This window comes from Flavobacterium mesophilum (assembly GCF_039581405.1).
Lineage (GTDB): Bacteria > Bacteroidota > Bacteroidia > Flavobacteriales > Flavobacteriaceae > Flavobacterium.
The window spans coordinates 1-230,686 of the sequence record NZ_JBCPXZ010000008.1 but is presented as its reverse complement, the minus strand read 5'-3'; the positions used below and the strand labels follow the sequence as shown (position 1 = coordinate 230,686).

The following is a 230,686-nucleotide window of genomic DNA, read 5'->3' as shown; positions in this document are numbered from 1 at the left end:
ATTGCCATGCATGGTCAACAAAATGCAAAAAATGAAGCCGAATCTATTTTGGAAAGTTTGAAAGAAGAAGATCATCAGAATAACGAAAAAGTAAAAATTAAAGATCTTTTTAAACCTTCATTAAAATTTGTTTTTACTGTTGGATTGGTGATTGGCGTTTTACAACAAATTACAGGAATCAATGCGATTTATTTTTATGCCACTTCGATTTTCAAACAAACCGGAATTGGAAATGATGCTTCGTTTTCATCGGGAGTCTTGTTGAGTTTCATTACGGTCGCTTTCACAATTGTTGCCATGTTTTTGATTGATAAAATGGGACGTCGTCCGTTGTTATTGCTTGGTATTGCAGGAATTGCAATCAGTATGGCATTATGTGCCTACGGATTTAATGAAGCGAAATATCAGCTTTCTTCGGATAAAATTGCTCAATTAGATTCTTCTTTAAAAGAAAAATTAAACCCAATTGCAGATAAAGTTTATGAAACAGATATTACGTTTAAAAACGAAATGAAATCGCTTTTAGGCGATCAAGTTTATGCAAAAAATGAAGGGACAATTCTGGAAATGGCAACGCAAATGAACGCCGTTTTGGTTTTGGTTGGCGTGATGGGATTTATTGCTTGTTTTGCTTTTTCGCTTGGTCCAGTGATGTGGGTGATGTTGTCAGAATTATATCCAAATCGTTATCGCGGTTTAGCAATTGGTGTAATTGGTTTTGTAAACGGATTTGTGAGTTGGATCGTTCAGCAGGTTTTTCCTTGGGAATTATCGAATTTGGGAAATGCCATCAGCTTTTCTATTTTTGGCGGAATCGCGTTAATCGGATTTTTTGTTTTGTATAAAATTCTTCCGGAAACCAAAGGAAAATCATTGGAACAAATTGAACTTGATTTTGTAAAATAAGATGGATATGATTCAGAACCCAATTTTAAAAGGTTTTAATCCCGATCCTTCTATTTGCAGAGTTGGAGACGATTATTACATTGCGACATCAACATTTGAATGGTTTCCCGGCGTGCAAATCCATCATTCAAAAGATTTAAAAAACTGGAAAGTCATCACGCATCCGTTGAACCGAATTTCACAACTTGATATGAAAGGAGTTCCTGATTCCTGCGGAGTTTGGGCGCCTTGTTTATCGTATAAAAACGGAATTTTTTATTTGGTTTATACCAATGTAAAATCCTTCGACGGCGTTTGGAAAGACACTCCAAATTATGTGTTAACCACAAATGATATTTTAGGCGATTGGAGTGAACCTGTTTATTTGACGTCGGCGGGTTTTGATGGCTCTTTTTTTCATGATTCGGATGGAAAAACCTGGTACACAAACATGCTTGTGGATCATCGAAAAGGAAAGTTTTTTGGGGGAATCGAGCTTCAAGAATATGATACCAACAAACAAAAGTTGATTGGAGAAATATTCTACTTGACTTCAGGAACCAATTTAGGATTTACCGAAGGACCGCATTTGTACAAAAGAAACGATTTTTATTATTTAATTCTTGCCGAAGGCGGAACAGAATATGGCCACGCAGAAACGGTTATGCGTTCCAAAAACATTTCAGGACCTTATGAACCACATCCCGAAAATCCTATTTTGACGGCAAGAAATGCTCCAGAATATGAATTGCAAAAAGCCGGACATGCTTCGTTTGTTGAAACACAAAATGGAGATTGGTTTGTCACATTTTTAATCAGCCGACCTTTGACGGTGCAAGGAAGATGTATTTTAGGAAGAGAAACCGCAATCGAAGAAATTATCTGGAACGAAGATTGGCCTTACTTGAAATCAAAATCGAATTTGCCGAGATTAGAAATTCCGTTTTCGGGTTTAAAAGAAGTTGTTTTTGGCGAAAGCCCAGAAAGAGAAAATTTTGATTCGACTAAACTTCCCATTGATTTTCAAACTTTGAGAATTCCGCAATCAGAAGAATGGATCTCACTTACAGAACGTTCTGGGTTTTTACGTTTAAAAGGAAAAGAATCGCTCACATCAACACATACACAAGCTTTGGTGGCGAGAAGATTGCAACATTTTAATGCTCAAATTACGACTTCGGTTTGGTTTGAACCTACAAAATTTCAGCAATTGGCTGGTTTGGTTTTGTATTACAATACAGGCCATTATCATTATTTGCATATCACAAAAAATGGAAATGACAAAGTGCTTTCTATTGTAAGCTGTTGCAATTATTTGATTATTGAACAAAAGGAAATAATTGTTGTTTCGGGAACTGCAGAAATTTTGTTACGAGCAAATATTAATCGTGACGAATTGCAATTCAGCTTTAGTTTAAATGGAAATGACTTCAAGAATATTGGCGAAAAACTGGATATGAGTATCTTGTCAGATGATTATGTTCGGGACGAAAGCGAGCGCTATCGACCTGCTTTTACTGGATGTTTGGTGGGATTGTGTTGTCAAGATTTAGCAACGAATTCAGTTCATGCTGATTTTGATTGGTTTGAATATAAAATTTTAGATTGTTGATCATAGATTTAGATTTCTGAGAATGGAAAGTAGAAGCAAGAAGCAAGAAAAAAGATTTTAAAAATTGAATTATGAAATTAAGATATATCGCGATTATTGGATTTTGTTTTTTGATGTTTAATTGTAAACAAAGTTCTTCTAATGAGAAAGCTAAAGTTGCCGAAATCAAAGAGCAAAAAAGAGCCAAATTCGAACCTGAAGATGGTGAAGTAATTTTGTTCATTGGTCAAGAAAATGATGCTTTGGGCGGAACGGAAAAAGATAAAAACGGTTATTTGGATCATTTTCCAGCACCAGGTGGCTTTACAATGTACACGGATATTATGCCTGGAGTAACAGAGGAATTTGATGGGCATTCGTTTACTTATACAGGTTTGAACGGAATTTACGAAATCGTAGATTGGGGTGACGGACCCGAAAATATGTCTTTGCAATTGAATAGTCCTAATTTTAAAAATTCAGCTTTGGCAATTGGTTTGGCGATAATTGATTCGGAAGAAAAAATTGCGAGTGGTGAATTGGATCCTTATATTCTAAAAATGGGTAAGTTTTTTAAAAGCTTAGGAAGACGTCCCGTTTTCCTCCGAATCGGATTTGAATTTGATGGGCCTTGGAATCGGTATGAAAGAGGTGCTTATATTAATGCTTTTAGACATATTAAGGATAAATTGGACGAACAAGGTGTTACAAATGTGGCGTATGTCTGGCAATCAAAAGGTTTTGAAAGCACTTTGAAAAATCTGGAAGAATGGTATCCTGGGGACAATTATGTAGATTGGTGCGGTTTTTCATTTTTCAACAATTATAGACAGGAAAACATGATTGCTTTCGCGAAAGCAAAAAACAAACCCGTTTTTATTTGCGAAGCGGCACCAACGTCAACCGATTGGGAAAAGGATCCAAAAGGGAATACCGGACTTACCAAACAAATGATTTTATCGAATCCAGAACAAGCTGAAATGGCTTGGAATGAATGGTTTGTTCCATTTTTTAAAGTCATAAATGATAATCCAAAAACAGTAAAGGCAATCAGTTACATCAATGCGAATTGGAAAGACAAACCGAGATGGAAAATCAATCCAACTTTTAAAGGAATTGATTCCAGATTGCAATTGAGCGATTTCATCACCAAAAAATGGAATGAAGAAGTTGGAAAAGATAAGTATCTGAAAGCTTCACCCGAACTTTTTGATAAATTATATAATTGAATATTTTGAAGATGAATAAAAAAAGTGCTACTAATTGTAGCACTTTTATGTTTTATTATCTTGCCGTTAAATTGAGAGAAATTGTTGAGATATTTCCGGTTCCGTCATAGCGTTCGGCCCATATTTCAATATAATCATTAGTTTTAAGCTGTACAGTTCCTACAATAGGCAGGGCTAAGATTCCAGCTGAAGCTAAAAAACCTGTAGATGGTTTGCCATAAACTTTCGTGTCAGTCAAGACAACACCATTTTTAGCAAAATAGAGTATTAATGTTATATCAGAACCACTTGCTTGATAAGACATTGAAGCAGTAATCTGAAAATATCTGGTTTTGTTTCCTCGGTAAGTTATCCTGTTATTTCCATCTTTTGTAAAACGAAATAAACTATTTGAAGTAGTTGTACCGAGTAATTTAGTTCTGCTCGCTGATGCCGTTCCCGTAAATGTGGTGGCAACACCCGTACCAACTACGGCATCTAAATTTATATCACCAGTTGCATCGCTGTCTCCCTCTCTAGGAATCCCTGGCGCATCTACAGTCCAAGCCGTGCTGAAATTATATCCAGGATAGGTTGATGCGGCGGCGTAGCCTTTTACATAACCTGTAGGTGCTGTGGTTGTTCCTGAAAAAACGGTACCAAGTAAAATACCTGTTCCAACAGTTAATCCGCTGGTGCTGACATCCAAAGCTTGATCAGCTCCATTAACAGAACTAAAGCCACTGCTTTTTTGTATTAAACCAAAAGTACCAGTCATTGTTTCGAATGTCCCATTATTGGTATTAAACCAAGCTTGATTATTTAAAAGGAGGTTTCCAATATTGGTATACGTAATACCACTTGTATTATTGATGAATTGAATAATATTTCCAAAATACAGTCCTATATTCGAGATGGTTCCTACATTTGTTGTCATACCGTCCACAATTACATTTTGAACTAAAAAGGATGATGCAGTTGAAATTCCAGGTCCGTTAATGTCAAAAGCTCTTGCTCCTTTTAAGGTTAGAAATCGAATACTTCCACCAGTATTTCCTTGAAAAATAGTTCCTGATGATTGTAAAATATCTTCATTCGCATCTAAGCCGGTAACGTAAGCATTATTTATATTTATTGGAGCCGCAAGTGTGATTGTTCCGTTTATTTCATATAAAGTATTTGTGTTGAGTAAATAACTCGACCCGCCTCCAGCGGTTAATTCTGGAGCCAAATCGGCTGCTGATTTTACCAGTTTATAGTTGTTTCTTTTGATGGTACTTTCAATAGCCATTCTTGTCCAAGTGCTTGTTGTTGTATTGTAATAATAAAAGGCTTTATCTGTGGTATCATATACTAACAAACTTTCTGCAGGCGTGGTGATGGCAGTTCGTTGTGCCGTTGTCATTCTTGGAGCTAATAATCCTTGAGTGGTAGAAGTTATATCTAATATCGAACTGGCGTTTGGTGTAACAGTTCCAATCCCGATTTGAGCTTGAATTGTCAATGTTAAAAAAAAGAAACCTAGAAATAACTTTATATGATGCTGAAAAGTAGATTTAATGATCATAATATATAAGATTAGTTTGTTATTAAAATTGTCATCATTTTATTTTCCCGAATTAGAAATAAAAACTTTCTGGGTTATTTTTTGATTGTCATCGGTGAGAAATTCTGTAATATATATTCCCTGACTTAACCCGTTGGTTGTAAAACTATAATTGGAGTTTGCTGTTAAATCGGTTTTAGAGAACACTACTTTTCCAGTCATGTCATATAATTTGAATGACTTTATAACAAGCAAATTCGGATTTGAAGCTTTTAGAGTATTGCGTTCATTGTCTTGATAAATGACAAATTGATTTAAAACTTCATTATTGTTTGGTGTACTTAAGGTATGATTCGTAAATGCGATTTTAAATCGATCTGTATATGTTCCTGGCGTAACGGCAACTTCATAAGTTCCGGTTTTTATATTATGATACGATTGATCCAGCGCATCATAAATAAAAATGTCTTGAGACGAATCAAAATTTATAATTTCAGGAATAGAAAATTTTAAGGTTGAATTTGCTGTTGCTTTAACAATCAACGCAATTTTTTTCTCAGGACTAAAATTGATTCCTTGAATAATGTAATTGGCATCACTCAACCAAAAATTGACATCATTAGGGAGATTTGCAGTAAGGTTTAAAGCGTCAATCCCAACATCAACACCATCAGTCGCTTCAGGAAGAAATGCCAGTGCCAGTTGTCTGGTAAATTGATTGTTGATTATGGCATTTAATCGAAAGTAAGAAAGAGGCGCAGGTTCTTCTGTTTCCTCATTATTTTCGGTTTCTGTTTTTAGGGTATGTTTTTCAAATTGGGAAGAACCGACAGCTTCTTTTAAAAAGACCCGATGAGAATTTTTAAAAGTAACGGTTCCATTAGATCTTCCATTTAATAAAAAACCTTGGCCAATAGGAGCATATCTTCGTAAAACTGCGGTCCCAGTGCCTGATCCAGGTCCTGGATTTACAGTGCCATCTTGTTTATAAGAACTAAAAGTTGGCGGGATATAAATTCCTTCAGAAGTTAAATTGATAGGAGAGTAAGAGCCATATCCTCCACGATAATCGCTTAAATAATGTGAATTTACGCTTTTGTCTTGTTGCCAAAAATAAGCAACTCCACCAGTAATTGCAGCGTTTGTTGGATCAAGAAGAAATGCATTTAAATGCAGCGCAGATGGATAAGGATTACCCGTCAAAGTTGCATTGTTAAGTCCTAATGTAACGATGATGTTCCCATCATTGGGTTTTCCTCTAAAATCATATCGTTGTGCACTTCCAGGATTATTCGTTATACCGGTTCCTTCTGGATCGAGCGGATCTGTTCCGCTGGTACCTTTCATGGTAAATCCTTCACCTGCTGCTAACGTGGTCGCACCACCTACAAATATCCATTGTGAATAATTGTTTGCATTGACTAATTTATAAATCCATGATGAAGCAATTGCCAGCGGATTTGAGGTTCCATCATAACTTCCCGACGGAAGTATGGTTGCGGTTGTAGATAAAGTTGAACTGGTTGGACGATTGAGCATTGAAATTCCAAAATTTTCATTGCCAACAGTTGCCGATGCATTGCCAACAGGCGAGCACCAATAATTATAATCAAAATTATCAGAACTCCCTTCTTGAAAAACCGATAAAGTTCCTAATCCTAAATTTCCAGAAGTCGTTGTGGTGCCTTGAACCAACTGCGAATTGTTCCGAAGATATAAATTAGAATTTGATGCTAGATTGATATTTTGTTTAACGTAGAGTACTTGGTTTTTGGCATACATATAAGCATTAGGACTGAAGTAAATCTGTGAAAAAGATGTATTTGAAATGCTTATTAGAAATAGAATAATTATTTTTCTCATAACTCATTTTTTAGAATTTTTAATCTTTTTAAAAATTTTCATGTCGGATTTTTTAAGAAATAGAGAAGGGGTTCAGTTCATGATTTTTTCTTAATCATTACCAATAAACCAAATACAATTCCGGCAGTAAATAGAATGGCAGTCCCTTGTTCAATAGTTGCAGGAGGCGGATCTGGAAGGCCTGGAGGTGGTGGCCCGCTTCCTTGAGCCAAAGTTTTGATTGGTAGATGAACTAATAGAACGATCAAATAGGTTAATCTTTCAACTTTCATAAAATTTAATTTGAGGCGTGAAAAAAAAATTTAATGCAGTTATTATTTCAAAAGAAATTGGCAAAAACAGAAACGGTATTTCTTAAGAAATTGTAGATAAATAGCCACATTTATTTCAAATCTACTTAAAAGAAATCTGTAAGATTTTGATTCGGAAATATTTAACTAAGTCTTTTCTTATAATGCAAAACGCATGAAATAAGGGTAAACAATTGTTAAAATTTTAGATGCTGAAAATTGATTTTTGAATATTTGAAAATACATTAAAGTCTTATTGAGTGAGGGATTCCAGAATGATTTATTTAAATCGTTTCTTAAATTTTGATGGAGAAAATTGAAAAGTGAAAAAATGTAGAATTTTCCTAAAACATGGAAATTGTATAAAGTTCAATTATAATTATATAAAAAAACCTTAGTCTTCCATTGAAGTTTTTATAGGTAAAATCTTAAAAAATAATAAAAACAGAAACAATCCCAAAAACATCAATTTATAAATGACAAAGATTTAACAGATAAGTCTTGTGGTAAAACTGTAATCTTAATATTTTTGTGCTGTGCGAAAAATTTCCCTGTACATATTAATTCTTTTGATCAACTTTAATAATTGTTTTTTTGGACAATTATCCAAAGTGCCTGTACTTGTACAACATTTTATGGAACATCAGGAAAGATCGAACGGACAAGGACTTGCCTTTACTGATTTTATCGCCATGCATTACTTAGGTCAGGACATCAACGATAATGATGATGAACGTGACATGCAACTTCCTTTTAAAAAAGTTGATCCGCACTCGCAACATATTGTTTTTATTCCAAGCCGAGTTTATACTTCTACATTACACATAATTCCATTAGATTCGCATTTTGTAAACAATTACAAGGCAAATCCTCATACAAATCCTTATTTAGGAAGTTTGTTCAGACCTCCAATTGCATAATTCTTTTATCGGAAGTTAACAATGCCATGTAGTTTTAGACCGCGTGAGTATTGCATTTTACTATTCCCAAAAAAGAAAATATGCTTAATAAAATCATTCAGTTTTCAGTTCATAATAAACTGGCAATTGGGATTTTTACATTGCTGTGGATTATCTACGGCGTGTTTGAAGTAACCCGTTTGCCAATTGATGCCGTACCAGACATCACAAATAATCAGGTACAAATTATAACCACGGCTCCGTCATTAGGAGCCGAAGATGTGGAGCGTTTAATTACTTTTCCAATTGAACAAGCGGTGAGTAATATTCCGCAGTTAAAGGAAAGCCGTAGTATTTCAAGATTTGGTTTGTCGGTCGTTTCAATTGTGTTTGATGACGATACCGATGTATACTGGGCGCGCCAGCAAGTAACCGAGCGTTTGCAGAAAGTCGAAATTGACGAAAATGCCAATATGCCCGAAATGGCACCTGTAACTACAGGATTAGGAGAAATCTATCAATATGTTTTAAAACCGCAACCTGGTTACGAAAGCAAATATTCGCTAGCCGATTTACGAACTATTCAGGATTGGACAGTGAGAAGACAGTTGCTTGGAACTCCTGGAATTGCTGATGTTTCAACCTTTGGAGGAAAGTTGAAACAATATGAAGTTGCTGTAAATCCTGCCCGATTAAAAGCGCAAAATCTAACAATTAGTGATGTCTTTAATGCTTTAAGCCGAAGCAACCAAAATACGGGAGGCGCCTATATAGAAAAAGGCCCAACAGTCTCTTATATTCGAAGTGTTGGTCTTGCCAAAAAGATTGAAGACATTGAAAATATTGTCATAAAAACTACACAAGCGGGAACTCCGGTTTTGGTTAAAAATGTTTCAGAGGTAAAATTGTCTTCGGCAATACGTTATGGAGCTTTAACTACAGATGATATTGGAGAATCGGTTGGGGGAATTGTGATGATGCTGAAGGGGGAAAACGCCAGCAATGTTATCGAAAACGTAAAAACGAAAGTCGCCGAAATCGAAAAAATACTTCCCGAAGGTCTTAAAATAGAGCCTTTTTTAGATCGTACCAAAATGGTGGACAATGCCATAGGAACGGTTGAGCATAATTTGATGGAAGGGGCATTGATCGTGGTTTTAGTGTTGGTTTTGTTTCTAGGAAATTTACGAGCTGGACTTATTGTAGCTTCTGTAATTCCGCTAGCGATGCTTTTTGCGATTATTATGATGAATACTTTTGGCGTAAGCGGGAACTTAATGAGTTTGGGAGCGCTTGACTTCGGACTTATTGTAGATGGCGCTGTTATTATTGTTGAGGCCATTTTGCACCATATGCATACTTCTAAAAAATATAAATCGATAGACAGCATTTCTCAGGAAGAAATGGACAAGGAAGTTTCAGGCTCGGCTTCGCAAATGATGAACGCGGCGGTTTTTGGCCAAATCATTATTCTGATTGTTTATTTACCCATCTTATCACTTCAAGGTATTGAAGGCAAAATGTTTAAACCAATGGCTCAGACTGTTGCGTTTGCCATTTTAGGAGCTTTTATATTATCGCTAACGTATGTGCCAATGGTGAGTTCGCTTTTCATCAGCAAAAAAATAAGTCACAAACTTAATTTTTCTGATCGTGTGATGTTGCGGTTAGAAGGTTGGTACGAAAAAGCGCTTACAAAAGCATTAGCTATTAAAAAGAGTATTGTTGTTACAGCCGTTGTGCTGTTCGGATTTGCCGTATTTTTATTCGGATTGATGGGAGGCGAATTTATTCCGCAATTAGAAGAAGGCGATTTTGCTGTCGAAACCCGATTGCTCTTAGGAACCAATCTTTCGACTACAACAGAAACGATTGTAAAAATTTCAGCATCATTAAAAAAACAATATCCCGAAGTTAAAAAAGTAGTTTCCCGAATCGGTAGTGCCGAAATTCCAACGGATCCAATGCCAATTGAAGGTGGCGATATGATTATTGTTTTAAAAGATAAGTCAGAATGGACAAGCGCCGAATCTTTCTCTGAATTAGCAGAAAAAATGGCAAAAACCGTTCAAGAAGTTGCACCGGGCGTTACGACTGGTTTTCAGTTCCCAGTTCAGATGCGTTTCAACGAATTAATGACTGGTGCTAAACAAGATGTCGTTTGTAAAATATTTGGTGAAGATCTGGACAAACTAGATGAATATTCAGAGAAACTTGGTGCCATAAGTAAAACTGTAAAAGGAACAGCCGATTTGTATGTCGAAAAAGTAACCGGAATGCCTCAAATCGTGATTGACTACAATTGGGCAGAAATGGCGAAATATGGCTTGTATGTTCAAGATATTAATAGAACGGTAAATGCCGCTTTTGCTGGAGCCGTTGCCGGAAATATTTATGAAGGCGAAAAACGTTTTGATTTGGTTGTAAGAGTTGAAAACAGTGGCCGACAGGGAATTGAAAATGTTAGGAATCTTTTAATTGCGACGCCATCAGGAACTCAGATTCCGTTGTATCAAGTGGCTTCAGTTCAGGAAATTGAAGGTCCGAACCAAATTCAACGTGAAGATGCTAAACGTAGAATTATCGTTGGATTTAATGTCCGAGGACGCGATGTACAAAGTATCGTAAACGAATTACAACAAAAAGTCAATGCGCAAATCAAAATGGATCCCGGTTATTATATTACGTATGGAGGTTCTTTCGAAAATCTGCAACAAGCAAAAAGCCGACTTGGAGTTGCTGTTCCAGTGGCGTTATTGATGATTTTCGCTTTACTTTATTTTGCCTTTAAATCATTTAAAGAAGGAATTATCATTTTTACTGCAATTCCGTTATCGGCAATTGGTGGTGTTTTTGCTTTATGGATGCGCGATATGCCGTTTAGTATTTCAGCAGGAGTTGGATTCATAGCTCTTTTTGGAGTAGCGGTTTTAAACGGGATTGTATTGATATCAGAATTTAACCGAATCCAAAAACAAGGAGAAATCACAGATCCTTTTGATGTTATTATCACAGGAACTAAAAACCGACTTCGTCCAGTATTAATGACTGCTGCAGTAGCTTCTTTAGGATTTTTGCCAATGGCACTCAGCAATGGTGCAGGTGCAGAAGTACAGCGTCCTTTAGCGACTGTTGTAATTGGTGGATTGGTGACTGCTACATTATTGACTCTTTTTGTACTTCCGGCGATTTATTTGATGACGTACAGTATGAAATCTTTTAGAAAGAAAAAGAAAATGAAAAACATCTCAACAATTATAGTTGCGCTATTTCTGTTAAATGGTTTTAATGGAATTTATGCACAACAGACAGAAAAAATTTCGCTACAACAAGCTATTGAAATTGCTCTTAAAAATAACAGTAGAATCAAAGCAGCGAAATTCAATGAAGAATCGAAAACGTTTTTAAATAAAGCTGCTTATGATCTTCCAAAAACACAAATTGATGCCGATTACGGACAATTTAATAGTAGAATGAATGATACACGTTTTGGAATCAGCCAGACGATTAATTTCCCAACGGTATATTCTCGCCAGAAAAAAGCCTTTACAGCTGGAGCTGAAGCCGCAAAAGCACAAAATCAATTGACACAACAGGAAGTAAAATCCTCGGTTCGTAAATTATATTATGAATTGGTTTGGTTGAACAGCAAACGTGATCTTCTACATTATGCAGATAGTATTTATCGTTTGATGGAAGAAAAATCACAACTGCGATTTAAAACTGGAGAAACGAATGTTTTGGAGAAAAGTGCTTCACAATCAGCAAGGCAGTTTTATACCAATCAGCTGAATATGCTGGAACTTGATGTGGATATTGCGCTTCGTTCGTTTAATGCTTTGTTGCAAGATGACAAACAATACGCACCACAAAAAACAAATTTAAAAATGGATTCAGGCCAACTTTCGGAAGTTAAAAATACAGATGAATTGCCGATGACAAAAATTTGGAAACAAGAAGCCGAAGCTGCAAAATGGCGTTGGAAAACTGAAAAAGCGAGGTTGATGCCAGATTTAAATTTTGGTTATAATAATTTGAGTATTACAGGTTTTCAAAGCAATGCAGCAGGTGAAGAAGTGTATTATGGTTCGGGAGATCGATTTAATTATATCACAGCAGGAGTGAGCGTGCCTTTGTTTTTTGGTAGTCAGTCTGCCAAAAGCAAAGCTGCAAAAGCGGAATATCAAAACTTGGAAGCACAGTCAGAAGCAGTAAAAATTGAAGTTTCGACGCAAATACAAAATGCTTCTAAAGAAGTTCAAAAATACAAACAAAGCCTGCAATATTATGAAAGTGAAGGACTGGCAAATGCACAAACTATTATTGATGCGGCGAACAGTCAGTTACGCAACGGAGATATTGATTATCTGCAATGGGTTTTGGTCGTAAATCAAGCAATTACGATTAAGAATGAACATTTGGATACGGTAAATAATTACAACAAGGCTTTGATCACCTTGCAAACGATAACAAACTTATAATGCAATGAAAAAGAAAATCATTTTTGCGTTTACAACTGTTGTGCTACTACTGGCATCATGCGGTAAAAAAGAAGAAAATAAACAGAATGAAGCAGTAAAAACAGCTGAAAATAGTATAACCTTATCAGCTGAACAAGCTAAAAATGCTGGAATTGTCATTGGAAATCCTCAGGAAAAAGAACTTAGCGCGATTGTGCAGCTTCAGGGTGAAGTTACAGTGCCGCCAAACAGCTTGGTAAATGTAACATTCCCGTTAGGAGGTTATATTAAAAAGACGAATATTGTAACAGGAATGCATGTTCGAAAAGGACAAATCTTGGCAGTAATCGAAGATATGCAGTATATTCAGTTACAGCAAGATTATTTAATGGCAAAAGAACAATTCAAAGCAGCGAATTTGGAATTTAGTCGTCAGAAAGAGCTGAATGCGAAAAAAGCAAGCAGCGACAAAGTTTTTGAACAAGTCACAGCTGAACGTGAAACACATCGAATTGCCATGGCTTCATTGGCACAAAAACTAGAACTTTTAGGTCTTAATGTAAACCGATTGAATGCTTCAAACATTACAAAAGCAATTAATGTGGTTGCTCCTGTAAATGGTTTAGTTTCTAAAGTAAATATTAATACCGGCAAATATGTTTCGCCAACAGAAATGCTTTTTGAATTAACGAATATTCAAGATGTAATGTTGACTTTTAATGTTTTTGAAAAAGATGTTCAATCTCTTAAAGAAGGACAAAAACTGGAAGTATACAGTAATTCTAATTCTGAAAAGAAATACAGCGCGAAAATTCAGTTTATCAATCACAGCTTGAATAAAGATCGTGCCGCTGAAGTTATTGCACGATTAGATCAGTATGATTCATTATTCTTGCCTGGACTTTTTATAAATGCTGATATTCATATCTCCAACAAAAAACAATTGACTTTGCCTGAAAATGCTATTGTTGATTGGAAAGGCAAAAGCTATGTTTTTGAAGAGAACGGAACTAATAGTTATAAAATAGTTGAGGTAAAATCGGGAATTGCACAAAATGGTTTTAAACAATTTTCTTCAGAAGTAATTACTGCTTCATCAAAATTGGTGATAGAAAATGCTTATACGCTTTTGATGAAGGTGATGAACGAAAGTGCACAATAGGTTTAAATTCCAAAAATAAAGTTCCAAATTCCAAAATCAGCGGAATTTAAAAATACAATTTAGTTTGAAAAAGGCAGTGGTAATTATATCGCTGTCTTTTTTGTTTATGGAATTATTAGCATTGTTATTTTTCTCGCCTAAAGATTTCTTTTTTCTTGTAGATTTCTTATTTTTAGGAGATTAAACTGCTAAAATAAATTCATATGATTTTAGATGCCAAGCGTTTTTTGTTTAATTTGCTGCTATTGTTGACTTTACTAGTTATGCCGAATACGGTATCGTCTCAATTATTGGGAGCTGCCAAAACCACTACAGAAGCACCCGAAAAAGCACCCGAAGATTCCCTCGGAAGACGAACGCCTCAAGGAACAGTAAACGGATTTATAAAAGCAATTGGTGAACAAAATTATTTGCGTGCCAGCCAGTATTTTGTATTAAGCAAGCGCTCGTATCGCAAAACTGCAGAGAGAATAAAAATAGCAAAGAGTTTTCAGTTGTTATTGGATCAAGGTGGTAATTTATCTCCCTCATCAATTATCAGCAATAAAGAAACAGGACGTACAGATGATGATCTGGCCATTGGCGTAGATTTGATTGGAAATATATCGACTAATAAAATCGTAATTCAGCTTTATGTAGAAAATCAATCTGATGATAGCGAGCCTGCTTTATGGCTTTTTTCTGCTGAAACAGTAGATGCGATAGCTTCAGCTGATGTTACAAGTGAAAAGACATTTTTAGATCGAGTATTGCCTGATTTTTTATTAGAAAAGAAATTAGGAAATGTTCCTTTAGGACATTGGTTAGTTGTTGTTGTCATGATGGTGGTATCGTACTTGCTTTCTAAAATGTTGCTTTTTGCATTCGTTTTTTTGATTCAAAAAATTTGGAAAAAAGCAGAGAGCGATAAAGGCAGAGCCATAATTGAAGCTTTTGAATTGCCTATCCAAATGTTTCTTGCCGTTATTTTATTTGTAGTATTTACACAACGCATGGGAATTTCTATTGTGGTTCGTCAGCGTTATAGTATCATTATAATTACTATTGGAATAATTGCTTTTTTGATACTGCTCTGGAGAATAACCGACTTTGTTAGTACGTTTACTCGTAAGAGAATGAGTCTAAGTGGACGCCTCTCTGCTGTTTCTACTATTTTATTCTTAAATCGTACTACTAAGGCCGCTATTATTGTGATTGGAATTATTGCGATACTTGGTATTATAGGTGTAGATGTTACAGCTGGACTTGCGGCACTAGGAATCGGGGGGATTGCTTTGGCACTCGGAGCACAAAAAACGATAGAAAATTTTGTGGGAAGTGTAAGTCTTATTGCTGATCAACCCATTCGTGTGGGAGATTATTGCAGAGTTGATGATATTAAAGGAACAGTAGAAGCAATCGGAATGCGCTCTACAACATTACGAACTTCTGCTCGAACAATTGTTACTATTCCGAATGGGCAATTATCGGCCAGCAAAATTGAAAATTATGCGCACCGCGACCGTTTTATATTTAATCCGATATTAGGTTTTAGAATGGAAACAACGCCCGATCAAATGCGTTATCTTTTAGTGGAAATTAGATCTTTGTTATATGCGCATCCTGCAATATTAGACACGCCGCCAATAGTTCGTTTTACGGGAATTACCGCTGATGCTTTGAAAGTTGAGGTTACAGCTTATATCGAAGCAATTAGTTTGGAGAAATCACAAGAAGCACAAGAAGATGTTTTACTGCGTATGATGGATATCATAGAAAAAAGTGGCACTTCACTGGCTTATCCGTCGCAAACTATTTATATGGCGCGCGATACTACTTCTTCTAATGAAAAAGCTGTTGCAGTTTCGGAAATTGTCAAAAAATGGAAAGCAAACAACGAATTGCAATTGCCCTATTTTAATCCAAAGCGTATTGAAGAATTAAAAAATACCATCAAATATCCCGATGACGGAAGTTTTATAATGAAAGACGAAGAAGAGAAAGAAGAAGAGTAAAAATATTACTCTTCAATTGTAGTTCGGTCATTATTTGTTGTCGGTTGTGAAATCACAAGAAATTCAAGTTGTTCCGAAGTTTCATTAGCAATGTAATGTTTTGTTTTTGGCTGAATCAATATTCCTTTTTGTGAAGTAACAATTGTTTTATTTTCGTCCAAATAAAAAGTTGCTGTGCCTTTTAATACAAAAAAGAATTGTTGGGCTTGGGTATGGAAATGTAATTTTTCTCTAGTTGCGGGAGGCATGTTTTCTTGTTTGACTGAAAGTCCTTCAGTATCTGCTAAAATCCAACTGTCGCAGTTGTCTCCCCATAAATAATGTTCTGCGGTTTGTTTGTCAACTATTTGATTGTTCATTTTGAAAGTCAATTTTGATGTAGTGAATAGGCTTAAATAGTATATGGATAAAAATACAATTCTATTTGATGCAAATGGATTGAAAATCTATTCTTTTTTATTTCATAATTGTCTTTAGTTAATTAAAACGATATATCAATTTATTAGATGTATTTATTTGAAAAACAATAATTTATGTAATTTTGTATAACCAATTTTTTTTGTTAGAAGAATGAATTCTTTGACTGATTTATTAATATAAATAATTTTTGTTATGAAGCACTCTTACTTACTAATTGCTGTTTTTCTTGTATTTTCTTGTAGCAAAAACAAAAATGTAGAAACAAAGCCAACAAAAATTACGGCTGTACAAGGATGTTTAATACCCAAAACTTCAGATAAAGATTGGTATTCGCTAAACAAAAAAGCACCAAAATTTGAAGGTCTCAAAGGAATAGATTTTAAAATTTCAACTGATAATTCAGAAGTTCAAGAGTATTTCAATCAAGGAATGATGTTGGCTTACGGTTTTAATCATGCCGAAGCGGCAAGATCATTTTACGAAGCTTCACGATTGGATCCGAATTGTGCGATGGCATATTGGGGGTTTGCATATGTTTTAGGGCCAAATTATAACGCCGGTATGGAAGAAGATAATTTTCAGCGTGCTTATGATGCGGTTCAAAAAGCCAAAAAGCTTTCTGCAAAATGTTCTCCAAAAGAAATTGCACTTATAGACGCAATGGCAGTAAGATATGTTGCAAACCCTCCTGCCGACCGCAAACCATTGGATATAGCTTATGCCGAAGCGATGAAAAAAGTATATGCTAAATTTTCAACAGATCCAGATGTTGGGGCGCTTTATGCCGAATCTTTAATGAATTTGCATCCTTGGGATTTATACGAAAAAAAAACTGGAGCAATAAAACAATGGACCCCAGAAATCGTTGAAATTTTGCAGGAATTAATGTTGAGAAATCCAAAACATCCAGGTGCACATCATTTTTATGTTCATGCTTTAGAAGCTTCCAACACGCCCGAAAAAGCGTTGAAAAGTGCTAAGTTATTAGAGACTTTGGTTCCTGGTTCTGGGCACTTGGTACATATGCCATCGCATATTTATATCCGCACAGGAGATTATCATCAAGGATCGCTTTCAAATATTCAAGCCGTAAAGATTGACAGCATTTATACAACAGTCTGTCATGCACAAGGAGCTTATCCGCTTGCTTATTATCCGCATAATTATCATTTTCTGACTGCGACTGCAGCTTTAGAAGGAAATTCTAAATTAGCGTGGGATACTTCTAAAAAACTTCAAGAACATATTTCGACAGAGATTATGCGCCAGCCGGGATGGGGAACTTTACAACACTATTATACAATTCCGTATTACATTGCTGTAAAATTTGCCATGTGGGATACTATTATTGCGCTTCCAAAACCAGACAATGATCTTATTTATCCGCAGGCAATTTGGCATTACGCAAGAGGCATGGCTTATCTTGGAAAAAATAATCTGCCGAATGCTGAAAAAGAGTTTTCAGCTCTTGATAAGTTATCAAAAAACAGCACGCTCAAAGATTTAACTATTTGGAATATTAACACGACTTCAGATCTTGCTATTATTGCTTCAAAAGTTCTCCAAGCAGGAATTGCTTCAAAGAAGAATGATCTGAATAAATCAATAGTGTTATTAAATGAAGCGATAGCAATTGAAGACAATCTCAATTATAATGAACCGCCAGATTGGTTTTTCTCGGTTCGGCATTATTTAGGTGCAATATTGCTTAAGGCAGGGAAATGTAATGAGGCCGAAAAAGTCTATCGGAAAGATTTGCAGATTTGGCGCAAAAACGGTTGGGCATTAATCGGATTGTACAATTCGTTATTAAAGCAGAAAAAAGAAAGTGAAGCTTTAAAAGTTAAAACTGCTTTTGATGATTCTTGGAAGTATGCAGATTTTAAGATTTTATCTTCGGCATCTGTGATGGAACAGTAGATTTATATTTAAGAAAACTTGCCAAAAGAGAAGGCTTCAAAAAAATATGGATTTTCATGCGTAATCTCTTTCTTCAAACTGATATGATCAGAAAATAAAAAAAGGAGCTATTGGTTAAAAATAGCTCCTTTTATATAAAAGAAATGTGGACGGTCAAATTTATTTGTCAATTAAAACAAGAGAAACACGACGGTTTAAAGGTTTGTTTTCGGCTGGAGTGTTTGGAACTAGTGGTTCACTTTCTCCTTTAGAAAATAGGTGAATTCTGTTGTTTTGGATTCCTTTGTTATTCAGATAATCCGCAACGGCTTGTGCGCGAAGTTGTCCGATTTCCATATTGCGTTTTTCAGTTCCAATGTCGCAGGTATATCCTGTCACATTCAGTTCAACATCATCATTTTCGTTCAGGATTTTGGCAATTCCATCAAGTCTTTCTGCTAATTCAGGAGTAACCTTAGTATTTCCGATTTCATTGAAAGACAAAGGCTTTTCAATATAAGCGCGCTGTTCAGCCGTTATCTCTTTTGGCTTCGCCATTGGCTCTGGAGCATTTTGAGGCACGGGTGCTGGTGCTGGTTTTGGAGCAACAGTCTCAGTTACATTTTGAGATGGCGCTGTTTCAGCAGGCTGAGGTTTTGCCTTATTCAATGAAAAACCTAATTTCAGCTGAATTCCTGCTGATAAGTAACGCGTTTCCTGAACAATTTTACTGTTTCCGACAACGCCTTCTGCCTGTATGTTACTGATGCCACTTGGACTATACGATACTATATTGGCATTGGGATTGCTCTTGGCCAAATCTGTCAGTCCGTAATCTGCATAAACTCCTGTGTAAAGCTTCATGTTTTCCTTAAGCTTAAAAGTCAACCCGGTTTCTATGCTTATAAGAAAGGCTGGGTCTAGACTTATCGAGGCCTCATCTTTCCAGTTGGTGACTTTTCCGAATCCATGCGAAGGCAGATCATCGATCAGAATATTCAGATCGGGATAATAACCGCTGAGTTGCATTTCATCTGCGGAAGCATTAATCTTTTGTTTTCCTGGAAATAATATTTTCCCGCCAAAACCTAAATACCATTCCGTCTGGCTGGCCAATGATGCTCTGTACTGCAGAAGCACCGGAACAGCAAACGACATAAAGTGTTGGTCTTCCTTATAGTTCTTTGGAGAAACTTGGTACTCGAATGCTGATCCTTGGTCATCAACCTCGTATGAATTGATGGTGTTGCCGTCATTGAGCTTGAAGCTGTTTTGATTGTACATGAAATCCAAACCTGTATTGATTCCCCAGTGATTGCTGAAGAAATACGTATATCCGATTCCCAATCCGCCTCCGAATTTGAGCTCGCCGTCGCCAATCGGGCTGTCGTAAAGAATTCCTGACGGTCCGCCATTCAGCTTGACTGTGATTTCCTGAGCTTTTATATGGAGACTATATAATAAAAATAGTGCTGTTGCGATCTTGATCTTCATTTTCATCTTTTTTAAATTAAATCCCATTTTTTAGATTACCAGTAAATTGATTGTTTTCTGCTCACCATTTGAAAGGGTAAGCATTACAATATAAATTCCTGATTGCGAAGGAGCCACAAGTTGGTTTTTGGCTTTTACGTTTGAAACGCTCTGAATTTGTGTTCCGACAACGTTAAAGATCGCTAGAGTTGCTCCGCTAAGTTGAGATTCACTGAAATTGCATTCAACCGTAAATTCATTTGAAGATCTCACAGGATTTGGATAAATTTTCAAAGTCTTGGTAAAAGTCGCTCCAGTCAATGTTAAAGGACAAGATTTGATTGAATTTCCGTTTTTATCTGTAGCAATAACATAATAAGTTCCATTCAATGCCTGGCCTTCGCTATAATATTGACGTGTTGCGCCAGAGACTGCTGATCCGTTTTTGTACCATTGCCAAGCAACATAGTTCTTGCTTATATTGTCAAATAACAAGACATCAGCCCATTGTTGTATGATAAGTCCTGACTGACTCACAACAACTGATCTTGTAACCGGTGTGGCTGGATTGTAGTTTTGGTCGCCGTTTTGACTGGCAGTAATGGTTGTACTTCCGGAATTTTTGATATTCAGTGTCGTTCCAGAAATTTCGCCAATAGCTGTGTTTGCAATCGTGTAGGCGATAGGTAGTTCGCTATTGGAAACAGCAGTAAGCTGTACAGAATTTCCAGTATCACATCCAAGATCGAGGCTTTGTGTCCATGTTATAACTTGGTTTGCTTTGGTAATTTCGAAAGTCGCACCTGCAAAAACAATGATATAGTTAGCTCCGGCGTTGATAGTTCCTGCTTTAATGTTATAAGTTCCAACATTTTCGCCTGCATCTCTTGAAAGATTTCCAGTCAGTATTGCATTGGTGTCTCCATTTACAAATCCGGTAGCAGCAAAACTGAATACAGGATCGGCCGTGCCATAAACTTTTGAAAGCCCTGCTGTAGCCGTTATGAACAGTTTGTATTTTTCTGTAGTAAAGCTGATTTCGTTTCCGTAGTTCACATAACCGTTGCTGTTGATTGCATAAGTTTTGACATAATATGTTGTATTGCCTTTCAATCCAGTTAGGGCTGAATCGATTGCTCCAAGCGAATTTCCTTTAGTGATTTTTATATCTGCTATAGTTGGATTAGAATGTGTTGCATAAACAAAACCTACTTCTGTTAGACAAGTGCCATTGTCCCTGTCAATTCCGTCAGAAGTTACCGTTCCAGACAAGTTTGCATCGCTGACAGTAACACTTGAAGCATCAAGAGTTGCTAGACTTACAGGATTTGCAGGAGCTGTAATGACGAAAGTTTGTGTGACAGAGCAAGAGTTTGCATCTGTAATGGTTACATTATAGGTTCCAGGACTCAATCCGTTAGCAGTATTTGAAGTACCGCCAGATGGACTCCATGAATAAACATATGAACCAGTTCCTCCAGTCACATTAACGGAAGCGGAGCCGTTTGCGCCATTGTAGCAGGACACATTTGTTTGCGATGGTGTTGCTATTAATGGCGTTGGCTCTGAAATGGTAAAATTTTTGGTTAGAGTACATGAATTCGCATCAGTTGCAGTTACAGTATAATTTCCTGGACTCAACCCTGTTGCAGTATTAGAAGTTCCGCCTGTTGGTGCCCATAAGTAAGAGTAAGCTTCAGTTCCTCCTGTTACAGTTATAGATGCAGTACCATTATTCAGACCATTGCAAGTAACATCTGTCTGAGTGGTTGTTGCAACAAGTGCAGAAGGTTGTGTAATTGTGAAATTCTGCGTTAAAGTACAGCCATTAGCATCCGAAATTAATACGCTGTAATTTCCGGGGCTTAATCCTGTTGCTGTAGCTGCAGTTCCGCCAGATGGCGACCAAGCATAAGTGTAAGCTCCGGTTCCTCCTGAAACAGAAACGCTCGCAGTTCCATTTCCAGCGCCATTGCAAGAAACATTGCTTTTAGAAGGTATTGCGGCAAGTGCAGCCGGTTCGTCAATAACGATTGTTTGCGTTGCAATGCACCCATTGGCATCTGTTACCGTTACTGTATAACTATTAGGGCTTAGGTTTGTTGCTGTATTTGAAGTTCCGCCAGATGGCGCCCAAGAATAAGTGTAAGCACCAGTTCCCCCAGAAACTGAAATACTTGCAGTTCCATTGTTGGCGCCATTGCAGGAAACATCTGTTTTGGAAGGTGTCAATACCAATGCATTAGGTTGTGAAATTGTAAAGTTCTGTGTTAGAGTGCAACCATTGGCATCGGTAACCAATACGCTATAATTTCCTGCAGACAGTCCGCTTGCAATATTTGAATTTCCTCCCGATGGCGACCATATGTAAGTGTAGGCACCCGTTCCTCCGGTAACGTTTACGGAAGCAATTCCGTTAGCTCCGCCATTGCAAGAAGTGTCGCTTTGTGTCGCTGTTGCTGAAAGTGCGGAAGGCTGAGTAATAGTGAAGTTCTGCGTCAAGGTACAGCCATTCGCATCAGTGATTACTACGCTATGGTTTCCTGGGTTCAAACCTGTCACAGTTGAGGTGTTTCCTCCTGTTGACCATAGATAAGTATAAGTTCCAGTTCCTCCAGATACATTTACAGAAGCGCTTCCATTGTTGGCTCCATTACAGGTAATATTGGTTTGAGATGGCGTAGCGCTTAGCACGGCAGGTTCACTGATAATGAAAGTTTCTGTTGTTTGACATAGATTAGCGTCTTTTATAGTGACAGTGTAAGTTCCTGCTGAAAGTCCGTTTGCAGTGGCAGCTGTTCCGCCGGATGGTGCCCATGAGTATGAATATGCACCAGTTCCTCCAGTAACGGTTACAGTAGCACTTCCGTTGGAAACTCCGTGGCAAGAAACATTTATTTGTGATTTGGTTGCTGTAATTGTGGTTGGTTCAGTAATAGTAAAACTTTGTGTTGTCTGGCAAAGATTAGCATCTGTTATTGTTACAGTATAAGTTCCAGCAGAAAGTCCTGATGCTGTTGCTGCAGTTCCTCCAGATGGAGCCCATGAATACGTATATGCACCGGTTCCTCCAGTTACAGAAACACTAGCTGAACCATTTGAACCACCGTTGCAAGTCACGCCTGTTTGAGACGGCGTAACTGTCACGGCACTTGGCTGACTAATCGTGAAATTTTTGACAATGGAACATCCATTAGAAGAGGTGATAGTTACAGAATAATTTCCTGCGGCCAATCCAGTTGCGGTATCAGCATTTCCTCCAGATGGTGACCAAACATAAGTGAAAGGTCCAGGCGATCCAGAAGGAATGACGCTTGCGGATCCTGTATTGCCACCATAGCAAAGTATATCTGTTTGAGATGTGGTTGCTACCAAGGTATTTGTTGTGGTTATGGTAAAGTTTTTGGTAATGGTGCATCCGTTAGCATCTGTAATCAGGCAACTGTGATTTCCTGCTGCCAGATTGATGGCAGTCTGAGTTGTAGCTCCTGATGGAGACCATAAATAGGTGTAACTTCCTGCACCTCCAGCTGGTATTACTGTAGCTTCTCCTCCCGCAGAACATGTTGCATTGGTCTGAGATGTATTAGCAGTCAATAACGCAGGCTGGGTGATAGTGAAATTTCTGGTTATGAAGCATCCGTTGCTGTCGGTTATGGTGCAAGTGTAATTACCTACAGCTAAACCAGAAGCTGTTGCAGCGGTTCCCCCAGAAGGTGCCCATGAATAAGTATAAAGACCAGTTCCGCCTGATGCTGATACGGTTGCAGTTCCTGTTGCTCCTCCATTGCACAATACATCAGTTTGTGATGTTGTAGCATTCAATATATTTGGTTGGGTGATGGTAAAGCTCTGTGTCTTTATGCAATTGTTGGCATCAGCCACAGTTACCGTATAGGTTCCTGCCAGTAGACCATTTGCAGTTGCATTGCTCCCGCCTGTTGGTGCCCACGAGTAAGTATATACTCCGGTTCCTCCTGATACATTTGCAGTTGCACTTCCGTTAGAACCTCCATTACAAGACACATTGATTTGAGAAGGAGTGATATTGATAGCTGTCGGCTCATTGATCGTGAAGTTTTGTGTTTTTGTACAACCGTTAGCGTCTGTCACAGTAACGGTATAGGTTCCTGCTGAAAGTCCTGTAGCAGTTGCATTAGTTCCCCCGGATGGAGCCCATGAATAAGTATATGCTCCAGTTCCTCCTGTTACGCTTGCTGTAGCAGTTCCATTGCCACCTCCATTACAAGAGACATCGGTGTGAGAAGGAACAATAGACATTGCTGTCGGTTGCGTAATTGTAAAGCTTTGTGTTGCGGTACAGGAATTGGCATCTGTCACCGTTACGGTATAGGTTCCTGCAGATAATCCTGTAGCTGTTGACGCAGTCCCTCCGGATGGAGCCCATGAATAAGTATAAGCTCCAGTTCCTCCTGTTGCACTCACGGTTGCGGATCCCGTGCTGTCGCCATTGCAGGCGATATTGGTTTGAGCTACTGGTGAAGCAATTAGGGTAGGTGGTTGTGTAATCGTGAAACTTTGTGTTGCAATACATCCATTGGCATCGGTTACTGTCACTGTATAGGTTCCTGCAACAAGTCCTGTTGCTGTTGCGGCGGTTCCACCCACCGGTGCCCAAGAATAGGTATACGAAGGAGTTCCTCCGCTTGCACTAACCGTTGCAGATCCGGTACTGCTACCATTGCAACCTATGTTGGTTTGGGATCCAAATGAAGCTACAAGTGCTGATGGTTGAGTTATGTCAAATGTTTCGGTATCTTGACATCCATTGGCATCTGTTACCGTCACGGTATATATTCCAGCAGAAAGCCCTGATGCAGTTGCAGCTGTTCCTCCGGATGGAGCCCATGAATAAGTATATGCTCCAGTTCCTCCGGTTACGTTTACTTTCGCACTACCATTAGAGCCTCCATTACAAGAAACTTTAGTTATAACTCCTTGCGTAGCATCTAATGCTGGAGGATCAATTAATGTAAAGTTTCTTGTAATTTGACAGTTGTTATTATCTTTTATAGTTACAGTATAAGTTCCCGCAGCTAGATTGCTGGCAGTTGCACCAGTTCCTCCTGATGGAGCCCATGAGTAGGTGTAAGGAGCAGTTCCTCCGCTAGGAGTTACAGTAGCAATACCATTTGCTACACCATTACAAGTAATATCTGTTTTAGATGATATTGCAGTTAACACCTGAGGTTGTGTTATGGTAAAATTTCTTGTAATTGATGTTCCTTCATTATCTGTAATAGTAGCAACATAGTTTCCTGCTACAAGATTATTTGCCGTTGCACCAGTTCCTCCAGTAGGAGCCCATGAATAGGTATAAGGAGAAGTACCACCAGTAGCAACAACGGTTGCAGATCCATTGTTTCCACCATTACAAAGTATATCAACTTGTGATGTCGATGAGGTGCTTAAAGCTGTACCAGTTGTAAAAGTTAAATCACTTCCGTAACTAGTTCCTGAACTGTTTTTTGCATAAGCTCTAAAATGTATTGTAGTTGATGCAGGAAGCCCTGTTACAACTGTACTAAAAGTTCCTGTTCCGGTTCCTATTTGCACTTTAGTATTTGATGTCGTTGGATTTGCAGTTGCTGCCCACACAATTCCTCTTTCTACCGATGTATCGCCACCATCTCCAGTAACTTCACCGCCTAAAACTGCCGAAACAGATTTGATACTTGTAGCTGCAGTAGATGTAACGGTAGCTAAAACGGTTGTGGTAACTGCTGGTGTTGGATAGCTTGCAGGTGTAATAGCATAATTGGTTGAAGCGTCATGTATCCAGTTATTATAATCGTTTATTTTGAGTAATAAATCGGCAACTGTACCCGTAAGCGTGCCATTATATTTGCTATTAGCAATTTCAGGCCCTGGAGCAGGGAATAAAGCAACACAATTTTGTCCATTAGTAAGTCCTAATGGTATAGCACTTGAAGGCCCACCAGAAGTAGTGGAAAGATTCCAATGTGTTGTTGCATCGTAGTCAGCAGAATTATAATCACCATTTACACCACCAAGAAATGTTGGCATATTTGGTGAAACGGGTTTTGGCCCTGAAGCCGATGTATATACCAAAATCTGATCACCAGCCGAAAGGTTAAAGCTTGTAAATCCTGAAGCCAAACCTATACCAGAAGTTCCGGTAACTGTAAAAGTATCAGCTGCGGTTTCCATTACAGAAACTATTGTGCCAGCAGGAGTAAAGGCTGGGACTGTCCATTGTAAGTGTGTTTCGGTACTTCCAGTAACCCAGGTTGTAGCTCCCCAACCTTGTTCTGTAAAATAGATTACCGTGCTTGCAGGAATGTCTTTTAAGGTAATAAAAGAAAAACCATCTAACGGACTAGTATTATATCCTATTAATGCAATATCACCAGCACCCAAAGCCTGAGCATTAGCTTTTGGCAGGGTTAATAATGTACATAAGAATATAAAAAACAAGAGTAATTTTTGTTTCATAATATACGGTTTAGGTTAATGACATAAGTAAGCGTTTTGCCAGCCCGTAACTTGGACAGGCTCTTTATGAGAAGTAATTGCTTTAATAAAAGATCCTACATTAACTAATGTTTCTATCTTCTCAAAGCTGATATTACTTAGGGTGTCTAAATTTAATTTGTAGATGTGATTGTTATATATTGTTCTATTGGTATCCTGATCAAATTGAATTGTTCCTCTAGGACCTTCAATATTTATTTTGTTTATATGATCGATTAAGTTGGATGTATTGGTATTGAAATTTGATTGGGTAAGAATGTTTTTTAAGATTAACCCGTTTTCATACCCTAAAACAGAAAAAACAGTCGGAACTCCCGAGTAGGTTTCTTCATACGCTGTTTCAAAATCTGAATCTTGCGTACTATTCTGCATCCATGAACCTACTATATATAGTTCATGAGGATTACTTTTAAACTGTTCTAAAATTTTGTTATTAATAAAAAATGGCGTTACGTAAAAAGGATATTTTTGAGCAATCTTGTTTTGATTGATAAAATCGGCATTCTCATCAGCGTACAATCCGCTATAAAATGCAAAAACAGCATCAGGTTCCTGAGCTGTAATATTTTGATTCATATGTATCGCTTCGTCTTCTCTCGGAATAAAGGGAGTTACGTAATGCCCCGAAAAATTTGTGTTTTCGGTAAAAGCATGTTCTATAGCTGATAACAAACCGTAGCCTGAATCATAATAAGAAGTTGCACTCGCAATTTTTTTATACTTTTTCGCGGTCAGATAATTGCCTAACTGATAGCAAGATTCGGTTAAACCTAACGAGTTTAAGTAAACACCTTTATAAGTTGTTGTTCCGTAGGGCATTGTTGCGCCAAGATCTGCAGCAATTAGAAGAATGTCATTGTTTGAAGCATATTCAAAAACTCTCGACATGTTATAATGTCCAAAAAAACCAACTACAATATTTATATCTTCTTGAAGATTTAATTTCTGGATTTTCTCAATTATTATTTTTTCATCGGAACCTATCCCAATACTTTCCACATAAAACTTTACATCGAGATTATTGAGTTTTAATCCTCTCATAAAATCTCGATCTAATGTTGGGTATTGTTGTGATTTAGGAATCAGGAGTCCAATTTTAATATCTTTATTCATAACAACTACTATTTAAAAAACAGAGACATTTATTGCCTCTGTTTTTATAATTTATTAACCTCTTGATGGATAAACTCCTGCTAAACAAATACTCAAATTGACACCCAAATATGGATTTCTAATTGCAACAGGATTGTTGTTTCCTGCAAGACCAGTAGCACCATTAATAGTAGTTGTTATACCGCCAACTGCACTTGGGGTTCCGCCTGGTTCACTATACATATTTGCTGTCGCACCGCCACTTGCAAAAGAGTTTGAACCATTGTCACAATCATTAGTGATAGTACCTCCGTTTAATGCATTAATAGTTGTTGCAACTGCAACTTGTCCTGCACCATTACCAGATACTAAAGCATGATTATGAGTTGGCAAGTTATTTATAGTTAAAGTTACATTCTCAGCTCCATCTACTTCACCTATAGTGATATTTGATAATCCAGGTCCTTGACCTTGGCCTATCATAGAACGGCCTCTTAAATCAGGCAATTGAAAATTTGTTGTTCCATTGCCTCCATAAAAAGTTCCAATTAATGAAAACAATGCTGTATTTTGAGATATTGCCATGATTTGACCTTGACAAAGTGCCCATCCTTTAGGTGGAAAATCGAATGCAAATGCTTTTATAGTTCCAATATATTCGTCCATGATTTTTTTATTTAAATAGGTTATTTTTTTTTTTTTTTTGAGAATAAATTTTATTTGTTGTTGGGATATTCTATTAGCTTCTTGGTGGAAAAATTCCACTTAACAAGATGCAGTAATTAATACCTAAATACGGATTTCTAATTTCAACAGGAATACTGTTTCCAGTAAAAGAAGTAGCGCCACTAACTGTATTGGTTACACCTCCGACTTTTGCATAGTTTACATTTGGTTCAGAATAAATGTTTGCAGTTGCACCTCCACTCGCAAAAGAATTAGAACCACTGTCACAGTCATTAGTTACCGTACCTCCGGCTAAAGCGTTGATAGAACATGAAATAACTGCAGCGGGTGCAGTGACAACGTGAGTGTGGCTCGGCATAGTTGCAGTGGTAATAGTTGTGGATTCAGTTCCAGCAACTTGTCCCCAAACAATTGGTGCTAAACCACCACCTGTTCCAATACCAATAGTAGTTCTTCCTTGTAAATTAGGCAGTGCAAAAGTTTGTATACCGTCACCTCCAAAAGTGGTTCCGAGCAGGGAAAACAAAGTTGCGTTTTCTGCAATTGAGATAATTTGACCATTACAGTATGCCCAATTTAGCGGAGCAAAAGGAAAGGCGAAAGCCTTAATGGTTCCCATGTATTCATCCATAATAAATCTGTTTTAAAGTTTTTGATGAAACAAAGTACTTGATTTTCAGTGTTATATGAATGCGTAGAAATACGTGATTTTATAGTAAATGTATTACGTAAGTGTTAATTTTTATCTGTAAATCAGTTTGTTATAATTGTTTTGTAACAAACGGCTATTGATTTGTTTTTAAGCCTGTCATTTGTACTATTTGACTTTGTCCGAAAAATAAAAAGGGCTTTTGTCAAGAAAATTTTTGACAAAAGCCCATTTGCTTTTTTAAGTTGAAAATTTACAGCGCTTCATACCAATTTAAGATATAATCGGCTACGGATTCCCAGCCAGGCTCTCCGCAAATAAAATGACTTTTTCCATCAAATATTTTGAGGTCAACGCGACCTGCTTGTTCAGTATATTTGTTCGCGATAGTTTTTGTGAGGTTAGGAGGAAAGATGTGATCATTGCCACCTCCAATAAATAAGATAGGCTCGTGCGATTTTTTGAAATTGATATTTGAAAAAGAATTCAAAACCAATTCCCGACTTACTTTATAACTTTCAGGTACAGCAAATTTCTCAAAAGCTTTACTTTTTTCTGCTTCGGGAATTGTATTAAAGAAAGCATAGTCATACCACTTTCTGCTTCCCATAAAATATTTGTTTGATGAAAAGAAACCAAATGCAGGTATGACCGTTTTTAAAGTTTGAAATGGAGGAAAAACATTTTTAGGTGGTGCGCCATCAATGCTTACTCCAGCAGAAGCTTTTCCTAGTTCGACTAATTTCAAAGTTGCCATTCCTGCCATAGAGTGGCCTATAACTAAAGGTTTTTCCGGTAAAGAATCTATCAAACTGCTGATATTGTTTACTACATCTATAAATCCAGTTTGAATTAAATTCGGATGAACTTTTGCTCTTAATGCTGCAGGATCACCGTCGTGTCCAGGATTTGAAGGCGCGTAAACCGTATATCCTTTTTGTTCATAGTACTTTTTCCAATCTGTCCATGTTTTTTCATTTACAAAATTTCCGTGAATAAGTACAATCGTTTTTGATTTTGACATGATTATATGATTTGATTAAAGTTAGAATTTCTATTATTCCAGGAAAACCAATTTATATGCCACGGTTAAAATAGTTATAAACAGTAGGGTTATAGATTTTTTTGTGATTAGAAAGCACTATATTTCGCTAAACGATTTTAGATTAGTGAGATTTCGTTATCAAATTATCTTCTTCTTTCGTTTATTGGAAATTCTTTCGAAAACTCAATTTTTAATATCGTTCCGTTTTTATTTTCCATAGAGAAATTTGCATCTAAATCATCGCTTAAACCTTTTATCAAACTCAATCCGAATGAATTGATTTTTTTGGCGCCGATATTGGTGTCAAATCCAATTCCGTTATCTGCAATTGTCAACAAATATTTGTTTTCAGAAGTAGCTACCAAAGTGACGTAAATCATTCCTGTTTTATCATCTGGAAAAGCATATTTGATCGAATTTGTAATCGATTCATTTAAAATTAAGCCAAGCGGAACAGCTTGTGCGACATCTAATTCTAATGGATCAATTTTTAACTCAAATCGAATTCGTTGTCCAAGTGAAAATGATTCGCGTAAATATTCGACCAATTCTTTGATGTAATTCGGCATATTGATAGTCGAAATATTCTCGGAATTATACAATTTCTGATGAATCAAAGACATTGAATGAATTCGATGTTGGCTGTTTTTAATAGCCGAAAGTGCCATGTCATTTTCCAAATAAGCAGATTGAGAATTTAGCAGACTTATAACCGTTTGAAGATTGTTTTTCACACGATGATGAATTTCTTTCAAAAGCCATTCTTTTTCGTCTAATAAATGTCTAAGATTGATGTTTTTAAGATTGATTTCTTTTTCTTTCAATTCGAGTTCAGCATTATTTTTTTGCTTCAAACGGTATCTGTTGTATAATAATCCAATAATTAATACCAATAAAACCAAACTTGAGATTGAAACCGTATTCAATAATTTTGATTTTTTTAATGCAGTTTCCTGCAAATTAGTTTCTTTATCTAATTGTTTGATTTTTTGCTCTTTATTTCCAGTTTCATAAGCAATTTTAAGTTCTTCTATTTCTTTGTTTTTCTTGCTTCTAAACATAGAATCACTTACAAGTTTATAGTTTTGAAAGTGTTTCAAAGCTCCTTTATAGTCTCCGTTAAGAGAATCCAAACGAAATAGCAATACCTGAAAACCTTCTGAATTATAATTTTTTCTATAAGTTTTACGAAGCTCCAAAACTTTGTCCGCATAAAATCGGGCTTCTTTTAGGTTATTTCTGTTGGCATAAAATAACCCCATAAAAATATATTGATGAATAAGCTCTCTCGCAGTTTCTGTGCCTTTCAATTGTTTGGCATAAAAATCCATTTCCTTAAAGTATTTCTCTGCTTTTGGATAATCTTTTATTTTTTCATAACAATTTGCTTTAATATAGGCGATTGACATTTTATCAAAAGTATTTTTGGGAGGATATTTTGCAGTCATTTTATTGATATAATCAAGAGCTTCTCTATCTTTCCCTTTTTCTGATATTGCTCCAATGGCGCCAAAAAAACTTTTGTACCACGAACCACTATCTAAAGTTTTTTGCCCAATTTCGATACTTTTATCATACATTTCTAATGCTTCCTCATGGTGACCAAGTATATTATAAACATCTCCAAGACGCATGTAGTAAACATCCCCAAGGGTGAAATCTTTTTCAGCTTCCATTCTTTTTACACTTTTTAAAGCATAATAGAGCGCAACTTTCATATCGAGTTGATTTATTGCAATAAAGGAAATAGTAGTCTCGGTAAATTGCTGGTGTTTAAAATTGATCTTTCTTAGATCAATAAGATTTTGATAAAGCCTTTTTTTAGCTTCATTTACTTTTCCTCCCCAAAAATAAATGGTTGTAATTTTAGCGTAATTTTCAATCCTTTTTTCCTCCATTTTTAACGAAGCATAAATTGAAATCGCTTCTTCCAGAATCTTTTCTTTCTGAGGATCTAAATTGAATAAAAGCGTTCCATAAGCGTCTAAAGCTCGAGCGAGACCCAATTGATCATTTTGCTTTCTGCATTCCTCAATAACTTTCAAAAAGCATTTGTTTCCTTCGGCTTGATTGTTTGCTTGGTAATAGAATTTTCCAAGCAACAATAAACTTTCATGTTGCCATTTTTTGTTTTTTAAGTCATTTGATTCGATAGTAGCTTGATCGATATAAGTTTTAGCATTTTGAAGATCGTCTGGTTTTGAACCGGGTTTGAAAAGATAAAAATTAGAAAGCTGAAAAAGAAGCTTAATGCGATCTTCGTCTTTTGTTTTTGAAAGAAGTCTTTTTGCTGAATCAATATTTCCATTATTAATAAAATCGCTTCCAATAAGTTTCTTGCCATCATTAAAACCTTCATCATAAGCTAGTGATAGTGGTAATTTATAAGCTTTACAGGCTAAAACTACAGAACTGTCAGCGTCAATCGTGCCTTGATTTGCATTGTACAAATAGATCGAGCAAAATTGGATTAATAGTCTTTTTTTCTTCAAATCATAATGAGAAACAGATGGAGCTTGCGCTGAAGAGACGAAAACATTTACTAAAATCAAATAGAAAGTAAAACGAAGTTTCATAAACGATTTATTATTAGGTTTTTGGTAAAACAAATATAGAAATAAACGCAACTGATTGCTTGAAAAAATATCAAGAAAATTCACATTAAAACTCTTTTTTATGATTTTTATTTGGCAAAAAAGTTAATTTAGTTCGATTAATTAAGTAATTTTATCTCAATGTTTTAGATTTGTAATAACACTAAAAATACCACAAAAATGAAAATTGCTTCTGGTCATACTGAAAATTCGCCCGAATCTAATTTTAAAAGGAAAATTTTAATTGTAGAAGATCAATTTATTGAAGCACATGATTTGCAATTAATTCTCGAAAAGGCAAATTATGAAGTAACGGGAATTGCACGTTCAGTTGACCAAGCTTTAGAGCAAATTGAGATTGAAAAACCTGATTTGGTTTTCTTGGATATTATGTTGAAAGGAAGCCGAAATGGCATTGAACTAGCACATTACCTCAAAGAAAAGTATATCGGATTTATATTTATTTCGGCCAATTCTAGCAAAAGTATTTTAGATCAGGCTAAAATGACACAACCTTACGGATTTATTGTAAAACCATTTCGAGAACAAGATGTTCTCACTACGCTGGAAATTGCGTTTTACCGTCAGCAATATAGTTTAGAAACTCAGTTGATGCAACAATTTCAACTTCAAAAAGAAATTTCAGAAATCATAAATTCAAATTTAAAAAGAGAAGAAGCATTGCTGGCTTTTGGCAAAATAATTCAAACTTATATTCCTTTTGATTATTTAGAAACCGGATTTGTAACTTCTACAAACTATGACAATCTCGGGATTATTCGAAAAAATATAGATTTGTACCAAATTATCGATTCTAAAAAGCTTTCGCAAATTGCGGCAGTTTCAGAAAAAGAATTAAATGAAACCTACAGCAAATCAATAAAAGATAAAGAGCCGATTATTTATAGTGAAGAATCATTAATCAATAATTTTCAGGAAGCACCCATAAAAGCACTTATAGCGCATAGTTTCAGAATAAAATCATATTTGGTTTTTCCTATTGCAGTCGCATCGATTCAGCGCTATCATTTTACTTTTTATAGCAGAAATTTAAATGTCTATTCTCAAGAAAATTTAAAACTCTTGAGTTCTCTTGAACATACTTTTTCTCAGTTTATCAATAAAATTTATTCCAAACAAGATTTGAGTTTAGCTGTTGATAAAAAAGAAATTAAACCCACAAAAACAGTAAAAACAGCCGAAGGTTTCGAAGGAATTATTGGCAACAGTTCACAAATGATTTCGGTTTTTAATTACATCCGTAAAGTCGCTCCATCTGATACTTCTGTTTTGGTTTTAGGTGAAAGCGGAACAGGAAAAGAAAAAATTGCACAAAGCATTCACGCTTTATCTCCAAGAAAAGACAAACCATTAGTTATAATTAATTGTGGCGCTATTCCTGAAAACCTTGCTGAATCATTGCTTTTTGGACATGAGAAAGGCGCTTTTACGGGGGCACTTGATCGCAGAATTGGAAAATTTGAACTTGCTGATGGAGGGACTGTTTTTCTTGATGAGGTAGGAGAAATGTCATTAGAACTTCAAGTGAAATTATTGCGTGTTTTGCAGGAAAGAGAAATTGAGCGCGTGGGTGGCTCATCATCCTTAAAAATTGATGTTAGAATTATTGCCGCAACAAATAAAAATCTTGAAGAAGAAGTTGCTGCAGGAAGATTTAGGATGGATTTGTATTATCGTTTGCACGTTTTTCCAATTCTTGTTCCTTCGTTAAAAAAAAGAAAAGAAGATATTCCAGATTTGGCAAATCATTTTATAAGAATGTATAGCGAAAAATTAGGCCGTAAAACACCAATTCTTTCTGATTTTGCATTGCAGCAAATCATGAATTATAATTGGCCAGGAAATATTCGGGAGCTCGAGCACGTTATGCAGCGCGCTATTTTGTTGACAGAAGGAAATACAATTAAAGAAATTGAACTTTCAATGTCTTCAAAAATGCATCCAGAGCCAGCTTCTGAGCCATTTTCTATTAAAACTATTTTAGAAAATGAGCGTGATTATATTCTTTATATTTTGAAGAAATGCAACGGAAAAATTTCTGGAGCGGGTGGCGCTGCCGAGATTTTAGACATTCATCCGTCGACATTGAATTCGAAAATTAAGAAATTGGAAATCAAGAGAGAAATCAGTTAAGCGATTTTTTCGAGCCAATTCGCAATAAATTCAGCAACAGTTTTCCAATTTTCTTGTTTCAAAACCAAGTGATTGCTTTCGGGAAATTCTTTATAGCAACTTATGGAATGAACATTATTGTACTTTTTGAAATTTGAATATTGAATAGAAGCTACAATAAAGTGATCTTTTGCGCCAGAAACAAACAATAAAGGACAATGTTTTTTTGTGAAATCTATTTTTGAAGCGGCAGATAAAATATCCCTCAAAACTAATTTAGATTCTGGAATAGCTAATTTTTCATAGGTTTCCTTTTGTTCCTCAAATGACATTTCATTAGCAAAATAAAATTGCCATTTTTTAAAAGGCATTAAATAGGTTTTGTCGGTTGAATCGAAAAATGAAACTGTGTTCCAAATTGTTTTATAGAAAGAAAAATTGAAATAAACGATTTCTGCCGGAGGAATGGTATGCATGCAGATTCCCACAGAAGCGAGGTCTTTCTGAATTAATAATTGTGCTAAAAGTCCGCCGTAGGAATGACCAATCAAAATGGGTTTTTCAGGCAATTTTTCAATAATTTCAGTATAATAATCCACCAAATCGTTTAGTCGAAGATTGGCAATTTTAGAATTGGAATGGGATTGTCTTAAAGTTTCTGATGTTTCATTTTTGTATGGCCAAGGTGGCGCAACGGTTTTGTATCCTTTGCTTTTAAAAAAAACGATCCATTCTTCCCAACAAGAATGACTAACAAACGCCCCCGTGATAAACATAATCGTTTTTTTGTTGGATAAATACATAAGATCACATTTAAGATTGTTTTCTAGAAAGCAACGCAAATTTGGTTTTGCAAAAACAAAAGGAATGCCTTTTTTGTAAAGTATTGATTATAAAAGCATTTCTGTAAAAGGGAATTTTAGAATTATTATATATCGTTAAAAAGAAGTTTTAATTATTGAAATATCATAATTCCCGATAACAGAAGGAATTGTAAATGCCTTGTTTTAAAGTGTTTTGTGTTTTGGTTTAATCTTTGCCTGCCTGAATTCAAAAAAAACTATAGCAAATCTTTAAATTATAATTATGAAAAAAATTTATGATGCAGAGACACGTTTTGCCGATGCCGGCGATCGTAAAATTGCTTACCGTTCTTATGGAAAAGGCAAAGCAATATTTTTTATAAACCGTTTTAGAGGAACTCTTGATACTTGGGATCCATTATTTGTGGCATTGATGGCAAAAAAGTTCAATGTTATTGTATTTGATTATTCTGGAATTGGTTCTTCTACAGGCAGTTTAGCGCCCGATTTGACAATTGTTGCCAAAGATATTAAGGACCTTGCCGATATTTTGAAATTAGAATCAATTGCGGTTTTAGGATGGTCATACGGCGGTTTAGTAGCGCAAGCAGTAACGTTATTATATCCTAATTTAGTGACGCATGCGGTTTTAGTTGGTACAAATCCGCCAGGAACTAATTTGGTTCCAATTGAGCAGGCTTTTTATGATGCGGCTTTGAAACCTTTAAATGATTTTGAAGACGAAATTGTTCTATTTTTCGAACCAAAATCTGAATCAAGCCGATTGGCGGCAAAAGCTTCACATGACAGAATTCATAAAAGAATTGAAGTAGAAAAAATTCCTTCGACGATGGATGTTTTCCAATTGTATTTTGGTGGTGGCGATGGTTTTAGAGAAGATGTTTTAAATTTTAGAGAACAAATTAAAAAAACGAAAACGCCAATTCTGATTATTTGCGGTGATCATGATATTAGTTTCGCAGTAGAAAATTGGTATTCATTTTTAAATCAAATGACCAATGCGCAATTGGTAGTTCATTCTGGAACGGGACATGCACCACAACATCAATACCCAGAACTGACTTCAAAACAGATCATTAATTTTGTAAAATACACATAAGACATTTAGAATTTCAATCACGCATAGGATTGAAATTCTTTAAATAATATTATGTGTTAAAAGGAATAGTTTCAGCGACTATTCCTTTTTTTTATGTTGTAAATTTATGCTTTGTGTTGGGAAATCTGCAATTCCGATAGCTATCAGGAGCGAGAGGAAAAATTCAACCTATTTTTTTGAGCATTTTTTATAAATCGATTTTTCAAGAAATAATCACAAATGATATTTCGCTAAAAAGCCAATTTTAGCGAAATATAACAAAGAAAAACGCTCTAAATTAAATGTCTATTGAAGTATTTATTTTTGGCAAATAAAGATTCAAATTTGCATTTTTGAATGCATCCAATGCTTTTTGATGATCCATAACAATGAAACCAAAAGTATCATAATGAACACCTAAGACTTTGGTCACGCCAACAAGTTTTGAAGCTTCAATTGCTTCTTCAATTCCCATTGTGAGTCCGTCGCCAATTGGAAAAACGGCAAAATCAAGTTTAGTGAATTTTGGAATTAACTGCATATCTAAAGTAAGTGCTGTATCACCGCTGTAATAGAAATTTCCATCAAAAGTTGTTAGTACAAAACCACAGGCGATACCACCATAAGAACCGTCTATGAAACTGCTTGGATGCTGTGCAACCACACATTTTACAGTTCCGAAATCAAAATCAAATTTTCCACCTGGATTTATTGGGTGCGCGTTTTCGATTCCGTTTTTTAAAAGCCAATTGTAGATTTCAAAATTGCCAAGGACTTTTGCTCCTGTGTTTTTTGCAATTCGATCAACATCCAGAATATGATCATAATGGGCATGTGAAATGAAAATATAATCGGCTTTAATAGCGTCAACATCAACATCTTTTGCTAATTCGTTTGGCGTAATAAAAGGATCAAAAAGAATATGTTTTCCGTTAGCATAAACCGAAAAACACGAATGTCCGTAATAGGTAATTTTCATGATTTAAAGATTTAATTAGTTAATAATCAATCTTGTTTTTCAAGAAATGTGCCAATGAAAATAAATACAGCATTACCTTTTTATAGGTCATTTTTTAAAAGTATTCAATTTCATATACGACTTTACTTGGTCTCGATTTATTAGAAAACGAAGTCAAGGTTTGAATTAAATGATTGTATTTATTATAAGTGTATTCCGTTTTTAAATTCCCTCGGTCGTCAGAAGTTTCTGTTTTTGCTAATGAATCATTATCGGAATGAAAATAGTATGTAAAACTAAAGCCGTCTTTTTGAGTACTTAAACCTTCTTGTAAATCCGAGTATACTAAAATATTGTTTTCATATTTTTTTGTTCGTTTCGTTTGAGAGGTAATCATACCATCATCATTGTTTTTTTCGATTTCAATGAAAGTAATTACGTTTTTATTATCATCATAAGCATAAGTTCGCTCGATGGTTTTTGAAATGTATTTTATTACTTTCTTGACAACAAGTTTATTTTTATATTCCTGTTCAACAGTACCAGAAGATTTTTTCTCCGTTAATACATTGTCTTTGAAAATACTCCTAACTGATTCAGAAAAAACAATTTGGTTATCCTTGTTGTATTTGTAAATTCTTTCGACAATGACTTTCCTGCTTGGATCAATTTGACTTATTTCTTCTTTTCGAATTAAATTTTTTCCTGAGTAATAAAAATTTGTAACATATGCGCCAGTAATATCTTTCATTAAAACTAATCTGTTTTTATTGTCATAATACTGATAACCAGATATTTTTAAACTTCCATCATTTGATAAACGGAAAGTTTCGCCATCAATAATTTTCCCTTTATCATTTAAATTTAGTTTAGTGGTAGTTATTATATCAGCGTTTGGTTTCTTTCCTGTTTCATCAAGATTATAGATTTGTTTTTGAGTCAACTCAACAATCATATTACCTTTGTATTTTGTAATTGTACTTATGGTTGCATGATTCCAATAAACGCTTCTTGAAATGGGTCTGCCTATCGAATCAAATTCATCAACAGTCTTATTGCCTTCAAATTTTGTAATTTTTTTATAGGGTTTGATCGAAAAATCCCATTGATCTCCGGGAGGTGGAGGTGGCCATTCAAGATCTAAGATTGGAGTAGGATCTCCAATTTGCCCAAAAGATAAAATGCTGAAAAATAAAAATGTGATGTAAATAATTTTTTTCATTTAAAGATGTTTTTGCGATTTGTTGCTCAAGTTCTATATTTATTATGAGGCAAAAAATCGCCAAAAGGTTGGTTGTATTGTTAGTTTTTTTATGGTTTAAATTTATCGAATTAACATAAATACAAAACGAAGTTTCATACATCTTTTTACTTTTCCGAAATCTCTTTTAATTTATCCATTGCCTTTGGGTACATGCTATTGAAATAATCCAAATAGTCATCAATAACATCCATTTCGACAATTACGGTTGTAATGCCATTATTTTCTTGAAAGCTGTAATTTTCATGTCCGCCAGCCCATTTTTCGACTTGCTCGCCTGTGGTTACTTCAGTATCTCCATCTAAAAAACCGTAATGACGAATAGAAACAAAATCAGCAGGTTTATGTTCTGCAATTTCCGATACCATTCCACCTTTTTTACCTTTTTCATCTGTTCCAACAAAAAGGATTTTGCTTCCCTTGTTCCAACTCCCTTCATAAGTAGAAGTAGGGTTGAAAGTTGCTGTCCAATATTCGTAAGTGGCTTTGTCTTTTAAGCCCAGCATCGTTTCATATACTTTTTGAGCTGATGCATTTATTTCTTTTTTAAATTGTAATTTTTGCATGGCTTAGTATTTTTAGAAACTTAAAGTTACATATTATTTTGCTTATAAATGCCAAGGCGATTATGGATTATCTTTATGTTGAAGATATAGATAATGTGGGAAAATAGAATCTTTTTGGGTTTCGTTTATCTTTTTTATCCATTGTGGAAATTTATAATTCACTTTTATAACAGAATCATTCACTAATGTATACTCACAAAAACTGTCTCCGTTTTTCGGATACTCTTTAATACCGTTTGATTGTTTTAAGAATTCCATATCAAGTAAGCAATCACTTTTATAAGTCCAAAGGAGTTCTATTTTGTCGGCCTTAGTATGATAATGATTTGTAAAAAAATCATAAATGCATTGGCCATGAAATTGATAAACTGCAAATTCTTTTTGGAAAACTACCCTTACCCAATATTTGGCCGTGTCACTTTGTTTAGCTGACCAAGTAAAATCTTGATCATCAGATATATAATCACCAATTTTTTTCGAAGTTTTTTCCGTAGAACTGTTTTTAGGATTTGGTTTTTCTACAACATTTTCTTTTCTGCAGCTTATCGAAGAAACTATAAGAAATAGGAATACAATTTTTCTCATATGAAGTTGTTTTATTGATCTTTCGTTCTGGTTTTTAATTTCCAGTTTTTTACGATATAGTAATTCCAAATGCCTTTTTGTGCTATTATTTCTACTTTATAATCTTTTGGATTACGATTATAATTTTGCCGATTCATTTCAGTACTAACTTCAAAAACTTCGGTTCTATTTTTAAATTGAAAAGACACGTCAGGATTTTTTTTGGTATAAAAACCTGTAACGTTGCAATTTATTATTTCGATTTTGTTTTTTTCTGCTTCTTTTTTATTGAAATAATTCCACGTTATACTTGCAATTTGCCCAAAACTCAAATACGAAACAAAAAATCCTTGGATCAAATAAAAACCAATCACATATATTTTGGTATAAGTTTGACTAAAACTTGAGTACTTTCTAATTAAAAAATCACGTCTATAAATTCCAAAAAAGATTAATCCAATCATTATTGGCAACCAGAAAATGTAAATATTGTATCTTATATCGTGCCCAATGGTTTTAGATTTAAAAAACGTATAATTTAAAACAGAAAAAATTAAAGCAGCTATTAAAAGAATATAATGTATTCGGTCTATTTTTTTTTCTTTGGTTTTTAGTATTCTTTTTTTCGTCTTCTTTTGGTTTCTTTTTTCTTTCAAGATATTGTATTTGTGGTTTATATATTTGTAGATCTTATTATTTGTGAATGTTTTTTTAGAAACAAATCGCACAAGAAATTATGTAAAGTCAGAGACATTTGCGCAAGGTTTTGTATGAAATACTTCTGAGAACGCTTTTGTTTAATTTCCATTTGCAAAGGTTGTGCATTATATGGTGTTATTTTTTTTGATTCATTTTTTGCAAAATGTTATTTGCGCGTTCATGATTCAGCCAATCAACTATTCGAATAATTTTACCGTCTTTTTGAATAACGATGGAATAATAAGACTTGGAAAATAAATAATTTAACCGAGTGTAATATTTAGTTTTTTCAATTCCCAAATCTAAAATGGAAATTTTCTCAATTTCACATCGATGAAACTCTTGAGGTTTATTGAAAAGCTTATATTTATTGGTGACTTTTATTTTTTCTGGAGAAATTTCTAAAATTACGCTGCCAAAAGTATTCCATAACCAAATGTAAAGGAAGAGAATAAAAAATGCTAGAAAAGGACCTACGTTGTAAAAGTAGTGCAATATAGAAAGCAAGTATGTATTTTCTGTTGAATTAATAGGCAACAGTATTACTATTATAAAAAGTAAAATGAAAAGTGCAAAAGGAAGTATGATGGCAACAATCCAATTTTGTTTGTTTTTAATTGTTATGATTTCGCTCATTTAGTCTTTTAGTTTGATATCATTTGGAGCTATGAAATTATTTGTTTTCAGTTAAGTTAATTTTTTTTTAGAAATGAGAACAAGAATCTATTACTAAGCTGCAAATACCGTTAAATATCTTTTGCGGTCTCATTTTATAAATAAAGCGGAATTCCTTTAAACTTTCTCTTTAATCTATTTTTAATTTTACTGTTAAGTTTGTTGTTTTTAAAATGAATATCACCTAAAGATTTCATAGTAAAAAATGACTCGGGCAGAGTTTTAAGGTTGTTGTTGTCCATAGCAAGGCCATATAATTGGGATAGGTTGCTAAAATTTTCAGGGAGTTCTTCTATTTTATTGCCCCCAAGACCAAAGTAGGTCAAACTTGTTAAATCAACAATACTCGAGGGCAATGTTGAAATCAAATTTTTATCGAAATACAACCAAGTCAATTTTTTTAAATTTCCAATTGAAGTTGGTAATTCAGAAATCTTATTGTAAGAGAAGCTTAAATTTACCAAGCCAGAACAATTACCTATTGTAGCTGGTAATGACGTAAGTTCATTGCTAGAGATTTCGAAATGATATAAATTTTTTAGGTCTCCAATTGAATTTGGAAGTTCCTTTATTTTGTTATTTGTACAGCGAAAAACTACTAAACTTTGAAGTTTTCCAAAATCTTGAGGAAGTGATGTAATCTCATTTAAATCTAAATTTAAATGCGTTAGATTTTTCATTTTTGTAAAAGATGAAGGAATTGAGGACAATTCATTTGACATCAAGTTTAACTCAATTAAATTGTCCAACGTTGAAATCCACTCTGGCATTTCTTTAATATCATTGGATGCAAGCTCCAATGACTTAAGGTTGGTGAAAAGTTTAACGTCCTCTGGTATTTTAGTTAGAGACTGTGAAGACAAATCTAAAATGTAAACTTCTTTTGGTGATTTCATTGCTTCAGAAATGCTTTTATAAGTTTTGAACCCTCGAAGATTTTCAGGAGGAACCGACATTGTAACATTATTATCTGAATGTGAAAAAGCTTCATTATCATCGACGATCGTTACTTCTACAGATTCGGACTCTGGTAAATTTGTTTCTTGGTTTTTCAAGTGCTCTTTATGCGCTTGGCAAGATGTAAAAAGTACTAAAATGATTATTATGAATTTCATCGCTTATGATTTCTGATTTATTTTTGCTACACAAATGTTTCAGACTTTTATATAAATGTAAATTAAAAAAATATTTCGAAAAGAAAGTATGAGATTTCAGAGAATTCCCAATGACACCACACATTTATTCCACTCGAGTGATAGCGAATGTCGATAACGATGTTTATAAAATAAATTGCCCTTCTAAAACTGTTACTGCTTCGCCAAAAATACAAACTTTGTCTTGCAATAACTCTGTACTCATAATTCCTGTCCTTAATGAAGATTGGAATGCATTCATTTTTGTTTTGTTCAATTTTATTGCCCAATACTTTGTTAAGAATGTTTGAATTCCTCCTGTCACTGGGTCCTCATTAGTTCCTGCCCAAGGCCAAAAATATCTATAATGAAAATCAAACTTATCACTGTCTGAAATAGAGGTTACTAAAACACCGTTTATTCCTGTATATGAATTTATCAACGCTGAGAAATCAGGTTTCAAATTTGCTAAATCAGAAGCACTTTTTATTTCAAGCAAAATGATCTTATTATTTGGGCTATATCTCTTATCTACAATTTCAGAAATCCCAAGTGCGTCTAACATTTGTTTAGGTACCTCAATTTCTTCAGTGTCATAAACAGGAAATTGCATTTTTATTTGAGTATCTACTTTTTCAATAAGAAGTTCAACGTTGTTACAGTTGACAAACTTTATTTTGTCAGCTGAAGTTGTGTCGAAAATAATTTTTGATGCAGCTAATGTGGCATGCCCACACAAAGGAATTTCGATCTTTGGAGTAAAAAATCTTATACTATAAGTATTGTCGATGATTTGTTTTACAAATGCAGTTTCAGAAAAACCAATTTCTGTTGCAATTTTTTGCATCGTCTCAACTTTTAAATCTGTATCAGGAAAGCAAACTGCCGCAGGGTTTCCTTTAAATTTTTCTCTTGTGAAAGAGTCAACGAAGTATGTTTTCATTTTTTGAAACTTTTATGTGTTTGGAGCTGTGTTAAAATAGAACATGATGTTCTTATACTATCGCGGGTTTGGGACTAAATTAAGCTCATTCTTTAGATTTGCCACTCGAGAGAGAGCAAACAGGCGAAGCAAATTGTTCAAACTACAAAAACATTTTTCTATTAAGCTTATTGCCCAAATCCGTTGTAGTAGCTGTTGTGTGCAGTATTTTATATTTTCCATTCATAATTATCTTCTTCACTTAAAATTTTAAAAATTTGAAAACCAAATTCAGCTAAGTATATTAAAAGATTGTCAAGAGTTTTATAGTCAAATTTCAACTGAATTATTTCGTTTTCCAGCTTGTTTAAAGGTAGGAAGTATTCAAAAAGAATTTTATAATAGTTATCCTTAGGAATTTTAATGCTTTTTAAATTTCCTTTTGAGTGCGTAATAGAATGCCTTATTTCGGAAAATATTTTATAGGTTTCGGTAAACCTAAAATTATTGTTATTGCTTTTTGAATATTGTTTAAATCTTTTATTCCCCGCCTTTTTTATTAATTTAAAAAGATCATCACCACCTTTTAGATTTTCTCTTGAATAATCTTTGTTTGTTGGTAATTTCAATAGGAAATTTGAGTCATTTTGTATTTTTATAGAGATAAAATCTTTTAGTAACGATTCAAAAGCTTCATAACATTGAGAAAAAGCTAAACCAAATTCTCTAGAAAGAACATTTTCAATTTCGGAAGCATAATTTTCTTTATAGGTAGATTTTTGAATTCCTGTATGAAAATTTATTTTCCATCCATTATCAGTTGGTCCTGTCCAATCACCAATAATTAAAGATGTGCCTGCAAAATATTTAGATTCTTCTGCAGTATAGATTTGTACATCTTTTAACAATACCTTATTAATTCGATTAGAGGTATGTTTAAAATCGGTTATTGTCTCAAAAAAAATATCTAATGATTTTCTATATGGGTTCTTCATCTTAATATTACGCACAACGTTCTGGTACTACTGCGGGTTTGGTACTAAATTAAGCTTGTTCTTCGGATTTGCCTAATTGATTCAAATACAAAATCATTTTTCCATTAAGCCAATTGCCCAAATCTGTTGTAGTAGCTATTAACAGCAGTTTTTATGGCAGATATATAATCTCATTTAATTTCTTATTTTTCTTTACGCTATTAAACATATTTTCTATTAAGGTATAATCTAACAGAAAATTTGTTATAATAAATTCTTTGCCGTCTTGCGAAAAGAGTTTTGTATATCCAAAATAACGTAATAGATTTTTATAATGTTTTGTTGATAAATGAAACTCTATTGATTTTAGATTTTTAGAATTCAAAACGCTTGGACAAGAATTTTTAACTATTGTTATTATTTCATTTTCATAGTCTATTTCAATTCTTGTGTTTTTTTCATGCCAAAAATATTTTACATATTGATAAATCACCAAAGTGAAATAATAAAATAAATATGAATTAATAATCAACAACAATATCCCAAAATATCCTGCCGTTTTATTATTATTCCAAAATCCGGATAATACTTTTATTGTACCGTAAAGCATAACAGGGAAATACAGAATTAGAAATACGATTAAAAAGGATCCAAATAAAAATTGGAAATTTAGTAATGTATAAGTTTTAATTTTAGACATGATGTTTATAGTCGATTTTAAATTGCAGATAACTAGTATATTGTCACAATTAAGTAGCAATAACACATCCAAAAATTAGCTAATTATCCCTATTCAATAATTCGTAAGTAAATATAAGAAGTTTTACTACAAATCAAAATGCGTTCAATTAACAAAACAAAAAAGCCGTCCCAATTCAAGGACGGCCTTTCCAAAAAAATAGTTGTGATATTCGGGATAAACCCAGTTTAGTAAGCGAATTAATTTATTTTAACCAAATGTGCCTCAATCGCTTCTCTTTGAGACTCGTATTGTGCTGGAAGTTTTAAGTTTTTACCTAATTCTTCTAAGCTTTCATCTACTGTAAATCCAGGATTATCGGTAGCGATTTCGAACAAAACTCCACCTGGTTCTCTGAAATATAGAGAGTGGAAATATTGTCTGTCGATTTGCGGCGTAATCTGCAATCCGTAAGCCTCGATTTTTTCTCTGAATTTCATCAAGATTTCGTCATTCTGAACACGGAAAGCTACGTGGTGAACAGTTCCGTTGGCATTCAAACCGCGTTTTTCATCAGCTAGTTCCACTAAATCTACAATTGCAGCGTTTTCAACGGCATCAGTTGCATAACGGTAGCGGTTAACTTCTTGGTCAATCAATTTATAACCAAAGATTTCTGTTAATATAGCTGCAGTTGGTTTGATGTCGTTTAAAGTCAATGTAATGTTGTGAAAACCTTTTGTTGCTACATCTGCTTTTACTTCGTCAGTTTCCCAAGCTTTTCTGTTGTCTTCGGTTTTTGATTCGATCAATTCTAATTTTAATCCGTCTGGATCTAAGAAAGTCAGATATTTTTCTCCGAATTTCTCTGCTGGTTTATTGTAAATTACATTGTATTGCTCAAAACGTTTTTGCCAAAAATCCAAGCTTCCTTTTGGAACAGAATAACCAATTTCAGTTGCCATTCCAGAACCTTTTCTTCCTTGCTGAATTCCTGCTCCCCAAGGGAAAAATGTCAAAATTGTTCCTGCGCTTCCTACTTCGTCACCAAAGTAAAAATGGTAGGTTCCTGGATCATCAAAATTCACTGTTTTTTTGATGAATCTCAATCCTAAAATATTTGAATAAAAGTTAAAGTTGCGTTTAGCGTCACCTGCAATTGCAGTAATATGGTGTAAGCCTAAAATTTTATTTTCCATGGTATTTTTTATATTAAATTGTTGTTTGATTTTCTTATACAAATTTACGGCGGTTATGCTTCTGCATCGATTAATCTAGATTAAGAAGTGAAATGTGGCGCATTTTTGAAATTTCCATATAATAACCAAATAACATTCCATTTGCGATAATGCCTTATTATTCAGGTCTTTTTAAAGAAAGTCGATTTTAGGCTTAAACGATATATCGTGATTTTACGGAATGCAAAATGTATATTTAGAAAATTCGATAGTAATTTAAAGAAGACTATTTCTTAAATTTACTTTTTTACCGCCAAGAAATACCACAGAAAAACCATTATGGAAAAGCCGATAGATAAAACTGCAATCCTAATAAACCGAATGCAGGAAAGAGAAAAAGAACAAATGCTCATTTTATCTATTTCAGCTTCACTTTCTCAGGCTTCAAATAAAACAGCATTTAATGATGTTGTAAATTCTGTTTTAAAAAAACATTTTCAATTTGATGATTTTATTTTGGCATCTTCAAATGAAGAGGAAACCGAATATCAAATCTTTTATCAATTTTCGAATAAAACTGCTGAAACAAAAAACTATGTTTTGAATGATGGATTTTTTGATCGTTGTTTGAATTCTGCCGAAATGGTTATTTTCAATTTGACTGAAAATCAAAATCATCCAGATTATATTCAGGCTGTTCAAAAAAAAGGTTTTAAAGACGGAATCGGAATTTCTCTTCCATATAATAACGGAAACCAAAATGTGCTTTTTCTTTTCTTCAAAAAAGCCAAAACTTTCAGCAAAGAATCGAATCGGATTTTAAGAGGAATTGCAATCCAACTTTCGATTACGATTCGAAATATTAGCTTGATGGAAGAATGTGAAAGAAATCGAAGCGAATTAGCAACTTTAAAAGGAAATGCTTCTCAAAACCTGGAAGTAAAAAGTAGAGAACAAAATCTAGGTTTTCATGGAATTATTGGAAACAGCGATGCCATGCAAAAGGTTTATAGATTGATTTCGCAAGTTGCATTTTCTCCCTCAACCGTTTTGATTTTTGGCGAAACCGGAACTGGAAAAGAATTAGTTGCAAGCGCAATTCATTATTTGTCTTCAGGTTCTAAAAACAAAATGATTAAGGTAAATTGCGCGTCGATTCCAGAAAATTTGATAGAAAGCGAATTATTCGGACATGAAAAAGGCGCTTTTACAGGAGCTACAGAACAAAGAATAGGCAAATTTGAACAAGCTGAAAATAGCACAATTTTTTTAGATGAAATAGGAGAGTTGCCTTTAGAATTGCAAGGAAAGCTTTTGCGTGTTTTACAAGAAAAAGAAATTGAACGTGTTGGCGGAAACAAAAGCATAAAAGTGAATGCGCGAGTAATCGCAGCAACAAATAGATCGCTTGAAAAAGAAGTTCTAGAGCAAAGGTTTAGAAGCGATTTGTATTATCGTTTGCATGTTTACCCAATTCTGTTGCCGGCCTTGCGCGAACGTCAAGAAGATATTGAGGTTTTAGCGAATTTTTTCTTAGAAAAACATTCCAATAAAATTGGCAAAAAGATAAAAGGTTTTTCGAAAAAAGTGCTCCAAAATATGAGGGCAAATCATTGGCAAGGAAACGTTCGCGAATTGGAAAATATAATTGAACGAAATGTTTTGTTTGCTAAAGATGATGTCATTAAAGAAATGACTTTTCCTGAAATTTTTAAATCAGAATTAGGTATTTCTGAAACTACATTTCATACTAAAACATTGCAGGAAGTAGAGAAGGAGCACATTTTAAAAGTGATTAAAAAATGCAACGGAAGAATTTCTGGCACAAACGGCGCAGCCAAACTGTTAGGACTTCCGCCAACAACTCTTGCTTCCAGAATGCAAAAAATCGGAATTAAAAGAGAGCATTTCCTGGACTAATTATTATAGTTTTATAAAAATTGATTTTCTCAGTTTGGGTTCAATGTTTTTGGTTTTGTGACCTTTTCCTGTAGTATCTTCAACCAAAAGAATTGAACCCGTATTAAACGTTCTTTTTTCGCCCAATGACGTTTCGATTTCCACACCGCCTTCCAATAAAACGATATATTGCCGATCTGGGGCATTGTGAAAATCGTAATCATAAGACGGACTGACTTCTCTAAAAACGATAGATTTCACAGGCTCATCATCTGATAAAAAGCCAATGTCGCCATTGTTTTTTAATGGAACTTCGAAGTCTTCAAAATGACTTTCTCCGTTGGCATCGCTGAAAACTCGAGTAATCGTAATCATTATTTTTTATTGAATATCAATGCATTTGCACAATCTACTTCGTCTTGACTAATGGTGTGTCCCATATTTGGATAGATTTTTTTAGTCACATCGGCTCCCATTTTTGTCATAAGTGCTTCAGTGTCATTTACTCTTTCTACCGGAACGTGAAAATCGGGATCGCTTGTTCCAATAAAAACTGGCGTGTTTTCAAAGTTTCCTGAATAGTGATTTTCATAAACTTGATCGCCAATTAATCCGCCAGTAAAGGCTACGATTCCGCCATATTTTGCCGCATTTCGGGTTGTAAATTCCAATGCAAGACAAGCACCTTGCGAAAAACCAAGAAAATAAATATTTTCTTTTTCAATCCCGTTTTGCTGAATGGCCACCACAACCTGATGAATGGCTTCTAATGATTTTGAAAACGAAGGTTCGTTTTGATCAAGAGGCGCTAAAAAAGAATAAGGATACCATGTTCTGTTTTCAGCCTGAGGTGCAACCAATGCAAAATCTTGAACTCTAAGATGTTTTGCAATCGAAAGAATATCATGAGCGCCAGCGCCACGGCCGTGAATCATGATTAATGCTTTTTTTGCCTCATTTAAAGGTACACCGTCGGTTAATATTTCTGTATTCATAATTTTTGAAAGTTATGAGTTATAAGTTATGAATTATAAATTTAGTTTTAAACAGTTTTGTCATTTGTCCTTACGTCGAAATGACAAACTTTGCTGAAAATACTTTGCTAATATTTATTTCTTCCAAATATCTTCGTATTCATCTGGATGTCTTTTAAATTGCGCGTGAACATACGGGCAAAGTGGCAAAACTTTCAAATTGTTGGCACGAACGTAGGATACCATTTCTTCCAAAAGTTTTTTTGCATAGCCTTTTCCTTCAGCTTCAGGCTCAACTCCAGTGTGATAAACCGTCAATAAATCAGGTTTGATGCTTACTGTCATTTCACCTAATTTTTTGCCATCAACATAAAGATTAAAAGCACCGTGTTTTTTCTCGTCTAATTCTAGTTTTATTGTTTCCATGTTTTTGATTTTTATCCTTTGTGAACTTTAACCGCAAAGGCGATAGGTTTTCGCAAGGTTCGCCGAGTTTTATAAAAGCTTTGCGAACTTTGCGTAATTTCTTTGCGGACTTTGCGGTTAAAACACACAAAGTGATTTAATTATATCCTTGTTTTATACCTAATTTCTTCATTTTTGAAAATAAAGTCTGAGGTGGAATTTTTAATAATTCGGCTGCACCACCAACACCCGAAACTTTTCCGTCACACAAAAAAAGCGCATTCATAATGTGTTCTTTTTCCATTTCTTCCATTGACTTTATTTTTCCTGCCACTTGCTCAACAGCAACCGGAGTTTTTATTGGAAGATCAAATTTTTCGATTTCACTTGTTTTAGCCAACAATACATTTCTTTCAATCAAATGTTCTAATTCCCGAATGTTTCCCGGCCAATCGTAATTGTTTAATTGTTCTAAAGCATTCGGACTTATACTCTTAACATTCTTTCGTGCTAGTGCGGCATATTTTTTCAGAAAATGATTTGCAAGTGCTTCAATATCTTCTTTTCTTTCTTTCAGCGTTGGCAATTCTATCGGAAAAACATTCAAACGATAATATAAATCAAGCCTAAAACGTCCTTCGGCAACTTCTTTTTCTAAAGATCTATTGGTTGCCGCTACAATACGAACATTGATTTTAATGGTTTTATTGCTTCCAAGTCGTTGAATTTCTTTTTCTTGCAATACACGCAATAATTTTACCTGAGAATCTAAAGGAAGCTCTCCAATTTCATCTAGAAAAATGGTACTGTTATCAGCTTGTTCAAACTTCCCAATTCGCAAAGTATTTGCTCCAGTAAAAGCGCCTTTTTCATGTCCGAAAAGTTCTGATTCGATTAAAGATTGCGTTAAAGTGGCACAATTTACGATCACAATAGAATTTGATTTATGCGATGATAATTCGTGTATCGAATGAGCGACTCTTTCTTTTCCTGTACCGCTTTCTCCCAAAATCAAAACCGAAGTTTCGGCTGGTGCAACGAGTTTTATTTTCTCAATAACATCTTGTAAAAGTGGGCTTTCGCCGATAATTTCTGAAATTTCGTTATTTCCGATTTCGTTTTGATTGGAAGCCAAAGCTCCGATTTCTTCATTATATTTATATTTTGCAATGTCCAGCATTACAACTAAATCTTTCTCGCGAAAAGGCTTCACCAGAAAACCATACGGATTTGTTGCTTTCACCGCTTCAAGCGTCGTTTGATTGGTATTGGCAGAAATGTAAACGAAAGGCATATTTATTTGACGAAGTTCCCAAGCTAAATCTATTCCTGTCAAAGCGCCTTTGAGCATAATGTCGAGCAATACCCAATCTGGTTGCTTTTCTTCAATAAGCTTTCTGGCCTGAATTACAGAAGATGCAATGCCCACAACTTGATAGTCGGCTTTTTGCAACATGATTTTTAAATCATTTGCTACAATAAATTCATCTTCAACAATTAAAATTTTTTCTTTCATTGTGTTATTGATGTAATTTCAGAATCTTCAACAACAGTTTCAAATTCGTTATTTCTGGTAAATTTGATCTTGATTTCTAATCCATTATCATTTTTCATTTCAAAAATTCCGTCAATTTGTGCGCTTAGGCCTGTCATTAAACTCATGCCAAGCGAATCTCTTTCGGCATAGTTGAAATTTTCTGGAAGACCAACGCCATTGTCTGAAATAATCAACTGATAATCATTTTGTTCGGTGTTTTTTAAGGAAATAAAAATTTCCCCTTTTCTGTCTAATGGAAAAGCATATTTGATCGCATTGCTGATGGCTTCATTTATAATTAATCCCAACGGCACAGCTTGTGCAACGTCAAGACACGTATTTTTTATGTCTAAAACAAAATTGATTTTTCCTTCGGTATCATAACATTCTTTCATGTAATTGATTAATTCATAAATATACCAAGACATATCGATATTTGAAAGATTATCAGACTGATATAATTTTTGATGAATTAATGACATGGCGTGCATTCTGTGCTGGCTATTTTGAATGGCGATTAAAGCGTCTTCATTATCCAAATAAGCAGATTGTGTATTCAATAAACTAATGACAATCTGAAGGTTGTTTTTTACACGATGATGAATTTCTTTCAGAAGCCATTCTTTTTCTACCAGCATTTTTTTGTTCAGCTCGTTTTGCTCGTTGATCTGCTGACGTTGCATTTCGAGTTCTTCGTTTTTTTTCTTTTTAATTCTGAAACTATTGTACAAAAGCCCCAGAATAAGAATTAAGACCAAAACACTACCAATAAAAACATATTTTACAACGTTGTCCTTTTGAATTTGGATTTGCTGTACCTTAGCTTGTTGTGTTAATAATTGAATATTTCTGTCTTTTTTATCCGTTTCAAACTCAATTTGAAGACTGTTGATTTGGTTGCTTTTTTCGCCTTTAAAAACAGAATCAGAAAGACTTTTGTAAAGCTGATAATGTTTTATGGCATTTAAATAATCTCCTCTTGAAGAATCAGCTTGAAACCAAGTAAGATAATTTTCAGATCGTACTAAACTATTATCTGTCGTTTTAGCAAGTGAATCTAACTTGCTTGCGAGTGGATAAAATTTAGCGTAGTTTTTTGCATAATATTGATATTTAGAAAAACTACTTAAAATTTGCATTTTATGGTCGCTTCTTTTTTCGGCATTTTCACCATAATAATCAACCAGTTTGTTGTAATATATTTTAGCCTTTTCAGGATTATTTAATTTTTTGTAAACCGTCAGCAAAAGGATATTTTCTTTAATCTGTCTTTCAATATTCGAAGACGGAAAATTTTGTTGCATTTCTTTCAAAAGTACAAGAGCATCTTTCTCTTTTTTTCTAAGAACGAGTAACGTGCAAAGGTTTTCGCCAATTGTCCTCACATATTCGGTATCCTTGTGTTTTTTAGCTACTTGTAATGCTTTGTAGAAATAGTTTTCTGCGTGTCCTTTTTGTTTCAGATTGAAATAAGCCATTCCCACGTGATTGTAGATGGAACTTATTTGCAATGAACTGTCACGCACTGCCAAAGCTGTTTTTTCTGCTAAAAGAGCATATTTTAGCGATTCTACACAATTGCCAGTTTGCGTATAACCTTCAGATAGCAAATTATAAACACCTTGTAAATGAGCAAAGTGTATAGATCTATAAATTAAATTTGACTCTTTTAACAGTGCAATACCTTTTTCGGGATCTTCATTCATTAAATACAATTCGCCTAGCTCTTTTATAACGCCAGCCTGCTTTACTTTTGGCGCTGATTTTAAAAGAAGCGGAATTGCCATTTCCTTGTATTTAATTCTCTCATCAATTGATTCGCCGTACATTGCAAGCTCTATATAAGCATCAGCTTGTAATTCTGTTAAATTATTCTTTTTAGAATAAGTGAGAATCTCCTTTGCTTTTTTTAAACCATTTTCCGAATCTCCTTTTTCTCTGTTAATTTGAGCGCTAAGAAGAATTGATTTTCCAATTCCAGATTTATAGTTTAAGCGCGTACTTAATTGTTTTGCCTGAAAATTTGTGTTTTCGGCCTGATCGAGATCTGCTTTATATTCGTGATCTTTGTTTAAATAATACGCACTTAAAAGTAACAGTAAATCAACTTTCTGTTGATCATCTTCTGCTTTAGCAATTCTGTTTTTTAGTTCTTTAGGATTCTTTTTTAATTCTGTTTGAGCTTTTGAGTTTACTGCAAAAAACAAAAAAAACACACATAAAAGTTTTATGTGGTTTTTGGCAACAATAGGAGAGATGAAATTCATTTTTTAAAGATACTATATTATCAGAAATCTGCAATCCAAAATTCAGTGTTTGTCTAGCTTTTGCGATGATACCAATAACAGATAATCATTGCAGCTCCAGGAAGAATTAAGGTCCCCAATCCGAAAAACTTCCCAGCAACTGCTCCCATAAAACATCCAATCAAAAAACCAATTATAGTGACTAGCTGCTTTTTAAAACTTAATAAAACTTCAACATCTTTAAGTCCGTTTTTTAACAAATTTCCTAAATCTAGTGAAGCTTGAGTTACATTTCCGGTCATCATGGTTGTAGGTCCATGGGTTTCTTTTGCGTAAAGCTTTCCAAAAGCATTTTGAAGTCCCATTGCAAATACGGTTGCCATAGCTACAGAATAAATTGGCCATTCTGAAGTAGTATTCAAATACCCAAAAACATACGATACAATGCCACTCAAAACCAAGATTACACCTTCCCAAAACAAAATAGTATAACGGTTTGTCGCTTTTAATGCGATTCTTCCACCAGCCATTACAGCCATAATAAAAACGGGAAACGTTAATAATTTTACCCAAGCATGAATGTCATACCCTTTGATGATTTGGTAAGCAAACACAATAAAGTTTCCTGTAACGTGTGCTGAAAAAATCGAATCGGCGGCGACAAAAGTCACGGTATCGCAATACCCTGCAATCATTGTTAGAAGCAGGGTTACGTACCAAATGTTTTTTTGTTGTAGTTCCATAATTTTTTAGTTCAAATGTGCACGAAGCATCCAAGCCATTTTTTCGTGATTTTCGACAAGACCTGTAATGAAATCGCTTGTTCCAGCATCTTGAAGTTCATTTGCAATACTGTTGATATTTTCGCGCAAGAAAATGATGATGCTTTCATGGTCTAGAAGCAATTCTTTGATGAAGCCAGTGCTGTCATTTTTCTCTTGTAATTCTTCTGTAAGATGTGTTAACGCTAGAAAATCTTTTAATGTTGCAGGCGTGTAATGCCCTAAAGAACGGATTCTTTCAGCAACTGTATCTACAATTTCGTCAATGACATCATATTGTTGTTCGAAGAAAATATGTTTGTTATAAAAGTCTGGACCTTCAACATTCCAATGTGCTCTTTTTGTTTTTGTATAAAGTACAAATTCATCCGCAAGAATTTTGATTAGTACATCTACAACTGTTGCGATGCTTTCTTGTTTAATTCCGATGTTTGCTTTCATTTTAAATTTGGTTTAATAAATAATAATCAAGTGAATAAGTTCCTGCACCAAGTGCAAGAAGTAATAATAGTGATAACGTGTACATATAAGGAACGTCGCGCACTTCGAGCGAATCGTTTTTATGAACCACAAAATAGCCAATTGCTGTTACGCCAATTGTTGGTAAAACGGCCAATCTTGTTCCGAGTCCGAGCATGATGAAAAACGGAATTATAGTATCAGAAAATGTCGCTACCAAACCATTTAGTTTTTCAGGCAAGTGCAAGGGATTAGGGACATGTTCTTTTTGGCCGTTTTCAATTCTAAATTTCTTCATTCCGTGTACTCTGAACAATTCAATAGCAAGCAAAATTCTGAAAATCAAAAGCGCTCCATTATTGAATGATGATCCCAAATCAGAATACAGGATTTGTTTTATAATTTCAATCATTTCATTAAAATTTAAAAAGCAAAACAGGAGCAACCTAATGCACCCCAAAATGCATGATAATTATTAACTGGAACATTACTCATTCGGGCGGCATCATGATTATGCGCGTGAACACCGCAACTTCCACTACAACTGTGAATTTGTGACGTTAGTTTTGGTTTCGCATCTGCTTTTGCATTTTTTTCAATTGCGCTTTGCAAACTGCTTCTCACAGGATAACCGTTGTAAATGTTCGTTGGCGACCAATCTGGTAAAATTGGAATATGAGGAGGCGAGAAGGACGAAAAATCTCCATTTGCATAAACAATTTTTCCATCTACAATTGTCAAGTCAGATTCGATTTTTTTGATTTCTTCGTCTTCAATGGTGAAATAATCACGATCCAGAACGGTTAAATCAGCAAACATTCCCACTTTGATATCTCCTTTTTTGGCTTGTTCTTGCGAAAACCAAGCGCTTCCTCTCGTATATAATTCTAAAGCCGTTTGTCTACTCAATCTTGTTTCATTGTATAATTGTAAACCTCCAACTGTTTTTCCAGCTGTCATCCAATACATTGAAACCCACGGATTGTAACTGCTAACACGTGTAGCATCTGAACCTGCGCCTACAGGAACTTCCATTTCAAGCATTTTTTTGATTGGCGGTGTATTTTCAGCTGCTTTTGCTCCGTATCGATCAGTGAAATATTCGCCTTGATAGGCCATTCTGCTTTGAACCGCGATTCCTCCACCTAAAGCTTTTACACGTTCGATATTTCTTTCGTCAATAGTTTCGGCATGATCGAAAATCCAAGGAAGCCCGTTGAAAGGAATGTCTCTATTGATCTTTTCAAAAACATTCAAAAATCTTGTAATGCTTTCATTATATGTTGCATGAAGTCTGAAAGGCCAGCGATTTTCTACTAAAAGACGAACCACTTTTTCTAATTCGGCTTCCATATTTTCAGGAAGATCTGGTCGTGGTTGCAGAAAATCTTCAAAATCAGCTGCAGAAAAAACCAACATTTCACCAGCTCCGTTGTGGCGATACATATCATTTCCTTGATACAATTTTACCGTATCAATCCAATCGGAGAAATCTTCAAATTCGTGTTTTGGTTTTTGAGTGAAAAGATTATAAGCGATTCTAACCGTCAATTGTTTCTTTTCATTCAATTCATTAACGACTTTGTAATCGTCTGGAAAATTCTGAAATCCGCCCCCAGCATCAATTACACTCGTAATTCCGAAACGATTCAATTCTTTCATATAATGACGAGTCGAATTGATTTGGTGTTCATAAGAAAGTGTCGGACCCTTTGCCAAAGTTGAGTACAAAATCATCGCATTTGGTGTCGCAATAATAAGTCCAGTTGGTTCACCATTTGAATCGCGTTCAATATGACCGCCCGGAGGCGCTGGCGTATTTTTGTTGTAGCCAACTGCTCTCAAAGCCGCTCTGTTCATAAAGGCACGATCATACAAATGCAGAATAAAAACTGGAGTATCAGGCGCAATTGCATTAATTTCTTCCAAAGTTGGCATTCTGCGTTCAGCAAATTGAAATTCAGACCAACCGCCAACGACACGAACCCATTGCGGATTCGGAGTGCGATCGACTTGCTCTTTCAGCATACGAAGTGCATCTGCCAAAGAAGGAACACCATCCCAGCGCAATTCTAAATTATAATTCAAGCCTCCACGAATAAGATGAATATGCGAATCGTTGATTCCAGGAACGACTCTTTTATTTTGAAGGTCAATTATTTTAGTTTCTTCAGAAGCAAATGCCAAGATATCGCTGTCATTTCCAACGGCAATAAATTTTCCATCTTTAATTGCAACGGCCGTAACATTTGGTGTTTCAGCATTGAAACTATGAATTTTTCCATTAAATAAAATTAAATCTGCTTTCATAATTCAATTTTTTAGAGTTGAGCTGTGGATAGGATTTTTAATGTTCTCAAGGTGTTTGTTAGATTAGTGTTTCAACATTTTGTGAGCATACTGAATTCCAACACCATATGAACCACCATATTTTTTCATTAAAGATGTCACTGGACCATAAGTTTCTTCACGAGCCCAATCTCTTTGAAGTTCTAATAAATATTGAATAGAAGTGATTGGAATAGCACCAGCTTGTATCATTCTTTGTACAGAACGTTCGTGCGATTCGTTGCTGACATCACCACAAGCATCAGTAATGATATATACTTCATAACCTTCTTCAATTGCAGATAATGCTGGACCTACTATACATACACTTGTCCAAAGTCCAGCTAGGACGATTTTTTTCTTATTTAATGCAACAATTGCTTTATATGCATTTTCATCTTCCCAAGTATTCATCGTCGTTCTGTCGATATATCCAGAAGTTGCCATTGGGAAAAATTCTTCGACTTCAGGGAAAACTGGCCCAGAAAAGCTTTCTTCAGCAACAGTAGTTACAACAGTTGATACATTGAAAATTTTTGATGCTCCAGAAATAATTGCCACGTTTGTACGTAATTCACTAACTGGAATATTGCTTACTGCAAAAGCCATTTGGCCTTCAAAATCGATTAATACTAAAGCGTGATTTGTTGGGTTTAATAAATTGCTTGATGGTTTCATAAGATTGTAATTTTATGATTAGTACTATTTTGGGTTGGCTAAATGCCAAATTTTTAATTTGTTTAAGAAGAATTATTGATGCGTTGACAGTTTCTTTATCATTTCGGCAGAAACAGTATCAGCATAAATTCCGAATGCACTGGTTAGGACACCTTTTAGGTTATAGATTTCAGATTTAATTCCGTACACAATATCTTCATCTCCAGGATCCGTATCGCCTTCAAAACGAAATAAATACTCAATTTTGAATTCGTCTGGCGACATGCTTTGTGTGTTGTTATTGTATCGAATGCAATTGGAATCAAGATTGAAATTTTCTGTAAAACCTTGTAGGTTCAGCCATTGCAAAGCTTCGGTAACGGTATCAAATGCGGGTTGTTGAAATAAACTCATATATTGAAATTTAAACTGCCTGAAAAGTTCCAACAGGCAGTTTTGATTAGTTTGGAATTATTTGATGAAATCCAGAATATCGTTATTGATAGTTTCAGCATTTATAGTTGGCATACCATGTGAGAAACCTGGGTAAGAAATCAATTTTCCGTTTTTCAACAATGCAGCTGATTTTGGTGCTTGATGAAAAGGAACGATTTGGTCGTCTTCCCCATGTAATACAAGAACTGGAATATCTAGACTTTTAAGATCTTCTCTAAAATCAGTTTCAGAGAAAGCTTTGATTCCTTCGTGATGCGCCCAAACAGATCCCATCATTCCTTGACGCCACCAGTTTTGTTTGATTCCTTCTTGAACAGTTTGTCCTTCGCGATTCCATCCATAAAAAGCGATTGGAAAATCATAAAAAAACTGTGCTCTGTTAGCAGCGGTTCCATTTCTGATTTGGTCAAAAACTGACAATGGAACACCTTCTGGATTTGATTCGCTTTGAACCATAATTGGTGGAACAGCACTAATGATTACCGCTTTTGCAATACGTCCTTTTCCGTATTTAGCGGCATAACGAATTACTTCACCACCTCCAGTTGAATGTCCAACGTGAATTGCATCTTTCAAATCAAGAGCTGCAGTTAATTCAGCAATGTCAGATGCGTAAGTATCCATGTTGTTTCCTTCAGAAGTTTGGCTAGAACGGCCATGACCTCTACGATCGTGTGCAATTACTCTATATCCTTTCTTTAGAAAAAACATCATTTGTGCGTCCCAATCATCGCTTGATAAAGGCCAACCGTGGTGAAAAACAATCGGTTGTCCAGTTCCCCAATCTTTATAATAAATTTGTGTTCCGTCTTTTACTGTAAATGTGCTCATGATTTTTGATTTTTAGATTAATAATTATTTGAATATTTGTTTAAATTGATTATTTGTTTCTGTTTTTTAACATTAAACATGTGTAATCTTTAGATTAATAATGTTTCTGATGCAAATGTATTATGGTCTTACACGTCTATCGATTAATCTAGATTAAGAAGTAAAAATTGCTCTTAATTTTAGTATGATATTTCGATTTGCAGACCCTGTTATATAACTTGTGCCAGAATGCCGAAGCAATAACCAATTAATGTGCCTTAATTCATAAAGCCTTTATTGGCAAGGGTTTTGTGTTTTTTGTTGTTGTTTTAATAACGATATATCGTTAATTTATACAACGAAATCGGTGCTATATAGAAATTTTGGGAAATTCTATTATTTGAACTTATTCAAGAAACAGTTTCGTTTTATCGTCGAAGACCATCTTTTTTTGATTATAAATTTTTTGGAAGGCTGTTCTCGAACTTTTCAGTTTATATGGTTTTGAAGAAAAAATAAAGAGTTTTAAACCATTTGTTTATAAGTAATTATTTGTCAATGTGTTAAAGTTTGATATTGTATAATTGATTTTAATAATTTTAGCTACAAGTTATCAGGAATTAATTTAATCATATTTGAAATGGGAAAAGCAATTAAACTTCAGATAAGGAAAGAACTGGACGGTCATCAGCAGCTAAATGTGATTAGATTAAAAGGCAGTTTAATTTCAAATGGCTACACAGAAATAATTCATATCAACGATTTTGATGATGAATTTCATATCAATACGTTTGAAACTTCACCAAATAATGCTGATGAAGTTTTAAATTTCATTAACGTGTTTATAAATCAAAAAGAACTTAATAATACAGTTACAGTTTATTGATCTACAATTACTATTGAATTAAAACTACTTTTAAAATAAACATATTCCAACGAATATTCTTCCATTAACATTCATCAGTTTAACGGTGTTTGATGATGATCTTTTTTGTAGATTGCTGTTTTTAATAAGCATAAGGATTTGCTTTGCAGTTAAGTTTTGAGATAATAAAAAATATATGAGAAAAATTATAGTTGCTATATTGATTTTATCATGTGGACAAATCATGTTTGCACAAAAAGGTTTCAAACCTCTTTTTGATGGGAAAACAACAAAAGGCTGGCATTCTTACGGCAAACAAACAGCTGGAGCAGGATGGAAAGTAGAAGACGGTGTATTGCATTTTGATCCTCAAGCTGCCAAGAATGGTGAAGGAGGAGATTTAGTAACCAATGCCGCATTTGCGAATTTTCATTTAAAGTTAGATTGGAAAGTGGCTCCAAAATCAAATAGCGGGATTATATTTTATGTCAATGAAAATCCGGTGATATATCAAAATACATACAGTACGGGCTTAGAAATGCAAGTATTAGACAACGATGGCCATCCAGATGGTAAAATAATGAAGCATCGTTCAGGTGATTTATATGATTTGATCCAAAGCAAATCTGAACCTGTAAAACCTGTTGGCGAATGGAATACCGCTGAAATTATCAGCAAAAATGGAAAACTGACTTTGATTTTAAATGGTGTCATAGTTGTAGAAACGATGCTTTGGGATGATAATTTCAAGAAATTGATTACGGGAAGTAAATTTGCTGGCTGGCCTGATTTCGGAACATTCAAAAAAGGGAAAATCGCTTTGCAAGATCATGGAGACAATGTTTGGTATCGCAATATCATGATTAAAGAATAAGTGTAGTTTTTAATATTTAATAAAGATTTATCTTTGCAAAATATTTAAAAACCATAAAATGCCTGCTAAGGAAAAGTCAATCTATACTTTACAGTTTATCTTATTATGTTTGAGTTCGTTGCTGTTTTCTTCCAGCTTCAACATGATTATACCAGAACTTCCTAATTATCTTACTAGTTTGGGAGGAGCCGAATATAAGGGATTTATTATTTCGTTATTTACGCTTACAGCTGGAATATCCCGCCCTTTTAGTGGAAAACTGACTGATAAATGGGGACGTGTTCCCGTTATGGCGATTGGGTCTGTGGTTTGTTTGATTTGCGGTTTTTTATATCCTGTATTAAGTTCGATTGCTGGTTTTCTTTTTTTGCGCTTAGTACATGGTTTCTCAACTGGATTTAAGCCAACGGCTACATCTGCCTATGTAGCAGATATTATTCCAAGGGAACGTTGGGGAGAAGGATTGGGTTTGCATGGTTTATGTTTTAGTATCGGCGGTGCATTGGGACCAGCTTTAGGGGGCATGGTGGCAAATGCCTATGGTATTGATGCTATGTTTTACAGTTCATCGTTTCTTGCTTTTCTATCGATTGTGATCGTGATTAATATGAAGGAAACTTTAGAGACAAAAGAGAAACTTCATAAATCGATGTTTTATCTGAGCCGCACTGATATTATTGATGTTGGAGCACTTCCTGCGGGTATCATTACATTTTTTTCTTACTCAGCTTACGGATTGATTTTGACCTTGATTCCCGACTGGAGTGAACATCTTGGAACAGAAAATAAAGGGGTATTTTTTACTGCTTTTACCGTTGCATCTGTTCTCGTGCGTTTTGGCGCAGGAAAAGTTTCAGACCGATATGGAAGAACGAATGTGTTGCTTGTCGGACTAGTCATTACATCTTTGGCAATTTATACCATCAGCGAAGGTAGAGATGTAACAATGCTTTTGGTAGGTGCGGGAATTTACGGAATGGGGACAGGTATTTTATCACCAGCCATAAATGCATGGACAATTGATTTGAGTCAGCCAGAGCACAGAGGGAAAGCTATTGCAACGATGTATATTTCGATGGAATTAGGTATTGGTTTAGGAGCACTCTTGGGAGGCAGTTATTACCAAGATCAAATCATGCGCATTCCTTTGATATTAAAAATTGATATTTTAGCATTAGTTATGGCGATTTTATATTTATTGTATTGGAAACGAAAGAAAAAGACTCGTCTTGATCAATCAATTTCGTAATTTTATAAAACAAAAAACCTGCAAAATCATTTGCAGGTTTTTTGTTTTATAGCGTTTTGTTGAAAAGGAAATTATTCACGAATCGACGTTTTATCCTGAAGCGTCATTTTAGCAATTTCATCTTTTCTTTTAAAAGTTACGCCATTGTGCTTTTTCATATAATCCAGCAAATCCGAAACTGTTTTTACCATTTGTGGCGTTCCTCCAATTCGGTCATGAAAACTGATCGACATTTGCCTGCGTTTAAATTCACTTTCAGCATAAAGTTGGTCAAATTCGGCTTTTACTTGATTAAAGAATTGATCGGTAGAAAAATTTTTGCCTTCAACTAAAACAATATCATTGCAACGAATGGTATAAGGAACAACAACAAAATCCTTTTTATTCGCTTGAATTATAAAAGGCTCATCTCGACTTAAATCGTCGATGTGATACGTAAAACCTAATTCTTGCAAGATTTTGATGGTATTTTCACCACGTCTGAGCCAATTAGCATTGTATCCGACGGCAGTAAAACCTGTTACATTTTTTATGGCATCAACACCATCTTTTATGAATTTCTTTTCTTCTTCGTAAGACAGTGCATATTCTGAGCTCCAGTTCATGCCATGCGCCGCCGCTTCATGTCCGCGTTGCACAATTTCTTTTGCAAGAGCGGGATTTTTTAAAACTGCGGAACCAACCATGTGGGAGGTAACTTTTATGCCGTGTTTGTCCCAATTGTCAAGCATTCTCGGAATTCCTTCTTTGTAACCGTATTGATACCAAGTTTCAGCTGGCAAATCGCGATAACCTTTTTGCATATTTTGAGGAAACGGACTTTCAGCGTTTTCAGGTTGTCCGCCAGCTTCAAACTGCATCGAAACCGAAACGACTAATCTTGATCCATCTAACCATTTATTTTGTATTTCAGCATCCATTTTTTCTTGTTTTAAAGGATTAGAAAATGTGTCTACAGGATTTGCTAATAATGCTGCGCCTGTTAAACCTGCCATTTGTATAAAATCTCTTCGTGTTGTCATTTTTTTATCTTTTAGAAATTAAAATTTAAACACATAGAATCATAGTTCTGCTTTGTTTAAAAAGGCATTTCATTTAGTTTTAATAAACATAGCTATGTGTTAGAAACTAGTTTCTTTCAATATTCTTTTCAAGCGTAAAAAAAAACTATGTTTCTATGTGTTTAAAAATTTGCCACTGATTTAAATTAAAACTTAAGTTGCATCGTTACCCCAGTAAAAAACATATTTTTTCCAGTTCCAGCTGCTTTTAAAAAATCTCCTGCTTTAAACCAAGTGGCTTCAACTCTAAAATACAAATATTGATTTGGCGTGTAGATCACTTCGCTTTCTAATTGGTTTCCAATTTTTTTTGCATCCGTTGCATCACCTGGATAAATCATAATCGTGTTTGGGCCGTAAATTCCGTCTTCACTGCTGTATCTCCAAAACATATCATAATCAATAACCCAGTCGATATTTTTTGCCAATTCTAAACTTAGAGATGGATGAAAATCAACAAGGTTAGACGGACCAATTACAGAAGCCAATCCAAAGTAAGCACCTCTCGGAAACAAGGGATTAAAAGTGTTTAATTTCGTATCGCCATTTGTATTATCTCCACTAATTAATTCGACTTTAATTCCAAATTCTGGTTTTAAAACTACTGTTGGAAGTCGGTATCCAGTATTTAAAGAAACGGTCCAAGCTTTAATATCTTTAGAAGCGACATCTCCAAATTGATAAACGGCTTCAGCATCATAACGCCATTCGTTGTATTTTCCCCAAATTCTCGTTCCAACAGAATGACGCAATTCTTTTCCGCTGGCATCATCAAAATTGGCGTTTGCTCTTTCATAACCCAAATAATAAAGGTCGATGTTTTTGATTGCCGGAATTTTATTAATGACGAAATAACTTCCCCAGAATTGCCTTTTTTTATTTGAATAATCGTCAAAAATGCCGTCTTGAGCGACTACATAATGGCTGTAAAATAAATCAGCACGATAATTATTATAACCAAATATTGCTTTCGCAGCATCAAAAGATTGACGATTATTAGGTCCATCGCGAACGGCAACCAAGCGCTGAGAACCGTAACTTAATTCTTGTCTTCCGACTCTAAAAATCAATTGTTTGTTTTTTTCCGAAAGTGCATTAATATCGATAAAGCCTTGATGCACTTCAAGCGGATTGCTGTCAACCGGACTCGGATCGATTCTTCCATTGGCATTACTACTTTGAAGCTGAATAAAAGCACGGAAATATTTGCTCGAATGAAAATCAGCGTGAAGCAAAAATCGGTTTAAAATGTAGCCATCAGGATCTTGCGGATCATCTCCCCATTTTTCATTTTTGGCATAGAAATATTGGTACCTGACTTCGCCGCCAAAACTCAAATAAGTTTCCCCTGAAGAGGATAGAGGCAGATATTTCATGGTTTTGTACCAATTTTTTTTGACGGTATCTTTTTGTAAAACCTCATAGTTTTCGTCAAATCTCAGGGGTTTAAAATCTGGATAAGATTGGGCATGAAGGTTCATACAAATAAGAAATAATAGAATGATTTTTTTCATGGCTTATTTGCCTAGGTTTTTCTTAATATCGTTGTAAGCGTTTGGAATGTTGAAATTGTAATGCAACCAATTAAAAAGCACATAACCTTTGTCGAATTCTTTCATTGTGACCGTTGCTTTTACTTGTTCTAAAGTTTGACCTTTTTTTACAGCATCTTCAACATTTGTCTTCAAAGCATTTACGTAATCAATAGTATATTTAATGCCTTTTTTATTGGTAATTCGGCCATGGCCTGGAACCACAACATCATTATCGCCAATCATGTCGTAGATTTTTTGAAGATTGCGAACAGGCTCCAAAAAGTAACCGTCAAATAACCAAGGAATCGTTGGACTTTCAGCAATAAATGGATTTCCGGCCCACAATACATTTTTATCTGAATCTTTCAAAAATACAAACAAATCGGCAGGTGATTGCGCTGTTCCTACATTAATTATTTCTACAATTTTATTTCCACCTAAATCAAGCTTAATGCTTTGATTTACTGCAATTGTAAGATCAGCGGGACGGTAAACGCTTTGTTCAATCCCGCGATCTTTTCCAAAAAGCATGATCATAAATTGTTTGATTCCTTCGAAATTCTTAGAAAGATTTTCTTTGCAGAATTCATTTTGAATCAAAATTGTTTCTTTTGGAAGCAAATAATTCCCAAAACAATGATCGCCGTGATCACTTGTATTTACTGCGTAAATAATTGGTTTTGGCGTAACAGAACGAATCAGCTTATACAATTGATCGTATAATCTTTTGTTCAACATCGTTTCGATTAGCAAAACGCCTTTTTCGCCCACAATGAATCCGGCGGAAGTGGCCTGCGGAATTCCTTTTGTAGTTTCTGTTTCTGTTGTTGAGGGCGAAACGGCGTACACATTATCCGCAATTTTATGCAATTGCAAGGTCACTTTATTAGCATCCCAAATTGGAACTTCGGGAGGCATTGGAAATTGCGCATAGGTTTTTTGTGCCGAGAAAAAAGTGACCACAAAAAGTATCGCAATTAAAATAGATTTATAATTTTTCATGATTTTAATATTTAAAATGTTGTAAAAATTGGCCCACGGATTTAGCGGATTCAAACGGATTTACGCCGATTAGTTTTAAAAAAAAATCTGCGCCAATCTGCTTAAATCTGTGTCATCTGCGTGCAATCATCTGCGTGCCATTATTTCTGATAACCTCCAAAATATTTAACAGGAGACCAATCTGGAATTACAGCAGGAACTTCTGGATTCAAAGCTTTATATTCCGCGGAAGCGTAAACAATTTTACCATTTACAATCGTCAAAACCGATTCGATTTTGCGAACATCATCAGGTTTAGCCGAGAAATAATCATCAGATAAAATCGCCATATCAGCATACATTCCTTTGATTAATTTTCCTTTGTCTTTTTCTTCGCCAGAAAACCAAGCACTTCCAGAAGTGTATAATTGCAAAGCGGTGAATTTATCTAAAACCTGATCTTTTGGCCAAAACTGCATACCGCCAATTGTTTTTCCAGTTAAAAGCCAATGCAATGACATCCATGGATTGTAAGTTGAAATACGTGTTGCATCTGTTCCTGCGCCAACCGGAATTCCCAATTCTAGCATTTTCTTAATTGGAGGCAATTGTGTTTTTGGAGCGCCGTACAATTTGTTATACAATTCGCCTTGATAATACATTCTGAATTGAACGGCGATACCACCGCCTAATTTTTTAACTCTTTCCAATTCTGGCGTCGTAATAGTTTCGGCATGATCGAAAAACCAACGCAAGCCGTTAAATGGAATTTCCTTGTTTACTTTTTCAAAGACATTCAGCATTCTGTCAATAGATTCACCATAAGTAGCGTGAAGTCTGAACGGCCATCTGTTTTTTACCAAAACCCGAATAATAGGCTCTAAATCTGTTTCCATTTCATCTGATAAAACAATTCTTGGTTCCAAGAAATTTTCAAAATCAGCTGCAGAAGCCACAATGTTTTCTCCTGCGCCTTCTTCAACATAACCATTTGCCACTATGAGATTGTCATTTTTATTGATTTTAGTTTCGGCAACCCATTTTTCATAATCTTGTAATTCTTTGCCTTTTTGTTGCGCAAATAAATAATAGGAAATTCTAAGACTCAATTTGTTTTGTTTTGCTAAATCTAAAGAAGTCACATAATCAGCAGGAAAGTTTTGGCTTCCGCCCGCAGCGTCAATAACACTGGTCAATCCAAAGCGATTCAATTCATGATTAAACTGAATTGAACTATTGATTCGCTCTTCGGGAGTTAATTTTGTCGTCAATCCCATTGTCATGTAAATTGCTTTGGGCGTTTCTTTGGCATACATCAAACCCGTTAGGTTTCCGTTGGCATCTTGTTCCAAAACACTTCCTTCATATTTAGTGTTTTTGTTGTAGCCCAAAACTTCAATTCCTTTTTTGTTTAGAAATGCTTTTCCATATAAATAAGTGATAAAAACGGGTTTATCAGGAACTGCAGCGTTGATTTCGTCAATTGTGGGCTGTCTTTTTTCTTCAAATTGAAATTCGTTCCAACCTCCAATTACTTTGATCCAAACGCCATCTGGAGTTCTTGCTGCTTGTTCTTTCAGCATTTCCATGGCACGTTTTAAGGTTTTTACGCCATCCCAACGCAATTCGGCGTTGTAATTCAAACCTTCACGAATTACGTGCATGTGGCTGTCATTCAAACCTGGAACTACCGTTTTTCCTTTGGCATCAATCAATTTTGTTTCCGATGATTTATAAGAAGAAAGAATGTTTTTTTCTGTCCCAATGTCTAGGATGATTCCATCTTTCATTGCAATTGCCTGAACAAACTCGTTTTGTTTCTGCATTGTTGCAATTTTTCCGTTGTAAATAATCAGATCAGCTTTTTGCTGGGCTTGAGACGACAAGCCCGCAGAAAGCAATAGAATTAATAATAATTTTTTCATGACTTTTATTATTTCGCCAAAAAGAAGGCTAGTAAATCTTTTTGCACTTGAGCCGTATTTTCTTGAACTAACCAGTGACCTGAACCGGCAATTTTAGATTCAGAAACATTTTCAGCAACCAATTTTGAGTGGTCTTTAAGAAACGCAGCCGCGAAATATTCTCCACCCATTGCTAATAATGGCATTTTTAGTTTTTTCTTCATAAAAATAACATTGTCTTTTCCGTCTTGTTCAAATGCGCCAAACCATTTAAATGCAGCAGTTGTGCCACCTTCAGTTGCGTAAGCTCTAATAAATTCAGCAGATTCTTCAGCAGTAAACGGATCTTTTACGTGTCCTACAATTGGCCAGAAATTAGTCAAGAATTCTTTTTCTTTTCCTTTTACAATTTCTCCAGAAGCTGGCCATCCAAAGAAACCAAACCACCATGCCGATCCTTTTACATTTGACCAAACTGGCTCAATTCCAGGTAAAAGTGCGTCCATCAAGGCAAGCTTATTTACGCTGTCGCCGTATTGCGCCGCGTAAGCATAAGCGACCATAAGTCCGATGTCGTGTCCAGCCAAGTTGATTTTTTTATATCCAAGCTGATTTACCAATTCGTGAATATCAGATGCCATTGTTTTTTTATCGTAACCACTTTCTGGTTTGTCTGATTCTCCAACACCTCTTAAATCTGGTGCGATTACTGTAAAATGTTTAGAAAGTTCTGGCAACAATCTATTCCACATGTACCAGTTTTGTCCAAAGCCATGAACTAAAACTAATGGATCACCTTGTCCGCCAATAACGTAATGAATTTTGATTCCGTTTACAGTTGCTGTTGCATGTTTGAAATTTGCTGGCGGATTTGCCGGAGCAACTTCAGCAGTTTCTGTACTTTCGGCAGGTTTAGTTTCTGTTGCAGGAGTTTCTTCTGCTTTTTTATTACAAGAAACTAAGGTCAATATCAAAATAGCAGCAGCTAGAAACTGTACTGCTTTTGTTTTTAAATTAAAAAATGTAGTGTTTAACGAATTTGTTTTCATGATTAAAAATTTTTAGAAGTGGTTAATAAATAATTGGTTATTAAGAATTTTGTGGAGGCAGTTTGGCAATCCATTCTTGAATGTAAACGGCTATTTCCTGCCATCCAGGCTGATTTAATACAAAGTGATTTCGATTTGGGAAAACCTTAAAATCGGTGATGGAATCTTTGTCTGAGTATTTTTTATAATTCGAAAGGTTCAAAGATTCGGGAATGGTATGATCGATTGATCCAGCAATTAGCAAAAGCGGTTTATGCGGTGCCTTAAAATCTACTTTTGCAACAGAAGTTATAGTATCACGAACGATTAATTTAGATTCTGGAATTGCCGATTCACAATAGGCTTTGTCCTGCCATTCTTCGGGCATTCCGTTTGTAAAGGCATATTGCCATTGTGGGAAACTCATTAAGAAAGTTTTCTTTGTAGAAGTGAAAAAACCAAGAGGTCCCCAGCCAGCTTTTAAGAAAGAAAATTTAAACGTCATTATTCCTTGAGGAGGAACAGAATGTATGGCAATTGCAGACGATGCTAGATTGCGTTGCAAGAGTATTTGCGCGATAAGCCCGCCAATAGAATGCCCAATAATTATAGGTTTCTGTGGAAGATTTTTAGCAATATTCTCGAAATATTCAATTAATTGAGACAATCGCAAACTCGCAACCTGTGGATCAGGATGACGATCTCGCAAAACATTTGCAGGCGCATCTTTGTACGGCCATGCTGGTGCTAGCGTTTTGTAGCCTTTATTTTCAAAAAAGACTTTCCACTCGTCCCAACATTTATTGCTGACAAAAGCGCCGGTAATAAATAGAATCGTATTAGGGTTTTCGGTTTGCATAATACACATTTTAATGTTATGCCAAACTCTAAACTAAAATCGAACCTATTTTGTAACTGATTGATTTTTAGTGTTTTAATTTATTTTAGTATTCTTGTGCCAAACTATATATCGTTAAAAAACGAAAAAGCAACAACTTAATATCGTTGGAAACAATTGATAATTAACAATTGATAATTGATAATTAAAAGTGGCTTCTTTTGATTCCTAATTTTTGCATTCTTGATGCTAAAGTAGTAGGCGGAAGGCCAAGTATTTCTGAAGCACCACCAGCGCCTCTGATTCTTCCGTTGCATTTTTCCAAAACATTAATAATATGTTCTCTTTCGTTTTCTTGAATAGTTTTGAAGTACCATTCGTTTGATTTGTTGTTTACTTTGATTTCATCAAAAGCAGGAAGCGGAATATGTTCGATCGTATCTGTTTTAGCCAAAAGAATACTTCTTTCAATAAGATTTTCGAGTTCGCGAATGTTTCCTGGCCAATGATAAGCTAATAAACTTTTTAAGGCAGTTTCGGATATTTCAGTTACATTTTTTCCTGTTTTAGCGCTATATACAGCAATAAAATGGCGTGACAGAAGTCCTATATCTTCTTTTCGCTCGCGCAATGGTGGCATTTGAATTGGAAAAACATTTAAACGATAATATAAATCAAGTCTGAAACGGCCATCGGCTACTTCTTTTTCTAGATTGCAATTTGTCGCTGCGATTATTCTAACATTTACTTTGATGGGAAGATTTCCACCAACTCGTTCAATTTCCTTTTCCTGAATTGCACGAAGCAATTTCGCTTGCATTTCCAAAGGCATATCGCCAATTTCATCTAAAAACAAAGTTCCGTTATCTGCTTGTTCAAACTTGCCAATTCGTTTTTCAGTTGCTCCTGTAAAAGAGCCTTTTTCATGTCCAAATAATTCTGATTCAATAAGACTTGGCGGTAAAGCAGAACAATTGATTTTTATGAATGGACCGTTTTTTTTGCCTGATAATTGCTGAATACTATTGGCAATACTTTCTTTTCCCGTACCGCTTTCACCAGTAATCAAAACAGTGGTGTCTGCTGGGGCAACTTGTATAATATGATCGAATAATTTTAAAAGCATCGGACTTTTTCCAACAATAGATTCAAATCCCGAGATTTTTGTATTTTTTCCAGGACTATGATTTACAACTGAAATATTTTTTTGGTCTAATTTTTTATCAGCATGTATTAAATTTTCAATAGCATAAATCAAAGGCTCTTGAAGTCTGTCGCATAATTTCAAATGATTTTTATTGTAATTGGTAGATTGTCGGCTGAAAAATGATAAATACAATCCGCCGTTTTCATGAAGCGATAACGGAACAGGAAGCATCAAATTAGACTTCATATTCATAGAATTGGCAATCATTTTTTTGATCGGCGTTTTTTCGCATATTCTAATAAAATCCTCATCGTTGTAGAAGGTTGCATCTGTTTCTACTTTACTTTTATTTCTTAGTTCATTGATTTCAGATTCTTTTAAAGCGGTAATATTTTGCAATTCTTCAATTCCTATTTTTTGATATTCATGCAAACCTGTTCGCGCATATCCTAAAACGCGATTAGATAATTTATTATCGATATAAAAAACTGCCATTACAAGATCAAAAGAAATAAGCGATTGTAATGAAGTAACGATATTCAAAACGCGATCGTCCCAAGTGCCGCTTTTTTTGACTATTGATTTTAATTGCTTTTGAAACAAAAGCTCCTTTCTAATCGAAGATTCAATTCCGTGTTGTTGATGATATTCGGCGATTTCGATCGTGATCAATAAATCTTTTTCGCGAAAAGGCTTTACCAAAAAACCATACGGATGCGTCAGTTTCGCCTTATTCAAAACTTCTTCGTTGGAATTTGCAGAAAGATAAATAAAAGGAATATTGTTTTCTCTGAGTATTTCGGCAAGATCAATGCCTGTTTCTTTTCCTAAAAGGAAAATGTCCAAAAGAACCAATTCTGGTTTTTCCTGAGCAATATAATATTTGGCATCTGAAACTGACCGTGCCATTCCAGTAATAGAATGTCCCGCTTTTTTCAGCATCAATCGCAAATGATTGGCTTCTACAAACTGATCTTCAACAATAAGAATTTTTAGTGGTTTTGCCATTTTATAGAATTAAATTAATCAAGATTATTTTCATTAACAGTAAATTCCAAAGTTATTTTGGTACCGTTTGCATTTGTTATTAAAAACTTTCCTTCGATATCTGCAGCTAAACCATGCATTAATTTTATACCTAAAGAAGGATTGTTATAAGGATCAAAATCGGGTGGAAGCCCAATACCGTTGTCACGGATGATTAGTGTGTAATTATTATCTTCATTTTTTTTAAGAGAAATGTTGATCATGCCTTTTTCTTGATTCGGAAAAGCATATTTTATCGCATTTGTAACGGCTTCATTAAAAATCAGCCCGATCGGAATGGAATGTGATAAAGGAAGATTAAAATTGTCAACATCTAATATAAACCGAATGTTGCTTTGTATTTCGAAAGAATCCTTTAGATATTCGGTTAGTTCAAAAATATAAGATGACATTTCAATCAACGATAAATTCTCAGATTGATATAATTTTTGATGAATTAAGGACATTGTCTGAATTCGGTTTTGACTATCATTAATGGCTTGAACTGCTTCTGGAGTTTTTAAAAACTCAACTTGACTGGCTAATAAACCCACAACCATGTGCAGATTATTTTTTACTCTGTGATGAATTTCTCGTAATAGCCATTCTTTTTCAGTTACGAGATTTTGTAACGTAGCATTTTTTTTATTGATTTCATTTTGCTGTGTTTCCAGCACTTTATTAGTTTTTTTCTTGAACATAAAACTTTTGTAAAGCAGTCCCAGAATAATCAGCAAGAGTGCGAGAAAAGTAATCATTGAGTTACGCAAAACAGCCTCATTATTAAGCTTGCTTTGTTGCAAATTGGTTTTGTTCCTTAGTTTGATAATATCTCTGTTTCTTTTTTCCGCTTCATAAATAATATTAAGTCTTGTAGAGATAGGATAAATGGCTTCTTCTTTAAGATGCGCTGCTCTATAATAAAATATAGCTTTTTTGAGATAATTTAGAGAGCTGTTAAAATCAGAAGAAGAAAAATACAATTCACTAATTTCTCTATAACAATCGCCAGTTCTCTTATTATTTCCTGCTTTTTCAAATATAGATGTGGCTTTGAAAATTGGAGGCAATCTTTCTCCTATTGGTGCATTAGTACGCATTTTAGCTGACCAAAGTTTAACCCAAGATTCTGCTAAATCATCTAATTCATCCGTTTTTGATAGAGCCTCAATTGCTTTTTTGGCGTAGACTTCAATCATTATATTATTATTTCTATACTCACAAACCATAGAAAGTTGCAAATAACATTTCCCAATATAAATATTAGAATGAAGTGCCAAGCTTATTTTAAGAGCTTGTTCTGCGTAGTCAAAAGCTTTTTCTAATGTCTTAGGATTGTCGTACGACGCTTCATACCAGTCGCTTACCTTCAATAAGATTTTGATTTTGTCAATATTTTCAGGCAATGAGCTTAATTCTCTTTCCGCTTTTTTTACTTGTTGTTCGGTATATGGCGGTTCTTTTTCTTTGTGATATTGGGGTGTTGGAAGACTTTTTTCTGCGGTTTCAATTTGTTTTTCATTTTTTAAAAGAGTCAATGCATTTAAGTCTCCAATTGTACATAAAACAAGGAGAATCAAAAAAACTTTTGCTTGGTTAGAAAACATCTTTCGTCGAATTAAACTTGCTATACGAAGGTATTGATAATTATGTACGTAAGTTTAAAATATCATAAAATTGATTGCCGACGAAATATCGTCGGCAATTTGATGAATTTAATTATAAGTAATTATGTTTGAGGTATATAAATATCAAAAGTCGCACCTTGTAAAGGCTGTGAAGTTGCGATTATTATTCCGTTGTGATTTTCGACTATTTTTTTGACAATGGCGAGACCAATTCCGGTTCCGTCATAAATATCTCGACTGTGCAATCTTTGAAAAACACCAAATATTTTTTCACTGTGTTCAGGTTCAAAACCAATTCCATTATCTCGAAAACTGATATGACAATAGTTTTCGAGTGGAACCAATTTATCATTATGCAAATCTTTTCCAGTTGCCATACGGCTTTTGATTTCAATTTCTAGCGGAATTTCCTTTTGAGAAAATTTCAGCGAATTGTTGATCAAGTTCTCCAAAAGCTGAATAAATAAAAACGGAATGATATTTACTCTTCCGTGCAAATTTGTGATGATTTGCGCATTTTTTTCTTTAATATTTTCTCTCAAAGCTTCTTTTACATTATCGACGATAGATTCAAGATCAGTATTTTCATAAATGCGATCAATAATATTGGTTCGTGAAAAGGCTAAAAGATCATTTATGAGTTCACGCATTCTATTAGTCGAATACAAAATTCGGTCAAACTTTAATCTTCCATCGGGACTTAAGTTGTCATATTCTTTTGCCAGAATTATGTTTGAAAAAGTCTGAATTTTTCGCAAAGGCTCTTGAAGATCATGACTAGAAATATGCGTAAATGCGTCTAACTCGGTGTTTTTTCTTTTTAATTCGTTTGCGTATTTCTCAATGGCAAGGTATTGTGCCGCCAAATCGTCATTTGCTTTTGTTATTTTGGCATTCAATGCATTTGTTTCTTCTTCTTTAAGCTGTAATTCACGTGTTTTTCGATACAATTCAGTAAAAACCATCACTTTTGCCTGAAGTATTTCAGCAGATAATGGTTTTATCATATAATCAACGGCGCCAGATTGATATCCTTTAAAAATATAGTCTGACGTATTCATATTGGCAGTCAGGAAAATAATAGGCACGTGTTTGAGTTTGTCGCTTTGTCTGATAAGTTCGGCAGTTTCAAATCCGTCCATTAAAGGCATTTGTACATCCATCAGAATAATCGCGAAATCCTGGCTTTTCAAAAGAATCCGCAAAGCATCTTTTCCTGATGTGGCCTCAACAAATTGATAGCCACGATCAGCAAGAATGACTTGTAAAGAAAGCAGATTTTCTTTTTTGTCATCAACTAATAATATTTTAACTGGAGCTTGTTCCATGATTTTTTTCATTTAAAATACTATTTCAACCAAACCCTCATTAATGAAGACAATTGCTCCACATTGACTGGTTTGGTAATGTAATCAGAAGCACCAGATTCAATACATCTTTGTCGGTCTCCTTTCATCGCTTTTGCAGTAACGGCAATAATCGTCAAATCTTTATGTTTTGCATTTTGTCTGATGATTTTCATGGTTTCATAACCATCTAATTCGGGCATCATAATATCCATTAAAACGATATCCATCTTGACGTTTTGATTTAAAATTTCAATGGCTTCATGACCGCTTTCTGCGCTGATAACGTCAAGTCCAAAGCGTTCTAGCGCAGTAGTCAAAGCAAATAAATTTCGGACATCATCATCAACCAGGAGCACTTTTTTATTGATTAAAACGTCTTCTTTTAAGTAATACGTTTCAATTTGTTCTCTCATGTTGTCTGGCATGTCTTTGTGCACACGATGCAAGAATAGGGCGGTCTGATCTACGAGTTCATCAATTGAAACCGCGCTTTTGGTTATAATGCTGTGAGCAAAACGGCTTAATTTGCTTCTTTCTTTTTTATTGACATCGCCAGCAGAATGAATAATTATTGCCGTTTCTTGTCCATTAATATTATTTTCCAAATCGCTGATTAAATCTAATCCATCAGCATCTGGAAGAACCAAATCAAGAATTATACAATCAAATGATTTCTCTTTAATCAATTCAACAGCATCTTTTGCAGTAAGTGCAGTGGAAATCAATATGTCATCTCCTTTTACTGCTTCCACAATTCGTTTTAAGTCCACAGGATTGTCATCTACAACTAAAAGATTTTTTTCTTTTTTGTTTTTGAAATCGTGAATGTCATTAAACATTGCGGTCAATAAATCATTTTTTACCGGTTTTACCAAAAAGTTTCTTGCGCCACGTTTTAAACCTTTATTTCTTTCGTCTTCGCCAGAAATAATATAAACCGGAATGTGTCGCAATGTAAAGTCAGTTTTTAAACGATCGAGAATTTTCCATCCGCTAGTATCTGGCATATTCAAATCCATTGTAATCGCATGAGGCTGAAACTGATTGATATAATCTACCACATCATTTCCTTTTGTGGTTACAACCGCTTTTATATCATGCTGATGCGCTCTTTCTAGCAGGATTTTGGCAAAAGTGATATTGTCTTCCGCAATCAACAGAATTTTGTCATTTGGACCGATATTCGCGCGATCATCGCCAACCTCATCTACAAAATACAAATCCACATCTGATTTATTAAAACTTGAAGATGGAAGTGATTTCAAACGGCTTTTTCCGGCGTGAAGCACATTGGTTTCTTCATTTACATTCATGTCTTCAATTTCAGGAACGTGAACAAATTTTAAAGGCAAAAACAAGGTGAATTTACTTCCGATATTGGTATCGCTTTCAAGTTCGATACTTCCACCTAATAAGTCAGAAAGTCCACGGCTGATGGATAAACCTAAGCCAGTTCCGCCGTATTTACGGCTTGTTGATCCTTCGGCTTGTTGGAAAGCTTCAAAAATGATGTTTTGCTTTTCCTTTGAAATTCCGATTCCAGTATCTGAAATTTCAAAAGCTACAACAGCTTCTGCATTTTCCAGATTGATGTTTTTTGTTTTCCAATTATTATCTGCTTTGTAAATATTTAATCGGACTTGACCTTTTTCAGTGAATTTGAATGAATTGGATAGCAGATTTTTCAAGATTTGATTTAATCGTTGTGAATCGGTTTCCATTAATTCTGGAAGATTGTCATCCATCAGAATTTCAAAATCAAGATGTTTTGCCTGAGAAATAGGGTTGAAGGTAGATTCTACAAATCGGCTGATTTCTGCAAAACTAATCGGATTGTAATCTACAGAAATATAACCCGATTCAATTTTTGAAAGATCCAGAATGTCGTTGATCAACTGAATAAGGTCATCACCGCATGAATTGATAGTTTTGGCAAATTGAATTTGTTTTTCAGATAAATTTCCGTCACGGTTGGCGATTAATTCGTTCGCCAAAATTTGCAAACTGTTCAGTGGCGTTCTTAATTCATGTGACATATTCGCCAAGAATTCCGATTTGTATTTGGATGTCAAAGTAAGCTGATCTGCTTTTTCTTCCAAAGCTTTTCTAGCGACCTCAACCTCTTGGTTTTTCAATTCCACTTCTTCTTTTTGATTGGCTAATAGAATGGCTTTTTCTTCTAATTCTTCGTTGGTATTTTTCAATACTTCCTGTTGACTTTTCAATTCGCTTGCCAATGATTGAGATTGAACCAATAACTCCTCGGTTCTCGAATTGGACTCAATTGTATTCAATACAATTCCGATACTTTCTGTCAATCCTTCAAGGAAATCTAAATGCGTCTGATTAAAGGTATCAAGTGACGCTAATTCAATAACAGCTTTAAGTCGGCCTTCAAAAAGAACCGGCAGAATAATAACGTCTTTTGGCTTGGCATCTCCAAGTCCAGAATTGATTCGGATATAATCTTTTGGTACATTACTTAAAATAATTCGCTCTTTTTCAATTGCAACCTGACCGATAAGTCCTTCGCCCATTGCATATTGCGTAATGGAATCTTTTCTTTTGATATAAGCATAAGAAGCAATTAAATTCAGTTTCGAATCCATGAAATCTTCTCCTTCTTCCAAGATATAGAAAAGACCATGTTGTGCGGTAACAACCGCTGCAAGCTCAGAAAGGATTTTTTTGGTAACGGCATTCAGCTCTTTTTGACCTTGAAGCATTTGCGTAAATTTCGCCAAATTGGATTTCAACCAATCTTGTTCTTGATTACGTAAAGTCGTAGCTTTAAGATTTGAAATCATTTGATTAATAGTATCTTTAAGCGCCTCAACTTCACCTTTTGCTTCAACACCAATTGTTCGGGTTAAATCTCCTTGTGTTACCGCCGAAGCAACCTCAGAAATGGCACGAACCTGAGTCGTAAGATTTGCCGCTAATTGATTTACGTTTTCAGTCAAGTTTTTCCAAGTTCCCGAAGCTCCCGGAACGTTTGCTTGTCCACCCAGTTTTCCTTCGGCACCAACTTCACGGGCCACCGTTGTTACTTGGTCTGAGAATGTTGCAAGCGTGTCAATCATTTCGTTAATAGTGTCAGTAAGTTGCGCTACTTCACCTTTAGCATCGATTGAAAGTTTTTGTTTTAGATTTCCTTTGGCTACAGAGGTTACAACTTTGGCAATTCCGCGAACTTGTCCGGTTAGATTCGATGCCATTACGTTAACCGAATCCGTTAAATCTTTCCAAGTTCCCGCAACACCTTTCACTTCCGATTGTCCTCCTAGTTTTCCTTCGGTACCAACCTCACGAGCCACACGTGTTACCTCCGAAGCAAACGAATTCAACTGTTCCACCATCGTATTGAAAGTGTTTTTCAGATCCAGAATTTCACCTTTTACGTCAACAGTAATTTGTTTAGAAAGGTCGCCATTTGCAACGGCTTTGGTTACATCGGCAATGTTACGAACCTGACCCGTTAAATTTGACGCCATTTGATTCACCGAATCCGTCAAATCTTTCCATGTTCCGGCAACTCCCGGTACGAAGGCTTGTCCGCCCAGTTTTCCATCTGTTCCTACCTCACGAGCCACACGCGTTACCTCAGAGGCAAAAGCACGAAGCTGATCCACCATGGTATTTACGGTTTCTTTTAATTGAAGAATCTCTCCACGAACGTCAGCCGTAATTTTTTTGGACATATCTCCGTTGGCAACCGCAATTGTTACTTCGGCAATGTTACGAACCTGAGTCGTTAAGTTACCCGCCATTTGATTCACCGAATCGGTCAAATCTTTCCATGTTCCGGCAACACCCGGTACGTTGGCTTGGCCTCCTAATTTCCCTTCGGTACCAACCTCACGAGCCACACGAGTAACCTCCGAAGCAAATTCACGAAGCTGATCCACCATTGTATTTAAGGTTTCCTTTAATTGAAGAATTTCTCCACGAACGTCAACGGTAATTTTTCGGGACATATCTCCGTTGGCCACGGCAATCGCCACATCAGCGATATTACGAACCTGAGCGGTAAGATTTCCTGCCATTTGGTTTACAGAATCCGTTAAATCTTTCCATGTTCCGGCAACACCCGGTACGTTCGCTTGTCCGCCTAATTTCCCTTCAGTTCCTACTTCTCGCGAAACCCTTGTTACCTCCGAAGCAAAGCCTCGAAGCTGATCCACCATGGTATTGATGGTATTTTTTAATTCTAAGATTTCTCCTTTTACGTCAACCGTGATTTGGAGCGATAAATCTCCTTTTGCCACGGCAGTTGTAACTTCGGCGATATTTCTAACTTGTCCGGTTAAGTTTGATGCCATTTGGTTAACGGAATCGGTCAAATCTTTCCATGTCCCGCCGACACCTTCCACTTGTGCTTGTCCACCTAATTTTCCTTCTGTACCAACTTCACGCGCCACACGAGTTACCTCAGAAGCAAATGAATTTAACTGGCCCACCATCGTATTAATGGTATTTTTAAGCTCCAGAATTTCCCCTTTGGTATCTACCGTAATTTGGCGCGATAAATCGCCTTTTGCTACGGCTGTTGTTACCTCGGCAATATTTCTTACTTGTCCGGTCAAGTTGGATGCCATTTGATTTACCGAATCCGTTAAATCTTTCCAAGTTCCACCGACACCTTTTACTTTTGCTTGACCACCAAGTTTTCCTTCCGTACCAACCTCAAGCGCCACACGAGTTACCTCAGAAGAGAAGGAGTTCAGCTGATCCACCATGGTATTGATGGTTTTTTTCAACTCCAGAATTTCCCCTTCCGCGACGGCGGTAATTTTTTTAGATAAATCTCCATTTGCTACGGCAGTCGTTACTTCGGCAATATTTCTAACTTGTCCAGTTAGGTTCGACGCCATTTGGTTTACCGAATCGGTCAAATCTTTCCAAGTTCCACCAACACCTTTTACTTTTGCCTGACCACCGAGTTTCCCTTCAGAACCCACTTCACGCGCCACACGAGTTACCTCGGCACCAAAAGAGTTCAGCTGATCCACCATGGTATTGATGGTATTTTTTAATTCAAGGATTTCTCCCTCAACGTTTACAGTAATTTTTTTCGATAAATCGCCTTTTGCTACGGCGGTTGTTACCTCGGCAATATTTCTTACTTGTCCCGTTAAGTTAGATGCCATTTGGTTCACCGAATCCGTTAAATCTTTCCAAACCCCGCCGACACCTCGAACACGTGCCTGACCTCCAAGTTTTCCTTCAGAACCAACCTCACGAGCCACACGCGTTACCTCAGAAGAAAAAGAGTTCAGCTGATCAACCATTGTATTAATGGTATCTTTCAGTTCCAGAATTTCTCCTTTAACGTCAACCGTAATTTTTTTCGAAAGATCTCCTTTTGCTACCGCTGTAGTTACATCGGCGATGTTACGTACTTGCCCGGTTAAGTTCGATGCCATTTGATTTACCGAATCGGTCAAATCTTTCCAAGTTCCACCAACACCTTTTACTTGTGCCTGACCGCCTAATTTTCCTTCGGTACCAACCTCACGCGCCACACGAGTTACCTCAGAAGAAAACGAATTCAGCTGATCCACCATGGTATTGATGGTGTTTTTTAATTCCTGAATTTCTCCTTTTACGTCAACGGTGATTTTTTTAGATAAATCGCCTTTTGCTACGGCTGTTGTTACATCGGCGATGTTACGAACTTGCCCCGTAAGGTTAGAAGCCATTTTGTTTACCGAATCAGTCAAATCTTTCCAAACTCCACCAACGCCTCGAACTTTTGCTTGACCTCCCAATTTTCCTTCGGTACCAACCTCACGCGCCACACGTGTAACCTCCATAGAGAAAAGGTTCAACTGTTTTACCATTGCATTAACCTCTTTTGCAATTCGGAGGAATTCTCCCTGAAGCGGATTTCCCTCAATCGACAAAGGCATTTCTTGAGAAAGGTTTCCCTTTGCAACAGAGGTAATTACGTGCGCAATTTCAATTGTTGGGTGAACCAAGTCTGAAATCAAAGTATTTACAGAATCAACACACGAACTCCACGAACCGCGCGCTCCGTCCAAAACAACACGATTGGTTAATTTTCCTTGCTTACCAATACTTTTTCCAACCTTTTGAAATTCAAAAACCATTCTTTCATTCAAGTCAATGATTTCATTCAAAGTATCACAAATGGCTCTTTTTGTGCCATCTTGATCGGTTGGGAATCTTTGTGAAAAATTACCGTTTTTAACCTTCAGCAAAATTTTCAGAAATTCAGCATCACTAAGGATAGATTCCTCAGTTTTGTTTTTCCTGCTTTTGCGCTCTATTTTTTCATCTGTAATAACAGGCAAGGCGATGAGTACTTCACTTTTCGGTATCTTATCGATTGGTTTATTTTTTTTCATAATTGGTAACTCTTTTTGCTGAAGGTTTTGTTTTTGGTTTGAGGAGGGAATTATTTAAGATTGCGGATTTTAGATTTTAGAATTGGAATTTGGAATTTGATTTTTGAAATTGTTATTGATATTTTAGGTATTTTCATTTAATAAAATCTTTCGAAGATGAAATTGTACAAAAGCTTCCATTGAATCGGGTCTTTTTGTATTATCGTTATAATTCAACGGCTTTATGATATAGCCTGAAATCCCTAATTTTTCGGCAGTTACGCGATCGCTTCCTTCTGAAGAAGTGGTCATGATGAAAACCTTCAAATCTTTTAAATTTTCATCGTTTCTCAAGATCTTTAGAAATTCAATTCCGTTCATTTTTGGCATATTGATATCGAGCAAGATTACATCTGGAATTAGCGGATTTTCAGCTTTTCTCAACATTTGGAGCGCTTCAAGACCATTGTATGCGGTATGTAACACATACTGGATCTCCAATTTTTTTAGGGAACGTTCTACTGAAATCGTATCGAGTTCATCGTCTTCTATCAATAAAATATTAGGCTTTCTCATACTTTTTATTATTTCTCCAGGTGAAAGTAAATTTGGTTCCTTCGCCTAGTTTTGATTCTACATGTATTTGTTCTCCTTGGTCGTCAATGATTTTTTTGACAATGGCAAGTCCAACTCCGGTACTTTCCATTTCGTTTTTCTCTCTCAGCGTCTGGAAAATTTCAAATATTTTTTGATGATATTCTGGATCTATGCCAATTCCATTATCAGCTACTGAAAATTCATAAAATGTACCTACTTTTTGACATCTTATCTCAATACTCTGGTTATCTGATTTTGAGTATTTCACTGCGTTGCTTATTAAATTTGAAAAAACCTGTTCTAGTTTTAGACGCTCTGTAATAAGTTCTGGCAGATTGATAATTTCAAGTTTAAATTCTCTCGGAACAATTGATTGTGCGATTTCGTGAACGAGAATGTTAGTATCGACAAATTCTGGAGTTGTTTTTCTGTTGATTCGGGCGTAGTCTAAAAGGCCATTGATCAAATCTTCCATTCGTTGCGTTCTTTTCGGAATAATATCCAGATATTTTCTAAGAGCAGGGGAGAGTTCGCTTGACAAATCTTCCTCAATCCAACTGATGACATTGTAAATGCCGCGTAATGGTGCTTTTAAATCATGAGATACTACATAGGCAAATTTGTTGAGTTCCTCATTTTTGTTTTCCAGTTCTTGAATATTTTTTTCCAGTCGGCGCGACATGATATTTAAAGATGATGCTAGTGCGCTCAGTTCATCGTTTTTAAAATCTTGTACTATAGTGAAGCGCCCTTTTGAGATCGTATCAGCCACGCGAACCATTGAATTGATTCGTTTCGTAATCATGATTACAATGTATGCCGTACTGCATATTCCCACAAAAACCGTAAGAGTTAAAAATACCAACGAATACGTTCTTGTTTTTTTTAAACTGTGAAGCAACATTTCGCTATGATGTGCTCTGGTTTTATATTCGATTCGCTCAAAACTTCTGAATTTTTTTGTGATCGAATCATTGATGTTTTTGCCAATGTGTTTTTTTAGTTTAGTATCTAAAAGGTATAAATATTCTTTAGGATTTTCTCTTCTAGCGCGTATCAATTCTGATGTATAAGAAAGCCATTCGCTATGAAGAATACTTATTGAATCCAAGATAGAAGCCTGAATGGTATTGCTGTCAATGAGTGTGTGCTGTTCTACAATATAACTTGGAACTTTTTCAATACCGCTGTAATAGGGAGTGAGATAAGTACTGTCATTTGTGAGTAAATAACCTCGAACCGCACTTTGCATTTGTAAAATGGCTCGATGTGTTTTGTTTGAATTTCGGATTACTTCTTCAGATTTTGATAGAAATTCTGAATTTTGATTGACTTTAAGCGATAACCTGTAATTGCTGTACGAATCTGCGGCAGAAAGCAAAATGATGAGCGTGAAGGCCAAAATTATTTGAGTTGATAATTTCATTGTCTTTCTGTTTAAGAAAACCTAGTAAGAATAAATATTCTAAAATTGAACTTGTGTTACATTTTTCGAAAAGTCTCTTAAATACTAAAATGGCTTATAATTTTTTTTAATTCATTGAAATCACTAGGCTTCGAAATGAATTCTTTTGCACCATAATTTCTTGCCTTTATTTTTGTTTCTTCAAATTGCGAAGTAGAAAAAACAATGATTGGTATATCTTGAATGATTTTTTGCGTTTTAATTTCTGCTAAAAATTCAAAACCGGACATGATTGGCATATTCAGGTCAAGAAAAATTATATCAGGATTTAGTTCGTGATGAATCAGCTTTTTGAGTGCTTCACCAGCACTATGCATTGCGGTATAATCAGCATTAGAAACAGCTTGAAGTGCTTCTTTGAAAAATTCGCAATCGTCAATATCATCGTCAATTTGCAATATATTTTTATAAGTCATGGCTTTCTAGTTTTAATTAAAAGATGAAGAATCAATTTCTCTTTTTTGAAATCTTTTGAGATAAAGAGAATAGTTAATAATTATTGACAGTTAAAGCCTCGGTTTATTGTACAGAGACTTTTTTGATCATCAAAATAATCTTCATCATTGCAGTGCGGGGGCACAACTGTAATTGGAAATTGAAATTAAAAATAGAATAAAGCGTAACGAAAAGTATAGGTGTTTCATTAGAGTCAAAATTTAGTGTTAAGGCTGCAATGAAAATAAGAAATAAGATTTTCCTTTCTTTTATATAATTTTTTAAAAGTTTTATATAATTAACACTATGTGGTTTAATCAAAGGAAATTGAATTTGACTTTTTAGAAGTATTTTGAGGAAAAAGTCCTTATAAAAAAGAATCTCCAAGTTTCCCTTTTAAAAGAAACTCGGAGATAATAAAAAAATAAAACACAAATCTTCTTAGAATGAATATCTAACTCCAAGTTGTCCTTGAAATCTCGACGCTAACTGATCTACAGTGTATGGTGTTGATGTAGGTTTTTGGAAAGTATAAGTTGGGTCTCCCGTGGCAACTCCACCAAGATTTCCTGATTTTGTTAAGCCAAGGCTCGCTGTTGAATTGTAAGTGTTTGGAACGAAATAGCTTCTTCCCCAATCTTTATTGATAAGGTTTCCGATATTTGCCATGCTGAAAGAAATTTGGAATGTACCTACTTTTGCTACATTGATTTCATCCATCAATTTTAAATCTGCTTGAATGTTCCAAGGTGTTGTGTCACCATTCCTTTGAGTGAATGTTCCTCTTCTGCTTTTTAAATAATCATTTCCATTAATAAAAGCTTCATAATCGGCTACTTGTTGCGCTGCTGTCGCAGATGGAACTCCAGCTGAATTTACTCCAATATATTTTGCTGCTTCTGCTGCATCTTTAAAGATATAAGCCAACCCTGCTGCTTGCCCAGTTCCTGCAATTGTTGAATTCACGAATCCCCAAGAAAATGGATTTCCTGATTGTGCATTGAAATAAACATTAGCTGATAATGTATTATTTGAAGCCAATTTTACTCCATAACCAACATTAGAAACAATTCTGTGTTTGATATTAAAGTTTGAAGTAGCCAATTGAGGATTATTAGGCGTTAATGACTGATTCATTTGGAAGTTACTTTCCATAGAATTACGAATTCCGTTTGTAATGTCGCGAGAATCTCCGTACGTATAAGCCACCATAAAGTTGAAACCAAAATCATAAGTTTTAGAAATCATCTCAGTAATGCTGTAACGGTATCCCTTATTTGTATTTGACAATAAGTAAGCATTAGAAAAAGCAGAATTTATATTAGCAGCATAAATTGGCATTTCGTGCTTTGTGTCATAAGAAAAATAAGTAGGATTATCTGTTTTGTTTACTTGTTGGAATTCTAGGTCGCGAATAACTTTTGTGTAAATACCTTCAATTGTAAATTTATATCCATCGATCGTTTTGTCAAAAGCCAATGAATTTCTTAAAACAGCTGGCATTTTGAAATTATTATCAATTAAATCGGCCTGAACTTTTGGAACTGCATCGTGGTAACCGTTAAGCCCGCCAGTTGCCAAAGGATCTCCAGCAGCTGCAACTTGAGCAGGAGTAAGGTTATTTTTGTCATAACTTCCGTAACCAACACCATCATTGTAATATGCATAACCTAACCAAGCAAAAGGAATTCTTCCTGTAAACACTCCAGAACCACCTCTAATTACAAATGTTTTGTCTTCGTCAACATTGTATGTAAAACCAACTCTTGGAGAAACTAGGGCAGAACCAAAGAAATTGTTTTTAATTTGACTTAATGGCGTGTATGTATAAGTTGTTCCGTAATTAGGATCTTCTGGAGAGTTTTGTACTTGTGAGCTTAAGTTCGGTTTGTTTGGCAAATCGGTATAATCAACACGTACGCCAGGAACAACTTTTAATTTTGAACCCACTCTTATTTCATCCTGTGCATAAAAACTGTACATATTGATTTTGAATTTTGCATACGGATTATTGAAAATATCATCTCTTGTAGAACCGTCAAAAGGGTAAGTTCCACGAACACGAGTAGGAAGTTTATTGTAGAAATCAGCAAGAGATTTGTATGAAACTCTTCCGTTAAGTGCGTTTACGAAACCGTAATTGATGTCGTAAAACTCATTGTGTGTACCAAACAAGAAAGTATGATTTCCTGTTTTGTATGTAAGGTTATCAGTGATTTCAGTTGTGTTTTGTTTCATGTTGAAAACAGTCGCTTCACGATCATTTCCTAAGAAAATTGTACCACCATTATATCCAATTTCGGTTTGAGGAAACATGATATTGTTGGATTTTGGATCACGATAATCTTTTATAGCCGAATAACTTGCAATAAATGAGTTTGACCATTGGCTGTTGAAATGCGTTTTTAATTCTAAAACCGTACTAATTGCTTGATTTTTCTGCGTAAAATCCATACTTGCAAATCTGAAGTTTGCGGCATCTCGTTCTAAGTTTGTTGCTTGAGAAACGACAGTATTATTTCGGATTGAAAGTGAGTTTTTCTCGTTGATTTTCCAATCTAATTTATTGAAGAATTTCTGGCTCTTAGAAAAGTTATTGTATGCTCCATAAGTTCCTGGATCGAATCCGTAGTTTGTTTTTACGAATTGCGAAATCTGTTCTGCAGTTGCATTATCAACTAAAGAAGTTATTTTTCCGTTGGCATCTGTTTGTCCCGCATTGTAAAAAACAGGATCTGTTCTTTCAGCATATTCCATGTTGGTAAAGAAGAACAATTTGTCTTTGATAATTGGCAATCCTAATCTGAAACCAATTTGGTAATCTCCAAATGAGCTTGGCATTTTTGAGCCATCGCCAACATTATTCGGTCCTGTGATTGCGGCGCTTCGTCCGTAGCTGTAAATAGATCCGCTTACTGTGTTGGTTCCGCTTCTTGTTACGGCATTAACGCTTCCTCCTAAAAAGTTTCCTAATTTAATATCGTAAGGAGCAATATAAACTTGGATATCTTGAATAGCATCTAAACTAATAGAATTTGAACGTGTACTGCTTCCTGGCATTCCAGAAGTTCCAGATTGTCCTCCTAATGACGGGCTAAAACCAATTGCGTCATTATTAATCGAACCGTCGATTGTTACGTTGTTGTATCTGAAATTGGTACCTGCAAAAGAGTTGTTTGAGCTCTGCGGCACTAATTTCGTAACATCCTGAATTCCTCTGTTTATTAACGGAAGGTTGTTTACTTGTTTTTCATTAATGCTTGTACCATTATTTTTGGATGATGGTTTAGAGCTCGTAATTACCACTTCTTCCAATACATTATTATCTGCTTTAGCAAGGACAATTGTTGGCAAATCATTTTCGCCAAGGGCTAAATTAATTTGAGCATTTGAATAATCTTTAGTGTCTTGGCTTTTAATTTCTAATTCGTAAGGACCACCTGCACTTAAATTTTCGAAACTAAATCGGCCTTGTTTGTCTGTCTTTGCTTTGTAAACTGCATTAGTAGGCAAATGCGTTAAAGTAACATCAGCATCGATAACTGCAGTTGTTCCATCGTTGACCTTTGCCGACAAAGATGAAGTTGTAATCTGGGCAAAAATACTTCCTGCAGTCAGAAGCATTAAAGCCGAAAAAATGAGTTTTAGTTTTGTCATGTTATTAGTTTTTATTTTTGACAAATAAACTCGCTTTCTTTTGATTCGATTTAAGGCTTTTGTTAACGAAAAATAAAAAAACTATTCTATGTTAATTTAGAATTATTGATAGGTTATTTTAAGAACAAGGTTGTAACGCTTTAAAATCAGTGCTTTGAGAAAAACGCCTAAAATAAAGGGATTAGAGATGGATTTGAACTAGATTAGAGATAGATTAGAGTGTTATGCAAATGTTACCGATTCACAAAATCCGAATTTTCAGAATTCGATTACGTTGCTTTTTTATTGCAAAAAATTAAGGAAACAAAAGAGAAAAACTAGTTCCTTTTTCCAATTCAGAATCTACAATTAAGGTAATGTGATGACGTTTCAGAATTTCCATAGTTATAAAAAGTCCCAAACCTTGCCCTTTTATATGTCGTGTACGATCGCTTCTAAAAAAGAGATCAAAAATGTTTTCTTTGTCTTTTTCGGCAATTCCAGAACCTTGATCGACTATTTTAAGCAAAAGCTTTCCATCTTTTTCAAACGCCACAATAGTAACAGGTGAAGGAAATGAAAATTTTATCGCGTTATCTACGATATTATATAACGCTGTAAAAAGCATGTGTTTATTGGCATGAACCGAAAGCAATTCTTCATTTTCAAGATCTTCTAAATTAACAGAGATTTTCGATCCAGGATATTCGATTGCCTTTTTTTCCAAAACATTCCATATAATCTCGTCAATCCTAACGGTTTCCATTTGTTCTGGCTCAGCAAGTTGTAATCCTGACAAAACCAAAAGTCCGTCTAAAATTGATTTGAGCTGAAAGGTATCTTTTCGAAGTGATTTTAGCAATTCTTCATATTGCTCATTTGTTCTTGGCTGTTGCAATGAAACGTCAATATCTCCTATGATTACGGTAAGAGGCGTTTTCAGTTCGTGCGATGCATTTTTAAGAAAATTATTCTGAATGGTAATACCGTTTTCTAATCTTTCTAAAAGATAATTAAAAGTTGTGATTAGTTCTTTGATTTCATCTTTTCCGCTCGCTGTTGGCATTTCTAATCTCGAATGCAGATTTTCGGTTGTTATGGTATTTACTTTTGCAATAACATCTTCAAAAGGCCTAAAAGTTTGTCTGGCCAAAAATCTTCCCAAATAGAAATTAAGCGGAATTACGACTAAATAAGAGAGAATGAAAATTAAGCTCAAAACATCCAATTGTCGTTCTCCAACCGCATCAATTCCTGAAACCACAATAATAAAATCACCTTGATTATCTTGATAAAATAAGCCAGTGAATTGCCTGTTTTCTTTAGTAAAATGTAAAATTCGGTTTTTAGAAATGGCTTTTAATTCCTTATCAGTTAATTTGATATTGATGCCGTCACGAAGGTATAATTCCTTGGTTTTTGCATTATATATTCGGATGGTTTGATTGGTGATTTTTTTATACTGAATTTCTATTCTTTGGTAACGTGAACTATCTATCTTAGTAATTTCATCTTTTTCAAAATAAAAAAAAGCAGTGATTAAAGCACTGTCTTCAAGTCTTTCATAATATAAATCTTGTCTGTGGGTTTTAAAAAGCAAGAATGATCCAGTCAGCACAAGTCCGACGATAAAAGCAAATAGCAGTGTAGAATTTACCGATAATTTGGTTTTAAGATTCATTAACCTTGTTTTTGAGCATATATCCAGTTCCTTTTACCGTATGAATAAGCGGAGTAGGGAAATTTTTGTCTATTTTGTTTCGCAGATAATTGATATAAACATCGACTGTATTGGTATTCATATCGAGATCAATATTCCAAACTGCTTCGGCAATTGCAATTCGCGATAAGGCTTTTTCGCGGTTTTTCATAAAAAAAATCAAAAGCTTTAATTCTCGCGATGAAAGATTAAGTTCTTTTCCGTCACGCGACGCACTTTGTTCTTTCATGTTAATTTCAATTCCAGCATAAGATTGGAAATCTAAAATTCCGTTGCTAAATTCGGAACGACGAAGTTGTGCATTAATTCGTGCCAAAAGTTCTTCAAACAAAAATGGTTTTGCTAGATAATCATCGGCACCAGCCTGAAGCCCTTTTACTTTTTCGTGAGGAGTGTCTAGCGCGCTGAGAATAAGGATTGGTACAATTACTTTTCTGCTTCTCAAGATTTCACAAACTTCAAAACCAGTGATGTCCGGAAGCATGATATCTAAAATAATAATGTCATAAGTGTTTTCCATTACTTCATTAATGGCGTCAAACCCCTTATTGACATTTTTAACTTGGTAAAGTTGTTCTTCAAGTCCTCTGATAATGAAAGAGGCGACTCTTGGATCGTCTTCCACTAATAATATTTTATTCATATCGCTAAAGTGCAAATATTTGTTATGGCAAGGTAGTAATTGTTTTGATGCAGTATTTGGATTATTTGGAAAAAAAATGTTATGATTTAGAAAAAAGAGTTAAAGTGTTTTTATGGCCTTCGCTATAAATTCATACTTAAACTTTGTACTTTTGCCTCTATGAATGACAACTTTGTAAACGAGTATTTTGGCATAGGAATACAAAATGGCAAAACGCCTGAAAATTTAGGAGTTTTGTGGCGATCGGCTCAAAATATGGGCGCTACTTTTATTTTTACTATAGGTAATCGATATGCAAAACAAGCATGCGATACACATGATGCCGTAAAATCAATTCCTTATTTTCATTATGAAACTTTTGAAGCTTTCTTTGAAAATTTGCCTAAAGGAGCACGACTAGTTGGTGTGGAATTAGCCGATAGAGCTTCTGACTTAGAAACTTTTGAACATCCAAGAAGATGCGTTTATTTATTAGGAGCCGAAGATCATGGCTTATCTAAGAAAGCGATGGATAAATGTCATCATTTAGTGAAATTTAAATCAGAAAAAAGTCTAAATGTTGCCGTGGCTGGAACTATCATTATGTATGACAGAAATTTATCGAAGCCACGTTCTTAAAATAAAGTCTTTTTAGAGACGCTGTTGTGAATCACTTTTCTTATCTGATTATTTTTTTATTTGTAAGTGTTTAATAGCTAGGTTTTTTCGTATATTTATGTTGCAATAAATAAAGAATAGAACTATGCGAAAACACTACTTTCTTTTATTTGTTTTGTTGACCTTACTTTCCACTAAAGGAATTTCACAAACTAATTATAGTCTTCAAAAATCCCTCCAAACCGCTAAAAAAAATAATCTCGTTCTCAAAGGCCAATATTATGATGTTGATATTGCAGAAAGTGATATTGTAACGGCGAAATTAAGACCAAACTTAATTTTAGGATTCAACTATATTGGCATTGCTACAGAAAAAAATTATGCACCTAATACAGGTTTTTTTAATAGTGCCAATACGCAAACGAATGTACAATTGGGCAAAGTTTTTCAGCTTGCAGGAACACGTAAGAATAAAATTGAGTTCGCAAGCCAAAATTCGGTACTGACGCAAAAAAATTACAATGAAATAGAGCGTAATCTTTTTCAGGATGTAGGTTTGAAATGGGTTGATGTGTGGGCCGCGCAAAAACAATTGGAAATAGTAAAAAGAGCAAGCAGTAACTTGGATAGCTTGGTTATTATAAATAAAGTACGCTTAAAGAATCAGGTAATTACAGAAACAGATCTAAATCGTACCACACTGCTGGCTAATCAATATGTATTAGAAATAAAAAAAGCAGAACAAAATTTAAAGAACGAACTACTCAGCCTTAAATACTTACTGGGAACTCAAGAAGAAATAAATATTGATTCTAACGATGATTTTGTATTTGTCCTGCCTTCTAATTTGGAAGATTTTTTACAGGAAGGTTTAGATAAACGAACAGATGTTTTGGCTTCTAAATCAATTGTAGATGTTGCTAATACGAATATCAATCTTCAAAAATCGTTAGCATATCCTCAGCCCGAGCTGGGACTAATTTACAACCCACAAAATACAATTCCCTATGTTGGTTTATATGGTACAGTCGAGCTTCCTTTTTTTTCAAGAAATCAAGGTGAGATAAAAAAATCAAGTTTTCTAAAACAACAAGCCGAGCAAAATTTAGAAGCAACTCAAGTTTTAATTCGGGCAGAAATAACGAATGCTTTTAATGCTTATCAGACTCAGAAAAGTAATCTCGAGAATTTTACTGGACTATTGACCAGATCAGAGAATATTTTAAAGAGTGTAAAATATTCTTATCTGAGAGGCGGTACGACTATTATCGATTTTCTTGAAGCGCAACGCAGCTGGCTCGACATACAGCAACAATATTATGATTCAATGCAAGAATACAGAAGGAGTTATATCAAACTGCTATACGCCTCTGGTTTAATAAATCAAATAGCGCAATAATGATTTGAAGCAACTGTAGAACCATTAAAACCCAATACTATTTACATATGAAACATTTAATAAAGTATAGTGGCATTATAGTATTATTTCTTTACGCCTGTAGCGGAAAAGAAAAGAAGCAAGACCAGGTAGTAAACAACTTGCCACAGGTAACGAATAACGGAAGAACGATTGTATTTCCGACTGACAGCAGTGCCGTTTTCTTTGAAACAGAATCTATAGGCAATTCGGTTCTTAATAATCAAATTATGGCTCCTGCAAAAGTTTCTGCTACGGTTATGAAATCGCAGGAAGGAGCATCGCAAAATATTATTTTATTTGAAAATCCAGATTTGGCAGCTAGTTACACACAGTTGATTCAACATTTGGCTAATATCAATCAAATTCAGAATAAAAATATTAAGCAAAAACAAATAGAGGTCGATCGAGCTAAAGACTTGCTGGCTCACGGTGCGGCAACAGGCAAAGATTTGCTTGAGGCGCAGACTGCATTATCTGTAGAACAAACCAATTTGGCTAATGAAAAAGCGGCTTTGATCGAGTATGAAACAAACTTGAAAGCGGGCGGATTTGAACCTGAGGCTCTCAAAAAGGCAAAAGCGGGGACATCCTTTATTATCTGTGATATTCCGGAGAATCAGATAAGCAGAATAAAAAGCGGAGATAACTGTACAGTACAATTTACAGCTTTCCCGAATGAAAAATTCTCTGGAAGAATTGATGATATTGCTGATATGATTGATCAATCTACAAGAATGGTTAAACTGCGTATTAGCCTAAACAATGCAAGCGGTAAGTTTAAGGCAGGTATGTTTGCGAATGTTTCTTTTGGAATAAGCGAAGGCGATAACATAAGCATTGATAAAAATTCATTGGTTACGGTTCAGGCAAAAAATTATGTTTTTGTAAAAAAAGGCAATAACGAATTTGTACGTACTGAGGTTACGATAGGAAATCAAATTGGAGACAGAATTGTTGTTTATAATGGTTTAATGAGTGGTGATGCTATAGCCGTTAAAGGCGTTATGCAACTAAAAGGGCTCAGTTTTGGGTATTGAAAACAAAGATTATGTCTTTAAAAACAAGTGAAAATAGAATCGGCTAACACTTTAAAAAGAAAACAATGATTCAAGCACAAGTATACATAGATAAAGATGAGTTAAAAGGAACACAGCCTTTATACGAATACATTTTACGATTTTTGATTGAACACAAAATTATGGGAGCAACCGTGTTTCATGGCAAATTAGGATATGGAGCCAGTCGCTATCTTAACAGACCTCATGATTTGTTCAGTTTTGATAAAATACCATTACTGATCAATTTTATAGATGAAGATGAAAAAGTAAAATCGGCTTTAACTGCTTTGAGAAAAGTATATAAAGGAGGTTTTATAGTGACGAATCAAGTAGAAAAATGGTAAACAGATGATCAAAAATTTACTAATATTCAGTCTTCGTAATCGATGGGTCATAATTGCAATTAGTGTTGTATTAATGGCAACAGGTTTTTGGTGTTTTACCAAATTAAAAATAGAAGCTTATCCAGATATTGCAGATACGAATGTAATTATAGTAGCACAATATGACGGTAGAGCAGCTGAAGAAGTAGAACAACAAGTTACCATTCCTATTGAAAGAGCTTTGCAGAATACGCCAAATGTTTTAGACCGAAGAAGCAGAACTATTTTTGGATTATCAGTTGTACAGCTTACTTTTAAAGATGGAACCGATGATTATTTTGCGCGCCAGCAAGTGACAGAACGACTTACAGAAGCTGAATTACCGGATGGTGTTACGCCTTCATTAGCACCGCTTTCTACCGCTGTTGGTGAGATTTTCAGATATGTTGTAGAAGCTCCGTCAAACTATAGCCAGGCTGAACTTCGAGATCTTCAGGATTGGGTTATAAAACCCGCTTTGTTGCAAGTTCCAGGAATAGCTGATGTGACTACTTTTGGAGGACCATTAAAGCAATTTCACATTATTACTTCGCCAGAAAAACTCAGAAAATATAATCTTACGCTGAAAAATGTAATGGATGCGGTAGATGCCAATAATCTAAATACGGGCGGAAATATTATTGAAAGAGGCGGACAAGGTTTTGCAGTGCGCGGATTGGGAGCAATTAAAACGGAGCGAGATATTCAAAATATTGTTCTTAAATCTGAAAGCGGTGTTCCTGTTTTTGTTCGTGATGTTGCAACTGTAGAAATCACGCCACCACCGCCAAGTGGAGTTATGGGATATACGGTTACTCAAGACAAAAAAGATGTAAGCAGTGGTGTTGAAGGCATTATTCTATTAAGACGATATGAAAATCCAAGCGAGGTTTTAAAATTGTTAAAAGAAAGAATGGCCGAACTACAGGAGAATGATTTGCCTCAAGGGGTAAAACTGCGCCCTATGTACGACAGAACGTTTCTGATAGATCATTCGCTTGAAACGGTTGCACATACTTTATTTGAAGGAATTTCTATTGTAATCATATTGTTGATTTTATTTCTTGGAAGTGTCAGAAGTGCATTGGTTGTAGCCTTGACGATTCCGTTTTCATTATTATTTGCTTTTATTTTAATGAGACTAACAAATATTCCTGCCAATCTGCTTTCGCTTGGAGCAATAGATTTCGGAATTATTGTAGACGGTGCCTGCTTAATGGCGGAACATCTTATACGGAAATACAGAACAGCCACACCAGAAGAAAAACAAGATGGGATTGTTCAAATCACACTGCAAGCGGCCCAAGAAGTTGGAAGAGAAATTTTCTTTTCTGTAACCATTATCATCTTGGCTTATATGCCTATTCTTTTAATGACTAGAGTAGAAGGGAAATTGTTTTCTCCAATGGCTTTAACTTTGGCTTTTGCGGTTATTGGTTCAATGCTTGGAGCACTTACTTTTATTCCTGTCTTGATTTCGTTTGTTTATAGAAAAGCGATGCTTGACATAGATAAACCAATAAAAGAACACAAAAATGTGGTGTTGGATTATTTGACTAGAGCTTATGAAAAAACATTATCAAAGTTTTTAAATAATTACAAAAAAACGACAGTCATTGGTTTCTCTATTGTGGCAATATTTATTTTATGCGGCTTGAAATTAGGAACCGAATTTTTACCGACATTAGATGAAGGATCAATTTTTTTAAGAGGAAATTTTCCAGCAGGGATTTCGATACAAGAAAATGCCAAATACGCTCCTAAAATCAGAAAAATAATCGCTAAATATCCACAAATATCTTACGTAATAACACAAACCGGACGTAATGATGATGGTACCGACCCGTTTCCTGCCAATAGAAATGAAATTTTAGTTGGATTAAAAGATTACAAACTCTGGAGTGATACGATTGCCAAAAAAGATTTGGTCGAAATAATAAAAAATGATCTGCGACAAGAAATTCCGTCAGTACAATTTTCTTCGGGACAGCCTATTATTGATCAGGTTATGGAAATTGTAAACGGAAGTGCAGCAGATCTCGCAGTTTCTGTGGTAGGAGATGATTTGGAAATGATGAGAAAGAAGGCAGAAACAATTGCACAAATTGCTAAAAATACGCAAGGTGCGGATAATGTTAATATTGAACAAGAAGGGGAGCAAGAACAATTAGCAATTGATATCAATAGAGAGCAAGCTGCGAGATTTGGAATTAATGTGGCCGACATTCAAAATATGATTGAGGTAGCAATTGGCGGAAAGACAATTTCAACTTTATACGACGGAGCAAAACGTTATGACATTGTAGTTCGTTTTTTGCCTCAATACAGAAACTCTATTGATGCAATAAAAGAGATTTTAGTGCCATCTTCAAATGGTGCTTTAATTCCAATGAATCAATTGGCAAACATCCATTTTGTTGAAGGTCAAACAAATATTTATCGTTATGGAAGCAAACGCATGATTACGGTAAGAACTAATATTAAGGGAAGAGATCAAGGAAGTTTTGTGAAAGAATTACAAGATAAAGTAGGCAAAAATGTAACTGTGCCGAAAGGATACAGTATCATTTATGGAGGGCAATACGAAAATCTCGAAAGAGCTGGAAAACAATTGGCATTTACTATTCCATTAACGATCATTATGGTTTTCTTGTTTCTTTTCATGCTTTACAAAAATTTTCAGCATACTATGATTACCATGAGTTGTATTTTGTTTGCATTAGGAGGCGGCATTATGGCTTTGCTTCTTAGAGGGTATTATTTTAATGTTTCTGCCGGTGTTGGTTTTGTTAGCATTTTTGGAATTTCAGTAATGTCGGGTGTACTACTTGTGTCAGCTCTCAATAGAAAAACTTTGTTTAAGAAAGATGATTTACAGGAAAATGTACTTACAGCTTCAAAAGAACAACTACGAGCTTTGTTGTCGATTCTGGTTGTCGCAATTGTAGGCCTTATTCCCGCCGCGACATCTTCAGGAATTGGTTCCGATGTGCAACGACCACTTGCAACAGTAATTATTGGTGGCTTGACGAGTACATTATTTTTTGCACCCATATTGATTCCTCCTTTATATTTTTGGATGAATGAAAGAAAGATGAAATGAAATTCAAAAACTTTAAAAATTAAAAACTGAATTCGTATATTGTTTTACCAAAATAACTATGCCAATTGGTAGACTTTAAAATGATTGACTTTAAACGTTTTTCAATTGGTTTTAATAGAAATATCTAGATTATGAAAAAATCATTAATGCTCTTCATTGCATTCTTAGCTTTTACAGCTTGTTCAAAACATCAGGAGAAAAAAAATGTTGCCATCACAGGAATAGATTCCACGCTGCGACCAGGTAATGATTTTTTTAAATATGTAAATGGCAAATGGTATGATTCTGTATCAATACCTGCATCTCAAGCCGGAGTTGGTGCCTACATGTTTATGAATTTCCCACAACGCATTCGTATGCAAGGAATATTGGATAGTATTTCGCAGAGCAAGAATCCAGAAGGAAGTATAGAACAAAAAGTAGGAGATTTTTATGCATCTGGTATGGACACAGTAACCATTGATAAACGTGGTTTTGAACCCATCAAACCGGTACTTGCCAAAATTGAGGCAATTAGTGATTTACCATCTTTAATGAACTTTGTTGTCAATCAAGCAAAAGTAGGTAATTCTTCTATTATCGCTTTTGGAGTGTCACCCGACGATAAAAATAGTAAAATGAATATTGCTCAAATCTATCAAACGGGTCTTGGTTTGCCAGATAGAGATTATTATTTCAAATCAGATTCATCAACTGTTGCAATACAGCAAGCGTACAAAAAATATCTTAGTGCCATATTTCAACTAACAGGAAATAACGCTAGTGAAGCTAAAAATAATGCTGATTTGGTTTATGATATTGACAAGCAACTTGCTGTTTCGCATAAAACGAAAGTGCAACTTAGAGATGTGCAGGCCAATTATAATAAAACAGCCGTTGCAGATCTTGTAAAAAAACATCCAAATATTGATTGGGCTACGTTTTTAAAAAACTTAGGAGCTCAAACTGATTTTATTAATGTATGCCAACCGGCCTATTATGATGCTCTAAATAAGCTCTTAAAAACCATTCCAATTAATAGCTGGAAAATTTACTTGAAAGCAAATTCTATAGAAAGATATGCAGATGATTTAAGCAAACCATTTGTAGATGCTTCATTCGAGTATACTAAAGTGCTTTCTGGTCAAGCTGTTCAGAAATCTCGTGGCGAAAAAATGGCTAATGTTATTGACAATTACCTAGGCGAAGCGTTGGGTGAATTGTATGTAAAGAAATATTTTTCAGAAGATGCTAAAAAACGCATGTTGATTCTCGTGAATAATTTGCAAAAAGCTTATGCAAAAAGAATTGATAAATTAGATTGGATGAGTCCTATCACGAAACAAAAAGCTAAAGAAAAATTGTTTGCCATTACCAAGAAGATAGGATATCCAGATAAATGGAGAGACTATAGTAATGTGCATATCACTAGAAACACTTATTTTGAGAATATGGTTTCGGCTTCTACTGCTGCATATCAATTTCAATTAGCAAAAATAGGCAAGCCAGTCGATAAATCAGAATGGTATACCACAACTCCAACCGTTACTGCATATAACAACCCTACAGCAAATGAAATTGTTTTTCCTGCAGGTATTTTGCAGGCCCCATATTTTGACAATAATGCAGATGATGCACTTAATTATGGAGGAATCGGAATGGTGATAGGCCACGAAATAACCCATACTTTTGATGATCAAGGTGCTCAATATGATAAAGATGGGAACTTAAAAGACTGGTGGACAAAAGAAGATTATGCAAAGTTTAAATCAAAAATACAGCAGGTTATCAATTTATATAATACCTATACTGTTTTAGATGGTCTGCATGTGAACGGTGCAATGACTGTCGGAGAAAATACAGCAGACATTGCTGGATTAGCAGTGGCTTACGATGCTTTTAAAATGACGGAACAAGGAAAAGGAAATACAAAAATTGACGGTTATACTCCAGATCAACGCTTTTTTATTTCATTGGCAAGAATATGGAGAGTAAAAATGAAAGATGAATTCCTTCGTTTGTGGATTAATAATAATCCGCATTCTCCACCAAATTGGCGTGTTAATGGTTCTTTAATGAATACAACACCTTTTTACAAAGCATTTGATGTAAAACCAGGAGATAAAATGTATCTGCCAGAGAAAGATAGAATAACGATTTGGTAATCACTAATAGACAAAAAAAGATGAGCTCAAATGCTCATCTTTTTTTATGTTTTCATTTAATAAACCGCCACATCCCAGACATTAGACATACGTGCTTTTCCAGAAGGTCCTTCTATATCTAGTATCACAATATATTTGCCGGCATTCTTATATTCATGAACAGGATTTTGCTCATTAGAACTTGTACCATCTCCAAAATCCCAATGCCATTTCGTAACGTTGCCTTTGCTTTCGTCTATAAATGACACCTGCCGTTTGTTCATGTTTGTTATTTTAAAAGACCATTTTGCATCAAATGATTTTTGATATTTTTGTTCAAGTGGCTGTAAGGTAAAAATAGTTCCAAGGCTTGAATTGCCATACATTTTGTGGTTTTTAGATAAATTCCAAAAACCTTTTTTCTTTTCATCATTTACATCATCATAATCGATTACTGCCCAAGTTAGCCCAATTTTTTTGTTATCATATAAATTAGATTCCACAGCTCTTTCTGGTCCTTCTGCGCCCGCATAATCAAACGGCGTAATCCAAAATTCTGCAATCAGTTTTCCTGGTTCGCCCGGCTTAAAGTTATAGGAATAGGCGATATTTGAATAAGGCATATTTTTGATCCATGGTTGACTGCCCCATGCCAGTGCCCAGTCTTTGCCAACAGCTGGCGTAAAAATGTGATAATTCTGCGCATGTACGCCGTGAAAATCAAAATAACGTTGTCGCCAAGAAAGATCTTGATTCAAATGTTGCTGATCAGTTAACGGGCCACCGGAGAGGTCGCCATCAACAATTATTTCAAAAATATCATTGTGGAGGTCAGGTAATGAAAAATCCCAATAATCATCATAAGCTTCATATAAAAAGTAAAGTCGGTTCAAGCCTTTTACCCATGCTACACGTACTTTTACATCTAGATTTTTAGGATCTGTTTTTGGGTAATGCTTTGAATCATCCCATAATTGGTCGGTACCTACAATATATTCTGCAGGAAAAGTATCCCAATCGTCTGTATTGCCATCAATTCTAGGGATCATATTGGCGGGAAATTGATATATTTTGTATCCTCTATCTTCTTGAGCAAATGTCTTTGAACCAAAGAAAAGAAAGATGCCGCATAACAAGAGAAATTTGTTTTTCTGTAACATAATGACTTTTATTTTAATATGTTTTTGTTGCTATTTTTTGAATTTCAATATCTTTAAATGGCTTGCTGTCTTTAATGGAGAACTCACTAACATCTTTCAATAAAAGGTTTTCGGATTTTTGATTTAGAGGTACATTTATATTCCGCATTCTCATATTATTTATGTCTGTAAGCATTATTGCAGGACGAGTTTCTTTACCAAGCAAATAAAGATTAATATTGTTAAGTTCAATGTTTTTGGCATGACGAATGAAAAATCCATATACGGGCAATATTCCAAATTTTTGTGGTTCTGGATACGCTTTTTCAAATTCAGGAACCTCTTGCTGAATGTTGGTTTCCGAAGAATCAAGAGGTCGATACCAGATACTTATATTACTAAGACGAATGTCTTCAATTGGATGATCAGGAATACCGCTTATAAGCGTAGCAAAACGAGAATCGGCATTATAAACATTTATGTTGCTGATGTTTATACGACGCAATGCGCCCAAAGGTGTATCATCCGGGGCCCTCATACGTCCGCCAAGGCGCAAGAAAATAGGGGAGTTTATAATATCGCGCATTGTTATATTTGTAATGGTCACATCTTCTAATAGGCCACCATCAACTGTTTCAAGCGCAAGTCCGCGACAGTATTCAAATATGCAATTGCTTATTGTAATGTTTTTAAAACCGCCGTTTGATTCGGTTCCAAATTTGATTCGTCCCGTTGGACCTTCTTTGTCTGGTACTAAATGGGCTTCATTACGTAAATAGGTGCCATTGTAAAAAGTACCACGATCAAAACCGCTTACACTGCAATTTGTTATAGTTACATTTTCGGTTGGGCGCGCATAGCCTAAGGCGTATGAACTTTTAAGACAAATTCCATCATCCCATGGAGAATTTACAGTGCAGTTTGATATGCGGACATTTTTGCAACAATCAACATCGATCCCATCTCGGTTGGTATCAATTTTCAGGTTGTCGATCGTGAGATTGTCAACGCCAGTAGCAAGTATACCAAAATGACCACCATATAGTATGGTAAAATCTTTCAGAATTACATTTCGGCAAAGCTTAAGTGCAATTGCCTTATTCCCTATAGGAGCCTTGTAAGGCCCTCCGCGCGTTAATCCTTTTCCATGAATTATTCCTGGACCCAAAATTGAAATGTCTTCCAGATTTTCGCCCCATATTAAACTATTATGCCAATGGCTATGTCCAAAATCTTGAAATTTATCATTTGAGGCAGGCTCTGGCGCATCATAACCGATCTCGTCATCAGGCAAAGCGCCAATAATTGTTGCGCCTTGGTCCAGATAAAGTGCAATATGGCTTTCGAGACGAATAGAATAGCTTAGGTAAGTACCTGCTGGAAAATAGACTGTACCACCGCCGGCTTTTGAAGCAGCTTGTATGGTGTTGTTTATAGCGCTGGTATCAAGTGTGTTTCCGTCTCCTTTTGCGCCATAAGACTTAACGTTGAAGGCTGTTTCGGGAAATGCCCAACTACTAGTAAGTACAGCGAAAAATAAACTCACGCCCAAAATGAATCTAGATGAAAGAAATGATAAAACAGCAAATGGGATTTTCATATCACAAGAAAAAATAAGGTATAATAGTTTGTAATGTAGTCGTTTATTTAGAAACAAATATCCTGCACAATCCTGCTTGCTAAAGTTTCTCTTTAAAACATTCAGATTATTTAGAGAAAATCTAGTAGAATTTTGAATTTGAATGCCGCTTTTTTGTTTTTAAGTGGCACATAGTCAGTTATGTTTTTATTCATTTCTCACATTTTTTTCTTTCAATTTTAAATTTCAATAGTTAAAATTTTGATTTTATAAAAAATGTCTTACTACTAGTCAAATAGTCCATCATAATAATTAAATAGACCATTTTTTTTAAGTATGCGATAAAATATGTTTGTCAAATATTAAAAAATAATTAAGACTTCATTAACAATTGTGGAAGATGAGGTTTTTTTTAAAAGAAATTACTAAAACGTTATAGTTTCTTAATTAGAAGATACTTGTTGAGATTTTAGTTTTTCAAAAATGTTTATGAGTTTAAAAGGAAGGCTTATGAAGAGAAAGTAGAATCAATATTGCGATTTATTAAGAGTAAATCAAAAATGTCTTGAACATTTTGATAAGTGAGAAAAAAATTAACTAACCAATATTTGTATGAAAAGAATGTACATTAATTTTTATTGCATGTCCCAAAACCAACCCCGAAAAAAGGGAGGACATGTAAATTCGTGTAAAACAATTTTTTTGAGTATAGCAATGATTTTGTTTTCGTTGCTGTCTTTTGCTCAAAATAAAAATGTTGTTACTGGAGTAGTAACAGATTCTAAAGGTTTGGCTATACCTGGTGTTTCAGTAATGATTCAGGGATCCAAAACAGGCACTTCGACTGATTTTGACGGAAAGTATACTTTACAGAACGTAAAATCGGATGATGTCATAGAATTCACTTTTATAGGCATGGAATCTTATGCAGTTAAAGCAGGAGGACAAAAAACAATAAACGCTACTTTGAAAGAAACCACATCAAATCTTAATGAAGTTGTTGTTGTGGGATTTGGTACACAAAAGAAATCTAATTTGACTGGAGCAGTATCTCAAGTTAAAATGGATGAAGTATTAGGAGATCGTCCTGTAACAACAGTTGCGGCGGCGCTTCAAGGAGCTGTGCCTGGTCTAAATATTACTAATGCGGCAACGCCGGGAGTGGCAGCGACTTTTAATATTAGAGGAGTAACTTCGATTAATAGTAATGGTGGTGGAGCATTGGTTTTGATTGATAATGCCGAAGGTGACGTGAATATGTTGAATCCGGAAGATGTTGAATCAGTTTCTGTCCTTAAAGACGCCGCTTCAACAGCAATTTATGGAGCTAGAGCTGCATTTGGGGTAGTGCTTATTACTACTAAAAAAGCGAAAAAGAATTCAAAAACTGTATTTAGTTACAACAATAACTTTGCTTATACTCGACCAATCAATCAAGTAGAGCAAGCCCCGATTGCTGATATTGTTCATACTATGGCAAATTGGAGCAATACGCCATTAGTGGGAGGGCCAACGAAACAGAATTTAGTGCTTTGGGAAAAATATATCAGAGATTATAATGCAGATCCAGTTAATTTCTTGAATAATAACCCGGGAAAATTTCAGGCAGAAGGAAGATTTTTGCCATCGGCTGATCCTCAAAGTTATTATTATCTGAAAGATACAGATATTCAAAATGGAATATTTGATAATCATGGAGTGCAAAAGATTAATAATTTCGGAGCACAGGGAGGTTCTGAAAAAATTACATATCGTTTATCTTTTGGTACAGTCAATAATGACGGTCCGCTTATTACAGATAAAGATAATTATGAAAGGTATAATTTAGGTTCTTATGTAAGTGCTGATTTAGCGAAGTGGATTAATACCTCTTTAGATTTTAAGTACAATACTTCAAACAGATCAATTGTGTCTTTAGGCCCGATCTACAGACAGTTGCCTAATTTTACTCCTGTTGATACAGCAGTGCCAAAATCAACTGATTTAAATGGTCTAACTTATATATTCTCTGCGCCTCAGAATTATATTAAATATGGAAATCCTGAGCAGTACGCAAGAAAAGAAACTAGAATTTTTTCTCGTACTGTCTTAACGCCATTCAAAGGATTTGAAGGAGTTCTGGAATACACTATGGATGATTTTTACAACGATTATAAATATTTTTCGAAAAGTACTGACTACATGGAAACCAATATGTTGGTAACGCCTTCTTCGCAAACACCAACTTATTTTAATAATAAAAGCAATAGCCAGTACCGTTCTTTAAATGCTTACATAACTTACGCATTTCAGAGTCCAAGTGGAGATCATAAATTTAAGTTGCAACAAGGTTTTTCTCAAGAAAGAACCTATTACGAAGCATTGAATGTTAATCGTAAAGAGATGATAAATAGTGATTTGCCATCTATTAGTACTGGGGTTGGAGAAACAATTGCTGATGATGCTTTTATTGACAAATCAATTCGTAGTACTTTTTATAGAGTAACCTACAACTATAAAGACAAATATCTTTTGGAAGCTAATGGTCGTTACGATGGTTCTTCAAAATTTCCAAAAGAAACTAGATTCGGATTTTTCCCTTCTTTTTCTGCAGGATGGCAAGTTGCTAAAGAGAGTTTTATGACATGGAGTAATTCTTGGCTAAACGAATTTAAACTTCGCGCTTCTTGGGGGCAAATTGGAAACCAAAATATTATCATGAGAAATAGCGCAGGCAACTGGGAAGAAGTTGTTTATGGATATTCTCCAAAAATGGATTCAAGCAGAGCACCATGGTTGGTAGGTACTACGCAACCGGCAACACTTAGTTTGCCACCTTTAGTACGTCAGGATTATACATGGGAGACTGCGGAAACAACAGATTTTGGAGTTGATATGTCTTTCTTAAAAAATCGTTTGCAACTATCTGCTGATTACTATATCCGTAAAACAAAGGGAATGCTAGCGCCGGGTATGGAATTGCCAGCGGTTGTTGGGGCAACAGCGCCACTTCAAAATACAGCTGATTTAGAAAACAAAGGTTGGGAAGCTTCTGCAAGTTGGAGAGATAAAATTGGCAAAGTGGGATACTATGTTGGATTCAACGTGTACGATTCACAAGCAGTTATCACTAAATATAATAACGCAGCAGGTTTGTTGACAATTGATGGTGCAGGAAATAATACTTCATACTACGTTGGTCAAAAAATAGGAGAAATCTGGGGGTACAGAAATGACGGGTATTACACTGTTGAAGATTTTAAAGATACATCTACATGGGCACTTAAAGATGGGGTGACTTCTATTAAAGGAACGGCAGTTCGTCCAGGAGATGTGAAATATAAAAACTTGGCTGATAATGGAACTTCGGTAGCGAATCAAATCGATCCAGGAGTTGGAACCACTGCTGATGCTGGAGACAGACAAGTAATTGGAAGCAATGCAGCTCGTTATTCTTACGGTATTAATGGTGGGGTAAATTACGCTGGATTCGACTTTTCATTCATTATGAATGGTGTTGGAAAAAGAGATGCTTGGGTGTCAGACATGTTACATTTTCCTCTTGTTGACCGTAATTTCTCAACGGTATATTCGCATCAGTTAGATTATTGGCAACCAATTGACGCTGCAAACGGAAATTGGCAACCAATCAATCCAAATCCGGAATATCCACGTCTTTATAACGAAAATGCAAACGTGGTAAGCAATACCAGAATTCAAGATAGATATTTGATTAATGCTGCTTACTTGCGTTTAAAAAACCTTACGTTAGGTTATAATGTGCCTGCAAATGTGGTTAAAAAAGTAGGTTTAAATACGTTCAAAGTATTTTGTTCTGTAGAAAACCCATACACATGGTCAAAACTTGAAAAAGGTAGAGATCCAGAAAGTTTGTCTTGGGGCTATCCGTTTTACACGACAACATCATTTGGTTTAAATCTGACATTCTAATACTTAAAAACTATGAAAATGAAAAAATATATATTAGGAATTACTGCTATGCTAGCTTTTGCAAGTTGTAATGATGATTTTTTGGAAAAATATCCAAAGGATGCGCTTTCCGAAGAAACGGCATTCGTAACAGCAGAAAATTTTAAAACTTTTGCTTGGGGGTATTACGGTGTTTTTACTGATGCAACTAATTTTTACCGTGGCATGAATAATGAGCAAGATACTTATAATGCTGATATGCTAGGAGGATGGTTGACTTGGAAAAATAAAACCGTTGATGGTAATCAAATGCGTACCCAATTGAAAGTTACGGGTGCTACAGGTAATGGTTGGACTTTTGCTCAAATTAAGCGTTGTAATTTTATGCTTGAGAACATTGATGGAAGTAAAATGTCTCAAGCAGATAAAGATCATTATCGTTCAGTAGGTTTGTTCTGGAGAGCTTATTCTTATTATGAATTGATTTCTCGTTTTGGAGATGTGCCTTGGATTGATAAGGTAATCCAAGAGTCAGATACGGATTTAATATACGGCGCTCGTACACCACGTAAAGAAGTTGCGGATCACTTATTGTCTGATTTGCAATGGGCTGAAACACACATCAGACCAACAGGAGATGGAGCAAATACTATTAATACAGATTGTGTGTTGGCATTAATGTCGCGTTTCTTCCTTTTTGAAGGGACGTGGAGAAAATACCATGGATTAGGAGATTCGGATAAATATTTAGACGAATGTATTCGTGTGTCGAAATTATTGGCAAACAAATACCCAACGGTTGCTAGTAGCTACGATATGCTATTGAATTCTCCAGATTTGAAATTATATCCTGGAATGATTTTGTACAAACAATTTGAAACAGGAACTTCTATCGTGCACTTAAGCGGACGTTATGAAAAAACAACAGCGTTATCTTATGATATGCCAAAATGTACTGTAGAGAATTATTTATGCAAGGATGGTAGGCCAATTTCGACTTCGCCACTTTACCAAGGTGATAAAACAATGTTTAAAGAGTTCCGTAACCGTGACTTGCGTTTAATAGGTACTGTTGTTCCTCCATACAGTCAGAAAACAAAAGTCGTTGGTGGAACTTTAAATCCTGATTATACTGATGTTTCGCCAGCGGTTTATAACGCAGTTGGTTATTATGCAGGAGATCCAGATGTGACTGATAATATGGAATTTAATGCTGTGGTTAAAGCGGCTTTTCCAGGGACTTCTAAGCGCCTTCCTGTACTGTGGTTAAGCGGCGATACAAGTTTTAATGCACCAAATATTGCTGATATCGGAGCGCCTCAGTTTGGTTCTTGGACTGGATATACATTATGGAGACATTATAATACTTGGGATGATTTTAACGCAAACGTTTCTGATAAACCTGTTTTCTGGATTGAAGAAACATTATTGAATCTTGCAGAAGCTAGTTTTGAAAGAGGCCAGTTCAATCAAGGAGTTGCAGATTTGACAATCAACAAATTACGTCCAAGAGCGGGTGTTGCCAATATGGTTGTTGCTAACATTGATGCAGATTGGGATACAAAACGTGACCAAACCGTACAACCAATTTTATGGGAAATTCGTCGTGAGCGTATGTCTGAGTTAATTGGTATGGGCTTCGGATTTCAAGATGTTCGTCGTTGGAAAAAAGGAGATTATTATATCAATCAACCTAATCTTGGGGTTTACGTAAAGAGATCTAGTTGGAGAAATCTTACGGCAACCGGAGCTGTTACTACAACAACAAATGCAAAATGGGCAAGTACAACTGGTCTGCCATTGGTAAACAAGGATTTCTCAGGAACAAATTTAGCAGAAGGCTATGTAAAACGTTTTGATGATCCTACTAAAATTGGAAAAGGATGGTTGGATAAATATTACTTAGAATGGATTCCGACAAATCAAATTGTATTGAATCCAAATATCAAGCAAAATCCAGGATGGTAATCCTTTAAAAATACATTTAATAATTTTTTGGTTTGAGTTATCTGTAGAAATCTCTTGTTCAGGATTATCCTTCTCCTGAATGGGAGATTTTCTTTAAAATCAAAATTCTAAATGAAGAAAAACATGAAAAATATCAAAGTAATTATCACGATTTTACTTTTATATTGTGCCTTAAATTCTGTTTATGCACAATATGAATGTCCTGATTATTTGAAAGGCTATATAAAGATTTGGAATACAAAAGGGCCAAAAGCAGCCAATCTGAAATGGTTTGAAAATGCAAAATTTGGAATGTTTGTACACTATTCCCCAGCAAATCAATTGCATAATCCAGTGGTTGATTTTACAATAATGAATCAATCATGGTTTGATAATCGAAACAATCAAACATTGGATAATTATGGGTATAAAGAAAATTCTAAAGAAGTTTATGGAAATGCTGTTAATCCGGAGACCGAACAGTTGTTCAAAACATTTGATCCAAAGAATTTTGATGCTGATCAAATAGCAGATTTGGCAGTGAGCGCAGGAATGAAATACATTAATTTTACTTCATGGCACGTAATCGGACGAATGTTTATGTTTGATACTTCTGTTTCAAAATGGAACTCGAAACGTCTTTACAATCGTGATTTTGTAGCCGAAATGGCTGCTGCTTGTCAAAAAAGAGGATTGGGGTTGTTTCTTTATTTTTGGCCACCTCAAGATGCAACACAGGAGGAATTAATGCAAATTCTAAAAGAGTTGTTGACTAATTATGGACCAATTGCGGGTATTTGGTTTGATGGAATTGGAAATGCATATAGAAAGCCTTCTGCATATTTAGAAGCAGCAAAGCAATATGCGCTCGTTAATGCGCTACAGCCACAATGTCTAATATCTTTTAAAACAGGTTGGGTTGGCGATGAGGATTTTCTTGCTCCAGAATGGGATCAATTGAAATTCGATGAAAAAGGAAACCCTTTGTTTCCAAGCCCTGCGAGTTATTTAAAAATTGGTGAAGTAAAAGTTAGATTACTGCGACTAGTGCCAGGAGGAATTGAGTGGAGAACTCAAACGTATAATGAGGTTTGGGATAAAAATTTGAAAGGAAAACCTATCGAGTTGGGAAATACGATGATCGAAAAAAGCGAATGGTTTGATTTTAAAGATGGCCATCATAAATCGAAACAGCAAATAATAGAAGAGTACAAGTGTGCTAGAAAAAATAAATCTAATATGATTTTAAACATTTCTCCCAGAGCTGATGGTTCAATTCATCCAGAGGACAAAAAAGTTCTGGAAGGTTTGAATTCTGAAATTAATTCGATTAAATGATTTAAAAGAAAAAATCTCTTGTCTAATGTTTATTTAAGTTAGTCAGGAGATTTATATTTAAAATAAAGCTAAGATGCTTTCGCAGATGAAGAACGATACTGAAGCGGCGATGTGTTGATGTATTTTTTGAAAAGTCTAGAAAAATAATACGGATCTTCATAACCCAATTCAGATGCAATGTCTTTTACTCTCATTTCTGTTGTAAGTAATAACAAACAAGCTTTTTGTAATTTTAAATGGATGAAGTAATCCAGAGGTGACATTCCTGTTCCTTTTCTAAAAAGTGAAGAAAAATGAGAAGCAGATAGCTGATTGGTCAAAGCTAAATCTTCCAAAGTAAGTTTTTCGGTCAATTTGGTTCGCATGAAAGCAATTGTACTGGATATTAGATCTTTTTCCTCCTGTTTTTTTTCGCTCAAGTTTTTGTCAGGGTATAAAAATGAAGAAATAAAGTGGTACAAACACAGATTTGCTTTGGTGATATTTTCTTTGCTATATCCCATTTCTAAGTTTTGGTACATGGAGAGCCAAAGTTCTATTCCTTTTTCGTTATATATAATTTGTTGTGGGCCATCATATAAACCAATGTTGAAACCTTTATTGAAGTTTTCCATGTCATTTCCACTAAAATGGACCCAGTATATTGTCCAAGGATCGTTTTCATCGGCACCATAACTCATTTCCTCAGTAGTTGCCGGGATTATGAAAAAATCATTAATTCCTACTTCAAATCGCTGATTTTTAATTTTATACCATCCTTTTCCTCTTGTGCAGTAAATAAATATGTTATCGGCGCATCCATTTTTTCTTTCGCGATGATGATAATTTGCTTTCGGAAAATAGCCAATATGAGTAATGTACAAATTGGCCATTACTGGATTTTTCTTTATCGTTTTTTTCCATACCGAATCTGGCAAAGAAATCAATTTTTCACCTTGAAAGCCATCTCGCTGTTTGAATTTTTTTATCATAATGTTATAGCCAAATTGGCACTTTTCTGCATTGCCATTTTAATTTTTGTGTTTTTATTCGGAACTAAATTCGGATGACGAATATGTTCCCGTTTTTATTAATAAAAACAACTGGCGAAAGTTAAACAAAAAAGCATCAAAAAAAATTTTTAGCTTCCCTTTTTCGCTTTTTGTTTAGGAAAATTCAAATTGTGGTAAGAGAGTTCTTATTTATATAAAATAATCAAATAGTCCATTAAAATAATTAAATACACTATTTAAGTAGAGTAGCGATTTGGTAGATTTGTTTTGAGTAAGTGAGATTAAAAAATGAAATGGATTTTTTAAAACAAATAATGATTGGAAGACATTTTTGTTCCGTTTACTTTCAATAAAGGGTTTGATAATATCATAATAGATGATTTTATAGAAACAAATACTTTGATTAATAATTAACCAAGTTATAAATGATTTTCAAGACCTCAACAGCTGACGCTCGTTATCCTTTAGGAAGTGGAGCAGGAAGTGACGCCATACACAGAAATCCAATCTATTCTTATGCAGTTACGAATTTGCATGATGATAGCGGACATATCGGAACCGGATTTGCTTTTACTTTAGGAGAAGGAAACGATTTGGTTTGCAAAGCAGCACAATTTTTTGCCAATCAATTGCAAGGAAGAGATATTGAGGAATTAATGGCAGACTTTGGAAATGTTTTCAATGCGCTTTCTAATGAACAACAATTTCGTTGGTTAGGCCCGCATAAAGGAGTAGCGCATTTAGGTTTGGCTTCGGTAACAAATGCTTGTTATGATTTATGGGCAAAGAAAAGAGGAGTGCCACTTTGGAAATTATTAATTGATTTAAAGCCAGAAGAAATTGTAAATACTTTGGATTTGTCTTATTTGGAAGATGAATTGACAAAAGATGAAGCAATTAATTTGTTGAAATCAAATATTGTTGGAAAAGAAGAACGTTCAAAAATAATTACAAAGGGATATCCGGGTTACGATACTTCTATAGGATGGTTCAATTATAGCGACGAGCAAGTAAAAGAAAATGTCAAGAAAGCCATGGCTGAAGGATTTACAGCCATGAAATTAAAGGTGGGTTCAAAAGAGTTTGAGCGTGATATTCGTCGCTCACATTTGGTTAGAGAAGTTGCAGGTGATAATGCAACAATCATGTTAGATGCGAATCAGCAATGGACTTTGCCTCAAGCATTAGAAATCTGCCCGCAGTTTTTATCTATGAATCCGTATTGGATTGAGGAGCCAACACATCCTGATGATGTTCTTGGGCATATGACTTTAGCTGATGAAATTGCGCCAATGAAATTAGCACTTGGAGAACATGTCCCTAACCGAATTATTTTTAAAAATTATCTTCAAACTAAAAGTGCTGGTTTTATGCAAGTTGATGCAGTAAGAGTGGGTGGAATAAGTGAATTTATTTCAGTAAGTTTATTGTGCAAAAAGTATGAAGTTCCTGTAGTGCCACATGTTGGAGATATGGGACAATTGCATCAGCATTTAGTTTTGTTCAATCATATTTCGATGGGACATGAAGCTTTGTTTTTGGAACATATTCCCCATCTTCAAAAACATTTTGTGCATCCGGTCGATATTCAGGAAGGAGTATATAAAACGCCAATGGAACCTGGAAGCAGTTGTGATTTGAAACAGTCTTAAATTAGTCAATAAGATAATTATTTATCTAATTACAAATTAACCAACCAATGATCCAAACCACAGATTTTATTATAAGTATTTGCTACGTAATAGGGATTCTAATTATAGGATTGGCCTATGGAATTCATCATAAAAGAAAAAGCAGAGAAAATGCAGCACGAGAGTATTTTTTGGCAGGTAAATCGTTAAAATGGCCTTCGATAGGATTGGCGCTTTTTGCTACTAATATTTCTACGGTTCATTTGGTGAGTTTGGCTCAAAGCGGTTTCGATTCAGGTTTGCTTAATGGCAATTTCGAGTGGATGGCCGCCTTTACATTAATATTATTGGCCCTATTTTTTATTCCGTTTTACATAAAATCAGGAGTTGCTACTTTACCCAATTTTTTGGAACGCAGATACGATCGCTCAAGTAGAGATTGGTTGGTAGTAGTTTCTATTGTTTCGGCAATTATTATTCACATTGCTTTTTCAATGCTGGCTGGCGGAATCGTTTTGAAAACATTATTTGATGTCGATTTTTACACAAGCGTTATTGTGATTTCTATTATTACAGCGATTTACACCATTGTGGGAGGACTGAAAGCGGTTGTGGTTACAGAATCTATTCAGACCGTAGTTTTGATAACAGGAGCTACCATTATAAGTTTTGCGGCTTATTTCAAAATGGGAGGCTGGGAGCCAATGGTTGAAGTATTGCATTCCAATAATGGAATGGATAAACTCTCCATGCTTCGTCCTCATGGAGATTCCAGCGGAATGCCTTGGTATGCTGTTCTTCTGGGTTATCCTGTACTTGGAATTTGGTATTGGTGTGCTGATCAGACAATCGTACAACGTGTTTTAGGTGCGAAAGACGAAAATCATGCAAGAGCAGGAGCATTGTTTTGCGGATTCATAAAAATATTGCCAGTCTTTATTTTTATTCTACCGGGCTTGTTCGCTTATACATTGGCACAGTCGGGAAAATTAGACATAAGTGCTTTGCAATCTATTGACGAAACGGGGAAAACAATCACAAACAGTAAAGGAATTTATACTCTAATGATAACGCAATTATTGCCTACAGGTTTGGTTGGGATATTAGTAGCCGCATTATTATCAGGTTTGATGAGCCAGGTTTCAGGAGCTTTAAATTCGATTTCCACTATGTTTAGTTATGATATCTACAGAAGGTATTATCCAAATACAAGTGATTTAAAATTAATTCGGGTAGGCAAAATTGCAGCTGGAATTGCTTTGGTTTTTTCATTGATGCTGTTGCCTTTGCTTGACAAATACGAAAGCATTTTTAATGGACTAAATGATATTATTGCACATATCGCTCCACCAATAACTTGTGTTTTTCTTTTGGGAATATTTTGGAGAAAAGCATCAGCGCAATCGGCTAAGTTGACATTATGGATTGGTTCAGCTTTAGGAGCTATAGTTTTTGCAGTAAACAAAATAGATACAGAAACGGCTTTTGCTCAGATTCCTTTTATGATGATGGCTTTTTATCTATTCATGGCTTGTTTTGTCATGCAGGTTGTTTTCTCCTATTTATATCCAGTTCAGCATACAGATCAGAGTGAAAAATTATATTGGAAATCATTTCTTGAGCCCTTGCAAAGTAAAGGCTGGAGCGGAATTGGGAATTATAAAACGCTTTCTGCTTTGTTATTGCTTTTGATGATTGGCTTGTTTTGGATTTTTAGATAGAAATAAATAAAAAACAAGAGATGAGAAAAGCAAGATTTTCGGCATTGGTAGTTATGTTTCTCTTTTTGACAAGTTGCAAAAAGGAAATCACAACATCGCAGCATAATGACAAACGAATGGGAATGGTTACCGGAATAAAACCTGAAAAGATTGAATATTATAAAAGACTGCATGCCAAAGCCTGGCCCGGAGTTTTAAAGAAATTAAAAGAATGCAATATTCAGAATTACTCGATTTATATTCAGAAAATAGAGAACAAGTTTTTTTTGTTCAGTTATTTTGAATATACAGGTGTTGATTTTGAAAAGGATATGAAAAAAATGGCAGCAGATCCTACAACGCAAAAATGGTGGAAAGAGACTGATCCAACTCAAATTCCTTTGCCACAAACTGCTGCTAAAAAACAAATTTGGACTAACATGGAAGAAGTATTCCACACTAATTAAATAATAAAAACATTTATGCAATCATTAGCATTAACAGATAAAATTATATTTCTAACCGGAGGATCGATGGGCATTGGACTAGAATGCGCAAAAAAATATGCAGATGAAGGAGCCAAAGTTATGATTATGGCCAATGACGAACCTTCATTGCGTGAGTCTATGAAGATTTTAGGCGATGGACATAGCACTTTTTTTGGAGATATTTCCAATCCTACTGATGTGGAAAATGCTATTCTTCATACGTTGAGTTTATTCGGGAAGATTGATGTAATTCATAACAATGCTGGAATTGCTTTTCCATCAAAACCTTTGCATCAAACAAGTGATCGCGAATGGGAAAGACTTTTTGATGTGAATTTAAAAGGTATTTTGCTTACTACTCGATATGGCTTGGAAGCATTAAAAAAAACGAAAGGATGTATTTTGAGTACAAGCAGTATCGTTGGAGAGATTGGACAGGAAAATCATGCAGCATATTCAGCAACGAAAGGAGCTTTGAATTCACTAACAAAATCGATGGCTCTAGATTATGCTAAATATAATATCAGAGTAAATGCCGTTGCGCCAGCTGGAGTGTGGACGCCAATGTTGAGAGAGTGGGGAAAAGAACAAAAAGACCTTGCTAAAATCGAAAAATATCTAGATGATATTCATGTTTTAGGCTATTGTCCCGAAGGAGACGTCATTGCCGATGCATGCGTATTTATTGTTTCAGATAAAGCCCGCTTTATTACAGGAAATATTATGCCTGTAAGCGGTGGAGCAGAATTAGGTTACAGACGATTTGATTAAATAAGTTTTGAAATTTTAATTTCTTGGAATGAATAATGAATTTAAAATAAAAGTAAGGAAAAATCTAAGTTTGATTCTTGGATTCTTTTTGATGCAGTGCATTGTTTCAGCGCAGGATAATTTAGATTTTCAAAAATTAATTGGACAAGTCGATCGTTCAGAATTTTTCTCTTCACCAGATTATTATACGTGGTGCAGCAGTGTTGTAAAAGGCGAAGATGGGAAATATTATATGTTTTATTCCCGATGGGCGCATGGAAAAAGAACTGATACAGATGATCCAATGAATTACATATTCAACGGCTTTAGTGGTTGGTGCAAATATTCGGAAATTGCTTGTGCGGTAGCAGATAAAGTCGATGGTCCTTATAAATATGTCACCACAGTGTTGAAATCCGATGGTTCAAATAATTGGGATAAATATACTTTCCATAATCCACAAATTAGAAAGTTTAACGATACTTATTATTTGTATTATATTTCAAATTCATACGATCCAAAATTGTTTGAAAAGGACTCTACCAAAACAAAGGATTGGAAACATTGGTTGCAATACAATTGTACGCAGAAAATTGGTGTTGTTAAGGCAAAACGCATTTCAGATTTCATCAAAGGAAAATATGCAAAGCCCAAAGATCCATTGATGCAGCCAGACCATGTAAAAACGTTTGAAGTCACTACAAATCCAACGGTTACAAAAGGTCATGACGGCAGGTATTATATGATGTTCAAATCACGTAAACCCAACGTAGGAAATATGACTTTTTGGATGGCAGTCAGCGACAAGCCAGATGGCAAGTTTACGATTGTGAGCGATGTTTTCAACAATGCTGATATGGCTTGCGAAGATCCTTGTATGTGGTATGATCAAAAGCGAAAAAGATATTATGCTGCGGTAAAATATTATTCAAATAGCAAAAAATTAGTGCCTCAGTTTGGCGCATTGGCCTTGATTACATCAGAAGACGGTATAAATTGGAAAGCGGCACAAAATTCGTTGATTTCTTTGCGAGAATTAAATACGAAAGACGGCGTTGTGCAATTGGCTCATTTGGAGCGCCCATTTGTTTATATGGATGAAAATGGAGAGCCAACTGCATTGTTCGCGGCGGCAACAATCAACGAGCCATCAAAAGGAGGCGAGCATCCAACATCGGATTACAATTCGTTTGTGGTTTGTTTTAAATTAAATGAAAATAAAAAGTAATAATGAAAAAAGGAATTCTTTTAGCGACCCTATTGTTTACAATGCTGATTCAGGCACAACAATCGGTAAACATTATACCGCAGCCATTAAGTATAAATCTAAAAAAAGGAAGTTTTGTTATTGATGAAAAGACATCGATAGAAGCTTCTAAATCAGATAAAGAGGCACAAAAAGTAGCATTGTTTTTCGAAAGTTTTTTAAATAAGGTTTCAAAAGTTCCCGTTAAAAATAATATTTCTAAAAGCACAAAAAAAATAAGTTTCCTAATTGAAAGAAATGCCGAATTAGGAGAAGAAGGTTATACAATAAATGTAACTTCTGATGCAATTGCCGTAAAAGCAAATACATCAAAAGGTTTGTTCTACGGAATGCAATCATTGGTACAAACACTGCCTTTGACAAAAGGAAATGATTTGGTCCAAATTCCTGCTTTAGAAATTAAAGATTATCCTCGTTTTAAATGGAGAGGCGTAATGCTTGATGTATGCCGTTATTTTTTCACTATAGATATGATGAAAGAATACATCGATTTAATGGCAACGTATAAAATGAACGTCTTGCATTGGCATTTGACTGAAGATCAAGGCTGGAGAATCGAAATAAAAAAATATCCTCGTTTGACGGAAATTGGTTCAGTTCGAAACGGAACTATCATTGGCAGATTTCCGGGAAAAGGAAATACAAATACACCAGTTACAGGTTTTTACACACAAGAACAAGTCAAAGAATTGGTTAAATATGCTTCAGACAGAGCGATAACAATTATTCCTGAAATCGAGATGCCAGGACATAGTAGTGCAGCAATCGCGGCTTATCCTGAGTTGAGCTGTTTCCCAAAAGAAAGAACAAAATTTAGAGATACTATTTTTTCATTACAATCAAGAAAAGAATTAGCAGAAGGAAGATTAAAATTTGTTCAGGAAACGTGGGGCGTTTTTGAAGATGTGTATGCGCCAACCGAATATACTTTTAAGTTTTTGGAAGATGTAATTGATGAAATTGTTCCATTATTTCCTTCAAAATATATTCATATTGCTGGAGATGAATGTCCTAAGGAATCTTGGAAAAGAAGTGAATTTTGCCAAAACCTAATCAAAGAAAAAGGATTGAAAGACGAGCATGGTTTGCAAAGTTATTTCATTACTAGAATGGAAAAATACATCAATTCAAAAGGAAAATCAATTATCGGTTGGGATGAGATTTTAGAAGGTGGTTTGGCTCCAAATGCAACAGTAATGAGTTGGAGAGGTGAAAAAGGAGGAATCGAAGCAGCAAAATTGAATCACGATGTGATTATGACGCCGGGAGATCCTTGTTATTTGAATCGTCCTCAAGGAGATCCAGAAGTAGAACCAGTTGGAGGCTGGGGCGTGAGTACATTGAAAAATGTATATTCTTATGAGCCAATTCCATCAGAATTAAATGCAGAACAAGCAAAACACGTTTTAGGTTCTCAGGCGAATTTCTGGACAGAATACATTCCGACGTTCGAACATTTGCAATATATGGCACTTCCGAGATTATTGGCATTGTCAGAAGTGATGTGGTCGCCAAAAGAAAAACGCAATTGGAAAGATTTTAGACAAAGATTAAATCCGCAATTCAAGAGTTTTGAAAGTAAAGGATTGAAATATTCAAAAGGAGATTTTAGAGCTTTGATCAAAACAGAAACTATAAATAATGTTTTGTCAATCGTACTAGAAACTGAAAATCCGGATGCTGTAATGTATTATACAATTGATGGAACTGTCCCGACAACTTCAAGTCCGAAATATGAAAAACCAATTGTGATTGATAAATCATTAACGATAAAAGCGATTACAGTTTTAGACGGACAAGTGATGACAAAGAAACCTGCAGAGCAATCTTTTGCACACAATAAAGCTTTAGGCAAAAAAATCAGCTATGAACATAAATATAGCAGTTATTATAAAGCTCAAGGCGATAATTCGTTGATCGACGGAATTAAAGGAACAAAAGATATTACTAAAAACTGGCACGGATTTCAGACAAATGATGTTGTTGCGACGGTCGATTTAGGCGACGGAGTTTCAGTAAACAATATAGCACTTGGGTGCATTCAAAATTGGTCAAAATGGATCTTTTTGCCTAAATGGGTGAAGTTTGAAATATCAACTGACGGCGTAAATTTCAAAGAAATACAAACCATTACAAATACTGTTGCTCCAACTGAAAAAGGAGATATTTTTAAGACATTTAAAGTTGAAATTCCGCAGCAAATCATTAAAAAAGTACGTGTTACAGCAAAGAATTTAGGAGATACACCAATTGGTCATCCTGAAGAAAAACAAGAGCCGTGGGTTTTTGTAGACGAAATTATGATTAATTAAAGTTTAAATAAGAAGATGAAATTTATCAAAAAAGTTATTTTTTTATTGATTGTATTATTTGCAATTGCTCCTATTAACGCTCAAAAAAAGCAATCATCTAAAAAGCCAAATGTAATTGTCATTTTGATGGATGACATGGGATATGCCGATACAAAACCTTATGGGAGTGTTGGTTATGAAACGCCTAATTTTGATAAGTTGGCAAGAGAAGGAATGCGCTTTACACATTTTTATGCCGCACAAGCAGTTTGTACCGCATCAAGAGCCGCTTTGCTGACAGGCTGTTATCCAACAAGATTAGGAGTTGGTTTTGCATTAGCGCCTTGGGATAAAACCGCTTTAAATCCAAATGAAGAAACTATTGCAAAGTTGTTGAAAAATGAAGGTTATGTAACCGGAATGCTTGGGAAATGGCATTTGGGATCAAAAGCACCTTATCTCCCAATTCATTATGGATTTGATACTTTTTATGGAATTCCATATTCACATGATTATTGGCCAGTAGATTACAAAGGAAATCCGGTAGCGCCAGATACTCCAAATGATTGGCGTGGCAAATGTCCTGTGCTTCCTATTTATGAAGGTGATTCAATTGTGGGTACAATTCCAAATTTAGAAGAAGCTTCAAAACTTACTACAACACTTACTGAAAAAGCAGAGCAGTTTATAATTAAAAATAAAAACAAGCCATTTTTCTTGTATTTAGCACATCCGTTGCCTCACGTACCATTGGCAGTTTCTTCAAAATTTAAAGGAAAATCGGGAGCTGGATTATACGGTGACGTAATCAGTGAAATTGATTGGTCAATTGGACAAATTATGGAAACTCTTAAAAAAACAGGACAAGATAAAAATACATTATTGATTGTAACAAGTGATAATGGTCCTTGGCTTTCTTATGGAAACCATGGTGGTTCAACTGGCGGTTTGAGAGAAGGCAAAGGAACTGCTTGGGATGGAGGAACAAGAGTGCAATGTTACATTAGCTGGCCAGGAAAAATTGCACCAGGATCGGTATCCAATCAGTTGATGACTAATATGGATATTCTACCAACAATTGTTGCTGCTACGAATGCCCATTTGCCAAAAGAAAAAATTGACGGACTAAACTTTTTGCCTTTATTGACTGGTAAAACCAATGAATCACCAAGAGATTTGTTTTATGTGTATTATGATCTTAATAATTTAAAACTTATTCGCTATAAAACTTGGGAATTGGTATTGCCTCATGATTCACAGGCTTATAGCTTGGCTTTGCCAGGAAAAGATGGAACGCCGGGTAAAGTTCCTCATGCGCAAATTCCTATGGCTTTATATGATCTTGTTCATGATCCTGGAACAATTCAAGATGTTCAAAGTCAATATCCAGAAGTTGTCCAAGAGATTTTGAAATATGCTGAATTAGCGAGAGAAGATATGGGAGACGGGCTAACAAAACGTGTAGGCAAAAACAACAGAAAGCCTGCTAAAATGGAGTAAAAAGAAGAAAGAAAAGTAGAGAATTGTACTAATTGACTGTATTAAAATGCTTAAAAAACACCCTATATTTTTTGTTTGTTTTTTGGTTTTTACCTGTCTTGCCGCTTTTGGGCAGGAAGTAAAAAAAAGGCCAAACATCGTAATTATTATTTCAGATGATCACGCTTTTCAAGCCATTGGAGCTTATGGAAATAAATTGTTGCCAACTCCAAATATTGACCGAATTGCCAAAGAAGGAGTTTTGTTTAACAAAGGTTACGTAACTAATTCGATTTGCGGGCCTAGTCGCGCTGTAATTTTGACAGGGAAATACAGTCATAAAAACGGATTTAAAGACAATGAAAATTCACGTTTTGATGGAAGTCAGGATTCGTTCGTAAAACAATTGCAGAAATCAGGTTACGAAACGGCATGGATTGGGAAATGGCATTTAGAAACCGATCCGCAAGGGTTTAATTATTGGCAAATTCTTCCGGGACAAGGGCAATATTACAATCCCGATTTTCATATGATGGATGGAACTGAAAAAAGAGTGGAAGGATATGTTTCTGATATCATTGAAGATGCTTCAGAAAATTGGCTGGATAATAGAGATAAAGACAAACCTTTTTGCTTGGTAATTGGTCACAAAGCTACACATCGTACTTGGATTCCTGATGCGCAGGATATGGGAAAATTTGACAACGTAACTTTTCCTTTACCTGCTAATTTTTACGATAATTATCAGAATAGAGAAGCGGCAAAAGTGCAGGATATGACCATTTCAAAAACGATGATTATGGGTTATGATTTGAAGTTTTTTGATTCCAAAGAGCAAGAAGACAAAGAATCTACAATTGCCCGAATGAATCCAACGCAAAGAGCAAAATTTGATTCCTATTATGGCACTATCGCAGCCGATTTTAAAAAGAAAAACTTAAAAAGCAACGAATTAACGGAATGGAAATTCCAGCGTTATATGCGTGATTATTTAGCAACAGCGGTTTCTTTAGACAGAAATATTGGACGTACGCTCGATTATCTGGATAAAAATAATTTGACCGAAAATACAATTGTAGTTTACCTTTCAGATCAAGGTTTTTATTTGGGCGAACACGGTTGGTTTGACAAACGTTTTATTTACGAAGAATCGTTTAGAACCCCGATGATGATGCGTTATCCCGGAGTTGTGAAACCAGGACAAGTTTCTGACGATTTTGTAATGAATCTAGATCTTGGACCAACAATGTTAGACGCAGCGGGAGTTACAATTCCGAAAGACGAACAAGGCGAGTCGTTTTTGCCTTTAATTAAAAATAATAAAGCAAAAGGGCGTGAAGCTATTTTTTATCATTATTATGAAAATGGAGAACACTCCGTTTCTCCACATTTTGGAGTAAGAACCAAACGATATAAACTGGTGCGTTTTTATAAACGTGTTAATTCATGGGAATTGTATGATTTGCAAAAAGATCCGCAAGAGATGAATAATTTGTACGGTCAGAAAAAATATCAAAAAATAACTAAAGAAATGGAATCTGAATTGATTAAGCTGATTGACCAATATGATGATCAAGATGCTAAAAGAATACTTTCAGAAAAAATTTAAGCACCAAATTATAAGTTATTCTTAAACAAATTATAATCTATTTTAAAATGAAATTAAAACTGTCTTTTTTTCTGTTTTTACTTTTTGCAATGAATGTATCATTCGCTCAAATTGATTCTAAAAAGAGTAGAACTATTAGAGTTTTAACTTTTAATATTTATCATGGAGAGACGATGAAAGGCGATTTTAATTTGGATGTAATTGCAAAAGTAATTAACGATGCAAATCCAGATTTTGTGGCCTTGCAGGAAGTTGATTTTAAAACAAACCGTGCTAAAAAATATGATTTGGTTACCGAATTAGGAATCAGAACAAAACTTTGTCCGCTTTTTGCCAAAGCAATGAATTTTGATGGAGGAGAATATGGCGAAGGAATTTTATCAAGGTATTCTATTATTTCGTCGCGAAATGTCAATCTGCCTTACACGAAAGGAAACGAACCCAAAAATGCTGTAGAGATCGTTTCGGTACTTCCTTCAGGTGATACAATTGCTTTTGTTGGAACCCATTTGGATTATAAAGAAATCGAAACCGATAGAATCAATCAAGTTAAAAAAATCAATTCGGTATTTCTAAAAAACAAATACCCAACAATTTTGGCAGGAGATTTAAATTCTTTGCCAGATAGTACGCCAATGAAGATTCTGGAAGAAAAATGGGGAACATCTTATGATAAGAACAATCCGCAATTTACTTTTCCGTCTAGCAAACCAGAAAAAACAATTGATTATATAATGTTCGCTCCAAAAAAACGATGGAAAGTTCTGAGCCGAGAAGTAATTCAAGACTCCGTTGCATCTGATCATTGTGCCTATTTGGTCACTTTGGAACTTTTCGATTAAAATTTTACTTGCTTACTAATTCTAACTAAATGCGAAATAAGCTTCAGGGAAATCTGAGGCTTATTTTTTTGTATTTTTTCTTTGATTAATTACTGTTGCATTTTTATATGTGATTTCGATTTTTCGTTGCATATTTATTAAAATACATCTTACATAAATCGTTTACGATAAGGTTTTCGTATGTTTTAATTCTTTATTCTTTAGTTTTTAACATAATTAATGTTTAATATTGCGGTTTTCATCCTTTCTCTTTGTAATCAATGTCTGTTTATCGCGAATATACTGATCATACTTTAATAAGTCTTCTAAAAGAAGGTGATCAGGGTGCCTATACAGAAATTTTTGAAAGATATTCCAGGCTTTTAGTGAATCATGCCTATAAAATGATTGGCAATCAAGATGAAGCCAATGATGTCGTTCAAGAAATTTTTTTGTTTCTCTGGAACAAACGTGATGAAATAGCAATTACAGGATCACTTTCTTCTTATTTATACAAAGCAACAAAAAACAGAATCTTAAATCATATCGCCCACGAAAAAGTGGTTTCGCGTTATGCTGACTCGATTTCAAACTTTATTGAAAACGATTATGTTTCTGCGGATTCTAAACTTCGAGAAAAAGAATTAGAAGCTATTATCGCCAAAGAAATTGCTTTGCTTCCTGAAAAAATGCGAGAAGTCTTTTTGCTTAGAAAAGTAGAAGAGCTTTCGTATGAGGAAATTTCAAATCAGCTTAATATAACAGATAAAACGGCAAAACAGCAAGTTTATAATTCGGTTAAAATCCTTCGTGAAAAGCTAAAAACAGCACTGAATGTTTTTATTTGGTAAAATTATTGCAAATTTTTCTTTTACTACTTCTTGATTGAATCTGTTTTTAACATGCTTATTTACAGTTGTAAAGGTTCTTCTGTTTTTAATTTGTTAACTCAAAAATAATATTTTTTTAATTTTTTTTTGTCATTGCCTATGACAAAACTCTTTTCTAACTGTCTTACTTAAAACGGGACAAAAACTTGTGTTGTAATTATGAATGAATCAGAACTATTAGCATTGTTGCAAAAATACCAAGAAGGTACTTTATCAAATGAAGATAAGGACAAACTAGATGCGTGGTATTTGCATAAAGCGACAAATAGCAAAATGCAACTTAATGCTTATGAACTGGAAGATAGTTACCAGCATTTGAAGTCAAAATTACCACTTGTACAGGAGACAAGAGTTGTTAGTTTATGGCCTCGCGTGGCTGTTGCGGCATCAATTGCATTGGTATTGGGTATCGGAATATTCTATGTTGCAAAATCAGAAATGCCGAAAAACAGTATTCAAGTTGTAGAAAAACCAAAAGAAATCGCTCCGGGCGGAAACAGAGGAATTTTGACGCTTTCAAACGGAAAGCAAATCATTCTTTCAGATATATCATCAAAAGATATTATTGCTAAAGAAGATCAGGACGAGGTAACGATTAAAATGGATGCTAATGGCGTTATTACGTATGTTATAAATCCAAATGTTGCTAATTCTGAGAAAGACGATAATTCATTCAATACGCTTTCAACACCAACTGGAGGACAATATAATATTGTTTTGGCTGATGGTACAAAAGTATTTCTGAACGCAGTTTCATCCATCAAATATCCAACTCAGTTTAATGGAGATCAAAGAATTGTAGAGTTAGAAGGTGAGGCTTATTTTGAAGTTGCTAAAAATAAAAACAAACCATTCTTAGTAAAATCAGATAACCAAACGATAGAAGTTTTAGGAACGCATTTTAATGTTCATGCATATAATAATGAATCTGTTGTAAAAACTACTTTGTTAGAGGGAAGCGTAGCAGTTTCTTCTAAAAATCAGAAAACAATTTTAAAGCCGGGCCAGCAATCAAATGTATCTGAAGGTTCTAATAAAATTGGAGTTAAGGAAGTCGATACCGAAGCTGCAATCGCTTGGAAAAACGGCCGATTTAAATTTGATAATGCAGATCTGAAATCGGTGATGAAGCAATTGGAGCGTTGGTACGGAATTAAAGTTGAATACCGAGGTGATGTCTCAGATGTGAGATTTAACGGAGGTACATTTAGAAATAAAAATTTGTCTGAAGTGCTAAAAGTACTTGAGCTTAGCAATATAAAATTTAAGGTAGAAGGAAAAACGATTATTGTGTATCCCTGATCTTAAGTCTAACCGATTATATTGAGTTTATAAACTAAAAAACCAGAGGCAGTTGCGATGCTTCTGGTTTGTTTAAAAGTTTATAGCCAATATAAGTTGTCCACTATTGTTTAACTATAACCAATGTAAATGTATGAAATTAAATTTACAACCAAAAAAACCTTACAAAAAACTTAAAAAAAAGATTCCCAAAGTTCCTTTTTCAGCTCATTTATGGGCAGTTTGTTTAGTATTTATGCTGTTATGCGGTTTTGCTGGACAGGCACAAAATATTACAATAAATTTTAAGGATGCTCCACTTGAAAAAGTGTTGAAAGAAGTGGCAAAACAAGCCAATTACGAAGTCCTTTACACGCAAAAACTTCTTAAAGATTCGAAACCTGTAAGCATTAATGTTAAGAATGCTACTTTGAATGAAACTTTAAATCAGGTTTTTAGAAATCAAAATGTAAAATATTCACTGACTAACCAAACTATCGTTGTAACGGCTTCTAAAGAAGAGGAGCGGGGAAACGGATTAATAGATATACGCGGAAAGGTAGTAAATAATAGAAATGAGCCTTTTCCGGGTGTATCAGTAACGATTTGGGGAACTAATAGAGTTAGTGTAACTGATTTTGACGGAAGTTTTGCTTTTAATGATGCGCCGTCAAATGGTGTATTGGATTGTACAGGATTAACAATAGAAAAAAAATCTTTTGCCATTACAGGTCGTAAAGATTTGACTCTTGTAGTTGAAGATAAAGTAGCGGCAATGAAAGAAGTTGTTGTGACAGGTTTTCAAACCATTTCTCGAAGTAATTTTACTGGTGCAATTACTAAAGTTGACGAAAAGGTTTTAAATGAAAATATCAATCCCGATTTAGCAAGCGCTTTAGAAGGTCGTGTTGCAGGTTTGATGTTTCAGAAAAACCCGAGCGGTGCCGCGGCAGATAAACCAATTTTAAGGGGTATTGGTACTTTTTCGACACTGCAAGTTGGTTATAGTCCACTTATTGTTATTGATGGTTTGCCAACCGACCAGACATTAAACGACATCAATCCTTATGATATAGAAAGTGTAGACGTTCTTAAAGATGCGGCCGCAGCTTCGATTTACGGTTCGAGAGCGGCAAACGGAATTATCGTTTTAACGACAAAAAAAGGAAACGGTAAGCTGAAAGTAACTGTGAATTCAGATTTCTTTATTTCGGATAAGCCGAATTTAAAAGATATGAATTTCGCTTCTACAAGCGATATAATCGATTATGAGCAAGCAGTTTACAACAGAGAAAGAGCGAGATATGCCAATACATCTTCTATGTTCAGTAGCTATGGTGATATCGGAAATAGTAGTATGAAATATTATAGTCCGCTTTATCAGCTTAACAGAGATCTTGAAGAAGGAAAAATTACTAACGCTTCTTTTGACAGCACAATTGCACAATGGAGAAAGAATGATTACATAAAAGACTATCATGATAATGTTTGGCAAAATGAGTTCAGACAGCGTTATAATGTTGCATTTTCAGGTAGCACGACAAAACAAAATACCTATGTTTCGCTTAATTATGACGAATCTAAAGAGCGAACCATTTATAATAAAAGCCGTGCATTTAATTTGTATGCAAAAAGCAGTTTCCAGATTAATAATTGGTTAAACGCAACATTTGGAGTAAACGGAACCTACAGCAACGACGAGGTTACAGATGATAGCTATAATAATTATGATATTCAGAAAAGATACGAACGTATTACAGACGATAACGGAAATCTTGTAATAGCTCCTTTTGTTGGCATTAATGACGGCTTTACTTCGGGAGGACTTATTAATCCTGCCGTTGCGGCAAAATTAGCTGGTTTGAGCGGTTTCAAATCAACATCATTCAATGTTTTGAATTCGCTTAAAGAAGGTATTGAAGAACAAAATTCGTTGAGTTTAAGAACTTTTGCCAACCTAAAAGCAAAATTATACAAAGGCTTAAGTTTCAATACGCAATTTCAATATGAAGTACGCCGAAACGATAACGAACAATATTACGATATCAACTCCTATAAAATGCGTTCGGCAATCAATGCCTTGACAGGGTATAACCCAACGACAAATGTGTACACATATGTTGACGGATTTTCTACAGGAGGACGATACAAACAAATGAGCAGTCAGGCGAGTAATTATTCTTTCAGAAATCAATTGGATTTTAATCAAGAATTTGCTGACGGAAAACATTCGGTAAATGCTTTGGCAGGTTTTGAAATGCGCGAAACTTTTGTTCCGAGAACTATTGAACAATTACGTTATGGCTACGATCCTGTAACACTTACGTCGGCAGTATTAAATAATCTTGCTTTAAGCCAAACAGGAGTTTCAAGCTACATTTTTGGAAACAACAGAACTTTAGCCACAGTACCAAGAACACAGACAGAAATTTTACACCGATATTTTTCAGTTTTCAGCACTGCTAGTTATACGTATTTGTCAAAATATAATATTACAGGAAGTTACCGTGTGGATAGAGCCGATTTGTTTGGAGTGGATCCTAAATATAAAAATCGTCCTTTATGGTCTGCAGGTTTAGGATGGAATGTCAGCAATGAAGATTTTATGAAAGGCGTAAAATGGGTAAATATGCTAAAGTTAAGAGCTACTTATGGTATTAACGGAAATATAGACCAGTCTACAACACCATATATCACGGCTACAAGAAGGAACGACAACTTGTATCAATCTTTGCAATATACCAATATTACAGCACAACCAAATCCGATGTTGAGATGGGAGAAAACCCAAACTACAAATATTGGTACAGATTACAGCTTGTTTAGAGGAAAATTAAACGGTACGATTGACGTATATCGCAAATACAGCAGCGATTTATTGGCAACGACTGATTTAGATCCAACAGTTGGTGCTTTGTCAAGAAGAATCAATGCTGGTGGATTATTAAATAAAGGTATTGAGTTTAGTGCTGGTTCTGAATGGTATAACACAGGCAATTTCCGTATCGCTTCAAACTTAGTTTTTGCCTTCAATAAAACAACTGTAAAAGAAATTACAAGAGCATTGTCAACAGCTTCTGTATATGTGAGTTCTCCTGGAGATTATTTCTTAGAAAATGATACTTACAATAGCTTGTACGCTTACAAATATGGCGGAACGGTTAACGGTTATCCTTATATTTTGGATGAAAATGGAAATCCGTCAATTACGTTTGATGCAAACGGAAATCCAGTATCAACTAGCATTAAAACGGTTACAAGTCCAAATGCTTTGGTAAACATGGGAAGTTTGATGCCAACTTATACTGGTTCTGTATCACAACGTTTTTCGTATAAACAATTTGATTTGAATTTCTTGTTTGTTTTCTCAGGCGGAAACGTAATGCGTAAAGAAGTTCTGGATATGAGTTCAGACTTAGTAAACCTTTCAGGAATTGCAGATCGTTATACAGATACAAACAGAAATGGCAACACTCGTTTATATGTAGATTTTGATGAAAGTATCAGAAACTATGCAGGAACGATCAGCAACCAATGGAAATATTCTGATGCCAATGTCGTAGACGGAGATTATATTAAACTTAGAAACATCTCATTAAGTTATAATTTGCCAAAAGACTTTGCGAACAAAATTAAAATGACAGCCGCAAAATTTACTTTCCAAATGAATAATATTTGGTATTGGAGTGCAGCCGGAAATCGTATCGATCCAGAAGTTTACAGTGCAAATGCTGGTACGCGTAATTTGCCATTGTCGAAAACCTATTTATTTGGCTTTAACCTTACTCTTTAAAAAAATGAAACAGATATATATAACACTGCTGTCGTTCATGATGTTGACTGTAACATCGTGCGAAGAATATACCGATATCACGCCAAAAGGAGCTTTAGTTATTGAAACTCCAGAGCAATTTCTAGAATTAGTTTCGCTACCTGGAAGAGGTTATCCAATCAACAACTTTCAATATTTAGTAGACGATCAATGGATGAGAGAAGCCAATGTGATTGGAAAAACGCCCAACATTGATATCATCAATTTTACTTTTGATGAAACTGTAGATCGCGTTTCCTTAATGAACGGTTCAAGTTTTTACAATCAAGCTTATACTTATATCAACAGATGGAATACGATTATTTCCTTAGTAGATAATAGTAAAGGAGATGAAAGCATCAAACAATTGGCTAAAGCCGAAGCTAAAATTTATAGAGCTTACGATCACTTTTTATTGGTTAACACTTATGCCAAAGGTTATGATCCGCAGACTGCGGCAACAGATGGAGGTATTTGCATCATGGATAAATTTGACTTAGAAGCGCAACCCTCAAAATCTACTGTAGCGCAGGTTTACGATTTTATTCAAAAAGATATCGAAGATGCGTTGCCTTATCTTAAAGAAAAGCCTGCTGATGTTTATCATCCGTCATTGGCATTTGCTTATGCTTTTAAAGCGAAAGTGCATTTGTTTAAACGCGAAATTGCAAATGCTCAGGCGGCGGCAGAAAAATCTTTGAGCTATAACAATCAGATATTTGATATGGTGGCTTACAACGCCAAAGGCGGGCCAAATTCAGTTTCTGTTCCTGCAGCAGATAATGTTGAAGTTTTGAGCTACATGTACATGACAGGCTATAACGAAATGAATTTTGGACAGCTTTATATCGTGAGTCCAGAATTGAGAACTTTATTTGGAACTAATGATGCGCGTTTCAATTTGTTTTTTAATTCAACAAGCACAACCAATTTAGATCAAGGTTCAAATACAGCGTATTGGGGAACTACATACACCAAGTTTTTTTATCCAACTGTTGGTATGAAAACAACAGAAGTTTATTTAATGCTCGCTGAATGTTATGCAAGAGATAACAAATTGACAGAAGCAGTTGATGTTTTAAATAAATTAAGAGCCAAACGTATTTTATCGGGCACCGTAAACTTGACTGTTCCTGCTACAAGAAAGGAAACGATGGAACTTGTTGTAAACGAACGCAGAAAAGAATTGCTTTTTGGTTTTAATAGATTCTTTGACTTGAAGCGATTAAATACAGAAACTGAATATGCAAAAACAATAACAAGGGTATTTCCAATTGTAAACAAAACAGTGCCACAAAAAACGTACACGTTACAGCCTAATTCAAGATTATACATTGTACCATTTCCGTTAACGGCATTGACGAAAAATCCAAAACTTACTTTAAATACTGACGAGAAAGTTCCGTTTTAATTCTAATGAAAAAGTTAATTATATTCCTAATCATGCTGTCTTCTTGGCAGCATGGTTTTGCTCAAACTCCAGACAAAAAAGCCGATAGTACTAGCACACAGCCCAAAGGCATGCAGGCTTACAATAAAATAATTACAGATAAAGCTAAAAATAAATCGGGCCTTTTTACTGTTAGTCAAGTTGATGCTAAATATTATTTTCAAATTCCAGACAGTTTGTTCAATCGATACATGCTGGTGGTAACACGATATCTTTCGACGCCTGAAGGTTTCGGAACTTTTGGTGGAGAGAAAGCCAACGAGCAGACTATTTATTTTGAAAAAGGAGTGAATAATACGGTTTACCTAAGATCACTGCAATACAGACAAGATGTGCGTTCTGCCGATTCGATGCTTGCAAAAGCATTGGAAGGAAGCAATGAAAATCCGATTGTGGCTGCTTTTCCAATCAAAACAACCAATCCTGATAATGGAAATGTTGTTATTGAGGTAACAGATGCCTTTAAAAAAGACAATGCCATGTTTTCTATTGGAACTGCTGAAAAAACAGAAAAAAAATTAACATCTCTTGCTGATGACAAATCTTTTGTTGAAAGCATCGATGTATATCCAATTAATATTGAAACCAAAACAACAAAAACCTATACGAGTTCTACAGCAAGCAGCGGAAGTATAACTTTACGTTTAAACACCTCTATTGTTTTGCTTCCAAAAACGCCAATGCGTAAACGTTTCTTCGATGAAAGAGTCGGTTACTTTGCTAATAAATATGTTTTGTTTGATGATGATGAACAACGCGCTCAAAAGAAATTCATTATTCAGCGTTATCGTTTAGAGCCGAAAGATAAGGATATCAAAAAATACTTGAGAGGCGAATTGGTTGAGCCTAAAAAACAAATTGTTTATTATATCGATCCAGCAACGCCAAAAAAATGGAGACCTTATTTAATTGCAGGTATCAATGATTGGCAGAAAGCTTTTGAAGCGGCAGGTTTTAAAAATGCAATCGTAGGTAAGGAATGGCCAGAAGACGATAAAACAATGAGTTTAGAAGATGCAAGATATTCTGTAGTACGATATTTAGCTTCTGAAACGCCAAACGCTTATGGGCCAAGAATTAGCGATCCTAGAAGCGGTGAAATTATGGAAAGCCACGTAGGCTGGTATCATAATGTCATGAAATTAGTGCAAAGATGGTACATGATTCAAGCGGGTCCATTAGATCCTAGAGCTAGAAAAATGCATTTGGATGACGAGTTGATGGGACAATTAATTCGTTTTGTTTCTTCGCACGAAATTGGACATACTATAGGTCTGCGTCATAATATGGGAGCGAGTAATGCGACTCCAGTAGAAAAGCTTCGAGACAAAAAATGGGTAGAAGAAAACGGTCACACGGTTTCTATTATGGATTATGCTCGTTTTAATTATGTAGCGCAACCAGAAGATAATATTAGTCCAAAGGGAATTTATCCAAGAATTGGAAGTTATGATAAATGGGCAGTGGAATGGGGATACAAATATTATCCAGACACTAAAGATGAGTTTGAAGAAGAAAAACTATTAGCAAAACTTACTACGGATAGTTTAACAGCAAATCCGAAATTGTGGTTTGGTGGCGAAGGAAAAGACGAAGATCCAAGAAGTCAAGCAGAAGATCTTGGAGACGATGCCGTTCTTGCTAGCGATTACGGAATCAAAAATCTAAAACGTGTTGTGCCTCATCTTATTGAATGGACGTATCAGCCAAATGACCCATATAATAATTTGGAAGATATGCACAAAGCAGTTGTAAAACAATACAGCTTGTATTTGTATCACGTGCTGAAATATATTGGAAACAATTATGTGACAAAAAGAACGGTTGATGAAAAAGCTGTTGTTTATAAGCCAATTCCAAAAGCGAAAGTGAAAGCGGCAATAGATTATTTAGGAAGACAATTGTTTGTTGCGCCGCTTTGGATGTATCCGCAGGAAATTGATGATCTTATTCCGATGAAAAGAGAAGACCAAATCTTGGATCAGCAAAATCAAGTACTGACAATGTTGTTAAGTTCAGGAATGCTTTATAATATCAACCTAAAATCAATGCAATCTGAAGGAGCCTATACAGTTCCTGAGTTTTTAAATGATTTACAGCAAACGGTTTGGGTAAAATTTAGTGGCGATGAAAAACAAGATTTTTATAGAAGAAATTTTCAGCGCGGCTACATTGAAAAATTAGGAATGCTTTTATTGCCAAAAGAATTAGAGCCTGGAAAAGCTTCAAATGCAGCGCAAAGAAGTGATGTAAGATTGTACGGAAGACAACATCTCTTAAAATTGAAAACAGATGTTGCAAAGTTGATGAGTGGTTCGACAGGAATCAATAAAGATCACTACGAAAGCATTATAATAGAAATAGATAAAATCATTACAAAATTAGATAAACCTACATCATGAAAAATATAGTATTTATAGCATTTCTTTTCCTTAGCTGTCTGGCTCAGGCTCAAATAACGTCAAAGGAAGAAGTAGTTCCTGAACTAGTTGCAAAACGTGAAGCTGAAAAGAAAGAAATTACAAAAAGTTACTTGGCTCTTAAAAACAGTTTTTTAACTTCAGATAGTCTTGCTGTAGTTAAAAATGCCGAAGCTTTGAAAAATTCATTAAAGAATTTCAAGTTTAAAAAATTAAGTCTCGAAAAAATGAATGAGGCGACAATAGCAAGAAGAGAAATTATCGAATTGGCAACAGCATTGACAACGATAAAAAACATTAATAAGCAGCGAAAGATTTTTGAAACGCTTTCTGTAAAATATTGGGATCAGGCTTCAAAATTCAAACCTGCTGATGAGACATTATATTTACAAGTTTGCCCAATGACAGGTGCAGTTTGGACCAGTGATAGTAAAGAAATCAAGAATCCATACTATCCAAAAAACATGCTGACTTGCGGGGAAGTAAAAGCAAGTTTATAGTTTTTTAATTTTGAATTAGTTTGATAAATGCGGTCTTCTGAATAAGGAGCCGTATTTGTTTTTTATTGTTTTTTGGGAACAAGGAACAAATGATAAATGATATTGAAGAAGTGACTTCATAATAAAAGCGGTTGAATATCAACCGCTTTTATTATTTTAACTATTTTTAAAAGTCTATTTTCCTGAAATCAATTCCATGATTTTATCATAAATAGCCGTATTTTGATAAACGCCAACAAATTTATCCGCACCAGGTCCGTAAGCAAAAACTGGAACAGGAACTGCTGTATGATCGTTTGTACTGAAGCTTCCGTGCACATAACCTTTTTCAATGCTTCCGTTAATTAATGACAATCCGCCCGTTTCATGATCTGCTGTAACTATTACTAAGGTTTCTGGATTTTTATCTGCAAATTCCATTGCTTGTCCTACTAATTTATCGAAATCAAGCATTTCTCTTACGACATATTCTACATTATTCTGATGTCCGCCGTAATCAATTTGTGCACCTTCGGCCATGATGAAAAACGGATTTTTTGTTTTTGAAAAAGTTGCTGTTGCTTTCGCTAAAGATTTTGTTAGAAAATCTCCTCTTCCGTTTTTCATTGAAACTACCGCTTGATCTTCTAAAACCACAAATCGGTTATTTTTGATGGTGTCTAAACTTGCAAATTTATCTGAAAACGTATAGCCTTTTTCGATCAAAATTTTAGACAAATCTTTGCCGTCTTTTCTAGATTTAAATTCATTTTGTCCGCCTCCAATTAAAATATCAGAAGGATTTGAAAGAAAATCATTTGCAATAGGTTCGCTATAACTTCTTTCTGGCTGATGTGCATAAAACGAAGCTGGTGTAGCATCTGTAATATTTCCTGCAGAAATAATAGCGGTCTTATAATTTTTCTTAGCCAATTGTTGCGTGATTAATTCAAGTGGTTTTCCTTGTTCATCAACACTGATAAATCGGTTGTTGGTTTTATGTCCTGTTGCCATTGCCGTTGCGCCCGCAGCAGAATCAGTAATATAACTGTCTGAAGCTTTTGTGATCGATAGCCCTTGATTTGGAATATTGAAAAGGCTTAATTGTCCTTTATTGGCAGTATAACCAGCATAAATCTGAGTTAGTCCCATTCCGTCACCAATCAAAAGAATAACATTTTTTGGACGTTTGCTTTTGAATGCGTTTTTAGGAACATAAGCCTGATGAAAATCTGCATTTTGATAAAACGTAGTTTTGATACTGTTGATGAATTGTGTCAATTCTGCAACTTTATCAGTTCCAATAAAATCAACTTTTAAATTCATCAAAGTCATGTAAGTGTTGACATTATCCTGTGTTGCCCAAAATCGCACTTTTTTATTTTGGCTATGGACTTTCTTTATTATGGCTTGAATTTTTTCAGAATCAACTTGCGTCAAAACTCCTTTTCCGTTCCAAACTGTGATTTCGTGCAAATCTTCACTGATCATTTCAACACGAGCCAATTGATCTGGCGTATATTCTTCGTTTATTCTTCCGTCAAAATAAATAAAATCGGGAAAGTCTTTCCAAAGAGCGGGTAGAGGCCTATTTCCAGAAATGACCACTTTTATATTTTTATTCGAAATGATATCTGGAAAAGTTTTTAATTGTTGCGTAATGGCTTTCAAAGTCGCATCAGCATCTGATTTGATATCAATCATTAAGATTAATGGCTTGTTGCTTTGATATGCTTTTCCTTCTAGTGTTTTTAATTTGGAAGAAAGTGGTTCCAAATACATGCTTTTTAGCGTATTGTAGGTTTTGATTTCTTTTGAAGTATGAGCAACGAATAAATCATTATTTACTAAAAAAACATCGGCTTCAATGACACCAGTTTCATTAGAATAGGCACCATAAAAAGGCAGTTTGCTTTCATAATCGTTATGAGAATGAATGTTAGAAGAACTGTATTCCTGCGCTTGTGCGAAAAGGAAAAACTGAAGGCAAAAAAGGGTGATTATTTTTTTCATCGAAAATTGATTTAATTCCATAAAGCCGTAGGTAACTTTATGAAAATTGTATTATGGTATGAATTGGTTTTTAAGCAGAAACCAGTCTTTTTGTGAAGACTGGCTTATGATTTATATTGATAATTGTTTTTGTTTTTACCGCAACAGGTTTTATAAAAACCTGCGCAGTAAAAAAAACTAACAACAAAAATGAAACTACTTTTTTACCAACCTTGGTTTTGAGTCAATGATCCTTTGCTTACAGCAATTTCATCTGGTGGGATAGGCCAAACGTGGTGAATTGCTGGATTGAAATTACGAGCTGGATAAATTACGCTTCCGTTGTAATGATGCAATGGTTTTGCGTAAGTTTCTTTTGCATCGCCCCAACACACTAAATCGAAATGACGATCTGTCCATTCTCCTGCTAATTCGCATCTTCTTTCTCTTTTCAAATCGGTCATTGTTGCTCCTGAAAGATCGCTAAGTCCAGCGCGACGACGAATCATATTGATTTCTGCATCTGCATTTTGACCTTTCATCAATTTGGCTTCAGCCAACATCAAAATCACATCAGCATAACGCAAAAGCGGTACATTTAAAGTTGTTGAAGGCTTGTCACCGTTTGCATTTACATAACGAATATCAACAGCTCCAGATCCAGTTTTTGGGTAACTGAAAGGTTCCATATATTTTTTGAATTGATATCCTGTTCTGTTACTTGAACTTACTGTATATTTTCCTTCATTAAAAGTCACTTCTTCACCGAAATAAACAAATTTGTCTCCTTTTTGTAAAATAGTAGCGCTACGTCTTTTATCATTTGGAGCATAGGTATCAAATAATTCTTTTGTTGGATAGAAATTCCCCCATCCGTTATAAGCTCCCCATCCTTTATCTTCTAGGCAAACTCCCGGAAAAATAGAACCTAAAGAAGTATTGTCTGCACTTGATGTTACGGACCAAATATATTCTGTTGACCAGTTGTTTTTGATTTTGAAAACATCTTCAAAATTATCCAGCAACTTATGTTTTCCACTGTTTACAATCAAATTGGCATATTTAATTGTATTATCCCAATCTTTTGCATACAAATACGTACGAACTAAATATCCCCAAGCAGCAGTTTTGTGAGCACGTCCATAATTGTCTGGCGATAATTCGTTAAAGTATGGAAGCAAATCTGCAGCTTTTATTAAATCTGCAGCGATGTATGCGTAGTTTTCGGCAACATTTTTTGCACGTGGTACATAAACATTTGATGGATTTGCTCTGTCCTGAATCGGAATTCCGGCACGATCATCTCCATAATGGTATGCTAATTCTAAGTGCATTACGGCGTGATTAAAATAAGCTTCGCCCAGCATTCCGTTTTTTGTTTTTTCATCCAAAGGAATATTCGGGATATTGCGAATTACATCGTTACAACGCTTCATAACTTCATAGTGTAATCTCCAGATATCTTTGGTATCCGATTCAGCTCCGTCAACAATAAAGTTTTTGATACGTTCTGCATTTTGTCTTGGTTTTGTTCCGATATCATCACTAGCATTGTTAAGCCAGAAGAAACCGCGACCGTACATATTATCATCAGAATATAAAGCATACATTGCATTTACTCCTGCCTTTGCATCTGCTGGAGTTTTCCAGAAATTCCCGCTAGATGGCGCTCCTTGCGGAATCACATCAAGTTCGCTTTCACAAGCTGAAGTGCTTACCAGCAGCACAAAACTCAATACTAAAAGACTTAAATTTTTCATTTTGTTAGTTTTATATTTTTAAAATGTTGCGTTTACACCCGTCATATAAATGCGAGAAAGTGGATATTTACCTAAGTCAAGACCAAAATTGGTAAGTCCAACTTCCGGATCCATTCCTGAATATTTTGTAATTGTAAATAAGTTTTGTCCCGAAAGGAAAAATCTCAATTTTGCTTTCCCGTTTAACCAGCTGTCTTTAATAGTGTAACCAATAGAAACGTTTCTTAATCTTAAGAAAGAAGCATCTTCAATATAGAAGTTTGAGATTCTTCCGAAGTTGTTGTTATTGTCAGTTGCCGAAAGAACCGGAATATCGGTGTTTGTATTTGTTGGTGACCATGCATTTTTAGATTCAGCCAATAAATTGTAACCAGGGAAAGAACCATTTAAACCTGTATATTTCACAGCATTGAAAACACTGTTTCCAGCAGCTCCACTGAAAAAGATATTCATGTCAAATCCTTTATACTTAAAGTTAGTGTTCAAACTGAATGTCGTTTTTGGAAACGGACTTCCTAATACGGTTCTGTCACTATTATTGATTACGCCGTCACCATTAAGATCTTTAAATTTCATATCTCCAGCAACTGCATTTGGCTGATACACTTCTCCTTTAGCATTTACATACGCTTTTGCTTCAGCAGTACTTTGAAATAATCCGTCAGTTTGGTATCCGTAGAAAGCGCCAACCGGACTTCCTACTTGATAAATATTCGCCAAAGGCAAACTTCTAACTCGGCTTAAATTCAAAGGCTCAAGAGAAGTCAAATCATCTTTAATAGAAACAATTCTGTTGCTTAAGAATCCTGCATTGGCTGTAACATCAAACTTAAATTCGCCACGTGTTTTTTGGTACGTCAAACTCACCTCGATACCTTTGTTTTCAACGTCTCCAGAGTTTACGATTCTTCCTTGTGGAGTTCCCGAAACACCTGGCAATTGATCACGAACCAACATGTCTTTGTTTGTTTTTACGTAAGCATCAACAGATCCTAAGAATGTGTTATTGAACATCGTGAAATCCAAACCGATGTTTGTTTGCTCTGAACTTTCCCATTTTAAATTCGGATTTGAAAGTTCTCTTTCAGAATAACCATAATTGATAACCGGAGTTGCTCCAATTAAAGCCGTAGTTTGAGTCAAAGGAACACTGAATTGGTACGGACCAAGATTTCCTAAGTTTCCAATTTCTCCCCAGCTTGCACGTAATTTTAAACTGCTTACAATTGGATTGATGCTTTTCATGAAATTTTCTTCAGAAATCAACCAACCCGCAGAAACAGAAGGATAAACTTTCCAACGGTTATCTGATAAAAGTTTTGATGTTCCGTCGCGACGAATAATTCCTGACAACAAATATTTTTGATTAAAGTCGTAATTGATTCTTCCCACATAAGATGAAATAATCTCATCAGATAATCCTGCACCAGTTTGCTGAATTAATTTGGCATTCAATAAATAACGTTGCGATGGATCTTCATTGTCAAACCCTGTTCCTTCAACGGTGTAGAAATCTTTTTTAGTTTCCTGATATGTATATCCTGCTAAAGCCTTCAGATTATGTTTTCCAAATGATTTTTCATAAGAAATAGTTTGCTCGCTCAATAAATCACTAATAGTCAACGATTTTTTAGTCAAACGGTTAAAATCGAATATTTTACCAGGTTCTGTAATTTTAACTGTAAAATCGGTTGCATTGTCTTGTATTCTCGTATATCCCCAGTTTGATTTTACTTTTAAGCCAGGGATAATTTCCCATTCAGCATAAGGATTGATCAAAATTGTAGAAACCGGATTTCTATTGTCTAATCTTTTTAAATACGCTACCGGATTGATCACATCTCCGTATGAACCAATATATTTTGTAGGAACACCACCAAATTGTCCAGAACCATCTTCTTTGTAAATAGTAGCGTTTGGCGGATAAAAAATAGCGCCCAAAATAGCTCCTGTGTAAGCACTTGATGTATTAGCGCTTTGGCCATCTGTTAAGGAGTATGATAAATTTTCACCTAAAGTAAAGTTTGGTGCCAATTTAAAAGAAGAGTTTGCTCTAACAGTATAACGTTCTGAATAAGTGTTTAGCAAAATCCCTTCATTTTTTCTGTAACTTCCAGAAAGAAAGAAATTTGATTTTTCTGTTTTTCCATTTACAGAAAGAGATAGATCTTGAATTTCACCTGTATGGAAAATTTCATCCATCCAGTTTGTTTTCGTTGTTCTTGCAGTTGGTTCAAAAGCAGTATTAAAAGCAGGAATTCTTGGCAATCCTGCATTATCTGTAGCCGTATTCATGGCATCAGCATATTCTGCTGCATTAAGCACATCCAGTTTTTTTGCTACATTTTGAAAACCTCCCTGATAATTTACATTCACATTAATACGATCGGAGATTCCTTTTTTAGAGGTAATTAAAATCACACCACCAGAAGCTCTCGCTCCATAAATTGCTGCAGAAGCCGCATCTTTCAAAACGCTGATCGAGCCAATATCATTTGGGTTTATTGTATTTAAAGAACCGCTGTAGATAATTCCATCCAAAACAATTAAAGGAGTTTCGGCATTCAATGAACCAATACCACGGATATTGATTGTTGGAGAAGCCGTTGGATCGCCTCCGTCACTAATTACCGTTACACCGGCAACAGTTCCTTGCAATAATTCGGCAGCGTTGTTATAGGTTCTGCTAGCGCTTTCTTTCATTGAAACGGTACCGACAGCACCAAGAACTTCATTTTTTTTCACACTACCATATCCCATTACAACTACTTCCTGAAGTTGTTTGACATCAGCGGCAAGTTTTACGGTAATATTTTGTGTGCTGCTTACTTTTACTTCTTGCGTTACATAACCAACATATGAAAAAATAAGAGTCGCTTCAGATGCATTGATTTCCATTTTGAATGTTCCATCGAAGTCTGTAGTTGCAGTAGCATCTGAATTTTTGTCTTTAATTCCAACACCCGGCAACGGCATATTGTCATCGCCTCCAAAAACAGTTCCCGAAACGGTAATTTTATTCTGGTCTGAACTTGCAACTTTCTGGTTTTTCTTGATTACGATATTATTGCTTACAATTTCGTATCGAAGTGCAATACCGCAAATTTTGTCCAGTGCTTGTTCAAGTGTTACATTATTTAATCTTAAGCTTAATTTCTGATTCGTATTTACCTGACTGCTTTCGTACATAAAATGCACATCAGCTTGATTTTCAATTTTATGGAAAATATTTTTTATACTTTCATTTTCAACTTTTAATGTCACTCTTTTGTTAATGTCAACATTCCCGGCGTTTACGGTTAGTGACCCAAAAAATAAAGCAATAAAAAGGAATAATTTGATTCCTATTGTCCTTATGCTTTGACACTTTACGGTATACCGCATTTGTTTTTCATTCATAATTTTTAGTTTTAATTGTTTTGTTTGTGGGTTTTCTACGTAGTTTTATTTTTAATGAGTTTATTCTATTTTGTACACGCCGCCATCTATTTTATAATTGGCATTAATGATATTGCAAACCAATCCAATTACTTGATCGGCAGTTAATTCTTTGAAATAGGCGCTAATTTTTAATTCATTTAAATTTTTGTTTTTGATTTCAATCGCCACATTGTAATTGCGATTTATGGTAGCGATAACTTCTGCCAGCGGAGTTTCTTCAAATACCATAATGTTTTTTCTCCATAGTGAAATGGTGTTGACAGGAATGTCTTTAAAAGCTTGAAGTTTGTTGTTTTGGGATCTAAAAACCGCTTTCTGTCCTGGAGTTACATACACATTTTCTTCAGTAACTGTCGATTTCACATTCACTCTTCCGGTCAAAACTGAAACTTCTTGTGTTCTTTGATCTGGATACGCTTGAACATTGAAACTGGTTCCGAGAACTTTCGTGTCCATTTTATTGGTGTGTATGATAAAAGGATGCTTTTTGTCTTTGGCGACATCAAAAAAAGCTTCACCGCTCAAGTAAACTTCCCTAGTATCTCCTTTGAATTGTTTAGGATATTTTAAAACACTTCCTGCATTTAACCAGATTTGAGTTCCGTCGCTTAATTTTATTTTGGCATGTTCGCCAAGTTTTACAGCAAATTGTTTGTTTTCAATCAATTTTGAGGATTGATAAAAGAATACCGACAAACCGATTAATAAGGTTAAAGATGCCGCAACTGCCCAGTTTTTATAAGGAAGAGAAATTACATTATTAGTATTCTTAATAGCTTTCAGTTCTTTTTTTATTTTTGAACGATTCGATTGAATCATTTCCATGTTTTCAAAATAATCGTCGGTACGATCGTACCATTTGTTCCACATTTCTTGTCCTTTAGGAGAATATTTTCCGTCTAAAAAATGTTTGATTTCTTGTCTTAATTTATCAGGCATTATAATTTCTTTATGTCTTTAATAGTATGTCTTTGGAATTGCAATTTCAGGTAGGCGCAAAAGGTTACGCTTTTGTTAAGAAAAAAGCAGGGTTCTTAATATGGATTTTACTTTTTAATTGAACTCACCCAAATAAGTGCGCATGAATTTTAGCGAATAGGTAATATGATATTTTACAGTTTCGATTGAAACATTAAGTTCATCTGCTATTTCTTTGTTGGAATAATGTTTTATGCGGCTGAGAATAAAAACCTCTTTTGATTTTTTAGGGAGGAGCATAGTTGCTTTATCAACTGCTTTTTGTAATTCTTCATAATAAATGAAATCTTCAGTAGCATTGTGGCTCGAAAATGAAACCGTGTTTTTGTCTAAAACTTCCTGTATGTATTGATCTGTGACACTGTGTGATTTAAAATAATCTAAAGTCATGTAACGCACAGAGGTATAGATATAGGCGGCAAAACTTTTTTGAATTACAATGGTCTTTCGGCGTTCCCAAATACTGGTAAAGACCTCCTGAACAATTTCTTCAGAGATTGCTACCGACTTCATTCTGAGGTAAACAAACCGGACAAGGATATCACGGTATCTAAAATAAAGTTCATCAAAGGCTTTATCCTTGCCAGATTTTAATAATTCGACAAGTTCTTCGTCTGTAAACTTCTTATACATGATACATTATTTTGGTGTGGATAATCAAATGAATTGTGCAAAGTGAAGCACTTCTTCTGATTTCTAAATAATGGTCGTGCGGTTTTAAAAATGACATATACAAAGTATTGGGTTCTTTTTATATGTCTTCAAAAGTAAAGATGAGGGTAGGTGCGAAAGGTTACGTTTACATTAATAAAAATGCTTTGAAACGAAACATATTATTAACATTTGAGATAAATGTTAGCTAAATATTTGGGGATTTAAAACATAGCATTTTAAACCATGAAAGGGTAAAAAAAAGCATGTTTAAATCGTAATTAATTGTTTATTAGTGTTTTGGTTGAAAGCGAATAACAAAATAACAGAAAATAATACCACTAGATGGTAAAAATATTTAATGTTAAATCATTGATTATTAATATGTTATGTGTTTTGAGGGATGGATTGAAATATTTGCGAAAATGCCCACGAAATGGTTATAAAACAAAAACGTATAAGTATTTGATTGTCAGTGTTTTTAATTTGAGCGCTTCATAAAAAAGGTATCATCTCAAAAAAAAAGCAAAAAAAGTAAGAAATTATTTTAAAGAGAAAAGTTATCCAAGCATTTTGAAAAATATATTTGTAATGTCAATACTGCAGTTGATGACAAAAAAATAAAAAAATATATAAAACTAAAAACTATAATTATGTCAGACTTTTTAAATCAATTCGGAGAGGATCTAGAAAAAAATTGCCCAGGTTTTATAGCAGTTTCAATTGCAGAAATTCAAAGTGGAATGTCATATTTCTCACTTTCAGCAGTAAAAGACTTTGATCCTGAATTAGCTTCTGCTTTTAACCTTGAAGTTGTTAAAGCTAAACTTAATGCAATCAGTGCCTTAGGATTAAAGAATCAAATCGTTTCAGATATCATGATTACCTTATCATCTCAAATTCATATTATTGATATTTCTGATAATAATATGTACATGATTTATCTTGCAGTTGACTCAACTAAAGCTAATATGGGAATGACTAAAGCAATTCTTAACAAATACAAAAAAGAAATTGCTTCTAAATTATAATGGATTTTTGTGGGAAGGCTGACTTTTTATGGTTGGCCTTTTTTTTTAAATAAATTAAAAAGAAGAAGTTATGAAAAAGAAAATATCCCTACTTGTATTTTTTACTTTCACATTATTGAGTAACGCCCAAAATATTAAAGGTATCAGTGGCGATACGAATTGGTTAAATATGTGGACAAACTTCAATCCCAAAACCACCAGTTATAACGAAGCTTCCAACATTTTAACTGGTGTAATTACTTCAAACATGACATTAAAAAAAGAAAATGTTTATGTTTTGGTTGGAGCGGTGTATGTCGAGCCGAATGTAACTTTGACTATTGAACCGGGTACGTTAATACGATGTGATACTAAAGCCATGAGTGCATTAGTTATTACTAAAGGCGCCAAAATTATTGCAGAAGGTACCGAAACAGACCCAATTGTATTTACTTCCGACAAGAACTCAGGAGATCGAAATCCGGGTGATTGGGGAGGTATTATTGTTTTAGGAGATGCACCAATTAATAAAACAGGAGGAATTGGTGTTTTAGAATTCGATCTTGATCCGCAAAAAGTAATATACGGCGGAGATAATAAGGATAGTGACTCTGGCATTTTAAAATATGTCAGAATTGAATTTTCAGGGAAAAGGACAGTTTCTAATAAATTTATAAATGGTTTATCATTAGCTGGTGTTGGCAGAAAAACAAAATTAGAATACATACAGATTACCTCTTGTGATGATGATTCTTTCCAGTTCTATGGAGGATACGTAGATACCAGTCATTTAATTTCTTTACGATCAGCTGATGATGACTTTGATTTTACTCAAGGTGTTCAGTGCAATATTTCGAATAGTATTGCAATTAGAAGTCCGTTTTTATCTGATAAATACGGATCTCGTTGTTTTGAAATGGAAACTGTTGATACCAGAAAAGGGGAGGTTTTAGATAGCAAAAAAGAAATGACCAGGGTGAATGCTACAAATTTTACAATGATGCATACTGAAGATATTGGGCCAGAAATTCAAGGGCTTAAATATGAAGCAATATTAATTAGAGAAAACACATTTTTGACATTAACGAATTCAGTAATATCAGGATTTAGTCAGCTTATAGTCTTTGCAGATGCAATTCCGATTACAGATGAATATTTGAATAAAATAACTTTAAAAGATCTGCTTGTAAATGATACTAAGGTTATTGGAATAACACAAAATAAAGATTACAATTTCCTGATCAACAATTGGTATCAGGATAAGCAATACGGAATAGAGTTTATAAAACTTAAAAATGATGAGCTTTTTGCAAGCGTATCCATGAGAAGAAGACCTGATTTTAGAATTAAAGATTAAACGATTCATTAACTGCATTATCAAAAATGTATATTTTGATTTTACGGGATAAAAGGCTTAATAGAGCGACTATTCTTTAAAAAAAATCAATAAAAAACCAGTAATCAATTCGGTTACTGGTTTTTTTTATGTGTTCAATGAATGTAAAGTCTTTATTGATTTTAGTAGTTACTTTTCATTAGAAGACTTTCACTTCAAACTGTTTTAGCAAAAATAGTGTTCTAAAAAGAAGATTAATTAACGAATATCTTTTGCTCTTTTTGCAGCGTCAGCAATATAAGAAAGCAACCAAGCCATTTGGCCTTGTTTTGTAAAATAGATATTTTTAGATTTGATATCTGGCATTTTTTCTAATAAAGTCAGCAATAATGAATTTGCTGCAATCAAATATTTTTGAGAATAGGTTTTTAAGACTTTCTCAACATCTTTGTTTTGTGATGCCAAAGCTTCAAATTTTGCATAATCTGTCTTGATCATTTTGTTGTAAGCTTCAACATCCTTAACTTCAAACGGATTAAAATTTTCTGTAGCATTATTTCCTTTATACAGCGTATAAAATGCCCATACTGCGCCTCCTGACATGTATATCTTGTCCTTCTTAAAAATTTTTGAGTTTTGCTGATACAAGCTATTCGTTTGTTCGTTTAATTCGGGTAATGCAGCTGACAATAGCTCATTAAATTCTTCAATCGAATTGGTTTTTGAATTTTTGTTTATTTTCTCTGTGAAAGTTACCGTTCCTAAATCTAGTGTTACAGGATAAAATAACAAAATATCCTCTTCATCGAATTTTTCAACATAACCTCCTTTAGTATTTCCTCCACCAATGTCAAGAATTAAGGAATCAGAATACTCTTTTGGCGGAATACATCCTTTTAGCAATAATTTTGCTTCCGTTTCAGATGTAATTATTGCAACATCAATATTAGTAAACACATGTAGTTTATGTCGTAAAATATCAATATTTTTAGCCATTGCAACTCCTGAGGATACTACTATAAAGATGTTTTTTTCTTTAATTTTGTTTTCCTTAATTAATTTGGTGTAATTTTTCACCACCACATTAAAAGCAGTTTCAATATCATTTTCGGCTAAATTTCCATCTATGGATATTCCTTTTGCGATACCTACATTTTCTGTCCAAAAATCAACTACATCATATTTTCCTTTTTTAATGTTTTGAACATTTATTACTGAGATTTTTACGCCCTTGCTTCCGATTTCAATTCCGCCATAAAGTTCTTGTGAAATGATGCGTGAAGGGATAAAAAAAATAAAAACAATTAGAACCTTTAATGCAATATATTTTTTCATATTGAATGGTTTTTTATACTAGAAATAGCTCATTTTTATTCAAACATTGAAAGCAGACTAAGATCTCTTGTTCTTGTCAACAAAAATGGATTGCACTATTTTTATTTTGGTTTCTATTGTTTCTTTTTCAACCATTCTCACCAAGAAATAACAAAGCGTAATAGCTAATATTCCAATTAAGCTCATGAATATAAAATCTGCTCTATAGCTTGCGTAGGCGACGATTTCCATCCCTGTTTTGGCACTTAGTATATGCGCGAGACTAAAACTCATGGTGAAAACAGACATGTATCTTCCTTCCTGATTATTGTGTGATCTGGTCATAGCAAATGAGTTAGAGAAAGGAAAAGTCAGCATCACGCCAAGTGTCATAAAGAACATCATTACATACAATATTCCATACCATTTGTCATTTACTAGCAAAAGGATATAACTAAGCACCATAAATGATAAACCGACCATAATGACATTCAGTTTGTTCATTCTCTTTTTCTCGACATAATTCACAATCGGTAATTCAAAAAGCAATGTCAATATTCCGCTAAAACTTAAAAGCAAGCCACTATTTACTTCCGACAAATTAAACTGTTCCTTATGATAAAGCGTTAATGTTGTGAATACCTGGAAATACATAACTCCTGTTATAAGAGAAATGAACATATGGGTTAAAAAAGTTCGATCTTTTAATATTGCATATTTGTCTACGCCATAATTATGTGATTTCAATTTGAAAGGAAGCTTTCTTTCTTTTACTAAAAGAACAAAAACTAAAACGGCTAAAATACAAGTAGCAGAATCTACATAAAAAAGATATTTGTAACCTACTAATACGATTATAAGTCCGCCCAAAGGAGGACCAAACAAGAAACCAAGGCTTGTTGCTGATCTTACTAAAGACAGTGCTCTGGTTTTGTTTTCTTTGCGTGTGTAGGTATTTAAGGATACCAACATTGCAGGCCTAAACATATCTGCAACAGTTGTTAAGAGCAGAATTGACAAACAAAAACCTTCAAATGAAGTGATGTACTGCAAGGCAAAGAAGATTAATCCACTTCCGAAAAGGCTTCCTATCATTACCTTATAAAATCCAATTTTATCAGATAACACGCCGCTTAGCCATGTACCTATGAAGGACCCCACGCCAAAACAAACCATGACCCAGCCAATTTGGTTATATTCAAAATGAAGATTCTCTCGCATATATTTTGATAGAAAAGGAATTACCATCGTTCCTGTTCTGTTTATGAAAGTGATTAATGTCAAAATCCAAATTTCTTTTGAAAAACCACTATAATTTTCGATGTATTTTTTTCTTAGGTCGCTAATCATTTTTTCTTTTTTTTTTGATGATGTTTTTTTCTTTTTTTACTCCTTAAATAAATCAAAAAACACAGCTATTTTTGGATCTTTATTCTGATTTTACATCTAAAAAATGATTGGTAATCTAAATGTAAAATAGATGCATCTTGCCAAGAGACAAAATTTGATTTTTAGAACAAATAGCTTTTTAAAAAATAATTTGATTTATTATTATATGCCATTATGAAGAAGAGTCCTTGTTGAAAATAATGGTATTAACCACAACCTCTTTCATCCATTTAATCGTTTCGATCACACCTGTCTCTTTACAAATCATGTTGCAATTTTGATGTCCCCAAGCCAAATTATAGGGGGTATGATTGAATTCGCCGGTTTTCAGTTGATTAATGTAAAAAAGGTTGATAGGACTGATTTCTTTGCTGGTGTCTAATTTCTCTGAATTTTCAAAGAAATTAAGTAGAAAAGCGTCAGCACTTAATTTTTTTAAACAAAGCGGACAAATCGTGTTTTTGGCATTATCAATAATTCGAGTTTTGTAAAGCCGATCATTATTGGCCAATTTTTGATTGTTACAAGCTGTAGTTATAGCTGCAATGCGGTTTTCAATCTCGCTCTCAGTCATTCCAGCTCCAAGTGCTATTTCTTTTGAATTATAGCAGAGCCAGAATAAATATTCTAATTGTAAATGAGAAGATTTTATAGTTAGGAGAGAGGCGTATTCTGCTACTCTGATTCCTGCCCCTTTGCAATTACTTGTATTAAAGCCAAGAATAATTTTTTGTTCGTCTTTTGAAGTCGACGGTATTCTGGCAACAAAATGCCCATCGATAGGAGAGGTTCTCTTTTCAGCTACAGTGAGCTTATTTTTATAAGGATTAAATTCGTTCCATTGTGCTCTTGTTTCATAATGCAAGATAGCGTTGACACCAAGTTTTAACTTTCGAGCCTTCATTAAAACAAGTGTATCAGGATTTGAATAATATTCTTCGGGACTAATTACAACGATAAATCCGCTTTCAAATCTGTTAGATGAAAAAATAGAAATGTCGAATAATTGAATCGATTCAAATGGTATTAAAACAGTGCCGTTTCTATTGGCTCTGTTTTGATAAATTACATCATCATTTGCGCTTCTGGTTTGTCCGGTTTTGTAAATTTTACTTTGCAGTAAAGGAGGTAGTTTGGGTAGTCGTTTTGCCATAGTAATAGTTAGGTTGATTGTTTGGTTGATTAGGGATTAAACAGATATGGAAAAACACAAATAGATTCTATTAAAAGTGCGAATCCATAATCTGAAAAATTTTAGCAATTTAACTAGCTTTATACATCGGGTTTATATCATAGGCAACTCTAATTTGTTAAGGTGTTAAAAATCAAACTAAGTTTCAAGAAAAATATTCTCGGATATCTTGAAAGCTTTTCTTACGACAATATTAATTATATATTATTATAATTGTGGAACTTTTTTAGTTAAAATTTCGATGTGTTTTTATTTATATTTTGCTTCTTTTTTTTTAAAATATACGTCTTGTTTTGTGTAAACACTTGTTGTTAAGTTGTTTTAGTGAAATGTTTTAAAAAAAAAATGAATAAAAAACAAAAAACACGTAAATTATTTAAAATCTAACAAAGTGAACATTTGTTAAAGTAAGTTAATAAAATTTATCCATCTTTTTCTCTCATTAATAAAATATTTTATTGGTATTTATTAGTAAAACAAAAATGAAATCAAGTAAAAATCGGATGAAATCCGGACGGTATGCTCAATAAAATTGTATCAATAATTTTCTTTATTAAAACAATAGTATCTTCAGTTTGTTAAATTATTTAATTTTTGAATGTTACGACTACGTATAAATACGGGATTTTAAATGCTGTGGAATTTTATAGGATTGGAATATTCGTGTTTGATTATTTTTTGAGTTAAAAAGATTTCAATTAAAAACCGATCGAGAATCTCACGAGTAAGAGATTGGTTTCATTTTATAATGTGAAACATAATCATTTGTTTGTGAATATGTTTTAAGATTGGTAAAATATATTTTTGTATAATATTGTACTTTTATGAGTATGACTCTGAGTAAATTTTAAAATCAAATTTTAAGGATTAATAAAAGATATTATGGAAACACAGATCATAGAACTAGAAAAAAAATATTGGCACGGAGTTGAAAATAATGATTATGAAACAGTAAAAAATCTGACTCTGTTTCCTTGTATCGTTGCTGGCAAAAGTGGCGTTCAAAGTGTAAGTGAAGCCGATTTCAAAAAGATGTTTGACTCAGGCCAGGTCAATGAAGTAAAAGTGCTGAGAATATATGATGTAGAAGAAAGGCTGATTAATGAAAATACTGCCGTTATCGGATATCTTATTGATTTTGCTGTATTAGATAATAGTCAAAAAGGTCACATAAAATGCGCTTGTACATCTACTTGGATTAAGGAAAATAACAAATGGACTTGTGTGATGCATACAGAAACAGAGGTGGAAAAGGATTGATGATATCAACAAACATCCAAAAAAAAAAGGAAACGAGTTAAAATATTTTTTTGCTAATATTTTAACTCGTTTTCTTCGTTTATGTTTTTTTAAATTATTTATAATATTCAATTTTTCTTTCTGCGATTAATGTGGGTTCACCTAAATCAGTTCCCTCTAAAAACATATTGCATTTTATCCAATTGTTGTGCTTGTCATATTCATAGGTGTAATAATAAACCATGTTTCGTATGACAAATTTTTGGGGCGCATCTGGAATAGCTTCTATTTTAATTAAATCGCCTTGTTCATTGTATGTTTTTATACTTCTGCTATAATTCTTAAATGTCAATTCTAAATCGTGTCCATAGCTTTTTACTGTTTCCACATAATCTTTGTCAGGGTGGTAGATGTAGTCTTGCATTGCTACTACGCTTGAATCATCAATAAGTTTTACTTGTGTAATTCGTCCTAATGTATCATAAGCATAACGCCAATGTAAATCACCATAATAACGGCATTTTGTTTCTATGTCAGCGTAAAACTGACGTGGGCTTTTTTCGATTCTAAAATATTCGGGACTACTTGTGAGATATTCATTGCGATGTGGGCTATCCTCATCTCTATATTCTTGTGCTTGTGGGCCAGCAATTATTCTTTGAATTATCACTTGTCCTTTTTCATTATAATAAAACAATTTGCGTATAAATAAATCATCCTCAGTGCAAGTTTTATCGATTGTAGTACCTGTTCGTATCACATTGTATTTTTTCTCTTCTTTTACTCTTCCGATGCTGTCGTATACATATTTATAAATGAACTTCTTATAATTTTGCATTGTTTTATTATCTATTTCAAGCGTATATTTATTTTTAGCAGGAATTTGAATTTCATCTAATTTTAATAGCAAATTATGATTCCATACCGGATAATATTGTTTTAGAGCTGTTTTGTATTTGCTTTTCTCGGCTATATCATTATCATAAAGATGCTCATACCTCTTTATGATTCTTTTAGGTTTTTTATATCTAGCTTTTGCATAATCATTTGCTTTTTGAAAAACTAGTGTCCATTCAAAAGATGAAAAATCGTAATCCATTTTGTTATAAGCCGGTCCTGTTATTCTTTGAAATTTATCAAAATTAATGACCGAATCATTTCTAATTAAATTATTAGTATATGCTTGCTCAATTTCTTCTTCGGTCAGACAAGCTTTTGGTTTTTTAAACTTGAAATAAACCGCTTTTACAGAGTCTTTTAGATTTAAATAGCTGTTGCTGTTGTGTTTGTAAGAGTATAATCCGCTGTATTTTTGAATTGTTTGAGAATAGATTGGAACTGAAAAAAATAAGATGCTTAGTAAAAAAAATAAAAACGATTTCATTTTCAGGAGTAAATTTATTTGTCTTTGTTTATTTCTTAGGAAAGGTATATAAAATCATTTAGAATGTGAAAAATATATATAAAAGACCTTCAATCTTTTTTTGTAAAAACAATGTCAATTTATTTAATGTCAGCGAACAAGAGTTAACTTTATAAAAAAAAGCGGTTGAAAAAATCGACCGCTTTTTAATTGTAAATAAAAACAAAAACTACTTAGTATATTTTTTTCTCAAAAGAAGAATTTCTTTTGATCCAATTCCCATTTCTTGTTGCAGAAAATTTTCTACACTTCCGTATTGTGTTTTGATGCCTCCAAAAAACATACGGATCAATTCTGGTTTTAGGGCCATTTGTTCTTGAACTTGTGCTTCTGTCAAACCGCTCATTTTTGCAAGAGGCGCCATCATTCCGTTGTTCATTTTCTTTAGATAAACATTTGATGCAACATAATCAGCTTCAATAGTTTCTTCAGGAACATTTAAGATATAAAGAAATAATGCCGTTGCCATTCCTGTACGATCTCTTCCACCTGTACAATGGTACATTACAGCTTCTTTTTTATCTGCTGTCATCAATTTTACAAACAAAGGACGAAAACGATCACCGCTATATTTTACTCCATCTGAGCCGTAGAATTTTTCAAGAAAATTTCCTTCTTTCAGCAACTTTACCATTTGCATAGCATTTGGAATACTGTCGCTTCCTGCCGGACTAAGTGTATAATCTGTATTTTTTGGCAAACGGTCTGGTGCAGCTTTTGATTCTGCAACTCCCCTGAAATCAACTACAGTGTGAATTTTCTTTTTGTCTAGTAATGCAACATCTGCATCAGTTAATTTATCTACACCAGCACTTCTGTAAACTTTTCCCCAAACCACTTCTTTTCCGTCTTTGGTTTTATAACCTCCAACATCTCTGAAATTTAATCCTCCTTTTACAGGAACTAATCTTTTTATACTATCAGTAAGTTGCGCACTTACTGCTGTTTGTACCAAAATGGCGATTGCGATTAATGTGTTTTTCATTTTGTATAATTTAATTTATTTGTTTTTAGAAAATTTCGTAACGTAAACCAACTTGTCCACGGCTTCCGTACCATTCCTGAGAAGTGATACGACGTTTATCTGCTCCCATGTACATTTTCAAAGGTGAATCACTTAGGTTATTTAATTCGATAAATACTTTAAGCCTTTTATTTATGTTTACCGTTGAAGAAGCATCAATAGTGAAATTAGAATCGGTCCAGATATAATAATCAGGGCCTAATTGCTGATTAATGCTTTCTACTGACTTTCCGCGGTAATTTCCAGCCAAACGAACCATTACACCATTGCGCTCGTAAAATAAAATGGCATTGAATAAGTTTTTAGATTGGTTTGGTAAGCTTGTTTTATCGTTGTAAGTAGCCGTTGCAGTAACGCGAGGAACTTCGGTGTTAGAATCGATAAATGTATAATTGAATTCTATTCCAAATCCGCTCCAGAAACCATTTAAGAAATCAAATCTTTTGTTGATTCCAGCTTCAAAGCCGTACAATGAGGCTTTATTAAGGTTTTTTGCTTGTGTAACGACATAATCGCTTCCATCAATATTTTGTGTGCTGATATCAGTAAAAACTACATCGGTAATGTTTTTGTAGAATGCTCCTCCAGAAATAATTCCAACATTATCAAAATAATATTCTCCCATTAAGTCAAAATTGTTACTGAAAGTTGGTTTCAAATCAGGATTTCCTTGTGTAATTGTCATAGGAGATGACGTTGTGTTTGTCGAACTTCCAGGAGTCATATCTCCAAAATTAGGACGAACGAATGTGCGTGTATACGCGGCACGAAGATTTGACTTCTCGTTTAATTTGTATTTTACATGCAACATTGGCAAAAATGAATTGTAATCATTCTCTACTTTAGAAGGAGTCAATGTAATTACTGCTGGAGTTCCGGATGTTGTTGCTTTAGTTCCATTTAAAGTCATCTCAGTATATTCGTTTCGGATACCTCCAATTATCTTCAAATCATCAGTCGCATCAATTTCAGCCATTGCATAACTGGCGATTACGCTCTCACTACCGGTGTAAAAAGCAGTTGCATTTGTTTTAGAAGTAAAATCCATGAACCCGTTTGTAGTTTGGAAAGATTGTCCGTACATATCAAATAATTGATTTTTAGTCAAGGGATTTACAATGAATTGACTAAAATCACCATTCATATTTCCAAAAAACTTGCTTCCGCTTGGAAAATTAGTTGTCTGCAAATTCGATAATGGAACCAAAGCTGGTGAGTTTGGTATTCCTACAGCAGCGGCAGGTAGATATACATAATTAGAACCGTAAGTGTTTGTCCTGTCTTTGTGACGATATTTGGCACCAAACTTTAAATTCACTTTTGAGCTTGCTTCAACTTTTAAATTGATTTGTCCAATCTGATCTCTTTCGCTGTTATCAAGCTGCGCAATTACTAATTGATTTAGTAAAAGTTTTGTGGGATCCATAACTTCGCTTGAATTGGCAAGGCCTGTTTCAAAATTATCTACAGTTCCACCAACTCCATTTGGAGAATCAAATCCCCAGTAACGTTTTCCATCGCTAGAAAGATTGTTGAAACCACCAGTAATTTTTTGACGAAAGGTTGCAATTGGAAGTCCTTTATTGATTGAAGTTGGAGGCGTATCTAAATAATATTCTGATTTATGGTTGCTGTAGCTCCAATCTAATTTGAACTTTTGATTCATTTGATGTTCTCCGCCAACTTCAAATCCGTTTAGCGCCGTTTGGTAGTGAGAATATCTGTAATTGTATTGAAAACGAGTATTGGTATAATCAATATAAGATTCATAAACCGGACGAATATCATCAAACTTATTTGCCATTCCTCTAAAGAAAATTTTATCAGAAGGCGTAATTTTATACTCAAGTCCAACATTTAACCCTTTAGTTTCGCGCTCTCCCATGTAACGTTTGAAAAGGACAGTATTAAGAGATCGTTTTTGTTCTACGATTGATGCACCTGTATTATAAGTTGTCTCAAATGCATCAGAACCCCATTGTCTGCTCCAGATTGCCCCCGAAACAATTACGCCTAATTTGTTATTGAAAAAACGATCGCCGTATGTAACAGATGCATTGTAAGTCCCGTTTTCGCTAAAAGTATTGTAACCTCCGGCAGCACTAACATTTAATGTACGTTTTGTTGGCGCTGTACGCGTAATGAAATTTATAGATCCCCCAATAGCATCGCCTTCCATATCTGGTGTTATAGCTTTTGCGACTTGTACATACTGAATCATTTCAGAAGGTACAGCATCCAACACTGATGATCGATTCCCCATAACATTTGAACTAGGAAGACGATTGCCATTAAAAAGTGTAGAAGTCCATGCAAATGGAGTACCTCTTACTGTTGCTTGATCTGCTTCGCCATGATAACGTGCAACGGCGACACCTTGCATACGTTGTACAGCTTCAGCGGCATTACGATCTGGTAGTTTTCCTATTGCGTCTGCGGCCATTACATCCATAATAGCCAATGAATTTTTCTTAATGCTATAAGCTTTAGCCTGCGATGGCGCCATAGTTCCTTTTACTACAATTTCTTTAAGAGAACTAGAGCCATCTGGAGTCAGTTGTATAATTCCTAAATCATTGATTCCTTTTACAAGAGTTATTGTGATTGATTTTGTTTCAAAACCAAGATAGCTTATTTCAATAGTTGCTTCTCCTAACGCTGTTGCGGTTAGCGTAAAAGAACCTTCTAAATCTGAAATTGCTGAATCGTTGAAAGTTTTTCCAACAATATTTGCAGTAGGTAGCGATCCAGATTCACTTGTAACAACTCCCTTTATAGTCTGTGCATTAGAGGATATAAAAGAACCTACTGTAAAAATGGTAGCGAAAAGCATTTTTTTAAATAACTTCTCTTTTTTAAACAAAGATTTTAATTTAATTTTTGGTGTCATGTTTTGTAGTTTTTTTGCAAAGATTATCACGATTTAGACCTCGAAACGACTTTGTCAAACTAGAACTACTTTGGCACAGTATCAATCTTTTGTATTTATTGTAATGTATTGATTTTTAAAGTTTTAATATTTGTTATTAAATTGTTATGAATCAATTTTTTCTCAATTTAGAAACATTAAATTAACAGCGACTTGATACTTTAGCACAAAGATTTTTAGATGAAATACATTATTGCCATAGGAATATTTCAGGCACTTTTAGCGGCGGTTTTACTTTTAAGAAGTCAATACAGAAAAAATGCAGATGATTTGTTGATTTCGTTGGTAATCTGTATAGGATTACATCTTTCGATTAAATTTTTCATTTTTACTTTCGTTGAAGATCAGCAAGTACTCAATATGATGAATACTTTTATCGGATTCTGCTACATTCCTTTATTGTATTTATATACCTTGAAAACGATACGACCTGAATTTGTTAGTGCTTCAAAATGGTATCTTTTTATTCCTTTTATAATTGGTGCAATTGGTTATTTTTCTACGGTTTGCGTATTATTTGCTACTTCGCCAAATGCCTATCAGGTTTTGTATTGGTATAATACGATTAGTCTTTATACGTTACTTCCGCTTGATATCATTTTTTCGTGCGGAATTATTTATTTAGCTATCAATAAACTGCCTAGAAATTGTCACGAGAAAAAATTGATTGTACAGCTTGCTTCACTTTTTTTGTGTATTGGAATATTAGGAACTTTGTTTACAATTTTTGGCTCATTTCTAATGTCTTTAAATTACTTAAGCAGAAGTATTATTTATACGCTTCTTATCGTTATTACGATTAGAATAATCACGTATAAATATGGAGCTTTTACAGATCATACTTTTCAAAATAACAAGCAGGAACTATTTTTATCTGTTGGAAATTATACTATTTCCAGAATAAGTACTCATGAAATAAATTCGAATGTAGCTAATGATTTTTTAGAGAATTCTGAAAAAAAACAAGATGTTGCCCTCGAGGATAAAGAGTCTGAATTACCTCAAAAAAGAAGAGAAATTTTAAGCCAGAGCGAAATGTTTAAAATAGTGCTAAAGCTTGAGAAAGTAATGGAAAAAGAACAATACTTTTTAGATAGTGATTTGACGCTTGATAAACTTTCAAAACTTACTAATCTGAATAAATATCATATCAGCGAAACGTTGAATCATTTTGTGAATAAGCCTTTTTATACTTTTGTGAATGAATACAGAATAGAATATGTAAAAGATAAATTCAAATATTTATCAGAACAAAATCTGACTATTAATATTTTAGAGTTAGCATATGAATCTGGTTTCAATTCTAAATCTTCTTTTAATCGATATTTTAAAGAGATCACTTTGCATACACCCACAGAATATTTAAACAGTATTGAAAAAAAAGATAAGGCAATAATTGCTTGATTTTTTTAATATTTTAAATGATTATAGGAAGGTAATTTTTCCCATAAAACTTTTAGTTCTAAGTGAAGTTTGATCAATATTCTTCATAAAAATTAGATGATTAAATAGCATTTTTAATGAAGACAACACTGTTCTTTTTAAATGAAAGAAATAAGTCTCATTAATCTATATGAGTATTTTTTGAAAAACAGTGTAATCCAGTAGTTAATATAAAGATAAAAAACTATTTACGGAAGATTTTCATCCAATAAAACATTATTATCTACCACGATGATCAGGATGCAAATTAATTTTGATATTAATTAAACGTCTAAAGTCTTTAAGGTGAATAAAAAGGAGCGTAATATAGATTTTTATAAAGAGATTTATATAAAATTTGACGTAAGTGGAATAAAAAACTTTGATTATGCCACGTTGCGAATGAATATTTCAAGTGCTTATCCCAAACCAGAAAATCTTGCATGTAGTATATATTGCATGCCAGACGAAAGAAAGTCTGATTACAATAATAAAAATCAAGTAATCTCCGGAGCTTTATTGGCTGAGATAAAAGTGAAAAAATCTGGATGGATTGAATGGACTGTCAATTCGCAACAATTGAGAGAGTTTGGTAGAGATACAGATATGTTTTTAAAGATTGTTTTGGCAGTTAATCTTGTAAATACTAAGTCAGAATTTGGTTTATTTAAACGGAAATGCAAGGCGTAAGTTTATAGCTGTCCTTTATTTTTTAATATATTCAGCTGGCGTGATGCCGTACATTTTTTTGAATTCCCTACTAAAGTATTTTACATCATTAAAACCCACTTGTAAGGCAACTGTCAAGGTTGATGTTTCTCCATTTTGAAATAATTCTACCGCATGTTTTAAGCGTTGATTTTTAATGAATTCATTTAAGGATAAATTAGTAAGAGCACTAAATTTCTTGTACAAAACAGATTTGCTCATCCCGATTTCAGTCGTAATAAATCCTAAATCTAAATTTGCATTACCAATATTGTTTTCGACGATTTGTTGCAGTTTTTGAAGAAAAATTTCTTCTTGTGATGATTCCGTTGTTGTTATTATTGGCAATTTTAAAATCTGCTCACTGTATTTTTTTTGCAATGTTGCTTTTAAGGAAAGCAAATTCTTAATATTCAATTGTAGAATTTGGTCATTAAAAGGTTTAGTTACATATACGTCAGCACCTTGTTGCAAGCCTTGTACTTGATGAACCGGTGCAGATTTTGCAGTCAGTAAAATTACAGGAATATGCGAAGTGCGGACATCTGTTTTGATTTTTTCGCAAAGTTCCAGCCCATCCATAACCGGCATCATAACGTCACTAATGATTAGATCTGGAATAATTTGAAGTGCATTTTTCCAGCCTTCTAATCCGTTTTCGCTTTCATATACATGATAATTTGTTTCGAGAGATTGTTTGATAAAATCTCTTACTTCATCATTATCTTCTACAATTAATATAGTGGCCTTTTTTTCTTTGTTTTCCTCTGTTTGATTTTCAATAAAATTTTCCGTTGCAGGATCTACAACATCTTCAATAATTGTATTTTCAATTTTTGGTATTGGTGTAATATCAATTTCTTTTAAATGATTTCTACCCAGTTGAAGCTCAACCACAAATGTGGTTTTTCCTGCCTTTTCTTCAGAAGCAGGTTTGCTTTTTACACTGATTTTTCCTTTATGAAGTTCGATAAGGCTCTTCGTTAGCGCTAAGCCAATTCCGGTTCCAAAGCTTTGATCTGCCTGATAAAAATTGGTAAATATGGCATCAAGATTATGAATTGCGATGCCTTTACCATTATCGGTTACGGTAATTTTTACTTTTTGTTTTTTTAATGCTATTTTTAATTGTATTGCCCCTCCATTTGGAGTAAACTTGAAAGCGTTTGACAATAAGTTGAAAAACACTTTTTCTATTTGGTCCTTATCAAAATAAACCAAAATTTCAGAATCACTGCTTTTAAAAGTATAGTCAATATTTTTTGCTTCAGCTAAAGTCTGAAAGCTTTCGTAAATTGCCTTTAAAGTACCAACCAATTCTTCTTCAGAAAAATAAAGGCGCATATTTCCAGATTCCGCTTTTCTAAAATCCAATAGTTCATTTACCAAACGATACAATCTTTCGGTATTGTTTTTTATGCTTAGAGCATATTTTTTTGCTGGTGTATTTTCGGTTGTTAGTTTTTCTAGTTTTTCAATTGGCCCCAAAATCAAAGTCAATGGAGTTCTAATCTCATGTGACACATTAGTGAAAAAATCCAATTTCATTTTTTCGAAATGAAGTTCTTGTTTTAATTCAGTTCTTGCTTTTAAAAACTTCATAATGTAATAAGTAATCGCAAAAACAGTAGCAAAATAAAGGAGATAAGCCCACCAAGTTTTCCAGATTGGAGGAAGGATTTCGATATTGATTTTTTTGATTTCGGTATTCCATATCCCATCATTATTAGCTGATTTCACTAAAAAATGATAATCTCCAGCAGGTAAATTAGTATACGTGGCAGAAGGAATGTCAACATAATTCCAGTTTTTTTCAAAACCATCAAGCATATATGCATACTTGTTTTTGTTTGATTTTATGAAATTTAATGCTGAAAATTCAATTGTAAAAATGTTCTGGCTATGGTCAAATGTCAGTGTTTCAGTAAAATTGATGTCTTTGTTTAATAGACCGCTTTCATCTCCAATTTTGACAGGGATATTGAATAGTTTTAGATTGGATAGTATAGTGGCAGGAGGAAATCCATTTCGTTCTATTCTTTGTGGATTGAAATTTACCAATCCATTATAAGTTCCAAAAAAGATTTGTCCCTCACTATCATTTAGTACAGAATTAGTATTGAATTGATTATCAGGAAGACCATCCAAGATATTGAAACTTCTGAAGGAATTTTTACCACGATTGTATTTGACCAATCCATTATCAGTACTTATCCATAAATTAGTGTCATTATCTTCTGTTATTGCCAATACATTATCGCTGGACAAGCCATTATTTATATCAAAAATTTTAAAAGTATTGTTTTTTAGATTAAGTAATGCCAAGCCATGATGATAGGTGCCAACCCACATTTGTCCCATGCTGTCTTCAAAAAAACAATTTATATCATGTTCAAATTGCTTGCCCGAATTGTTTCTAAAATGTTTGTATTGGAGCTTAGCGTTTTGGTAAATATGAATACCTGTGGGACCGCCAATCCAGATATTTCCTTTTTTATCTTCATAAAGAGCATTGATTGATTTATTTAAAAAGGTTTTCCCATTAGTGGCAAAAAAACTGAATTTTTGCTGTGCAATGTCATAAATATTCAAACCGACGTCTGTTCCTATAAATAATTTGTTTTGTCTGTTGACAATCAAACAATTCACGTTGTTTGATATCAGACTATTTTTGTTGTTTGCATTTTGCTTGAAAATTGTAAAACTTGCCGTTTTTGGATCAAATAAATCCAATCCTCCCAATCCTGTACCAATCCAAATGTTTTGGTTTTTATCAATGGCAATAGCTTTTACTAGATTCGAACTTAAGCTCTTTCCATCATTAATATTGTTTTTATAGCTAGTAAACTGGTTGGTATTTCTGTTAAAATAGTTTAGTCCTCCCGCCTCAGTGCCAATCCAAAGATTTTTATTCTGATCTTCAACAATTGAACTGATTATATTGCTGCTGAGACTGTTTTTATCAATTTTATTCTGGTAGACCACAAAAGGTGTATTTACAGAATAAACGATATTGACACCACCAAAATAAGTGCCTATCCAAACAGAACCGCTTTTGTCCTGAAAGATGTCGTAAATCGAATTTTGACTTAAACTGTTTGGATTAACTGGATCGTGCTGATAATTGATGAAATTGTGTGTATACGGATTTAAAATTGATAAACCATCTTGCGTGCCAATCCACAATGATCCGTTTTTGTGTCGCAAAATTTTGCGGACATTATTATTAACCAAAGAGTTTTTATCGCTGATGTTTTTTATGAAATGCGTCAATTTTGATGTTTTTTTATCAAAAAGATATATTCCATTTTTTCTAGTACCGATCCAATATTTCAGGCTTTCATCTTGAACAATAGTTGTTATTAATCCGATATTTTCATCTTCTTTGAATGTGGAGCTGAAGTGACGTTTTATCTGAAGTTTTTGGTTGACGAAGAAAAGTTCGAATAAACCATCAGAAGTTCCAACCCAAATATGATACTGATGGTCTTCAAAAAGCTCAGATACCTGCAGTTTTTTTTGGCTAATTTTGATCGGAACTATCTTCGTGCTGTTGACAGCCTTAAATTGCAATCGAGATGAAGAACCTACCCACAAATTGCCTTTTGAATCTTTTAAAACACGTCCGACATTTTCTTTTTGTGAAATAATATTCTCAAAGGAATTATCCTCAGAATGGTATAAATCCAGTCCATCCGAAACAACCCACATTCTTTTGTTAGAATCGATTTCTAATTTCTTGATAAAATCGTTTGACGATATGGTCTTTTTATTTGAAGGATCATTTTTAAAGATTTTGAATGTACGGCCATCATATCGATTAAGACCATATTTGGTTCCTAGCCAAATGAAACCGGCAGAATCTTGAGCGATTGATAGAACAGAATTGTTTGAAAGACCGTTAGTGACATCAAGACGATTGAATGATATAGATTTTGTCTGTGCGATGCTTTTTGAGGTCGTAGAAAATAAACCCCAGCAGAAAATGCAGACCAAGACAGTTACCCTATTATGAGTGTTAAAAGGCATTGAAGAATTTTTAGATTAATATTAAAGTAAGTATCGAATTGATACTGTTAAAATATTTGGACTTTGGAACTAAAATGCAGATTAAGTTATATAGGGGGAAATTAATCTGTTAGGATTGTAATTATTGTTCAAAAATAATAAAATGATCGAACGATGCAATACAATTAAAATCAATTTTTTTTATCAGTATGAAATTTGCTTGTCAGAGTCGTAGCATTTATAAAATTGTTGTGATGATATTTTGTATTGGAGTGAATTTTTAATGCAGTATTATTCAAATTAGTAGAGTGTAAAATATTGAAATATAATCGTAAGGAATATTTTGACCCATAAAAGGATGAAAATACTCTCTTTAAAAAACTGCCAAAATTATATTTGAATCATCAATTAGTATCAATCTAACCACTAAAAGATGAAGAAGATATTTTTTCCCTGCTGTGCATTACTTATGTTGCTAGTAGTGTCATGTTCACCAAAAAAGAAGGAATTGGTTTCTAAACCGCCAAATGTAATATTTATTTATGTTGACGATTTGGGTTACGGTGATTTAAGCTGTTATGGAGCAACTGCCGTAAAAACGCCAAATGTTGACGCTCTTGCTGCTGGCGGAATTCAATTTACGGATGCACATTGTACGGCTTCGACATGTACACCATCGAGATTTTCATTGCTTACAGGAAGCTATGCTTTTAGAAATAATGCAGCCATTTTACCAGGTGACGCGCCTTTAATTATTGATCCAAATAAAGAAACGATTGCTGATATGTTCAAAAGTGCTGGATATGCTACTGCAGCAATTGGTAAATGGCATCTAGGTTTAGGAAACGGAAAACCTGACTGGAATAAAGAAATTAAGCCCGGACCATTGGAAATAGGTTTTGATTACAGTTTTTTAATTCCTGCAACGCCAGATCGAGTACCAACGGTATTTGTAGAAAATCATACAGTAGTGAATAGAGATGAGAACGATCCTATAATAGTCAATTATGATAAAAGGATAGGAACAGATCCTATTGGCGCAGAAGATGAAGAAATTTTAAAAATGCTTGCTGATCCGCAACATAGTGGTACTGTAGTTAATGGAATAAGTAGAATAGGATATATGAGCGGAGGGCATAATGCTTATTGGAAAGACGAAGAATTCCCGAATGTATTAACCAATAAGGCAACGGATTTTATTTCAAGCCATACCCAAAAACCGTTCTTCTTATATTTTGCTTTGCCTGACATTCATGTACCGCGAGCTCCTAATCAAAAATTTGTTGGAAGCACAAAAATGGGACCTCGAGGTGATGCCATTGTGCAGATGGATTGGGTAACTGGGCAGATTATGAAAAAGCTCAATGAACTTAAGATTGCAGAGAATACTATTATAGTTTTTAGCAGTGATAATGGTCCTGTTTTAGACGATGGCTACGCAGATCAAGCATTGTCAAACATTGGGAATCATAAACCATCAGGAAAGTTTAAAGGAGGGAAATACAGTGCTTACGAAGCAGGAACTCGCGTACCTACTATTGTATATTGGCCCGGAAAAGTCAAACCGGCAAAAAGTAATGCATTAATCAGTCAGGTTGATTTCTTTGCTTCATTTGCCAAACTTATAGGTTCAAATATCAATAATAAGGAAACTGCTGTTGACAGTTTTGATATGCTTGACGCGTTATTAGGGAAAAATAAAAAAGGCCGTCAATATTTGATTGAAGAAGCTTTTACGATGAGCATAAGAAAGGGAAATTGGAAATATATTGCTCCGCAAACGCAACAGCCACCTTTATGGCTCATCAATAAAAGTGTTGATTCAGGCTTGCAACAAGGTCCACAACTTTATGATTTGGATAAAGATCCTGGAGAAGAACATAATCTGGCTACTCAAATGCCTGAAAAAACAAAAAGTTTAGCAAACGAATTAGCTGAAATAATGAAAACTCCTAGTCGGAAAATGAACTAAATCAACTAAAAATTATTCGGTGATTATAGGATTGAAATAAAAAGCATCGAAAAAGCTTGATTTAAGCTGAAACCCCGTAAAAAGGAAGATTTTAACCCTTAAAAGGAAAATAATCCCCCTTTAAACGAACCAAATCGAAGTAAATTTGAAAAATGATTTTTGAAAAGAAAACGTTTTCGCAATCGATACAAACATGACAAAACTAAACTAACTTTAACCAATACTAAATTTAAGAATTATGAAAAAATTGAATTTAAAATACCAGCCTTTAAAAAAGGTTTTAAGACATTTATTTGTTGGTATTTGTTTGATCATTATTCCGTTTTTTGCACAGGCACAGGATAAGAAAACAATATCAGGGGTTGTTGTAGATGATAAGAAAGATCCGCTTCCTGGTGTTACGATTACAGTAAAAGGAACTAAAGATGCTGTATTAACAGATTATACAGGACAATATAGTATAAAAGCAGACTCAAAAGACCAATTGGTTTTTACTTATATAGGTTTTGAAACTTCGACCGTAACTGTTGGAGATAAAAAAACTTTAAATGTGACACTAAAATCGTCAACAAACAATCTGGATGAAATTGTAGTTATTGGATATGGAACTGTCAAAAGAAAAGATTTGACTGGAGCTGTTGCCAGCGTAAACATGTCTGATTTAAAAAAGACTCCTGTTCGTTCTTTTGATGATGCTTTGGCTGGCCGTGTGGCTGGGGTTCAAGTAACATCAGCAGATGGTATGCCAGGTGCAGGAACCAATATAGTTATTAGAGGTAACAATTCAGTGACACAGGCAAATAGTCCTTTATATGTTATTGATGGCTTTTTGGTTGAAGGAGGAAACAATAACATAATAAACCCTGAGGATATTGCTTCTATAGATGTTTTGAAAGATGCATCTGCAACTGCTATTTATGGTGCTCGAGGAGCTAATGGTGTTATTGTAATCCAAACCAAAAGAGGTAAACAAGGCAAACCAGTTTTCTCATTTTCTAGTTCAGTAGGTGTACAGCAAATTGCAAACAAAATGGATATGATGAACACGTATGAGTTTGTAAAGTATCAATTGGAATTGAATCCGCTTGCGACTTCAACTCCAAAATCACCAACTGAAATCTATCTTACTGATCCTAACAGAACATTAGAAAGTTATAGAAATGAAGGAAGTACAGACTGGCAAGATTTATCTACTCGTGTGGCATTGTTCACAAAAAATGACCTTTCTGTAACAGGAGGAACAAAAAAGTTGAAATACGCTATTAGTGGCTCAACCACTGATCAAGATGGTATTTTATTGAATTCAAATTATACCAGATATCAAGGTCGTATTAATGCAGATTACCAATTTACGGACAAACTTAAAATCGGAATTAATTCAAATTACAGTTATTTGAAGCAAACTGGTATTGATCCGAGTGCGGCAATTTATAACGGTTCAGCAAATGTAATGGTTTCAGTTTGGGGTATGCGTCCATATTCGCCAAGCGTGCTAAATCCTGAAGACGAATTTATAGATCCAAACCTTAATTCAGGATTTGATTTAAGAGTAAATCCTGTGATCAACCTTAAGAATACTTATAATGTAACTACGACTAATAATTTCTCTATCAATGGTTATGTAGAGTATTTATTTACCAAAGAATTGAAATTAAGATCAACTGTAGGATATGTAGATAACAAATCTGAAAAAGATGAATTTTATAACTCATATACTACATTAGGTCGTCCAGGTAGTGCAGCGGGTGTGAATGGAAAAATGATGAATAACAATTATACCAACTTTTTGAATGAGAATACTTTAACTTGGGATAAGAAAATACAAAAGCACCACATTGTTGCTCTTGGAGGATTTACGATTCAAAAACAAGAGAGCGAGTCTTATGGAAAAGCTGCAAACAAAATTCCAGTTGCTAACGAGGACTTGAGATTTGATTCACTTGATTCTGGTACGGCTTTAAGAATCGATCCGGGTAATTCAGTTTGGACAATGGCTTCATTTTTAGGTAGAGTAAACTACGATTACGCATCTAAATATTTTGTAACAGCTTCATACAGAGCGGATGGGTCTTCTAAATTTCCTTCAGAAAATCATTGGGGTTATTTTCCTTCGGGAGCACTTTCTTGGAAATTCAGTGAAGAGGAGTTCTTAAAAAACAACATTTTATCTGAAGGTAAATTGCGTACAAGCTATGGACAGACAGGTAATAACAGAGTAGGCGATTTTGATTATCTGACTACTTATTATGATCCAAACAATCCATTTTACGGAACTTATATTTTTGACAATAATTATGTGACAGGCGCAACAGCTCAAAAATTAGGAAATTCTCAGTTGAAATGGGAAACAACAGAGCAATTTGATGCAGGTATCGATTTAGGTTTCTTAAAACAAAGAATTATTTTCTCTGCAGATGTCTATAAAAAAACAACTAAAGATTTGTTGTTGAGAACGAACCTTCCATTGTCTTCTGGTTTTACAACTGCATTTAAAAACATCGGAAGTGTAGAAAACAAAGGTTTGGAATTGTCATTGACTACTCAAAACATTGTTACTAAAGATTTCACTTGGACCACTAGCGCTAACATCTCTTTCAACAGAAATAAATTATTGGCTTTGGCAGAAGGTCAAAACAACTTAGAGTCTATTGTTAACTGGGATACAGAATACAAAGGGGTAAGTGCTTATAATGCAGTAGTAGGAAGACCTTTAGGAGAAATGTACGGATTTGAATATGCAGGAACTTACAAATATTCTGATTTCACAGGTACTGGTACAGCAGCTGATCCTTACAAGTTGAAAGCAGGTCTTGCTAATAACGGAAATGTAAATGTACAACCAGGTGATGTTAAATATGTAGATCAAAATGGAGATGGAACAATCAACGCAAAGGATTATACTAAAATAGGAAATGGTAACCCTTTAAATATTGGTGGATTTACAAATAATTTCACGTATAAAAACTTCGATTTGAACATTTTCTTCCAATGGTCTTATGGAAATGATATTATGAATACGAACCGTATTTTGTTTGATGGAAATCAATTAGGAGCAGGAGCAGGTCGTGAAGGTTTAAATCAGTTTGCGAGTTATCAAGATCGATGGACTCCAACGAACTCAAATTCTGATATTGTAAGAACAAAAGGTTATGTTGGTACACCTGTAGGATATTCGTCAAGAATAGTTGAAGACGGTTCTTACTTGAGATTAAAAAACGTAGCGTTGGGGTATAATTTTGATAAGCAATTTGTAGAAAAAATACACCTTAAATCAATGAGGTTATCATTGTCAGCTTCAAATTTATATACTTGGACTAAATACAGCGGATCAGATCCAGAGGTAAATACTTATAACTCTGCTTTGACGCCTGGATTTGATTATTCGTCTTATCCTAGAGCTCGTACTGTATTTTTTACTACAAATATTTCCTTTTAACAACATTAAATGACTTTCAAAATGAAAAAGATATATATATTATTAGGATTGGTGGCGTTGGGCACAACTTCTTGTGAAAATTACTTAGACACTGAGCCTATTCAAAAAATAGCCATAGAACAATATTATACAGATGAAAAAGGATTAACCGATGCTTTAGCAGGAGTTTATGATCCATTGGGATCTGAAAAATTATATGCCAATCAGTTATGGAATCAATTGGAATCAGGTACAGATGAATCATATTATGCTCGTGCTGCTACAATAACGGGGCCAATGGTTTATAATTTTGATGCTAGTACTGTACTAATTTCAGATTATTGGGCTAACCTTTATGATGGTATCAACAGGGCAAATGACATGATCGCTAATATCAATTTGCCAAAGATGGATGAAGAAAAAAGACAACAAATCTTGGGCGAAGCTTTGTTTTTAAGGGGGTATTATTATTTCATGTTGGTAACCCGATTTGGAGATGTGCCTTTACGATTGACGCCTACTACAAATCCTAATAATGTTTCAATGGCAAGAACAGCTGCCAACGAAGTTTATGCACAAATTTTAAAAGACATGACAGATGCCGAAGCTAAAGTTAGTGCAACGCGACCAGCATATTCAAGCCGTGTTTACAAGACAGTAGTGCAGGGAGTGCTTGCTAGAGTTTGTTTGCAAATGGCAGGGTATCCTTTGAATGATGTTTCAAAATACAATGACGCTTTGGCTTGGTCAAAAAAAGTAATAGATTCAGGACAACATAGTTTGAATGTTGCTTTTCAGACGACTCCACCTGCTGGCAAGCCTGCGAACTATTATGATGTAATTAATCCTTCAAATGGAATTACGTCTAATAATGCATATCGCCAAGTTTTTATTAACGAAGCAGCTGATAGCTACGATACAAAAGAATTGATGTGGGAAGCTGATTTCAAGGCTCGTGGCGGAGGTTATAATGAAGGAGGGCGTGTAGGAAATAATAATGGTATTATTTTTCAGCCAACCTCTTCTAATCCTTTGTTTGGTCAGTATTGCTGGGGTTTTATAAAAGGAACAGGAAAATTATTTAGAGCTTATGATGCGACAGGAGCTGATTTGCGTCGCGATTGGAATTTGACTACTTATACTATAAATAATACTACAGCGGTTAAAACCAATCTGGCTAAAACTGTACAATACGGCAGGGATTGCGCAAAATGGAGAAGAGAGTATGAAATTAATCTTTCAGGAGATCAAAATTATACTGCAATTAATTTCCCAATCTTAAGATATTCTGATGTGTTGTTAATGTACGCAGAGGCTGAAAATCAAGTAAACGGTCCAACAGCAGCGGCACAAGCTGCAGTGAACCAAGTGCGACGCAGAGGATATGGGCGCACAGATGTTTCTGCTCCATATGCAATTTCTGATGTAGCAACAATTACGGCTGCAAGTTCTAAAGCTGGTTTTCAACAATTTATTGAGGATGAGCGTATGCGTGAATTGTGTTTTGAAGGTTTGCGCAAAATGGACTTGATCCGTTGGAATAAATTTCTGCCTACAATGAAAGCTGTAAGTGATGATATGGCCGCAGCGCCTACTTCAGGCCCATTGACTTCTGGAAATCAACAATACGGTGCTTTAGGAGGTAAAAATGCTTTTGCTGGAGGAAATAAGTTTTTACTATTCCCAATTCCTTCTTTAGAAATAGCATCGAATACTTTAATACCTAAAGAAAGCCAGAATCCAGGCTGGTAATTTCGAACCGATAATCAAAAAAGTTGGTAAAAATCACTGACTACATTTTTACCAACTTTTTATAAACTATTTAAATTCATGAAAATCAAGTATTATTTAATACTATTGTCGTTTTGCAGTTTTTCTATTTCTGCTCAAAAAGGCGATAGCAAGGATCATTCTGCAATGAAAAAAATGATTCAGGAAAATTTTGTTTTTGCCGAGAAGCAATATCAATTTTTGGAGAAAGCCACGCCATCAGACTCAATGCCAAGAACATTTGAGAGCGGTCACAATGTTAGTTCTGATGCATACTGGTGGTGCAGTGGTTTTTATCCCGGAACGTTGCTGTATATTTACGAATATACTAAAAAGCCTTTAGTGCTTAAGGAGGCTGAAAAAAGGCTTACGATATTGGACACCATAAAGTATTACACCAAAAACCATGATTTAGGTTTTATGATGTATTGTAGTTTTGGAAACGCTTATCGATTGACAAAAAATGAAGAATACAAAAAGGTGATTCTTCAATCTTCAAAATCATTGGCGACAAGATATCATGCGGGTGCCAAAGTGATCCAATCTTGGGAGGTTACTGAAGGAGCTTTAAAAAAGAAAGGTTTTGTTGGTCCAGTTATTATTGATAATCTAATGAATCTTGAAATGCTGGAGTGGACTAGCCAAAACAGCAATGACAAAAGTTTTGCAGAAATAGCAGAAAATCATGCTAATACGACAATTAAAAATCATTTCAGACCTGATTTCAGCAGTTATCACGTATTGGATTATGATTTGAACACAGGTGAAGTTCGCAAGAAAGTTACAGCACAAGGTTATGCAGATTCTAGTGCATGGAGCAGAGGACAAGGCTGGGCTTTGTATGGATATACGATGATGTATCGTTTTACAAAAAATCCTGAATATTTGAAGCAAGCAAAAGGTGTTGCAAAATTCATTTTGAACAATCCTAATTTGCCTGCAGACAAAGTTCCGTACTGGGATTTTGATGCACCAAATATTCCAAATGCATTAAGAGACGTATCGGCTGCGGCAGTTTATGCTTCAGCATTGCTGGAATTAGGACAATATACTGACGGAGCAGAAAAACAAAATTATGTTGATACTGCAAAAACAATCTTGAAATCATTGTCTGGTCCAAAATATCGAGCTAAATTAGGTACAAATGGAGGTTATCTTTTAATGCATAGTGTGGGATCAATTCCGCACAACAGTGAGATTGATGTTCCGTTAACGTATGCTGATTATTATTTCTTGGAGGCTTTGCTTCGTTATAAAAAGTGGTATCTATAATTTCTAAATAATTATCGTCTTTACACAAGCGGTATTTTGCAGATTTAAAATACATTTAATTGTTTTATGTGGGGGCATAATTTGATTAAAGAAGTTTTGCAGCTGTGAAATTATTGATTTGTGCTACTATTTTAAATTGATTAAGATGAACAATAAGAAAAATAAATTTAGAAAAGGAAAAATAATCCTTTTGAGTCTGTTTGTAGCAACAACGGTTTTTGCACAAAAAGAAGCCAAAATTTTTGAAGATTATAAAAAAGACAGAACCATTTTGCCTGATTTCTCTTATGTTGGCTATCATCAGGGTGAAAAAGAAATTCCGAATATAACCAACTATAAAATCTTTGATGTGACTTCTTTTGGCGCAAAGCCAGATGACAATGTTTCGGATAAAATTGCCATACAAAAAGCAATTGATGCAGCAAATAAAAACGGTTCCGGAATTGTCTTCTTTCCAAAAGGAAGATTTTTGGTTAATGAGGATGGCGACGCTCCGAATTCAATTATTTCAAAAAAAGGAAATATTGTTTTTAGGGGAAGCGGTTCGGGTGCAGGTGGTACTGAACTTTTTATGAAAAATGAATTGCCACCAGTAGATCCTTCAAAAATGTGGACGGTACCGCCTTTGTTTATTTTTGGAAGTGGAGGTGCCGATAAGAAAATTGGAGAAGTAACAGCTTCAGCCAAAGTTGGAGATTTTTCAATACAATTAAATTCAACTGAAGGCTTAAAGGAGGGAGATTGGATTATGTTACATCTCTTGGATAACAATAAAGATTTAATTGCATCGGAATTAAAGAATAACAAAGTAGAACCTCAATGGACATATCTTGTTGAAAAGGGATTGGAGGTTAAAGTCTTTTATCAGATCAAAAGCATAAAAAAGGAAACACTGACTTTATTGGCACCTCTTTCATACACAATTGATTCAAAGTACAAATGGGAAGTGTCGAAATTTGCTAATAGCCAAGAAGTTGGAATAGAAGATATCGCATTTGTAGGTAATTGGACAGAAAAATTTGTTCATCACCGTTCATGGAAAGATGACAGTGGTTTTACCATGTTGAACATGAGAAGAAGTACAAACTCATGGATGAAAAATTGCCGTTTTACAGATTGCAGTGTTGCCGCAACAATTGCGCAAAGTGCCAATGTTTCTGTTTTAAACTGCAAAATTGACGGGAACGGAGGTCACCAAGCAATTAATTCAAATGGCTCAACGAATGTTTTGATTGCCAATTGTGTGGATTTGGCGTCGCAGTGGCATTCTTTTGGCGCTTCTCATTACTCGATGAATACCGTAATCTGGAAATGTACTTATCCTTCAAATACTTGTTTTGAATCGCATTCCAGCCAACCAAGAAATACTTTGCTTGATCAGGTTGAGGGCGGTTTGATGAATGGTCGTGGCGGCGGATCTTTAGATAATATGCCAAATCATATGCAAGGATTGGTACTTTGGAATTACAAGCAAACTAATGAAGCAGTAAAAGATTTTGAATTTTGGCCACCTTCAAATGTATTTGAATATTGGAAAATTCCAAATCCAGTAATTGTTGGTTTTCAAAGTAATGGAACAACATTTAAAATGGAACAATTGGGACTTTCTGAATCTCTAGACAAAGCTGTCGAGCCATCTTCATTATATCTCGAACAATTAAAATTAAGACTGAAAAAATTGCCGAAATGGATTAAAGAAATTCAATAAAACAAAATTGGATACAAGAATTAATAAGTGCTTACTAAAATATTAAAGTAAATTATACCAGTGGTTTTGGATAATTTTTATTTGTTTTTTGAAAAGGCCGCTGTGGTGGGCGGCCTTGTTTTTAAACAACACCAATCAGAAATCGCAACAGAATTAATGAAAAATTAAAATCATTATGAAAAAAATAAAATGCAATAGCTATTCAGAATTGTTCTTTTTACTGCTTGTATTCTGTACAATTTCGACTATTGCCCAATCTAAAAAGTCACCTAATTTGGTGATTATTTTGGCTGATCAATGGAGGGAACAGACATTAGGTTTTGAAGGAAAAGAACCTGTGAAGACCCCTCAATTAGACAAATTTGCCAAAGAGAGCTTGGTAATAAGCCAAATGGTGAGCAACTTTCCAGTTTGTTCGCCAGCACGAGCAATGCTGATGACCGGACAATATCCATTAAAAAATCATGTCTACAGTAATGTGAATTCGAGTTCGGCGCCTTTTGGCGTGGAACTACAAAAAGACGCTATTTGTTGGTCAGATGTTTTGAAACAAAACGGCTATTCAAATGGTTATATCGGGAAATGGCATTTAGATTCTCCTTACAAGCCATACATACCAACATCAAACAATATTGGTGAAGTGGCTTGGAATGAATGGACTTCGCCAGACAGGCGCCATGGTTTTGATTATTGGTACGGCTACGGAACTTATGACGAGCATGACAAACCAATGTATTGGGATACTAACGATAAAAGGGATGACTTTAAATATGTGAACCAATGGGGACCAACTCACGAGGCTGATAAAGCATTGGCATTCTTTAAAAATGAAGGAGGAAAAATTCGTAAAAACGGCGCTCCTTTTTCATTGGTGGTTTCCATGAATCCGCCTCATTCAAATTATCAGACTGTTCCTAAAAAATATTATGATCTGTATAAAGATGTCCCGATGGTAGATTTGGTTAAAGATCCAAATATTCCTGCAGAAGGAACAGAAATGGGAGATCAGTATCGAAAAGACGTTCGCTATTATTACGCCAACATTACAGGAGTTGATGAGCAAATCGGTCGTATTATTCAGGGGTTGAAGGATTTGAAACTTGATGAAAACACCATTGTTGTCATTACTGCTGATCATGGAAATTGTCTTGGAAAACATTCGGAAATATCAAAAAACAATATTTACGAAGAGTCTGTCCGAATTCCGTTTATCGTTTATTGGAAAGGCCAAATCATGCCAAGAATTGACAATGAATTTTTAGGAAGCATTCCGGATATTTATCCAACACTTTTAGACTTGATGGGACTTAAAAATAAGATTCCGAAAGAAGTCGACGGAAAAAGTTATGCTCAATATTATCTGAATGGCAAAGGAGAAAAACCTTCAGAGCAATATCTTTTAGGTGCTATTGGCAGTAATAATGTTAAGATAAATACGGGCTTTAGAGGTATTCGTACCAATGATTACAAATTTGCCTATGTGAAGAAAAAAGGAAAAGGGACTTATGAATTGTACGATCTGAAAAAAGATCCTTTTGAATTAAGTAACATCTACAATCCCGATTTGCCAATTGTTAAAAAATTGAAACCAGTTTTGGAAGAATGGCTTAAGAAAACAAACGACCAATTTACATTGGATAAATAAGAATTTTTAGAAAATAACAAAATATACACAATGAACTTATTTGATTTAAAAGGAAAAACGGCCTTAGTAACGGGAGGTATCCACGGATTAGGAATGGCTATGGCTGAAGGCTTGGCAAATGCAGGAGCAGAATTGATTATTACCAACAATACAGCAGAACCATTAGAAACTGCGATTGATCATTATAAAAGCAAAGGATACAAAGCTACAGGTTATGTTTTTGATGTAACCGATGAGGTTGAAGCGGAAAAACAGGTAAATGCAATGCTTGTGGCACATGGAAAAATTGATATTTTGGTTAATAATGCCGGAATCATCATGCGCGTAATGGCAATTGATATGAAAGTGGAAGACTTCAGAAAAGTAATCGATGTTGATCTTGTTGGCGTATTTATTATGTCAAGATTAGTAGCGAAAGATATGATTGCCAGAAAATCTGGAAAAATCATCAATATTTGTTCGATGATGAGCGAGCTTGGACGTGATAATGTAAGTGCTTATGCTTCTGCAAAAGGAGGCTTGAAAATGCTGACCAAAAATCTTGCTACAGAATGGGGCAGACATAATGTTCAGGTTAACGGTATCGGGCCAGGATATTTTGCAACTTCACAGACGGAGCCAATCCGCGTGGACGGACATCCATTCAACGAATTTATTATTGGCAGAACTCCAGCAGGGCGCTGGGGCGATCCCGAGGATCTTGCGGGAACGGCAGTTTTCTTAGCTTCTGATGCCAGCAACTTTGTGAATGGTCAGATTATTTATGTTGATGGCGGAATTTTGGCCACCATCGGCAAGCCATCCAACGAATAATTTTGCCTCAATTTTTTTCTGCTAATATATCTTTCTAGAAATATTGGCAGATTTTTTTTTAAGATTAAATCCATTATTAGAATGAAAAATTTAAAATATCTGTACTTGCTTCTTACTGTATTTCCTTCATTGCTTTTCGCTCAATCGAAAGCAATTATCGAAATTCAGAACACTTCTGATTTAGAAAGAAAAGAAGCTGTCGTATCAATCGAATGGAAAGCAATTTTATCCCATTTTCCGAAAATTGATACTACAAATTTTGTTGTGGTGAATCCGGCAACCAAAAAGCAAATTCCATTTCAGTTCGAACATAAAGGAAAATCAGGAATCCAAAATCTGCTTTTACAATTGAATATAAAAGCAAAAAGTACAGTTCGTTTTTCTATACAAAAAGGCAAACCGGAATCATTTGCAGTTAAGACTTTTGCCCGATATGTTCCAGAAAGAATGGATGATTTTGCTTGGGAAAATGACAAAATCGCCTTTAGAGCCTATGGAAAAGCACTTGAAAAGACAAGAGATGATGCGTATGGGCTAGATGTTTGGGTAAAACGCACCGATAAAATGGTAATAAACGAGCGATACAAAACTGGCGAATATCATGCTGATCATGGAAACGGTTTGGATTATTACAAAGTCGGATTCACATTAGGTGCAGGTAGCATGGCGCCGTATATAAAAGACAGCGTTTATTATTCGGGAAATTACCATCGCTGGAAATTACTCGATAATGGACCATTGCGCTCTACATTTCAATTGGAATACGATGCTTGGGATGCAGCAGGAACTAAAGTGTCATGCGTGAAAACCATTTCATTAGATGCCGGTTCACAACTTAACCGAATCGAAAATGTTTATACTTATTCAGATAACAAAGCAATGCCAGTAGCAGTTGGAATAAGCAAAAGACCTGAAAATGGAGTTCTTTTATTGAATGAGCAAAAAGGAATTTTAGGCTATTGGGAACCAAAACATGGCGATGATGGAACTACCGGAGTGGGCAGTATCTTGATTACTCCGGTAAAAAATATGTTGGTTGAAAAAGAGCAATTATTAGCTGAAACCGAAACAAAAAATAACGAAACAATTGTTTATTATACAGGAGCAGTTTGGGACAAGACAGGAAAAATTACAAATTCAGCTCAATGGTTTGACTACTTGAATCATTTTTCAGAAGAATTGAAAAATCCGTTGGTTGTTAACGTAAAGGCACTTTAGTATTTAAAGCTGCCCAAATAATTGCAATTTTTTACAATGAAAAAATTAATATCCTCTCTTATATGCTTTATGACTTTGCTTCAATTTCAAATCGTTTCTGCACAACAGGATGAATTTGAAATTGTCACAAGAAATATTGCAAACCATTTAAAGCAGACAACTAAAGTCACAACTAATGATGTATTAAAACTGAAGCAGACACAAAAGCCTGACGGAAGTTGGAGCGATATTGATTATGGAAGTTCGGTAATAACTTTATGGCAACCTATTACGCATTTACAGCGAATCAAAAATTACGCTATTGCAATGAATAACGAGCCTAACAATAAATTCAACGAACAGATAGTCACTGGACTTCAGTATTGGTTGAAGACGGCTCCTAAAAGTAAAAATTGGTGGTACAATGATATTGCTACACCACTTGCTATTGGTGAAATTCTAGTGCTTTTGGATGAAACAAAATTTGTTTATCCAAAAGAATGCAAAGATTCGCTATTGGAATCAATGAAACGCGGCGATCCTTACAAAGAAAAAGGAGCCAATAAGCTCGATATTGCAATGCATTATTTATACAGAGCATGTGCATCCAAAGATGAGAAGTTGATGGATTCGGCAGTGAATCAATTATTTGCTCCTATTGAGTTTTCAACTTTAGAAGGTCTGCAACATGATTATTCTTATTTTCAGCACGGAAAGCAATTGTATTTGGCAGGATATGGAGCAGTTTTTTTAATGGGAGAATATAAAGCAGCTTCGGCTGTTAGGAACACAAAATTTGCCCTCAGCAATGAAAAGCAAAAACTGTTGCATACCTATTTGACACAAACTTTTTTGCGAGCCATTAGAGGGCGTTATAGTGATTTTAATATTGAAGGAAGAAGCATATCCAGACCTGATATTTTGGACAAAAAGAATGCAATTCCAGACGGATATGCCGAAAATATGCTACAAATATTAGCTATTGCCAAAAGCATAAATCCATCAGATGTTACAGAAATCGAAAATGCAATAAAGCGAATCAACGAAGTTCGACCTGTATCATTCGGAATAGAATCTTTTCATAAACAGTTTTATTGTGCTGATTATACACTGCATCAGAGAAAAAATTATGCCTTCAATGTCAGAACGGTTTCGTCGAGAACAAAAAGAACAGAAACGGGCAATGGAGAAAATTTATTTGGACAATTTTTAGCCGATGGCGCGACGAATATTCAGCGCACCGGAGACGAATACTACAATATAATGCCTTTATGGGAATGGGATAAAATACCAGGTATCACAAGTAGGGATTATGTAGATAACCTTCCTGCAACAATTGAATGGGGAGAAAACGGAAGTACTGATTTTGTTGGTGGTGTCAGTGATGGAAAGTACGGATGTACAGTTTATGATATGAATTACAATGATGTACAAGCAAAAAAAGCTTGTTTTTTTTTCGATAAAGAGATTGTTTGTTTGGGTGCGGGAATCAACAGCAAAGCAGAAGAAAACATAACAACGACGCTGAATCAATGCTGGTTGAAAGGCGAAGTGAAAATTGGAAATAACAAATTATTATTAGCTGAAACTGAAAAATTAGAAAATCCGTCATGGATTTGGCATGACAGAATTGGATATTGCTTTTTGCAAAATACAAAAGCGACAGTTAGCGCAAATACTCAAAAAGGAAGCTGGAAATACATCAATAAAGGATATAGCGATGTAACTATTGAAGGAAAAGTGTTTAAGCTATTTATTGATCATGGGTCGAAACCTGTAAATGAGAGTTATGCGTATTGCGTATTGCCTGATATTTCGTTTAAAAAAATGAATAAAAGTGCAGTTAATATTGATATTGTAGCAAACAATAATGATATTCAAGCTGCAGCCAATAATGAGCTGAAAATGTTACAGATTTGTTTTTATAAACCTCAGACTTTGGTTTACAAACAGTTGAAAATAACAGTTGATCAACCTTGTTTGCTTTTTATCAAAAATATTGGCAAAAACCAGCCAGAAGTTTGGGTTTCCGATCCCTCTCAAAAATTATCAGAAATAACTGTTTCAGTAGAAGTAAACAATAAAACCGCAACTAAAAAAATAAGATTGCCTGATAATGAAAATAAAGGAAAATCAGTATTAATGAATTAATTTTTGATCCCTTAAATTGCTTTGTAAAAGTATGTGGATAAAAAATTATGTTAACTACTTTCCGATGCAGAAATTAGCAGTCTTGCGTTTGCTGGGGTTGACAGATGTCGAGGTACAAATAAGGTACTAATACGAACAAAATATTACAAAATAACACAAATAAATTTCAGTCATTATTTCCATTGAAAAGTAACTTAAATTAATTTGTTATAACTTCTTTCTAAGAACACATTAACCAAGTGGTTGAAACAAATGTATAAAATTTAAAATATATAAACAGTTGCTTATATATTTTAAGGTTGTTCCTAATTCCTTGGAAGATAGTTTACATACTATTTTGCTGGACTTAAATATTTTTTCTTTTCAAGAATATTTTTAAGAGACAATTATATTTTTCAAAGTATTCTAATTCTATCTTTACCTCTTGCAATAATTATTTTGCATCTTAAATTTAAACATCATTTATAGTAATTAAGATTAAAAAATATTTTTAATTATTAATTTGTTGTTTATGAGCTTGTTGTGTATTGTTCCTCCTGCTTAAATATTGCTAAATATTGTAAAATGAGGAAAACCGTAAAAAAAACATTATATCCTTTCGTTTATTTGATCTCGAATTTTAACTAAGCATTAACATCTGTTGAGATAGTAATAAATAAGAAGAATAAGCGATCAGTTATGAAAAAAAATATTTTACTATTTATATTATTTATTGCACAAATCAATTTTGCGCAAAATACTTTTCCTCCCAACGGAAATGTTGGGATTGGAACATTATCACCAACATCCAAATTAGATGTTTTAGGTACTATAAAAAGTTTTGAAACAACTCCATTGGGCTCGCCATTAAATTCATCACAATTAATAAATGAAATTTGTGGTAATTGTGGAGCTAATAGACTTTATAATAGATCGTGGTTGCTTAGAGATAACGCATTAAGTGCAGATTGGTCGACAGCTAGATTGCATGACGGAATATCAGTAGATGTGAGTTTTCAAGTCCCTCAAAATAATACTAGGACTTGGTGGGAGAGAGATCCTTGGGATAACATTCAAGCATGGGGTGATGGAGCTAATACCTATTTTACAATCAATAGCGGTAAAATTGGAATAGGCACAGCATTGCCCGAATCTAAATTGTCAATTTATTCTACCTATGCTGATGGATGGAACTCAGGCATTGAATTAAACCGTGAAGATGGAGGGAAAGGTTGGATAGTAGTTGATTCGGAAGGAATGAAACTAAGAACTCCAATAGATGGAGATGGATTTTATTTTAGAGATAATGACAATAACACTTCACTAATGATAGCTGATGGAGGTAATGTTGGTATTGGCATAAGCAATCCTGCTGTTAAATTGGAAGTTGTAGGAAATGAAACAACAAGTTTTGAAGCAGCAGGATTCTATAATGTAAAAAATTATGGAAATGCAAATGATAAATCAGAGACCAGAATAAATCTTGGTAAAATTGAGGGAAGCAATAGACAAGCGATGGGAGCAATTGGAGCATTCCCTACAAATAATACTGACTCTTCAAATGGTATTCTTGCATTTTATACAAGAGAAGGCCAATCAGTTTTGGAAAGATTAAGAGTGGTAGCGAATGGGAATATAGGAATTGGAACAAAAAATCCTTTAAACAAACTGGATGTCAACGGAACAATCCACTCGAAAGAAGTCAAAGTAGACATGAACGGCTGGTCTGATTTTGTATTCAAAAAAGATTACACTTTGCCTACACTTCAAGAAGTCGAAAAACATATTTCCGAAAAAGGACATTTGGAGAATATTCCGTCAGAAGAAGAAGTACTAAAAAATGGAATTAATTTGGGAGAAATGAATTCAAAGCTTCTTCAAAAGATTGAGGAATTGACTTTATATGTGATCGAGCAAAATAAAAAACTACAAAATCAAGAAAAAGAGATTATTAAACTAAATGAAGATAATGCAGATTTAGTAGAAATAAGAAAACGTTTAAACAAAATAGAAAGCAAGTTATGAGACAAATAAAACTTATATTAATAGTCTGGTCATTTTTTTGTACTAGCTCCATATTTGGACAATCCAATAGTTATCCACCAATTGGAGATGTAACGATACGTAATTACTCACCTTTAATAAATTTGCAACGACTCGAAAACGTAGGAGGTTTTATAGCTGGAATTCAAACAAAATTATTGGATGGGACTAATAGTTGGTATTTTGGAAATTTACAATCGGACACTTGGGTTGTAAGTAAAGGTGATTATACAAATCCAAAATTAGCTATTTTAAATAGTGGAAATGTAGGAATTGGAACAACTGTTCCAGCTGCAAAACTTACAATAAATGCAGATGCAAATAGCAACACAAATTCAATACTTATTTACAATAATAATGTCGTCGCTGATTCATTTACAGCTATAGGTTCATACTTCGCTAATGGAAATGGAAATGTAAATTCACAGGTGCGATTTGGAAATGAAGAAGTGGCCAATTCAAAATCATATTTAGCATTTGCAACTGGAACAGCAGGAACGGCACTAGAAAGAATAAGAATAAATAGTATTGGTAATGTTGGTATTGGCATAACAAATCCACAAAACAAACTAGACGTCAACGGCACCATCCATTCCAAAGAAGTAAAAGTAGATATGAACGGCTGGTCAGATTTTGTATTTAAAAAAGAATATGACTTGCCTACACTTCAAGAAGTCGAAAAACATATTGCTGAAAGAGGACATTTAGAGAATATTCCATCTGAGGAAGAAGTCTTGAAAAATGGAATTAATTTAGGAGAAATGAATGCTAAACTATTGCAGAAAATTGAAGAATTGACTTTGTATATTATTCAAATTCAAAAAGAAAACGAAAGACAAAACAAAAGAATACAATATTTAGAATCAGTTAAATAATAGAAATGAAAAAAATTACTTTATTATTGTTATTGCTAATACAATACAGTTTTGCTCAAAATACTTTTCCAGTTCCTTCTGGAAATGTTGGAATTGGAACTAATACCCCGACAGTGCCACTAGATGTTATTGGAACTGTGAAGATACAATCATCAAATGGTAATTATAATGAAAATTTAAGATTACTCCCATCTCTTTCTGGTGATTATTCATCGATAGCATTGGGTGCTATAAATGGTACTTCAGGAACCGGAATTGGTCAATGGAATATCATAAGATATCCTGCTTCAAACAATTATATGTTTAGTTTAAGATATAACTCGTCAGATTTTTTAAATATTCTAAGTAACGGAAATGTTGGAATTGGCGAATTGAATCCTCAGGCTAAATTAGTTTTAAAAGATAGCAATCAGGCTATAAGCTTCTTAGTAAATCAAAGACTAGCAGGCTCCTGGCCGCCGGTTAGCGATTTGACCACAATGACAATACAATCATCTGGAACAGATTCAGGAAACATTGCCTTCGCTATTGGCAATAATGAAGTAATGAGAATTCAAAAAAGTGGTAATGTGGGAATTGGCGTAACAAATCCTTCAAATAAATTAGACGTCAACGGCACAATTCACTCCAAAGAAGTAAAAGTCGATATGAACGGCTGGTCAGATTTTGTATTTAAAAAAGAATATGACTTGCCTACACTTCAAGAAGTCGAAAAACATATTGCTGAAAGAGGACATTTAGAGAATATTCCATCTGAAGAAGAAGTCTTGAAAAATGGAATTAATTTAGGAGAAATGAATTCAAAGCTTCTTCAAAAGATTGAGGAATTGACACTATACATGATTTTGCAAAACAAGATGATAACAGATTTAAAAGAGGAGCTTAATATAATAAAATCAAAACTATAAATTTATTACTAATGAAAATCAGATTAACAATTTTTGCCATTTTAGCATTTTATTCAATAGCAAATGCGCAAATATATACACCAAGTGGTGTAATTTCGGGCACTTCATCTAATAGTAATATTGGAATCGGAACAAGTAATCCTTCAGCAAAATTGACAATCCAAGCAGGCCCCGACGGATACCCAACACCTTTAAAAGCTATCAGTATCATCGGACCAAATTCACCAGCAAATTCAAATTCAGCTCAAGAATTAAGCTGGGATTTTTCTTCAGCTGGATCAGCAAGTATAAGAAGTTATAGAGGTGGAAGTTGGGATACCTACATGCAGTTTTTAACCAATAGTGAGTTAGGAGGAAATTTCCCTCAGGTAAGAATACACATCAATCAAGATGGTAATATTGGTATTGGTACTACGACGCCAGCATCAAAACTTGATGTAGTTGGTACAATAAAAAGTTATGAGCCAAGTGCTTTAAGTTCTGTACTCAATTCTTTCCAATTAATAAATGAAAGAAGTGGTAACGTTGGAAATATAATTAAAAATAGATTATGGACTTATAGGGATGGAACGATTGATAGTTGGCTTAATTCCAGAATTCATGATGGTATTTCCGTCGATGAATCTTTCAAGACACCGAAGGTCGATACAAGAACTTGGTGGGAAAGGGATCCTTATGACAATATTCAATCTTGGGGAAATGCATCGGAGACTTACTTTACAATAAATAAAGGAAATATAGGTATCGGTATAATAAATCCAAACAACAAACTAGACGTCAACGGCACAATCCACTCCAAAGAAGTAAAAGTCGACATGAATGGTTGGTCTGATTTTGTGTTCACAAAAGATTATACTTTGCCTACACTTCAAGAAGTCGAAAAACATATTGCGGAAAAAGGTCACTTGGAGAATATTCCTAGTGAGGAAGAAGTTTTGAAAAGTGGAATTAATCTAGGAGAAATGAATTCCAAACTTCTTCAAAAAATTGAAGAATTGACTCTTTATGCAATCGAACAGCAAAAAAACACCCAAAAACTTACTCAAATCATCGAAGAACTGACCAAACGATTAGAAGCAGTTGAAAAGCGATAATTCAACGCGTAAATCAATAGCTCGAAAAACAAATTAAACCTATGAAAAAAATAATTACTCTATTATTGTTTGGAGTTTGTCTTCTGTCAAACGCCCAGCAAAAAATAACTTTCGGATATGACGCAGCAGGAAACCAATGGACACGCACTTTATGCTTGAGTGGTTGCACTTCGAAGCCCACTAAAGCAGTAAAAGAAATAGAAGCATTGGCTGAGGAGGATATGCTTAAATTTTCTGAAGAGGATGTCTTTTCATATTATCCGAATCCGGTCAAAGAGGAGCTGTATCTGAAATGGCAGCTTAAGGATGAGAATTATGTAAGATCAATCCAGATTTTTACTGTGTCAGGACAATTGCTTAGGACCTATCAGCTTGGCAAAAGTAAAGAAAGCCAAAATGTCCCATTTCAGGAATTTCCATCTGGAATTTATCTAGTAATGCTGAATTATAATGTGGGCGATCAAAAATCTATTAAAATTATCAAACAATAAGCTGCATGAAGAAGTTTTACATTTTTATATTTATTCTGACAAGTCATTTTTTGTTTTCTCAGAATTTTACTGATACAAAAGGAGAACTGCAGATTTCATCTTCAGGTACTGCAACTTATACATTGCCTATTGCAACTCCGCCAAGTATAAAAAATGTTGCGCCAGCAATTAATCTTACTTATAATAGTGGCGTTAGGTGGGGAATAGCAGGACAGGGATGGAATATCACTAGTATTTCTACCATTAGCCGTATTGCCACAAGGAGAGATATTGATGGCTTTGTCGATGGTGTCGATTTTGACGATAATGACAAGCTGGCATTGGACGGCCAAAGGCTTTTGATAAAAACCGGAACCTATTGGGCGAGCGGTTCTACATATGAAACCGAATACAAAAGCAACACAAAAATCGAGTTGAAAATTGAGGGAACAACCACTTATTTTATAGTAACTGCTCCTGATGGATCAAGAAGTTGGTACGGATCCGTAGGTAATGGAACTTTACAGAATTCGATATCGGAGACTGCTTGGTATATTGTACGTTATGAAGATGCAAATGGCAATTTTATCAATTATGAATATGATTCAACCGGAAAAATACATGTAAGATTTATTTTATTTAGTGGTAATACTGCGGCAGGAATATCAAATCAAAATAAAATTGAATTTAAGTATAATGATGCAAAACGTTCGGAACGCCAGTATATAAAAGGAAATGCGGTTGATTCAGAGTATATTTTAAAAAGCATTATTGTTTATAGCAATAATGCAGCTTATCGAACGTATGAACTAACCCAAGTTGCAGATGCTCAACTTGGTTATGAAAGAGTAGAGTCTATAAAGGAGATAAATGGACAAGGAGAGCCGGCAAATCCTGTTTCCTTTAAATATTCACCTAGTCCTACAGATCAGGAAAGAAAAGAAAAAACATATTCTAATAATCTTGATTTCGATAAATTTGATGTACAAGGTGATTTTGATGGAGATGGTCGAATAGATTTTGCCGTTAAAAATCAGTTGTATACAAATTTATTTAATGGAAGTTCTGGTAGCGCACCTATCACAATGCCCGTTTCTACTTCATCAGGGAAATCTTTTGCAGCCACAACTTTGACTAACAATAAATTGAATCAGTTCAATACAATTATTAATGCAGAGGTTGATCTTAATTCAGTAACTTTTAAGTATTTTGATTTAATAGGTGGAGCTGTAAATCAAGTGTATGCAAAAACAGTTCCCATTCCTAATATTGTATATAACGATGTACAATGCACGACAGGCGGAGGTGGAGGAGAAGAGCAGAGCCGAAGCGTTGCGGCGACTGCCTCCGCCAACGAATATCCTGAAGCAGTTAATCTTAACAACCAATATTTGGAGGGCGATTTTAATGGTGATGGTATTTCCGATGTTATCGTAATGCAGTATCATCAAATTGACCATTATGGCATGGACGGACCATGTACTGGGCCTCATGGAGAAGCACTAAATTGTAATTGTATACAAAAGGAGTCAACGATTGGGAATTGTACAGAAAATGCTTATTTTGTAAATTTATCTCCCAATGCGTCAACGATTTTAAATACTAATGATTTAGCTCAACTGACAAATTTTAACTATTGTAAAGATTTAGAATATATAGATACGGCGGACTTCAATGGGGACGGGAAAACCGACATTATAATTATTAATAAAAATACTAAAGCATATCGTATTTTGGGGATTAAGCAGTTGCAAAATGCTCCTTGGAATGATATAGAAATTATTGGGACAGGAATTTTATCTGCATATTCTCCAACAAAACAAATTCTTTTAGGGGATTTTAACGGTGACGGGAAAACCGATATTATGTTGCCGGATTCTGAAGGGGGAGAAGGCCAGACCTTGTGGCAGATTTATTTTAGTAATCTTAATCCTATTGCGGGGACATTTTTCAAAAATGTTAGCTATTATATAGTTGAATACCGTCCGGATACGAGTAAGGAACCCGTCGGATATGCGACACAAATTCATTATAGTAATTATTTTGCAATTGATATTAATGGTGACGGAAAATCAGATCTTGTTCGTGTTTGGCGAAAATATTACAGTCCATCTTCATTCTTTGATCCTAAGAATCATAATACACAATGGCAGATAACAGGTTTTGCTAATAACATTGGAAATCGCGCAAGTCGAGGATTTGATCAGACTTACGACTCTGGTTTGTTTGATTCCGCTTCACCAGATATTCCAATTCCAATTGTATCCAATTACAGATATAAAGATTCAAATACTGATATTGTGTTAGTTAGAGGACATTATAACAAAATCGAGTATTATCAGTTTAACAAAAATGTAGAAACAGAGAGCAGGCTTGTTGAAGTATCTGAAGCTAATGGAAATATAAAACAGAATATTGAATATAAGTCAATGCAGGCTATTGATGGTGGTACAGGTAATGCTGCAACTGATTTTTATTCTTCAGAAAATGCCGTAACATATCCAAATGTTGATATTATTCGTGATTATAAAAGTTATTTTGTTTCTAAATTAACAGAAACAATCAATGGCATTTCTAAATATCAGGATTTTAGATACAGAAGTTATATTTTTAATTTTATTTATGGTAGTGTTGGTTTTACCCGGGCAACAAGAAGTAATTGGTATTTGTCGTCCTCAAGTACAAAAATATGGAATACCCAATTTAATGATCCAAATTTGAGAGGAACAAATACTATTGAATGGAATAGTACTGATGAAAATACTGTGTTTAATAGTACACCAACAGGCCTTCTGAGTACTAGAACAAATGAGTTTGCAAATAATACAGTCGGAGGGAACCAGCCATGGAATACATATCAAAGTGATATTAATATTACTGATCCAGTTGCTTCAAATCAAAATTTCATTGCAAATAATTCCATTACCGCCTCATCTGCTGTAAATGACAATCTGAATGTTAATTATCAGTCATCACAGGTTGTGTTGAAGCCAGGCTTCAGTGTGAAGGGAACAAGCGGAAGCAGTTTCAGAGCTTATTCTTTAGTGCCTGCAGGAACTGCAACGCCAACAAATAGCAGTGTATTTAATATACTGCTCACAAAACAGACTATGATCGATCACTTGGCAGATACTAAAATCGAAACAACTTTTACCTATGACGGAACAGTTCAGAGCACGAACTATTTTGGGTTGGAAACCAATAGGATAACCAAGACATTTAGTGGAACTGCATTGCAAGGAACAACCATTATTGACTCAGAGTATGACAATAATGCTTCTGGAACTGGAAGTAACTACTATGTAGGAAGACCAAAAAAAATAAAGAGGTCTACCAATATTTATAGTGGAGATACACGTACGTCCGAAGATGTATATACTTACGGTGGTCCAAATTTGATTAAAGCGGAAAAGAAAGGTCATAATACGTACGCTATTGTAGAAGAAATGTCCTATGATGAAGTTGGAAACATATTGATTAAAACTGTAAGCGCGCCCGGAGCTCCGACTGTTCTTCCATCACGTACAATAAGGGACGAATATGAAACTACCAAACGTTTTGTTGTTAAGAAAACAGATTATCAAAATTTTGTTACCAATTTTGAATATACTTCACTTGGTCAGGTGAAGAAGTCAACAGATTATATGAGTATAGTAAATGATTTCACCTATGATAACTGGGGTAAATTATTGACTACAACTACAACGAATTCTTCACTCGTACCGATTGTTGCTACTAATGTCTATACTAAACTGTCGACGGGGGGATATACCTTGACAACAACGGACAATTTAGAAGCAAAAACAATTACTGAATATGATGTTTTGGGAAGAACAGTAAAAAACTCGACAAAGGGGTTTGCTGCAAATTCCATAATCTCAAAACAAATAGTTTATGATGCCTTAGGACGAATAGAAAAAGAAAGCGAGCCTTATTTTTCGACACCAAGCTTATGGACCAGCTATGAATATGATTATTTAATGAGGCCAAAAACAATTACGGCTTCAACACAGAAAATCCAAAATATTACTTATTCCGGTTTGACGACCACCATTGATGATGACGGAAAAACCACGAAGACTACTATGGATGCATTAGGAAATAAAATTCAAGTAGAAGACCCAGGAGGAACGATCAAATTTACTTATTTTGCTAATGGTCAATTACAAGAATCAGATTACCAAGGTCACAAAGTGCAAATGGGTATAGACGGCTGGGGAAATAAAATTAGCATGTTCAACTCAAACGCAGGGACTTATTCTTATAGTTATGATGCATATGGACAGCTGAAAACAGAAACAACTCCTAATGGAACGACATCTTTAACATATGACTCAGCAGGGAGGCTAACTGAAAAATCTATTGTTGGAACCAATAACAATACAAATAGCAAGACTACTTATGCCTATAACGGACTGAACCAAATGACAAGTAATACTTTTGCAGATAATTTAGAATCCAAAATAATTACAAATAGTTATGAATATGACAATCTTAAAAGATTGTCTAAAACGACTGAAACTACTCCTTACGCGGTTTTTGTAAAAGAACTTGCTTTTGATTCGCTCGGAAGACTTGACAAAGAGACATCAACTGCAACTGAAATTGCATCGGGAAAGAAAAGTACAAGAACTATTAAAAGTAAATACCAGAACGGTTTTCCGTGGCAAATGGTTGACGATGTCACACAGCAGGTACTTTGGCAGACCAATTCAGCAGACGAGAGAGGACAACTTACAAGTGCAAGTTTAGGAAATGGTATTGCAATAAACCAATCATTCGACCCGTATGGATATGCCACTCAGTTTAAATTTGACAGAACAGGAGCTAATCCGGGTAATGTGATGACATTGACGACTGCTTTTGAAGCCAAAAGAGGGAATTTGAAGAATAGAACCAATAACTTATTCAACTGGAATGAAACTCCGGGTTATAATGGAGTAGATCAGTTATTGACCTACAATAACGCTCAAGGCCAGCAAGAAACACAAGCTTATGATGAAAAAGGAAAAATTACTCAAAATAGCATAGGTACCTATGAATATGATGGAACAAAAACTTATCAGAATACTGCCATTACATTAAGTTCAAATGCTTTAGCTTATTATCAAAACAGAGGTACGGGTGCGAACTCTGCGCCAAAACTGAATTTAGATATTAGTTATAATGCCTTCAAAAGCCCATTTTCGATTAAAGAAAAAGGACGTGACGGTAATTACATTGATAACATTAGTTTTACTTACAATGACAATAATCACCGCAGTGCAATGTTTTATGGAGGACCACAGGATAATAAGTTGCTTCGCCCCTCTCGTAAATATTATTCAGCTGACGGGACAATGGAAATAAAACAAAATATTACAACTGGTGACTTAGAATTTTTGACCTACATTGGTGGCGATGGTTATGATGCACCAATAGTTTCAAAAAGCAATGGAACTGTTCAGAATTATCTATATTTACACCGCGATTATCAGGGCAGTATTATGGCCATTACTGATGCAAATGCAAATATAGTGGAGAAGCGACTATTTGACGCTTGGGGAAGTATTTTGAAAGTACAGGATGGTAATGGTAATTTACTATCAGGATTGACCGTATTAGATAGAGGATATACTGGGCATGAGCATTTGCAGAGTGTAGGACTCATTAATATGAACGCTAGGTTATACGATCCAATACTTCACAGATTTTTGCAGATAGACAACTATATACAAAATCCGGAGGATACACAAAGTTACAACCAATACGGATATGTACTGAATAATCCGTTGAAATATACGGACCCAAGCGGAAATATTTGTGAAGGATGTGGCGGCATGCCAGGAGTGGACGGTGGCGGTGGTACAGAGTTTGACGGAAAGCAGTTTTGGCGAGATACCGGAATGAAAGAATGGTGGAGGAATAATGTTAGAATGAGAAGTATTGGAAGTGGTTTTGATTGGGCAGGCCAAAATTTCAAATCTTTTGGGGACAATATTTCTTCATTATTTAGAAAAAGTATTAAAAGTCCTGGAACACCATTCAGTTTTAAGGGAGCCAATTATACTTTTAACGCAAGTAGGAATTTGTCAATGACTGGTGCTGGAGTTTTAAGTGCTGAAGCAGTTAAATGGTCAATTTCTTTTACGTCTCCTGTATCAGCGACTTCAGTGGGAGTGGGGGCACTTCCATTGTTTTTTGTTGGTGATGGAAGAGCTGCACATGTCGAAGATTGGTATTTTAAAAAGTTTGCAAGTGAAGGAAAATACATGCGAATAGCTCCGTGGGCTGATTCAAGTGAAGATATTGTAGATGATATTATAAAAAGAAATAATAGTTCTGGATATTATATTCATTACACCAGCATTGAATCCGCTTATAAAATTAGCAAAACAAAAGTTCTTCTTCCTAACAAAAGTAATAAAGTTTACGTAACTCATGCATTAATGACTCCGGCTGAGGCAGCTCAGATCTTATTTTTAAATCAAAAAACGCATGTAAATAGAGGTAACGCGGTGATAATTATGAAATTGAATAATTATCAACAAGCAGGATTAGAGTCAAATGGTTCAGATGTTTTCGAATTATATTATACAGGACAACTAAGACCAGAAAGTATAATTTATTCAGGTCCAAATCCATTTGGAGGAAAGCGATAAATAAAAAAATAATAAAAAATTATGGTAGAAAATAAAGTGAAGCTATATACATTAATAAAGCTTATAAGCTATGTTAAATTTGAAAGTAAAGAATTTGAAAGTAAAGAATTTGCTGCTAGTCCTATCGTTGGAGAAATTTTGTCAGATTTACTGTTGCAATTTAATTCATCTGTAGGAAAAGAGTTTTCATTTATGATTGAACCTGAAAACAGATTTGAAAAAAGTTTAATAAATTCAATAAAAAGGCATCTAGGACATACCAGTGAATGGGATGAAATGAATATTGAAAATAAAAAAGAATATATTATTGACTTAGCTTCTCCATATATAATAGGAGAAGAAAAAATAGAATTTTTAATAAACTTCAAAAATACAGAGTCCGACAATTTTGGATAAATCTGATTCGTGAAGCAATTATTACGCACTGGATTTATGGGGTAGAGTATTTTTATAATATGATTGCCTCGCTCCTCTACAAAGATTTCTTAAATTAGAAAAGCTGCGCAAATGTCTCTGACTTTGCGTAGCTTTTTATTTTTTTTTAGTAAAGAATCCTCTTAAAAGTCTCCTGACTTTAAATGTTATTTTTCAAAACAGATTATTTTTATTTGGAATTGGAATATAATTTTTTAAGATTGATTTTGTTTTGAAATACGATTGATTAAAAAAGTAAAACTTTGAAATTGTTGATTTCATACTCAGAAATTTATAGATCCTGATGGAATGGAAGCTTCTACTTTTTTCCATAGTAAATTTTTAAATGAAAATGGAGGACATTGGAGTGACCAATATAAAAGTGATAGTAATAACAATAGCTCTGAAGATAGTTCAAACGAAAATAGTACTGAAAATATATCTAGTGATAATGGAATTGACCCTTCGAAAAATAAAAAGAAAGTTGACCCACAATCGAAAGAAGAACAAGCAAAATATCAAAAAGATATTCAGAATTTAAATTCTAATTTAAGCCCAGTACTTACATTTTTAATTAATTTTATTACGTTAACCGTAGGAGGCGAAAGCAGTGAGGCAAAAAGTGCATATGAGGAAAGTCTTATTGTAGCTGAAAAAGCGGCTGAAGCTGAAAAAGCGGCTGCTCAAATAAAAACTGTTGAAGAAGGTTCTTTTTCTGTTATTGATTGGAAAGGATATCCTCAAGGAGGGGTTAAGCCAGAAGGACCTTTCAGATTACTAGAGGGAGCTGAATATACAGCAGCAAGAAATTCGGCTAATATTAAAAATGCCGCTTTACGTAGAGCAAACCCTGAAGCTTTGAAAGGTTTGCAGATACATGAAATACATCCTGTGAAATTTGGAGGTAGTCCCACGGACATGTTAAACAAAACTTTTTTGACACCTAAACAACATAGTGCCTACACTAATTATTGGAATAGCTTAATGCGAAATATTAAAAAATAAAAAATAAGATGAAAAATATAGATAAAAATTCTGCTCCAACTTCAGAAGAAGTTGAAATCTTTTTAAAGCAAGTTAACTTTATTTTGCCTGAAGGTTTTATAGCCTTTTTTAAAGAAGCAAATGGCGCCGATATAAGTACCGATGAAAAATTTGTTGTGTTGTGGGAATTAACTGATATGATTGAGCTTAATTTGGATTATAATGTGGAAGAATATGCTCCCGAATTTTTTATTTTTGGCTCAGATGGTGGAGATACTGCTTTTGCAATAGAAAAAAGTACAGGCGACATTTACGAAATGCCATTTATTGGAATGTCAAAAGAAGAAGCAATTTTTTTAAATAAGACTTTTATGGAGTTCATTGACAAAATATAGGTTCATCAACTTAAATTTTGTAACCCGCTCTCTGAGGAGTTCAACTGAAAAGCTGCGCAAATGTCTCCGACTTTGCGCATTTTTTTTCAGAGAAATGTATAGCTGATAAAAACTTTTCTGACTGCTTTTAGGGTCTCAAACACAGATTTTTGCGGACCCCGCTAAGAAAGAAGAGAAAAAACAATCTTCTGATGAAGGTCAAGCAGGACCAAATCCAGATGCAGTGGGTCAACCTGGAACATTAGAAAGTATGATTCCAATATGGGGATCTGGAAGAGCGGCAATTGATCATTTTCAAAATGGTAACTATTGGCGAGGCACTTTTTATAAAGCAATGGCAATTTCGGATGTGTTTTTGGTAAAATCTATATTTACAGGACTTGCTAAAGTAGGATTAAAAATTGCAGGAAGCAGCTCGTGGACTGCTACTCGTAAATACTATTTAGAAAAGGGATTTGCAAAGCCATATCAACCTCTGCATCATTGGCTCATACAACAAAATGGGAGAATTGGTAAATTTGTACCAAATATGATTAAAAATCAAATGTGGAATTTAAAACCTTTTGCGACTGCAAGTATGCATATGAGAGCAGGACATGGATATAATTATCTTGGTGAACAAGGCTTTAATTTTTATTCAACAAAATATTATGCTCTAAGATACGGAGAGACAACAATGATTATTCCTCCTGTGGGCGGTGAAAAATTAATTACAGAGTTTTTAAATTAATGGATATGAAAAATAAAGAAATTCAAATTAGTGATATTTGGAATGACAAGAAAAAAGCTGACTTAAAAGAGATTATTAAATCACATTCTTCCACACAATCCAAAGAACAGATATTAAAGAATCAATTGCTTTCTATTCAGTTTAAATTGGAAGATTATATTCAGAGTGAGAATGAAACGCAGATTTTAAAAATTCTCGATTTTGTTAAGATGTATTTGAAAGCGCTTAATCTTTCTAAGAAAACATTAGCTGCTCACTTTGAAATGCGAGACAGCAACCTTCATAAGTATCTGTCAGGAGAAAGAAAATTGAATGCACAGCTTGCATTAAAGTTAAGTACTTTTTCACATACTAAACCAGACCAATGGTTTAGAGTTGAATTAAAAAATGAAATGATTCAATTAAAAAAAGAAGAATCTGCGAATATTGAAGTGTATAAAAAATATGATTACCGTAATTTATTAGAAGCAGTTTAAAATTTTCCGTAAAGTTGTTAAAAAGGGGTAATGTATCAGATGTGTTGGTGGTTAATTATTGTATCTAACATTTACAGAAAATCAGATATTTATATTAATATCGCATAAAAATTAAAACAGCCTTTGGGCTGTTTTTTTATTTTATAATGCCTTAAATCGAAAAAAATGAGCTCAAACCAGACTAGGTGTTACAGATGTGTTGGTGATATTCGAAAGATGATAAAGTATGGAAAGACAAAATCTGGAAATCAAAGATATATTTGCAGAGCATGCGGAAAAACTAGAGTTGAAAATTATGCATATCTGGCTTATAAAGGAGATATAACCCAGAATATTATCCAATTAACCAAAGAAGGTTTAGGGATAAGGAGCACTGCAAGAATACTGAAAATATCGGCCACAACATTATTGAAAAGAATTGTCTGCATTGCGAGAAATATAACCAGACCAATTGTTAGCAGAGGCAAAACTTATGAAGTAGATGAGCTGTGCACTTATATCAGACACAAGAAAAATTATATCTGGCTGGTTTATGCATTGGAAAAGAATTCTAAAAGTGTGGTTAGTTTTAATGTAGGCAAACGAACTAATAAAACTCTGAATCGTGTTTTGGAAACTCTGAAATTGGCAGAAGCAAAAAAGATATTTACAGACAGATTAAAAAACTACAAGTATCTGATTAATGAGAAAATGCATTCAGTAAAGCGTTTTGGAACTAATCATATTGAAAGGAAGAATTTGACGCTCAGAACCCATTTGAAAAGACTCAACAGACGTACAATCTGTTTCAGCAGAAGTTTAGCTGTTTTTAATGCTGTTTTGAAGATTTATTTTTGGATTTGAATAGGCGTAAAGAATTTTGCTGCTAAAATTTTGACCTGACAGGATTCGAATCATTTTGTCCAGCAAATACTGTATTTATGTATTTTACTTAATGGAAATAAATTTTATCGAACCATAAAAAAGCCTGAGAAATCAATATTTATCAGGCTTTACATTTTTTCTTGTAGCCCTAACGGGACAATTGTCGAACCATTTTGACAATGATCTAAAGAAATTAAGTTCGATAAAGTTTTATATTTAACCTTTAGATTTAGATTCCCAATACTATTCAAGAAGTGGCTAAATCGAATTAAATACAAGTAAAAATTAAAGGCTAATTATAAGATAATTGTAGTTTATTAGATTCTTATTTACACACATTTTTTCGCCCAATTTCCACTATTTCTTCAATTCCAAATTTGTCAAAATGTTCAAGTAAAGCATATGCTCCATTTTTTTTCTTGAATTCTAGCTCTTCTTTGTAGAGAGGGATTAATGTGTAAATGTCAACTACTTTTTCATTTTCTAATTGAATTTGAGTAAAATCGTCTGACAATTCCATAGAATGCGCCAGCATTACAGAATTGAATCCAACACCTTCGGCAAATTCATCATCTTCTTCATACCCAAAAGTATGCCCAAAACCAAACCAAGTTTTGTTTTCATGAGGTGACATCATTATTTCCTTCATAATTCTAATAGGCCAGTAGTTTTTTTCATCACTAAAAGAATCATATTCTAAATTCCATTCCTTTGGTAATAATATCATTATTTCGACATATTCTGATGATTCAGTATCTTTTGGAACATCCATTGGTAAGGCACTCATCCCACAGCTTAATAAAATATGATATGGTCTGTCCTGGTTTGCTTTTATGAAAAAGATATCTCTATGAATTATTTCTGATTCTATTTCATCAAATACAACAATATCTTCATTTTCGTCAAAAAAATGATCTAAATGATTATCAACAATTTCAACACTATTAGGGACTTTTTTATTCATGTTCTTTTTTTGTATACTATTTAACTAATTTTCAATGTTTCATCAAAAGCAATTTTGCGAATTTCTAAATTCCCAGGCGCGCCAAATTTCTTCATATAATCCCATTTTGCTTTCTTGTCAATTTTAATTGGTTTTGTTTTATCACTTAGAGGATAAATTCGCATGTTTGTACAATCGAAAAAAGTATTTTCATAAATTTCAAAGTCTAAGCAAGGAAATTTTTTATTCAAATTGTATCCTATATCCCATAAATAAAGTACTTCGTTTTTATTAAGTTCAATAATATACAAATCACTTTCATCTTCATATTCTGGTGCTATAGCAATTCTTTCAGCAGAAATTCTGCAAGTACGAACTACACCTTTATTTATTATTTCATTAAGTTGATTCAATATAATTTTATGCTCTTTTGTCAATTTATAAATTTCATAAGGCATAAATGCAATAAATGAAAATGCAAAAACTCCAAGAGTTCCAAAGAGGAATGTCCAGAAACTCTCAGGTATTTTAATCGCAACATAAGCGCATCCGATTCCTATTACACCAGCAATGATTAAATGAGAAAATTTTATTTTTCTGTTCGCCATTTTTTCATTTTGTGCAACTAGTTTTTTAAATAATTTTAATTCAGCAGGATAAAAAGCTCTGGGACTAAAAGTGATTTCCATATATATTAAGCTATAACTGAAAAAAAGCTTATTTAATTATCAGTTTATGAAGTGCTAATATAATTTATTTCTCACAAGATTTGCATATAAATTTATAGATGGACTGTAGGCTTTATGTTTGTAAATCTTGACATGAAATTATTAGCTTCTTTCTTCTAAAAATGATTGGTAAATAGGTTCGAATCCCATCAGGTCAACCTAAAAGGATTGATGAATCATTATGTTTTTGTAGGTTAAAGTTTTGTTATTGATAAAAAAGACATAAAAAAAAGACCGATCTTTTTTAAAGATCGGTCTTTTACCTTGTAGCAGGAACAGGACTCGAACCATTTATTTATGTCAGAAAAAATATGGTAGCTAAAGTGGAAGTGTAAAATGAAAATGTAGACAGATTTTGTTACAATATGTTTTGTACCCATATTGTATTTCGAAAAGTTTATTATTTGTTATTAAGCAATATGATAATTTCGGGGATCTGAATTAGTGAAACATAAAATCAACTAATTTTATGATATCGTCCATTCAATTTCTTTACATTTTTTTTTCATTTCCGGATATTATTAATCCAAAAAAAATGTTTCCTAGCTTCTTTAGGATATGAATTCCTGTACAAAAAACAAGCGAGTTAATTATTATAAAAAAATGTAAATTGAGTTTTACCAATCGGATTTATGATTTGCATTAAGAAGAGCAGAAATAAAATCAATAGATTGGAAATCAAACCGATTAAGCAATTTATTATCTAGGTTGTAGTTATTGACATATAAGTTGAATCTGACCATGATAGAAATGAGAAAAAAATATGATCGAATTTTTAAAGAGAATGCAGTAATCTTAAGCTATGAGAAAAGTAACCTTAAAGAGTTCGCGGCAGAGCTTGGAATATCGCCTAGCTTATTGAGCAGGTGGCGTCAAGTATATGAAAAATTTGGCGCTGGGAGTTTTCATGGTAGTGGCCATGCACGAGTGCACCCTGAAGACAGACTATATTATGATCTAAAAAAAAAATTTGAAGATTCTAAACTTAGATTTGAGATCTTAAAAAATGCAACTATTTATCTTCATCAAGAAAATTCAGTAATCTATCAGTTCATAAAAGAAAACGAACATAAGTATTCTGTATTAAAAATGTGTCAAGTTTTAGAAGTGGGCTATGGCAGATATCATAGATGGAAAAAGAATGGAATTTCATTAAAAAAACAATACATAGATTCATTAAAAAAAGATATTACTTCAATATTTTTCAGATTTAAAAAATATTATGGAAGAAACAAAATTACAAAAGAGCTCCACAAAAGAGGATATAAGATTTCAGAAAGACAAGTTTCCTTTTATATGATGCAATTAGGATTAAAAAAAATAATCAAAGGAAAATTTAAGGTAACAACAGATTCTACTCATAATAATTATACTGCTCCGAATATCTTAAATCGGCAGTTTAGAGTAAACGAGCCTTCTAAAGTATGGGTATCGGATATTACCTATATTCAAACGATCAGAGGTTTTTTATACCTGACCATTATTATGGATTTGTTTGACAGGAAAATAGTTGGTTGGAGCATTAGCTGTAGGCTTTTCCCAAAAACGACGACGATAGATGCTTGGAATATGGCTGTAAAAAACAGAAATGTTCCAAACGGATTGATATTTCACTCCGACCGGGGAGTCCAATATACCAGCAAAGCTTTTATAGCCGAACTTAATTCTTATAATTGCACTAGAAGTATGAGCCGAAAAGGTAGTAGTATTGATAATGCTGTTGCTGAGAGTTTTTTCAATTCATTGAAAAGAGAATTGATAAATAGAAAAAGCAAACTGATTAGCCAAAAAAAAATGAAAATAGAAATATTTGAATTCATAGAGAATTGGTATAACAAAAACAGAATACATTCTGCACTGAATTTTAAGACTATAGAGCAATTTAATAAAAGCTGCAAATGATGAAAGGTTTAATAAGTCTTCATATTAATTACTTAAATGGTTTTAAGATATGAAGGGAATAGTTTTAAAGTGATATAAATAGCGATATAGGACAGACTGACTAATAACTTTAGAAATTTAAAATGAAGCGTACCAGAAAAAAATATGATTTTGCTTTTAAAGAGAGTGCGGTATTATTAAGTTATGAAACAAATAATATTAGTTTAGCAAAACTGGAAAAACAACTAGGTTTATATACGGCTGCATTAAGTGCTTGGCGCCGCGAATATAAAAAATTCGATTTGCCGGATTCCTTAGGTAATGAATACTTAAAATTGAATCTTGAAAAGCAGAGAATCCAAGAATTGGAAAAAAAAATTAATAAAATAGATTTGAAATTTGAAATTCTAAAAAATGCCGGCAAATATATCAGAGAAGGGAAAGAGATGCTTTTTAATTTTATGCTAAGCAATGAAAAGAAATATTCCGCTAGACTAATGTGTGAAGCTTTAGGTATACGTAGAGCGACTTACAGGGCGTGGAAAAAACAAACAGTTACAGAAAGGCAAAAAAGAAAAAATTTAATGAAAAAAGTAATAACGAGTATATTTTTTGCTCGTAAACAACGTTATGGATGTCAGCGAATTACGGTTGAATTGCAAAATGCTGGGTACAAGATATCGTGCAGCACTGTATATCAATATATGAAAGAATTAGGTTTGGCCAGCCATATAAAAAAGAATTAAAAGCAATACAGATAGTATCTCAAAGTCTCGTACCTAAAACTTATTAAGGCAGGAATAAATTAATTTTATAGGCTCACTTGAATGACGGTTTGAATATTCAGATAAACAATCTGTTTTATAAAAAAATAATATTTCACACGCTTTATTTATGCTTCATAAATGATTGCAAATTTTAAAAGTAATTGGGATGTTGCAACACACACACACACACACACATAGATGTAATTAAATTATAGTAGAATTACTTTTTTGTTATCTTACTGTATAGACCTAATTTTTTCATGTATCTTCCGGCAGTCGCGGCTGAGATCTTATAACCGCGATTTTGAAGTTCAATGGCTATTCTTGGAGCTCCATATCTTTGCTTCATTTCAAAGAATATAGCCGTAATTTCCTTGTCAATTAGTATTCTCATATTTTGAGTTTCCGAGATTGGATTACTTTTCCAGCCATGATAGGAGCGGATGGGTACGTCTAAAGCCTTGCACATTTTTCTGATGGAGTATATCTTTTCGTGGCTTTGTATAAATCGGAAGATCATCGGCCTGCCTTGCAAAATAGATGTACTGCCTTTTTTTAGTATTTCCAATTTAAGATCTGAATCATTGATCTTTTTTTCAATTTCATATATCCTCTTCTGAGCAGCGTTTAATCTGAGATAGCCATTTCCAGGAAAACTTCCGATTCCATATTTTTGATAGTCCTGACGCCATCTATTCAGCAAAGAAGGCGTTATTCCGAGCTCTTTTTCGACCAGTTCGATATTGCCCTTTCTATAGCTGAGCAAAACAGCTTGTATTTTAAATGCACGGCCATAAATCCTGTTTTTTTTCATCTTTTCAGTTTTTGTGGTTATTAATAGGGAACAAATACCTAAAAATCTTTTGCTGAATTATAGTCTTTATTTAACTGCTCGATTGTCTTGTAGTTCAAGGCTGAATGTATTCTGTTTTTGTTATACCAATTTTCTATAAAGTCGACTATTTCGATCTTCATTTCCTCTTTCGCAATTACTGGCATCCGATACACTAATTCTCTTTTCAAAGTACAGAAAAAACTCTCAGCAACAGCATTATCAATACTATTTCCTCTACGGCTCATGCTTCTAACAACGGTCTTATATGAGCTTAAAGCGCTTGTAAAGCTTTTGTTTGCATATTGGATCCCCCTGTCGGAGTGAAATATAAGTTCATTTTTGATCTTTCGATTAGTTACCGCCATTTCCCAGGCGGGAATTGTGGTTCGTTCAGCGCTCATACCATTACTAAGGCTATATCCGATAACTTTTCGGTCATACAGATCCAAAATAATCGTCAGGTATACGAACCCTTCCCTTACTCTTATGTAGGTGATGTCTGAAACCCAGACTTGAGATGGGTTTGTTACTGCAAATTTTCTGTTGAGGATATTTGGAAAAACGTAATTATTATGACGAGAATTAGTTGTTGTCTTAAATCTTTTCTTCCTTTTATAATAAAGTCCCATCTGGTTCATATATCTAGCTACTTTGGCATGCGATATGTCATAACCTCGGTTTTGAAGTGTATGAGCAATTGAAGGGCTGCCGCTACGTTGCCCTAATTCAAAAAAAGTGGAAGACACCGCTTCTTTTAGTAAGTTTATCCGCATCTGCTTTTTGGGCAGAATCTGTTTTTTCCATCTCCGATAGGTCATTTCTCCTACTCCCAGAAGCTTGCACATTCTTCTTATCGAATACAAGTCTTCATTGCTTTCGATGAAGGCGAAAACATGAGTCCTTCCTTGGGAAATATGCTTAGTCCCCCTCCTTAGGATTTCTAGCGATTCCTCGGACTTTTTGGCTTTGCGTTTAAGTTCGTTGATCTTCTTTTGATCAGGGCTTGATCTACAGTTGCCGTAACCTGACCCGCAGAATGCATTTGCCCCATACTTAACAGATTCCTGCTTCCATCTGTATAGCGTTTGGCGTGGAATCCCAAGCTCTTCTGCAACTTTCCAAACACAACCTTTTTCGTCGCTTTGCCTGAGAGCATTTTTCTTGAATGGCAGGCTGTATTTTTTTTTCTTCTCTTCCATATGTTATATTCTTAATTTAAATATAACTATTTAATTTTTAGTACAATGAAGAGAAGAAAGCCAATTTTCAACCTAAGTGGCGCAATAGTAAATAAAGGCAGGTAAAAATGTGTTCCACAAAAAGAAAAACAGATTAATAAATAAAAATGAAAGCAAAAACTCAGATTAAATGATGCTATATTAAGTCAGATTTTAGGGATTTATATTTTGTACCGATTCTGTATTCAAAATGTGCACCAGCCCGCAAGGCCTATCAAGTTAATTTCCGGGAGTGAAAATAGCATAGTTAATGTTTAATATGTAATTAAAATGTCTTAAATAATTCTACTCTAGAGTAATGCAGAAACTAGAAAAGTGGATTAAATTTATAAGTTGGTAGATAGATAAGTGTGGAATAAGTTTAAAATAAGAAATCTTTCATGATGATTTAATTTATGATCTGTCAATTGTCGTGACATTGTCACGACAATTGACAGATTCCATTTTAAGCCGTGAGCAATGCTTTGCAGTAAAAGTTTATTTTAAATGTTTTGTTTCGGATTGAAAATTATTAAGAATATAATTTATTTCAATATTTATATGTTTACTAATTGTAAGGTATCGATCATTAAAATTTTAGTTGTACTTGAACAAGTTTCTCTCGACAGTGTTGAGAGTTTTGTGCATCCAGATGCAATACTTCAAAAGACCTAGAGAATTTGTAGTTCGAGTTCTCTAAAATTGTAGGATTTTTGGTTGTATCTTTTCTGTGCTTTTTTTTTTTGGCACTCTCTAAAAGTTGAAGAATTAATTTCCGGAACTGGAAATTAGCTGTGATTGATTTTTTCCAATCTCTAGGGCTAGATTTTTAATTGTATTCTATCTCGAAATAATCAAGTATTGATTTGTAATTATCTTGAGCAGTAAGGCATGTGTCCATGAGATATTCTTTTACATTATTCCATTCCTGAAGCCCTCTGTAATAAAACAGTTTTAGCTGTTCATCTATTATGAATGGAACTATATTGTTAGCGAGGCACTCTTTAAAAATGATTAATCGACCTACACGTCCATTTCCGTCCTGAAAAGGATGTATGATTTCGAATTTATAATGAAAATCAATGATATCCTCTATGGTTTTATTTTTAACTGCATGATAGTTCGTAAGCAGTTCTTTCATTTTTTGAGGAACTTGGTTAGGAGGACAAGTCTCATTGCCACCAACTTCATTTGGTATTCTTTTATATTCTCCAACATTAAACCAATCTTTTCCACTATCGGAAGTACCAGACTTTAATAAAAAATGAAGTTCTTTAATAATAGATTCGGTAAGTTTATTATTTGCTTTATCTATAATAAAATCGATGCATCGAAAATGATTAGAGGTTTCGATAATATCATCTACATTGAGAATTTCTTTAGATGCCCCGATTGTGTTGGTCTCAAAAATATATCTCGTTTGATCATGCGTTAGCCTGCTCCCTTCAATTTTATTTGAATTATAAGTTAAATCAATTTGTGTGCGGTGGTAGATACCACCTTTCAGCTTCATATTTTTTTGTTCTTTTAGAATGTCTAATAAAATATTTACACTTATTTTTTTAGTTTCTTTTTGAGAAATTACTGCATCTTCAGGAATATTCCACGTTTTGCCAGTTAGGAAAGCTCCTTTTAATTTTCCTGTTGAACAATAATTACGAACTGTCCTTTCAGACAGATTCAGCTTCTTTGCAAATTGTACTACTGAAAGATATTTCATATTGTATCTAAGATTCCGTTATCGGCAAATATACGCTAAAATTATAGTATAAAAAACGCTTGTTTTGCCGATAGAGGAATGTGCTCTTTCGACCGCAGGTCAAAATTTCAAATCATATAAAAGTATCTCATTTTTTGTATCTTTTTTGTACCCTAGAGTTGTTAATGAGAGAAGATGATTGAAAGTTAATTTCCGGCGGCGAAATTAGCAGCAAGTCACTCACACAAAGCCTTTGTGATTTTCATCTATAGATTTTTTTTATGTCATTGAAAATAGTTTTGTGTCGGTTATATAAAATGTTTTTATTTTTCGTGGAGAATTTTAATGTAAGTAGATTGATAGTAAAAACAATATATAGTTTTTTTGTTTTAGCTGTTGATTTGTGAAAAGGTATAGAATTTCAGCTGTGATTTTAAGACTTCTTTCTGCATCTCTTTGTCTGAAGAGGAGTTGAATCCGATAGTTTAGGATCTTCGTGAGTAATAGGAATCCTTTTTTCTGCTCCTGCAATAAAGGGGCATTTGCCATCTGCCTGCGAGCAAAGTCATGACTGCAGCAAAATCCGATGCAGGATTGAAAGGGTTGTCATATTTTTTAGAAAACCCACTTATTGGTAATGCATTGGGGCTGTATTTTACAGCATATGCGGAATTGCTGCCTTCATTGATTTTCATAATTTCAAACCCCTGCCAAGCTAAAGTCTCTGCCACTTTTGAAGCGCAGTTTCTTCCGTGCCCCTTGCATAGATGTCTTATCGAACAAAAAAAAGCCTGAAAATATTTATTTCGCAGGCTTTACATTTTTTATGGATCCGTACCGGGACAATTCTCGAACCGTTTTCTTGATGATTTTACAAAAATAATAACATTCAATATTTCATTTTTGATTAAAATACGACCTTGCCCATTATTTTAAAATAATTACGCCACACCCTAATATTTAATAGCAGAGGTTTATTGCTTTCTTTCAGCTAGGGAGGCAATAATATTCACTATTTCATTTATGCCACCTCGTTTGTCTGCAGGGATAAACATTCCGTTTGCCAAAAGAATTATGGTTAGCTTTTTATCAGGAAATTTTCTAAAGGCTGTTGACAGCCCTCCTGTAAAACCATAAGAAACATTTTCATTCTCTTTTATTAAATCCAATCCATGTGTGAAATCCCTTTTGATTTCATAATTAAATGGAATCAATAATTGCTTTTTTATTTTATCAGAAATAAAACATTCATTATCAAACTTTGTATTCCATTCAATGAAAGCATCTAATGTTATGTTAAGCGCTGCAGCACCATATGCATACTCGGGAAAATTCCAGTCTCTTTTTAGAAAGTCATCGATACCTCCTGTATTTACATACCCATAACTTAAATTATCAACTACTTTACGATTATTTCCTTCAAAAATGACAGATTTTGATGCTGATTCGAATTGAGTATCAATAATAAATTGACTGAGTGTTTTATTCACAACTTTTTGAAAGATTCTGTTAAGAAGCCAATAATTAGTTTGATTGTAATCAAATTGTTTTCCTGATGAAAATTTTATGCTGTCATTGTAAACTTTTTGTTTTGCATTTTCTTCATTTTCGGTGGCATAATTTACAATATCGGGTAAGCCCGATGAATGAGTTATCAGATTTTTTATTTGTATATTTTTCCAAGTATTGGGTAAATCGTCTAAAAAATAAGAAATGGGTGTATACAGCGATAGCTTATTGTCTTGAATTAATTGATAAACTGCTATAACCGACATTACTTTAGTAGTTGAAAACAATGGAAATAGCGTCTTGTCTGTGACAGGAACTCCCATTTCGATATTGGCAAGTCCATAATTCATCTTGTGAATCAATTTGTTGTCTTTTATAACCGCCAGCGCTAATCCCGGAATATTATATTGTTTTTGAACTTCTTTTATGTAAGTATCAATTTCGCTGTTCCGTAAATTTTGTGCTGTTAGAGTAGTTAATGAAAAAAGCAGTATAAACGTGGCTAAGAAAAAAAGAGGCTTCATCGAATGTGGTAATTATTTTGATTTAACGATATTAGTTGAAATTTTATCTACAATGTACCATTTATCATTCAGCAGCATCATATTAAAATAGTCAGTAAAAATGCGTTCAGGTGTTTCTATTTCGCATTTAACAGCAGCAATTGTTCCAGTACTATCAATTGTTATAATTCTGCCAAATGAATTTTCAAGCTTCGGATGAAGTTTGAATCTGCTTAAATAATTTTTTCTGTCAGTTATGACAACATGGTTTTGTTTGATGTTTTTTAAATTACACGAAGAGTGCATTACGCTTCCAATTTTTAAAGTATCACCTTTCATCCAGCCGTCAAAATAAGTTTCAATTGCCTGTGTGATTAGTTTTTTTTCCTGTCGTTGAGCATTTATTTTAAAAGGAATTAAGCAAAGAAGAAGGAAGGTAAAAATGTTTTGCATTATAGCTTTCGGTACTTTTATCATTATTCAGAATTTAGATTGTTAATAATGAGCGCAAATATCCTGAATGCAAATTGTTTTGAGGTTTTATTTTATAAGACAGTAGTTCGATTTGATAAAATCGAACTCATTTTAATAAGGATTTTTGATATTCTGCAGGAGTTAGTCCCGTAATTTTTTTAAATGCGGTAAAGAAGGTTGATTTTGAATTAAAACCGCAATCGTAACCTAGACTTTCAATTGTATAGTATTTCTGGGTTTCTAATAACTTTTTTGCTTTTTCAATTCTATATTCCTTCATTAGACTTGAGAAAGATTTACCTAATATCTCATTTACATACTGAGATAGTAAATGTTTTGTTATTTTTAGTTCATTTGCTGCTTTTTCAAGCGTGAAATTTGAATTAAGAAACAGTTCTTTTTCAATTAATATTGATAGTTTTTGGTCGATGGAAGCCAGTGTCTCTTTGTCAATTTCTTTGGTTTTATATTGCTCCTTTTCATGAAAAAAAGTGGACTGATTGCTGCTTTTAAAAATTAAAAGCAGGACAATTAAATATAAAATAAAGGTAAATGACAAAGCTCCTAATATATAAGACGCATAGGCAGCAAGGCTGTAAGCTAACCACATAAGCACCACACCAAAGTAAATGCTTAGAAACCAAAAATCCAATCTCTTTAAACTCTCTCTCCTATTAAGCTTAATAATAATGGGCCGGAGATATTTAAAGGAAAGAATAATATAAATGAACCACTGAATATATATAGCATTTACAATATATTTACTCCAAATTGCGTGATGTTCAACATACGGATAAAATAATCCAATAATTGTTATTACTGCCAAATAAGGTATCACATGTTTTGTCCAGTTTGGTTTTTCTTTCTCTGTAACCGATATGAGATATAAAAAAAGAAATGGACCAATCAGAACGCAGGCAGAAAGCCCAATCTGAATAAAAATATTGGATAGGTGGGGATTAAAATAGAAAAAAACTGATTTGACAGTTCTGATGCTTAAAACCAAAAGCAGCAATGATAAAAAATAGTTTGTAAATTTTTTATTCTTAGCGTTTATGGCAAAATATACTGAAAGTATGAATCCATTAAAAGCTCCTAAAGCACTAAAAAAGAAAAGCAACTGGTTTGACTCTGTCATTACTATTTTGTATTAATTATGCCATAGAAGGGCTTAAAAACCATTTCGACGAAAATGCGCAGTTTTCATTTCATTATATTTTGACAAGAAAAAAATAAGCTTATTTATTGCAATCTGTTTTATGTGTTTCCCTTGTTGTTTTAAATCGCACAATAACTACTGCTTCAAAAGTAACCAAAAAAGATCACAAATCATTAATAGCATTTATTAGTTTATGCTTTGAATCGGAATTCTAAAAATGTTGTGTACTTCAATTTTAGACTGCTCTTCTTCGGTAATTAAAGAAAAAAAGTTTCTGGTTTGAAGCGGTTAAATATTGGAGTAGGGCAAGGGATACAGGCAGCCGGATTACTATGGTATGGATGGTGTAAACTTTTATCAATATTCGAGTCAAAGACGTTTGATTTTGTTATTTGAAACCTCTTTTTTGCCATTTAAAGTTCGGCATACGCTATAATTAAACCATTCTAATACATATTGAATGTAACATTTTATGACCTTGAATATCGCTGTTATTTACTTTTGCAAGAATGGTCGGCCATGATTTTGATATAATAATTTTCGGTTCCGCATTTTGTTTGGAGTTTATATAGTACCTAAAGAAAAGGAATTGGAATTTTATAAAATTGAAATTGTAGCATAGGTCTTAGAAAATTTGTCCGGCATTTGCTGCATGTGCATGATCTAGGATGTGCAAAATCCAAAACATTTTAATGAATATTGCATTTGTATTTCCCGTGTATTTCTTAAGTATCATTTATCAGCCTTGGAGTATGGGCTTACCAAAGTTATTCCAGGAAATTTTAAATAATTTAATAAAAAGTTAAAACGAAAGTTTTAACTTTTTATTTGCTATTTTTCTACTTTTAATGTTGCATAAAACTTTTAAGAAATGGTTTTACATTTAATCTTTATATTTGATTATTAAATTAATTAAAAGTGAGCCAAAAGAGGAAACCATACGCTTTAATAACGGGCGCCAGCAAAGGCATAGGGAAATCTATTGCTTATGAATTGGCAAAGGAGGGATATTCGCTGCTGCTTGTCGCAAGAAATGAAGAGGAATTAAAAACACTTTCTAATGAGATTCAAGAAAAATACGGCATTAATGCCGCTGTTCTGCCACTTGATCTTTCTGTGAATGGCGCAGCATTACAAGTAGCCGATTGGATAAAAACAAATAGGTATCCCGTTGGCATTTTAGTCAACAATGCCGGTTATGGAGTCTGGGGCGATTTCAGCCGTTCAGCTCTAATGGATCAGCTGGGCATGATGCAGCTTAACATGAATGCAGTGGTAGAACTTTCACACCTGTTAGTGCCTATACTGTCACAGGAACAACAAGCCTACATCTTAAATATATGCAGCACTGCTGCCTATCAGGCCGTGCCTACATTAGCGGTTTATTCGGCTACAAAAGCTTTTGTTTTGTCGTTTACCCGTGCACTGCGTTTCGAATTGGCCGCAACTTCAATTTCAGTAACCTGTTTTAGTCCAGGTCCGGTTGATACCGGTTTTGCTTCAAGAGCGGGTTTGGATGCTCTGAGCAAAATGGCTCAAAAGTTTAATATGCAGCCGGATGAAGTCGCAAAAATGGCAGTTAAAGCGATGTTCAGCAAAAAATCAGAAGTTATTCCAGGCTTTGCCAATATCATTTCAGTGTATGCCAATCGCGTACTGCCAAAGGCTTTCATCGAAAAAACAGCAGCCGGGATTTATAAAATTTAATTTTTTTTTTCAAAAAAATAAGAAAATAGTCCTCGTAAATAAAAAAATATAATATCTTTGCTTTAAATCTCTACTAATTCGATAGAATATGTCTAATAAAAGAAATAGGTTTAATTTTCCTAAAGGGCAAATGCATGCAATGCGAATATGCTGTTGTTGCTGTTGTAGCTGTTGCTAAACTTTTAGATAAAATTTCAAACTTATTTTTCATTTATTAAATATATAATATCATGGTATCTTCATATAAAACATTTACCCTAGCTGATCAATTGACTGATGAGCAGATCAGCTTTTTTAACCAATACGGTTTTATCCACTTCAAAAAATTTATAAATCCAGAAACGGTCGCAGCAATCATTGATGCTTCGAAAGAAGTAGAGCAAAAATGGATTAATAACGACCTACAAAAAGTAAACGGTGTTCCAATCAAATATGGAAAAGATTTAGATGGATCTCCTATAGTGCAGCGTTTTGCTTTTATCAACCAGCATCATCAAACCTTAAGCGGTCTATTGCTTGATCCGAGATTGGATGGTTTATTGCCATTGGCAGGTGAGGGCGCACGATTGGGTACTGAAGAAAAAGACGGAATGGTTTTCAATCATTATATCAACGGGCCAGAAAGCAAGTTTGCTAAAATGGGCTGGCATACAGACGGTTTGAGAGATGTTTTTTATGGCACTAAACTGAATCCGATGCTGAATGTGGGGATCCACTTAAGCACCTTACAACCAGAGAATGGCGGCCTTAAAATCATTCCCGGCACACACAAGCAGAGTCTTTACCAGATGCTTTTCCGTAAAAAATATTTTTTAGACCATAAAGCAGATCCAGAGGAAGTTTCCATCAATCCGGAAGCGGGAGATTTAACCATTCATGACGGCCGTTTATGGCACAGGGTTGCAGAATCGGCTGTACGAGGCGAAGAAAGCAGAAGAAGGGTTATTTATATTCCGATCATAGCAGGGAAATATGCTCCAAAAAATGAGAACAGCCCAACGGTTTTCTATCAACGCTTTGCAGGCATTGTTAAATAACATGCTGTTCGTCCTTGCATTTAGTTATCTGGTTAGATCAGGCAGGCTAAAAAGAACTTCCGTTTTTTTTAATAACACGCAAAGAAAGATAAGGTTAAAAATTATAAACTGGAATTCGGTATACTACAGGCTTATTTATATTGGTTATTATGGAAACAGTAAAACAAGTTGAAGGAAATAATGCCATCGTACAAAGAACATTTTCAGACCGTAAGCGAACTAATATTTTAAAAAAAGCAGAACAGTCAGCGATTGTATTTTTGCTGCCAAAGCTGCCTGGATTCGTTTCGCCAAATCTGCTCACGCTATTAGGAACACTTGGCTCGGGATTCGTTTTCCTAGCTTTTGTTTTAGGCGCTTATGCGGCCGATTGGTATCTGCTATTGGGGATTATCGGGTTGGCTGTAAATTGGTTTGGCGATTCTCTAGATGGAAGACTGGCTTATTACAGAAATATTCCGCGTCGTTGGTATGGTTTTGCCCTCGATATTATTGCCGACTGGATCGGAATTGTGCTTATAGGCTTTGGCTACTACATTTATGCTGAAAATGGCACTAAGAGTATAGCTTTCGCTTTTGTAGCATTGTATGGCTGGTCGATCATCATCAGCCAGCTGCGCTATAAAATTACGAATGAATACAGCATAGACTCCGGTTTTGTGGGCCCTACAGAACTCCGATTCATCATTGCTTTCATTTTAATTGCAGAAGCTTTATTCCGTGGATCAATTGCCTATCTGGCTGGCTTAATCACTCTCGTTTTGCTCATAATTAACACTATAGACAGTATAAAGCTTTTAAAGCTGGGCGATTTAAAAGATAAAAAACAAAACTGATGTTTACAAAAAGAGCAATTCTGACTTTTCTAAAGGCGCAGGTTGCGGCATTTTTAGGTGGCCTTGCTGATTATGGTTTAATGGTTGTATTGACCGAAGTTTTTAAATTGCATTTTACCTTTTCTATTCTAATCTCCGGAACTGTTGGCGCCATTATCAATTTCAGTATCAATAGGTTTTGGGTATTTAAAAATCAATCTGGTTACAGCAACCGCATCAATAGTCAGCTTTTTAAATTTGCTTTGGTGGTATTGGGGGGGATTTCCTTAAAATCATCTGGAACTTTTATTTTGCAAAATGCATTTCAGATCGATTATAGGATTGGAAGAGTCATCACAGATCTTTTTGTTTCGTATGGCTTTAATTATCCGCTGATAAAATATTGGGTTTTTAGGATAAACGAAAAACAGCCTGTAATCGAATCAAATTAATATACTGAATTTCGTCATGAACAAATTATTATTTGGATATTATACAAAATCACTGATCGTTATAACGATTCTGGCGGGCATAATTTCTGTGGATGCATCGGCACAGAACGATAATCCGTCGCCATTGCATTTTCCCACGCCCAAAAATATTGATGATATGGTGTTTTACGTGCAGCGGGACCCCAATATAAATACCGCTATTTATGCCATTAACTATCAGGAAAATGGAGAAATAGACAAAAGCAATCCGATAAAAGCATATTGGATTCGGTATTCTGAGAAAGGAGAAAAAAAAGATTTTAATTATCTGCAGCGTAAATTTGCTTACGGAATAGAAAGCAAGGCCCTAAACAATGAGGAGTTTGATCTTCAATTCGTTTCCTATAAGAAGCTGCACCTAACCTTGAAAAAGATAGGTTCAGACCAGAAATATCAGGTTTTTGCCCATGTAAATCAGAAAAAAATACAAATAGAAAAAATATTCGTGCGCATCGAAGGAGGTTCTTTCTGGATGCCGAATGTAAAGTATGCCGAAGTTACAGGAATTGATGCTTTCTCGAATAAGAAAATTACGGAAAGATTGCTGTTGAAATAATGCAACTCTGCACTTGGGCGAATCGCTGTTTAAATATCAGCACTTGAATTGCTGCATTGATTTTGCGTATCTCAAGATTTAGTGCTTTAGGAACTAGATTTTTTTGTAAGGAATAAATTCATTGATGACCGACAGACAATTATTGGCTATGCAGAAAACAATTCAATTGCGCTCGATAGGATTATTTATTTACCAGACAATTGCTCTGGCGTTTAGCATTTCCATGCTGTATTTGCTGTTCTTATTGTTTAAATTTTTGCAAAAGAAATCCTAGATAGCCAAGCTGATATAAACGGAAAAAGCTGCTTTTGTTAAATTCAAACCTTGTTTAGCGGAGGGATGTTTTGATGGATTTTTAATTTTTCAAAATTTGTAGAGCCGCGATTATGCCACAAAATTTGATAAGGTGAAAAATATGCAGGATTCGGATTTGCTTTTTGTGGCAGGAAAGATATCAAATCCAGTTTACCTTTTTAAATTTATGGCGTTAAAAGAGTAGGAAACCATCAGATAGCTCCAGAATGCGGGTTTGCCTGTTTCTTGTATTTTTGGGAGATTCTCCATGGAGCCTGTCGGCTGGAAAATAGAAAAGGCGCAGTTTAGCTCCAATTGCTTTATCGGAATGTATCTCATGGAAAAATCATTTTCGAAGCCTAGAAATCTTGACATTTCCCGATTCAGCTTGTCTTTAAGGGGATATTGGGTATAGAATAGATGGAAGTCGCCGCGTATGGATAGCTTTGGATTTAGCTGCAGTTGGCTGAAGAGATAGGGATTTATCAGTCCTTTCCCTCCAACGTCGGCAGGGAAGCGGGTAAAGACATTCATATTTCCGTTGAATTTCCATGTAACGCCATAAAGGACATCAAAATCAGCTGAACGGTTATTTTCTGCACCGGGACTGCTGCCGCTGATTATTTCCGCGCCCAGGCGAAAGGTGTATTTGGCATCAGTCCATTTTATCTCAGGCTGGAAATAATAGCCCGCCAAGTGCTGTCCCTTTGCATTCTGCCCAAACTGGATATAGCTGTTCAGGGTATAGAACCAGTTTTTCTTTTTAAAGTCAATCCTGCCGCCGGCCGTAGCCCTTGCATATAGAGTTTCCGAGTTTGCCTTTTCCAGAAAATCGACTGCGCTGAGAGAATTGAGGGATAACCTGTCATTGAAGCTATAGCTTAAATTGTAGGCCAAAAGGTATTTGTATTTATTGGAAGCTACCGGAGAATAGGCAGGCTCAAAACTGTTTTTGTAATTGCGGGTGAATAGAAAGAATAGGTCATTTGTTAAATTCCTGGAATGCTGCATCAGGCGTATCCCTTCATGGGCGCGTCCCTGCTGCGCCCAGGGAGCATCGGAAAACAGCCTCCCGTTGTCCAGCATCACGCTCTGCCTTCCGATGCGCAGATTTAATGAGTTGAGTCTGGTTTCAAAAAACAGCTGGTAGAAATTAAGGCCCGCAGTTTTTCCAATCCTGCTGTTCTGGTCCCATAGGTGGATTTCCTGAAAATCCGATTTCAGCAGCCATTTTTCGCGGCTGTATGCCATTGAGATCCTGTTTCTCTGGGTCACATACAAGTAAGGATCAATTGAATCGTTAGGGGGAAGCATGTAATTGGAAGTATATTCGGCCCTTGGCCTTATCTCTGCATTTACTGCAAATACACCCGAGGGCACGTCTTTTGCCTGAGCTTTTGCCTCGCTGGCAAATGCGATGATCGGCAAAAAGGAGTAAAATATTCTTTTTATCATTAAACTTTTCAAATCCTATAGAAATACTATACAAATATAAGCACCTGCTTGAATTCTTAAAATTTATTTGTTAATTATTAGAGAAATTATCTGCAAGGCTCATCGTAGCATCATCGAGCGTGTTTTTTGTGCTGGGAATAAACCTTTTTTCTCAGTCGCGCAACAGGTAACAGTAAAACGGGGTGCAACCAGCATTTTACCTCGGGCGAGCAACTAATAATAATCGAACTACTTTTTCATGCAATTGCTGAAGTGCTTTTGCAATAGCCATAGTTCCATAACGCATTACCAACGAAATGGTAATGTGTGCCAAAGGCTGTACTTTTTTGTATTCTTTCTTAAGGCACAAAAAGGGACGGACCATTATCCCAATGGATTTTTGCATAAGCATTTGCCGATTCTTTGGGGTTTTCTGAAAATGATTCCTCGGGCTAATAAGGCTCTTAGTGGATCGGAACATAGACCACTATTTAGCCATTAAAAATTCACATATACGGCTTAACATCTTTTTTATCGGGTTTTCGGGAAATCCTAAATTTACCAGCATCTCTCTTATAATTAAATTATTAGGTAATTTCTGTATTTAAAATGATTCTAAATTGACTGATTTGCAATTATTTCCAAAACCGCAGGGATGAAGTACACGTAAGTAGTATAAAAACCATAAAAATTATGAAAACTAGTAAAATAATCAAAAAAGGACTTTTTATGATAAGCGGAATTGCTGGACTCTTTATCGCCATTCTGATCTATCATATCATAACTGTAAAACCGCCCGTTTATGATACTCCTAACCTGCAGGTTAGCAGAATCGATTTTAAATCAGATATCGATTCTCTGCAGGCAAGACAAATATGTGCCGATTTGAGAAGCATAAAAGGGCTGACATCAGACTCAATTATCGTTAAAAGAAATGTTGTGGTGTATTTCCATAATAATAAAATTACAAACTCGGAGAAAGTTTTCAATGAGCTGATGGCTAAAGGGCGTTATGATGCCAAGCGTTATATTTTACCTGCAAATTTAGCAAGCAAAGAAGTGTGTCCTATGGATCAAAATAGTTTGAGTTATAAATTATCTCAAAAAATCAACCGTTTTTTTAATTAACCCTTAATACCTGAAATTTATGAAAATGTATTCAAAACTTACACTTGGTGTATTGCTTGCTGCATCTGCAGTTATGATTTCCTGCAGCAGTAATGACGATGAAACCCCGCCGGTCAAAGCTTCCATTTATGAGCGTTTAGGCGGAACTAAAATGGTGTCTGATCCAGATAATTCCGGACAGATGATAGAACAGGGCCGTTTGAGTTTCCGTAAAGTTGTAAATTCAACCATTGGACTGATTGTTGCCGATATCCAATCCAACGCTTCGGGCAATCTGCAGGCACATTTCGCACCATTGCTGGCAGAGACGGGAACTACGCAGTCTACCAATATTGCCAAATTATCAGATAATCTTACAGATTTCTTTTCATTTAATACTGGCGGCACAAATGCTGTAAACACCTATTCAGGTTTGAATATGGCAGCGGCGCATGATCCTGCAAAAAATCCTCGCATGGGAACAAAATCAAGCAGTGCCGATTATACTAAATTCGAAGGCTATGTAGGGGCAGCAGCCAATGCAAATGGTGTGGCTTCAAACACAGAATTATATACTGATATAGTTGCTGTTTTGGAATCATTGAGAACTCCTATAGTTCAAAAGTAATTTTTCTTTTCAAAACGCTGCCTGAATAAGGCAGCGTTTTATATTTCAAGATTATTGAGGATTATATTAATATTTTCGAAAACCTGTTGCTCTATAATGTCAGGAAATTATATAAAACTGCCAATTGGATCAATTTATTCCATATCCATATAAAAGCGCTTCTAGCGTTTTTTACATATCAGCAGTAAATAACTTTCGAATTTTTTTAAGAAAGCATAAATATGGAAAATTTTAACATGTCCAGATCCGCAACTTTTTATGCATTAGGGTTGAGCTATAAGAAAGCAGATGCAGTTCTTAGAGGCAAGTTCAGTTTAGATGCAAAAGCGCAATCTGATTTATTGCTGCAGGCCAAAGCCGAAGGCATCGAATCATTGATTGTTACTTCCACCTGCAATAGGACCGAAATTTATGGTTTTGCACATCATCCATATGAGCTGATCAGACTGCTTTGCGAAAACAGCAGTGGTTCTGTAGAAGAATTTCAGAAGGCCGCCTATATATACAAGAATGAGCAGGCTGTTAACCATATATTCAGAGTAGGAACAGGTTTAGACAGTCAGATTCTGGGGGATTTTGAAATTATCAGCCAGATTAAAAACGCTTTTAATCATAGCAGAAAGGAAGGTCTGATAAATACATTTTTGGACCGGTTGGTAAATACTGTTATTCAGGCGAGCAAAAAGGTCAAAACAGATACTAAAATTTCTTCAGGGGCAACATCGGTATCTTTTGCATCAGTGCAGTTCATTCTTAAAAATGTAGCGGATATTGGAAGCAAAAATATCTTGCTTTTCGGAACAGGAAAAATAGGCAGAAATACTTGTGAAAATTTAGTAAAACATACCAAAAACAGCCATATCGCTCTTATAAACCGAACAAAAAGCAAAGCCGAATCATTAGCCGGAAAACTCAATGTAATTGTAAAGGATTACTCCGATTTGCAAGAAGAATTACAGCGAGCGGATGTTCTTGTTGTCGCTACAGGGGCACAGAGCCCTACTGTTTACAAGTCGCTTTTGAATTTGCATAAACCATTATTGATTTTGGATCTCTCCATTCCACGAAATGTAGATGCCAGTGTAGAAGAGATTCCAGGGGTAACTTTGATTCATCTGGATTATTTGTCTCAAATTGCAGATGATACCCTTGAAAAAAGAAAACAGCATATTCCTGCTGCAGAAGCTATTATTGAGGATATGAAATTAGAATTCAGCACCTGGATAAACGGCCGAAAATGCGCGCCGACTATTCATGCATTAAAATCCAAATTAAAGGATATAGTATCTGCTGAATTTGCTGTTCAAAAAAAGAAAACAGCCAATTTTGATGACCTCCAGATTGATTTAATCAGTTCGAGAATTATCCAGAAATTAACCAGCCATTTTGCAAGCCATTTAAAAAATGAACATACTTCAGTGGATCAAAGCATTGAATTTATTGAAAAAGTATTTCAGATAGGACAGTCTGCACCAAACAAATCTTCGTCGACAATAGAAGAAAAGTACAATATCAATCTGTCATAAAGCCGCCAGCTTTTTTTTCGGATCGTAAAACTTTCAGTGAAATTGAACAGTAAAAGCAATCTGATCCACAAAGCATATCGGGTTCATCCGTATTTGCATATGCCTAAAAGCTTAGGCCGTTTTCCAGCCTCCTTCATTAGTATCCATTGAACCTTCCTGGTGTTTTCCGTCGGGGAACCTTTCCGCATTGCTGATTAATATATAAATTTTGCGGGCTTATTATAAGCCCGCAAAATAAAGGATGTGCTGAATCGAATTATCGAGCATCGGCACAATATAAATTTTTGAAGCCATCGCTAAGCTTGTTTATCTGTATTTGATATTGATGCTTATGATGTCAGAGGCCAGGTCATTGGATCTGGTGTAATGGCCGTAGCGGATTTCAAGCGTGTTCCAGTGCTCAAGCCCGAATATGCCGCCAGGCGGAGTTAGCTTTAGCCCCATTCCAAGGAAGTTGCTGCTGAACTTGGAAAGGTCATAGTTGCTGGTATAGTATTCGTCTGCCTGGGTATGCTGGCCGTAAGGCTTGAAATATTTGGCAGCGCTCTGGCTGTAGTATCTGTAGAAAGGGCTAAGCGAGAAAGCCTGGGTCAGTTTCACCGGGATTTCCAGATCGGCAGTATGCGCCTTTAAATTCCAGCTGTCGGCGTAATAGCGGTAATACGCCCTTATGATGATGTTGTCGCCCATGAAATAGCTCGCCCTGATTCCTAAAGGGATCTTAAAGCGCGTGTCCGGCATCTTTTCTTGATGCACAGTGCCGTCCGCGAAATACACCCTGTGGAAGGGAAGGCTCAGATAGCCGTTCTGGCTTATAAGGTCTCCCACAAGCATTACCTGCAGCCTCTGATTGATGACTTGGGAGTAGCTCAGGGTCCCTGCAAAAGTGTTGCGGGCCGCACTTCCGTAGCCTTCTCCCGGAGCGCGCAGCTCTATGGGCGCAATGAGTTTGAGCTGGTCGATGAAGGTCTGGAATCTGGCCGTAAATTCGCCGTTTCTGTCTTTTGTCTTCTGCGAGAAGCTTATGTTTCCCCCGAAGGACTGGTAGTCGAATTCGGTGGAAGAGGAAAGCCCGATTCCAAGGATGCGCCCTTTCTGCTCATTTTCCCTCAGATAGGTAAGGGACGGGTAGAAGCGGTTGTCAGAGGATGAGGCCGACGAGTTGGCGCTCATGTCTATCAGATCCGATGAGGCGGAGGTATAATGGTCGATGCCCGCTTCGATATCAAAGGTGTGCCTGATGCCGGTCTGTCCGTATTTGACCAGTTTCACATCGATGGTATTGGCTATGTCGGTAAGCTTCTGTGTGCCGATGCCCCCGGTGACTGCCGAATGGCTGCCGTCCTGGCTGTAGTAGCTCGACACCAGATTCACTTCCTCGACTTTAAGTTTTCTGCTTTTGTAGCCTGTGGAATCCGCAGGGATATCCTGCGCTCTGGACTGCAGCAGTGCCATAAGGGCTGCTCCGGTAAGGATAATTCTTTTCATTTTTTCAAGGCATATAGGTTAATTGCAGCCGCAGCCACCGCCGCTTTTTCCTGCATTGGCTCCGGAAGCTCCCTCGCGGTAGGACTGGAAACTCAGTTCGGTCTTCTCTATCTTGCGGTTGGAGAGCACCATTTCCGAATCGTTGATTTTTCCTTTCTGGTACTCCTTTACAGAAGTGCAGGAAGCCGCAAGCATGCCTGATGCTAGCAGGATGGCAAAGGCCGCGGGATTTTTGAGATTTCGCTTTTTCATTGCAGTCGGATGTTTTTGGATGTGTGTATTTTATTGCTGTCGTCTATGATGATGCAGTGCAGCTCAGGGATCTGGTCGATTAGATAGAGTCCTGCCCTTATTCCCATAACCGATATGGGAGTGGCCATAGCATCGGCAAATTCGGCATTTGGGGCGATGATGGTCACGCTTTTGATTCCGCTTACCGGAAGCCCGGTTTTCGGGTCTATGGTATGGGAGTATTTTTTTCCATCGATGGTGATGTATTTTTCATAGTTTCCTGATGTGGCTACCGCCTTGTCAGATATCTCCAAGTAGGAGAATATGGCGCTGGGAGCGTCGGGATCGGCCACCCCTATTGTCCATTTTCGCCCGTCGGGCTGCAGGCCCCAGGCACAGAGGTCGCCGCTGGCATTGATGATACCGCTGTCCACGCCCCTTTCCAGCAGGAGCTTTTTGGCCATTTCCGCAGCATATCCTTTTCCGATGCCCCCAAATCCGATGCGCATCCCTTTTTCTTTAAGAAAGACAGAATACTTTTCCCGCTCCAGGATGATATTGCGGTAATCGATTAGGTGCACCATTTTAAGTGCTGTCACTGCATCTGGCAGTTTTGTCATGGAGCGGTCAAAATTCCAAAGGCTCTTGTCGATCCCCCCGTAGGAGATATCAAAGGCGCCCTGCGTGATTTTCGAAATTCCGATAGAGCGCTCGATAAGCATGAAGACTTCCGGGTCAACCTTTACAGGAGAAATTCCCGCTTGGGAGTTTATCTGATTGGTCTGGCTCAGCCCATCAAAGGTGGTAAGGAGCTTTTCTATGCGCCTGATCTCCCCAATCGCGGCCTCTATATGCCCGTTTGCGGTCTTATGATCTCCAGCGGTGACTGTCAGAGTGAAATTGTTGCCCATGAGCTTTGTGGACTGGGAGTATTTCTGGATATGGTCCATCCTATTTTTGGCTTTCGCAGATTGATTTTATCTCGGCTGTCCACTGCTCGGGAGAGCTTTCAGGTTTTCCGTGCCATGCCTTGATGATTTTTCCCTGCGCGTCCAGAAGGAGGGTGAGGGGAAAGCTGCCTTCCCTGTTGTAGATTTCGGCCAGTGCCTCATTTCTTTTTACCTGCTCCGGGGGTGGCATGTTTTTCTTTTTACGGGGAAAATCAGCATTAACCATAACTAGATTTTCATTGGCGATTTGGGTGAAGCCCTGGTTCTCCAGATAGTCTCTTGTGGTCAGGATGCATGGGCCGCACCAGTCCGATCCGGAGAAATTCAGAAGTATGAGCTTGTGCTGCTCTTTAGCTGTTTTTTTCGCATTGTCAAAATCAGGCTCCCAGTTGATGGTTCCCGGAAGCACTGCTAAAAGAAGAAGAATGGCGGTCAGTTTCATTTTTCAGGTTGTTTATATATTCATTAACGAAAAAACGATGCGTTTGGTTTTTAAGCGCCCTTAAGATTTGATTAATTTTTTTTTGCTGAAAAAATAGATGGGTCAGACGCCCTGAACACCGAACAGATAGCCGACCAGAGCCGAGGCTGCCATGGCAAAGGTGCCCCAGATGCAGATCCGCAGGACGGACTTTGCGACATTGGATCCGCCAGCCTTTGCGGCCATGGTCCCCGAGAATGCCAGAAAGAGTATCGAGAAGGCATACTGATAGGCCACCATGTCTTTCACGGGCGCAAAAAGGGCGGTAAGCAGAGGCAGCAGCCCGCCTATGACAAAGGACAGGGCCGAAGCAATCGCGGCGATAAAGGGATTGGCCTGGGTCATCTCATTTATGCCCAGTTCGTCCCTTGCGTGGGTTTCCAAGGCATTGTGTGCAGTAAGGGCTTGGGCGACCTCACGGGCCAGCTCGTTTTTTAGCCCGCGTTGCTCATATATTGCCGTAAGCTCTTCAAGCTCTGCTTGAGGAAAAGCTTCAAGTTCCATCTTCTCGCGGTGCAGGTCTGATTTTTCGATATCCTGCTGGGAGCTTACCGATACGTACTCTCCTGCAGCCATGGAAAGCGCTCCTGCTGTCACCCCAGCCGCTGCGGCCAGTATGATGGGCTCCCTTGAGGCGCTTGCGGCCGCTATGCCGATCACAAGGCTCGCAGTGGAGAGGATTCCGTCATTTGCGCCTAGAACGGCGGCCCTGAGCCAGCCGCTTCTGTTGATGTAGTGGTTTTCTGTTTTCATATCTCTGGCTTTTTTACAGGAGCTGATCCTTATCAGTTCTCGCCAAAAGGCGATCTGGCCCCGCCGAATGAATTTCGAAGCATCTGTCTGATCTGGAACTGGGTTTTGTTCTGTGATGCCGCCCTGTACTCTTTAGCATCAAATATGTGGATCTTCTCGGCATTGGGATTGGTGAGAAAAGAGATCCTTTCGATGGAGTAGCGGTATTTTTTGATGGCATTGGAGACATGCCTGTCGGGCACCACGATGAGTATCTCTTCCCACTTCAGATAGTCCTTGGGCACGTCGTCTCTCTGGTGGAGCCCCAGAAATTCAAAAAAGGCCGCTATTTTGCGGTCGTTCAGTAGATGAATCCTGCGGTCGATAGCTCCTAGCTCCGATAATAGGTCTTTCTGGTCTTTTAGGGTTGTCATCTTCATGCAATTCTTTCTGATTTTAATATAAAATTAAGCCAAATTCGGATTCAAAGCGGTTTTGGATGCAGTAGAATGATTCTAAATTCAGAGGCTGGCGAGTTTTGCAATGTTTATTGGCGTATGTTAGCCGAAGAATGGAAAGATGGTTTTTTCCTGTTATTTTTAATGACAGATTTTTTTTTCTTGGATTTCCAAAAGGCGTGCCATATACACTGGCCAAAGCTAAAGAAAAATATGATGTACCGTATCAATACCCTGCTTGCTGATTTTGCCTGCATGCCCGATTCAGGGAAAATGCTGGCCAATATTACATGGCACCGCTTTGATGCGGCAAGCGGAAGGATCTGCGGCTTCACTGAAGCCGAGCTGGAGCTGTTCCAAGCTTTTATGCTGGCCAATGCCTCGAATTTCCCCAATCCCCATTACCCTGAAGCCCTTTCGGATGATTTTGCGCTAGGTCCTTCCGTGGGTGATGCAAAATCCGAAGTCCCCCATTATCTGATTTTGTCCAAAGAGCCACACCATGCATTGCGGGACAAGCCTCTATGGCGACGGGCTGGGCTTTACAGCAGGGATACAGGCAAATCCGTGGCTTATGATCTGGAGTTTGACGCGGCTGGAAAAATCGAAGCCTACAGGCGGGTTTGAAGCCCTGTCGCATCTTTCGTTCCCCTTGGATCCAAGGCCTTCTGATATGCAAAAGCAATCTTTTGGGCAGGCCTGCATGGCGGGGCCGGGTAAAAATCACTATATTTGGAGAACGCCGCTGGTGCCACCGCCGGATCTATTTCTAGTTTCAGGAGGTTCACAACTTTTTTATTGCAGTCAGCGCAGGCCTGCATCACTTAATCCATCGCTTATGCCCGGAAAAATCAACCAGAACATCAAAAGCATTAGAGAACTCAAGAATTACACCCAGCAGTATATGTCCGAGCAGCTTGGCATCACTCAGGCAGGCTACAGCAGGATCGAGAAAGGTGATGCCCGCATGAGCTTTGAGAGGCTCGAGCAAATTGCGGTGGTTTTAGGGATGAGCCCCCAGAGTCTGATCGGGTTTGAAAACGACATTTTTCTGCTGCCCAGAGGCAAGGGGCGCACTATTGGGGATTCGAGCCTTGTCGATGTCGAGAGCCTTTACAGAGACAAAATCGGGCTTTTGGAGAAGCTGCTTGGTCTGGCCGAAGCCGAGCTTAAGAACTACAAAAGCAGGTGCGGGGAGCTGTAGAGGCCTTACGGGCACTTGAAATAGGTTTTGAAGTTAAATTCCTACGCCAAATTTACATAATTCCCATCTTTGATATGGAAATTATGAAAATATCCGAAAGCTGTTTGCATTGCGTTTCAGGTTGCCCTACCTTCAAGAATTATTAACATGGCAACAGAGATAAATGCATTCTTTGAAGAACTGGAGGGCGCTATAGCAATATAGCCAGCCCAGGGGCCTTAGATAACTGTTTTATGTCTGCCATAAAAACTGCAGAGCATGCCTGTATTTGAAGATTCAAAAAAGATCATCTGCCTTGCCGACAATGACGAGGACGACATAATGGTGCTTCATGAGGCGCTTTTGGAAGTAGGGGAGCCTTCTGAAATCATAGAGGTGCGCTCGGGGGAGCAGCTTATGGCGCAGTTGTCAAAACTTCCCGAAAGGTTTCCCGAGCTTATTTTTCTGGACATCAATATGCCCGGTATGGACGGCTTTGGCTGTCTCGAGGCGGTAAGCAAACTTGAAGGGGTGGCAAAGCGGGCAAGACTCATCGTCTATTCGGGCGAAAACGGTGGCTGGGCCATGGAGAGGGCATTTGCGCTTGGGGCGGATTTTTATGCCGTCAAACCCAATAATTACCAAGATATTAAAGATCTGGCGCGAATCATCCTGCAGATGGACTGGACCGCTTTGGGCACGGAGCGGAGGATTTTTCATGTCACGTGATTTTCAGCATCCGCACCGCAATTGTAAAAGAACCATACTTTCTAAAAGTTTCGAACCTAACGTTGTCAGACCTTGTTTTTGCTGAATTTCTCTTTTTCAAAAGCTTCATGTGCTACGATTCTGCCACAAAACTTGAAGTGATAATTTTGCAGATTTTTTTAAGTACTATTTTGTAGCGGAAACAGGACTCGAAGCTCATTAAATTAGAAAAAGCTAACTAATAGGGTGTAAATGCAAAATCTATAACAATTGAGTATATTGGATTAGTACTTCCTCTGTATTTCGTTAGGACTAAAGTGTGCTGTATGCTTTAGGGTGAATTTCTGCGCCCAAAATTAGCAAACGCTAATTTATATAAAACCTTTGCCATTCTGATGTAAAGAGCTTTTTAAATCATTTGTATAGGTTTTTTATGTTACATCGAGAAAGTAAATTAATTTTTAATCTAAGTAGATTGGTGTCAAAATTATAGTTTCTTAGAAACCGAAACGTATATTTTATAAATGTTCGACTCTTGAATACTTGCGACTTCAATTGTTTTATTGTTTGATGTTACAGAAAATACCCGTTCTGTATGGTATGGTACCGCACAATCGGAAAGGTATTTGTATTTTTCCAGCAATTCACTTTTTTTGCTATTATATTGGGACAGTTTGTCTTCTCTTCCACTGTAGAAAAAAATCATCTTCTCATAATTGCAGATTTTGCCGCCATTCCTATTATCTGTAATTATCACAACATTTTGGCCCGTTTCTTCGAATTTATCCATAACGGTGCCATATTTTTTATCAAAAGACACATTGTTTTTGGGATAGTACAGCCCCCAAGATGCATTTACAATCTTTTTAGGATTTTCACCCAAAACATTGGGATATAGTTTTTGAAATTCGTCAATGGTTATACCGAATGGCAAATCATCAATAGTAAATTCTTCAAAGATCTTATTGCAGTTTTCTATTTGCGCTAGTCTGGCGATTTGTTTGTCTTGCTCTTCTTTTTCGATGCGCAGTTTTTCTTTTTCCCAAGCAGTTTCGTCTCTCGGCAAACCAAGTTTTTTCAGCTTTTCATTGATGGAGTAAACCTCTTTGAATTTATCATTTAAGCCATTGTTTTCTGTTGCTTTTATGTATCTCGCCGCATTGTCCAGCATTGAAGTATACAATGCTACTTGTTTTTTGTCTATATAAAAAATTGAGGGGTCAAATAACTTATTTTGTGAAACTATTCTTAGATACAGAGATTTATCAGTCATTCCACCTAGGGCTTCCTCAAATTCATCAGCCTTTTGGATTGTAAGCTCGTAATTGCCATTGTTGAATGCCGTTTCTGCTTCTTCAAATTTTAATTCGGCAACGGCATTTTGGGAGAAAGTTAAAAGTGATACTAGTAATGTTATAAAGAGGAAGATTTGTCGCATCGATATGGTTTTAATTTAATTTATACTTAATTGCAATAACATGATATTTTTTGTCAAAATCGTAATATGTTATTGTCAAATTAATTTGATAATTTGCGTGAGGGCTGGGTGTCGAGTAGGATGTGGATTTATATCCGTCACCTGCTGATTTTACAGTTTTGATATATTTTTCTCCAAACGCAGTCTTCATTTTCAGCAATTTTTCATCGACGATTTTTTGTGCGCTTTCCTCAGTATCAAATTTTCCGTAATCAATGACATATTTAAAAACACTATTGTCATATTTTGTGCCTTCCCAAACTGAAGAAGTATTCTCTGAGTTTGATGGATCATAATACATGGTCTGCTTGCTTCCATCATCCATTTTAAATTCAGAATACTTGGTTGAATCGAATTTCCTATAAATATCTGGAAACATTCTTTTGAGTGTACTGAATTTTATGCCAATCTTGGTATAATCCTCCAATTCATATGCATCAATTTTTGGAACTACTGCAACATATTCCGATTCCCATAATTTTTCTAGATATTCCTGTTTTTCAATTTTGTTTTGTTCTGCTTTTAGATTCAGGTCTTTTTGGTTTTGAATTTCCTTTTCATAGCTTGTTTTATCTTTTGGCAAGTTTAGTTTATCAACATATTGACTAATGGCGTATACTTCTTTAAATTTATCATTGAGGCCATTGTTTTCGGTTGCTTTTAAGTATTTTTTTGAATTGGATATCAATGAGTTGTATAACGTGAATTGCTTTTCATCTAAGTAAAAATCTCCAACGTTAAACAATTTGCTTTGAGAAATAACACGCAAATATAGAGACTTATCTGTCATATTGCCCAAAGTATCCTCAAACTCATCGACTTTTTGAATTGTAAGCGCATAATTACCATTGTTAAACGCAGTTTCGGCTTCCTCAAATTTTAATTCAGCAAAAGCGTTTTGTGAAAAAATAGTACAGGTGAAAAACAAAAAAAAGGCTAAGATTAAATTTTTCATATTTTTTTTTCTAAAAAGTTTCAGAAGATTTGTCGTTTACAGTAGATTTAGTGAACCATCAGATTCCTAAATCTTAAAGACTGAAATGAATAATTGGTATTTGGAATCCTGTTGATCGCTTGCTATCATTATGTTCTTATTATTGTACGTTACTGAAAATTCTTTGTCTGAATTAAATATAGATATGATACCACACTCCAGCAGGTATTTGTGTTTTTCCACTAAGTTAGTTCTTGCGATTTCGAATTCTGATTGCTTGTTTTCTTTGCCATCGTAGAAATAGACTATTTTGACGTAACCATTAATCTTATTGCTGTCGTCTGTACACACCATGATATCATGGCCCGTTTTTGCAAATCTCTCTAAAAAAAAGACATCATATTTTGTGAGGGTCATATTTTTGGGATAATGAATATGTTTTTTCCTTATTTTATGGCTTTCACCCAATACATCAGGATATTGCTTTTCAAATTCCTCGATTGTGATTCCAAAAGGCAAATTGTCAATGGTCAACTCATCAAAAGCTTTTTTACATGCTTCTACTTTTGCTAGTTTATCTTGTGTTTTCTTTTCGCTTAGAGACTTAAGTTTTTGTATTTCTTTTTGATAACTTATTTCATCTTTTGGAAGGTTCAATTTTTTTAAGTTTTCGCTAATGGCATAAACTTCCTTGAATTTATCGTTAAGGCCATTGTTTTCAGTGGCTTTTATGTATTTGTCTGCGTTCGCAGTCAATGAATTGTAGAGTGAATATTGTTTTTCGTCTGCATAAAAATCCGCTGGGCTGAATAATTTGCTTTGGGAAACCACCCTTAGGTAAAGTGATTTATCAGTAATATTGCCTAAAGAATTCTCAAATTCATCAACTTTTTGTAAAGTCAAATCGTAATTGCCATTGTTAAAAGCATTTTCTGCTTCTTCAAATTTTAGTTCTGCAACTGCGTTTTGAGAAAAAATTGTCGATGTAATCAGTAGGAGGACATAGAGTAGAGTGTGCTTCATAAATTGTTATTTTATAATTGTCCCGTAATTTTTGGTTTGGTTTTCTTTAGCTTTATCAACTTGTGAGTTTGGTGCAGTACCATTTGTTGGGCGCGTATCTACTTTTGCTGGAGCGGTAATTACAGTTCCGTAGTTTGACCTTTGTTTTTCGGCAGTGTTGTTGCCTGCGTTTGAGTCACCTGCTTTTCCTTTGTACAAAACATCATATATTGCCACGCCGCTGCTCTGCAGGATATCAATAAGCTCCTGCCTTTTTTCATCTGCTTGTTGGGCTGTATAATAATAGCCGTGCAGGACTTCGGCGTAAGGGCTAAGGCCAGCTATATCATTTTTTACTGTTGCAGTATATGCCCGTGTTCCGTCATTATATGTGCCAATTTCAAAAACATTGGAAATATAGGCTGAGGCGCCGTTTTCGTTATCTAGATTGTTGTAGGAATAAACGAAATAGTAAATGCTTGCCGCTTTCTCCTGTGAGGATAGGGGAATATCTTTTGAAGGCAGCTGGGAGAAAGCATTTTTGCGATTGCTTATCTTTAGGTCAAGTGCGTATTGGCGCTGGCGCTCTTCTTCTGCACGCTGTTCACGGAGAGCTTCCTTGCGTGCCTTTTCAGCCTGATTTTGCTGTATCCATCCGCCAACAAGATTCCCCAAATCAGTGACACCTTTTGTTATGATTTCGGCACGTTCCGCTTGGTATTGCTGGTTTCGAGCATAGTCCTGCGATATTTTCAATATTTGCGGATCATTCTGCTGTTTTTGGATTTCTTGCAATGTCTGCGGCTGTGCCTTTTTATCGGAAGCAGCTGAAATCTGGTTGTAGGCTTCTTCCGTAGTCTGATGAAAAGAACCGTCTTCATTCCTTAAATAAGGCACGCCATTCTGCCTGAATACTTGTACATACTGTCCATTTACTTTTACTTTTTCAGAGAGCCCGATGTTATTGGTTCCTATTGCATTACTTTGGGTAATAATGCTGTTTTTTGATATCTGTTGGTTGCCTGGTCCGCTTTTCTCCGTCTTTTGCTGGCTAGGGTTTTGCTGGACAGTTTCTGCTCTGGAGGCGGGCTTTGCTTTGGCTCTGGCATCATCCTCAGCTTTCCTTTTTGTTGCCGCATCTTCTTTTTCCTTGACCAAATCAACGACATTGCTGATGCTGTAGCTGATGCCTTTAAAGAGAGTATAATCCTTATTCCCAACAGGGATGGCGCATTCCTTTTTTCCAAAATATATAAATTGGGCTTGATTCTTGGAATCATATTTGCCACCGGGCGCTAAATGTAAAAAGTCCGATACACCGGTACGGAGAGAAATTGTTTTGGTTCCTGCACAAGCCAGTTCAAGGGTGATTTCAAAATTCAGTTTATAGTCTATATTGGTATTATTTTGAACATAAAAATAATAGTATTCGCTTCCGCCTGCCATTGTGCTGCTGCGCTCTACAGAAAATGTAAAACGTGAATCGGTTTGGGACACAGGAATACTTATTCTCTGCGCAAAAACAGTAATATTTAAAAACAATGAGCTTATTAGAATGATAATTCTTTTTTCCATATTTTTTATTTTTTTTGAAGAGCATTTCAAATACTACAAATGCCAAGCTTGAAATTCAACCAAATTGAGTTCCTAACGAATTTTCAAAAATAAGAAAATAACATTTATTTAGTAATTGTTTTATTTTTTAATCAAAGCCAAAATGCGGAATAGGGTTAAATCCGTACTGATTATTCGCTAAAAAAATATTATTAAAAACAAATGTATATTATGAAAGGTTGTTTTGTAGGTTTTATAAGGCTATTTTTCAGTTGAATTGAAATTTCATCTATTTCGATATAGTTGCAAATAATAAAAATAATTGCTTGAGGTCTAAATTTTGTTCTCTTAAACAATACTTAAAAAAAAACGTACAATTCTCAAAAATAAATAACTGATATCAAGGAATAGGTTATTCACGATTTCCAAGGAAATCATTTAAAGAAGTTAAGCTGATCAGCTATATTTTAGCGCTAGGGGAAAGCTAGAATTCTGTTGACTGCTGCTTTGCTTAAGCCAATAAAGCTTGACGAGGTTCAAAAAATATTTGTGGACCATTAACAGTTGCAAAGATTTTTTGGATGATAAAAAAAGGCCCCAATCAGAATGTTTGATTGAGGGCCATAATATAATGCAATTCGCTTACTCCTTTCCGGTAACTTTGATACGTATTACAGTAAGATTTCCATATTTTTCAAGATCTTCGTTAGACCATTCATATTCTTTCCCCTTAGGTCTGGAATCGAAGTTCCAGTCCAAGGGTTCCTTTACGTATACAAACAGCCCAATTGCTGTCCCGTCTGCCGGCTTTTTCTTCAGTTCCTCTCTGCTCAAGAAGCGGAAAGAGAAATAGGAAGGAGAATCCACTGTGCCCATGACCAGTCTTATTTCAGGCTTTATTTCCTTCAGCAGATCTTTTAAGGGTTTATTGACGAACTTCTGTTCGTTTGCTTTCAATTTATAGGCATCGGCCGGTATCTGCACCATCTTCTGCGCTTTGCAGCCACTGGTGATTAAAAAAGCTATAACTGCTATGATTTTGATTGTGTTTTTCATATTGCTTATTTTTATTTGCATGGGACAGGCACATAGGAGCCGTCCTGATTCTTTTCAATTTTAAATCTGCTGAATTTTCCGTCGCTTTCCTGCTTCATTAATGTGATTCCAGCATCGTACTTATCCAGAACCGAAGAAATTGCGGCTGTTTTGGAATCAATGGATCCTCCTATCTGCGAAGTTATGTAATCTATCTGGTCAAATATGTCATCGGGGAATTCCGGCGGATAATTAGGCGAGAGATCTGCCGGGTGCTCTTTGACAAAATTCTGGGCCTTAGCCAGATCAGTGACCACAATGGCATAAGTCTGCCCTGCGGTCACAATAAAGGATGTGGTGAAGGTTGGGACCTTCGTGTTGAGGGTGACAGCGGCGTAAATATCTCCAGTCGACAGCGCAGTATTGTGGGGATGGTTATGGATGGCGGCCATAGCTCCGGGAAGCTTGTCGTTTACTGCTACGCCGTAGGGATTTGCGTTGGTTTGGATTGGGGAAGAGGACCAGGTCCCCGCTGAGTTTGGCGTTCCTAAAGTGATGCTGTGCTCATATCCGTTGGCCCCGGCGGCTGCAACAGCGGCCCTTGCAGCGACAAAGCCCGGATTTGATGCGAACATGCTTGCGCCGACCGCGGCCTTGCAGGGATCGAGAATGGGAATAGCAAGAATCAGGGGGCCTGAGATTCCCGGCATATATCCAGGCGGGAGCGTATTGCCGCCGGGCACGGATGCATAGTCGGGATACCATACCCAATTGCTGCAGGTAGTATAGGGACCGACAGTGACATAATAGCTGCATACAAGCCTGCTTGTTGAGCTGCGTTGGGAAATGTAATTGTGAAGGCCCGAGAATTTTCCCTCTTCGTATTTTCCAGAGTAGGCTATCGAATTATCGCTTTTCTGAATGGTTATGTAGCCTGAATATGAGGAACCGATATCGAGAATATTGAATGCTTTGTCATCATTGTCAAATGATGCATCTTTGGTGCTGTAAACAATATCGAAAATCTTGTAGCCGGCATCGGGGTTCCTGATCAGCAACAGCCTGATATGCGTTTTGTAGCCGGTATCTCCTGTAACATTTGCAGAGGTGCCTGGAATCAGTTCTAATGGCACTTCAATTGCCTGTTCGCCGTCATTATCTAGCACAACGGCATTCTCCCAGCTGACCGCCTCGGCATATTGCAGCGCTTCCAAGCCTGGGTCGTTCTTCTCAAGCCATTCTTTTGCGGCAGAAACGGCCGATTCCTGTTGCGATATTCCCTCTTCGTCGTTCTGGCAGCAGGCCAGCAACGCCGTTGCAGCCAGTACAAGAAGGGAAGTGGATTTCTTTAGGATATTAGTCATAAATTTTTAAGGATTGATAAGTTGGATTTAATGATCCTATGCGATCTGGTTTATGCCTGACACTGTAAGAAAACGTTGGCCATGCGGTTCTGCAGTGTAGGATAATCAAATCAAAAGCGATAGAATTTTTGCAAACATAGCTACAAAATCTTACAAAATAAATTATTTCGCATCTTTATTTATAATTATTTTAAATAACAAGCACAATATTTTGATTGGCAGCGCCTTAAAATTAGGCCGGCCGCAGGCCGGGAGCCGAATGATGAAATGACAGACCATTTCTAAACGGGCTGTCTTTGTCAGTTTCGCACGGCAGTTGAAAACCGTTTACAATGCGCACTAAATTTTTTGCCCTTCCTAGGGTGTTTGAATCCTGCCAAGCTATCGAGGCTAGTTCTAAATTGATCTCATTTTTTACTTAAGCGCTTTTTTTTTCTTTATTCCGATATGATTCAATGATTGGCAAAGCATCAAAGCAAGCAGGAAGAGGCTGCAGCACTAGGGATATTAAAGTGTCTGCGCGCCAAAAAAAAGCCGATAAATATCGGCTTTATAAAGACAAAAGAACTGTTTTTTTTGTTTTCTTCCGTGCCTGGATTTGACAAAGGCTCTTATTCATCAGTGCCAGTATCTGCTTGTGATGCCTTGAAAATTTGTTTCCTATTCCTCGGGATTGCAGGATTTCCATATGGCTGAGGGAAACCTCCACGGTCTCGATGCCCACCCCGTCGATTTTGGCGGAGAAGAGAAGGGAATCCTTTTTCTGATAATACTCATTCGTAAAAACGCAATGATGGAGATCGTCTCCTTCCTGCATAAAATCCTGCACATTCTCAAGAACTGAGATAGTGAGGTTCTTTTCCTTGAAGCAGAGCCCGAAATACTGTTTTTTCTCCTGCAGGTAGATTTCCTGAGCCTTGAGGATTTCAGATCGCATTTTTTCAAGATGTTTTCTGCGCTGTAAGGCTCTTTTTTTAGTAACAAGCCTGTCGTGCGCCTTGTTCAGGTCTTCAGGACAGACCAGCAAAGGGCTGCAAAGGTCTTTTTTGAACCAGCGAAGCAGGGCAATGTAATCTTCCCAAATTTTGAGGTCTGGAATTTTGTAGCCGCTTTTAAGGCACGTTTTTACCGCCTGCCAATTCTGTCTTATCTGCTGCGAATGTGAAGAAAGGTAATATGAAAGTATGGAAGCCTGCAAGGCTTTGAGCAGGGTTTCAGCAATGGAATCCTTCAAGAGCGAACTGAAAAGAATTTGCGGAGCGATATTATGAAAGGCGGTCTTGAATCCGTTTCTTTTAAGGGCGGGAAGCACTTTTGCTCTCGGATAGACACGGTAAGGATTGATTCGGAATTTCTGATTGTTCTGAAAATCCTTGGGACGAATCTCCAAGTCCGAATAGTATTTCCAAGAATCATAGCTTTGCGAGAACACATTGCATGATAAAGAGAGGGTGCGCACTTCCCCTTTGGGGTTTATCCAATGCTGCATAACTTCCTTATGAAAAAAGGTCGGCAGGAAGTTTTTCTTCATCTGCTTATGGGAGCAGATGATGCGCACCAACTGATAGCCACCGCAGGTGTCCAAAACTGCGGAATATTCGATTTCCTTGAAATGCACCTGATTATAGCCGAACATCTTGAGCTTTCCCCCACAGGCGGTGCATTTAATGAATTTATCGCACGGCTTGGCGGAATCGGGCTTCCAAGAGTGCATGCAGTCCAGACAGTGGAATCTGCCGCGTGAAAGCACGCCCCATTTGAGGAAGACGGTTTTCTCCGCCCACGTGTGAACGGCTGGTGAAATCGGCGCAAGGCTTCTGCTCAGCGCCGTGATTTCTTTTTCTATTGCGGTTTTGGGTGTCATAGGTCAAAAAGTGTCAGGGCGGTCTGCGCCGTTTTCGGGGTTGGTTTCAAAGGAGCAGGAACAGGAAGAGCCTGCACGGATGGGATTTCCTGCGCAGTTTCATTTGCAGGAATTAAGGGAGCAGAGAACAAAGCAGCCTTTTTGGGCTGATTGGTCGTTACCCTGTATGGGATTTCAGCAGGCGTGCAGATGGAGTCGTCGGTGTAGTATCTGACCGCCATATCAAAAATCTCGCTGTCGTCAAAAGCGCACAGGCCAGTTTTTCTGACCTCTGCGATGATGTATTTCAGGCAGTCCTCCACGCTTTTGGATGCCTTTTCGAGCATCGGGGCAAAGAGGGCATCTGATTGGGATTTCTCATTCAGGAAATCCTCAATCCTTTTCTTGAATTTGTCTGAACCGTTCATAATGATGGATTTAAAGGGTTATCGTTCAAAAACACTGCGGTAGATGTCAAAGCAGTACTCCTCGAAGCAGAGCCAGCAAATAAAAGTGTAATGGGGCAGGCGGTGCGTGTTTCTTACGGATTCCCCAAGGGAGTCTTCCAATTCTTCTCGGATGCTTTCCAAATCATCCAAATGCTCGACGTAGAATTTTTTGCAGTCGGCATGATAGATGAACTCCGAGACCATCCCGCTCATGCAGCCGCCACGCTGCAGGTCTTCGAGGTAGGATTTGAGCTGCTGCTTTTTAGTCCCTTCGTAGGACTGCAAATCGGAAAGGATGATTTGATTGAACACCCTGCTTACAGGAAACTCGGCGTATATTGATTTTTCAAAGGCTTTCATAACTGATTTTTTTAGGCTTATACATTAAAAGAGGGATTAGAACGGCAGGTCGTCGGGGTCTTTCTCGGACGGCTTCTGCAAAAGGGCGCTTGCGGCATTTCCCGCTTTTTGGGAGTCGCCCCCGACAAAGGCGATAATCTTGATGTTGGAGGCGTGAAAGGTCAGGCTTCCGTGCGCAAGGGCATCGCTTCCGATATAGACGTTCATCCCGATTCGCCCGTACAGCTCCACCGCCGTGCCTTTTTTGAGGTACTGCGCCACGCCTGTGGATATCCAATAGGAGCAGTCGATGTATGTCACAATCCTTACAGGCTCTGTGCTGTTTTTGGGTCTGTAGGAGTCGTTGACCGCAATTGAGAAGTTAACGACCTGTCTTTCTGCCGTGGCTTTCGCCACAACGGCATCTTTTGTAAGTCTTCCGATGATTTCCATGATGATAAAAATTTAAGGGTTGATGTCAAAGCTTCTTTTCCCCTTTCCCAAAAATTGTTTTCAAAAGAAAAAACGGGAAAAAAGAAAGCAAGAGACAAGTGTCCGGAAGGAGGATGCGGAGTGCTATAAGTCCCCAAGGGCGGGGAAGCGGCAGCGGAACCGTTATGCGCATGCAGCATACGGCGGGCACTATCTTGGCTGCGCTTTTGACCCGTTTTATATTGAAAAAACAAGCAGAATCCTGCCGGCTTCTGCCTGAAAAGAGTGATGGCTTTCAAGAGGCCGAATGGCTTGGGATCATGAAAAAAAAGAGTGAAACTTTAACAACCCTGCCCTTGGCAGGAAAAAGATTAAAGCCTAAATTTGGGATAAGAGGCATAAAACAGCAACAAAAAAATCTTCTGCAATGGAAAAAACTATACATCTGAAGGTGAGGAAAGATTTGAACGCCCGCGAGCAGCTCACTGTAATAAGACTGAAAGGGAGCCTGATATCGAAAGGCTATACGCAGATCATCCACATAATGGACCAGGATGACGAGTTCCACATCAATACCTTTGAAACCCCGGCAGAGCAGCGAAACGAGGTGCAGCATTATATTTCCGCGTTCATCGCTTCGGAGGATCTCTCAGAAACCATCTCCTTAAAAGCATAAAGAGTTCCGGGAAGGAAAAAAAGGCGGCGGTCTGCCGGATCTTTCTCTGCCTTGAAAGATTGATCCATGATCCTGCAGGCAAGACTGAGGCAATCTTATGCCAGCAATTCCGTACAGCTCCTGCGCTATCCTGCCTTTGCTTGCCACCCAGATAAGGATATCATCGCTGTGCGATAAATGCCGTTTCGGGCATCGGCAGGCGCATCCCATCCAGAAAAGCAGGCATTGCAGCGTGTTATTCTTTTCATAATATTGCGCCTAATGATAAATAAAGGATTTTTTTTACAAAAAAAGGCTTAACTTTACAAGCTATCAACCGCTCCACGGATATAATTCGATGATTTATCGATTCTCGACGGCTGCAGGACTTCTGCGGCTCTCTTGCAGATCCTTAGATTCTTGTATTCTGTAACTGCATAAAACCCACGCAATGCTGCAACAACAGAATTCCCATAAAGTGATTTGTCTGGCAGACGATGATGAAGACGACAGGATGCTGTTTTTTGATGCCATCGGCGAGCTTGGCCTTTCGGTCCAGGTAGAAGAGGCGGAAGACGGGCAGGTCCTTCTGGATATATTGAAGAAAAGCGCCAAGCGGCTTCCTGAAATCGTATTTCTTGACATCAACATGCCGGGAAAAAGCGGCCTTGACTGCCTCAGGGAGATACGGAATGCCGAAGGGCTTTTCCAAGCCGTGAAAGTAGTCATGCTCTCCACGAGCAGCTCTATTGCCAATATCGAGCTTTCATATGATCTGGGCGCTGATTTTTATGCCGTCAAGCCCAGCACATTCCAGGGGCTCAAAGACCTGCTGCATGATATGCTGACCTTGGACTGGAGGGCGCTGCCGAGAAGCAGGACAAATTTCGTGTTGACTGAAAAGCAAAAGGCATGAGATCAGAATGACAGAAGCCCCGCATTTATGCAGGGCTTTTTTGTCTGGAGCGCTCAACGAGGGCTAGAGGCCCGCCTGGATTTCCGAGACAGCCTCGGGATCATTTTCCTGCGGAGCCGTCCTTTTGACCAAAAGATAGAAATCCTTGAGATGCCACCATGCCGGGCACATCTCCAGGCTGCCGTTGAAGGTGCGTATGCCGGTATAGCAGCTTTTCAGGAAAAGCCGCGAATCAGCAATTTTCGCCCAAGGCTTCCAGTCAACCTGCGAAGGCGGCGGATTGTCATCAAAATATCGCTTAATTTCATCTGGGCTCATATCGCAAAATTAATTAAATCCGCCAATAAAGACAAGGCTTGAAGGAGATTTGGACGGCTGCGTGATGAAGTTTTCGAGTGCTGGTTTTAACTTTCTGGAAGCCAAGCTGAAGAACTCATGCGGCCTGATGTGAAAACACCAAAACAAAGCAAATTCATAAAGCTTGCGAAAATCGGTGCACGTGCTTGGTGCACGTGCCGTTTTGGCGAGATGGATCCTGGAGATGTATTTAATTTTTCTTTTTTTTTATGATCAGATGCCTGCGGGCCGCATCATCCGATATTGCATCTATTTCTGATTCGGCCAGTTCCTGTACATCCCTTCTGATCTGAATGTAGTTTCGGTTTACGACTCCGTTTTCCAAACTTCGGACAGCCTTAAGGTGCAAATTCCGGTTATATTGATCACCCCATTCCGTTTTAAAGTGAGCACCTGATTCCATTTCAAAATGACCACCTAA

Annotated in this window: 174 protein-coding genes and 1 pseudogene (1 of these 175 cut by a window edge); 80 read left to right on the top strand and 95 right to left on the bottom strand. The window is 35.3% G+C overall.

Going from position 1 to position 230,686, the window contains the following annotated elements; translation table 11 throughout:
* The 3 genes from AAYQ19_RS21340 to AAYQ19_RS21330 form a co-directional block, all read left to right on the top strand.
* Positions 1-906 carry the 3' portion of a sugar porter family MFS transporter gene (locus AAYQ19_RS21340; RefSeq protein ID WP_343539174.1) on the top strand. The gene continues 636 nt to the left of window position 1, outside the view, so only the last 906 of its 1,542 coding nucleotides appear in the window; its start codon lies beyond the left edge, outside the window; it ends in the stop codon at positions 904-906.
* A gap of 7 nt (positions 907-913) precedes the next feature.
* Complete coding sequence (locus AAYQ19_RS21335; RefSeq protein WP_343539172.1) at positions 914-2,497, top strand: glycoside hydrolase family 43 protein; 1,584 nt, start codon at positions 914-916, stop codon at positions 2,495-2,497.
* Positions 2,498-2,568: 71 nt separating this feature from the next.
* Positions 2,569-3,705, top strand: a complete 1,137-nt coding sequence (locus tag AAYQ19_RS21330) for a glycoside hydrolase family 26 protein (RefSeq protein ID WP_343539170.1) — start codon at positions 2,569-2,571, stop codon at positions 3,703-3,705.
* Positions 3,706-3,760: 55 nt separating this feature from the next.
* On the opposite strand, the gene AAYQ19_RS21325 is transcribed toward AAYQ19_RS21330, so the two are convergent.
* The 3 genes from AAYQ19_RS21325 to AAYQ19_RS21315 all read right to left on the bottom strand — a co-directional run bounded on the left by AAYQ19_RS21325 (position 3,761) and on the right by AAYQ19_RS21315 (position 7,365).
* Positions 3,761-5,251, bottom strand: a complete 1,491-nt coding sequence (locus AAYQ19_RS21325; protein ID WP_343539168.1) for a phage tail-like protein — start codon at positions 5,249-5,251, stop codon at positions 3,761-3,763.
* A gap of 39 nt (positions 5,252-5,290) precedes the next feature.
* Complete coding sequence (locus tag AAYQ19_RS21320; RefSeq protein ID WP_343539167.1) at positions 5,291-7,093, bottom strand: DUF8693 domain-containing protein; 1,803 nt, start codon at positions 7,091-7,093, stop codon at positions 5,291-5,293.
* Positions 7,094-7,170: 77 nt separating this feature from the next.
* Positions 7,171-7,365, bottom strand: a complete 195-nt coding sequence (locus tag AAYQ19_RS21315) for an Fjoh_0651 family PID-CTERM protein (protein WP_343539166.1) — start codon at positions 7,363-7,365, stop codon at positions 7,171-7,173.
* A gap of 653 nt (positions 7,366-8,018) precedes the next feature.
* Here AAYQ19_RS21315 and AAYQ19_RS21310 point away from each other — a divergent pair.
* From AAYQ19_RS21310 to AAYQ19_RS21295, 4 genes are all read left to right on the top strand, one after another.
* Positions 8,019-8,303, top strand: a complete 285-nt coding sequence (locus tag AAYQ19_RS21310) for a hypothetical protein (RefSeq protein WP_343539164.1) — start codon at positions 8,019-8,021, stop codon at positions 8,301-8,303.
* Between the two features lie 80 nt (positions 8,304-8,383).
* Positions 8,384-12,763, top strand: a complete 4,380-nt coding sequence (locus AAYQ19_RS21305) for a CusA/CzcA family heavy metal efflux RND transporter (RefSeq protein WP_343539162.1) — start codon at positions 8,384-8,386, stop codon at positions 12,761-12,763.
* A 4-nt stretch (positions 12,764-12,767) separates the two neighbouring features.
* On the top strand, positions 12,768-13,904 hold the full coding sequence (locus AAYQ19_RS21300) for an efflux RND transporter periplasmic adaptor subunit (RefSeq protein WP_343539161.1): 1,137 nt from the start codon (positions 12,768-12,770) through the stop codon (positions 13,902-13,904).
* 203 nt (positions 13,905-14,107) lie between these two features.
* Complete coding sequence (locus AAYQ19_RS21295) at positions 14,108-15,898, top strand: mechanosensitive ion channel family protein (protein ID WP_343539160.1); 1,791 nt, start codon at positions 14,108-14,110, stop codon at positions 15,896-15,898.
* A gap of 5 nt (positions 15,899-15,903) precedes the next feature.
* Here AAYQ19_RS21295 and AAYQ19_RS21290 read toward each other — a convergent pair whose 3' ends face one another.
* Positions 15,904-16,257: a cupin domain-containing protein gene (locus AAYQ19_RS21290; protein ID WP_343539158.1), complete on the bottom strand. Its 354-nt coding sequence runs from the start codon at positions 16,255-16,257 to the stop codon at positions 15,904-15,906.
* A gap of 253 nt (positions 16,258-16,510) precedes the next feature.
* On the opposite strand from AAYQ19_RS21290, the gene AAYQ19_RS21285 reads away from it, so the two are divergent.
* Positions 16,511-18,238, top strand: a complete 1,728-nt coding sequence (locus AAYQ19_RS21285; RefSeq protein WP_343539156.1) for a tetratricopeptide repeat protein — start codon at positions 16,511-16,513, stop codon at positions 18,236-18,238.
* Between the two features lie 159 nt (positions 18,239-18,397).
* Here the strand turns inward: AAYQ19_RS21285 and AAYQ19_RS21280 are convergent, their stop codons facing one another.
* The 7 genes from AAYQ19_RS21280 to AAYQ19_RS21250 all read right to left on the bottom strand — a co-directional run bounded on the left by AAYQ19_RS21280 (position 18,398) and on the right by AAYQ19_RS21250 (position 32,255).
* Positions 18,398-19,711 (bottom strand): OmpA family protein, encoded by a 1,314-nt coding sequence (locus AAYQ19_RS21280; RefSeq protein ID WP_343539155.1) that lies wholly within the window; start codon positions 19,709-19,711, stop codon positions 18,398-18,400.
* Positions 19,712-19,741: 30 nt separating this feature from the next.
* Positions 19,742-26,167, bottom strand: coding sequence for an MBG domain-containing protein (locus tag AAYQ19_RS21275; protein ID WP_343539154.1), 6,426 nt, complete (start codon positions 26,165-26,167; stop codon positions 19,742-19,744).
* A gap of 15 nt (positions 26,168-26,182) precedes the next feature.
* Positions 26,183-27,319 (bottom strand): ABC transporter substrate-binding protein, encoded by a 1,137-nt coding sequence (locus tag AAYQ19_RS21270; RefSeq protein WP_343539152.1) that lies wholly within the window; start codon positions 27,317-27,319, stop codon positions 26,183-26,185.
* 54 nt (positions 27,320-27,373) lie between these two features.
* Positions 27,374-27,964, bottom strand: a complete 591-nt coding sequence (locus AAYQ19_RS21265) for a phage tail protein (RefSeq protein WP_343539150.1) — start codon at positions 27,962-27,964, stop codon at positions 27,374-27,376.
* A 73-nt stretch (positions 27,965-28,037) separates the two neighbouring features.
* Positions 28,038-28,616, bottom strand: coding sequence for a phage tail protein (locus AAYQ19_RS21260; RefSeq protein ID WP_343539148.1), 579 nt, complete (start codon positions 28,614-28,616; stop codon positions 28,038-28,040).
* Between the two features lie 271 nt (positions 28,617-28,887).
* Complete coding sequence (locus AAYQ19_RS21255; protein ID WP_343539146.1) at positions 28,888-29,658, bottom strand: alpha/beta hydrolase; 771 nt, start codon at positions 29,656-29,658, stop codon at positions 28,888-28,890.
* A gap of 164 nt (positions 29,659-29,822) precedes the next feature.
* Positions 29,823-32,255 (bottom strand): sensor histidine kinase, encoded by a 2,433-nt coding sequence (locus AAYQ19_RS21250; protein WP_343539144.1) that lies wholly within the window; start codon positions 32,253-32,255, stop codon positions 29,823-29,825.
* Positions 32,256-32,453: 198 nt separating this feature from the next.
* On the opposite strand from AAYQ19_RS21250, the gene AAYQ19_RS21245 reads away from it, so the two are divergent.
* Entirely contained in the window at positions 32,454-34,427 is a 1,974-nt protein-coding gene (locus tag AAYQ19_RS21245; RefSeq protein ID WP_343539142.1) for a sigma 54-interacting transcriptional regulator, read from the top strand.
* Here AAYQ19_RS21245 and AAYQ19_RS21240 read toward each other — a convergent pair.
* On the bottom strand, positions 34,424-35,209 hold the full coding sequence (locus AAYQ19_RS21240) for an alpha/beta hydrolase (protein WP_343539141.1): 786 nt from the start codon (positions 35,207-35,209) through the stop codon (positions 34,424-34,426). The two genes, AAYQ19_RS21245 and AAYQ19_RS21240, sit on opposite strands and share 4 nt — an antisense overlap.
* Before the next feature lie 283 nt (positions 35,210-35,492).
* Between AAYQ19_RS21240 and AAYQ19_RS21235 the strand changes: the two genes are divergently transcribed.
* Complete coding sequence (locus AAYQ19_RS21235; protein WP_343539140.1) at positions 35,493-36,329, top strand: alpha/beta fold hydrolase; 837 nt, start codon at positions 35,493-35,495, stop codon at positions 36,327-36,329.
* Positions 36,330-36,606: 277 nt separating this feature from the next.
* Here AAYQ19_RS21235 and AAYQ19_RS21230 read toward each other — a convergent pair whose 3' ends face one another.
* The 11 genes from AAYQ19_RS21230 to AAYQ19_RS21180 all read right to left on the bottom strand — a co-directional run bounded on the left by AAYQ19_RS21230 (position 36,607) and on the right by AAYQ19_RS21180 (position 45,938).
* Positions 36,607-37,287 (bottom strand): metal-dependent hydrolase, encoded by a 681-nt coding sequence (locus AAYQ19_RS21230; protein ID WP_343539138.1) that lies wholly within the window; start codon positions 37,285-37,287, stop codon positions 36,607-36,609.
* A 94-nt stretch (positions 37,288-37,381) separates the two neighbouring features.
* Positions 37,382-38,488, bottom strand: coding sequence for a hypothetical protein (locus AAYQ19_RS21225; protein WP_343539137.1), 1,107 nt, complete (start codon positions 38,486-38,488; stop codon positions 37,382-37,384).
* Positions 38,489-38,634: 146 nt separating this feature from the next.
* Positions 38,635-39,093: an SRPBCC domain-containing protein gene (locus AAYQ19_RS21220; protein ID WP_343539136.1), complete on the bottom strand. Its 459-nt coding sequence runs from the start codon at positions 39,091-39,093 to the stop codon at positions 38,635-38,637.
* A 60-nt stretch (positions 39,094-39,153) separates the two neighbouring features.
* The gene (locus tag AAYQ19_RS21215) at positions 39,154-39,678 is read right to left on the bottom strand and encodes a hypothetical protein (RefSeq protein ID WP_343539135.1); all 525 of its coding nucleotides are present in this window, start codon (positions 39,676-39,678) and stop codon (positions 39,154-39,156) included.
* 11 nt (positions 39,679-39,689) lie between these two features.
* Positions 39,690-40,121, bottom strand: coding sequence for a hypothetical protein (locus AAYQ19_RS21210; RefSeq protein WP_343539133.1), 432 nt, complete (start codon positions 40,119-40,121; stop codon positions 39,690-39,692).
* Between the two features lie 370 nt (positions 40,122-40,491).
* Positions 40,492-40,992 carry a hypothetical protein gene (locus tag AAYQ19_RS21205; protein ID WP_343539132.1) on the bottom strand — a complete coding sequence of 167 codons (501 nt, stop codon included), beginning with the start codon at positions 40,990-40,992 and terminating at the stop codon, positions 40,492-40,494.
* 134 nt (positions 40,993-41,126) lie between these two features.
* Positions 41,127-42,086 (bottom strand): leucine-rich repeat domain-containing protein, encoded by a 960-nt coding sequence (locus tag AAYQ19_RS21200; protein ID WP_343539130.1) that lies wholly within the window; start codon positions 42,084-42,086, stop codon positions 41,127-41,129.
* A 223-nt stretch (positions 42,087-42,309) separates the two neighbouring features.
* A complete protein-coding gene (locus AAYQ19_RS21195; protein ID WP_343539128.1) occupies positions 42,310-43,107 on the bottom strand; it encodes a PhzF family protein in 798 nt (265 codons plus the stop codon).
* A 209-nt stretch (positions 43,108-43,316) separates the two neighbouring features.
* Positions 43,317-44,081 (bottom strand): hypothetical protein, encoded by a 765-nt coding sequence (locus AAYQ19_RS21190; RefSeq protein WP_343539126.1) that lies wholly within the window; start codon positions 44,079-44,081, stop codon positions 43,317-43,319.
* A 151-nt stretch (positions 44,082-44,232) separates the two neighbouring features.
* Positions 44,233-44,760: a PH domain-containing protein gene (locus AAYQ19_RS21185; RefSeq protein WP_343539124.1), complete on the bottom strand. Its 528-nt coding sequence runs from the start codon at positions 44,758-44,760 to the stop codon at positions 44,233-44,235.
* A 239-nt stretch (positions 44,761-44,999) separates the two neighbouring features.
* Complete coding sequence (locus AAYQ19_RS21180; protein ID WP_343539123.1) at positions 45,000-45,938, bottom strand: ring-cleaving dioxygenase; 939 nt, start codon at positions 45,936-45,938, stop codon at positions 45,000-45,002.
* A gap of 318 nt (positions 45,939-46,256) precedes the next feature.
* Between AAYQ19_RS21180 and AAYQ19_RS21175 the strand changes: the two genes are divergently transcribed.
* Positions 46,257-47,837 carry a sigma-54 interaction domain-containing protein gene (locus tag AAYQ19_RS21175; protein ID WP_343539122.1) on the top strand — a complete coding sequence of 527 codons (1,581 nt, stop codon included), beginning with the start codon at positions 46,257-46,259 and terminating at the stop codon, positions 47,835-47,837.
* A 3-nt stretch (positions 47,838-47,840) separates the two neighbouring features.
* On the opposite strand, the gene AAYQ19_RS21170 is transcribed toward AAYQ19_RS21175, so the two are convergent.
* The 12 genes from AAYQ19_RS21170 to AAYQ19_RS21115 all read right to left on the bottom strand — a co-directional run bounded on the left by AAYQ19_RS21170 (position 47,841) and on the right by AAYQ19_RS21115 (position 58,491).
* Positions 47,841-48,191 carry a cupin domain-containing protein gene (locus AAYQ19_RS21170; protein WP_343539121.1) on the bottom strand — a complete coding sequence of 117 codons (351 nt, stop codon included), beginning with the start codon at positions 48,189-48,191 and terminating at the stop codon, positions 47,841-47,843.
* On the bottom strand, positions 48,191-48,811 hold the full coding sequence (locus tag AAYQ19_RS21165) for an alpha/beta hydrolase (RefSeq protein WP_343539120.1): 621 nt from the start codon (positions 48,809-48,811) through the stop codon (positions 48,191-48,193). Before AAYQ19_RS21165 ends, AAYQ19_RS21170 begins: the two co-directional genes overlap by 1 nt.
* A gap of 114 nt (positions 48,812-48,925) precedes the next feature.
* Positions 48,926-49,216: a GNAT family N-acetyltransferase gene (locus tag AAYQ19_RS21160; RefSeq protein ID WP_343539119.1), complete on the bottom strand. Its 291-nt coding sequence runs from the start codon at positions 49,214-49,216 to the stop codon at positions 48,926-48,928.
* Positions 49,217-49,352: 136 nt separating this feature from the next.
* On the bottom strand, positions 49,353-50,711 hold the full coding sequence (locus AAYQ19_RS21155; protein ID WP_343539117.1) for a sigma-54-dependent transcriptional regulator: 1,359 nt from the start codon (positions 50,709-50,711) through the stop codon (positions 49,353-49,355).
* The gene (locus AAYQ19_RS21150) at positions 50,708-52,999 is read right to left on the bottom strand and encodes a histidine kinase dimerization/phosphoacceptor domain -containing protein (protein ID WP_343539116.1); all 2,292 of its coding nucleotides are present in this window, start codon (positions 52,997-52,999) and stop codon (positions 50,708-50,710) included. Before AAYQ19_RS21150 ends, AAYQ19_RS21155 begins: the two co-directional genes overlap by 4 nt.
* Positions 53,000-53,052: 53 nt before the next feature.
* Positions 53,053-53,721 carry a YoaK family protein gene (locus tag AAYQ19_RS21145; RefSeq protein WP_343539115.1) on the bottom strand — a complete coding sequence of 223 codons (669 nt, stop codon included), beginning with the start codon at positions 53,719-53,721 and terminating at the stop codon, positions 53,053-53,055.
* A gap of 6 nt (positions 53,722-53,727) precedes the next feature.
* Positions 53,728-54,201, bottom strand: a complete 474-nt coding sequence (locus AAYQ19_RS21140) for a Dps family protein (RefSeq protein WP_343539114.1) — start codon at positions 54,199-54,201, stop codon at positions 53,728-53,730.
* 1 nt (position 54,202) lies between these two features.
* A complete protein-coding gene (locus AAYQ19_RS21135; protein ID WP_343539112.1) occupies positions 54,203-54,631 on the bottom strand; it encodes a DoxX family protein in 429 nt (142 codons plus the stop codon).
* Positions 54,632-54,642: 11 nt separating this feature from the next.
* On the bottom strand, positions 54,643-56,529 hold the full coding sequence (locus AAYQ19_RS21130; RefSeq protein ID WP_343539111.1) for an amidohydrolase: 1,887 nt from the start codon (positions 56,527-56,529) through the stop codon (positions 54,643-54,645).
* Between the two features lie 63 nt (positions 56,530-56,592).
* Positions 56,593-57,225, bottom strand: coding sequence for a hydrolase (locus AAYQ19_RS21125; RefSeq protein WP_343539110.1), 633 nt, complete (start codon positions 57,223-57,225; stop codon positions 56,593-56,595).
* A 72-nt stretch (positions 57,226-57,297) separates the two neighbouring features.
* Positions 57,298-57,618, bottom strand: coding sequence for a phosphoribosylpyrophosphate synthetase (locus AAYQ19_RS21120; RefSeq protein WP_343539108.1), 321 nt, complete (start codon positions 57,616-57,618; stop codon positions 57,298-57,300).
* Positions 57,619-57,675: 57 nt separating this feature from the next.
* On the bottom strand, positions 57,676-58,491 hold the full coding sequence (locus AAYQ19_RS21115) for an alpha/beta fold hydrolase (RefSeq protein WP_343539107.1): 816 nt from the start codon (positions 58,489-58,491) through the stop codon (positions 57,676-57,678).
* A 619-nt stretch (positions 58,492-59,110) separates the two neighbouring features.
* Here AAYQ19_RS21115 and AAYQ19_RS21110 point away from each other — a divergent pair.
* The 3 genes from AAYQ19_RS21110 (at position 59,111) to AAYQ19_RS21100 (ending at position 61,458) form a co-directional block, all read left to right on the top strand.
* Positions 59,111-59,356, top strand: coding sequence for a hypothetical protein (locus tag AAYQ19_RS21110; protein ID WP_343539106.1), 246 nt, complete (start codon positions 59,111-59,113; stop codon positions 59,354-59,356).
* A gap of 175 nt (positions 59,357-59,531) precedes the next feature.
* A complete protein-coding gene (locus tag AAYQ19_RS21105) occupies positions 59,532-60,209 on the top strand; it encodes a 3-keto-disaccharide hydrolase (protein WP_343539105.1) in 678 nt (225 codons plus the stop codon).
* Between the two features lie 58 nt (positions 60,210-60,267).
* Positions 60,268-61,458: an MFS transporter gene (locus AAYQ19_RS21100; protein ID WP_343539104.1), complete on the top strand. Its 1,191-nt coding sequence runs from the start codon at positions 60,268-60,270 to the stop codon at positions 61,456-61,458.
* 71 nt (positions 61,459-61,529) lie between these two features.
* Here the strand turns inward: AAYQ19_RS21100 and AAYQ19_RS21095 are convergent, their stop codons facing one another.
* The 16 genes from AAYQ19_RS21095 to AAYQ19_RS21020 all read right to left on the bottom strand — a co-directional run bounded on the left by AAYQ19_RS21095 (position 61,530) and on the right by AAYQ19_RS21020 (position 88,801).
* The gene (locus tag AAYQ19_RS21095; RefSeq protein ID WP_343539103.1) at positions 61,530-62,480 is read right to left on the bottom strand and encodes a polysaccharide deacetylase family protein; all 951 of its coding nucleotides are present in this window, start codon (positions 62,478-62,480) and stop codon (positions 61,530-61,532) included.
* A gap of 185 nt (positions 62,481-62,665) precedes the next feature.
* Positions 62,666-64,033, bottom strand: a complete 1,368-nt coding sequence (locus tag AAYQ19_RS21090) for an alginate export family protein (protein WP_343539102.1) — start codon at positions 64,031-64,033, stop codon at positions 62,666-62,668.
* Positions 64,034-64,036: 3 nt separating this feature from the next.
* Complete coding sequence (locus tag AAYQ19_RS21085; RefSeq protein WP_343539100.1) at positions 64,037-65,056, bottom strand: MBL fold metallo-hydrolase; 1,020 nt, start codon at positions 65,054-65,056, stop codon at positions 64,037-64,039.
* 140 nt (positions 65,057-65,196) lie between these two features.
* The gene (locus AAYQ19_RS21080) at positions 65,197-66,960 is read right to left on the bottom strand and encodes an amidohydrolase (protein WP_343539098.1); all 1,764 of its coding nucleotides are present in this window, start codon (positions 66,958-66,960) and stop codon (positions 65,197-65,199) included.
* Between the two features lie 8 nt (positions 66,961-66,968).
* Positions 66,969-67,988 carry an alpha/beta fold hydrolase gene (locus AAYQ19_RS21075; RefSeq protein WP_343539096.1) on the bottom strand — a complete coding sequence of 340 codons (1,020 nt, stop codon included), beginning with the start codon at positions 67,986-67,988 and terminating at the stop codon, positions 66,969-66,971.
* A gap of 40 nt (positions 67,989-68,028) precedes the next feature.
* Positions 68,029-68,826 carry an alpha/beta hydrolase gene (locus tag AAYQ19_RS21070; protein WP_343539095.1) on the bottom strand — a complete coding sequence of 266 codons (798 nt, stop codon included), beginning with the start codon at positions 68,824-68,826 and terminating at the stop codon, positions 68,029-68,031.
* Between the two features lie 184 nt (positions 68,827-69,010).
* The gene (locus AAYQ19_RS21065; protein ID WP_343539094.1) at positions 69,011-70,960 is read right to left on the bottom strand and encodes a sigma 54-interacting transcriptional regulator; all 1,950 of its coding nucleotides are present in this window, start codon (positions 70,958-70,960) and stop codon (positions 69,011-69,013) included.
* 14 nt (positions 70,961-70,974) lie between these two features.
* On the bottom strand, positions 70,975-72,585 hold the full coding sequence (locus AAYQ19_RS21060) for a sensor histidine kinase (protein WP_343539093.1): 1,611 nt from the start codon (positions 72,583-72,585) through the stop codon (positions 70,975-70,977).
* 122 nt (positions 72,586-72,707) lie between these two features.
* Positions 72,708-73,946: a sensor histidine kinase gene (locus AAYQ19_RS21055; RefSeq protein ID WP_343539091.1), complete on the bottom strand. Its 1,239-nt coding sequence runs from the start codon at positions 73,944-73,946 to the stop codon at positions 72,708-72,710.
* A gap of 8 nt (positions 73,947-73,954) precedes the next feature.
* The gene (locus AAYQ19_RS21050) at positions 73,955-80,326 is read right to left on the bottom strand and encodes a HAMP domain-containing protein (RefSeq protein WP_343539090.1); all 6,372 of its coding nucleotides are present in this window, start codon (positions 80,324-80,326) and stop codon (positions 73,955-73,957) included.
* A 123-nt stretch (positions 80,327-80,449) separates the two neighbouring features.
* The gene (locus AAYQ19_RS21045; protein ID WP_343539089.1) at positions 80,450-80,881 is read right to left on the bottom strand and encodes a response regulator; all 432 of its coding nucleotides are present in this window, start codon (positions 80,879-80,881) and stop codon (positions 80,450-80,452) included.
* Positions 80,868-82,328, bottom strand: a complete 1,461-nt coding sequence (locus AAYQ19_RS21040) for a sensor histidine kinase (protein WP_343539088.1) — start codon at positions 82,326-82,328, stop codon at positions 80,868-80,870. Before AAYQ19_RS21040 ends, AAYQ19_RS21045 begins: the two co-directional genes overlap by 14 nt.
* Before the next feature lie 77 nt (positions 82,329-82,405).
* The gene (locus AAYQ19_RS21035) at positions 82,406-82,783 is read right to left on the bottom strand and encodes a response regulator (RefSeq protein WP_343539086.1); all 378 of its coding nucleotides are present in this window, start codon (positions 82,781-82,783) and stop codon (positions 82,406-82,408) included.
* Positions 82,784-83,243: 460 nt separating this feature from the next.
* Positions 83,244-86,459, bottom strand: coding sequence for a TonB-dependent receptor (locus tag AAYQ19_RS21030; RefSeq protein WP_343539084.1), 3,216 nt, complete (start codon positions 86,457-86,459; stop codon positions 83,244-83,246).
* A gap of 295 nt (positions 86,460-86,754) precedes the next feature.
* The gene (locus AAYQ19_RS21025) at positions 86,755-88,119 is read right to left on the bottom strand and encodes an ATP-binding protein (RefSeq protein WP_343539081.1); all 1,365 of its coding nucleotides are present in this window, start codon (positions 88,117-88,119) and stop codon (positions 86,755-86,757) included.
* Complete coding sequence (locus AAYQ19_RS21020; RefSeq protein WP_343539080.1) at positions 88,109-88,801, bottom strand: response regulator transcription factor; 693 nt, start codon at positions 88,799-88,801, stop codon at positions 88,109-88,111. Before AAYQ19_RS21020 ends, AAYQ19_RS21025 begins: the two co-directional genes overlap by 11 nt.
* Positions 88,802-88,960: 159 nt before the next feature.
* Between AAYQ19_RS21020 and AAYQ19_RS21015 the strand changes: the two genes are divergently transcribed.
* The 6 genes from AAYQ19_RS21015 to AAYQ19_RS20990 all read left to right on the top strand — a co-directional run bounded on the left by AAYQ19_RS21015 (position 88,961) and on the right by AAYQ19_RS20990 (position 97,485).
* Complete coding sequence (locus AAYQ19_RS21015; RefSeq protein ID WP_343539078.1) at positions 88,961-89,419, top strand: RNA methyltransferase; 459 nt, start codon at positions 88,961-88,963, stop codon at positions 89,417-89,419.
* Between the two features lie 154 nt (positions 89,420-89,573).
* A complete protein-coding gene (locus AAYQ19_RS21010; RefSeq protein WP_343539076.1) occupies positions 89,574-90,797 on the top strand; it encodes a TolC family protein in 1,224 nt (407 codons plus the stop codon).
* Between the two features lie 47 nt (positions 90,798-90,844).
* Entirely contained in the window at positions 90,845-91,855 is a 1,011-nt protein-coding gene (locus AAYQ19_RS21005) for an efflux RND transporter periplasmic adaptor subunit (protein WP_343539074.1), read from the top strand.
* Between the two features lie 65 nt (positions 91,856-91,920).
* Positions 91,921-92,220 carry a DUF190 domain-containing protein gene (locus tag AAYQ19_RS21000; protein ID WP_343539072.1) on the top strand — a complete coding sequence of 100 codons (300 nt, stop codon included), beginning with the start codon at positions 91,921-91,923 and terminating at the stop codon, positions 92,218-92,220.
* A gap of 4 nt (positions 92,221-92,224) precedes the next feature.
* The gene (locus AAYQ19_RS20995; RefSeq protein WP_343539071.1) at positions 92,225-95,341 is read left to right on the top strand and encodes an efflux RND transporter permease subunit; all 3,117 of its coding nucleotides are present in this window, start codon (positions 92,225-92,227) and stop codon (positions 95,339-95,341) included.
* A gap of 131 nt (positions 95,342-95,472) precedes the next feature.
* Positions 95,473-97,485 carry a M13 family metallopeptidase gene (locus AAYQ19_RS20990; RefSeq protein WP_343539069.1) on the top strand — a complete coding sequence of 671 codons (2,013 nt, stop codon included), beginning with the start codon at positions 95,473-95,475 and terminating at the stop codon, positions 97,483-97,485.
* A gap of 56 nt (positions 97,486-97,541) precedes the next feature.
* On the opposite strand, the gene AAYQ19_RS20985 is transcribed toward AAYQ19_RS20990, so the two are convergent.
* Together AAYQ19_RS20985 and AAYQ19_RS20980 are read right to left on the bottom strand one after the other, a co-directional pair.
* Entirely contained in the window at positions 97,542-98,624 is a 1,083-nt protein-coding gene (locus tag AAYQ19_RS20985) for a PKD domain-containing protein (RefSeq protein ID WP_343539067.1), read from the bottom strand.
* Positions 98,625-98,637: 13 nt separating this feature from the next.
* On the bottom strand, positions 98,638-100,203 hold the full coding sequence (locus AAYQ19_RS20980; protein ID WP_343539065.1) for a rhamnogalacturonidase: 1,566 nt from the start codon (positions 100,201-100,203) through the stop codon (positions 98,638-98,640).
* Between the two features lie 681 nt (positions 100,204-100,884).
* Between AAYQ19_RS20980 and AAYQ19_RS20975 the strand changes: the two genes are divergently transcribed.
* From AAYQ19_RS20975 to AAYQ19_RS20965, 3 genes are all read left to right on the top strand, one after another.
* Positions 100,885-104,112, top strand: coding sequence for a SusC/RagA family TonB-linked outer membrane protein (locus tag AAYQ19_RS20975; protein ID WP_343539063.1), 3,228 nt, complete (start codon positions 100,885-100,887; stop codon positions 104,110-104,112).
* Between the two features lie 18 nt (positions 104,113-104,130).
* Positions 104,131-106,059, top strand: coding sequence for a RagB/SusD family nutrient uptake outer membrane protein (locus AAYQ19_RS20970; protein ID WP_343539062.1), 1,929 nt, complete (start codon positions 104,131-104,133; stop codon positions 106,057-106,059).
* A 123-nt stretch (positions 106,060-106,182) separates the two neighbouring features.
* Positions 106,183-107,376, top strand: a complete 1,194-nt coding sequence (locus AAYQ19_RS20965; RefSeq protein ID WP_343539060.1) for an alpha-L-fucosidase — start codon at positions 106,183-106,185, stop codon at positions 107,374-107,376.
* Positions 107,377-107,444: 68 nt separating this feature from the next.
* On the opposite strand, the gene AAYQ19_RS20960 is transcribed toward AAYQ19_RS20965, so the two are convergent.
* Positions 107,445-108,347 carry an AraC family transcriptional regulator gene (locus tag AAYQ19_RS20960; RefSeq protein WP_343539058.1) on the bottom strand — a complete coding sequence of 301 codons (903 nt, stop codon included), beginning with the start codon at positions 108,345-108,347 and terminating at the stop codon, positions 107,445-107,447.
* Positions 108,348-108,793: 446 nt separating this feature from the next.
* Here AAYQ19_RS20960 and AAYQ19_RS20955 point away from each other — a divergent pair, with 446 nt between their 5' ends.
* From AAYQ19_RS20955 to AAYQ19_RS20885, 15 genes are all read left to right on the top strand, one after another.
* Complete coding sequence (locus tag AAYQ19_RS20955) at positions 108,794-110,020, top strand: enolase C-terminal domain-like protein (RefSeq protein ID WP_343539056.1); 1,227 nt, start codon at positions 108,794-108,796, stop codon at positions 110,018-110,020.
* A 47-nt stretch (positions 110,021-110,067) separates the two neighbouring features.
* Positions 110,068-111,720: a sodium:solute symporter gene (locus AAYQ19_RS20950; RefSeq protein WP_343539054.1), complete on the top strand. Its 1,653-nt coding sequence runs from the start codon at positions 110,068-110,070 to the stop codon at positions 111,718-111,720.
* Between the two features lie 20 nt (positions 111,721-111,740).
* Entirely contained in the window at positions 111,741-112,166 is a 426-nt protein-coding gene (locus AAYQ19_RS20945; RefSeq protein ID WP_343539052.1) for an L-rhamnose mutarotase, read from the top strand.
* A 15-nt stretch (positions 112,167-112,181) separates the two neighbouring features.
* On the top strand, positions 112,182-112,958 hold the full coding sequence (locus AAYQ19_RS20940; RefSeq protein WP_343539050.1) for an SDR family NAD(P)-dependent oxidoreductase: 777 nt from the start codon (positions 112,182-112,184) through the stop codon (positions 112,956-112,958).
* Positions 112,959-112,986: 28 nt separating this feature from the next.
* Positions 112,987-114,165: a glycoside hydrolase family protein gene (locus AAYQ19_RS20935; protein ID WP_343539048.1), complete on the top strand. Its 1,179-nt coding sequence runs from the start codon at positions 112,987-112,989 to the stop codon at positions 114,163-114,165.
* A gap of 2 nt (positions 114,166-114,167) precedes the next feature.
* Entirely contained in the window at positions 114,168-116,516 is a 2,349-nt protein-coding gene (locus AAYQ19_RS20930; protein WP_343539046.1) for a glycoside hydrolase family 20 protein, read from the top strand.
* A 15-nt stretch (positions 116,517-116,531) separates the two neighbouring features.
* Positions 116,532-117,995 carry a sulfatase family protein gene (locus AAYQ19_RS20925; protein ID WP_343539045.1) on the top strand — a complete coding sequence of 488 codons (1,464 nt, stop codon included), beginning with the start codon at positions 116,532-116,534 and terminating at the stop codon, positions 117,993-117,995.
* Between the two features lie 46 nt (positions 117,996-118,041).
* Positions 118,042-119,583 (top strand): sulfatase family protein, encoded by a 1,542-nt coding sequence (locus AAYQ19_RS20920; RefSeq protein ID WP_343539043.1) that lies wholly within the window; start codon positions 118,042-118,044, stop codon positions 119,581-119,583.
* Positions 119,584-119,630: 47 nt separating this feature from the next.
* A complete protein-coding gene (locus AAYQ19_RS20915; RefSeq protein ID WP_343539042.1) occupies positions 119,631-120,425 on the top strand; it encodes an endonuclease/exonuclease/phosphatase family protein in 795 nt (264 codons plus the stop codon).
* Between the two features lie 260 nt (positions 120,426-120,685).
* Entirely contained in the window at positions 120,686-121,255 is a 570-nt protein-coding gene (locus tag AAYQ19_RS20910; protein WP_343539040.1) for an RNA polymerase sigma factor, read from the top strand.
* A 198-nt stretch (positions 121,256-121,453) separates the two neighbouring features.
* The gene (locus tag AAYQ19_RS20905) at positions 121,454-122,596 is read left to right on the top strand and encodes a FecR family protein (RefSeq protein WP_343539038.1); all 1,143 of its coding nucleotides are present in this window, start codon (positions 121,454-121,456) and stop codon (positions 122,594-122,596) included.
* Positions 122,597-122,729: 133 nt separating this feature from the next.
* Complete coding sequence (locus AAYQ19_RS20900; RefSeq protein WP_343539036.1) at positions 122,730-126,368, top strand: SusC/RagA family TonB-linked outer membrane protein; 3,639 nt, start codon at positions 122,730-122,732, stop codon at positions 126,366-126,368.
* 4 nt (positions 126,369-126,372) lie between these two features.
* Positions 126,373-127,797 carry a RagB/SusD family nutrient uptake outer membrane protein gene (locus AAYQ19_RS20895; protein ID WP_343539034.1) on the top strand — a complete coding sequence of 475 codons (1,425 nt, stop codon included), beginning with the start codon at positions 126,373-126,375 and terminating at the stop codon, positions 127,795-127,797.
* A gap of 5 nt (positions 127,798-127,802) precedes the next feature.
* Positions 127,803-130,238: a zinc-dependent metalloprotease gene (locus AAYQ19_RS20890; protein ID WP_343539032.1), complete on the top strand. Its 2,436-nt coding sequence runs from the start codon at positions 127,803-127,805 to the stop codon at positions 130,236-130,238.
* On the top strand, positions 130,235-130,756 hold the full coding sequence (locus AAYQ19_RS20885) for a DUF3347 domain-containing protein (protein ID WP_343539031.1): 522 nt from the start codon (positions 130,235-130,237) through the stop codon (positions 130,754-130,756). Before AAYQ19_RS20890 ends, AAYQ19_RS20885 begins: the two co-directional genes overlap by 4 nt.
* A 174-nt stretch (positions 130,757-130,930) precedes the next feature.
* Here the strand turns inward: AAYQ19_RS20885 and AAYQ19_RS20880 are convergent, their stop codons facing one another.
* From AAYQ19_RS20880 to AAYQ19_RS20860, 5 genes are all read right to left on the bottom strand, one after another.
* On the bottom strand, positions 130,931-132,748 hold the full coding sequence (locus tag AAYQ19_RS20880) for an alkaline phosphatase (protein WP_343539028.1): 1,818 nt from the start codon (positions 132,746-132,748) through the stop codon (positions 130,931-130,933).
* Positions 132,749-132,951: 203 nt separating this feature from the next.
* Entirely contained in the window at positions 132,952-134,487 is a 1,536-nt protein-coding gene (locus AAYQ19_RS20875; protein ID WP_343539027.1) for a RagB/SusD family nutrient uptake outer membrane protein, read from the bottom strand.
* A gap of 18 nt (positions 134,488-134,505) precedes the next feature.
* Complete coding sequence (locus AAYQ19_RS20870) at positions 134,506-137,886, bottom strand: TonB-dependent receptor (protein WP_343539026.1); 3,381 nt, start codon at positions 137,884-137,886, stop codon at positions 134,506-134,508.
* Between the two features lie 60 nt (positions 137,887-137,946).
* On the bottom strand, positions 137,947-138,867 hold the full coding sequence (locus AAYQ19_RS20865) for a FecR family protein (RefSeq protein ID WP_343539025.1): 921 nt from the start codon (positions 138,865-138,867) through the stop codon (positions 137,947-137,949).
* A gap of 114 nt (positions 138,868-138,981) precedes the next feature.
* Positions 138,982-139,539, bottom strand: a complete 558-nt coding sequence (locus AAYQ19_RS20860) for an RNA polymerase sigma-70 factor (protein ID WP_132988013.1) — start codon at positions 139,537-139,539, stop codon at positions 138,982-138,984.
* A 671-nt stretch (positions 139,540-140,210) separates the two neighbouring features.
* On the opposite strand from AAYQ19_RS20860, the gene AAYQ19_RS20855 reads away from it, so the two are divergent.
* Positions 140,211-140,588, top strand: coding sequence for a hypothetical protein (locus AAYQ19_RS20855; protein ID WP_343539024.1), 378 nt, complete (start codon positions 140,211-140,213; stop codon positions 140,586-140,588).
* A 70-nt stretch (positions 140,589-140,658) separates the two neighbouring features.
* Positions 140,659-141,924 carry a beta-helix domain-containing protein gene (locus AAYQ19_RS20850; RefSeq protein ID WP_343539023.1) on the top strand — a complete coding sequence of 422 codons (1,266 nt, stop codon included), beginning with the start codon at positions 140,659-140,661 and terminating at the stop codon, positions 141,922-141,924.
* Between the two features lie 237 nt (positions 141,925-142,161).
* On the opposite strand, the gene AAYQ19_RS20845 is transcribed toward AAYQ19_RS20850, so the two are convergent.
* The 3 genes from AAYQ19_RS20845 to AAYQ19_RS20835 form a co-directional block, all read right to left on the bottom strand.
* Entirely contained in the window at positions 142,162-143,238 is a 1,077-nt protein-coding gene (locus tag AAYQ19_RS20845) for a Ppx/GppA phosphatase family protein (protein WP_343539022.1), read from the bottom strand.
* Positions 143,239-143,295: 57 nt separating this feature from the next.
* Positions 143,296-144,567, bottom strand: a complete 1,272-nt coding sequence (locus AAYQ19_RS20840; RefSeq protein WP_343539021.1) for an MFS transporter — start codon at positions 144,565-144,567, stop codon at positions 143,296-143,298.
* Between the two features lie 211 nt (positions 144,568-144,778).
* Complete coding sequence (locus AAYQ19_RS20835; RefSeq protein WP_343539020.1) at positions 144,779-145,759, bottom strand: BstXI family restriction endonuclease; 981 nt, start codon at positions 145,757-145,759, stop codon at positions 144,779-144,781.
* A gap of 921 nt (positions 145,760-146,680) precedes the next feature.
* Here AAYQ19_RS20835 and AAYQ19_RS20830 point away from each other — a divergent pair.
* The gene (locus AAYQ19_RS20830; RefSeq protein ID WP_343539019.1) at positions 146,681-147,058 is read left to right on the top strand and encodes a DUF4440 domain-containing protein; all 378 of its coding nucleotides are present in this window, start codon (positions 146,681-146,683) and stop codon (positions 147,056-147,058) included.
* A 94-nt stretch (positions 147,059-147,152) separates the two neighbouring features.
* Here the strand turns inward: AAYQ19_RS20830 and AAYQ19_RS20825 are convergent, their stop codons facing one another.
* From AAYQ19_RS20825 to AAYQ19_RS20815, 3 genes are all read right to left on the bottom strand, one after another.
* Positions 147,153-148,421: a hypothetical protein gene (locus AAYQ19_RS20825; protein WP_343539018.1), complete on the bottom strand. Its 1,269-nt coding sequence runs from the start codon at positions 148,419-148,421 to the stop codon at positions 147,153-147,155.
* Between the two features lie 208 nt (positions 148,422-148,629).
* Positions 148,630-149,445 (bottom strand): tyrosine-protein phosphatase, encoded by an 816-nt coding sequence (locus tag AAYQ19_RS20820; protein WP_343539016.1) that lies wholly within the window; start codon positions 149,443-149,445, stop codon positions 148,630-148,632.
* Positions 149,446-149,470: 25 nt separating this feature from the next.
* Complete coding sequence (locus AAYQ19_RS20815; protein ID WP_343539014.1) at positions 149,471-152,374, bottom strand: TonB-dependent receptor; 2,904 nt, start codon at positions 152,372-152,374, stop codon at positions 149,471-149,473.
* 219 nt (positions 152,375-152,593) lie between these two features.
* Between AAYQ19_RS20815 and AAYQ19_RS20810 the strand changes: the two genes are divergently transcribed.
* The gene (locus AAYQ19_RS20810) at positions 152,594-153,817 is read left to right on the top strand and encodes a helix-turn-helix domain-containing protein (protein WP_343539012.1); all 1,224 of its coding nucleotides are present in this window, start codon (positions 152,594-152,596) and stop codon (positions 153,815-153,817) included.
* Positions 153,818-154,141: 324 nt separating this feature from the next.
* Positions 154,142-154,525 carry a hypothetical protein gene (locus AAYQ19_RS20805; protein WP_343539011.1) on the top strand — a complete coding sequence of 128 codons (384 nt, stop codon included), beginning with the start codon at positions 154,142-154,144 and terminating at the stop codon, positions 154,523-154,525.
* A 15-nt stretch (positions 154,526-154,540) separates the two neighbouring features.
* Here the strand turns inward: AAYQ19_RS20805 and AAYQ19_RS20800 are convergent, their stop codons facing one another.
* On the bottom strand, positions 154,541-158,572 hold the full coding sequence (locus tag AAYQ19_RS20800) for a hybrid sensor histidine kinase/response regulator transcription factor (RefSeq protein WP_343539010.1): 4,032 nt from the start codon (positions 158,570-158,572) through the stop codon (positions 154,541-154,543).
* A 412-nt stretch (positions 158,573-158,984) separates the two neighbouring features.
* On the opposite strand from AAYQ19_RS20800, the gene AAYQ19_RS20795 reads away from it, so the two are divergent.
* From AAYQ19_RS20795 to AAYQ19_RS20695, 21 genes are all read left to right on the top strand, one after another.
* On the top strand, positions 158,985-160,523 hold the full coding sequence (locus tag AAYQ19_RS20795) for a sulfatase family protein (protein ID WP_343539009.1): 1,539 nt from the start codon (positions 158,985-158,987) through the stop codon (positions 160,521-160,523).
* A 238-nt stretch (positions 160,524-160,761) separates the two neighbouring features.
* The gene (locus tag AAYQ19_RS20790; protein ID WP_343539008.1) at positions 160,762-163,959 is read left to right on the top strand and encodes a SusC/RagA family TonB-linked outer membrane protein; all 3,198 of its coding nucleotides are present in this window, start codon (positions 160,762-160,764) and stop codon (positions 163,957-163,959) included.
* 21 nt (positions 163,960-163,980) lie between these two features.
* The gene (locus AAYQ19_RS20785; protein ID WP_343539007.1) at positions 163,981-165,690 is read left to right on the top strand and encodes a RagB/SusD family nutrient uptake outer membrane protein; all 1,710 of its coding nucleotides are present in this window, start codon (positions 163,981-163,983) and stop codon (positions 165,688-165,690) included.
* A 78-nt stretch (positions 165,691-165,768) separates the two neighbouring features.
* A complete protein-coding gene (locus AAYQ19_RS20780) occupies positions 165,769-166,980 on the top strand; it encodes a glycoside hydrolase family 88 protein (protein ID WP_343539005.1) in 1,212 nt (403 codons plus the stop codon).
* Between the two features lie 145 nt (positions 166,981-167,125).
* Positions 167,126-168,688 (top strand): DUF4955 domain-containing protein, encoded by a 1,563-nt coding sequence (locus AAYQ19_RS20775; protein ID WP_343539004.1) that lies wholly within the window; start codon positions 167,126-167,128, stop codon positions 168,686-168,688.
* Positions 168,689-168,863: 175 nt separating this feature from the next.
* Entirely contained in the window at positions 168,864-170,333 is a 1,470-nt protein-coding gene (locus tag AAYQ19_RS20770) for a sulfatase family protein (protein ID WP_343539002.1), read from the top strand.
* A gap of 30 nt (positions 170,334-170,363) precedes the next feature.
* On the top strand, positions 170,364-171,146 hold the full coding sequence (locus tag AAYQ19_RS20765; protein WP_343539000.1) for a gluconate 5-dehydrogenase: 783 nt from the start codon (positions 170,364-170,366) through the stop codon (positions 171,144-171,146).
* Between the two features lie 81 nt (positions 171,147-171,227).
* Positions 171,228-172,364, top strand: a complete 1,137-nt coding sequence (locus AAYQ19_RS20760) for a BT3233 family polysaccharide utilization protein (protein WP_343538998.1) — start codon at positions 171,228-171,230, stop codon at positions 172,362-172,364.
* Between the two features lie 36 nt (positions 172,365-172,400).
* Positions 172,401-174,494, top strand: a complete 2,094-nt coding sequence (locus tag AAYQ19_RS20755; protein WP_343538996.1) for a polysaccharide lyase 8 family protein — start codon at positions 172,401-172,403, stop codon at positions 174,492-174,494.
* A 678-nt stretch (positions 174,495-175,172) separates the two neighbouring features.
* Complete coding sequence (locus tag AAYQ19_RS20750) at positions 175,173-176,498, top strand: hypothetical protein (RefSeq protein WP_343538994.1); 1,326 nt, start codon at positions 175,173-175,175, stop codon at positions 176,496-176,498.
* Positions 176,495-177,391, top strand: coding sequence for a hypothetical protein (locus AAYQ19_RS20745; protein WP_343538992.1), 897 nt, complete (start codon positions 176,495-176,497; stop codon positions 177,389-177,391). The genes AAYQ19_RS20750 and AAYQ19_RS20745 overlap by 4 nt, the downstream gene beginning before the upstream one ends.
* Positions 177,392-177,396: 5 nt before the next feature.
* Complete coding sequence (locus AAYQ19_RS20740) at positions 177,397-178,299, top strand: hypothetical protein (RefSeq protein WP_343538990.1); 903 nt, start codon at positions 177,397-177,399, stop codon at positions 178,297-178,299.
* A gap of 11 nt (positions 178,300-178,310) precedes the next feature.
* Positions 178,311-179,393 (top strand): hypothetical protein, encoded by a 1,083-nt coding sequence (locus AAYQ19_RS20735; RefSeq protein WP_343538988.1) that lies wholly within the window; start codon positions 178,311-178,313, stop codon positions 179,391-179,393.
* 41 nt (positions 179,394-179,434) lie between these two features.
* Positions 179,435-179,884 (top strand): T9SS type A sorting domain-containing protein, encoded by a 450-nt coding sequence (locus AAYQ19_RS20730; RefSeq protein ID WP_343538986.1) that lies wholly within the window; start codon positions 179,435-179,437, stop codon positions 179,882-179,884.
* A gap of 5 nt (positions 179,885-179,889) precedes the next feature.
* Positions 179,890-186,504, top strand: a complete 6,615-nt coding sequence (locus AAYQ19_RS20725) for an FG-GAP-like repeat-containing protein (protein ID WP_343538985.1) — start codon at positions 179,890-179,892, stop codon at positions 186,502-186,504.
* Between the two features lie 21 nt (positions 186,505-186,525).
* Complete coding sequence (locus AAYQ19_RS20720) at positions 186,526-186,900, top strand: hypothetical protein (RefSeq protein ID WP_343538983.1); 375 nt, start codon at positions 186,526-186,528, stop codon at positions 186,898-186,900.
* 327 nt (positions 186,901-187,227) lie between these two features.
* On the top strand, positions 187,228-187,923 hold the full coding sequence (locus AAYQ19_RS20715) for a hypothetical protein (protein WP_343538981.1): 696 nt from the start codon (positions 187,228-187,230) through the stop codon (positions 187,921-187,923).
* A gap of 8 nt (positions 187,924-187,931) precedes the next feature.
* Positions 187,932-188,297: an SMI1/KNR4 family protein gene (locus tag AAYQ19_RS20710; RefSeq protein ID WP_343538979.1), complete on the top strand. Its 366-nt coding sequence runs from the start codon at positions 187,932-187,934 to the stop codon at positions 188,295-188,297.
* Between the two features lie 250 nt (positions 188,298-188,547).
* Positions 188,548-189,027 (top strand): hypothetical protein, encoded by a 480-nt coding sequence (locus AAYQ19_RS20705; RefSeq protein ID WP_343538978.1) that lies wholly within the window; start codon positions 188,548-188,550, stop codon positions 189,025-189,027.
* 5 nt (positions 189,028-189,032) lie between these two features.
* On the top strand, positions 189,033-189,503 hold the full coding sequence (locus AAYQ19_RS20700; protein ID WP_044048381.1) for a helix-turn-helix transcriptional regulator: 471 nt from the start codon (positions 189,033-189,035) through the stop codon (positions 189,501-189,503).
* A gap of 165 nt (positions 189,504-189,668) precedes the next feature.
* On the top strand, positions 189,669-190,346 hold the full coding sequence (locus AAYQ19_RS20695) for an IS1 family transposase (protein ID WP_343538974.1): 678 nt from the start codon (positions 189,669-189,671) through the stop codon (positions 190,344-190,346).
* Between the two features lie 346 nt (positions 190,347-190,692).
* Here the strand turns inward: AAYQ19_RS20695 and AAYQ19_RS20690 are convergent, their stop codons facing one another.
* Both AAYQ19_RS20690 and AAYQ19_RS20685 read right to left on the bottom strand, forming a co-directional pair.
* Complete coding sequence (locus tag AAYQ19_RS20690; protein ID WP_343538973.1) at positions 190,693-191,331, bottom strand: suppressor of fused domain protein; 639 nt, start codon at positions 191,329-191,331, stop codon at positions 190,693-190,695.
* A gap of 20 nt (positions 191,332-191,351) precedes the next feature.
* On the bottom strand, positions 191,352-191,999 hold the full coding sequence (locus AAYQ19_RS20685) for a hypothetical protein (RefSeq protein WP_343538972.1): 648 nt from the start codon (positions 191,997-191,999) through the stop codon (positions 191,352-191,354).
* 780 nt (positions 192,000-192,779) lie between these two features.
* Between AAYQ19_RS20685 and AAYQ19_RS20680 the strand changes: the two genes are divergently transcribed.
* Complete coding sequence (locus AAYQ19_RS20680; protein ID WP_343538971.1) at positions 192,780-193,940, top strand: IS3 family transposase; 1,161 nt, start codon at positions 192,780-192,782, stop codon at positions 193,938-193,940.
* Between the two features lie 122 nt (positions 193,941-194,062).
* A complete protein-coding gene (locus AAYQ19_RS20675) occupies positions 194,063-194,665 on the top strand; it encodes a transposase (RefSeq protein ID WP_343538970.1) in 603 nt (200 codons plus the stop codon).
* Positions 194,666-194,906: 241 nt separating this feature from the next.
* Here the strand turns inward: AAYQ19_RS20675 and AAYQ19_RS20670 are convergent, their stop codons facing one another.
* The 7 genes and pseudogenes from AAYQ19_RS20670 to AAYQ19_RS20640 form a co-directional block, all read right to left on the bottom strand.
* Entirely contained in the window at positions 194,907-195,500 is a 594-nt protein-coding gene (locus AAYQ19_RS20670; protein WP_343538969.1) for an IS3 family transposase, read from the bottom strand.
* A 38-nt stretch (positions 195,501-195,538) separates the two neighbouring features.
* Positions 195,539-196,720, bottom strand: coding sequence for an IS3 family transposase (locus tag AAYQ19_RS20665; protein ID WP_343538968.1), 1,182 nt, complete (start codon positions 196,718-196,720; stop codon positions 195,539-195,541).
* Between the two features lie 847 nt (positions 196,721-197,567).
* Complete coding sequence (locus AAYQ19_RS20660) at positions 197,568-198,458, bottom strand: Fic family protein (protein ID WP_343538967.1); 891 nt, start codon at positions 198,456-198,458, stop codon at positions 197,568-197,570.
* 321 nt (positions 198,459-198,779) lie between these two features.
* Positions 198,780-199,168 (bottom strand): annotated as a pseudogene (locus AAYQ19_RS20655) (hypothetical protein); the annotation flags it as partial.
* A 243-nt stretch (positions 199,169-199,411) separates the two neighbouring features.
* A complete protein-coding gene (locus AAYQ19_RS20650) occupies positions 199,412-200,470 on the bottom strand; it encodes a serine hydrolase domain-containing protein (protein ID WP_343538966.1) in 1,059 nt (352 codons plus the stop codon).
* Between the two features lie 12 nt (positions 200,471-200,482).
* On the bottom strand, positions 200,483-200,926 hold the full coding sequence (locus AAYQ19_RS20645) for a nuclear transport factor 2 family protein (RefSeq protein ID WP_343538965.1): 444 nt from the start codon (positions 200,924-200,926) through the stop codon (positions 200,483-200,485).
* Between the two features lie 103 nt (positions 200,927-201,029).
* Positions 201,030-202,061 (bottom strand): helix-turn-helix domain-containing protein, encoded by a 1,032-nt coding sequence (locus AAYQ19_RS20640; RefSeq protein WP_343538964.1) that lies wholly within the window; start codon positions 202,059-202,061, stop codon positions 201,030-201,032.
* A 939-nt stretch (positions 202,062-203,000) separates the two neighbouring features.
* On the opposite strand from AAYQ19_RS20640, the gene AAYQ19_RS20635 reads away from it, so the two are divergent.
* From AAYQ19_RS20635 to AAYQ19_RS20615, 5 genes are all read left to right on the top strand, one after another.
* Entirely contained in the window at positions 203,001-203,789 is a 789-nt protein-coding gene (locus tag AAYQ19_RS20635) for an SDR family NAD(P)-dependent oxidoreductase (protein WP_343538963.1), read from the top strand.
* 230 nt (positions 203,790-204,019) lie between these two features.
* Positions 204,020-204,826 (top strand): phytanoyl-CoA dioxygenase family protein, encoded by an 807-nt coding sequence (locus AAYQ19_RS20630; protein WP_343538962.1) that lies wholly within the window; start codon positions 204,020-204,022, stop codon positions 204,824-204,826.
* 149 nt (positions 204,827-204,975) lie between these two features.
* Positions 204,976-205,662 carry a CDP-alcohol phosphatidyltransferase family protein gene (locus AAYQ19_RS20625; protein ID WP_343538961.1) on the top strand — a complete coding sequence of 229 codons (687 nt, stop codon included), beginning with the start codon at positions 204,976-204,978 and terminating at the stop codon, positions 205,660-205,662.
* Entirely contained in the window at positions 205,662-206,093 is a 432-nt protein-coding gene (locus AAYQ19_RS20620; protein WP_343538960.1) for a GtrA family protein, read from the top strand. Before AAYQ19_RS20625 ends, AAYQ19_RS20620 begins: the two co-directional genes overlap by 1 nt.
* Positions 206,094-206,109: 16 nt before the next feature.
* Positions 206,110-206,688 carry a DUF4833 domain-containing protein gene (locus tag AAYQ19_RS20615; RefSeq protein WP_343538959.1) on the top strand — a complete coding sequence of 193 codons (579 nt, stop codon included), beginning with the start codon at positions 206,110-206,112 and terminating at the stop codon, positions 206,686-206,688.
* Between the two features lie 465 nt (positions 206,689-207,153).
* Here the strand turns inward: AAYQ19_RS20615 and AAYQ19_RS20610 are convergent, their stop codons facing one another.
* Together AAYQ19_RS20610 and AAYQ19_RS20605 are read right to left on the bottom strand one after the other, a co-directional pair.
* Positions 207,154-208,437 carry an alginate export family protein gene (locus AAYQ19_RS20610; protein ID WP_343538958.1) on the bottom strand — a complete coding sequence of 428 codons (1,284 nt, stop codon included), beginning with the start codon at positions 208,435-208,437 and terminating at the stop codon, positions 207,154-207,156.
* Positions 208,438-208,633: 196 nt separating this feature from the next.
* Positions 208,634-208,828 (bottom strand): hypothetical protein, encoded by a 195-nt coding sequence (locus AAYQ19_RS20605; protein ID WP_343538957.1) that lies wholly within the window; start codon positions 208,826-208,828, stop codon positions 208,634-208,636.
* 281 nt (positions 208,829-209,109) lie between these two features.
* Here AAYQ19_RS20605 and AAYQ19_RS20600 point away from each other — a divergent pair, with 281 nt between their 5' ends.
* The 3 genes from AAYQ19_RS20600 (at position 209,110) to hemA (ending at position 211,677) form a co-directional block, all read left to right on the top strand.
* On the top strand, positions 209,110-209,544 hold the full coding sequence (locus AAYQ19_RS20600; RefSeq protein ID WP_343538956.1) for a hypothetical protein: 435 nt from the start codon (positions 209,110-209,112) through the stop codon (positions 209,542-209,544).
* A 25-nt stretch (positions 209,545-209,569) separates the two neighbouring features.
* The gene (locus AAYQ19_RS20595) at positions 209,570-210,151 is read left to right on the top strand and encodes a globin family protein (protein WP_343538955.1); all 582 of its coding nucleotides are present in this window, start codon (positions 209,570-209,572) and stop codon (positions 210,149-210,151) included.
* 221 nt (positions 210,152-210,372) lie between these two features.
* Positions 210,373-211,677, top strand: coding sequence for a glutamyl-tRNA reductase (hemA, locus tag AAYQ19_RS20590; RefSeq protein ID WP_343538954.1), 1,305 nt, complete (start codon positions 210,373-210,375; stop codon positions 211,675-211,677).
* A gap of 306 nt (positions 211,678-211,983) precedes the next feature.
* On the opposite strand, the gene AAYQ19_RS20585 is transcribed toward hemA, so the two are convergent.
* The 6 genes from AAYQ19_RS20585 to AAYQ19_RS20560 form a co-directional block, all read right to left on the bottom strand.
* A complete protein-coding gene (locus AAYQ19_RS20585) occupies positions 211,984-213,165 on the bottom strand; it encodes a DUF3570 domain-containing protein (protein WP_343538953.1) in 1,182 nt (393 codons plus the stop codon).
* Positions 213,166-213,183: 18 nt separating this feature from the next.
* Entirely contained in the window at positions 213,184-213,360 is a 177-nt protein-coding gene (locus AAYQ19_RS20580) for a DUF4266 domain-containing protein (RefSeq protein WP_343539195.1), read from the bottom strand.
* A gap of 53 nt (positions 213,361-213,413) precedes the next feature.
* Positions 213,414-214,346, bottom strand: coding sequence for an FAD:protein FMN transferase (locus tag AAYQ19_RS20575; RefSeq protein ID WP_343538951.1), 933 nt, complete (start codon positions 214,344-214,346; stop codon positions 213,414-213,416).
* 1 nt (position 214,347) lies between these two features.
* Positions 214,348-214,788 carry a thioredoxin family protein gene (locus AAYQ19_RS20570; protein ID WP_343538949.1) on the bottom strand — a complete coding sequence of 147 codons (441 nt, stop codon included), beginning with the start codon at positions 214,786-214,788 and terminating at the stop codon, positions 214,348-214,350.
* A gap of 102 nt (positions 214,789-214,890) precedes the next feature.
* Positions 214,891-215,580, bottom strand: coding sequence for a VIT1/CCC1 transporter family protein (locus tag AAYQ19_RS20565; protein WP_343538948.1), 690 nt, complete (start codon positions 215,578-215,580; stop codon positions 214,891-214,893).
* 32 nt (positions 215,581-215,612) lie between these two features.
* A complete protein-coding gene (locus tag AAYQ19_RS20560) occupies positions 215,613-215,999 on the bottom strand; it encodes a hypothetical protein (RefSeq protein WP_343538947.1) in 387 nt (128 codons plus the stop codon).
* 117 nt (positions 216,000-216,116) lie between these two features.
* On the opposite strand from AAYQ19_RS20560, the gene AAYQ19_RS20555 reads away from it, so the two are divergent.
* The 3 genes from AAYQ19_RS20555 to AAYQ19_RS20545 all read left to right on the top strand — a co-directional run bounded on the left by AAYQ19_RS20555 (position 216,117) and on the right by AAYQ19_RS20545 (position 217,929).
* Positions 216,117-216,644: a hypothetical protein gene (locus AAYQ19_RS20555; protein ID WP_343538945.1), complete on the top strand. Its 528-nt coding sequence runs from the start codon at positions 216,117-216,119 to the stop codon at positions 216,642-216,644.
* On the top strand, positions 216,592-217,221 hold the full coding sequence (locus tag AAYQ19_RS20550) for a helix-turn-helix domain-containing protein (protein ID WP_343538944.1): 630 nt from the start codon (positions 216,592-216,594) through the stop codon (positions 217,219-217,221). The genes AAYQ19_RS20555 and AAYQ19_RS20550 overlap by 53 nt, the downstream gene beginning before the upstream one ends.
* 258 nt (positions 217,222-217,479) lie before the next feature.
* Entirely contained in the window at positions 217,480-217,929 is a 450-nt protein-coding gene (locus AAYQ19_RS20545) for a response regulator (RefSeq protein WP_343538942.1), read from the top strand.
* A 466-nt stretch (positions 217,930-218,395) separates the two neighbouring features.
* On the opposite strand, the gene AAYQ19_RS20540 is transcribed toward AAYQ19_RS20545, so the two are convergent.
* The 10 genes from AAYQ19_RS20540 to AAYQ19_RS20495 form a co-directional block, all read right to left on the bottom strand.
* On the bottom strand, positions 218,396-219,346 hold the full coding sequence (locus AAYQ19_RS20540) for a hypothetical protein (RefSeq protein ID WP_343538941.1): 951 nt from the start codon (positions 219,344-219,346) through the stop codon (positions 218,396-218,398).
* 10 nt (positions 219,347-219,356) lie between these two features.
* Positions 219,357-220,340: a hypothetical protein gene (locus AAYQ19_RS20535; RefSeq protein ID WP_343538940.1), complete on the bottom strand. Its 984-nt coding sequence runs from the start codon at positions 220,338-220,340 to the stop codon at positions 219,357-219,359.
* A 66-nt stretch (positions 220,341-220,406) separates the two neighbouring features.
* On the bottom strand, positions 220,407-221,342 hold the full coding sequence (locus AAYQ19_RS20530; RefSeq protein WP_343538939.1) for a hypothetical protein: 936 nt from the start codon (positions 221,340-221,342) through the stop codon (positions 220,407-220,409).
* 6 nt (positions 221,343-221,348) lie between these two features.
* Positions 221,349-222,896: a hypothetical protein gene (locus AAYQ19_RS20525; RefSeq protein WP_343538938.1), complete on the bottom strand. Its 1,548-nt coding sequence runs from the start codon at positions 222,894-222,896 to the stop codon at positions 221,349-221,351.
* A gap of 621 nt (positions 222,897-223,517) precedes the next feature.
* Entirely contained in the window at positions 223,518-223,931 is a 414-nt protein-coding gene (locus AAYQ19_RS20520) for a hypothetical protein (protein WP_343538937.1), read from the bottom strand.
* An 11-nt stretch (positions 223,932-223,942) separates the two neighbouring features.
* On the bottom strand, positions 223,943-225,274 hold the full coding sequence (locus AAYQ19_RS20515) for a hypothetical protein (protein ID WP_343538936.1): 1,332 nt from the start codon (positions 225,272-225,274) through the stop codon (positions 223,943-223,945).
* A gap of 550 nt (positions 225,275-225,824) precedes the next feature.
* Positions 225,825-227,138, bottom strand: coding sequence for a PcfJ domain-containing protein (locus tag AAYQ19_RS20510; protein ID WP_343538934.1), 1,314 nt, complete (start codon positions 227,136-227,138; stop codon positions 225,825-225,827).
* Positions 227,135-227,545, bottom strand: coding sequence for a Cas9 inhibitor AcrIIA9 family protein (locus AAYQ19_RS20505; protein WP_343538932.1), 411 nt, complete (start codon positions 227,543-227,545; stop codon positions 227,135-227,137). The genes AAYQ19_RS20510 and AAYQ19_RS20505 overlap by 4 nt, the downstream gene beginning before the upstream one ends.
* Positions 227,546-227,563: 18 nt before the next feature.
* Positions 227,564-227,926 carry a DUF7222 domain-containing protein gene (locus AAYQ19_RS20500; protein WP_343538931.1) on the bottom strand — a complete coding sequence of 121 codons (363 nt, stop codon included), beginning with the start codon at positions 227,924-227,926 and terminating at the stop codon, positions 227,564-227,566.
* 36 nt (positions 227,927-227,962) lie between these two features.
* Complete coding sequence (locus AAYQ19_RS20495; protein WP_343538930.1) at positions 227,963-228,358, bottom strand: single-stranded DNA-binding protein; 396 nt, start codon at positions 228,356-228,358, stop codon at positions 227,963-227,965.
* A 170-nt stretch (positions 228,359-228,528) separates the two neighbouring features.
* Between AAYQ19_RS20495 and AAYQ19_RS20490 the strand changes: the two genes are divergently transcribed.
* The 3 genes from AAYQ19_RS20490 to AAYQ19_RS20480 all read left to right on the top strand — a co-directional run bounded on the left by AAYQ19_RS20490 (position 228,529) and on the right by AAYQ19_RS20480 (position 229,908).
* Complete coding sequence (locus AAYQ19_RS20490) at positions 228,529-228,786, top strand: hypothetical protein (protein ID WP_343538928.1); 258 nt, start codon at positions 228,529-228,531, stop codon at positions 228,784-228,786.
* Complete coding sequence (locus AAYQ19_RS20485) at positions 228,765-229,013, top strand: hypothetical protein (protein WP_343538926.1); 249 nt, start codon at positions 228,765-228,767, stop codon at positions 229,011-229,013. Before AAYQ19_RS20490 ends, AAYQ19_RS20485 begins: the two co-directional genes overlap by 22 nt.
* A gap of 430 nt (positions 229,014-229,443) precedes the next feature.
* Complete coding sequence (locus tag AAYQ19_RS20480; protein WP_343538925.1) at positions 229,444-229,908, top strand: response regulator; 465 nt, start codon at positions 229,444-229,446, stop codon at positions 229,906-229,908.
* Between the two features lie 63 nt (positions 229,909-229,971).
* Here AAYQ19_RS20480 and AAYQ19_RS20475 read toward each other — a convergent pair whose 3' ends face one another.
* Together AAYQ19_RS20475 and AAYQ19_RS20470 are read right to left on the bottom strand one after the other, a co-directional pair.
* Complete coding sequence (locus tag AAYQ19_RS20475) at positions 229,972-230,226, bottom strand: DUF6965 family protein (RefSeq protein ID WP_343538923.1); 255 nt, start codon at positions 230,224-230,226, stop codon at positions 229,972-229,974.
* Positions 230,227-230,455: 229 nt separating this feature from the next.
* Positions 230,456-230,686, bottom strand: a 231-nt coding sequence (locus AAYQ19_RS20470) for a hypothetical protein (protein WP_445709705.1), incomplete at its 5' end; no start/stop codon positions are given.

Bases quoted from the DNA above. Each gene is read 5' to 3' on its own strand.
- AAYQ19_RS20690 (WP_343538973.1), bottom strand. From the start codon at position 191,331: ATGAATAAAAAAGTCCCTAATAGTGTTGAAATTGTTGATAATCATTTA.
- AAYQ19_RS21245 (WP_343539142.1), top strand. From the start codon at position 32,454: ATGAAAATTGCTTCTGGTCATACTGAAAATTCGCCCGAATCTAATTTT.
- AAYQ19_RS21020 (WP_343539080.1), bottom strand. From the start codon at position 88,801: ATGAATAAAATATTATTAGTGGAAGACGATCCAAGAGTCGCCTCTTTC.
- AAYQ19_RS21210 (WP_343539133.1), bottom strand. From the start codon at position 40,121: ATGATTGGATTAATCTTTTTTGGAATTTATAGACGTGATTTTTTAATT.
- AAYQ19_RS21310 (WP_343539164.1), top strand. From the start codon at position 8,019: ATGGAACATCAGGAAAGATCGAACGGACAAGGACTTGCCTTTACTGAT.
- AAYQ19_RS21180 (WP_343539123.1), bottom strand. From the start codon at position 45,938: ATGGAAAATAAAATTTTAGGCTTACACCATATTACTGCAATTGCAGGT.
- AAYQ19_RS20515 (WP_343538936.1), bottom strand. From the start codon at position 225,274: ATGACTAATATCCTAAAGAAATCCACTTCCCTTCTTGTACTGGCTGCA.
- AAYQ19_RS20905 (WP_343539038.1), top strand. From the start codon at position 121,454: ATGAATGAATCAGAACTATTAGCATTGTTGCAAAAATACCAAGAAGGT.
- AAYQ19_RS20955 (WP_343539056.1), top strand. From the start codon at position 108,794: ATGATTTTCAAGACCTCAACAGCTGACGCTCGTTATCCTTTAGGAAGT.
- AAYQ19_RS20820 (WP_343539016.1), bottom strand. From the start codon at position 149,445: ATGAAAAACACATTAATCGCAATCGCCATTTTGGTACAAACAGCAGTA.
- AAYQ19_RS20500 (WP_343538931.1), bottom strand. From the start codon at position 227,926: ATGAAAGCCTTTGAAAAATCAATATACGCCGAGTTTCCTGTAAGCAGG.
- AAYQ19_RS21240 (WP_343539141.1), bottom strand. From the start codon at position 35,209: ATGTATTTATCCAACAAAAAAACGATTATGTTTATCACGGGGGCGTTT.
- AAYQ19_RS20485 (WP_343538926.1), top strand. From the start codon at position 228,765: ATGGAAAAAACTATACATCTGAAGGTGAGGAAAGATTTGAACGCCCGC.
- AAYQ19_RS20630 (WP_343538962.1), top strand. From the start codon at position 204,020: ATGGTATCTTCATATAAAACATTTACCCTAGCTGATCAATTGACTGAT.
- AAYQ19_RS20810 (WP_343539012.1), top strand. From the start codon at position 152,594: ATGAAATACATTATTGCCATAGGAATATTTCAGGCACTTTTAGCGGCG.
- AAYQ19_RS21005 (WP_343539074.1), top strand. From the start codon at position 90,845: ATGAAACATTTAATAAAGTATAGTGGCATTATAGTATTATTTCTTTAC.
- AAYQ19_RS20540 (WP_343538941.1), bottom strand. From the start codon at position 219,346: ATGCGACAAATCTTCCTCTTTATAACATTACTAGTATCACTTTTAACT.
- AAYQ19_RS21125 (WP_343539110.1), bottom strand. From the start codon at position 57,225: ATGAAACCATCAAGCAATTTATTAAACCCAACAAATCACGCTTTAGTA.
- AAYQ19_RS20935 (WP_343539048.1), top strand. From the start codon at position 112,987: ATGAATAATGAATTTAAAATAAAAGTAAGGAAAAATCTAAGTTTGATT.
- AAYQ19_RS20765 (WP_343539000.1), top strand. From the start codon at position 170,364: ATGAACTTATTTGATTTAAAAGGAAAAACGGCCTTAGTAACGGGAGGT.
- AAYQ19_RS20920 (WP_343539043.1), top strand. From the start codon at position 118,042: ATGCTTAAAAAACACCCTATATTTTTTGTTTGTTTTTTGGTTTTTACC.
- AAYQ19_RS21265 (WP_343539150.1), bottom strand. From the start codon at position 27,964: ATGGACGAATATATTGGAACTATAAAAGCATTTGCATTCGATTTTCCA.
- AAYQ19_RS20960 (WP_343539058.1), bottom strand. From the start codon at position 108,347: ATGATAAAAAAATTCAAACAGCGAGATGGCTTTCAAGGTGAAAAATTG.
- AAYQ19_RS21015 (WP_343539078.1), top strand. From the start codon at position 88,961: ATGAATGACAACTTTGTAAACGAGTATTTTGGCATAGGAATACAAAAT.
- AAYQ19_RS21315 (WP_343539166.1), bottom strand. From the start codon at position 7,365: ATGAAAGTTGAAAGATTAACCTATTTGATCGTTCTATTAGTTCATCTA.
- AAYQ19_RS21155 (WP_343539117.1), bottom strand. From the start codon at position 50,711: ATGAAAGAAAAAATTTTAATTGTTGAAGATGAATTTATTGTAGCAAAT.
- AAYQ19_RS20750 (WP_343538994.1), top strand. From the start codon at position 175,173: ATGAAAAAAAATATTTTACTATTTATATTATTTATTGCACAAATCAAT.
- AAYQ19_RS21100 (WP_343539104.1), top strand. From the start codon at position 60,268: ATGCCTGCTAAGGAAAAGTCAATCTATACTTTACAGTTTATCTTATTA.
- AAYQ19_RS20795 (WP_343539009.1), top strand. From the start codon at position 158,985: ATGAAGAAGATATTTTTTCCCTGCTGTGCATTACTTATGTTGCTAGTA.
- AAYQ19_RS21215 (WP_343539135.1), bottom strand. From the start codon at position 39,678: ATGAGAAAAATTGTATTCCTATTTCTTATAGTTTCTTCGATAAGCTGC.
- AAYQ19_RS20830 (WP_343539019.1), top strand. From the start codon at position 146,681: ATGGAAACACAGATCATAGAACTAGAAAAAAAATATTGGCACGGAGTT.
- AAYQ19_RS21080 (WP_343539098.1), bottom strand. From the start codon at position 66,960: ATGAAAAAATTATTATTAATTCTATTGCTTTCTGCGGGCTTGTCGTCT.
- AAYQ19_RS20990 (WP_343539069.1), top strand. From the start codon at position 95,473: ATGAAAAAATCATTAATGCTCTTCATTGCATTCTTAGCTTTTACAGCT.
- AAYQ19_RS20610 (WP_343538958.1), bottom strand. From the start codon at position 208,437: ATGATAAAAAGAATATTTTACTCCTTTTTGCCGATCATCGCATTTGCC.
- AAYQ19_RS21090 (WP_343539102.1), bottom strand. From the start codon at position 64,033: ATGAAAAAAATCATTCTATTATTTCTTATTTGTATGAACCTTCATGCC.
- AAYQ19_RS20755 (WP_343538996.1), top strand. From the start codon at position 172,401: ATGAAAAAATTAATATCCTCTCTTATATGCTTTATGACTTTGCTTCAA.
- AAYQ19_RS20620 (WP_343538960.1), top strand. From the start codon at position 205,662: ATGTTTACAAAAAGAGCAATTCTGACTTTTCTAAAGGCGCAGGTTGCG.
- AAYQ19_RS20785 (WP_343539007.1), top strand. From the start codon at position 163,981: ATGAAAAAGATATATATATTATTAGGATTGGTGGCGTTGGGCACAACT.
- AAYQ19_RS21185 (WP_343539124.1), bottom strand. From the start codon at position 44,760: ATGTCTAAAATTAAAACTTATACATTACTAAATTTCCAATTTTTATTT.
- AAYQ19_RS20525 (WP_343538938.1), bottom strand. From the start codon at position 222,896: ATGGAAAAAAGAATTATCATTCTAATAAGCTCATTGTTTTTAAATATT.
- AAYQ19_RS21230 (WP_343539138.1), bottom strand. From the start codon at position 37,287: ATGAAAATTACCTATTACGGACATTCGTGTTTTTCGGTTTATGCTAAC.
- AAYQ19_RS20575 (WP_343538951.1), bottom strand. From the start codon at position 214,346: ATGGACCATATCCAGAAATACTCCCAGTCCACAAAGCTCATGGGCAAC.
- AAYQ19_RS20725 (WP_343538985.1), top strand. From the start codon at position 179,890: ATGAAGAAGTTTTACATTTTTATATTTATTCTGACAAGTCATTTTTTG.
- AAYQ19_RS21255 (WP_343539146.1), bottom strand. From the start codon at position 29,658: ATGTCAAAATCAAAAACGATTGTACTTATTCACGGAAATTTTGTAAAT.
- AAYQ19_RS20825 (WP_343539018.1), bottom strand. From the start codon at position 148,421: ATGAAATCGTTTTTATTTTTTTTACTAAGCATCTTATTTTTTTCAGTT.
- AAYQ19_RS21190 (WP_343539126.1), bottom strand. From the start codon at position 44,081: ATGAAGAACCCATATAGAAAATCATTAGATATTTTTTTTGAGACAATA.
- AAYQ19_RS20595 (WP_343538955.1), top strand. From the start codon at position 209,570: ATGTATTCAAAACTTACACTTGGTGTATTGCTTGCTGCATCTGCAGTT.
- AAYQ19_RS21105 (WP_343539105.1), top strand. From the start codon at position 59,532: ATGAGAAAAATTATAGTTGCTATATTGATTTTATCATGTGGACAAATC.
- AAYQ19_RS21140 (WP_343539114.1), bottom strand. From the start codon at position 54,201: ATGAAAGCAAACATCGGAATTAAACAAGAAAGCATCGCAACAGTTGTA.
- AAYQ19_RS21170 (WP_343539121.1), bottom strand. From the start codon at position 48,191: ATGATTACGATTACTCGAGTTTTCAGCGATGCCAACGGAGAAAGTCAT.
- AAYQ19_RS20650 (WP_343538966.1), bottom strand. From the start codon at position 200,470: ATGAAGCCTCTTTTTTTCTTAGCCACGTTTATACTGCTTTTTTCATTA.
- AAYQ19_RS20490 (WP_343538928.1), top strand. From the start codon at position 228,529: ATGCAGCATACGGCGGGCACTATCTTGGCTGCGCTTTTGACCCGTTTT.
- AAYQ19_RS20565 (WP_343538948.1), bottom strand. From the start codon at position 215,580: ATGAAAACAGAAAACCACTACATCAACAGAAGCGGCTGGCTCAGGGCC.
- AAYQ19_RS21305 (WP_343539162.1), top strand. From the start codon at position 8,384: ATGCTTAATAAAATCATTCAGTTTTCAGTTCATAATAAACTGGCAATT.
- AAYQ19_RS21060 (WP_343539093.1), bottom strand. From the start codon at position 72,585: ATGTTTTCTAACCAAGCAAAAGTTTTTTTGATTCTCCTTGTTTTATGT.
- AAYQ19_RS21030 (WP_343539084.1), bottom strand. From the start codon at position 86,459: ATGACAAAACTAAAACTCATTTTTTCGGCTTTAATGCTTCTGACTGCA.
- AAYQ19_RS21295 (WP_343539160.1), top strand. From the start codon at position 14,108: ATGATTTTAGATGCCAAGCGTTTTTTGTTTAATTTGCTGCTATTGTTG.
- AAYQ19_RS21160 (WP_343539119.1), bottom strand. From the start codon at position 49,216: ATGGAAACAATAAAACTAGAATTAGACGAGAAAAAACACGGTGCTTTT.
- AAYQ19_RS20670 (WP_343538969.1), bottom strand. From the start codon at position 195,500: ATGAAAAAAAACAGGATTTATGGCCGTGCATTTAAAATACAAGCTGTT.
- AAYQ19_RS20900 (WP_343539036.1), top strand. From the start codon at position 122,730: ATGAAATTAAATTTACAACCAAAAAAACCTTACAAAAAACTTAAAAAA.
- AAYQ19_RS21150 (WP_343539116.1), bottom strand. From the start codon at position 52,999: ATGAATTTCATCTCTCCTATTGTTGCCAAAAACCACATAAAACTTTTA.
- AAYQ19_RS21220 (WP_343539136.1), bottom strand. From the start codon at position 39,093: ATGCAAAAATTACAATTTAAAAAAGAAATAAATGCATCAGCTCAAAAA.
- AAYQ19_RS21280 (WP_343539155.1), bottom strand. From the start codon at position 19,711: ATGAAGATCAAGATCGCAACAGCACTATTTTTATTATATAGTCTCCAT.
- AAYQ19_RS20915 (WP_343539042.1), top strand. From the start codon at position 119,631: ATGAAATTAAAACTGTCTTTTTTTCTGTTTTTACTTTTTGCAATGAAT.
- AAYQ19_RS21095 (WP_343539103.1), bottom strand. From the start codon at position 62,480: ATGACAACACGAAGAGATTTTATACAAATGGCAGGTTTAACAGGCGCA.
- AAYQ19_RS21085 (WP_343539100.1), bottom strand. From the start codon at position 65,056: ATGAAAAATTATAAATCTATTTTAATTGCGATACTTTTTGTGGTCACT.
- AAYQ19_RS20865 (WP_343539025.1), bottom strand. From the start codon at position 138,867: ATGCCTGATAAATTAAGACAAGAAATCAAACATTTTTTAGACGGAAAA.
- AAYQ19_RS20735 (WP_343538988.1), top strand. From the start codon at position 178,311: ATGAAAATCAGATTAACAATTTTTGCCATTTTAGCATTTTATTCAATA.
- AAYQ19_RS21165 (WP_343539120.1), bottom strand. From the start codon at position 48,811: ATGAATACAGAAATATTAACCGACGGTGTACCTTTAAATGAGGCAAAA.
- AAYQ19_RS20815 (WP_343539014.1), bottom strand. From the start codon at position 152,374: ATGACACCAAAAATTAAATTAAAATCTTTGTTTAAAAAAGAGAAGTTA.
- AAYQ19_RS20790 (WP_343539008.1), top strand. From the start codon at position 160,762: ATGAAAAAATTGAATTTAAAATACCAGCCTTTAAAAAAGGTTTTAAGA.
- AAYQ19_RS21260 (WP_343539148.1), bottom strand. From the start codon at position 28,616: ATGGATGAATACATGGGAACCATTAAGGCTTTCGCCTTTCCTTTTGCT.
- AAYQ19_RS21195 (WP_343539128.1), bottom strand. From the start codon at position 43,107: ATGAAAACATACTTCGTTGACTCTTTCACAAGAGAAAAATTTAAAGGA.
- AAYQ19_RS20850 (WP_343539023.1), top strand. From the start codon at position 140,659: ATGAAAAAGAAAATATCCCTACTTGTATTTTTTACTTTCACATTATTG.
- AAYQ19_RS20685 (WP_343538972.1), bottom strand. From the start codon at position 191,999: ATGGAAATCACTTTTAGTCCCAGAGCTTTTTATCCTGCTGAATTAAAA.
- AAYQ19_RS21065 (WP_343539094.1), bottom strand. From the start codon at position 70,960: ATGGCAAAACCACTAAAAATTCTTATTGTTGAAGATCAGTTTGTAGAA.
- AAYQ19_RS20680 (WP_343538971.1), top strand. From the start codon at position 192,780: ATGATAGAAATGAGAAAAAAATATGATCGAATTTTTAAAGAGAATGCA.
- AAYQ19_RS20985 (WP_343539067.1), bottom strand. From the start codon at position 98,624: ATGTTACAGAAAAACAAATTTCTCTTGTTATGCGGCATCTTTCTTTTC.
- AAYQ19_RS20995 (WP_343539071.1), top strand. From the start codon at position 92,225: ATGATCAAAAATTTACTAATATTCAGTCTTCGTAATCGATGGGTCATA.
- AAYQ19_RS21120 (WP_343539108.1), bottom strand. From the start codon at position 57,618: ATGAGTTTATTTCAACAACCCGCATTTGATACCGTTACCGAAGCTTTG.
- AAYQ19_RS20705 (WP_343538978.1), top strand. From the start codon at position 188,548: ATGATTCCAATATGGGGATCTGGAAGAGCGGCAATTGATCATTTTCAA.
- AAYQ19_RS20700 (WP_044048381.1), top strand. From the start codon at position 189,033: ATGAAAAATAAAGAAATTCAAATTAGTGATATTTGGAATGACAAGAAA.
- AAYQ19_RS20585 (WP_343538953.1), bottom strand. From the start codon at position 213,165: ATGAAAAGAATTATCCTTACCGGAGCAGCCCTTATGGCACTGCTGCAG.
- AAYQ19_RS21075 (WP_343539096.1), bottom strand. From the start codon at position 67,988: ATGAAAACAAATTCGTTAAACACTACATTTTTTAATTTAAAAACAAAA.
- AAYQ19_RS20625 (WP_343538961.1), top strand. From the start codon at position 204,976: ATGGAAACAGTAAAACAAGTTGAAGGAAATAATGCCATCGTACAAAGA.
- AAYQ19_RS20760 (WP_343538998.1), top strand. From the start codon at position 171,228: ATGAAAAATTTAAAATATCTGTACTTGCTTCTTACTGTATTTCCTTCA.
- AAYQ19_RS21250 (WP_343539144.1), bottom strand. From the start codon at position 32,255: ATGAAACTTCGTTTTACTTTCTATTTGATTTTAGTAAATGTTTTCGTC.
- AAYQ19_RS20640 (WP_343538964.1), bottom strand. From the start codon at position 202,061: ATGACAGAGTCAAACCAGTTGCTTTTCTTTTTTAGTGCTTTAGGAGCT.
- AAYQ19_RS20860 (WP_132988013.1), bottom strand. From the start codon at position 139,539: ATGTATAAGAAGTTTACAGACGAAGAACTTGTCGAATTATTAAAATCT.
- AAYQ19_RS21000 (WP_343539072.1), top strand. From the start codon at position 91,921: ATGATTCAAGCACAAGTATACATAGATAAAGATGAGTTAAAAGGAACA.
- AAYQ19_RS20545 (WP_343538942.1), top strand. From the start codon at position 217,480: ATGCCTGTATTTGAAGATTCAAAAAAGATCATCTGCCTTGCCGACAAT.
- AAYQ19_RS21175 (WP_343539122.1), top strand. From the start codon at position 46,257: ATGGAAAAGCCGATAGATAAAACTGCAATCCTAATAAACCGAATGCAG.
- AAYQ19_RS20965 (WP_343539060.1), top strand. From the start codon at position 106,183: ATGAAAAATATCAAAGTAATTATCACGATTTTACTTTTATATTGTGCC.
- AAYQ19_RS21035 (WP_343539086.1), bottom strand. From the start codon at position 82,783: ATGACTTATAAAAATATATTGCAAATTGACGATGATATTGACGATTGC.
- AAYQ19_RS20615 (WP_343538959.1), top strand. From the start codon at position 206,110: ATGAACAAATTATTATTTGGATATTATACAAAATCACTGATCGTTATA.
- AAYQ19_RS20695 (WP_343538974.1), top strand. From the start codon at position 189,669: ATGAGCTCAAACCAGACTAGGTGTTACAGATGTGTTGGTGATATTCGA.
- AAYQ19_RS21055 (WP_343539091.1), bottom strand. From the start codon at position 73,946: ATGAAAAAAATCATGGAACAAGCTCCAGTTAAAATATTATTAGTTGAT.
- AAYQ19_RS20800 (WP_343539010.1), bottom strand. From the start codon at position 158,572: ATGCCTTTTAACACTCATAATAGGGTAACTGTCTTGGTCTGCATTTTC.
- AAYQ19_RS21135 (WP_343539112.1), bottom strand. From the start codon at position 54,631: ATGATTGAAATTATAAAACAAATCCTGTATTCTGATTTGGGATCATCA.
- AAYQ19_RS21040 (WP_343539088.1), bottom strand. From the start codon at position 82,328: ATGAAATTATCAACTCAAATAATTTTGGCCTTCACGCTCATCATTTTG.
- AAYQ19_RS20740 (WP_343538990.1), top strand. From the start codon at position 177,397: ATGAAAAAAATTACTTTATTATTGTTATTGCTAATACAATACAGTTTT.
- AAYQ19_RS21145 (WP_343539115.1), bottom strand. From the start codon at position 53,721: ATGGAACTACAACAAAAAAACATTTGGTACGTAACCCTGCTTCTAACA.
- AAYQ19_RS21205 (WP_343539132.1), bottom strand. From the start codon at position 40,992: ATGAGCGAAATCATAACAATTAAAAACAAACAAAATTGGATTGTTGCC.
- AAYQ19_RS20510 (WP_343538934.1), bottom strand. From the start codon at position 227,138: ATGACACCCAAAACCGCAATAGAAAAAGAAATCACGGCGCTGAGCAGA.
- AAYQ19_RS21330 (WP_343539170.1), top strand. From the start codon at position 2,569: ATGAAATTAAGATATATCGCGATTATTGGATTTTGTTTTTTGATGTTT.
- AAYQ19_RS20675 (WP_343538970.1), top strand. From the start codon at position 194,063: ATGAAGCGTACCAGAAAAAAATATGATTTTGCTTTTAAAGAGAGTGCG.
- AAYQ19_RS21235 (WP_343539140.1), top strand. From the start codon at position 35,493: ATGAAAAAAATTTATGATGCAGAGACACGTTTTGCCGATGCCGGCGAT.
- AAYQ19_RS21270 (WP_343539152.1), bottom strand. From the start codon at position 27,319: ATGAATAAAGATATTAAAATTGGACTCCTGATTCCTAAATCACAACAA.
- AAYQ19_RS20910 (WP_343539040.1), top strand. From the start codon at position 120,686: ATGTCTGTTTATCGCGAATATACTGATCATACTTTAATAAGTCTTCTA.
- AAYQ19_RS20560 (WP_343538947.1), bottom strand. From the start codon at position 215,999: ATGAAGATGACAACCCTAAAAGACCAGAAAGACCTATTATCGGAGCTA.
- AAYQ19_RS20605 (WP_343538957.1), bottom strand. From the start codon at position 208,828: ATGCTTATGCAAAAATCCATTGGGATAATGGTCCGTCCCTTTTTGTGC.
- AAYQ19_RS20600 (WP_343538956.1), top strand. From the start codon at position 209,110: ATGAAAACTAGTAAAATAATCAAAAAAGGACTTTTTATGATAAGCGGA.
- AAYQ19_RS20855 (WP_343539024.1), top strand. From the start codon at position 140,211: ATGTCAGACTTTTTAAATCAATTCGGAGAGGATCTAGAAAAAAATTGC.
- AAYQ19_RS21325 (WP_343539168.1), bottom strand. From the start codon at position 5,251: ATGATCATTAAATCTACTTTTCAGCATCATATAAAGTTATTTCTAGGT.
- AAYQ19_RS20770 (WP_343539002.1), top strand. From the start codon at position 168,864: ATGAAAAAAATAAAATGCAATAGCTATTCAGAATTGTTCTTTTTACTG.
- AAYQ19_RS20980 (WP_343539065.1), bottom strand. From the start codon at position 100,203: ATGAAAATCCCATTTGCTGTTTTATCATTTCTTTCATCTAGATTCATT.
- AAYQ19_RS20580 (WP_343539195.1), bottom strand. From the start codon at position 213,360: ATGCTTGCGGCTTCCTGCACTTCTGTAAAGGAGTACCAGAAAGGAAAA.
- AAYQ19_RS20555 (WP_343538945.1), top strand. From the start codon at position 216,117: ATGTTAGCCGAAGAATGGAAAGATGGTTTTTTCCTGTTATTTTTAATG.
- AAYQ19_RS20715 (WP_343538981.1), top strand. From the start codon at position 187,228: ATGGAAGCTTCTACTTTTTTCCATAGTAAATTTTTAAATGAAAATGGA.
- AAYQ19_RS20870 (WP_343539026.1), bottom strand. From the start codon at position 137,886: ATGAATGAAAAACAAATGCGGTATACCGTAAAGTGTCAAAGCATAAGG.
- AAYQ19_RS21050 (WP_343539090.1), bottom strand. From the start codon at position 80,326: ATGAAAAAAAATAAACCAATCGATAAGATACCGAAAAGTGAAGTACTC.
- AAYQ19_RS21275 (WP_343539154.1), bottom strand. From the start codon at position 26,167: ATGAAACAAAAATTACTCTTGTTTTTTATATTCTTATGTACATTATTA.
- AAYQ19_RS20745 (WP_343538992.1), top strand. From the start codon at position 176,495: ATGAGACAAATAAAACTTATATTAATAGTCTGGTCATTTTTTTGTACT.
- AAYQ19_RS21115 (WP_343539107.1), bottom strand. From the start codon at position 58,491: ATGAGCACATTTACAGTAAAAGACGGAACACAAATTTATTATAAAGAT.
- AAYQ19_RS20535 (WP_343538940.1), bottom strand. From the start codon at position 220,340: ATGAAAAATTTAATCTTAGCCTTTTTTTTGTTTTTCACCTGTACTATT.
- AAYQ19_RS21045 (WP_343539089.1), bottom strand. From the start codon at position 80,881: ATGAGAAAGCCTAATATTTTATTGATAGAAGACGATGAACTCGATACG.
- AAYQ19_RS21320 (WP_343539167.1), bottom strand. From the start codon at position 7,093: ATGAGAAAAATAATTATTCTATTTCTAATAAGCATTTCAAATACATCT.
- AAYQ19_RS20895 (WP_343539034.1), top strand. From the start codon at position 126,373: ATGAAACAGATATATATAACACTGCTGTCGTTCATGATGTTGACTGTA.
- AAYQ19_RS20880 (WP_343539028.1), bottom strand. From the start codon at position 132,748: ATGAAAAAAATAATCACCCTTTTTTGCCTTCAGTTTTTCCTTTTCGCA.
- AAYQ19_RS20710 (WP_343538979.1), top strand. From the start codon at position 187,932: ATGAAAAATATAGATAAAAATTCTGCTCCAACTTCAGAAGAAGTTGAA.
- AAYQ19_RS20945 (WP_343539052.1), top strand. From the start codon at position 111,741: ATGAGAAAAGCAAGATTTTCGGCATTGGTAGTTATGTTTCTCTTTTTG.
- AAYQ19_RS21290 (WP_343539158.1), bottom strand. From the start codon at position 16,257: ATGAACAATCAAATAGTTGACAAACAAACCGCAGAACATTATTTATGG.
- AAYQ19_RS20840 (WP_343539021.1), bottom strand. From the start codon at position 144,567: ATGATTAGCGACCTAAGAAAAAAATACATCGAAAATTATAGTGGTTTT.
- AAYQ19_RS20780 (WP_343539005.1), top strand. From the start codon at position 165,769: ATGAAAATCAAGTATTATTTAATACTATTGTCGTTTTGCAGTTTTTCT.
- AAYQ19_RS20875 (WP_343539027.1), bottom strand. From the start codon at position 134,487: ATGAAAAATTTAAGTCTTTTAGTATTGAGTTTTGTGCTGCTGGTAAGC.
- AAYQ19_RS20885 (WP_343539031.1), top strand. From the start codon at position 130,235: ATGAAAAATATAGTATTTATAGCATTTCTTTTCCTTAGCTGTCTGGCT.
- AAYQ19_RS20720 (WP_343538983.1), top strand. From the start codon at position 186,526: ATGGTAGAAAATAAAGTGAAGCTATATACATTAATAAAGCTTATAAGC.
- AAYQ19_RS21285 (WP_343539156.1), top strand. From the start codon at position 16,511: ATGAAGCACTCTTACTTACTAATTGCTGTTTTTCTTGTATTTTCTTGT.
- hemA (WP_343538954.1), top strand. From the start codon at position 210,373: ATGGAAAATTTTAACATGTCCAGATCCGCAACTTTTTATGCATTAGGG.
- AAYQ19_RS20925 (WP_343539045.1), top strand. From the start codon at position 116,532: ATGAAATTTATCAAAAAAGTTATTTTTTTATTGATTGTATTATTTGCA.
- AAYQ19_RS21070 (WP_343539095.1), bottom strand. From the start codon at position 68,826: ATGCAAACCGAAAACCCTAATACGATTCTATTTATTACCGGCGCTTTT.
- AAYQ19_RS20550 (WP_343538944.1), top strand. From the start codon at position 216,592: ATGATCTGGAGTTTGACGCGGCTGGAAAAATCGAAGCCTACAGGCGGG.
- AAYQ19_RS20845 (WP_343539022.1), bottom strand. From the start codon at position 143,238: ATGAAAAAATATATTGCATTAAAGGTTCTAATTGTTTTTATTTTTTTT.
- AAYQ19_RS21225 (WP_343539137.1), bottom strand. From the start codon at position 38,488: ATGAAAAAAATTATTTACATCACATTTTTATTTTTCAGCATTTTATCT.
- AAYQ19_RS20930 (WP_343539046.1), top strand. From the start codon at position 114,168: ATGAAAAAAGGAATTCTTTTAGCGACCCTATTGTTTACAATGCTGATT.
- AAYQ19_RS20775 (WP_343539004.1), top strand. From the start codon at position 167,126: ATGAACAATAAGAAAAATAAATTTAGAAAAGGAAAAATAATCCTTTTG.
- AAYQ19_RS21335 (WP_343539172.1), top strand. From the start codon at position 914: ATGATTCAGAACCCAATTTTAAAAGGTTTTAATCCCGATCCTTCTATT.
- AAYQ19_RS20645 (WP_343538965.1), bottom strand. From the start codon at position 200,926: ATGATAAAAGTACCGAAAGCTATAATGCAAAACATTTTTACCTTCCTT.
- AAYQ19_RS20890 (WP_343539032.1), top strand. From the start codon at position 127,803: ATGAAAAAGTTAATTATATTCCTAATCATGCTGTCTTCTTGGCAGCAT.
- AAYQ19_RS20475 (WP_343538923.1), bottom strand. From the start codon at position 230,226: ATGAGCCCAGATGAAATTAAGCGATATTTTGATGACAATCCGCCGCCT.
- AAYQ19_RS20970 (WP_343539062.1), top strand. From the start codon at position 104,131: ATGAAAAAATATATATTAGGAATTACTGCTATGCTAGCTTTTGCAAGT.
- AAYQ19_RS20940 (WP_343539050.1), top strand. From the start codon at position 112,182: ATGCAATCATTAGCATTAACAGATAAAATTATATTTCTAACCGGAGGA.
- AAYQ19_RS21025 (WP_343539081.1), bottom strand. From the start codon at position 88,119: ATGAATCTTAAAACCAAATTATCGGTAAATTCTACACTGCTATTTGCT.
- AAYQ19_RS20480 (WP_343538925.1), top strand. From the start codon at position 229,444: ATGCTGCAACAACAGAATTCCCATAAAGTGATTTGTCTGGCAGACGAT.
- AAYQ19_RS20835 (WP_343539020.1), bottom strand. From the start codon at position 145,759: ATGGCAAAACGACTACCCAAACTACCTCCTTTACTGCAAAGTAAAATT.
- AAYQ19_RS20665 (WP_343538968.1), bottom strand. From the start codon at position 196,720: ATGGAAGAGAAGAAAAAAAAATACAGCCTGCCATTCAAGAAAAATGCT.
- AAYQ19_RS20530 (WP_343538939.1), bottom strand. From the start codon at position 221,342: ATGAAGCACACTCTACTCTATGTCCTCCTACTGATTACATCGACAATT.
- AAYQ19_RS20495 (WP_343538930.1), bottom strand. From the start codon at position 228,358: ATGGAAATCATCGGAAGACTTACAAAAGATGCCGTTGTGGCGAAAGCC.
- AAYQ19_RS21110 (WP_343539106.1), top strand. From the start codon at position 59,111: ATGGGAAAAGCAATTAAACTTCAGATAAGGAAAGAACTGGACGGTCAT.
- AAYQ19_RS20520 (WP_343538937.1), bottom strand. From the start codon at position 223,931: ATGAAAAACACAATCAAAATCATAGCAGTTATAGCTTTTTTAATCACC.
- AAYQ19_RS20505 (WP_343538932.1), bottom strand. From the start codon at position 227,545: ATGAACGGTTCAGACAAATTCAAGAAAAGGATTGAGGATTTCCTGAAT.
- AAYQ19_RS21130 (WP_343539111.1), bottom strand. From the start codon at position 56,529: ATGAAAGCAGATTTAATTTTATTTAATGGAAAAATTCATAGTTTCAAT.
- AAYQ19_RS20660 (WP_343538967.1), bottom strand. From the start codon at position 198,458: ATGAAATATCTTTCAGTAGTACAATTTGCAAAGAAGCTGAATCTGTCT.
- AAYQ19_RS21300 (WP_343539161.1), top strand. From the start codon at position 12,768: ATGAAAAAGAAAATCATTTTTGCGTTTACAACTGTTGTGCTACTACTG.
- AAYQ19_RS20570 (WP_343538949.1), bottom strand. From the start codon at position 214,788: ATGAAACTGACCGCCATTCTTCTTCTTTTAGCAGTGCTTCCGGGAACC.
- AAYQ19_RS20950 (WP_343539054.1), top strand. From the start codon at position 110,068: ATGATCCAAACCACAGATTTTATTATAAGTATTTGCTACGTAATAGGG.
- AAYQ19_RS20730 (WP_343538986.1), top strand. From the start codon at position 179,435: ATGAAAAAAATAATTACTCTATTATTGTTTGGAGTTTGTCTTCTGTCA.